Here is a 229,234-nt window from a genome sequence, read left to right as displayed (position 1 = left end):
ATGTACAACATCGGCGGGTGAATGATCAAGCCCGGGTCTTGCAGCAATGGATTCAAATCGCGCCCGTCAGCGGGTGCTGGGATCAGGCGCTCAAACGGACTGGAGGTGATCACAGTGAAAGACAAAAATCCGACAGACACCCAGCCCAAAACACCAATCACCCGAGCCACCATGGCCAAGGGCAAGGTTTTCGAAAACAGGGCCACAGCCACTGTCCAACCCGACAACATCAGCACCCACAACAGCAATGAGCCCTCATGGCCACCCCACACTGCAGACACCTTGAATTCCATGGGCAAGAGCGAGTTGGAGTGTCCGGCGATGTATTTGATGGAAAAGTCGTCTGTGACCGCCCCATGCGTCAACACCGCATAGGCCAATACGATGAGTGCAAACTGAAGCAAGGCCGTGGGTTTGGCCAGCGCCTGCCACCGGGGTCGGTCCAACATCGTGCCCGCCAGCGGCAAAACCGCTTGCAAAAAAGCGACGCAAGTGGCGAGGATCAACGCAAAGTGACCAATTTCAACAATCATTGAAAGCTCTTTTCTCTCAGTTAGGCAGCTTGAGCGACTTTGCCGCTTTGTCGGCTGCAGCCTGGTCTAAAGCATGTTGCGCCTCAGGCGGCATGTAGTTTTCGTCGTGTTTGGCCAAAACTTCGGAGGCCTTGAATGCTCGGCCCTCTTGCATTTTCCCTTGTGCCACCACGCCTTTGCCTTCTTTGAACAAATCGGGCAAAAAACCGGTGTACGACACGGCCACATCGTGTGCAAAGTCAGTCACCACAAATTGCACGTTCTCACCGTCTTTCTTCACACTGCCCTCTTTGACCATGCCGCCCACGCGAAAGGCCCGGCCTTGAGGGGCCTCCCCTTGCGCGACTTGGGTGGGGGTGAAAAAGAAAACCAAGTTGCTTTGAAAGGCATTCAAAACAAGCGTGCCCGCTGCGGCCAAGGCCAGTAAGCCGGCGCTGATCCACAGCATGCGTTGATGACGGGGCTTCATGACTGCCAATCCTTGCTCAAACCGTGTTCAGAGGCCGATTCTGCTGCCACTTGCGCCAAGGCACGCTGGCGTTGCTGCCTGACCCAGCCCACTTCGAGGGCCATGAGGAGGGCGGTGACACCAAAACTGCCCCAGACATAAAACCCATACCCACCCATGGCCCAAAAATCGGCCGCACTGTTCCAAATCATGGCAAAGCTCCCTTGAATTGGGCTTTGATTTCGGGCAAATCAGCCACCCATTGCGCGTGCCTTTCACGCATCAAAATCATGCTTCTGACTCGGTACAAAGCGATGGCAATGGCATAAAGCCAAAACGCGATGGCCATGATGAGCATGGCTTGCAACATGATTTCCGCCATTTTCGAGCCTTGGGTCAAGGACACCGACGCGCCCTGGTGCAAGGTGTTCCACCACTTCACGGAGAAGTAAATCACAGGCACATTGAGCGCCCCGACCAAGGCCAAGATGCCACCGGCTTTGTCGGCGCGGCGGGTGTCGTCGATGGCATTGGTCAAAGCGATGTAGCCCAAGTACAAGAAAAACAAAATCAACTCAGAAGTCAGGCGGGCATCCCAGACCCACCAAGTGCCCCACATGGGTTTGCCCCAGAGAGCGCCCGTCCAAAGTGACAAGAAAGCACAAATGGCCCCGGTGGGTGCCAGTGCGCGGCACATCATGCCGGACAAGCGTGTGTTGAAGGTGAGGCCTAAAAAAGCCCAAAAAGCCATGGCCAAATAAATGATCATGGACATCCATGACACGGGGACATGCACAAAAATAATGCGATAACCCTGACCTTGCTGAAAATCGGTGGGCGCCACAAAAAAGCCTAACCACAAACCCCAAACCGCCAGCGCCGAAGCCAAGGCAGCCACCCAAGGCCACAAACGACCGGCCAAGGCGTAGAAGTTTTGCGGCGCAGCGTAGTGAAAGAAAATTTTATTCATCGTTCAATCAAGCAAAGCTCATGACTCCAGCGCAATGCGAAGCGAGGCCGCGCTCACCCACGGGCTGAAGACGGCGGCGACCAAGGCCATGGCGGCCAAAATGGACAAATGTGCCGCGGCACCTAGGCCACTCATTTGTGCCTGCACCGCGCCAGCACCAAAAATCAAAGCGGGCACGTACAAAGGCAAGATCAACAGAGACAACAAAACATCCCCCCCACGAACGCCTAAGGTGAGTGCCGCGCCCACGGCCCCTATCAGAGACAAAATGGGCGTCCCCAGCAAAAGACCGATCGTCAAAGTCCACAAAGCCTCTTCGGTCAGGTCAAATTGCAAGCCCAAAACAGGGGCCAGCAAGACCAATGGCAGGCCAGAGAGTAACCAATGCGCCAAAATTTTGGCGGCCACCAGAACCGATAAACTGTTCGGAGATAAGGCCATTTGCTCCAGCGTGCCATCGGCAAAGTCTGCCGCAAACAAGCGCCCCAAGGAAAGCATGCTGGCCAGCAAAGCCCCCACCCACAAAATGCCGGGTGCGACCAAGCGCAAAGTGTTGATTTCCGGGCCAATGCCCAAAGGAAACAAGGCGGCCACCACGACAAAAAAGAAAACGGCGGTGATGACCTCGGTTTTGCGCCGCATGGCCAAAACCAAATCGCGCTGAACAACGGCCCAAAAAGCGCTCATGCGGTCAACCGGTAAGAAAGCGCCTGGCCTTGCAAAGACAGAGGCTGGTGGCTGGTGACCAGCAGCATGCCGGCGTCATTCAAATGCGCGTTGATCACACCTGACAAAGCATTTTGTGCGGCCGCATCCAGGGCCACAAAAGGCTCGTCCAAAATCCACAGGGGTGCGCGACTGATGAGCAAACGGGCCAAGGCCGTGCGCCTTTTTTGCCCCTGAGACAGCACCCGAACAGGCAGGTGCTCACGCCCTCTCAAACCCATTTGGCCCAAGGCGGCCATGACACGGTCAACAGAACCATCGCGACCCGCCACGAGGGCATCCGCGCGCAGGTTTTCAAGTGGGCTTAAATCTTCTTTGAGGGCCAATTGGTGGCCCAAATAAAGCAAATCGGCCCTGAAGTTTTCGGGCTCTTGAACGATGGACTGGTTTTTCCAGGTCACTTCGCCTTGCTCCCAGACGCCCAGGCCACACAGCAGGCGCAGCAAACTGGTTTTGCCAACGCCATTGTCGCCCTCCAAATGCAGCCATTGCCCCGGCATCAAGCTGAAGGAGACATCAGAAAATAGCCGGCGGTGGCCCCGACTGAGTGAAAGGTGGGATACGGTGAGCATGTGGCTGAATCTTCGCAGATCATGCCCGCATGGAAGGACCATGTGTCAAAAAAAAACCACCCACAGATCCGAGCACCATCAGGTATTCAAAAACATGTGCCGCACGGTTTCAAGGGTGTGCTGCCTGTGTGCGCCTTCGGCATGGTGCAATTCCCGCAAAGGGCCATTGAGCATTTTTTTCATCACCCCCACTGACAGCGACTCGAGAACACTCTCAATGTCTTGGCCTTTTTCAATTTGCTTGCGGGCACGGGCCAATTCTGTTTGTCGCCAAGCATCGGCTTGCACTCGGAGTTCTTGGATCACAGGCACATGGGTGCGGTGGTCCAACCAGGACATGAATTTTTGAACCCCCTCGTCGATGATGGCCTCGGCATCCACCACCGCTTCCTTCCTGTGCGATTGCCCACTGTTGATCACTTCGGTCAGGTCGTCCACGGTGTACAAATACACATCAGACAAACTCTTGACTTCGGGCTCAATGTCGCGCGGCACCGCCAAATCGACCATAAAAATGGGCCGGTTTTTCCGGGCTCGCAAAGCCCGATTCACCGCCCCCAATCCAATCAAGGGCAAGGTGCTGGCGGTGCAACTGATTACCACATCAAATTCGTGCAAGCGGGTCGGCAAATCGGCCAAAGCCATGCACCGCCCGCCATGCAGAGCGGCCAATGCCTCGGCCCGCTCGGCAGAACGGTTGGCGATGGTGATGCTGCGCGGCGACTTGGCGGCAAAGTGCGCCACACACAGCTCAATCATGTCGCCAGCGCCCACAAACAAGACATGGGTGTCTTGGATTCTTTCAAAAATGCGGCTGGCCAGTCGAACGGATGCGGCCGCCATGCTGATGGAGTGCGCGCCAATGTCGGTGGAGCTTCTGACTTCTTTGGCTACCGCAAATGAGCGTTGAAACAGTTGGTTCAGCGTGGTGCCCAAGGCCCCTGTGTTGGCGGCCAATCTGACGGCGTCCTTGAGTTGGCCCAAAATTTGGGACTCGCCCAGCACCATGGAATCGAGCCCACTGGCCACCCTGAACGCGTGGCGTGCCGAAGCATCCCCCTCCATTCGGTAGGTGTGCGATTTCAGCACGTCCACCTGCGTTTGTCCGGTTTGCGCCAACCACGCCAGTGTTTCTGGCCAATGCACGGCATCCCCTGCGCAGTAAATTTCTGTCCGATTGCAAGTGGACAAAATGGCCACTTCTTTGTGCGTCGCAAAGCTTTGACGCAGCCCCTGCAAGGATTGCTCGAGTTTTTCAGACGCGAACGCAAAACGTTCCCGCAAATCAATGGGGGCAGTCCGGTGGTTCAGGCCCAATGTCCAAACAGCCATTCAGACAACCCTTCTGAGCATCGGTGTACTTTGTACATCCGGCCATTGCTGCGAAATGCGCTGCGCAATGCCTTCAGCCGTCAGGCCGTAATCCTTCATCAACACCTTGGGGTCACCGTGTTCCGTGAACTCATCTTCAAACCCGATGACCAACACCGGTTTGACGAGGCCCATGTCTTGCAAGGCCTCCAGCACAGCAGCGCCTGCACCACCCTTGCGGGTGCCGTCTTCCACCGTGACCAAGCGGTCATGCGTCAGGGCCATTTCTTTCAATATTTGCAAATCCAGGGGTTTGGCCCAGCGCATGTTGACCACCGTGGCGTTCAAGTTTTGCGCAGCCTTCAAAGCTTCGTAGAGCAAGGGACCAAAGGCCAAAATGGCCACGCCTTGGCCTTGGCGCTTTACCTCTGCCTGCCCCCAAGGCAAAGTGGACAAGTCGGCATCAACGGGCGTGCCCACACCGGCACCTCGGGGATAGCGCACCGTGACCGGGTGGTCCAGTGTGTAAGCCGTACTGAGCAATTGTCGGCATTCTTTTTCATCGGCCGGGCAAGCCACGCTCATGTTGGGAATGCAGCGGGTGAAGGCAATGTCATACATGCCTGCATGGGTAGGGCCGTCGGCGCCCACCAATCCGGCGCGGTCCAAGGCAAAAACGACGGGCAATTTTTGCAAGGCCACATCGTGGATCAACTGGTCATAAGCGCGTTGTAAAAACGTCGAATAAATGGCCACCACGGGTTTGAGGCCTTCGCAGGCCAAGCCCGCGGCAAACGTCACGGCATGTTGCTCAGCAATGCCGACATCGTGGTAACGACTGGGAAAGCGTTCACTGAAGGCCACCATGCCCGAGCCTTCTCGCATGGCGGGCGTAATGGCCACCAGGCGCGGGTCTTTGTCTGCCATGTCGCACAGCCATTGGCCAAAGACCTGGGTGAAAGTGACTGGGGACTGGCCCGCACTGCGCAAGCCCACCGCCGGATCAAATTTGCCAGGGCCGTGGTAGGCCACAGGATCCAACTCGGCCTGGGCATAACCCTTGCCTTTGCGCGTGACCACATGCAAAAACTGAGGGCCGGGGGTCTTGTGCAGTTTTTGCAAGGTATCCACCAAGCCCTGGACATCATGGCCGTCTACAGGCCCGGTGTAGGTGAATCCCAGTTTTTCAAAAATCGTGTGCGGCTGAATCAGGTTTTGGGTCTGTTCCTCCAGGTGCTTGGCCAGTGCAAACAAAGGAGGCGCATTGCGCAACACCTGCTCACCCAATTTTTTGGCTTGGGCATAAAAGCGCCCCCCCATCAACTCGGCCAAGTAACGGTTCAAGGCGCCCACAGGCGGGCTGATCGACATGTCGTTGTCGTTCAAAATGACCAACAAATCATAGGGGCTGTTGCCCGCGTTGTTCATCGCTTCGTAGGCCATGCCTGCGGTCAGGGCCCCATCGCCGATGATGGCCACCGCTTTGCGTTGGCTGCCGGTTTGCTTGTGCGCCACCGCCATGCCCAATGCGGCAGAAATACTGGTCGAAGAATGTGCGGTGCCAAAGGCGTCGTAAACGCTTTCTTCTCTTCGGGGAAAACCGCTCAAGCCCCCTTTTTGACGCAAAGAACCCATCAGCGCGTTGCGGCCGGTCAGTATTTTGTGGGGATAGGTTTGGTGGCCCACATCCCAAACCAGGCGATCTTCGGGGGTGTTGAACACATAGTGCAGGGCAATGGTCAATTCCACCGTCCCCAAATTGGAACTGAAATGCCCTCCGGTTTGAGACACGGTCTCCACCAAGCGCTCGCGCAACTCTTGGGCCAAAGACGGCAGGTTTTCACGCGAAAGCTTTTTCAAGTGCGATGGCGACTGAATCCATTCCAGCAAAGCATCCATGGTGGGCCTGAAAAGGTGATAGACAGACCTGCAATTTACCGTCATTTCCAAAAACGTCAAGCAAAATTGACACTTTATTCCAATTTATTTAAAAAATCTCTCAGGTCATAAAGGCACCTATAAAGCTTTTTCTATTGGAGAACCGTTTAAAAAAATCTCAAACAGGTCGGTCCAAGACCCCTGCATCGTTGACTGCTCAAAATCACATTGTGTCAATTAAACTTGACATTTCTTCTTGATTTTTAGATGATGTTCACTCCGCAATCCCTCTGAACACTTTCATGGCCTCTACGTTTCCCTTTGCAGCCATCGTCGGACAAGACGAAATGACCTTGGCCATCCAAGTGGTGGCCATCGACCCCACGGTGGGCGGTGTTTTGGTTTTGGGTGACAGGGGCACGGGCAAATCCACCGCAGTTCGGGCTTTGGCAGACTTGCTGCCGCCGATTCAAGTGGTGAAGGGTTGCCCTTACAAATGCGATCCGACGAAACCGGCCGAGGCTTGCCCTGTCTGTACGCCCCCTGCCAGCATTCAACCGGCCAAGGCCACCAAACGAATTTCTGAGACACGCCCTGTGAGCGTGGTGGACCTGCCCTTGGGGGCCACCGAGGACCGCATCGTGGGTGCACTGGATTTAGAGAAAGCCTTGTCGCAGGGCATCAAAGAGTTTTCGCCCGGTTTGCTGGCGCAAGCCCATCGGGGTTTTTTGTATATAGATGAAGTGAATTTGCTGGACGATCACTTGGTGGATTTGTTGATCGACGTGGCCGCTTCGGGTGAAAACCTGGTGGAGCGCGAAGGCCTTTCCATTCGCCACCCGGCCCGTTTTGTGCTCGTAGGCAGCGGCAACCCTGAAGAGGGCGAACTGCGCCCGCAGTTGCTGGACCGTTTTGGTCTGTCGGTCAATGTCAAGACACCGCAAGACGTGGCCTTGCGGGTCGAGGTCATCAAACGCCGCGATGCCTTTGACAAAGACCCCTTGGCTTACAAAGCCCAATGGCAATCGGAAAACAACAAGCTGCAAAAGCGCATCGTGAAAGCCAGAAAAGCACTCTTAACGGTGGTGGTGGACGATGAGATGCTCACCTTGTGCGCTCGGCTGTGCCAGCAACTGGGCACCGATGGCCTGCGTGCCGAATTGACGCTGCTGCGCGCCACGCGGGCGCTGGCGGCCATGCAGGGTGACAAAGCGGTTCAACCGAAACACCTGAAAACCATTGCCCCCCTGGCCTTGCGCCATCGCCTGCGCCGCAACCCTCTGGATGACACCGATTCAGGCGAACGCGTGCAAAGATGCCTACAAGACATTTTGGCGACCTGAGGGCCCACCATGTCCAACGCGCTGCAAGATCTGGAAACCTGGAACGATGCCCTGACCGCGTTGCAATTGCTGCAAATTGACCCCCACGGCTTTGGCGGTGTGTGGCTTCGAGCCCCCTTTGGCCCTGTGCGCGATCAATGGCTGCGACAGCTCGCCAACACAAAGATGAACACCATCAAGCTGCCAGGCAGTGTCGATTTGGAACGCTTGTTGGGGGGCATCGATTTGTCTCTCACGCTGCAAACCGGTCAATTGCACCTGCAATCGGGTTTGCTGGCGCAAGCTCACCAGGGCTTGGTTTGCATCAGCATGGCGGAGCGGTTTCCTGCGTCCTTGATGGCCCCATTGACACAAGCCATGGACACCCAATGCTTGCCCCCTTTGCGCATGAACGACAGCGCGAGTCCACCCGCTCAGACCACCTTTGGTGTCGTTGCCTTGGACGAGTCCGTGGGTGACGATCCGCCCATCAGCCCGGCGTTGCAAGAACGCCTGGGGCTTTGGCTGAACCTGCAAGAACTGCCCCCCTCTGCGGTCTCCGATCTGGCGTTCGCGTTACAAAACAAGGACATCGACGAAGGTGCTGTCAATGCTGTTTTACCTGCGCAGTCCTTGGCCGAGATGCGCCCATTGCTTCAACACATGCAGTTCAACGATGAGCAGGCCACGGCCATCTGCGCCACCGCCATGGCGCTGGGCATCGATTCCTTGCGCGTGCCCAGCTTGGCGCTAAGGGTGGCTTGCGTCCACGCCGCCTTGCATTCGAGAAGCGAAGTGGTGCAAGAAGATTTGGCATTTTCCACCCGCGCTGTGCTGGCCCCTAGGGCGACCCTATGGCCATCACCCCCCGAGAACGCGTCCGACCCCACAGAGACCACACCCCAAGAACCTGAGCCCAAAGCGGCTTCAGAGTCAACGGAAGAATCAGAATCCCAGCCTGATCAGTCCCCTTCACAAGAAGACCCGCCACCGCCCACCGATGCCCATGAACCGCCCTCCTCCGATGAAAGCGAACAGGACAGCTCCGAGGTGAATGAACCGAGTCCGCAAGATCTGAAGGAGTTGCTGATTGCGGCCGCGCTGGCGAGTTTGCCTGCCAATATTTTGGAGCGCCTGATGACCAAGACAGGCAGCAATACAGGCCAAAGCTCGGGGCGCAGCGGCACAGTGCGATCGGGCATGCAGCGCGGCAGGCCCCTGCCCCCTCGGCCGGGACGACCAGGCGGGCTCGCGCGCTTGCACGTTTTGGCCACCTTGCGCGCTGCCGCGCCCAAGCAACGCTTGAGAAACGGCACCCATTCAGCGCGTGTGGCCATCCGTGCAGAAGACTTTCATGTCCACCGTTACCAACAAAACAGCGCCACCTGCCTGATCTTGGCCCTGGACGCTTCAGGCTCGGCCGCACTGCAACGCCTGGCAGAAGCCAAAGGGGCGGTCGAGCTGCTGCTGCAACAATCCTACGCCCGCCGCGACAGCGTGTGCATCGTGGCGTTCAGAGGCGCGCAAGCCCAATTGCTGTTGCCCATGACGCGCTCATTGGTGCGCGCCAAGCGGGCCATGACGGGACTGCCCGGCGGCGGCGGCACACCTTTGGCTTTGGCACTGAAAATGGCCTGCGAGCAAGCCCAGCAGTTGCACCGGCAAGGGGTCACCCCCCTCTTGGTGGTTTTGAGTGACGGCCGCGCCAACATCTCATTGGCCGGCGTGGGTGGGCGCGCGCAAGCCCAAGCCGATGCGGTTCAGTGGGCGACGCAGTGGCGGCTCACTGGGCACCGTTCTATGTGGATAGACACCTCGGTTAAACCCGATGCGCAGGTGCAAAACATGGCCAGCACCATGGGGGGCCATTACCTGCCCATGCCGCAGGTTCAAGCGCAACGAATGGCCTCGGCGATGGACAACTTAAGTCGACTTTGAGCGCATGATGTACGAGCGGTTTTACCCCACCATGGACTGGGCCGAACATCGACACGCTTGGCCCCATGCAGCGCAGAGCCATTTTGTCAACGCGGGTGGAATTCGATGGCATGTTCAGCGCATGGGGCAAGGCCCCGCCCTGTTGCTCTTACACGGCACCGGCTCAGGCAGTTTCAGTTGGCGTGGACTGATGCCCTTGCTGAGCCAACACTTTCAAGTCATTGCGCCAGATTTGCCTGGTCACGCCTTCACCAGCAGAGGCAGTAACGACAGTCTGTCACTGCACGGCATGGCCGAAGGGCTGAGGGCTTTGCTGCTGCAAATGGACATCACGCCCACCGTGATCGCAGGCCACTCCGCGGGTGCAGCCATTGCCGCCCACATGGTCTTGCACCAAGGCGCGCTGTCGCAGACGCATTTGATCGGCATGAATCCGGCTTGGCTGCCTATTCCTGGATTGCCATCTTGGATTTTCGGCCCCACCGCCAAATTGGCAGCCCTCAATCCACTGTCTGCTTGGGCCACAGCCAAATTGGCCAACCGCCCCAACCTGTTGGCCAAATCGATGGACCAAACGGGCTCACAACTGGACGAGGAAGGCATGTCACTTTACCGGCGTGTCTTCGGTCACCCAGGCCATGTGCACAGTGTGCTGGCCATGATGGCCGCTTGGAAACTGCAAGCTTTGTCCAGCACCCTTCACCGCATCGCCAACCCGGTGTCGATTTTGGTCGGCTCGGCCGATAAAACGGTACCGCCCCAACTGGCGCAAGAAGCCTGCAGCTTGATGCCACACGCCAAACTGCATCTGCAGCACCACTTGGGCCACTTGGCGCACGAAGAAGACCCGCAGGGCACAGCCGCCCTGATTTTCAAAGACTGCGGTCAGCCTTGGGCACAAAACCTTTGAGGAAGGACAACAACTCGAGGGGGTTGTTGGAGATGGCATCGGCACCGAACATTTGTGGCACGGTATTCACCAGCATGAAAACAGGCGCGCCCAAGAGCACCCTGACCTGAGGGTGGCCCAAGTTTTTCTTGCGCCCTCCGTCATCGACCCATCAGGTTTTGGCCAGTCCCAGCAAATGGGCGGTGTCCTTCAGGAAAATCCGCAGATGCGCCATGGGATCCCTGCGGGTCAGCTCTTTGTTCATATAGGACTCAAAGGTGAGCCGCTGCACGTCTTTGTCTTCGCAAATTTTCACGAATTTCTCACGACGTTTGTCATTTTGGTACCAAAAATACTGCATCATGCCCAGAATCCAAAACACCTTCCCATGCTGTTTCATGAAACGCTGACGGCCTTTTTTGAGGCACTTGGGGTCGCCTGTTTTCAAAGCCATGTGCGCTGCATGCGCCATGGTGCGCGCGCAGTCCATGGCGTAATAAATACCCTCTCCTGAGGAGGGTGCCACCACCCCCGCTGCATCGCCGATCACCAGCACATCGCGGCCGTTATCCCAATGCGGCAAGGGCTTCAAAGGAATCGGTGCCCCTTCACGACGCAGTGTGGGCATGTCGGCAAGCCCGGCTGCTTTTCTCAGGTGGCCTGTTGCACCGCGCAAAGAAAAACCCTTGTCGGCACTGCCCGTTCCCACGCTCATGGTTTTGCCATGCGGAAATACCCAGCCATAAAAATCTGGGGAAACTTCGCCCTGGTAGTAAACATCACAACGCTCGCCATCGTGCGATTGCTTTTCCAACGGGGCTTGGATGATCTCGTGGTAAGCGAACACATACTTTGTGCGATCGGACAATGGGATTTGTTGCCTCGCCACTTCAGAGCGCGCCCCATCGGCTCCGATGACCATTCGGGCGCTGACCTTGACCGGTTTGGCTGGCTCAATGGCCGCATGCTCCTTGCCTGAGACGGGTGTGTACTGGACCCACAAAGTGCCTTCGGCATCGTGTTCAACTTTGTCAAAGATGGCCTGCTGGCGAATCGCACCCGATTGCGCTGCTCGCACGCGCAAAAATTCATCAAAATCTTGCCGATCAACCATACCCACAAAGCCGTTGTCGATGTGCATGTCGACTTGCTTGTCCGCCGGCGAGATCATGCGGGCGCATTTGATTTTGGCTACCAGCAAATGGTCTGGAATATTAAAATCCTTGATCAAGCGAGGGGGGATGGCACCCCCACAAGGCTTGGGGCGCCCTTGCCTGTCCAGCAACAAGACGCGCCAACCCTCGCTCGACAAATCATGTGCAGCGGTGGCACCAGAGGGGCCGCCCCCAACGACGACGAAATCAAAATCAGTTGCTGTCATGTGGTTGCCCCATCTTTCCATAAGACTTGATGATCTGGTGCTTTGTGCTGGGCCGTGGTGTGCGCTGCGCGAATGCGCAAAGCCACCCATGCTGAAGCCAAAAACATCAGTGCTTGAAATGCAAATACCGCCTGATATGCGGACTGAGACTCGCCCAGCACCCAGTGCGCCAAATCACTCGCACCGGTGCCGACCAATCCCCCCATGGCAAACGCCATGGCTTGTGCAGCGCCCCACAAGCCCATGCGCGTGCCCTCGGTGCCAGAACCTCCTTCACCCGCCAGACGCATCATGGTGGCAATGGCGGCAATTGAGAACGCGCCATTGGCCACGCCCAAGAAAATCACATTGGCTTTGATGGGCCAGGGCATTGCCAAGATGGCTGTCGCCGAGAGGGACAAGCCCACCGTGGCCAGGGCAGACAGCAAGCAACCACCCCACATCCAGACCTGCAGAGAACCCAGGCGCCCCGCGACCCAGCGCGAACTGGCCACGGCCACAGACAGCATGCCCACCAAGACCCCCATGTGGTGCCACCCAGAAAGCTGCGTGGTCTGGCCAGGCGACATGCCGTGAACAGCCCCTGCGAAAGGCTCCAAAATCAAATCTTGCGCGCTGTAGGCCAGCATCGACAGGAAGATAAAAATCGTGAAGGTTTTCGCCTGAGGCTCGGCCCAAATGCCCTGCAAGGTGCGCTTGAAATTGACAGGGATACTGGGTTTCTCGGACACCCCCTGTGCATCGGGCTTCTCCAAACCCCACAGACACAGGGCCGTCAGCACCGTGGTCAAAATGCTCAAGCCTGCCGACACCCGCCACAAAATATCGGGCGTGTAGGGGTCAATCAGTTTTCCAACGACGCCAGCGGTGACGGCAAAACCCATGATCATCATCAGCCACACGGTGGTGGCCGCTTGCGCCCGACGCTCAGCCGGTACACGCTTGGCCATCAGCGTCAAGAGTGAGGTGCCACAGGCGCTCACACCCAAGCCGATCAGACTGAAGGCCAGCACGGCCAAGGCCATGCCCTGCCAAAGCGAAGTGGCCATCCACAGAGTCGACAAGGCCGCCAGCATACCGCCCACCCCCAAAACGACCATGCCGCCCATCATCCAAGGCGTACTGCGCCGACCCTGATCTGCGCCAAAGCCCATGCGCGGACGCACCATTTGTACTGTGTAATGCCAAGCCACCAAAAAACCCGGCAACAACGCGGGCAGTGCCAACTCAACCACCATGATGCGGTTGAGGGTGGAGGTCGTCACCACCACCACCGCCCCCAAACAAGCTTGGATGAGGCCCAAACGGATGATGTCCAACCAACCAAAGATTTGAGCGTTCATGAGACCCCCATCGCATTGATCTGGCGCAAGCCCCAGGCACTGACCATCATGCCGCTGACAAACAGGGGCACCCCAAAAGCACTGACATACAAAGCCCGCTCAATAGGATGCTTCAAAAATTTCCACATCAAGGGCCACTGCAAGAAACTCAAGACCAGCACAGCCAAGGCATGCCAAGGCAATTGCCAATGCATCAGTAGCGCAGCGACCGCCACTTGGGGCAGCCACATCAGCACACAGGCCACACGCGCCGCGCCCGAGGCCCCCAGCTGAACGGGCAAAGAGGCCACCCCCATTTGCCGGTCTCCCTCGATGGCCTTGAAGTCGTTCAAGGTCATGATGCCGTGGGCACCCAAGCTGTACAGCAGGGCCAAGTAAATCGCCTTCTCACCCGGCCACGCACCACCCAACATGACGGCCGTGCCAGTCAGCCATGCCAAGCCTTCGTAACTGAGCGCACATGCCGCATTGCCATACCAACCATTGTTTTTCAGTCGCACCGGTGGCGCGCTGTAGGCCCAAGACAAGGCAATGGCCAGGGCGCAAGCCACAAAGCCCCAAGTGCCCATCAGGGTGGCCCACAGCAAAGACAGAACCGTCCACAAGACAGCGATGCCCAAGCCCCATTGGCCAGGCATGCGGCCTGAAGGGATGGGTCTTTGCGGTTCGTTGATGGCGTCCACATGGCGATCAAACCAGTCATTCACCGCTTGGCTGCTGGCGCAAACCAGGGGCCCAGTCAAAATCAGCCCCGAACAAATCAACAACCAATGGTCTGACAGGCTTTGGCCCGAAGCGACGGCACCACAGGCAAAAGCCCATACCGGTGGAAACCAAGTGATCGGTTTGAGCAACTCCGCCACGGTGCGCAAACGCGGCCGGATCAGCGGTTTTGTCAGTTCAAGGCTCTGGGTGTCCATGCGCCCATTATGAGAAGACTTCCGATGCTGTCAATCATTGTTTACACTGAGTGTAAAAAAATTGAGACACTCCGCCATCAAAGGGCTGATGGATCGGGGTCGTTGTCCGACAAAATGCCAAAGCGACGCAACTTGACATACAGGCTTTGCCGCGAGAGCCCTAACATTTCGGCGGCGGAGGCGCGGTTGTTGTGCGTGAGCTCCAACGCCGCCTCAATGCACATGCGCTCGATGGTGTCCACCGTTTCGCCCACAATGTCCTTGATGGGCCGACGCCCAACCAACTGCGACAACTCCAGGTAGGGGTTGGGAAGCGCCTGGGCAGCAAGGGAAGTCCCTTGCATGCGGCGGTTCATGTCTCGAACAAACACAGCGAACAACGGCTCTGGCTTGGCCAAATAAACCGCTGAAATCTCCACGGGCAAGGTCATGCCCGACAAAGTGGTCACTTCGGTGGCGAAATTTCGCACCGTCAATTGTTGCTTCAATGAGGTGTTCAGAACACCCCAATCGACTGCACCCCTGACCAACCAGCGCTCAAGAGGTTGCCCGATCACTTGGGATGCGGCCGTCAAACCCAAAAGCGCCATGCCTTCTTCATTGACACTTTTGACCGTGCCTGAGGTGTCGGTGAGCAGCCATCCGTCTGGGAAATGCGCCATGGCCTGGCTCAGAACGGCCGACACATCTGACTCCAGGCCCACAGCCGCCGAGCTTTCTTGCGGGGTCAAGCGCACCAAAAACTGCGCACCTCCCTCTTGCCTGAAGACCGTGGCAGAGACCGTCATGACCGACGCCGAACCGAACATGCTGGCTGAGCACATTTCAATACGACCGGTGGCCAGTGCGGTCCTGAGCAAGGCCTGAACTTCACCTTGATTACCCAACTCAAAGCACTCGCGAAAATCCCGCCCCACCAAGCGTTTGCCAGCGTCTTTGAACAGCGCTTGCGCACCGACATTGACTTCCAACAAGCGGAAAGAATGGGCATCAACCACCATCACGGCTTCAGGAGAGGATTCAAACAAAACGCGGTAACGCGCCTCAATGTGCCGCAGCCTCAAATAATCACGCTCCACCGACTGTTGCGTCTCCACCAAACGGCGTTGCAGTTCGGCCAAACGCTCCATGTTGCGCCCCACAGCCAGCAGCTTATGCCCTTTGAGGTTGACCGTGATGTACTGGATAGCGGCCTCCCCCCCCGAGGGGGTGGGATGGTTAACATGCCGCCACAGGAGGGACGGGGTATCGGCTTGAACTTGGAGCAAGTCTTGAATTTTTAGTTTACTTTCCACCGTGACCGTGTCTTTCCAGCGCTTGCCAATCCAAGCTTGGCAGCCCAAGGAAGCCATCATGTCCTGTCCTGTTGACACATCCTCGACCACGCCTTGACTATTGATGATCAGGCTCACATCCGAAACCATCCCCAATAACCTGGAGAAAGTGTGTGGCTCGAGCTGTTCAATGTTCATGAATGACTTTGGGTGGTGGCGGGCAGAAAAACCATTTTTATTTAATGGTTATTATACACATTGTGACTTCAAATGAAATTACGGGTTATGAATGAGGGATTATTCAGACAGACCCAATGTCACTCAAGGTTGACGATCGGCCTTTTTGACCGACTGCGTCACGATGGCCACGGCCTCATCGGCCTTTCCATTCAAGAGACAGGTCCCCGGCCAACTCAGCCTCAGGGGCGCAATCTGCGCCATGGGGCCGCCCACATACACTTTCAAATTCGGGTTCACCAACAGGGGCAAGATGTCTGACAACGCCTGGGCCACAGCGTCTAAATGGCGATCCGTAGACATGGACAGGGTCACCGCATCAAACCAATCCGATTGAAAGACACGCTTGAATTCGGCCATGTCCTGGGGGGAACAGAGGGTCACATTCCAGCCCGAATGGCGGAAAAATTCACTCAACATGAAAACCCCTAAGCCATGGTGTGACCCGGGCTCGGTCATCAGCAGCAAGTTCAAGCCGTTGGGCTGAGCGCAGCCTTCCGATAGAAATTCAGCGCTGAATTCATGTAAGGTTTGGTGCAGTCGGGAATGGGCGATGGTGCAATGGACAAAGTCGACCTCGTCGGACAACCAACGCTCCCCCAATAATTGGGCTGCAAGTCCTATGCCGCTGAGGTAAATATCCGCCAATGCGTGGCCCTGCCGGTGCCACCCCATCAAGATATCCCGGGTTGCATCCATGCTGTTGAGGGCAGCCTCAGCCAGCAAGACCACCTGGCGGTGATCGAGCGCTGACTTTTGGTCAAATGTCGAGCCGCCAACCAGACGTGGACTGGCGCCCAGACGAAAATTGGCCTTTGAAACTTGACTTTCAAACGTCCACCGTTTGTTCTGTGAAACAGCCGCCTTCTCAAATTTAAATTGAGCCACTACAACCACCTCTTGTTCGATTTGACGCTCTAGTGTGAAGTAAATTGGAGCCAACCCATTTAGGTGTAAACCCTGAATGTCACGTTTATTGTCAATTTATATTGACACTCGCTGCTTCAGTCCTTAAAGTGAGCTCAGTTGATGTTCAAAAAGGTCAGAGATGCAGCAGTCCCAACCCCAGGCTTTGTACACGCCAGAGCAACGCGCTCGACGTGATGCAACCCAGTGGACATTGGTTCAAGGTGTCTTGGCGCCTGTTCAATTTTTGGTTTTTTTGGTCAGTCTGTACCTGGTATTGAACAGCCTGAAAACCGGTGAGCACACCGATTGGGCCTTGGCGTCGGTGGTGGTCAAAACCCTGGTGCTTTACGCCATCATGATCACGGGCTCCATCTGGGAAAAAGTGGTCTATGGCAAATACCTGTTTGCACACGCATTTTTCTGGGAAGACGTGGTCAGCATGGTGGTCCTGGCCTTGCATACCGCCTACCTGTGGGTGTGGTGGCAAGGCCAATGGTCCTCTGCTGACCAACTGTGGTTGGCTCTGGCCGCCTACGGCACCTACGCCATCAATGCGGCGCAATACATTCGCAAATTGCGCATGGCCCGACTACAAAAAATCCCCGAAGCCACGATGGCTTCGAATGCTCAGGTGATCTCATGAGCCCTGTCATCCCCATTCGAGCCGAAGCCGCCCAAGGCTGCACCGATGTCATCCCGCTGGTCGAGCGCGGGCAAAGAGAAGTGTTCTGCGGTTTGACCGGCATCATCTGGCTGCACCGAAAAATCCAAGACGCCTTCTTTTTGGTGGTGGGTTCACGGACCTGTGCGCACCTGATTCAGTCGGCAGCCGGCGTGATGATTTTTGCCGAACCCAGGTTTGGCACCGCCATCATCGACGAGCGTGATTTGGCTGGCTTGGCTGATACCCATACCGAGCTCGATCGGGTGGTCAATCAACTGCTGTCGCGCCGTCCCGAAATCAAATTGCTGTTCTTGGTGGGCTCATGCCCTTCGGAAGTGATCAAACTGGATTTGTCACGTGCAGCCTCAAGGCTGTCAACGCAATACTCCCCCTCGGTGCGCATCCTGAATTATTCGGGCAGCGGCATCGAAACCACTTTCACGCAAGGTGAAGATGCATGCTTGGCCTCGATGGTGCCTGAACTTCGCACGCCTGCATTGAATCCCGCCCCTGAATTGCTGATCGTCGGCACCTTGGCCGATGTGGTGGAAGACCAGTTTGTGCGGATTCTGAACCACATGGGCATTGAGCGTGTGCGCTTTTTCCCGCCGCGCCGTGCCGATGACCAACCCAGCATCGGTGCCAACACGCGCTTGCTCTTGGCGCAACCTTTTTTGGCCGATACCGCCCGAGTTCTGCAAGAGCGTGGCGCTAAGCTGTTGCCCGCACCGTTCCCATTGGGCGTGGAAGGCACCAGGGCGTGGCTGCAAGCAGCGGCCACGGCATTTGATGTCTCGCCTGAAAGATTTGAAGCCGCTGTGAGCGCGCCTCAGGCCAGGGCCATGGCGTCACTGGCCAAAGCCAAACTGCACTTGGATGGAAAAAGCATCTTCTTTTTCCCAGACTCGCAACTGGAAATCCCCTTGGCCAGATTTTTGTCACGCGAACTGGGCATGCGTTTGCTGGAAGTGGGAACACCGTACTTGCACCGCCAGCACATGGCCAAGGAATTGGCATGGCTACCCGCAGGCACCCTGGTCTCTGAAGGCCAGGATGTAGAAAAACAACTGGACCGATGCCGCAAACTGCGCCCCGACATGGTGGTGTGTGGCTTGGGATTGGCGAACCCCTTGGAAGCCGAGGGCATGACCACCAAGTGGGCGATTGAGTTGGTCTTCACCCCCATTCAGGGCTTTGACCAAGCGGGCGATCTGGCCGAGCTCTTCACCAGACCTTTGGTGCGCCGCATGCGCCTGGCCGCTTAAAGGAGTCCACACCATGCAATTGACACTCTGGACTTACGAAGGGCCGCCTCATGTGGGCGCGATGCGGGTGGCCACGGCGATGGAAGACGTGCACTACGTGTTGCATGCCCCGCAAGGTGACACTTACGCCGATTTGCTGTTCACCATGATCGAGCGTTTGCAAAAACGCCCGCCCGTCACTTACACCACATTCCAAGCGCGAGACTTGGGCGGCGACACCGCCGAATTGTTCAAGACCGCTGCGCGCGATGCGTTTGAGCGATTTGCCCCCAAAGCCATGCTGGTGGGTGCCTCTTGCACGGCCGAATTGATTCAAGACGACCCGGGCGGTTTGTGCAAAGCCCTGCAATTGCCGATACCGGTGGTGGCCCTGGAGTTGCCGTCGTATCAGCGCAAAGAAAATTGGGGCGCTTCAGAAACTTTCTACCAACTGGTTCGTCACCTGGCTGCTCCCAAAACCGCCGATCAAAGGGCAGAGTCTGCCAAGCCACGGTGCAACATCTTGGGCCCCACCGCCTTGGGATTCAGGCACCGCGATGACTTGGCAGAAATACGCAAGCTGCTGACCGACATGGGCGTGGAGATCAATGTAGTGGCCCCTTTGACGGCCACTCCTGACGATATCGCGCGCTTGGCCGATGCAGATTTCAATGTGGTTCTCTACCCTGAAATTGCCCAATTGAGCGCGCAGTGGTTACAACGCAATTTTCAACAGCCCTTCACCAAAACCATCCCCATTGGGCACAACGCAACCTGTGCTTTTATTCGGGAAGTCGCAGAACTTGCCGGGTTCGATCCAGAAGCCACCTTGTCCAAGGCCGTGTCACGAGCCGCTTGGTACAGCCGCTCGGTCGATTCCAACTACTTGACGGGCAAACGGGTGTTTGTGTTTGGCGATGCCACACATGCCGTGGCCGCCGCCAAAGTGGCAGCGCAAGAAATGGGCTTCACGGTGGTGGGCATTGGCACTTACAGCCGAGAGTTTGCGCGAGAAGTGCGTGACGCCGCAAAGATTTACGGTGTGGAGCCCTTGATCAGTGACGACTATTTGGAAATAGAAGCACACATCGCGCAGTTGAATCCTGAGTTGGTGCTGGGCACCCAAATGGAGCGACACATTGCCAAGCGTTTGGGTGTGCCGTGTGCGGTCATTTCAGCCCCAGTGCATGTGCAAGATTACCCTGCTCGCTACTCACCTCAAATGGGCTTTGAGGGCGCCAGCGTGTTGTTCGACACCTGGGTGCACCCCCTGATGATGGGCCTGGAAGAGCATCTGATTGGGATGTTCCGCGGCGATTCAGAATTCCATGAAGATGCTGCGCCTTCTCACTTGGGCGGTGGTGTCCATGCGCAAAGTCAGCAAGACACATTAAAAGCGATGCCCTTGGATCAGCCACAAACGACCCACGCGTCCACCGCTTCAGAAAGTATCACCGTAGCGGCATGGGATGCAGGCGCAGAGAAAGAGCTCAAAAAAATACCATTTTTCGTCCGCGGCAAGGCCCGGCGAAATACCGAGCGATACGCCACCGAACGCGGCATCTCGGTGATCACGACGGAGACACTGTATGAATCTAAAGCTTACTACTCACAGTCCTAAGCTCAGTCCTCGTGACAGCGCCCCCATCAAAATGGTGGTGGTGACCATGGACACGCACTTTGCAAGTTCATTCAACCGTGCCAATGACCAATTGAAGCGTGATTTTCCTGGTCTCACATGGTCACTGCACGCAGCTTCAGAATATGCGGGCAACGATGCGCTCATCGCCAAATGCAAGGCCGACATTGCCTCAGCCGACATTGTGTTGTGCGGCATGTTGTTCCTAGAAGACCACTTTCTACCCATCTTGGACGATCTGCGCGCCCGTCGCATGAACTGCGATGCCATGGTTTGCATGGCCAGCGCCACCGAGGTGACGCAACTCACGCGCTTTGGTCAGTTTGACATGAGCAAACCTGCCAGCGGCCCCATGGCGCTGTTGAAAAAATTGCGTGGCGGCAGCAAAGACAAGCCCGCTACAGGTGGTGCCACACAAATGAAGATGTTGCGCCGCTTGCCTCAATTGCTGCGCTTCATTCCCGGCACCGCACAAGACGTGCGCTCTTACTTCATCACCTTGCAATATTGGCTGGGTGGCTCTGACGACAATGTCTTGAACATGGTGCGCCACCTGATTGACCGCGGTGCCGATGGTCCTCGCAAATCACTGCGCGGCCAGATCAAGGTTCAGGCGCCAGTTGACTATCCCGAAGTAGGTGTGTACCACCCCCGAATGAGCGGAAGGTACAGTGAAGACGCCCAAGCCTTGCCTTTACCACAAGGCATTACTGTAAAAGGCACCGTCGGTATTTTGTTGTTGCGTTCCTATTTGCTGTCGGGCAATGCGGGTCATTACGATGGCGTGATTTCGGCCTTGGAGGCCAAGGGTTTGCGCGTGATTCCGGCTTTTGCAGCCGGCTTGGACTCCCGCCCAGCCATTGATGCTTTTTTCATCCAAAACGGCCAAGTTTGCGTGGATGCCGTGGTCTCGCTCAGTGGTTTTTCGCTGGTCGGTGGCCCTGCCTACAACGATGCAAAGGCCGCGGAAGAGGTATTGGCCAAACTGGATGTGCCCTACGTGGCCGCGCATCCCGTTGAATTTCAGACGCTTGACCAATGGGGCGGCTCTGACCGTGGTTTGTTGCCGGTGGAAAGCACCATCATGGTGGCCATTCCAGAACTCGACGGCTCGACCAGCCCCATCGTTTTTGGTGGGCGTCCAGGCGCAGCAGGTGTGACCTGCACAGGCTGTCACCATGCTTGTACTTTTGGTGAGAGTACCAACGCGCAAGACATGCATTCGTGCCCAGAGCGCGCCATCATGTTGGCCGCACGGGTCAGCAAGTTGGTGGCCTTGAAGCGAAGCGAGCGGCAAGACCGCAACGTGGCCATTGTGTTGTTCAACTTTCCGCCCAATGCAGGCAACATCGGCAGTGCCGCTTACCTGTCGGTTTTTGAATCTTTGTGGCACACCCTGACCGCCATGAAAGCGCAAGGCTACCAAGTTGATGTACCGAAAAGCATCGACGATTTGCGCGATGCCGTGCTGCACGGCAACGCCTCGCAATACGGTGCAGACGCCAACGTGCACACCTTGATTTCTGCCAACGACCATGTGCGCCGAGAGCGCTGGCTGAATGAAATTGAAGCGCAGTGGGGCCCCGCACCCGGGCGTCAATTGAGCAACGGCAGTTCCATCTTCGTGCTGGGCAAACAGTTTGGCAATGTGCTCATCAGCGTGCAGCCTTCTTTTGGCTACGAAGGTGACCCCATGCGCTTGCTGTTTGAAAAAGGCTTGACACCTACACACGCGTTTTCTGCCTTTTATCGCTACCTGCGCGAGGATTTCAAAGCCCATGCGGTACTCCACTTTGGCACGCACGGCGCACTAGAATTCATGCCAGGCAAACAATCAGGCATGGGCGGTACCTGCTGGCCCGATCGTTTGATTGACGATTTGCCCAACATCTATCTCTACGCATCCAATAACCCTTCAGAGGGGGCGATTGCCAAGCGTCGTTCAGGCGCGACCTTGATCAGTTACCTGACACCGCCCATTGCACAAGCGGGCTTGTACAAAGGTTTGAATGAACTGAAGTCATCGCTTGAGCGCTGGCGCGCATTGGAAAGTGGCAACAGCGAGCGTTTCGCTTTGGCTGCTGTCATTCAAGCCCAAGCTGTCGAACTGGATTTGGTGGCAGCAGAGCCAGCATGGGACGCGACTGTCATGGGCTCCGAGTTGGACCGAACAGTGATGCGTCTGGGCGAAGAAATGCTCGAGCTGGAGTACACGCTGATTCCGCATGGTTTGCATGTGGCCGGTCGTGCCACCAGCCCAGCCCAGCAGGTTGACATGTTGTTGGCCATGGCGGATGCCAACCATGGCATGCAACTGGATCGTGCGGCTGTCGAGGCCTTGGTAGAAGGTCATTCGCCAGAGCGTGCTTTGACGGCTGCAGGCTTGCCGCGCAACCACGCCAGCTTGGATGTGTTGCGTGAGTTGGTGGAACCACAAGCTCACCTGGCTGTTGACACCGAAGTGTCTGCCATTCTGCGCGCTTTAGACGCTTGCTATATTCGTCCAGCGCCAGGTGGCGATATTTTGCGCACACCGGCTGTGTTGCCAACGGGCCGCAACATCCACGGTTTTGACCCCTTCAGAATTCCAAGCGCCATGGCCGTTCGGGATGGCAAAGTGCAAGCCCAGTTGTTGATTGATCGCCACTGTGCCGATGGCAACCCCTTGCCAGAATCGATTGCCATGGTGTTGTGGGGCAGCGACAACCTGAAGAACGAAGGCGCGCCCATTGCACAGGCCTTGGCCTTGATGGGGGCCATGCCCCGCTTTGACACTTATGGCCGGATCGCAGGTGCCACGCTCATCTCCTTAGAGGAATTGGGACGTCCTCGCATTGACGTGATCATGACCTTGTCAGGCATTTTCCGTGATCTCATGCCACTGCAAATCAAGCTCTTGGCCGAGGCTGCTTATCTGGCGGCATCGGCAGACGAGCCCTTGGAAATGAATTGGGTCCGAAAGCATGCACTGGCTTACCAGCAAGAGCATGGCTGCAATTTGGAAACCGCCTCGTTGCGCGTTTACGGCAATGCCGAAGGTGCTTACGGCTCCAACGTCAATAACTTGGTGGAAAGCAGCCGCTGGGACGATGAAGGCGAATTGGCTGAGACTTACAAGCGCCGCAAAGGTTTTGCTTACGGTCGCACGGGACGTGCCGTGCAACAAACAGCGCTGTTGCAAACCGCTTTGGCCGATGTGCAACTGACCTATCAAAACCTGGATTCTGTTGAGCTGGGCGTCACCACCGTGGACAACTACTTTGACACCTTGGGCGGTATCACCCAAGCGGTGAAGGCGGCCAAAGGCGGTAAAACACCACCCGTTTACATCGGTGATCAAACCAAGGGCAACGCCGCTGTGCGCTCTTTGAATGAACAAGTGTCCATCGAAACCCGCACCCGCATGCTCAACCCCAAGTGGTACGAAGGCATGCTGGAGCACGGCTACGAAGGCGTGCGTCAAATTGAAGTTCACGTGACCAACACGATGGGCTGGTCTGCCACCACAGGCCAAGTGCAACCTTGGGTTTACAAGCAACTGTCTGAGACTTTCATGCTGGACCCCGCCATGCGTGATCGCCTGGCCAAACTGAATCCAACGGCCTCAGCCCGCGTGGCCAACCGTTTAATCGAAGCATTTGAACGCAACTATTGGCAGCCTGATGCCGAGACCTTGCAAGCCCTTCGCCAAGCCAGCGAAGAATTGGAAGATCGCCTTGAAGGCGTATATGAAGGAGCTCCCGCATGAACGTTGAAACCTTGCCATTTCCCACAGTGAAACGCAATCAGAAATTGGATGGAGAGGGCAGCTTGCAAGTTCAGCTGGACCCGGATGTGAAAATTGGCAATGCCAAAGTCTTTGCCATTTATGGCAAGGGCGGCATTGGCAAGAGCACCACATCGTCTAATTTGTCTGCTGCCTTTTCCAAAATGGGCAAACGTGTTTTGCAAATTGGCTGCGACCCCAAGCACGACAGCACTTTCACACTGACCAAGAAGATGCTGCCTACGGTCATTGACGTGCTGGAGAGCGTGGACTTTCACGCTGAAGAATTGCGCGTCGAAGACTTTGTGTTTGAAGGCTACAACGGCGTGATGTGTGTGGAAGCCGGCGGACCACCCGCAGGCACAGGGTGCGGTGGTTATGTCGTTGGTCAAACCGTCAAGCTGCTTAAAGAGCACCACTTGTTAGAAGACACCGATGTGGTGATTTTTGACGTGTTGGGCGATGTGGTGTGCGGTGGATTTGCAGCGCCTTTGCAACACGCCGATCGCGCCATGATCGTGACCGCCAATGATTTCGATTCCATCTTCGCGATGAACCGCATTGTGCAAGCCATTGGCGCCAAGGCTAAAAATTACAACGTGCGTTTGGGAGGCGTGATTGCTAACCGCAGTGCTGCCACCGATCAAATTGACAAGTACAACGACCGCATTGGTTTGAAGCTGGCCGCTCATTTCCCTGATCTGGATGTGATTCGCCGCAGCCGCTTGAAAAAATCCACCCTGTTTGAGATGGAGCACTCACCCGAACTGGAGGCCGTGCAAAAAGAGTACATGCGACTGGCGGCCAACATGTGGTTGGGCGGCGAGGCCTATTCCGCAGTTCCCATGAAAGACCGCGATATTTTTGATCTGTTGGGCTTCGATTGAGGTTTTGAATCATGAGTGACATCACTTACGAACAACGCCGCGGCCAAATCGAAAACTACTTCGATCGTACAGCCGCTGCCGCGTGGGAAAAATTGACCTCCGATGCGCCGGTGGGTCGCATTCGCGCCTCGGTTCGAGCAGGGCGCGATCAAATGCGGTCGACTTTGGTGTCATGGTTAGGTCAAGACCTCAAAGGCAAACGCATTTTGGATGCAGGTTGTGGCACCGGTGCTTTGGCTGTAGAGGCTGCCCGCCTAGGCGCTGAAGTGGTGGCCATTGATTTATCCCCCACCTTGGTCGACTTGGCGCGGGAAAGAATTCCAGCGGATGTCGCACATTTGGTTGAGTTTCACAGCGGCGACATGCTCGACAAAGGCTTGGGGCACTTTGACCATGTGGTGGCAATGGATTCCATCATTCACTATGACACCGAAGATGCTGTCCATGCATTGGCACAGTTGGCTGAGCGCACCAGCCAGTCCATTGTGTTTACCTTTGCACCCCGCACACCCATGTTGGCCTTGATGATCTCTGTGGGTCGTTTGCTTCCAAGGGGCGACCGTGCACCTTGGCTAGAGCCGATGGCTGAGACACGCATTGCTGAGTTGATGAAGACGCATCCATCGTTGAACGGCTGGCAATGTGCCCGCGCGCACAAAGTGTCGAGCGGCTTTTACAAATCCAAAGCGATGGAGTGGGTCCGCTCATGAGAGCCAAAACATTTTCCAAGTTTGCAAAACAAATGCCTGCGAACTGGCTCCCGTTTGCGGATGTGGCCAGCCCTGGCTTGCCCTTGGCCCGTTTGTTGCGCTTGTCACTGTTCAAGTTCACCATGGGCATCACGACCGCCTTGATGATTGGGACATTGAACCGCGTCATGATTGTGGAATTGTTTGTGCCCGCTTGGTTGGTGTCATTGATGTTGGCCCTTCCCCTGCTGGTGGCGCCTTTCAGGGCCGTCACGGGCTACCAATCCGATGTCCACATCTCTGCATTTGGCTGGCGCCGGGTGCCATATATGTGGGGCGGCACCATGATTCAATTTTTGGGGCTTGCAGTCATGCCTTTTGCATTGCTGGTCCTGTCGGGTGGAGGACAGGTTCCTGTGCCTGAGTGGGTGGGTCAAGGCGCTGCTGCCATTGCATTCTTGATGGTGGGCGCAGGCTTGCAAACTTCGCAAACTGCAGGCTTGGCTTTGGCCACCGACCAAGCCAGTGAAGAAACTCGGCCACGTGTCGTGGCACTGATGTACACCATGCTCTTGGTCGGAGCCGTCTTTGGCAGTTTGGTGTACAGCTTTTTGCTCGCCAACTTCACACCAGAAATTTTGGTTCAAGTCGTGCAGGGAACGGCGCTGGTGGTATTGCTGCTCAACTGCGTCGCGCTTTGGAAGCAAGAGCCTCGCAATCATGAACGTGTCAAGGCCATGAAAACCGAAATTCGTCGCCCATTCAAAGAGGTTTGGGCCGAATTCATCGCTTTACCCCACGCCAAACGGTTTTTATGGGCCACGGCTTTGGGTACCATGGGATTCAACATGCAGGACATTGTGCTGGAGCCCTATGGTGGTGAAATTCTGAAATTGAGTGTGGGTGCCACCAGCGCTCTGACTGCCATGTTGTCTGCGGGTGGCTTATTGGGTTTTTATGTGGCTGGCCGCCAATTGGCCAAAGGCGTTGACCCGATGCGTCTTGCCGCTTATGGGGCATTGGCAGGCTTACCTGCATTTGCAGCCGTGATTTTTTCAGCGCCCCTGGATGCGGGTTGGCTGTTCAGGTTTGGCGCCATGGGCATTGGCTTTGGTGGCGGCTTGTTTGCGGTGGGCACATTGTTCACCGCCATGCGCATCGAGTCGAACTTTATAGGCTTGGCCTTAGGTGCTTGGGGCGCGGTGCAAGCCGCCGCCGCAGGCCTGGCCATGTTCTTTGGCGGTGCATTGCGCGACATCGTGAACACACTGGCCTCGCAAGGCGCTTTGGGCGAGGGTTTGACGGACCCCTCGGTGGCGTACAGCATGGTTTACCACGTTGAAATGCTTTTGTTGTTTCTCACCTTGGTTGCGGTTGGTCCCTTGGTCAAACGCAACACTTCTTTTTCTATCGCTGTCCCCCCAACCCTCGGTTTGACCGAGTCACGCATTTAATTGTTCAAAGGAGAAGACGTTATGCAAACAGTTGGCAACATCACTGGTTATGTCGATTTAGCCCAAATACTGCTTTATGTATTTTGGATATTTTTTGCAGGCCTGATTTGGTATCTGGTCGCGGAAAACCACCGCGAGGGCTATCCCCTGGAGTCCAGCAGCAGCGGACGCGCCGTGGTCAAAGGGTTCCCCATTCCCGCCCCCAAAACTTTCTTGCTTGAAGGCGGCAAAAGCGTCACGGTGCCTGATCTGACACGCAAAGAGCCGGCCTACAACGCCGTGGCAAGTAATCGAAGTACAGGCGCTCCCATTGAGCCCACTGGAAACGCCATGATTGCATCCGTCGGCCCAGGCGCATACACCATGCGCGAAGATGTCCCCGAACGGACATCCCATGGGGTGCCGCTGATTCAACCTTTGCGGATCGCCAGCGATTACACCGTCGCAGCGCAAGACGTCGACCCACGTGGCCTGCCCGTCATGGCTGGCGATGGCAAACAAGGTGGCACCGTCAAAGACATCTGGATTGATTCCGCTGAAATGATGTTCCGATATTTGGAAGTTGAAATCGCGGGTGGCCGCACCGTTTTGCTGCCCATCACGTTTTCCCTAGTTCGCAGAAACCAAGTTGAGGTGCATGCTGTCTATGCACGTCATTTCGCTGATGTGCCTGCCCTGAAAAATCCAGACCAAGTCACAAAATTGGAAGAAGAAAAAATCAGTGCTTATTACGGGGCCGGAACTTTGTATGCCGATGCCAAGCGCAGTGAGCCACTGATTTAAGGTTTCACAGCCATGCGTGCAGAATGAACAGCTGAAGAGGAATCAAATGCCCATCGAAAACCTTGGTCATGAATACGAGTTTGAACCGCAGTACGGCCTCCCTGAAAGGTTGCCCTCTGATGAGTTCATAGTTTGGCAAGGCTCACCAGAAGTTGCAGCGCTTGCCTCTTCGGCCTTTCACATCAAAAAGCTGATCATCTATTTTGCGGTACTCATTGTGGCCTGCGCGTGGCCGGCTTTGGAAGAAGGCGCTGGTGTTATGGCAGTGCTGCTGTCCATCAAATGGATTACGCCATTGGCCATCATCGGCCTGGGTTCCGTGTGGCTGATGGCTTACATGACTTCTCGCACGACGGTTTATACCTTGACCAACAAGCGGGTGGTCATGCGTTTGGGCATCGTGTTCACCGTGTCGTTCAACTTCCCGTTAAAACAAGTGGCATCAGCGGATATTCGGAGGTTGCAGAACGGTTTTGGGGACATCACTTTGACGTTGAAAGGTTCAGACCGCATTGCATGGATTCACTTATGGCCCAGTGTGAGGCCCTGGAAAATTAACAAACCCGAGCCCTCCCTGCGCGCCATACCCCACGTTGAAGAGGTGTCCGTCAAGTTGCGAGAGGCATGGTCACAAAATACGGGTCTTCCTGCTAATGCGACTGCTTTTGTTACGAGTGGAAAACCCAATTCAAATGAACTTCAAGTGAGTCTGACATGAGCGGATTGCAAGCATCAACCTTGACACGCAAAATCGCACCGGATCACTTCCCTCAGTGGGTTTTGTATTGCGCGGCGGGCATCATCGCGTTCTCGCTCATTTCTGTCGGACTGGTTCGCATCACCGGCAACGGTCCGGACCAAAAAGCCGCAGCCCCCACTGTCCAACGATCACTGGTTTTTCAGGATCACAATGACGGTGGTGTCCGTGTGGAAGACGGCGTGACTGGAAAAACCTTGACAGTTTTGCAAGGCGAGCAAGGCTTTGTGCGAGGAACTCTTCGCGCACTCACGCGTGAGAGGTACTCACGGGGCATTGGTTCTGAATTGCCCTTTGAATTGATTGCCCGCGTGGATGGCCGCGTCACTTTATTTGACCCAAGCACTGGACAACGGGTGGACTTGGAGTCCTTTGGACCGACCAATACGGGTGAATTTGCACGGTTCTTGGCCATGCAGCCTGAATAAAGACGCAACAGCTTTTTTAAGAAACTGGGATATTCGTTTATGCAAACCACTTCAACCATTGACAGCGCTGAAAAAGCGTCTAATAAAGCCGTCGAGAGCACGATGCTCAGCCCACGCTTTTATACGACAGACTTTGCTGCCATGGACAAACTGGACATGTCCCCCATGCGAGCGGAGTGGGACAAAATGATGGCGGAATACGAGGGTGACAATAACCATGATCACTTCCAGCGTGATGAAGAGTTTGCCAAAGAACTGGCCGAAAGATTCTCACAAGTCAGTCCTGAAATGCGCCAAGAGTTTTTAGACTTTTTGATTTCATCACTGACCTCAGAGTTTTCAGGTTGCATTCTGTACAACGAAATTTTCAAAAATGTGGAGAACCCCGATATCAAACAGTTGATGCGTTACATGGCACGAGACGAGTCTCGCCATGCCAGTTTCATCAACCAGTCATTGAAAGACTTTGGCTTGGGGATCGACTTGGGTAATTTGAAGCGCACCAAGGCCTACACCTACTTCAAGCCCAAGTACATTTTTTACGCGACCTATTTGTCCGAGAAAATTGGCTACGCCCGTTACATCACCATTTACCGTCAATTGGAAAAGAATCCAGACAAACGTTTCCACCCTATTTTTAGGTGGTTTGAGCGCTGGTGCAACGACGAGTTTCGCCATGGCGAATCTTTTGCATTGATCATGCGCGCTAATCCGCATTTGCTGCGTGGTGGCAATGTTTTTTGGATTCGCTTTTTCTTGGTCGCCGTCTATGCCACGATGTACGTTCGTGACCATACTCGCCCCATGCTGCACCAAGAGATGGGTCTGGAGTCGTCCACCTACGACTACGAAGTATTCCGCATCACCAACGAAATAACCAAGCAAGTCTTCCCTGTGAGCTTGGACATTGACAACCCCGTCTTTAGGGAATGCATGTCGCACCTGTTCCACATTCAAACGCAAATGGATGCGGCCAAGGCCAAGGGTGGTTTGGTGGGGAATCTCCAGCGTGCACGTTGGGCCATTGCCGGTGGCCTCACTTTCCTTCGCTTGTACTTTTTGCCGGTGAAACACCACGCGCTGCCCGCTGATGTTCGCATGGTGCCTGCTTGGTGATGAACAAACACTGAAAGCCAAGGATGACCGACACCTTGATTGCATTGGGATTTGCGATTTTCATCTGGTGGTTCAGCACGGGCATTGTGATCCTTTTGAATCGCATGTCGCGCACTGCAGTCACCTTGAGTTTGGTCATTTCTTCTGCGTTAGGCATTGGCGCCTTGTTGGGTTTGTCACATACCGCTCAGCAAACCGGCATCACGGGCGCCTATTGCGCTTTCACCTGTGCCTTGCTGGCTTGGGGTTGGAACGAGTTGAGTTTTCTAACGGGTTGGATCACCGGCCCGCAAAAAACAGCCATCTTGAAAAGTACAACAGGTTGGCCGCGGTTTGCGGCCTCCTTCAATGCGGTGGTTTGGCATGAATTGGCCATCCTCATGGTGGGCTTGGCCATTGTGGCCATCACCTGGGATGCACCCAACCAAGTGGGTACAGGCACTTATTTGGTTTTATGGACCATGCGCACCAGTGCCAAGCTGAACCTGTTTTTGGGTGTGCGCAACCTGAGCGAAGAATTTTTGCCTGTTCATTTGGCGTATTTGGAAAGTTTTTTCAAGCGCCGCCGTATGAACGCATTTTTCCCCTTCGCTGTGGTCTCAGCCAGTGCCTGTTTGTGGTGGTTGGTTGACTTTGCAAATCAGCCCATGACCACACCTGCGCAAGTGGTGGGCTCGGTCTTGGTGGGCACCATGTTGGCATTGGCCATTCTCGAACACCTGATGCTGGTGCTGCCACTGGACACCACGGCATTGTGGCGCTGGGCCATTCGCAAGCAGAACACAGCAACCCCTGCGCCCTACGCGGCGCATGTGCCGCCGGTTTAGCCTGCCCACTTAGACTCACATGACAAATCTCTTCAAATCCATCCATGCCGACGCGGGCTCAGAGGGAGGTGGTGGTCTTCAAAACCATCCAACGGGCTCAGCGTCAGATTTGGGAGATCGTCCACCGACGGCCATTGTGATTGGCACCGGTTTCGGTGGCTTGGCTGCCGCCATACGTTTGAGCGTCAAAGGTTATCGCGTTCAAATGCTGGAAAAACTCGATGCACCGGGTGGCCGTGCGTATGTGCACAAGCAAGATGGTTTTACCTTTGACGCGGGCCCCACCATCATCACCTTGCCGCACCTCATCGCCGAGCTGTTCACGCTGTGTGGTCGAGAGATGAAAGACCACGTCGATCTGCGCTTGATGTCGCCCTTCTACCGCATCCGGTTTGACGATGGCACCCACTTTGACTACAGCAACAACGACGAACAGATGCTGGAGCAAATTGCCAAGTTCAGCCCCGAAGATGTGCAAGGTTTCAAGAACCTGATGGTGGCTTCCGAGAAGTGTTTCCAGCTGGGTTTTGTCGAGCTGGGCATGGTGCCCTTTGAAACCATTGGCGATGTGATCAAGGCCATGCCCAATTTGGCCCGCATGCAAGCTTGGCGCTCCATTTACAGCTTGGTGGCTCAGCACATCAAGCACCCCAAATTGCGCATCGTCATGAGCTTTCACCCCTTGCTCATTGGCGGCAATCCTTATTCAGTCACTTGCGTCTATTCCCTCATCCATTCATTAGAGCGCCGCTGGGGGGTTCACTCTGCCATGGGCGGTACTGGCGCCATTGTGAAAGAATTGGTCAAGTTGCTCGATGAACGCCAAGTGCCCATTCGCTACAACGCGCCCGTCACACGCATCCGTGTCGAGGATGGCCGTGCCAAAGGCGTCGAGTTGGCCAACGGTGAATACTTGCCGGCCGACATCGTGGTGAGCAACGGCGATGCTTCTTGGACTTACCGCCACCTCATAGAACCACAGCACCGCAAGCACTGGACCGACAAACGGATTGCCAAAGGCAAGTATTCGTCGGGCTTGTTTGTTTGGTACTTCGGCACCAACCGAAGGTACGAAGATGTACCGCACCACATGATGGTCTTGGGCCCACGCTACAAAGGCTTGCTGCAAGATATTTTCAAAAATCACAAGCTGTCCAAAGATTTCAGTTTGTATTTGTACCGACCCACCGCCACCGATCCATCCCTTGCGCCTGAGGGTTGCGACAGTTTTTATGCACTGTCGGTGGTGCCTAATTTGAGCAGTGAGACCGATTGGCCTGCGATCACCGAGCAGTACCGCGATGCCATTGCCACCGTGCTGCAAGAAAGTGTGTTGCCCGATCTGAAGCAGCATGTGGTGTCGTCTAAGGTCACCACGCCGCAAGATTTCCAAGACCGCTTGTGGTCTTACAAAGGGGCAGGTTTTGGCCTGGAACCCATCTTGGTACAAAGTGCATGGTTTCGGCCACACAACAGATGCCAGGACGTAGAAGGTTTGTTCATGGTGGGAGCCAGCAGCCAGCCAGGCGCAGGCGTACCCAGTGTCTTGATGTCCGCAAAAATGCTTGAACAGGTGGTTCCCGATGTCAAATCTTTCGTCTGACCCAAGCTTGAAATTTACGCCAGTGGCTTTGTCTTATGACTTGGAGGCCTGCACAGAACTGATGCGCGGTGGCTCCAAATCTTTTTTTGCAGCTTCCAGGTTGCTGCCAGCCCGTTTGCGACCACCCGCGATTGCGCTCTACGCGTTTTGCCGCTTGGCCGATGACGCGATTGACGATGGCGATGACCCGGTTTTGGCCATGGCTGATTTGAAGTCGCGCTTAGCGGCCATTTATGCTGGACGTCCCGGCACCGAAGACGCCGACCGCGCTTTGACTGTGGTGGTTCATCGCTACGGTATTCCCTGTGGCTTGCTGGAGGCCTTGTTGGATGGTTTCTTGTGGGACTCGCAAGGCCGCCGTTACGAAACTCTGGCCGATGTGGAAGCCTATGGCGCCAGAGTTGCGGGCACCGTCGGCGCCATGATGTCCATCATCATGGGGGCGAGCACCGATACGGCCATTGCACGCGCCAGCGAGCTGGGCGTGGCCATGCAATTGACCAACATTGCCAGAGACATTGGTGACGACGCGCGCATGGGGCGCTTGTATATTCCACGCGCATGGTTCCGCGAAATTGGCATGGACGCAGACGCTTGGTTGGCTAAGCCTGTTTTTGATTCACGCATTGCGGGTTTCACCCAGCGCTTGTTGTTGCGTGCAGACGCACTGTACCGCCGCGGTGAATTTGGTTTGGCTGAATTGCCCTGGGATTGCCGCCCTGCGATACAGGCCGCTCGTTTGGTCTATGCCGAAATTGGCAAACAATTAGACCGTGAAGGCCTCAACTCTGTGAACCACCGCACGGTGGTTTCAACAGCGCGCAAACTGGCCTTGATTGCCAAAGCGACCGCCGTGGCAGTCAAGGCACCAGCATTACCCGATGTCCCTTTGAGTCCCGTACCCGCCATCCATTATTTGGTAGACATCGTCAGCTGCGAGAGGCATGCATTGGCCATCCAGTTGCCTTGGACTGTGCCGTCTCGAAGCTTCGATCAACGCGTGGCTTGGATGGTGGATTTGTTCAGCCGATTAGAGCAACGTGAAAGAGCGGAGCGCTGAACGGTCGTGTCACTGAAAGTCATTGAAGTCCTGGTGCTGCTGATCGCGGGCGTTTTGTTTTTCGTCTGGCAATGGCGCGATTTGAAAAAAGCCCGAGAAATCACACGTCTGGAAAACGAAAAAAAAGCTCGTGCAGAGCCCTCATCCGCTTCAAATAAGTCCGCTCAACCGGGCTCAGAACCTCCGGGCACTGAGAAAGGAACAGATGGAGGTTAATCTGAAAATTTTGCACCTGGTGTGTGCTTGCTTGTTTTTAGGCAATGTGATCATCAGCGGTATCTGGGCCTTGTTGGCCGAACGCACGCGCAACCACACCATCATTAGCTTCAGCAACCGCTTGGTATTGATCACCGATGTTTTGTTCACCTTGACAGGTGCCGTGGGCGTGGTGTGGACAGGTCATCTGATGGCCCACTCTTTTGGCGGTGAGGCCAACCAGCTTTGGATTCAATGGTCCTATGTTTTGCTCAGTTTTTCTGGATTGATTTGGATCGGTGTCTTGGTGCCCATTCAACTCAAACAACGCGCCTTGCTGCGCAAAAGTACCACCTTGAGCGAAGACTATTGGCGTTTGTCACGCATCTGGCAAATTTCGGGCGCGATTGCCACCTTGTTGCCGCTGCCCATTGTTTACCTCATGGTCACCAAAGCTGCTTGAAACAGTCCTTGGCATGACCGCGACTGAGCCCACATTCAAGCCCTATTGGGGCAAAAGCAAGCATGTGGTGTTGATCACAGGTGCGGCCTCTGGCATCGGTGCGGCCACGGCCTTGGAGGTGATGGCACAAGGCGGTACACCGGTTTTGGTGGATTGTGACGCAGCGCCCTTGGCCGACATGGCGCTGCGCTGTGGTCCCAACACCTTGCATTGTGTGGCCGATGTCACACAGCTCGACGCCATGCACGAAGTGGTGTCCAAAGCACTGTCAATACATGGCCAAATCGATGTGGTATTTGCCAACGCGGGGGTGGCCGCTTTTGGACCTTTGGCCCATATCGATCCGAACGCTTGGCGTCGCTGTATTGAAGTGAATGTTTTTGGTGTTTTCAACACCGTGCGAGCGGCCTTGCCAGCCCTGATGCAGCAGCAAGGCTATGTCTTGATCAATGCCTCCGTGTCTTCGTTTGCCCACCCACCGGTGATGTCGGCCTACGCAGCCAGCAAATCGGCCGTAGAAGCCATGGGCAATTCATGGCGCATTGAGTTGGCAGCACATCGCGTCGGCGTGGGCGTCTTGCACGCCGGGTGGGTGCGCACACCCTTGGTCACAGAAGGGGCGTTGCACCCTGGTTTTGTTCGCTTACGCGCCACCATGCCGGGCCCGTTGAACGGCGAATCATCGGCACAAGATGCAGCGCGTGCCATTGTGCGTGCGATGGCCAAGCGAGAGCGAAGGGTGTGGCTGCCCGGTTGGATGCGCATTTTGTTTGCATTGCGGGCCCTCTTGCACATGCCTTTTGCAGAACGCCAATTGCTGCGTGCAGCCCCTGAAATTGAGGCCCTTTACTTGGAGGGTTTGGCCTCTGAAGGGGCTTTGGCCTCCAGCTTTGGCCCCCGAGAACGCGAACGAACTCTACAGCGGGCCCGGCAAAAAAGCTGACGCGTTCAAGCCCGTCTGGGCATGCGCCAAGGCAACATGAATCGCACAGGCCATGAAACCAGCCGGGGAATGTCCAAAGACTCGTGCACCGCAGTCACTTGCTCAGACTGCCATTGGGTGCGCACCAATGAACGCACATAAAAAGGCGTGTCTTCCAAAGTGCTGATGATTTCTGGGGGATGGCCCGCTTCGCTGGACATGTTGCGGGCAATACGCCAGCCCGATGAGGGTAAAGCATGCCGCGGCGGCGCGTCGAAGGCCACGTGGCTACCATCCGGCGAAAATCGCTGAGCCACCACCCGCCCAGGGCCCGTCAAAGGCCTGACGTCGTACACCACATTGGTATCGCCTTGGGCCATCTCTGCACGCGCCCAATCCCAGTCATTGAATCCATTTTCCACCGGTTCGTCGCCTTCGTTGGAGTCCATGTAAGCGTGACCTCGCCAGCTCAGGCCCGGGCTGCTCATGTCCACCTCGATGCGCGAACAGGGCGCAATCGGGCCCCAACGGTGCCGTCCAGCGTTGTCCAAAGGCGTGACAAAACGACAAAGACCCTCTGGGCGAACGGTCACGCGACCGCGCACACGCATGGGCCATGGAACATTGATTTCGTCAATGTCGATCGTCAGGGCTTGGCCATCCCAATGCAAGCTGCTGGGCCCAATGTTGAATTGCTGTGCACTGCGCGACGTGTGTTGACGCCCCCGCTCGGTCATGGTCCAGCGCTTGCCACCTTTGCCGTACAGCGCAACGTTCAAGGCGCAGAAATTTTCGGGATCGGCCACACCACCGCCTTGGCGGCGCGCCCAGGCGTAATAAGGCGAAAACACACTGCCCACAAAAGCGATGATGGTCAGGCCGTGCTGGCCATCATCACTCAGCGCATCGACGTACCACCAGAGATAACCACCCGGCGCGACGGTTTGGTCAAACCGAGGTCCGCCATCAGCGTCGCGGCCGCCAAACGCCCCGACATGGCTGCCATCGGTACGCCCGGCCCCGGGTGCACGCTGCCCCCCGCTGTATACAAGCCCGGTATTTTGCTGCGCGCACTGGGGCGCGCAAAGGCCGACATCCAACCGTGCGTCGCTTGGCCATAGAGTGCTCCCCCACTGCCTGGAAACAGGTGGGCAAAGTCCTGTGGCAAGGTGCGCACCACTTGCTGGGGCGAGGCTGTTATTTCCAAGCCACAGCGGCGCATCAGCGCCAAACTGTTCGATTCGCATGCTTGAACCTCCGAAGAATTGAATGTGCGCGCATCACCATCCGCAGGCGCATTGACCAAGCACAACAGCCTTTCCAAGCCCGGTTGAGCCAGACCTTGATCGCTGCGGTCTTGTGCACAAACATAGACCGTTCCCTGTGTGGGTAAATTGCGTTTGTTAAAAATATCATCGAATTCACGGCGGTAGTCTTGATTGAAAAAAACGTTGTGCCGCACCAGGTCGAAACCCTGGGTCTGCGCATGCATGGACAGGGTAAATGCCGACAAAGAACGCTGCGCTGGCGGCACAGGCGCAAAGCGGTCACGCAAGTCTTGACCCAACAGGCCTTGGGCCAGCGCCGCAACATCGCCATTAAAAACCACATGCTCGGCGGGTACCCGCTCGCCCGATGCCAGCTGCACGCCAGTCACTCGGGCACCGTCCGTCTCAATGCGCTCGCAGCGGCTGTTGTAACGCAGCGTCACACCCCGGTTTTCAGCCAGCTGAGCCAGCGCCTGCGCCACACGGTGCATGCCGCCTGAAACCGACCACACGCCGTCGAGCTCCACTTGCGCCACCAGCATCAACGTGGCGGGTGCAGACCAGGGTGAAGAGCCGCAATACGTGGCATAACGACCAAACAGCTGCTGTAAACGCGGATCGTGAAAGTGCCGTCCCAGGCTGCGCCACAAACTGGCAAATGGGCCCAAGCCCGTCAGTGTGGCCATACCCTTCAAACCCAAATCGCCCACCATGCTGAGCAGGTCAGGGCGTTCGCTTCGGATATATGGTTTTTCCAGGGTGTTGTACAAATTTCGAGCTTGTTCACAAAAGCCCAAAAAGCGCCTCGCCTCTTGGGGGCTGCTGAATTGGGCGATGGCATCGGCCGTGCGGGACGTGTCGGCATACAGATCAAGTGTTGACGAACTGCCATCCCAAGCATGGCGCGCCAAAACCCCAATGGGCTCGAGTTGCAAAATATCTTTCAGCGAAGTGCCCAACTCTTGCAGCATCTGGTCCAACACCCAACGCATGGTGAACACCGTGGGGCCGGAATCCACGCCGACGCCGTCGACCTGCACTTGCCGAATTTTGCCGCCGGGGGTGCTGGCACTTTCAAGCAACGTAACATCCAGCCCGTTGTGAGCCAAAACCAGGGCACTCACCAATCCCCCAATGCCCGCACCCACCACCACCACACGCGGGGTTTGACGGGTCTTAAGCATAGGACTTGCCTTGCCACTGGCCCTGCACCTGCAATGGCACAAACCGGGCAAACATGGACTCGGCAAAATAGCCGTGTTGCGCGGCCGCCTGAATGGCTTGCAAATGGGCGCCTGTGCGCGCATAGGCGTTCATGTCGGCCACGCTGTCCCAGATGGTGAAGGTCGCTTGTCGGAGCAAAGGCGCCTCACCAAGGCCGACTGCCAATTGACAGCCATGGACCCCTTCAAGGGCGCGCTCAGACGGGGGCGCATGTCGCCAAAAAGCCGGGGCTTTGCTGAGCTTGATCGAAGCCCTTGTGAGGGCAGCCACAGGCCCATCGGTCGGTTCCGGTGCCACTGCACCCAGCGAAAAGCCATCCCAAGTGCCACGACATGACCATGTTTGAAGTTTGACGCAGCAAAAATCTGCAGATCTCTGCTGGTAATTTTGAACCCATTGCGCATGCGCCACGAAATCATCGGCTGTTTGTGCTGAATCAAACAAGGCAAACAAACCTTGTCGGGATGCACTGGGTTTCAATCCAAAGCCACCCTCGTGTCCACTGCCCAGCAACTTGGCAAAAAGCAAGCCAGGCACGCTGCGCAAAGCGGCTGAACCTTGGACAATGCGCCACCAGCCCCACCACCTGGAAGTCTGAACGATGTCAGCCAGCAAGATCACAACCACTTGACCATTAACAGGTTCTGTTGGTCCCAAATGCATGTGCCCAATTTCCGTAAAAAAGGCCTGCACCACAACAGGTGCAGGCCTTGTGAATTCCAGAGTTTAAGGCTTTGCTACGACTTGAAGTTCAGGATAGTCTTTGGCCATCTGCGCACCATAAAGAGGCTTGAAAGCGCCTTGGTGGCAAGTGGTGCAGTTGACTTTGGCGACATCGCCCTTGGGGCCCAAGCGGTGCGCAGGGAAGGTATCGGTCAGGGGCGTCATGTAATCGTTGTTCAATTCACGCGCCATCCGAATGCCATACCAAGAGGTCACCCGTTGAGGCCTGGATTCCTCCCAAGATTGGAAGTTGCGTGTGTTGTGGCAATAAGTACAGTTCACACCCAAGGAATCAGACATGTGCACCATCAAAGAGTAGGTGTACTCCGTTTGCTTGGTCGATGCACGGTTGGCGTAGGAGCCCACACCTGCCATCGCCTCATTGCCATTGACCCGGATAGGCAAAGCGTCTTTCAGGAAAGGCGTGAAAGGATCAAACGGCAACGAAGACAGTCCAGCTTCTTTGGTGGCAATGTTTTGGCCCGCCAAATTACCCAACAAGCTGTTCGCGTACTTGCGGTCTTTGGGTGCATTCCAAACTTGGGTGGGTACGTTGTTGCCACGGTGGCAGGTGTAACAAGTCACACCCGTGTCCGCCACGTGGGTCTTCCAGTCCTGATTGACTTTTTGGGTCATTTCAATCATGCGTCTGGCCACCACCTTGGTGTACATGCTGTCATCTGCAAAGTTTTGAACGTTGTGGCAGTAAGCACAGCCCTGATCAGGTGCGACCCACTGCGTGATGGCCGCCATTTGACGGTTGAATTGGCCCACACTCAAATCTCCCAGAACCTTCACGTTCTGATAAACCTCGCTGGCTTTGGGACCGTCTGCTGACGCGGCTTCTGCCGCGACGGGCGCTTGGTTCAAAGCGGCTTCCTTGGCCAAGGTTCTTGGGTTGTAGATTTGCTCCATGCCCGTTCCACGGTAGCCTGTTTGGACCGTTTCAATCGGCGGCCGTTCACAGCCCGACAGCAGCACGGCGGCACCCAAGCACAGCGCTAATTTTGACAATAATTTCATGGTTTGACTCCCATCAATGCAGGATCGAGGACGACTGGGCTGACCAAGGGATATGCAGGGACCACATGGTGTTTGACCGACCACAGGTACCAGTTATCCACCACGGGGCCAGTCAACAAGATACCCACGCCGCCAACCAACGGACACAGCACAGCAAACCACCAAGCCCAACGGTGGATGGACTCCATCGTGGCATTGAAGCCCATGGTCCAGCGCCAGAACAAGCCAGCACGCTCAGAGGCGGTTCCGCGGTCCACAATTTGCTCGATCTCGCGCTCTCCGCCATACCGAGTCACCGCCAAAATGGTGGCGCCGTGCATGGCAAACAGCAGAACCGACCCGTACAAGAAGACGATCGACAGCGCGTGGAAGGGGTTGTAAAACAAGTTGCCGTGACGCAGAGACAAGGCAGACACCCAGTCCAGGTGAGGGAAGATGCCAAAAGGCACCGCCTCGGACCAACTGCCCATCATGATCGGACGGAAAAAACCGCACACCAGATACAACCAAATGGCTGCAGCATAAGCCCACGCCACATGTGTTCCCAGGCCCAATTGACGAGCGCGTCGGTATGTTCTTGCCCACCACAGCAAAATTGACACAGTGAGCATGAAGCCAACAATGAGCCACCATCCTCCCTGAGCAAGGGGGGGAATACTCAAACCATAGGCCGGAGGCGGTGGCTCCAGCGCAAGCCAAAATAGCTGACGCAGCAACTGAATTGGATTCCAGTCTACAGACGCCAACATGTTGAAACCAATGATGTTGAAAGCAGCGATGCCGAAAATCAAGGACGCCAGTCCAAGCGTTCCCAAATAAACGGGGCCGATCTGGGCATTGCCAATGCGACCTAGCAGATGCACCAAAAACGGTTTTCCCAATCGCTTGGCGTCCCCGCGGGGCAAGTCAACGCCGTCGTGCAAGGGCCCTACCGGCTGCACTGAGGTGAAAAGATTCTGATACTGAGCCATTTCAATTTCCTCTCTTTTTAATTAAGTGCGCCAGATAGGCATATTCAGCCACCAGCTCCACCATTCAGGCCAAGCCCCGGTCCAAAAAGGTCCGCTGACCACAATGCAGACAATGCCAAACCAAACACCGGCGAGCGCCAAAAACAAGCCCAAGCGGTGAATGCCCAGGGTGCCCACCGAGTACCCGATCAGGTCACGAAAGAACGTGTCTTCATGCTCAGGCGTCTTCACGGTCTTACCTTTTCCGGGGTTGGTTGCTGAGAGCACCAAGCCACCGTGCATGGACAGCGCAAGCACCGTTGCAAAGAAAAAAGTCACAGCAATCATGTGCCATGGGTTGTAGTGAAAATGCAGGTACTGGTAAGCGGTGTTGCTCACCCAATCCAAGTGGCTGTAGATACCGTAAGGGAAAGCATGTCCCCAGGCACCCATCAACACGGGACGCACCACTTGCAAACTGAAATACGCCAAGATGGCCATGGAAAAGGCCGCAGGCACATGCAGACCCATGCCCAATTTGCGGCAAATTTCAACTTCCCGAAGCGCCCACGAGACAAATGAGCCCAGGGCACACACCGTGATGAGTTGCCACAAGCCCCCTTCCATCATGGGTGCAAATCGCAACCCATAAGAGAGGTCTGGCGGTGCGATGTTGATTTGCCAGACGTTCCAGGTGGGCCCCATGGCCGCGCCCCACAAAATCAACAGGGTGCCCGATAGGGCAAAAAACAAGGTTGTGATTCCAAAGAACCCAACGTAAAAAGGACCGACCCAGAAATCAAACAGGTCGCCCCCAAAAAGGGTACCGCCGCGCACACGGTATTTGCGTTCAAAACTTAACATGGACATGGTTGCATCCTCCGACCGGGTGACTGTTTGTGAGGTCTTGTAGGCTTCAATTTTTTAATAAAAGGACAGACGTACCGTTCAATGTGAGCGATGTACGTCTGTCTGAATAAAGACCAAGGGTCCTTACTTTTGCGGCAAAGCCGCGTTCTGTGGCTGAGCTTTCGCCGCCATCTTGGCCGTATCGGGATGCCAGTTGTTGATGCTGTAACGATCGCCACTGATTTGAATCAGGTGGATCGTTGTTGAGACAAAAGCAATCAAGAGTCCTACACTCAGGATTGCCATGCGGGGATCTATCACTCGCCAAATGCGCCACATAATCATTTCCTTTTCAATTTAATTGAGAAATAACGGTGTAAACAGAAGACGTCACACCGTCAAAAGTGTTCGTTGATCCTTCTGCTCCAGGGAGCCAGTTGCGCCAATTCAGTACCATCAACTGTCCCGCCAAAGCGAGAACCATGAACACCAAGAAGAGCAAAACAAACACCACGCCATAACCATGTAAATAGCCATGGGCATGAGCGCTTGCAGTACTTTTGTTCGGGTGGGTCATATTTACCTCCGTTGTTTGGTCTTTAAAACCAGGGACGCCAGATCCACACCAAGCTGTGGGCGAAAAAAGCGCCAGCGGCCCACAACAGGTAACCCTGTGTGAAGTACGTGTGGAACTCTTGGGCTTCCTGGTCTGTCAACCCTGACGGGTTAGATGCATCAGTCATAGTTTGTGCCTCTTTCAATATGCCTTACGGCAACTCCCTGAACCCTTGCGGGTTCAGGACGGACTGTTGTGGCTTTGACACCGCAACAGGTGGACCCTCGGCCAGGCCGAAGGATTGATCGGGCCACCGAATTCAAGTGCACATCTTTCATGCATGTGCTCCTTCATTCGCTTTTCCGAACAATTCTGTGAATCTTTCTGCTTCCACAAGAGAGCGGCCGGTTTCCCGTGCATCTCGCTCCGCTTGATCGCGCATGCGTTTGGCTGCTGAAATTCGAACCAATACAGGTTGCTGTTCCAGCAAAGCCTCTAATCTGTCTTGCGCCTCGGGCTCCCAAGGCACGGTGGTGTTGGGCGCAGAGCGACCCAAGGTGCCTTCGATCTTGTCCATCTCTGTACCCAAGGGCAAGATATGGAAAAGGGCATCGAAGAGACCGTTACAAAACTCTTGAATAATGTAAGTTGCACCGGCATAACCCATGAACGGCGTTCCGGTATGGCGACGAATAATCGGCAAGGGAAAACTGGCCGGTATGAAACTGGTTTTCATCATCCCGCCGCCGCCACACTCGGCCAAATAAATGCGCTCGTTGTAGCTGCCGTACAAAATGAGTGGTGTTTTTTCGGTGACCAGTTTGCGCACTTCTGCGTTGTCTGTTTTGGCACCAGCGATGCGCGAGATGGCAAAGTTGCAGGGCAGGCCCATTTCGTCTTCCAAGAAGTGACGAATGCCGCGTGTGTAGGTTTCATTGGCCACCACGCCAAAGTTGGCGGTGCCAAAAAAGTCTTGTGTCACAGACCGCCACAAATCCCAAATGGGTTTGATGGTGCTGTGTTTTTCTCTTTCGATAAACGGCTCAGGGTCGAGGCCGAGCAGTTCACCCAAAGAGCGCAGAAATTTGGTGGTGCTGTGCAACCCAATAGGCGCTTGCAAATAAGGACGCTCCAGCGCCTCACACAACATGCGGCCGAATTCGCGGTACATGCAAATGTTCACATCAGCTTCGACCAAACGCGAAACATCTGCAAGGTGTGAACCCAATGGGAAAACCATGTTGACGTCGGCGCCAATGCCTTGCACCAAACGGCGAATTTCAGCCAAATCGCTCGGGCAGTTGAAGGTTCCGTAGCTGGGCCCGATGATGTTGACGCGAGGACGTTCGCCCTCTTTACGCTCACGCTTGGGCACATGCTTGATGCCGTATTGCTGCCAGAGCCAGTACATGGCACGGTTGGCGCATTGCCACTGGTCTTCGTCGATGGTGCGCGGCAAGAATCGTTGGAGGTTGGTGCCTTCGGGCGTGACGCCGCCGCCGATCATTTCAGCAATCGAGCCCGTCACCACCACAGAGGGCAGATCAGGGTTGAGCGTGGCGTGCGCACGGCGCATGGCGCCTTCGGTGCCTTCGCGACCCAATTGTTCTTCAGCCAAACCCGTCACCACAATCGGCAGCTCATGAGGTGGCAGGGCATCGGTGTAATGCAGGACCGAAGTCACAGGCAAGTTCTCGCAGCCCACGGGGCCGTCAATGACAACTTGCAAGCCTTTGATGGCGGTGAAGACATACACCGCACCCCAATAGCCACCTGCGCGATCGTGGTCAAGAACTAGCATCAGATCATGGCCTCCGCTTTGCGTTTTTTGGCCAGCTTTTCAAGCTGTCTGCGTGTTTCGGCTTCAAACTCAGGGCGGTTTTGCGGCACACCATGCGAGGCTTCCCACACGCCTGCTGCATGTCCTGTCCCGGTGTCGCCAAAGAAGGCCTTCATCTCATCAAAGCGCGACTTGTTGGCAATCGCGCCATTGATCACTTGCGCCAATGAGCCTGCACCCGCTGGGCCCATCAAGGGACGCGCAGAAATAAGGTTGGTGAAATACAGGCTTGGAATGCTGAGCTCTTTGGCCGCTTGCACCACGGGTGTGGTGCCAATCGCCAGATCGGGCTTCCACTCGTGCATGGCGGCCAAGTCTTGCTCCAGCGATGAACGGTATTGCACATGCACACCGTGGGCCTGCAGCCATTCACAATCCGCTGCACTCCAAGGCGTTTTTGGACAGGCCGTGCCAACATAGCGCAAATCAGCACCACTCTCCACCAGCAAACGTGCCACCAACAACTCAGAGCCTTCATAGCCACTGAGCGTGATGCGACCCTTAATGGGTGACTTGGCCAGGGCGCCTTTGATGGCACCCAGCATGATGTTTTTGACCATGTCAATTTGGGCTTGAGGCACATTGGCCGCGTTGCCGATGGCTTGTAACCAAGCTTCTGTGCCGTCGTGGCCCACCGGAGCTGAACCCACAATGGGGCGCCCCGCCGCTTCAAATTCGCGGACGCTCGCGGTGTAGAAAGGGTGGATGGCGGCAACCGCTGCGCAATCAAGTGCTGCATACAGTTCGCGCCATTCGCGTGTGGGCACCACTGGGCCAGCTGCAAGGCCCATGGGTTCCAGCATGCGCCCAATGATCATGGGATCGGCGGGAAACATTTCACCAATCATGGTGATGGTGGGTTTGTCCGATCGACCTGTGCGGGGTGCTTGAACGGGGCCTGCCACAATTTCTTCGCGCGCATATTTCAGCATGGCACCGGCCAAAACATCTTTGGCTTCTGCGTGTGTCGGCACGCCAAAACCTGGCACATCGACACCGATGATGCGAACGCCATTGATCTCTTTGGGCAGCAACTGCAAGGGCACGCCACTGGCAGTTGGAACGCACAAATTGATGATCACAATGCAGTCGTATTTTTCGGGATCAGCCTGGTCGTAAACAGTCTCGCGAATGTCTTCAAACAACTTACCCGTCACCAAGGACTCTGAGTTGAAAGGCACGTAGCCGACACTGCGCCGTGCGCCATAAAAATGCGAGGTGAAAGTCAAGCCATACACGCAGCAAGCCGAACCCGACAAAATGGTGGCGGTACGGCGCATGCGAAGGCCCACGCGCAGTGAGCCAAAGGCAGGACACATGCTTTGCGGCTGATCGTGCGGACCCGCTTTAGGGTCCACCGGATAGTCCTTGGCATATTGCGCCAACACTTCAGACTTGCCTGAGACTTTGGCGGCCGCGAGCATTTTTTCGCCACCCGAATGGCAACCCATGCCATCACCCTCGATGGTTGTGCTCATGCCCACCGGGGCTTGAGAGGCTGGGACGATGGGAATCGTTTTGCTCATGATGTCAAACTTCGTCGTACACAACTTCGAGCGTGGGCTTGCTGGTGTCTGTCTTGCCGCACATGTCAAATTGAGTGGCTGGCTCCAGCACCACATCGCGACCTACAGCTGAAGCTGCAAACAGGCCCAACAACTGGTCTTGTGTCATAGGGTTGGGACGAATCGGCACTGATGTGTGGACGTTGGCAGCCAGTTCGGCAAACATGGGGCCCCAAACCGATTCTGGGCGACCGATGATTTCGTAACTGGCGCTCTTTCTGCGGATGTCTTCATTGGCAGGAATGGTGGACAACACGGGGATACCCACCTTCTCGGCAAAGTTAGCAGCCTCACCCGTGCCGTCGTCGCGGTTGATCACCATGCCGGCCACACCCACGTTGCCACCGAGCTTGCGGAAGTATTCAACCGCTGAGCACACGTTGTTGGCGACATACAGTGACTGCAAATCATTGCTGGCCACCACAATCACTTTTTGGCACATGTCGCGTGCAATGGGCAGACCAAAGCCGCCGCAGACCACATCGCCCAAGAAGTCGAGCAGCACATAGTCAAAGCCCCACTCGTGAAAGCCCAGTTTCTCTAGCAACTCAAACCCGTGGATGATGCCGCGGCCACCACAGCCGCGCCCGACCTCGGGTCCACCCAATTCCATGGCGTAAACGCCATCGCGTTTGAAGCAAACATCGCCAATGGCAACGGCTTCACCCGCCAATTTTTTCTTGGAAGATGTCTCAATGATGGTGGGGCATGCACGACCACCAAACAACAAACTGGTGGTGTCGCTTTTTGGGTCGCAACCAATCAGCAACACTTTCTTGCCCTGCTGGGCCATCATGTAACTGAGGTTAGCCAGCGTGAAGCTTTTGCCGATACCGCCTTTGCCGTAGATGGCGATGATTTGCGTCTCTTTGGTAGGTGCTTGGGTGCTGACGGGCTCTGGATTCTGAGCAGCCTCATTGCGAAGGCGATCGACAAATTGAATCGCTTGCTCGGTGGGCGTGGTGTGTGTTTTCATGCGTGGGCGCTCCAGTCCAGGACCATTTTTAGACAAGCAACATCACCGAATGCTGTTTCGTAAGCAGCGGTGGCAGATTGGGCGGTTTGAACATGCGTGATCAAACCTTTGAGAGACAGTTGGCCGGTGTCAACCAACTGGTTAATCGCCAACAAATCAGGACGTTTCCATTCACCGGACAAGCGAATTCGGGCTTCGCGCAAAACGGCTTGGGCTGTCGAGAATTGCAAGTTTTGATGGAGCGAACCCGCCAACACCAACTCACCACCGGGGCGAATTCTTTGGATCAGAGTGTCCAAGAGCAGGGTGTCCCCACTAACGTCATAAATGGCTTGGTAAGCCCTGTTGTCATCGTCTTCTGGCCGAATGACGGTGTAGCCTTCAGCGCCAAGGGCGCGCTCAGCTTGTGTTTCCCAAACAGTAGGGGGGGCAAAACCGGCAGCCACTGTCAGGCGTGCCAGCAAGCGGCCCATCACGCCGTGACCCACGATCAAGTCGGGCGGGGCAAAAGGTTCTTGCCCACCGCCACCCGATACAGCGTGGTAGGCCGTTGCAGCCAGCGCCAACAAAACAGCATCCGGCCCCCATTGGTCAGCGATGGGGAAAATCTTTTGATCTGACACGACCAAACGAGAGGCTGCTCCTCCAAACAGGCTTTTAACGCCCGTGAAGCAATTGGCGCCGGGCACGAAAACCGTTTGACCTTCTTTGAGTTTCGCGCCCAGTGGCGCTTTGACCACCTGACCCACGGTCTCGTAGCCGGGCACTAAGGGATAGGTGCTGCCCATGAATGCCGGCATGCTGCCGTCCCACAATATCCGCTCAGTCCCGGTGCTGATGCCGCTGTACAGCACGGCGACTTCCACTTCACCCGCTTGCAGCTGCGGCAGGGCTAAGGCCTGCAAGGACAACTGTCTGGGTTGGTCAAAAACGACTGCGGTTGATTTCATGACTGTATTGTTGAACTTACACTGATCGGTGTCAAACAAGATTTACATTAATTGGGAAATTTTAGGGTAAACACTGACGCTTGCGCCCCAAGAGAATCTGCGCATGAATGGGCATGGTGTTGGGAACGCGCTCGATTTGTGCGAATCCCGCCTCTTGCATCAAACGCATCAACTCTTCTGGGGTACGCAATCGACCCGCCCCCATGGCCAGCAGGTAAAAGTGGAAATAGGCATCCGATTGTGTGTAGCCATCCTGTGCGCCTGACTGTGTTTGGGCCATGGGCTCAGCCAAAAGCAAGACGCCTCCCACGGGCAGTGCGGCGTGGATTTTTTTAAGCAAGAGTTTGACCACCTCATCGGGATGGTCATGGGCCACCCGAACCAAGGTCACCAGGTCGGCGCCTTGGGGCAAGGGGTCGTGCAGGAAGCTGCCAGGACTCAAGCGCATCCGGTCAAGCAAGCCCTGTGCGTTGACATGGGCTTTGGCTAAGGCCAAGACCGGAGGCAAATCAAACAACTGAAGAGACAAGTGAGGCGCGTGCTTGGCCAACTCACTGGCAAACCGCCCCTTGCCCGCGCCCACATCCAGCACACACCGGTGTTCATCAAAAGCATAGGACGACAAAATTTCTTGGACCACAAAACCTTGCGATGCAGCCATCAAATCGGAATACCGACTGAACTTGTCTTGCGCTGCACGGTCAGCGGCCTGATCGTCGTGCGCATAGGGCCAATACTCGGCCATGCCGCCCTGCCAAGCGTTCTTCAAGAAACCCAAGGGATCTTGCATGTCGCCATAGAGCAAATGGTTGTGTTCAATCATGGCGCCAATACCGGGGTGGATCGCCAAAGGCACGCCCAACGGGCCCAGTCCATAGCGGGCTTGGCTTCTGAATTCCAACAAACCCAAAGACACTGCAGACAGCAACAAACGCTGCAAGACGGCTTCGGGAACGCCAACGCGATGCGAGATTTGCTTCAAGTCAGCCGGTGCTTGTTGCAGAATTTTGAACAAATCCAAGCGCACACAGCCCAGCAAAACCTGCGAATAAACAAAGCCCGACATCAAATCAAACAACTTTTGTGTGCGTCGCCGCGGGATCCAACGCGTCAAGGGGTTGCTCAAGGACCATTGGTAAAGCTTGGGGCTGGCATACAAGCGTTCAAGCCATTGAAGAAAACGGTCATGCCATGTCGTCACGTCAGGCAAGGAGTAAGGCGTATGGGTGATGTCCGCAGGCTGAGTCATGGCAGGCTTGAGTGAGGGTTAACGGGCCAAGGCAGAGGATGATTTTTTGGCTTTTGGACCCTGTAAGTCCAAACCTTTTTTCCGATAGCTCTCACACATGGACTTGGGCACCAAGCGCTCGGACTCCAGCATCACCAATTGGCGGAGCATGTCGCGGCAAGAGCAATCCGGAATGGCTTGGGCGGCTTGCGCGATGAGCCCATCAAAGTGCTGAATGGCGCCGTCCAAACCTAAGGCTTGGGCAGAACTGGGGCGCTCGTTGAGCGTGTCTTGCCCCACGGGTTTGCCCAAACTGGCCACATCACCCAACACATCGCGAATGTCATCGGCCACCTGATAGGCCTCACCCAAGAAGGCCCCCAAAGGCGCCCAAGGCTCAGGCGAATGTCCGCTGGCAATGGCGCCAGCACAGGTTGCAGAGACAAACAGAGACCCTGTTTTTGCACGTTGGTATTGGGCCAAATCAGCGGTGGTTTCGCATTCCCAAGCCTGTCCCGCCACAATGCCGTACGGCAAACCCACGCCGCGCGAGAGGTTGTCCATCAAGTCCAACAAGCGCTCAGGGTGCTGGCGTCCTGCCCGCAACAAAACTTGGTAAGCCATGACGATCAAGCCGTCCCCAGCCAACAAGGCCAACGGTTCGTTGAAGGCCTTATGCACCGTGGGTTGGCCGCGCCGAAAATCGGCATTGTCAAAGATGGGCATGTCGTCGTGCACCAGCGAAGCGCAGTGCATGAACTCCAAAGCCACGGCGGCGGCATTGGTCAATTCCGGGGCATCATCCCCACAAGCTGTGGCCACGGCCAAACACAGTTGCGGCCGAATCCGCGCACCGCCAGAAAAGACAGCATGCGCCATAGCGGCCTGTAACCTTGGCGGCGCACCCACCCCGGCCGCAGCGTTGAAGTAAAACTTAAGCGCCTCTTCTGCTCGCGTCATCAGACCCATACATCCCCCTTGATTAAGGAGCCTGTCAATAAAACATGACATACCCAGATGTCAATATAGCAAGACTGAACGGGTTGTCAATACATGTTGACACTCGGCTTTGCGCCGAATTTGGCTGGCATGCGCCGTCGAACCAACCCGACTGCAAAAGCCGCTTGGCCCCGCAAGCGCACGGTGTGCAGGGCTGAGGGATGTTTTTTCAGGCGGGTGAACGGTACGAGTGCATCCCAACCAATGCGTTGCGCCGACACCACGTCGGCGCTGTCTGTAAAAAAGACGGGGCTGAGTGACCCGATCCTGGATCTACGCTGGCCAGTTGCTGGCCTTGCGCTGCTGCGCCCTCTGGGCTGGGGCATGGCGCGAAATCAGGATTTCTCAAGCCATGTGACGGTGCTCAAGCATTGGCACAAAAAGCCTTTTATTTCACTGCTTGCAGATTTTTGTTGAGAAATTGGGTGACTTGGGCCAAGCCAAGATGCGACTGCTCTTCTTGCAGCAAATGCCCCAGATTGGGCAGCAACACGGTTTGGGAGTCCGCCAAAACACCCGCATAGCTTTGGGCATTGCTGCTGGGAATCATGCGATCCGCTTGCCCCCAAAGGAGCAATGTCGGGGCGGTGATTTTTTTCAAACGGGGCACGGGGTCGGTGTAAATCGTCTGTTGGCCTCGCTCCAAAATAGCCCCTCGAACACCCGGTGCTCTGAGCATGTCCTGGTAGCGATCAACCAAGCGTTCGTCCAAGGCCGTGGCATCGAAAAAGGCAGGTTCCAGTGATTTTCGAACCAAGTACCTGGGCAAGAAAAACTTCATCAAACCCATGACCGCTGGCATGGCATAGGGTTTGGAGCCTATGTCTTCGGCTTGGGGATACCCGTCAGGCGCCATCAAGACCAAAGCCTTGACGCGTGACCCTTGGGCAGCCGCGAATGTCCAAGCCATTTTGCCGCCCATGGAGTGGCCAATGACCGACAGCTCGGCAATCCCCAGCTTGTCCACGAAATGGGTCAAGGTGGCCAAATCTTTTTCTTCTGAATAATCGTTCACCGGGCTGGGGCCCGTCAAGCCGAAGCCGGGCAAATCGAGCCTGATCACGCGGTAATGCGGGTCCAGCTGGGCAGCCCAATTGTCCCAAGTTTGCAAACTGGAGCCAAAGCCATGCAACAACAACAGCACCGGTGCGCTCTTGGGCCCAGTGTCTTTGTAACGAATGTTCAAACCATCGACTTCTAGCACCGCCAGCGAGGGCTTGGCATAACGTTTCTCCAGCTCAGATGCGGGCATGTCTGAAGTCCAGAATGCGAAAACCAAAGCGGCCAGAATCAAAACGCCCATAAACAACCATTTCATCGTCATGCTGCCAACCTGTATGTCTACTTTTCACGGCCCATTATGTGGGTAAAACAAAGGGTGACTGACGGGCTCGCAGTCGGCCCAAAAGCTCGAGTGTGCGGTGAACTTCGCGTCCCTGTGTCATGCATGTGCAGGCAGATGGACGTGACTGCGAGAAATTTTCAAGTGCGTCAAAATGTCCCCCATGAAAGCCAAAGCCATTGTTTTTGAAGCGCCCCAATCCTTGAGTGTTCGTGAATTGGAACTCGCCCCCATGGGCCCCCGCGACTTGGAGGTGGCGGTGTCGTTCAGCGGCATCAGCACCGGCACCGAACGCTTGCTGTGGGAGGGCACCATGCCGCCCTTTCCGGGCTTGTCCTACCCCTTGGTGCCGGGCTACGAAACCGTGGGCACCATCGAAAAAATAGGCGATGAAGTCACGGACTTGGCCGTCGGTGACGTGGTGTTTTTACCCGGCTCTTACGCATTTCAAGGGGTACAAAACATTTTTGGCGGATCGGGTGAGCGTTTAGTGGTACCGCATGAACGGGCCGTCAAGTTGGACCCGGCCCTGGGTGCCAAGGGCGTGCTGCTGGCCTTGGCCGCCACGGCGCACCATGTGTTCACCGTGGGCCGCGAAGCCATGCCTTTGGCCTACCCCGACCTCATCATTGGCCACGGCATCATGGGCCGACTGTTGGCGCGCATGGTGGTGGCCGCAGGTCGGCCTGCACCGGTGGTCTGGGAAACCCAAGCGGTCAGGCAAAAAGGCGCGCTCGGCTACGACGTCATCCACCCCGACCAAGATGTGCGCAAAGACTACCGCTGCATTTGCGATGTCAGCGGTGACGCCAGTATTTTGAACAAAGTGATTGCCAAAATGGCCCCTGGCGGCGAAGTGGTTTTGGCCGGCTTTTACAAACAGGACTTGTCCTTTGCTTACGCCCCCGCCTTCATGCGCGAAGCCACGGTGCGCGTCGCCGCGCAATGGAAAAAACACGACCTCGACGCGGTGGTCGCCATGTTCCACGACGGCGCCTTGCCCCTGGACGGCTTGCTGACCCATACTGAAAAATCCGATCACGCCCAACTCGCTTATGAGGTGGCCTTTGGTGACCCTGAGTGCTTGAAAATGGTGATCGACTGGCGATGAACATGCGCCTTGCCCCTTCAACCCCCACGAACCAACCACTCAGCCCCATTGTGATCGTCACCGGTGCCTCGTCGGGTGTCGGTCTGTATGCCACCGCTTCGCTCATCCAGCTCGGCTGGCATGTGGTCATGGCCTGCAGAGACCTGGCCAAGGCCCAGCGCGTCGCCGCCGAGATGCAACTGCCCGCAGGCCACTTCTCGCTCATGCATTTGGACTTGGGGTCCTTGCAAAGCGTGCGTGATTTTGCATCGGCCTATTTGGCTCTTGACTGGCCCCTGCATGCTTTACTGAACAACGCCGCGTCTTACCAGCCGCGCCTGAAGACGCCTGCCCGTTCACCCGAAGGCTACGAACTCAGCGTGGCCACCAACCACCTGGGGCACTTTTTACTGAGCCGCTTGTTGATGGATTTGCTGCTCAGCACTCAAGAGCAGGAACGGGCCCAACAACCGGCTTTCCGTGCGCGGCTGATCACCTTGGGCACCGTGACGGCCAACTCCGAAGAATTTGGCGGCAAAGTGCCCATTCCCGCCCCGGCCGACCTGGGCGATTTGGCAGGTCTGGAGCAAGGCTTTCTGGACCCGGTGGCCATGATCGACGCCAAGCCCTTCAAGGCCGGCAAGGCTTACAAAGACAGCAAGCTCTGCAACATGATCATCAGCCGAGAGTTGCACCGCCGATTTCACGAATCCACTGGGCTGGTGTGCAGCACGGTGTACCCCGGTTGCGTGGCCGATACCGCTTTATTTCGCGACACGCCTTTGGCCTTTCAACGCATCTTTCCTTGGTTCCAGAAGAACATCACCAAGGGCTATGTCAGCCAAGCCTTGGCGGGTGAGCGCGTGGCGCAAGTGGTGGTCGACGCCGATTTTTCTACTTCGGGCGTGCATTGGAGTTGGGGCAACCGCCAGCGCCCGGGGCGACCCGCTTTTGCACAAAAGCTGTCGGCCAAAGCGACTCAAGAAAGTTTGGGCATCCGCTTGTGGGCGTTGAGCGAAAAACTCACGGGCTTGTCGGCCTGAAGCGCGGCACAAAGCTACTTAAAAAACGGCGTGTTCCCCGCGATCGGGCACGCCCTCCCCTTTGACCCAACGGGCATAAGCATGGAACAGCGTTTGTGAACCGTGTGAGGGGGTGGCCTGCGCATCGTAGCGCTGCGCTGCAGCGTCCCAAACCAACATGGACTCGGTGGCGTAATACCGCCCAATGCGGGCCAGCTCGGCCTTGTCCGCAGCAGCTGGAATGAGCTTGCCCAACACGCTCAACACACCCACGATGGCGTCCATCAGGCCCACCGGAACACGCTTGAAACGCGGCGGCATTCCCAACAAAGCAAACAAATGCTCGCCCTGCGCCAGCGGCGTGATGGCAGGCCCCGGCCCGCCGATGGGCAAGGTCTGGTTATGCCGCGACACATCGTCCAGGCACCCCACCAGAAAATCCGCCAAATCGTCGTCGCTGATGGGCTTGCAGGCGGTCAACTGCCCGTCGCCAAAAATCAAAAACGGCTTGCCTTTTTTGACACGATCAAGCTGGCCCGACAGCGATTTGAAAAAAGCGGTTGGGCGCACGATGGAATAGGTCATGCCTGATTCGATCAAGGCTTTCTCAAAAGCCAGCTTGGCATGTTGAAACGCCAACAAGGGTTTTTGCACACAGATGGCCGACAGTTGCACAAAATGCCTCACACCCATAGTTTGTGCCGCTTTCAGCGCGTCTACATGGGCCTGGTGATCGACTCGCCACGCGTCTTGAGGAGAACCCGTGCGCGAGGCCATGCAAGAAACCACCGCATCAAAACGGGCTTGCGTGAAAGACGGCTGTTTCCAAACTTCTGGATCGGCCGCATCCCCCCACAAAACCGTGACCCCGGCCAAGCTTTCTGGCGGCGCTGCTTTGGCTTTCAGATGTTGATCACTTCGGCGCGGCCTGAGCAGGCACACCACTTGGTGACCCCGTTGAACCAGCGCCCGCGCGGTGGCCATCCCAATCGTGCCCGTCGCCCCCAACAAAAGCACACGCATCGGAACAGTAACCACGCCATCATTCACCAGGTCGTGAATGGGTGAAAGTGCATGGGTGGTAGAACACCATTCAGGGCTCGAAGTTTCGTCAATGGTCACGCCGTGAACTCCCAACAGGGTCAAAAAATAATTGACTTTGAATCTTGCCGTTGCGCTTCGTCGTGCCAGCACACCAGCTTAAAAAAATATCAAATCATTATGACCAACCTTTGCCCTTCGATCCCTCGCAGCAGTTCGGCCAAAGCGCAGCATGGGCGCGAGCAACAGGCACACACGTCGGGGTTCAGGGAAATGCAGGGGCCGTGATTATCCTTGCCATGTGCAGGGCTTGGGCTGCCCAGGGAAGCATGCCCCACGGGCTGGTCTATAAAGACCCATGCACAAAGCCACGACAATGCGTGCATCAAAACAGAAAGGACAGGCATGAACGACACAACGATGTGGTGGGTTCTGGCGGGCGCCTTGGTGGCATTGGAACTGGCGACTGGCACGTTTTACTTGCTGATGCTGGGCTTGGGCGCTGTGGCGGGAGCACTGGCCGCCATGGCGGGTTACAACATCAGCACGCAGCTGGTGGCGGCTGCCCTCGTCGGTGGCGCAGGCGCGTTGCTGCTGGGCCAATGGCGTCAACGCCAGGTGACCACCGCCACCCAAGCCGATGACCAATTTCTTGACCTGGGTGCCACCGTAGAAGTCGAGGCATGGGATGCCATGGGCACGTCGCAAGTCAAACACCGTGGTGCGGCTTGGACTGCGGTGCTGGCACCAGGCCAGACCGCGACTCCAGGGGTTTACCGAATTCAAGCCATGGCGGGTAACCGTTTGGTGCTTGAGAAAACGTGAGCACGTCGCTCTAACCACTTCAAAGGAAATCCATCCATGGAAATCGCTGCCATTCTCGTGATCATCGCGATCCTGTTCATCGTCAAGACCGTCAAGGTCGTGCCACAGCAAGAGGCATGGGTGGTGGAGCGGCTGGGTAAATTCCATGCCAGCCTGGCACCAGGCCTGAACTTTGTGGTGCCCTTTGTTGACAAAGTGATCCAGAAGCACAGCCTGAAAGAAATTCCTCTGGATGTGCCCAGCCAGATTTGCATCACCCGCGACAACACGCAGTTGCAAGTGGATGGCATCCTTTACTTTCAGGTGACCGATCCCAAACTGGCCAGTTACGGCTCGTCCAACTACATCGTGGCCGTGACGCAACTGGCCCAAACCAGCCTGCGCAGCGTGATCGGCAAGTTGGAACTCGACAAAACCTTTGAGGAGCGCAACATCATCAACGCGCAGGTCGTGGCCGCGATCGACGAAGCGGCGCTCAACTGGGGCGTGAAAGTGCTGCGCTACGAAATCAAGGACCTGACACCGCCCAAGGAAATTTTGTTGGCCATGCAGTCACAAATCACCGCCGAGCGCGAAAAACGTGCCCTGATCGCCGCATCCGAAGGGCGACGCCAAGAACAAATCAACATCGCCACGGGTGAGCGAGAAGCCTTCATCGCCCGATCCGAGGGTGAAAAGCAAGCAGCCATCAACAAGGCCCAAGGCGATGCTGCCGCCATCACCGAAATGGCCAATGCCACCGCGCAAGCCATTGAGCGCATTGCCAGCGCCATCCGGCAACCCGGCGGTGAAATGGCGGTGCAGCTGAAGGTGGCCGAGCAAGCCGTGCAGGCCTTCAGCAAGGTGGCGCAAGACGCCAAGACCACCCTCATCGTGCCGGGCAACATGACGGAAGTGTCTGGCTTGATCGCCTCAGCCATGCAAATGGTGGGCACAGGGAAACAACTGGGCCATTGACCTGAATGCACATGCAGACGCAAAAAAACCCGCCGAGGCGGGTTTTTTTGTGACTACGACCCTGCAGGCAGGGCGTCAACCCATGTGCAAACCCCCATTGACCGAGAAGTCCGCGCCCGTGGCGTAACCACCCTCTTCGCTGGCCAACCAAGCCACGATCGAGGCGATTTCGCTGGGTTTACCCAGACGCTTGACGGGCACAGTGGCCACAATTTTCTCCAGCACATCAGGGCGGATGGCGTTGACCATGTCGGTGCCAATGTAGCCGGGGCTGACGGTGTTCACGGTAACGCCTTTGGTGGCCATCTCTTGGGCCAAGGCCATCGAGAAACCGTGCATGCCCGCTTTGGCGGCCGAATAGTTGGTCTGGCCTGCCTGCCCCTTATTGCCGTTGACCGACGAGATCTGGATGATGCGGCCCCAGCCTTTTTCCACCATGTCTGGTACGACCTGCTTGGTCACGTTGAACATCGAGTTAAGGTTGGTATCGATCACCGCATCCCAGTCTTCGCGCGTCATCTTCAAAAACACGCGGTCCCGGGTGATACCTGCGTTGTTCACCAGCACATCAATGACGCCATGCGCTTCTTTGGCTTTGGTGAATGCAGCGACGGTGGAGTCCCAATCGCCCACGTTGCCCACCGAGGTGTAAAAGGTGAAGCCCAACGCTTTTTGCTCGTCGATCCATTTGGTGAAGTCCCGGGTCGGGCCGCAACCGGCAATGACCTTGAAACCATCTTGGTGAAGGCGCTGGCAGATCGCGGTCCCGATACCGCCCATGCCGCCTGTGACGTACGCTACTTTTTGACTCATGATTGTCTCCTTGTTATGAGTGAAGTGAAATGAAGTGTGGGCAAGCACATCCTTCGGAAGGGCTGCCCTTATACAGCTGGGCAGTGTGCCAATCCAAGGCGGTGGAATGCCTGGTTTTTAAACGCGCTCTATGGCCAGGGACACGCCCATGCCGCCACCAATGCACAAAGCAGCCAAGCCTTTTTGGGCTTGTGTGCGCCGCATTTCGTGCAGCAAGGTCACCAGAATGCGGCAACCCGACGCCCCGATGGGGTGACCGATGGCGATCGCGCCGCCGTTGACGTTGACCTTGGCCGGATCGATGTCCAGCGCCTGGTTCACGGCGCAAGCTTGTGCGGCAAAGGCTTCATTGAGTTCGAACAGGTCCACGTCTTGGGCTTTCCAGCCCGCGCGGGCCAGCGCTTTTTGTGACGCAGGCACGGGGCCCATGCCCATGGTGGCAGGGTCCAGGCCGCTGGTGCCAAAGGCGACAATGCGCGCGAGGGGTTTGAGGCCCAAGGCAGCGGCTTTTTTGGCCGACATGACCATCACGGCAGCCGCGCCATCGTTGATGCCCGAGGCGTTGCCAGCGGTCACGCTGCCGGCCTTGTCAAAGGCTGGACGCAAACCGGCCAGCACTTCTTGGCTGGTTTTCTTGTTGATGAATTCATCGGTGTTGAACACCAAGGCATCACCCTTGCGCTGGGGGATCAGCACGTCGACGATTTCGTCTTTGAACTTGCCCGCTTCTTGTGCGGCTGCGGCCTTGCGTTGGCTGCCTGCAGCCAGTGCATCTTGCATGTCACGGGTGATGCCGTGGGCCTTGGCCACGTTCTCAGCGGTGATGCCCATGTGGTACTGGTTATACACGTCCCACAGGCCGTCCACGATCATGGTGTCGATCATTTTCCAGTCGCCCATGCGCTGGCCGTCGCGGCTGCCGTTCAAGACATGCGGGCTGGCGCTCATGTTTTCCTGGCCACCAGCGATGACGATTTCGCTATCACCCCAAGCCACAGCTTGCGCGGCCAGCATCACGGCTTTCAGGCCCGAGCCGCACACGGCGTTGATGGTGAGGGCCGGAGTTTCTTTGGCCACACCGGCTTTCATCATGGCTTGGCGGGCGGGGTTTTGACCCACGCCAGCAGCCAGCACCTGGCCCATGATGACTTCGCCAATGGCGTCCACCGGTAAACCGCTGCGCTCAAGCAAACCCTTGATGACGATGCTGCCCAGCTCGGTGGCGGGGGTCTTGGCGAGTGAGCCGCCAAATTTGCCCACGGCGGTGCGTGCGGCTGCAACGATGACGATGTCTTCCATTTTTGTCTCCAATAAAAAAATCAATCAGGCTTTGGCTTTGACGTAGCGGCCAGGGGCTGCTTCGATGGCCTTGTATTTCGCGGCTTTTCCGTAGGTCTTGGGTGCGGCAATTTGCTTGCCCGCATGGCCCTTGAGCCATTCAGACCAATCGGTCCACCAGCTGCCGGGCACCTCTTGGGCGCTGGCGATCCAGTCGTTCACATCGGCTGGGAACTTCGTGCCCTCGCTCAGCCAGTGGCTGCGCTTTTTGGCCGCAGGCGGGTTGATCACGCCCGCAATGTGGCCCGAGGCCCCCATCACAAAACGCTTTTTGCCTGGCAGCACTTGTGTGCTGGCATAAGCACCACCGATGGGCACGATGTGGTCTTCGCGAGAGCCATAGATGTAGACCGGCACGTCGACCTTGCCCAGATCGATGGCCTCGCCGCACACGGTGACTTTGCCGGGTTTGACCAAGTTGTTTTCAAGGTAGGTGTTGCGCAGGTACCAGGCGTAAAAAGGCCCGGGCAAGTTGGTCGAGTCGCTGTTCCAATAAAGCAGGTCAAACGGCGGCGGTGTTTCGCCCTTGAGGTAATTGCCCACCACATAGTTCCAGACCAGGTCGTTGGGGCGCAAAAAGCTGAAAGTGGAAGCCAGGTCCTGACCTTTGAGCAAGCCGCCTTGGCCCATTTGCTGTTCACGGAACTTGACGAAGTTCTCGTCAATGAACACATCCAGAATGCCGGTGTCGGTGAAGTTGATGAGCGTGGTGAGGAAGGTGGCGCTGGCCACCGGCTTGTCGCCGCGTGCAGCCAACACGGCCAGGGCGGTGGACAAAATGGTGCCGCCCACGCAAAAGCCCAAGGCGTTGATCTTGGGTGCGCCAGTGATGGCCTGCACCGTGTGGATGGCCTCGATGGCGGCGTGCTCGATGTAGTTGTCCCAGGTCTTTTGGGCCATCGACTCGTCAGGGTTGCGCCAACTCACCACAAAGGTGCGGTGGCCTTGACTGACCGCATAGCGAATCAAAGAGTTCTCGGGCTGAAGATCGAGGATGTAGAACTTGTTGATGCAAGGGGGCACCAGCAAGAACGGCTTCTCGTAGACCTTGGCGGTGAGCGGCTTGTATTCGATCAGCTGGAAAAACTCATTCTCGAAAACCACCGCACCTTCGGTGGTGGCCACGTTCTTGCCCACTTCAAACAGGCTCTCGTCGGTCATCGAAACGTGCCCTTGCTGCAGGTCATGCACCAGGTTTTGTACGCCTTTGGCGATGCTTTCGCCCTTGGTGTCAATGGCTTTTTTTTGCGCATCGGCATTGAAGGCCAAAAAATTGCTAGGCGCAGCGGCGGCCACCCATTGCTCGATGGCAAACCGGATACGGGTGCGTGTTTTTTCGTCGGCTTCCACCGCATCGGCCAGCCCCATCAGGGTTCGGGCATTGAGCAAATAAGAAGCGGCATTGAAGGCGGCCATGGGGTTAGCGGCCCAGGCTTCGCCCGAAAAGCGTCGGTCTTTGACCTGCAAACTGTTGTGCAAGCTCTGATTCCACATTTCAGAGGCGTCTTTGAAGTACTGGCCTTGCAGGGTCTGGAGCTTTTCAGGCGAGAATTTGAGCTGAGGCACGGCCGCATCGGCCGATGGCTTCAAGCCACCGAGATCCATGGTCTGAAAATGCTGCATCGCCTGACCCCAGCTTTTGCTCAGGTCTTGCTGAAAGCCTTCGCTCATTTGGGACCAAAAATCTGGCGTGGAAGTGCTCATTGTTTTTCTCCTGAATCGGTCGTTTTTCTCAAATCTCTGGTTCCGAGTATCTTTCAGTTTGTTGTCACATAAATTACAAGGGCTAAAAAAATTATGTATTTGATCGTGATCGGCTGGCTTTACGTCACCCTGCTCATGGCCCTGGCTGAAGCCTTTAGCTCGCAAGGCAGCGTGCTGGGGGCCATCATCACCTTTGTGTTCTATGGCTTGCTGCCCATGGCCTTGGTGGTTTACCTGATGGGCACGCCCCTGCGCCGCAAGGCCATTCGCCAACAGGAACAACAGGCCAGGCAAGAGGCCGCGGGTGGTCCAATCCAGACCGACTCAGCGGTCCAACCAGATGCAGGCGGCCATGCGGCCGCTTTGCCCGAGGTTGCGGCTGTCCCTGCGGTGGGAAAAGAAGAGCGCCGACCCTGACACTGTGCACCATGGCAGACTGCTGTCGTTCCCAAACACGCGTGTGACGCCCAAGGCCTGCAAGCGCACCCGAGCCAAACCGGCCAGATCGGCCATGTATTTTCCTTCGGCTGTCGGTGTGAACAGCGCCCGTACCTCGGGCGAGCCATCATCGAAAGCGGCCCGTACTTCTGGCCCCACTTCAAAGGCTTGCGGCCCGATGCAGGGCCCCAGCCAAGCCATCATTTCTGACACATCGGCCCCGGCCCGCTTCAAGTCGGCCCACAAGCTTTCCAGAACGCCAAGTCCTTTTGACTTCATGGACTCACCCGGCCCCGCCAGCCCGCGCCAGCCCGCATGGGCTGCAGCCACCCACCGCCCTGCTGCATCGCAAAGCAAGACTGGCAAGCAATCGGCCACCATGATGGTGCAGGCCACACCCGGATCGCGGCTCCAGCAGGCATCGGCCACCAGGCCCTGGGGCGTGGCCGCGCCCAGTTGCAGACTCGCCACCCCGTGCACTTGTTGCAAAAACACCGGCCTTTGCCCGATCTGTACCGCCAGGCGCTCACGGTTGGTGTGCACATCGTCCGGCCGGTCACCCACATGGTCACCCAGGTTCATGCTGTCCCAAGGAGCGGCCGAAACCCCGCCCTGGCGACTGGTCATGAGCGCACGAACGCGGGTCGGGGTCGGCCAATCGGGTTGTATCCAGTAAGCGGGCAGGTTTTGCATCCGCAAAATCATAGCGCCACGCCGCACTGCTGCTTTTATTGTGTAATTGCACCATGACAAGCGAAGCCGAAGCAAACGCACATGCCCCTGAACTGCCCTGGATTGTGGAGGGCCAGGCCCTCCCGCCGGTCAGCCAGGCTTGGGGTGCCTCATCGCCCGCGCCAGGTCTGCTGGCCGCCAGCAACGATGTGTCGGCCTCGCGTTTAGTGGCTGCTTATGCCGAAGGTGTTTTTCCCTGGTTCAACGTGGGGCAGCCTGTCCTTTGGTGGAGCCCCGACCCACGCATGGTGCTGAAAACGCGCGATTTCCGATTCCACAGATCGCTGCAGCAAAGCCTCAAACGCTGGAGCCTGACACCCCACTTTGAAATATGCTTTGACCGCGATTTCTCGCAGGTCATCCAACGCTGCGCCTCATCGCCCCGCCCCGGCCAGAAAGGAACTTGGATCGTGCCCCAAATGGTGGATGCTTACGAAGAACTGCACCGCATGGGCCTGGCCCACAGCTGTGAATTGCGCATCGATGGCGAACTCGTGGCTGGCCTGTACTTCGTGGCCTTGGGCCGCGCTGTGTTTGGCGAATCCATGTTCACCACCTTCAGCGATGGCTCCAAGATGGCGCTGGCCTGCTTGGTCAGTGTCTGCTTGCAACACGGGGTCAAAGCGATTGATTGCCAGCAAAACACCCGGCACCTGGGCTCACTGGGGGCCCGTGAAATAGCGCGCAGCGATTTTGTGCGCGGCGTGCACGAAGGGCGCGAATACGACCCCATTGACTGGGCGCGTCAGTCCCTGAATTGGCCAGCTCTGGCTTCATTGACGACCCCCGCCAAATGACCCAACTCAAAGAACTCCCGCTGCAGGCCTTGCAGTTCTACGCCACAGCCCCTTACACGTGCAGCTACCTGCCCGACCGCTCCGCCCGGTCCCAAGTCGCCACCCCCAGCCACCTGATCCACAACGAGGTGTATTCGGACTTGGTGGAGCAGGGCTTTCGGCGCAGCGGCCTGTTCACCTACCGCCCTTACTGCGATGGCTGCCAAGCCTGTCAGCCTTTGCGCGTGCGGGTAGATGCTTTTAAACCCGACCGCAGCCAGCGTCGCGCTTGGCAAGCGCACCGAGGTTTGCGGGTGCGTGTGCTCGACTTGAATTACGACCCCGAGCATTACGCCCTGTACTTGCGCTACCAGAACACGCGTCACCCAGGTGGCGGCATGGACCACGACAGCGTCGACCAGTACTCCCAGTTCCTGTTGCAAAGCCGTGTCAATTCGCGCATTGTGGAATTCAGAGCCCCAGGCGTTGGCGATGAGCTCGGTGAACTGAAGATGGTCAGCATCGTCGATGTGCTCAACCACGGTTTATCGGCGGTTTACACCTTTTACGAGCCTGATGAAGCGGCCAGCTTTGGCACCTTCGGGGTGCTCTGGCAAATCCAGCAAGCGGCCCAACTGGGTCTGCCCTATGTTTACCTGGGTTACTGGATCGATGGAAGCCCCAAAATGAATTACAAATCCCGCTTCAATCCCTGCGAACTCAGAGTGCAGGGCCAATGGCAGGCTTTTGATTGAGGCGTCTGTTTGACCCTTTTGTCGAAGGACATTTCGTTTATCCTGCAACCCTACAGACCCCCTTCATTTCACTGTGTAAAATGAAACGCCTTGGCATGACACAATGAAAAAAAACCCCGCCCACACGACCGTGCCCACCATCCAGGTGATTGAACGCATGTTCAGCCTGATCGACGTACTGGCGTCCCGCGAAGAAGCCATCTCGCTCAAGGAAATCAGCCAAAAAACCGGGCTGCACCCGTCTACGGCGCACCGCATCCTGAACGACCTGGCCACCGGCCGCTTTGTGGACCGCCCAGAGGCTGGTCACTATCGCCTGGGCATGCGTTTGCTGGAGTTGGGCAATATGGTCAAGGGCAGGCTCAATGTGCGCGATGCGGCCCTTGCCCCCATGCGTGACCTGCACAAACTCATTCAACAACCCGTCAACTTGAGCATGCGCCAAGGTGACGAAATCGTTTACATCGAACGCGCCTACAGCGAACGCTCGGGCATGCAGGTGGTCCGCGCCATTGGTGGTCGCGCCCCTTTGCACCTGACGTCGGTGGGCAAGCTTTTCCTGGCCGCAGACGACCCTTTGCGAGTTCGCTCTTATGCCACGCGCACCGGCTTGGCTGGACAGACACGCAACAGCATCACGCAACTGCAAGTGCTGGAAAGAGAGCTCTCACGCGTCAACCAGTCCGGCTTCGCGCGTGACAATGAAGAGCTGGAGTTGGGTGTGCGCTGCATCGCTGCGGGCATCTACGATGACCAGGGTAAGCTTCTGGCAGGCTTGTCTATCTCTGCCCCAGCCGATCGGCTGGATGAAAGCTGGCTGCCCAAGTTACAAGAAACCGCCAAAGCGATATCAGAGACTTTGGGTCACCACGACTCACACTGAAGACAGGTCCGGTGCATTGAATTGCAGCTTTCAGCCTGGCATCTGAGCTGTTGATGTCAAAAAGCGCTGGTCCATGGACGATTTTTGCTCTAGCCACTTGCGCACCCGCTCGGCGTCACCCATTCGGCTGAACTTTCCCGTCGAATCGAGAAAAACCATGATCAACTTTCGACCTGCCACTTGGGCTTGCATGACCAAGCAACGACCGGCCTCCGAGATGTACCCGGTCTTTTGCAAACCAATGTCCCATTGTGGATTTTTGATCAATCCGTTGGTGTTGTTGTACTGTAGTGTTCTGCTACCCACCGCAACCTCACGACCTTGCGAGGTGGACAACTCTCGCAGCATGGGTTCGTTATAAGCCTTGGCCGCTAAAACAGCCAAATCATTGGCACTGGACTGGTTTTGGCTGGACAGACCCGTAGGTTCGACATAGCGGGTGTCCGTCATGCCCAATGAACGGGCACGCTGGTTCATTCGACTGATGAACAGATCCATGCCGCCCGGGAAAGTGCGCCCCAGTGCATGCGCTGCGCGGTTTTCGCTGGACATCAAGGACAAGTGCATCAAGTCACCACGGCTGAGTTCTGTGCCTACAGCCAATCGGGAAGAGCTCCCTTTTTCGGTGTCCACATCGGCCTGGGTAATGCGGATGCGTTCGTCCATGGGCAAATTAGCCTCAGCGATGACCAAGCCCGTCATCAGTTTGGTCAAGGATGCGATGGGCAAAACCACATGGTCATTCTTGCTGTAGAGGACTTCCTGCGTATCTTGGTCCACCACCAAGGCGACGCTGGAGTGCAAGCCCAGTGCGTCTGAAGTGGCATGCAGACCCGCCATTTGACCAAAAGATGCGCGAATGGGACGCGCGTTTTGGCTGGCTTTTGAATTTTTAGCGTTCAGGGTTGCTTTGGACGTTTGCCTTTTATGACCTGAAGACTTGGCTGCTGGATTTTTTCTTGCCGCTGCAGTTTGACCCGATTGAGCTTTGCGGGGTCCGACCGACTTTTCGGCATTTTTTTTGTTATTTTGCGCTTTGGCGGGTGTCTGCTGACTGTTTTGCGCATAAGCCAGACTCAACTGGCCCGACACGATGGTGAGCAGCCCCACCACCATGGACAATACAGCGATGCGTAACCAGGATTTGGGCAACGAAAAGATAAAAACGGATTTCAATGGCATGTCCTGATGGTCTGATTTTTCAACTATGAGCCCCAGTGTATCCAAATAAAAAAGTCACGCAAGAACAATAACTTACGTGACTTTTATAAAGCAAATAATTACTTATTTGGAATTCATTTTATCCCTGCGCAGCGACCCGATCGGCTTTGCTCTGCAATTTATTCAATGCACTCAGGTAGGCCTTGGCCGAAGCCACCACGATGTCCGGATCGGACCCGACACCGTTGACCACCCGCCCGCTGTTTTGCAAACGCACGGTCACCTCACCCTGACTTTCGGTGGAGCCACTGATGGCATTGACCGAATACAGCACCATTTCTGCGCCACTTTTGACATAAGATTCGATCGCCTTGAGGGAGGCATCCACCGGGCCATTGCCATCCGACTCGGTGCTCACTTCCTTGCCCTGCACGGTGAAGACCACGGCCGAATGCGGGCGCTCGCCGGTTCCGCTGTGCTGGGACATCGAGACAAAGCCGTACTGCTCTTTTTCGGTGCTGACACTTTCGTCACTGACCAAGGCCAAGATGTCCTCGTCAAAGATTTCACTCTTGCGGTCGGCCAACTCCTTGAACTTGGCAAAAGCGTTGTTGATTTCGGTTTCACTGTCCAAGGTCACGCCCAAATCTTGCAAACGTTGTTTGAACGCGTTGCGACCGCTGAGTTTGCCCAACACGATTTTGTTGTTAGACCAGCCCACATCCTCCGCACGCATGATTTCGTAGGTATCGCGGGCCTTGAGTACGCCATCTTGGTGGATGCCGGAGGCGTGGGCAAAAGCATTCGCACCCACCACCGCTTTGTTGGGCTGGACCACAAAACCGGTGGTTTGACTGACCATGCGGCTGGCGGCCAAGATGTGGCTCGCATCGATACCCACATCAAGACCGAAATAGTCACGGCGCGTCTTCACGGCCATGACCACTTCTTCCAGCGAGCAATTGCCTGCACGCTCGCCCAACCCGTTGATGGTGCACTCGACCTGACGTGCCCCGCCGATCTTCACACCGGCCAGGGAGTTGGCCACCGCCATGCCCAAGTCGTTGTGGCAATGCACCGACCAGATCGCTTTGTCGGAGTTGGGGATGCGCTCGCGCAAAGTGCGGATGAACTCACCATAAAGCTCGGGCACCGCGTAACCCACCGTGTCGGGCACGTTGATGGTGGTGGCGCCCTCGGCGATCACGGCCTCCAGGATGCGGCACAGGAAATCCATGTCACTGCGGTAACCATCTTCCGGGCTGAACTCCACATCGCTCACAAGGTTGCGGGCAAAGCGCACCGACTGCTTGGCTTGTTCAAACACCTGGTCGGGTGTCATGCGCAGCTTCTTTTCCATGTGCAAGGGCGAAGTGGCAATGAAGGTGTGAATGCGTCCGTTGTTGGCCCCTTTGAGGGCTTCGGCGGCGCGAGAGATGTCGCGGTCATTGGCTCGTGACAAAGAGCAAATGGTGGAATCCTTGATCGCATCGGCAATGGCTTTCACCGCCTCAAAGTCGCCATTGGAGCTGGCCGCAAAACCGGCTTCGATCACGTCAACGCGCAGACGCTCCAGTTGGCGGGCAATGCGCAGCTTCTCATCACGGGTCATGGAGGCACCGGGCGATTGCTCGCCGTCGCGCAAGGTGGTGTCGAAAATAATCAGTTTGTCAGCCATGTTCACTCCTGGTCAAAAACCCGCAAGTCCAAGCAAAAATGCAAAAGGCCCGTTGCGGATGGCATACGGGCCTTTTGGGAAAATGTTTGCGTGCGCTACACATCCCGCCCGTGGGGCGCTAGCAGTAGTGCAAACAAAGAAAATTTCATAGAAACACTGTAGCACAGTTCAAAACCCGAACTGTCGTGCAGTTGACATCACTGGTGCAAACCCCGCTCGTCGGGCTCGTCAGTGGAGGTGCTGATCATGCTGGTGGGCTGACCTTTGGCCTTGCGCCAGACATAAATCACATAGCCACTCAAGCCATAAGCCACAAACGCACCAAACAAGACGGTGGGTGGATCAATGTTTACGGCCGCAATGCCCAAGGCAACAAGCACCAGCGTGGCAAAAGGAACGCTCTTTTTCATGTGCATGTCCTTGAAACTGTAAAACGGCACATTGGTCACCATGGTCAGACCTGCAAACAGGCAAACGGCAAACATCCCCCAAGACACGGCTTTGGCGGGTACGGCGTTTTCAAACATGATCCAGACAAAACCCATCACCAAGGCCGCAGCCGCAGGCGAGGGCAGACCCTGAAAATAACGCTTGTCGACCACTCCTGTGTTGACGTTGAAGCGCGCCAAGCGCAACGCCGCGCAAGCACAGTAAACAAAAGCCGCAATCCAGCCCCAACGGCCCAACTCCTTGAGCGTCCAAACATAGGCAATTAGCGCGGGTGCCGCGCCAAAGGACACCATGTCCGACAACGAATCCATTTGCTCGCCAAAAGCGCTTTGGGTGTTGGTCATGCGGGCCACGCGACCGTCCAGGCTGTCGAGCACCATGGCGCTGAAGATGCCCACGGTGGCCAGGTCAAACCGGCCATTGATGGCCATGACAACGGCATAAAAACCAGCAAACAGGGCCGCCAGAGTAATCATATTGGGCAGCATGTAGATGCCCTTGGAGGGTTTGCGCACCGCTGCAGAGGCTTCGGCGTCTTCGACTTTGTCGGTGGTTTTGTTCATCGTCCATTCCTGTTGGGGCTTTTTCTGGATCCATCCCGTGTCAATGGAGTTTAAGGCAGACCCAGCACCCAAGAAAAAGGCCACCGCAGTGGCCTTTTCCATTCTTGCCCAAGAGCCAGATCAGTTGCGGGTTTTGTCAACCAACTTGTTCTTGGCGATCCAAGGCATCATGGCGCGCAATTGTGCGCCCACAACTTCGATGGAATGCTCGGAAGTCAAGCGACGACGCGCGGTCATGCTCGGGTAGTTGGTGCGGCCTTCCAAGATGAACATCTTGGCGTATTCGCCCGTCTGGATGCGCTTCAAGGCATGGCGCATGGCTTCGCGTGACTGCTCGTTGATGATTTCAGGACCGGTCACGTACTCGCCGTATTCGGCGTTGTTCGAGATCGAGTAGTTCATGTTGCCAATGCCGCCTTCGTAGATCAGGTCCACGATCAGCTTGAGTTCGTGCAAGCACTCGAAGTAAGCCATTTCGGGGGCGTAACCAGCTTCCACCAAGGTCTCGTAACCCATCTTGATCAATTCAACAGCACCACCGCACAGAACAGCCTGCTCGCCGAACAAGTCGGTTTCGGTCTCTTCTTTGAAGTTGGTTTCGATGATGCCGGCCTTGCCGCCACCGTTGGCCATGGCGTAGCTCAGGGCCATCGCACGGGCCTTGCCGCTCTTGTCCTGGTGAATCGCGACCAGGTGGGGCACGCCGCCGCCTTGGGTGTAAGTGTTGCGCACAGTGTGGCCTGGGGCCTTAGGGGCAACCATCCAAACGTCCAGGTCATCGCGGGGCACAACTTGGTTGTAGTGCACGTTAAAACCGTGGGCGAAGGCCAGCGAAGCGCCTTGCTTGATGTGAGGGGCCACGTTGTTGTTGTAAACCTCGGCGATCATTTCATCGGGCAACAAGATCATGACCACGTCTGCGGCTTTGACCGCATCGTTGACTTCCATCACCGTGAGACCGGCTTTGCCGACTTTGTCCCACGATGCACCGCCTTTGCGCAGACCCACGACCACCTTCACGCCGCTGTCGTTCAGGTTTTGAGCGTGGGCATGGCCTTGCGAGCCATAACCAAGAATGGCAACAGTCTTGCCCTTGATGACGCTCAGATCACAATCTTTGTCGTAAAAAACTTTCACAGGGTTCTCCTTAGGAATAAACAGGTTGGTGATTGGATTTAGACGCGCAGGATGCGCTCGCCGCGCCCGATACCGCATGCACCGGTGCGCACGGTTTCCAAAATGGCGCTGCGGTCGATCGCCTCCAAAAAGGCGTCGTTCTTCGATTGGTCACCGGTGAGCTCAATCGTGTAGCTCTTGTCGGTGACGTCAATCACACGGCCACGGAAGATGTCGGCCATGCGTTTCATTTCTTCGCGTTCCTTGCCCACGGCACGCACTTTGACAAGCATCAACTCGCGCTCGGTGTAGGCACCTTCGGTCAGGTCGACCACCTTGACCACCTCGATCAGGCGGTTCAGGTGCTTGGTGATCTGCTCAATAACGTCGTCAGAGCCAGCGGTCTGGATGGTCATGCGCGAGAGGCTGGGGTCTTCGGTCGGAGCCACTGTAAGCGACTCGATGTTGTAGCCACGGGCCGAAAACAGCCCCACCACGCGAGACAAGGCTCCCGCTTCGTTTTCAATCAATACAGCGATGATGTGTTTCATGTGTGATTCCTCTTTTTGCCGCCCTCCCCTGCGCACGGTAATGTGCAGGCTTGGCGGGCAATAGATTCGTCCAGTGGGATTAATTAAAGATCTTCAGCGCCCATCAGCATCTCGGTGATGCCTTTGCCAGCCTTAACCATGGGGAACACGTTTTCAGTGGGGTCAGTACGGATGTCCAGGAAAACCGTGCGGTCCTTGAGCCTGCGTGCTTCGCGCAAAGCTGGCTCCACATCCTCAGGCTTTTCCACCAAGATGCCGACGTGACCATAAGCTTCGGCCAGCTTCACGAAGTTGGGTAAAGCATCCATGTAGCTGTGGCTGTAACGACCGGAGTAATCAATCTCCTGCCACTGTCGCACCATGCCCAAGTAACCGTTGTTCAGGGCCACAACTTTGATGGGCGTGTTGTATTGCAGGCAGGTCGAGAGCTCTTGAATGCACATTTGAACCGAACCTTCACCCGTCACGCAATACACCTCGCTGTCGGGCTTGGCCAGCTTGATGCCCATGGCATAGGGAATGCCCACACCCATGGTGCCCAAACCGCCAGAGTTGATCCAGCGGCGCGGTTCGTTGAACTTGTAGTACTGGGCAGCCCACATCTGGTGCTGGCCCACATCGGAGGTGATGTACGCGTCGGCGTCCTTGGTCATGTCCCACAAGGTCTCGATGACCTTTTGCGGCTTGATGACCAAGCTGTTGGTGCTGTCGTACTTCATGCAATCGCGGCTGCGCCAGCCTTCGACCGTTTCCCACCACTGCGCCAGCGCCTGGCTGTCGGGCTTGAGACCGGATTCGCGGATCATGCCCATCAATTCGATCAGCACGTCTTTGACGTCGCCCACGATCGGCACGTCGACCTTGACGCGCTTGGAAATGCTGGAAGGGTCGATGTCGATGTGGATGATCTTGCGTTCGTTTTGGGCAAAGTGCTTGGGGTTGCCAATCACGCGGTCGTCAAAGCGGGCGCCCACGGCCAGCAAGACGTCGCAGTTTTGCATCGCGTTGTTGGCCTCCAGCGTGCCGTGCATGCCAAGCATGCCCAGGAAACGGCGGTCATTGGCCGGGAAAGCGCCCAAACCCATCAAGGTGTTGGTGACCGGGAAGTTCAGCATGTCCACCAAAGCGCGCAACTCGGGACTGGCATTGCTCAGCAGCACGCCACCACCGGTGTAGATGTAAGGGCGCTTGGCCGACATCAACAGCTGCATGGCTTTGCGAATCTGACCACCGTGGCCTTTGCGCACAGGGTTGTAGGAGCGCATCTCTACCTTGTCGGGGTAGCCCGTGTACAAAGTCTTGTTGAAAGAAACATCCTTGGGCACATCCACCACCACCGGGCCAGGGCGACCGGTGCGGGCAATGTGGAACGCTTTTTTCATGACCTCGGCCATGTCCTTGGCATCTTTGACCAGGAAGTTGTGCTTGACGATGGGGCGGGTGATGCCCACGGTGTCGCACTCCTGGAAAGCGTCCAGACCAATGGCGGCAGTGGGCACTTGCCCGCTGATGATGACCATGGGGATACTGTCCATGTAAGCGGTGGCGATGCCGGTCACCGCGTTGGTCAGGCCAGGACCCGAAGTGACCAGCGCCACACCCACTTCGCCCGTGGCGCGAGCGTAGCCATCAGCAGCATGCACTGCCGCTTGCTCGTGGCGGACCAGCACGTGCTGAATGGTTTCTTGTTTATAGAATGCGTCGTAGATATGGAGTACGGCACCGCCGGGGTATCCCCAAACGAACTGAACGTTTTCGGCTTGCAGCGCTTTGACCAGAATTTCAGCCCCACGCAACTCTTGAGATGTGGCTGCGGCGGACGCAGCAGATGCCATTTCGGCTTTATTGATTTCCATATTCAACCTTTTGAACCTTTGTGAATTTCTCTAACGAAAAACCTTGGGTGCCCCTTGGCTCGACTCTTGTGAAGTGGCTTTAGGACTTGAGACCACAGACATGCGCACCTAACTGTAAAAGTGCCGGACGGTGATCCGTTTGCTTTTTTTCAAATGCAACCCGATATTATCGCACCGTTGACGGCGGGTCTTTAAAAACAGACCGCCCACATCTGGGTAAGTGACATAATTGCCTTACATCATTGCCAGTCTCTTTACCCGCAATCCCATCTCGCCTACACAGGACACAGCCCGCCGCTGCAAGCAACTTGGCCTCGGACACCGAAATTTCTGACTTTCTCAAAAGCGTGGAGAAAAAGGCCTTCAAACGGGCTTATTACCACGTGGGCGATGAAGAAGGGGCCCTGGACATCGTGCAAGACAGCATGATCAAGTTGTGCACCCACTACTCAGACAAACCGGCACCCGAGCTGCCTTTGTTGTTCCAGCGGATATTGTCCAATACCGTGCTCGACTGGTTTCGCCGTCGCAAGACGCGCAACGCCTTGTTTTCCAACCTGGACGATTTTGACCACCGCGACGACCTGGGCGACTTTGACCTGCTCGAAGTCACTACGGGTGCGGCCGATGCCCCCGCCAGTCAAAGCGCTGAGCAATGGTTAGGGCGGGTGCAAACCCTGGAACACATTGAAAAAGCCATCATGAGCCTGCCTGCGCGTCAACGAGAAGCCTTCCTCCTGCGTTATTGGGAGGAGCTGGACGTGGCTGAAACTGCCGCCGTGATGGGCTGCTCTGAAGGCAGCGTCAAAACCCATTGCTCCCGCGCCATCCAGTCCTTGAGTAAAACCTTGGCCCAACAAGGCATGAAACCATGAAAAATTTCCAGACATCCGCCACTGCCACCACTGCCGACATGGACCTTTGGGGTCGAACCTTGGCTGCGCAATTAGACGTAGCCTCGCAGGATTTGGGGCACGACATCGGCGAGCGGCTGCGCGTGGCCCGCCAAATGGCCTTGAAGACCCGCCCCATTCCGCAACGCCTGCTGCGCCACAGCCTGGCCTTGCAAGCCAATGGCACGCTCAGCGGGCCACCCGACGAGGGCCTTAACCTTTGGCGCATCCTGGCCTCGGCCCTACCTTTATTGGCCCTGGTGTCGAGCCTGATGTTCATCCAGGCCATACAACAAGACTTGGCCGAGACCGACATCGCATCCCTTGACTCGGCCTTGCTGCTCGACGAATTGCCACCGGATGCCTACACCGATCCAGGTTTCGTGCAGTTCCTCAAAATCCAGCTCCATCAAAACGCGCGGCATGACTGAAACGGGTGCGAAATTTGGCCTTGATTGCAATGGCGAGCCGATTGCTTGTCGGCTTGGCCTGCCATCGCTCAGAACTGGACTGTTCCACTGGTGCCTGAGTGTTCTTGGATTGTGCTTGAGCATGCAGATTGGTGCTCAAACACCAACGGCCCCATCCGCGACTACCCCGACCTCGGCTGAGCAACAGAGTTCTTTGCCCAGTGCGTCCGCGTCCGGCAGTGCTCATTCTGGCGCGCCGTCTGATACGACTTTGCTGGCCACACCCGCAATGGGGCACAGTGTGCAACTCCCCTCGGCATCCAACGCCTCCAATACGCCCCCCGCCCCAGACTCGGGTGCCTGGCAATCCTTGAGCAAACGTCAAAAACTGGCCCTTGCACCTTTGGCAGCGGATTGGCATGAGTTGACGACTCAGCAACGTCAAAAATGGCTGACCCTGTCGAAAAACTTTTTCCAGCTGAGTGACGAGGAACAGATGACCCTGCACAGTCGGATGCGGGAATGGGCGGCGCTCAGTCCTCGCCAACGCAGCCAAGCGCGCTTTCACTTTAACACCACCCAATCCCTGTCTGCCCAAGACAAGAGGGCCCAGTGGGAGGCCTACCAGGCGCTGTCCGATCAGGAAAAACACACGCTGTCTTCGGGCCCCAAACCGCCTGCCAAAAGTGCCGCCCGCAGTTTTGCGGCACCCAGCACCCGCTTGGTCAGTCCCCCACTGCTGCCCGTCAATGCCACACGGGCGATTCAGCGTGTGGCGCCTTCAAAACCGATTCACCCCAAAACCTTGTTGCCTCAGCCCTCTTGAATCCATGCAGTGCGATTCATTCGCGCATTTGAGCCACAATCGGAAGAGATATCCGAGCGCCAAATCCCTCACGCTGTGAAGCACAAACCATCCGGCCCGAGCGTGCTGGCGGCGCTGAACCCCTTCGCCATCCGATCTTCAATCATCCATTGCTGCCATGACCCAGCGCGTGCCCCCCTCTCTGCCACCCGCCCTACCGCCTGCAGCCAACCCGCTGGACGCCCCATCGCTCAAACGTCGCATGGCCTGCTGGCTTTACGAAGGCATGCTGCTCTTCGGAGTCGTGTTCATTGCGGGCTATTTGTTTGGCACGCTGAGCCAGACACGCCATGCCTTGGACAACCGTCCAGGCTTACAGGCCTTCCTGTTTTTGATATTGGGCATTTACTTCACCTGGTTTTGGCACCGGAGCCAAACTCTGGCCATGAAAACCTGGCATGTCAAAGTCGTCAGTGCGCAAGGCTTGCCTCTGAGCCAAAGCCGCGCCCTGCTGCGCTACCTGCTGAGCTGGATGTGGTTTTTGCCGCCGCTGCTGCTGACCATTCCCTTGGGCCTGCCAACCGGCTCAATTGGTCTGCTCAGTTTCGTCTGGGTACTGATCTGGGCCTTGCTCAGCCGCTTTCACCCCCAGCGCCAGTTCTGGCACGACGCCTGGGCTGGCACCCGGCTGGTTTCTGCCAAATGAACAAACCATGAACACGCCCCACCCTATCCAAGTAGCGAAACCTGCCTTCTCTGTTTGCGTTTACTGCGGCTCCAAGCCCGGCAACCAGCCCGAATTTGCGCAAATCGCGGTGCAAGTTGGCACCTGGATCGGCGCGCACGGTGGCCAACTGGTCTATGGCGGAGGGCGCAACGGCCTGATGGGCTTGGTGGCCGAAGCCACGCTGGCCGCAGGCGGCACAGTGGTCGGCATCATCCCCACGGCACTCGTTGAAAAAGAATGGGCACACCACGGATGCACCGAGCTCCATGTGGTGGACACCATGCACGAGCGCAAGCGCCTCATGGCCGACAAAGCCGACGCGTTTTTGGCCCTACCCGGCGGCATCGGCACGTTTGAAGAGTTATTTGAAGTCTGGACCTGGCGGCAGCTGGGCTACCACGACAAACCAGTGGGCATCCTGAACAGCCTGGGTTATTACGATGGCTTGATGGCCTTCATTGGGCAGGTGGTTACGCAAGGCTTCATGGCCGACTGGCAAACCGAATTGGTGACATTGGGCACCGAGCCAGAGGTGCTACTGCAAAGCCTGGTGCAAAAAGCGGGCTTTTCACCCCGGGCCAAAATTGAACTGCTCTGATCGGGCTTGAAGGCGTGGGGCGGTGCCCCGCCTGCAGCCCAGCCCCTCAAACCGCGGTTTCGTCTTGCTCGCCAGTACGGATTCGCACCACGCGCTCGACCGAGGTCACAAAAATCTTGCCGTCACCGATTTTGCCGGTGCGCGCCGCCTTGATGATGGCGTCCACGCAACTGTCCACATCTTCGTCCTTGACCACCACCTCGACCTTGACCTTGGGCAAAAAGTCAACCACGTACTCGGCACCCCGGTACAACTCAGTGTGGCCTTTTTGACGGCCAAAACCTTTGACTTCGGTCACTGTCAGGCCCGTCACGCCACATTCGGCCAAGGCTTCACGCACTTCTTCCAATTTGAAAGGTTTGATAACGGCGGTGATCTGCTTCATGTGAAATGTCCTCGAAAGATAGAGAGCGCCTGAATTCAGGCCCGAAACTTGTTGGTCATAGGATAACGCCAATCCTTGCCAAAACTGCGGTGCGTCACGCGAATGCCCACAGGCGACTGGCGGCGTTTGTATTCGTTGAGCTTGATCAGGCGGGTCACTTTCTCCACATCGGCCCGCTCAAAACCATCGGCGATCAGCGCCTCCACACCCTCATCGTTTTCCATGTAACGCTGGATGATCGCGTCCAGCACCTCATAAGCAGGCAGGCTGTCCTGGTCTTTCTGGTCGGGGCGCAGCTCGGCGCTGGGTGGGCGAGTGATGATGCGCTCAGGGATCGGCTGGCTGCCCGTCCCATACGGATCATGAAGGTTGCGCCAGCGGGCCAAGTCAAACACGCGGGTCTTGACCACGTCCTTGATGACCGCGAAGCCGCCCGCCATGTCGCCATACAGCGTGCAGTAGCCCGTGGCCATCTCGCTCTTGTTGCCGGTGGTCAAGACAATCGCACCGGTCTTGTTGGACAACGCCATGAGCAGCGTGCCGCGAATGCGGGCCTGGATGTTCTCTTCGGTGGTGTCTTCTTTAAGGCCCTCAAACTGCGCCGACAGCGCCTGTTTGAAGCCTTCAAAGAGAGGAGCAATCGAAATCTCGTCATACCGCACGTTCAGGCGCTTGACCATGTCACGCGAATCGATCCAACTGATGTCGGCCGTATAGGGCGACGGCATCATGACCGCGTGGATGTTGTCGGCACCGATCGCGTCCACCGCAATCGCCAGCACCAGCGCCGAGTCGATGCCGCCCGACAGGCCCAAAATTGCACCCTTGAAACCGTTTTTCCCTAAATAGTCGCGCACGCCCAGCACCAGCGCATCCCACAGCTCGGCGTCGGCGCTGGCCAAAGGCACCAAGGCATCGGTCGCAGCGGTCAATGCCACGCCATGCTTGCCAACCTTTGCCTGCACCGCCAAGTCGGCCTCGCGAAAGCCCACGGCCCTCGCCACGGCTTCGCCTTGGGCATTGAGCGCAAACGAGCGCCCTTCAAAAATCACCTCGTCCTGCCCACCCACCAAATGCGCGTAAATCAAGGGCAAACCGCAATCGGCCACGCGTTCGCGCATGCGCTGCTCACGCTCCGGGCCTTTACCCGCATGAAAAGGCGAGGCGTTCAGCACCGCCAACAACTGCGCACCCGCGTCACGCGCAAGCCGGGCGGGCTCATCAAACCAGGCGTCTTCGCAAATCAGCAGCCCCACCCGCGCGCCCTCAACCTCGAACACCCCGACCCCGTTGCCGGGGGTGAAATAACGGCGCTCGTCAAACACCTGGTAGTTGGGCAGTTCGCGCTTGTCATAAGCACAGACCACCTGCCCCTCGCACAGCACGCTGGCGCGGTTGTGGCGGCGCGTCACCGCCACGCTGCGGGTGCGCAGGCCGCCGCCTTCGGGGTGACCCACCACCACATGCAACCCCTTTAACCCAGCCAGTTCGCGGGCCACCGTTTTCAGGGCATCATCGCAGGCGTCGATGAACGATGGGCGCAAGAAAAGGTCTTCGGCCGCATAGCCGCAAATCGAGAGTTCGGGCGTCAGCACCAGGCGCGCACCCGCAGCATGCGCCCGGGTAGCGAAATCGATGATTTTGCGGGCATTGCCCTGCATGTCACCGACGACAAAGTTGAGCTGAGCCACACGAATTTGGAGAGTCATACAGGTGCTGAAAAATGTGAGCTTGAATTATGTCACCCGGGTGCATGATGACCTGAGCGCCATCGCGCCTGAGGCGTGGGACAGCCTGCTCGCCCGGCAAGATGCGCCTTTCCCCTTCATGCATCATGCCTATTTGTCGGCCATGCAGACCAGCCAATCGGCCGCGCCCGAGACTGGCTGGACGCTGCAAGTCATCAGCCTGTGGCGGGGCACCCCGCAAGGCGATGTGTTGGCCGCCGCCTGCCCGCTGTACATCAAGACCCATTCGCGCGGCGAATACGTGTTTGACCACGCCTGGGCCGACGCCTACCAGCGCCACGGCCTGGCCTATTACCCCAAAGCCCTGGTGGCCTCGCCCTTCACCCCGGTGCCTGGCAGCCGCTTGCTGGCTGAAAGCGATGCAGCCCGCCAAGCCCTGCTGGCCGCCTTGCTGGACCTTTGCCAATCCAATAACATCCCGTCCCTGCACATTTTGTTTGGCAGCCCGCAAGACATGAAGGCCTGCGAACAAGCCGGGCTGCTGCAGCGCGACCAGGTGCAGTTCCACTGGCAAAACCAGGGCTGGCGCGACTTCGATGACTTTTTGGCCAGCCTGACGCAAGAAAAGCGCAAAAAAATCCGTCAAGAACGCCGCAAAGTGCAGGAGGCGGGCGTAACGTTTCGCGCCGTGCGCGGCCCCGACATGACGAGCGACGACTGGGCGCTGCTGCTGCGCTGCTACCAGCAAACCTATTGGGAACACGGCAACCCGCCCTATCTGACCCCAGCGTTTTTTGAGGCCATGCGAACCGACATGGCCGCCAACTGGCTGCTTTTTGTGGCCGAACACGAGGCACAGCCGATCGGCATTAGCCTGATCGGCCTGCACCTGGACGCCCAAGGCCAGCCCGAAGTGGCCTATGGCCGCTATTGGGGCGCGCTGGCCCGGGTGGATTGTCTGCACTTTGAAGCCTGCTACTACCAACCCATCGAATGGTGCATCCGGCACGGCCTCAAACGCTTTGAAGGCGGCGCACAAGGCGAACACAAAATGGCCCGCGCCCTGCTGCCCACCCCCACCCACAGTGCCCACTGGCTGGCGCACCCGGCGTTTACTGAGGCGGTGGCGCGGTTTTTGGAGCGAGAAAAAGCGGGGGTGGAGAACTACCTTGAAGCGCTGCACCAGCACTCTCCGCTGAAAAAGCCGCCATAAATCAGCCTCCATGAAAAAAAACGCCTGCACGGCGCAAACCGTGCAGGCGTTGGGTGCCACAGCCAGCGCCCACCGTGGTGAGCGCCAACACTGCCGCATCAGCCCTTGGCTTTGCTGTGGTTGGCGATGCTGTCCAGAATTTCCTTGTGGGCAGATTCTTTGCCTTCCCAGCCCAGCACTTTGACCCACTTGCCTTTCTCAAGGTCTTTGTAGTGCTCAAAAAAGTGAGCGATCGCATTGCGGCGCATCGCGTTCACATCCGAGATGTCTTGCCAGTGGTCGTACATCGGCAAAATTTTGCTGGTCGGCACAGCAACCACCTTGCCATCCACACCGGCCTCGTCTTCCATCATCAAAATGCCCAAGGCGCGGCAGGGCACCACCACACCAGGATGCAAGGCGTAAGGGGTGATCACCAACACGTCCACCGGGTCTCCATCGCCAGACAGGGTCTGGGGCACGTAACCGTAATTGGTGGGGTAGTGCATGGCCGTGGTCATGAAACGGTCCACGAACAAGGCGCCGGTTTCCTTGTCCACTTCGTACTTGATCGGATCGGAGTTCATCGGGATTTCGATGATCACGTTGAAAGTTTCGGGCGCTTGTTTGCCGGGGGTGACGTTGTCGAGGGACATCTTGCAGGTCTCGGGGTGAAAAGTTAATGAAAAACGAGGATCACTAGGGATTAACCCCGATTTTACTTTCACAAGGCTTGCGCAAATCGTGATCCAGCCCCTTTAATATGCTGTTGGCCAATCGTTCTCCGGTTTCGGTGATCGAGGAAGCAACGCCATGGAGGGGTCTCCAGTGCGTTGCCCCTCTGTTCAGCGACAACCATCGAGGAGTTCAACGATGACAGGAAATTCAGCGCTCATTCTGGCGCTCGTATGTGGTTTGATTGCCGTGGCTTACGGCATTTGGGCCCGAGGGTGGATCCTTTCTCAAGATGCCGGCAATGCCCGGATGCAGGAAATTGCAGCGGCCATTCAGGCCGGTGCGGCGGCTTATCTGGCCCGGCAATACAAAACCATCGCCATCGTCGGCGTGGTGCTGGCCATTCTGATGGGCATCTTTCTGGATGGCATCACCGCCATCGGCTTCGTGATCGGCGCGGTGCTTTCTGGCGCGTGCGGCTTCATCGGCATGAATGTGTCGGTCAAAGCCAACGTCCGCACGGCCCAGGCCGCCACCAAAGGTATTGGCCCAGCGCTGGATGTGGCGTTTCGGGGCGGTGCCATCACCGGCATGCTGGTGGTGGGCTTGGGTTTGTTGGGTGTGTCCGGTTTTTACTGGTTTTTGGTGGGCAATGGCAATCTGACGCCCGACAAGAACCTGGCCAATTTGCTCAACCCCTTGATCGGTTTTGCCTTCGGCTCCTCGCTGATCTCAATTTTTGCCCGACTGGGCGGCGGCATTTTCACCAAGGGCGCTGACGTGGGGGCCGACCTGGTGGGCAAAGTGGAAGCGGGCATTCCCGAGGACGATCCACGCAACCCCGCCGTGATTGCCGACAACGTGGGCGACAACGTAGGCGACTGCGCCGGCATGGCCGCCGACCTGTTCGAAACGTATGCCGTGACTTTGATCGCGACCATGGTGCTGGGGGCCTTATTGATTTCGGCTGCCCCAGGTCAGGCCGTGCTGTACCCGCTGGCCTTGGGCGCGGTGTCCATCATCGCCTCCATCATTGGTTGCTTCTTCGTCAAGGCTACTCCGGGCATGACCAATGTGATGCCTGCGCTCTACAAAGGCTTGGCCATCTCGGGCGTGCTGTCGCTGATCGCCTTTTACTTCGTCACCACCTGGCTGATGCCTGACAACGCCCTGGGCGCTGCGGGCAGCCAAATGAAACTGTTTGGCGCCTGTGCTGTGGGTCTTGTGCTCACGGCCGCCTTGGTCTGGATCACGGAGTTCTACACCGGCACGCAATACGCACCGGTGCAGCACATCGCGCAAGCCTCGACCACCGGCCACGGCACCAACATCATTGCCGGTTTGGGCGTGTCCATGCGCTCCACCGCCTGGCCGGTGATGTTCGTCTGTTTGGCCATCTGGACGGCTTATGCGTTGGGTGGCCTGTACGGCATCGCTGTAGCGGCTACATCCATGCTGAGCATGGCGGGTATCGTGGTGGCGCTGGACGCTTATGGCCCCATCACCGACAACGCGGGCGGCATTGCCGAAATGGCCGAAATGCCCAGCAGCGTGCGCGACATCACCGACCCGCTGGATGCCGTGGGCAACACCACCAAGGCTGTGACCAAGGGTTACGCCATTGGCTCGGCAGGCCTGGCCTCGCTGGTGCTGTTTGCCGACTACACGCACAAACTGGAGGGCTACGGCAAGGCCATCAGCTTTGACTTGTCCGACCCACTGGTCATCATTGGACTGTTCATTGGCGGACTGATCCCCTACTTGTTCGGTGCCATGGCCATGGAAGCGGTGGGCCGCGCTGCAGGCAGTGTGGTGGTTGAAGTGCGTCGCCAGTTCAAGGAGATCCCCGGCATCATGGAAGGCACTGCCAAGCCCGAATACGGCAAGGCGGTCGACATGCTGACCACGGCCGCCATCAAGGAAATGGTCATTCCAAGCCTGTTGCCCGTGGTGGTGCCGGTGCTGGTGGGCCTGATCCTGGGCCCCAAGGCTTTGGGCGGATTGCTGATGGGCACCATCATCACCGGCCTGTTTGTGGCGATTTCCATGTGTACCGGCGGCGGTGCTTGGGACAACGCCAAGAAATACATCGAAGACGGCCACCACGGCGGCAAGGGCTCAGACGCCCACAAGGCTGCCGTGACCGGTGATACGGTGGGAGACCCTTACAAGGACACCGCTGGTCCGGCGATCAACCCGCTGATCAAGATCATCAACATCGTGGCCTTGTTGATCGTGCCGCTGGTGATGAAGTTTCACGGGGGCTGATGGGTCCTGCGATTTAAAAGGCCCGCTTTGGCGGGCCTTTTTTTGCCCAGTTGGTCCGCAAAGGTCGATGTCCCGTGGGTGATTTTCAAAATCCTGCCCGGGTTCACAATAGCCCCATGCAAATGAATTTCATCGCCAACCAATCCGTCCCCGCCCTGGCAGGTCAAACCATCGACGTGCTCGACCCGTCTGACGGGCAGGTGTTCGATCAGATCCCGCGCAGCCAGGCGGCCGACATCGATGCCGCTGTGGTGGCGGCGCGAGCCGCCTTCAACGGTCCCTGGGGCAAGCTGAGCGCCATGGAGCGTGGTCGCTTGCTCATGAAGCTGTCGCAAAAAGTGAGTGAGCACGCCGCCGAGCTGGCTGCGCTGGAGCAACGCGACTGCGGCAAACCCACCAAACAGGCAGCAGCCGACTCTGTGGCTTTGGCGCGCTACTTTGAGTTTTATGCCGGCTCCTGCGACAAGCTGCACGGCGAGACCCTGCCCTACCAAAACGGTTACAGCGTGCTGACCTGGCGCGAGCCGCATGGCGTGACGGGCCATGTGATCCCCTGGAACTACCCGATGCAAATTTTTGGGCGCAGCGTGGGCGGTGCTTTGGCCGCTGGCAACGCCTGCGTGGTCAAACCGGCCGAAGACGCGTGTCTGAGCCTGATCCGCGTGGCCCAGCTGGCCGCCGAGGTGGGTTTTCCGCCGGGGGCCATCAACATCGTCACCGGTTATGGCCACGAAGTGGGCGACGCGCTGGCCCGCCACCCGGGCATTGACCACATCAGCTTCACCGGCAGCCCCCGCGTGGGCACGCTGATCCAGCAAGTGGCCGCCGAGCGCCACTGCCCGGTGACACTGGAGCTGGGCGGCAAAAGCCCACAAATTATTTTTGACGATGCCGACCTGGACGCGGCCATTCCGGTGGTGGTTAACGCCATCGTGCAGAACTCCGGACAAACCTGCAGCGCGGGCTCACGCGTGTTGATCCAGCAAGGCATTTACGAACCGCTTTTGAAGCGCTTGGGCGAAGCCTTTGGCCGCCTGCAAGTTGGTTCGGCCGCCATGAACCTGGACTTGGGTCCACTGATCCGCGCCAGTCAGTTGGAGAGGGTCACCGGCTTTTTGGACCAGGTCAAAGCGGACGGCATTGCCACCGTGGCCCAGGGGCAAATTGCGGCGGGTGTTCCTGCTGGCGGCTTTTACCAGACACCCACCTTGCTGCGCGATGTGCCGGTGATGCACCGCCTGGCGCAAGAAGAAGTGTTTGGCCCGGTGCTGTCGGCCATGTCCTTCACCGACGAAGACCATGCGGTCGAATTGGCCAATGCCACCGAGTTCGGCTTGGTAGCCGGTATCTGGACGCGCGACGGTGGCCGCCAATTCCGCATGGCCAAGCGCGTGCGCAGCGGCCAGGTGTTCATCAACAACTACGGCGCAGGCGGCGGCGTGGAACTGCCCTTTGGCGGGGTCAAGTCCTCTGGCTATGGCCGTGAAAAAGGTTTTGAAGCGCTGCTGGGCTTCACCACCCTCAAAACCGTGGCCATCCAGCACGGTTGACGTGCCCGCTTGCGGGCTATTTCATTCTTGACCATGCTTCCTGCAAGGCGTGGCAGCTCGGGCACAATCAACCCCCATGTCTGAACGCGTTATTCCGCTGGTAGACCAGCGCCATCCCAGCTTGCCTTTGCCCACGTTGCTGGCAGGTCAAGACTTGGGCGCCCTGCCCTTGGACGGTCTGCGCCGCCCGCTGACCGATTTGCGCATCAGCGTGACCGACCGGTGCAACTTCAGGTGCAGTTACTGCATGCCCAAGGAAGTCTTTGACAAGGACTACGCTTACCTGCCTCAGAGCCACTTGCTGAGTTTTGAAGAAATCACCCGCATCGCCAACGTGTTCGTGGGCCGAGGCGTGCGCAAGATTCGCCTGACAGGGGGTGAGCCCCTGCTGCGCAAGAACATCGAAATCCTGATTGAGCAACTGGCCGCGCTGCGCACCCCAGACGGCCAGCCACTCGATTTGACGCTAACCACCAACGGTTCGCTGTTGGCGCGCAAGGCGCAGAGTCTGAAAGCCGCGGGCCTGCAACGTGTCACCGTGAGCCTAGACGGCCTGGACGACGCCGTCTTTCGCCAGATGAACGATGTGGACTTTCCGGTGGCCGATGTGCTGGCCGGCATCGAAGCGGCACGGGCGGCGGGCCTGGGGCCGATCAAGGTGAACATGGTGGTCAAGCGCGGCACGAACGAACACGAAATTTTGCCCATGGCCCGGCATTTCCAGGGCACGGGCATTGTGCTGCGCTTCATCGAATACATGGACGTGGGCGCGACGAACGGTTGGTGCATGGACGAGGTGCTGCCCAGCGCCGAGGTGGTGCGCCGCCTGCATGCTGAGCTGCCGCTGTTGCAACTGGAGCCGGCTGCTCCCGGTGAGACCGCTGAGCGCTGGGGTTATGCCAACGCCCAAGGCGAGCATGACCCATCGCTGGGCGAGATCGGTGTGATCAGCAGCGTGACTCAGGCCTTTTGCGGCGACTGCAACCGCGCCCGTTTGTCCACCGAAGGCCGCTTGTATTTGTGCTTGTTTGCCAGCCAGGGCTACGACCTGCGCCAGCTGCTGCGCGACCCGGCGCAAAGCGACAGCGCGCTGGCCGCCACGGTGGATGCCATCTGGCGCGGACGGACGGACCAATATTCGGTGCTGCGCAGCCTGCGCGGCCCCGACACCGCCAGCGGCCCAGGCCGCCGGGTGGAAATGAGCTACATCGGAGGCTGAAGGCCATGAACCCCCATACCCAGAATGCACCGGGCATCACCGGCCTCATCCTCGCAGGTGGGCGCGGTTCGCGCATGGGCGGCGTTGACAAGGGCCTGCAGAACTTTCGCGGCCTGCCGCTGGCCCTGCAAACCCTGATGCGCCTGCAGCTGCAAAGCCTGCCTCCCCAAGAAATCCTCATCAACGCCAACCGAAACCTGGCCGCTTACGAGTCGCTGGGCGTGCCGGTTTGGCCCGACAGCATCGACGGTTTTGCCGGGCCTTTGGCGGGCTTTCTCACGGGTCTGGAGCGCTGTGAAACGCCGCTCTTGCTTACGGTGCCTTGCGACTCGCCGCTGTTGCCGCTGGACCTGGTGGAGCGCTTGTGCACAGCCCTGCAAGAGCAAGACGCCGACCTGGCCATGGCTGCCGCCCCCGAGACCGATGGCACGGTGCGCCCGCAACCCGTGTTTTGCCTGCTCAAAGCCGAGCTGCTCGAAAGTCTGGTCAAGTTCACCCAAAGCGGCGGCCGCAAGATCGACGCCTGGACGGGCCAGCACCGCTGCGCCATCGTGCCTTTTGACCAGAGCGGCGACAGCCCACAAGCCTTTGCCAACGCCAACACGCTGGCCGAACTGCAGCAACTCGAATCCCTTTGAAACGTGCCGCACGGCAGCGCCGTGCCCCATCGCCATTGCCATTGCCATGACCACCCCAGCCCTGTCCCTTGATCAGATCGCCGAGCGCCTGCAAGGCTACGACCCACAGGCTTTGTCGGCCAACCAGGTCAACGCTTTTTTGGCCCAGCTGGTGCAGCCCGTGCGCGAACAAGAGACCATGCCACTGATGCAGGCCCACGGCCGCATCCTGGCGCAAGACGTGGTCTCGCCCATCAACGTGCCGCCGCACGACAACTCAGCCATGGACGGCTACGCCCTGCGCGGGGCTGAACTGACGGCTGGACAGGCCAGCAGCTTCAAGGTGGTGGGCACTGCCTTCGCTGGCGCCGCTTGGCTGGGCACCGTGGGTGCCGGAGAATGCTTGCGCATCATGACCGGGGCCATCATGCCCGCCGGACTGGACACCGTGGCCCCGCAAGAGCTGGTGAAAACCGAAGGCGATACGGTGCTGGTGCCACCAAACTTGCTGCAGCCGGGCGACAACCGTCGCCTGCTCGGTGAAGACCTGATGGCCGGGCAACCCGCCCTGCACGCGGGCACCCGCCTGAACCCCGCCGTCTGTGGCCTGCTGGCCAGCCTGGGGCTGCCCACTGCCACCGTCTGGCGCAGACCCAAAGTGGCCTATTTTTCAACCGGTGACGAAATTTTGAGCTTGGGCGAATCGCCCCGTGAAGGCGCGGTGTACGACAGCAACCGCTACACCGTGGCGGGCCTGGTGCAGGCTCTGGGATGCGAGCTGATCGACATGGGCGTGGTGCGCGACGATCCGGCTGCGCTGGAGCAAGCCTTTGAGGATGCGGCTGCGCAGGCCGACGCCATCATCACCAGCGGCGGTGTGAGCGTGGGAGAGGCCGACCACACCAAGGCCATGATGAAAAAACTGGGTGATGTGGCGTTTTGGCGCATCGCCATGCGACCCGGCCGCCCCATGGCCGTGGGGCGTATTCAACGTGGCGTGCGCTCGGCCGTGCTGTTTGGCCTGCCCGGTAACCCGGTGGCGGTGATGGTGACCTTTGCCGCCTTTGTGCGCCCTGCCCTGCAGCAACTCATGGGGTGGCAAGCGCCGCCATTGCCCCTGCTCAAAGCCCAAAGCACCGAGGCGCTGCGCAAGAAACCTGGCCGCACCGAGTACCAGCGCGGCATCGTCAGCACCAATGCGGCAGGCGAGCTGGTTGTCAGCATCACCGGCAATCAGGGCTCAGGCGTGCTCAGCTCCATGGTGCAAGCCAACGGCCTGATCGTGCTGGGCCATGCCCAAGGCAACGTGGCCGTGGGCGACGCGGTGGACGTGATGATGTTTGACGGGCACCTTTGAGCCGGGGGACTTCACCTGCATGAAAAAAGCGGCCCAGGCCGCTTTTCTCATGACTCAGACGCTGCACAGCGCCTGCGATTCAGGTGATCAATGCACCGCTGTATCGGCTGGCGTCTCATGCGCCACCGCCTTGTTCGCCCCTGGCACAGATTTGCGGGCCAATAAAGAGTACATGGTGGGCACCACAAACACAGCCAGCAAAGTGCCCAAGCTCATGCCGCCCACAATCACCCAGCCGATTTGCGTGCGGCTTTCAGCACCTGCGCCGGTGGCCAAGGCCAGCGGCACCGCGCCCAGCACCATGGCCCCGGTGGTCATCAAGATCGGGCGCAAGCGCTGGGCTGACGCCTTGATCAAAGCCTCTTGCATCGCCATGCCTTGTTCGCGCAGTTGGTTGGTGAACTCCACAATCAAAATGCCGTGCTTGGTGATCAAGCCCACCAGCGTGATCAGGCCGATTTGAGAATACACGTTGAGCGACCCGCCCGTGAATTTGAGCGCCAGCAGCGCCCCGATCGTGGACAAGGGCACCGACAGCATGATGACAAAGGGGTCGATGAAACTCTCAAACTGGGCAGACAAAACCAAGAAGATGAACAGCAGCGCCAGCACAAAAACAATCACCAATGCACCCTGAGAATTTTTGAATTCGCGCGATGTGCCGTTGAGCTCGGTGGTGTATCCCGGCTTGAGCACCTTGGCCGACGCTTCATCCATAAACTTGATCGCTTCGCCCAGCGAGTAATCAGGGGCCAGGTTGGCGGTGATGGACACCGAACGGCGCTGGCCAAAGTGGTTCAGCTCGCGCGGTGACACGCTCTCTCGGACCTTGACCAAGCTGGACAGCGGGACCATGGTGTCGTTGCGACCGCGCACCTGGATCACGTCGATGTCGTCAGGGGTATTACGGCTGGCGGCCAAGGTTTGCACAATCACATCGTATTGCTCGGCATCGCGCTTGTAGCGTGTGACCACGCGCCCCCCCAGCATGGTCTCGATGGTGCGGGCCACCACCTCGATGCTCACGCCCAGTTCAGCGGCCTTCACGCGGTCCACCTCGATGCGCAGCTCGGGTTTGTTCAGACGCAAGTCCACATCTGGAGACAAGATGCCCGGGTTCTTGGCCACCTCGTCCATCAACTGGCGGGTCAACTGATTCAAATTTTGGTAGCTGTCCGAGGTTTGAATCACAAAGTTAAGAGGTCGCTCGCGAAAGCCCTGTCCCAAGGAAGGCGGCGTGATCGGGAAGGCGTTGACACCGGGCAGGCTGTTGAACTTGCCACCCAATTCACGCGCGATCTCCAGGGTGGTGCGCTTGCGCTCGTCCCAGTCCACCGCACGGTAGACCACCGAACCTTGGCCGACTGTGGGGTTGCCCATGTTGGCAAAAATACGATCGAACTCGGGATAGGCCTGACCGAACCTCTCCAGCGAACGGGCATAGCGGTCGGTGTATTCCAGCGTAGAGCCATCGGGCGCGTTGACGGTGGCCAAAATCACACCCCGGTCTTCCAGCGGCGCGAGTTCTTGCTTCATGGTCGGGTAAATCATGGCAATGCCCGCACCCGACCCGATCATGACCAACACCACCACCCAACGGGCGCGGTTCAGGATGAAGGTCAACAGGCTTTCATAGCCATTGGACAATCCCGTGAGCATGCGCTCCATGGAGCGGTCGAACCAGCTGGGGTTGGGGTTGTGACGCAGCAGTTTGCTGCTGAGCATCGGTGCCAAGGTCAAGGCCACAAAACCGGACACGATCACCGCGCCAGCCAGCGCCAAGGCAAATTCGCCAAACAGCTTGCCCGTGCGCCCGGGCGTGAAGGCCAATGGCGCAAACACCGCCGCCAGCGTCATGGTCATGGCCACCACAGCAAAGCTGATCTCACGCACGCCTTTGATGGCGGCAGAAAACGGGTCCAGCCCTTCTTCGATGTGCCGGTAAATGTTTTCAAGGACCACAATGGCATCGTCCACCACCAGTCCAATGGCCAGCACCAGCGCCAGCAAAGTCAGTGTGTTGATGGTGAAACCCGCCAAAGCCATCATGGCGAACGCGCCGATCAAACTGACCGGGATGGTGATGATGGGGATGATGGAAGCGCGGATGGTGCGCAAGAACACGAAAATCACCAAGGCCACCAGAACCACGGCCTCAACAATGGTGGTGAACACATTCTTGATGGAGCGGTCGATGAAGACCGAGTTGTCGTTGGCCACCTCGATCGCCATGTCACCGGGCAAGTCTGCCTTCAGACGGGGAATCATCTCGCGCACACCTTTGGACAGTTCCAGCGGGTTGGCCGTGGCCTGCCGAATCACGCCTGCAGAAATAGCAGGCCGTCCATTGAGACGCACCGCGCTGCGGTCATTGGCGGCGTCTTCCTTGATCTGGGCAACATCGCGCAGCTTGACGGAAAAGCCGTTGACACTGCGGATCACAATGTCGCCAAACTGGCCCGGGCGGGTCAGGTCGGTCTGAGAGGACACACTGAACTCGCGGTTGGTCGATTCAATCCGGCCCGCAGGCAACTCGAGGTTGCTGCGCCGAATGGCGTCTTCCACATCTTGTGGGGTGAGCTTGTAAGACGACAGTCGAGCATGGTCCAGTGAGACCAGCATGGCGTATTTGCGTTCGCCAAAGATGCGCACATCGGCCACACCCGTCACGGTTTGCAAGCGCGGCTTGACCACACGATTGACCAGATCGTTGATTTGCAAGGGGTTCAGTGTGTCGCTGGAAAAAGCCAGCCAAATCACCGGAAAGGCATCGGCCTCCACCTTGGCAATGACAGGCTCTTCGATGGCCTGGGGCAAACGGTTACGCACGCGCGAGGTGCGGTCGCGTACTTCGGCAGCGGCCGTGTCGGCGTCTTTTTCCAGGCGGAATCGCACCGTGATCTGTGACTGCTCGGCGCGGCTGATGGAGGTGATGACATCCACCGCATCAATGCCGGCAATCGAATCTTCCAGGGGTTTGGTGACCTGCGACTCGACCACTTCGGCCGAAGCCCCGACGTAGCGGGTGGTCACGGTGACAGTGGGCTCGTCGATCTTGGGGTATTCGCGCAGAGACAGGCTCTTGAAGCTGACGGCACCAATCAACACGATCAACAAGGACATGACCACGGCCAATACAGGCCGGCGGATGGAGACTTCAGCGAGCTGCATCGGCTTCCCTCAGGCAAGGGTTGGGACCCGACAAGTCCACAGGACGCCCCGGGCCCTGGCCGGGTCGGCCAGCGCCCGAAGCGCGAGCACCTTGCGGGCCTGCACCTTGTGGTGCAGCCCCTGCAGGCGAAGCACCTGCAGCGGGAGCGCCCGGCCCTGCAGGGCCGGGCTGCCCAGGGGGACCGCCAGGCTTGCCACCTGCGGCCTGGGGCAACTCCACCACGCGCACGGCCGTGCCGTCTTTTTGCAAGCGCTGATGACCCGCCGTCACCACGGTGTCGCCTGCAGCCAGGCCCTCGACAATCTCTACCTTGCCCGGTTGGCGCAAGCCGACCTTGACCGCCACACGCTCGGACACGCGCACATCGGGCTTGTCACCCTGCACCACCTTGACCACAAAGGTGCGCCCGCCTTGCGGGATGATGGCTTCCTCGGGAATGACCAAGGCGTTGTCGCGCGAGCCAAAGACCGCATTCACGCGGGCAAACATGCCCGGTCGCAATTGCTGCTGGCGGTTGTCGATGCAGCCACGCACACCCACAGATCGGCCATTGGCTTCGATCAAAGGGTCCACCGCTTGCACGATGGCCGAGAAAGGCCGTCCCGGTAAAGCGTCCACCGTCAGCTGCGCTTTTTGACCGGCTCGGACCTTGGCTTGAAAGCGCTCGGGCAACCGGAAGTCGAGCAACACTGCATCCATGTCTTCCACGTTGACCATGTCCGCGCCGTCTTTGAGGTAATCGCCCACGTTGATTTGCTTGAGGCCGGTGATGCCATCAAAAGGCGCCAGCACCTGCAAGCGCTGCAGCGTGGCCTGGGCCAGCGACAGCTTGGCGCGAGAGACCTCCAGAGCTGCAGAGCTCTCGTCCAGCGAGCGCTGGCTGATGAAGTTTTGCGCCACCAACTCCTGGTTGCGCTTGTGGTTGGCCTCGGCAATAGACAGCTCGGCACGCGCCTGCGCCACCTGGGCCTGCTGCAGTTGGTCTTCGAACTGCACCATCAACTGACCCTTGCGCACACGCTGGCCATCGCTGAAAAGAATCTGTTTGACGCGGCCACCGACTTCGGGGCGCAGCATCACGCCTTGGCGCGAGCGCAAACTGCCCACGGCCTGGGTCTCGTCCACCAAGGTCATGCTCTCGACCTTGGCGACCTCCACTACGGGCGCCCGGCCTGCTCCGCCTGCCGGTCCGGCCCCTGGCACCCCACTGGCTGCACCCGCAGGTGCACCAGCAGGCCCGCCTTGGGAGGAAGAAGCTGCTGAACTCGGCGTCGCCACCCCAGCTGGGGCCTTGTTTTGCCACCACCATGCGGCCCCAGAGGCTACGGAAATGCCCAAAAGGGCAAGCAATGCATATTTCTTCTTGTAAGCCATTCAAGTTTCTCTCAGGTTGCAGACGCCAAGACTTCAGCAATGTAACAGCGTGCAAGCTATTTCCCCATACTTGGAAGGGCATTGAGACAGGCCAAGCCTTTGGCATATGCGCGGCATAGGCGCTAGCCTTTGCTGGCTTGGGCCAGCCATTTCAGCGGCCCAAGGCTTTGTTCACACCCAGGTTGGCCAGTGCATCAGCCCGCTCGTTGCCCGGGTCGCCGTTGTGGCCTTTGACCCAGCGCCAGTCAATTTTGTGTCCCGAAGAGGACACCACGGCGTCGAGTTTTTGCCACAAGTCGGCATTTTTGACAGGTTGCTTGGCGGCGGTTCGCCAGCCCCGGGCTTTCCACCCATGGATCCACTCGGTGATGCCTTTGCGCACATATTCGCTGTCCAAATACAGCGTGACCTGGCAGGGGCGCTTGAGGGCCAACAGGCCCTCGATGACGGCCGTCATCTCCATGCGGTTGTTGGTGGTGTTCAACTCGCCGCCAAACAGCTCCTGCACATGCTGGCCGGACTGCAATCGAACACCCCAGCCACCGGGGCCGGGGTTGCCTTTGCAGGCACCATCGGTGTGAATTTCAACGTGGGTCAAAAGCGTCTTTCTCGGCAGGGGGATGGGCCATGAAGGTGTCGGAGCGGGCTACGGGCGCGGTCGCTGCAGCGGGCGATCGTACCGCGCGCCATTGGCGCGCCGGCAGCAAGCGCCCCCCGGGCACACGTTTGGTGGCCATCAACAGGTAAACACCCCCCAATATCGGCCACCAACGCTCACCCGCGCGCTCCATCCAACCCAGGCGCTGCATCCAGCGCTCACTGCCCAGGGCTGGAGTCCAGCCCCCGAAACGGCTCACCTGTACCTCAAAACCCAGCAGCCGCAGCCAATCGCGCAGGCGTCGATACGCGATCAGGCTCTGCACCGGCGCGCCCCCGACCAGGCGCATGCTGCCGCGCAGCGGCCGCCGTCCCCACAAACTCATGGGATTTAGGCCCGTGATCAGCACCTGCCCCTCGGGAATCAGCACCCGCTCGACCTCACGCAAGCAAGCATGCGGATCGGCCGAGCGCTCTAGCGTGTGCGGCAAGACCACCAGGTCCAGGCTGTCGGCTTGCCAAGGCCAAGCGCGGCTGTCCAGCCACACGTCGAGGCCATCCTCCGGCGGTATTGCAGGGGTCGGGGACTGCGGCGGCTGCAAGTTCTGCAGCGCTGGCGCGCACAAGGCCTTGTTCGATTGAGGCCATTCGAACTCGGCACCCGCTTGCCAGCGATGGGGCATTCGGTTGTGGCGCAAAGCCTTCAGCTCTGGCCAACCCAGTTGCACCGCGTGATAACCGAAGACATCGGCCAGCAGCGCATCGGCCTGAGCCTGCTCCCAAGTCAGCAAGCGCGAAGCCACCGGCTGACCCAAATGGGACAGCCAAGCGGGCGTGGGGTGCTGGCTTTCTATAATCGTAAGATCCATGAAACTCATTGCCCTGCCCGCTTTCGCAGACAACTATATTTGGTTGTTGCACACCGATCGACATGCCCTTGTGGTGGACCCCGGCGACAGTGCGCCCGTGCTGGCCTGGATGCAAGCGCACCCAAGTGTGCAGCTGGACACGATTCTAGTCACGCACCACCATGCCGATCACACCGGCGGCTTGGCCGAACTGGTGGCCCGAAGCGGAGCACGCGTTCTGGGCCCCGCCCTCGAGCAAATGCCCGTGCCCACCCAAGGCCTGCAACAAGGCGACTGCTTTGACTGGCATGGCCTGCCATTTCAAGTCCACGAAGTGCCGGGCCATACTTTGGGTCACATCGCCTTTTGGGGGCAGCCCACGGGCCAGGACCCACTGCTTTTTTGTGGCGATACGCTGTTTTCGGGCGGCTGTGGCCGGTTGTTTGAAGGCACGCCGGCCCAAATGCTGGACTCGCTGGACCGCCTGGCCGCTTTGCCAGGGGCCTCGCGAGTCTGCTGCGCCCACGAATACACCCTGTCCAACCTGAAGTTTGCACTGGTCGTCGAACCCGACAACTTGGCGCTGCAAGACCACTGGGCGCATTGCACGCGTCTGCGCAGCCAAACGCTGCCCACTTTGCCTGTGGCGCTTCACACCGAACGCGCCATCAACCCTTTCTTGCGAAGCCGCCAGGCCTCTGTGGCTGCGGCTGTGCGCCAGCATGACCGCCTGGCCGTGGATGATGTGACCACCTTTGCAGCCCTTCGCCAATGGAAAAACGACTTCCGATGAACCCGACTGCCCTTGCCCCGGCCCGCATTATTCGCCTCAGCTGGGTCTTGCTGCTGGCGGCTTTCTTATCTGGATGCGCCACCTCGGTGCCTACCCCGCAGCCTCCCATGGAGCGCCTGCCTGCGGCCGAGGCAGCGCCCACAACGCCCACACCCGCCGCCTTGGCGCTGCCGCCGGTGCCACCCGTGCCCCCGGTGCCTGCCACCGTGACAGGCCCTGTGGTGCCTGTGGTGCCTGTGGTGCCTTTGGCGCCTGCGGTGACCGAAATGAGCGAGGAGCGGCCGGTCGCCCTCAAGCCCCATGCCATTCTCGGCCTGCAAGAGCAAATCGACATCTGGGAGCGCATACGCCGGGGCTTTGCCATGCCCGACCTGAACAACCCCCTGGTCCGTAACCGCGAACAGTGGTATGCCAGTCGGCCCGACTACATGCTGCGCATGACCGAGCGCTCGCGGCCTTACCTGTTTCACATCGTTGAGGAACTGGAGCGGCGCAAGATGCCCACCGAGCTGGCCTTGCTGCCCTTCATCGAATCGGCCTTCAACCCACAAGCCGTGTCCAGCGCCAAGGCTGCGGGCATGTGGCAATTCATGCCGGCCACAGGCAAATATTTTGACCTGAAACAAAACCTCTTCAGGGACGAGCGCCGCGATGTGCTGGAGTCCACCCGTGCGGCACTCGATTACCTGCAAAAACTTTACACCCTATTTGGCGACTGGCACCTGGCCCTGGCCGCTTACAACTGGGGCGAAGGCAGCGTGGGCCGGGCGCTGGCTCGCAACAAGGCGCAAGGCTTGCCCCTGACCTACAGCGACCTGCGCATGCCCGACGAAACGCGCAACTACGTGCCCAAACTGCAAGCGGTCAAAAACATCGTGGCCCAGCCCGAAGCCTTCAAGACCGAGTTGCCGCTGATCCAGAACCACCCTTACTTCAAGAGCGTGACCATCGAACGGGACATCGACGTGGCCATAGCCGCCAAACTGGCCAACGTGAGCCTGGAAGACTTCAAGGCTCTGAACCCGGCCATGAATCGCCCCGTGATTTTGGCGGCAGGCACGCCGCAGATCTTGCTGCCCTGGGACAACGCCACGGTGTTTCAAACCAACCTGCAAGCGCATTCAGAACGCCGCCTGTCCAGCTGGACGGCCTGGCAAGCACCTCGCACCATGCCGGCCGAAGAAGTGGCCAAGCAAGTGGGCATGTCGGCAGAGCAACTGCGCAGTGTCAACGGCATTCCGGCTCGCATGCTGGTCAAGGCCGGGTCCACTTTGCTGGTGCCGCGCCAAGGCAAGCTGGACAACGATGTGACCGAGCACCTGGCCGACAACGGCCAACTGCTGCTGGCCCCCGAGTTGGTGTTGCGCAAGATCACGGTCAAGGCCCACCAAGGCGATACGCTCATGCGTCTGGCATCACGGCACGGCGTGAGCGCCACCAGCGTGGCAGACTGGAACCGGCTCAAACCGAATGCCACGCTGACCAACGGACAAATTTTGAGCATTTATGTGCCGGCCAAGGCCTCCCGAAAGTCAGCGCCTCAGCGCAGCAAAGCACCCGCCAAAACCGCTGCGCGTTCTGACAAGCGTTCTGACAAACCTACAGCCAAAGCTGCACCCAAACGCTGAACACAACATCTTTTGCCCAACACCTTGGGGCAGTTGGACGATCCGCCCATGTCGCCGCAGATCATGCCAACCGACGGCTTTTGGACTTTTGCGCAAAAACATTGGTGAATGTGCGCTCAGGCACCAACTGTCTGGACCCGTAAGTGCCGATCAACTTGGCATGCACACGCCAGGCATGCGTCACATCTTCGCTGCGCACAAGCCCGTCCACGGCATAAGACTCACGCAGTTTCTCAAACGCGCCAAGGTAGATCGCCCGGTCGCCCATCCAATGAACCGCAGGAACGGCTCGCAATATATCCGTCAAGCCGGCGGTCTGCAGCCATTTCAGGGCCTGCACCACGCCATCGCTCAGCGCCTGCACCCGATCGGGATACTGCTGCAGGAAATCCACATGCGCCAGCAGGCTGGCCCCCGGCACCGAGCTCCCCATCAACTGGCGCGTGCCCTGCAAGGTTCGGGCATCGCCCAGCAATCGAATGTCATTTTTTTGCTCCAGCCAATGCATGACCGGATCTGGATTGCACAGAGCATCGATGCTGCCGCTGCGCAGCGCCTCGATCACCCCCTGCGACGAACCCACTGGCACAAACACCACGTCCTCCGCTGTCAAGCCTTGTCGCAACAACCATTGACCAGCAGTCCAGTGGGTGGTCGAATCCAAAGCCGAAATACCCAAACGCAATCCCCGGATGTCTGCCCCTGAGCGCCAGGCCATGCCGCCACGCGTGCTGCCCCCTATGCTGACCTGAGGCGTTCGGCTCATTTGCACAAAACTTTGGTAGTTGAGCCCCTTCAGGTGCAGGCCAAACAGGTGTTCATAAGCCCCAGCCACCACATCGGCCTGCCCCGACAGAGCCAGGCTCAACGCCTTGGCGCCCGACTCCTGTGGCAGCCACTCCAGTTGCACACCCGCCTGCCGAAAAAAACCCAGCCGATCGGCCAGGGTCAGCGGCAAGTGGTACAGGCTGTGGCTCGCGGCCAAGGCCAAGCGCACGCGTGGCAAAGCACGACTGGCCTCAGAGGGCGGGGCAGCGGGTGCTTGCGCTGAGGCCAGCGAGCCAACGGCTGCCAGCAACAGCGAACGGCGAAGGGCTTGGGCTGAATTCACCCGCATCACTCCTGGAGAAAAATGGACACAAGCCCAGCTTAATCAGGCGCAGCACAACGCGCATCGGGATTGATCCCGATCGGGTTTTTACGTAATGGATTACAGGTCATTGACAAACCGAAAAACCACCGACTTACAGCTCAGGGGCTGTTCAGCGCCGCAACTTAATTGACCCATCCAACAAGGTCAGCGTCGGTCGACCAAGGCGTGGGCGATGGTACCCAAGTCCACGTATTCCAGCTCGCTACCCGCGGGCACACCCCGGGCCAGTCGCGTGACTTTCAGCCCTTGCTGGCGAATCATTTCAGAGATCACATGGGCGGTGGCCTCGCCCTCGGCGGTGAAATTCGTCGCCAAGATCACCTCGGTCAACACCCCATCGCCAACACGTTGCTTGAGCTTGGCCAGGCCAATGTCGTGCGGGCCGATGCCGTCGAGCGGGCTGAGCTTGCCCATCAGCACAAAGTACAAGCCCCGGTAAGTGCCCGTGCGCTCGATGGCCGACTGGTCGGCCGGGGTTTCGATCACGCACAAGACGGTGCGGTCTCGGGCACTGTCCAGGCAGGTGTCGCACAACTCGGCCTCGGTGAAGGTGTGGCAGCTCTCGCAGTGGCGGATTTTTTGCACCGCATTGTCCAAGGCTGCTGCCAATTGCCGGGCCGTGGCCCGGTCGTTTTGCAGCAGCTGAAAAGCCATGCGCTGGGCCGACTTGATGCCCACCCCCGGCAAGCCCTTGAGGGCCTGCACCAATGTGGCAAGGGCGTGGGTGTCGGCCATGTTCAGGCGATCAGAAAGGCAGCTTCATGCCTGGGGGCAAACCGGCGGTGAGCTTGCCCATTTTTTGCTGCGAGACTTCTTCGGCCATGCGCACGGCGTCGTTGAAAGCGGCTGCCACCAAGTCTTCCAGCATGTCCTTGTCGTCGGCCAGCAAGCTGGGGTCGATGGTCACGCGGCGCACGCTGTGCTTGCAAGTCATCAGCACCTTGACCATGCCAGAGCCGGCTTGACCTTCCACCTCGACGAAGGCGAGTTCGTCTTGGGCTTTTTTCAGGTTGTCCTGCATGGCCTGGGCTTGTTTCATCAAACCAGCGAGTTGTCCTTTGTTGAACATGGGGTTTCCTTCAGTCAGAGTGGGTATGGGGGAGGTAAAAAATCAGATGATCTGGATGCTGCCGGGCACGATTTTGGCCCCGAAGTCGCGCACCATGGCCTGGACCAAGGGGTCGTTTTGAATGAGCTCTTGTGCGGCCACCATCTTTTCGGCGGCCTTCACGGCCAGGCGTCGTGCGGGGCTGTCGGTCACGGGGCCGACTTCGATGCCCAGTTTGACATCGCCATGGCCGGCAGCCAGCAAAGCAGCTTGCAAACGCTCACGGCTGGACGGGTGGTTGAGCGTCTCGCGCTCCACGCGCAGTTGCCAGTGGTCAGCGTCGCGGGCCAACAGCTGCGACTGCAGGGCCAACTCGCGCACCAGAGCCGTGATGGCCTCTTGCGCCATCAGGCCTTGCACCACCTCCAGCCAGACATCGCCCTCGGGCGTGGCCTGCACAGCCGGCGGTGCGGACAGCGTGGGCACATCGGCGCGTCCAGACGGGGCCTCGCGCACCGGCAAAACGCGCAGAGCGGGAGCAGCTTGACGAAGCTCGGGCACAGCAGCGAGTTCCACAGGCGTGTGGATGGCATGGACATCGGCGTAGTCGGTGGTGTCGGGCCAGTCCTCCCAAGGGGGCGGCTCAGACAGGGTCGGCTCGGCTTGCGCATGGCCGATGACAGGATCGGCGGGTGGCGCTGACGGCACAGGCCTGGCCAAGGGAGCAGCGATGGGTGCAGCGATGGGTGCAGCGATAGGTGCTGCAATGGGAGCAGCCATGGGTGGCGTGACCTGGTTGGGCGGGGTGGCTTGCGGGGCTGGCTTGGGCTGCGGGTCGGCAGCGACTGGCGCGGCAGCTCGGGCGGGCTCAGGGGTGGCCCGAGGGCTGGTCAGCGGGCTTTTTTTTTCCGCCGATCCCGCCTGGGGCTTAAAAGCCAGCAGGCGCAGCAGCACCATGGTCAGGGCCGAGTATTCGTCCGGGGCCAGGCCCAGCTCGTTTCGCCCGTGCAGGCACAGGCTGTAAAGCAATTGGGTTTCTTCGGCGGGCATGGCAGCGGCCAGCTCGGCCAGGCCCTGCGTGTCGGGGTCGTCACCGTCTTGCGCCATGCTGGGCACCATTTGCATCACCGCCATGCGCTGCAGCAGCATGGCCATGTCTTCAAGGGTTGCAGCGGCCGACACGCCTTGCAGGCGCAGGGCGTTGACCTGGTTCACCACCGCCGCGCCATCGCCTTCGGTCAAGGCACGGATCATGTGCAACACATGGCTGCGGTCCACACTGCCCAGCATTTGGCGCACGCCCGCTTCTTGCACCAAACCATTGCCAAAGGCGATCGCTTGGTCTGTCAGGCTCAGGGCGTCGCGCATGGAGCCGCGGGCGGCGCGGGCCAAAAGGCGCAGAGCCAGCGGTTCGGCGCTGAGTTGTTCGGCGGCCAGCACTTGCGTCAGGTGTTCAAACACCGTCTCGGGGGCCATGGGCCGCAAGTTGAACTGCAGGCAACGCGAGAGCACCGTCACCGGCACTTTTTGCGGATCGGTCGTGGCCAACACAAATTTCAAATACTCAGGGGGTTCTTCGAGGGTCTTCAACATCGCGTTGAAAGCATGCCCGGTCAGCATGTGCACCTCGTCGATCATGAAGACCTTGAAGCGCCCCTGCACGGGTTTGTAAACCGCCTGCTCCAGCAGGCTTTGCACCTCGTCCACGCCCCGGTTAGAAGCCGCGTCGAGCTCGGTGTAGTCCACAAAGCGCCCGGTATCGATGTCGCGGCAGGCCTGGCACACGCCACAGGGCTCGGCGGTGATGCCGCCCTGCCCGTCAGCGCCCTGGCAGTTCAGCGACTTGGCCAAAATGCGCGACACCGTGGTCTTGCCCACGCCCCGGGTGCCGGTGAACAAATAAGCGTGGTGCAAGCGTTGTTGCACCAAAGCATTGGTCAAAGCCTGCACCACGTGCTCTTGCCCCACCATTTCGGTGAAATTGCGGGGGCGGTATTTACGCGCGAGGACAAGGTAAGACATGGAATTGGATTCTATCGGGCCGGGGCGCTGGTTCTGGCAAGGTGGTTCCGACAAAATTCCTGACCCAGGGGCAAAGCCACGGCCAGCTCGCCTACAATCGTTCTCGACGGGCCTTCCCGCATGGTGAAGCGGCCAACCGGGTCAGGTGGGGAACCAAGCAGCCCTAACTGTGAATCCAGTGCCGGGGTCAAGGCTCGTCACCTTCTTTCAACTTTTTCCTTGTTGGACCCACACCAAGGAAAAATCACCCGCTTGATGGACGATTTATCCCTCAGCTTGCCACGATGAAGCGTTTTCTAATCGTCCTCGTTGCTCTGTGCTTGAGCTCATGGTCCATGGCGCAAAGTGATTTGCCTGCATGCCAGGGAACTGACACCACCAAATGGGACCAATGTATTGGCTCCGAGACATTCAATGTGGATGGCAAGATGGTCTCCCGGTATACGGGGGAATACGCGAACGGCTCCTTCCATGGTCAGGGCGCCATGAACTTCGCCAGCGGGTTGCGGTTTGTTGGGAACTTCAAGGCGGGTCTTCGTGAAGGCGAAGGGGTTGAGTACAACAAAGATGGCGGTGTTATTCGCTCAGGAAACTGGGAAGGACCGCTGAACAGGGCTTGGCCGATTGAAAACAACCGCTACCCCTTCAATTGGGAGGCCAATCTCGTTTCGACTGCATCTGCATTCGGAGATACGGCCCGAAACAAGCTTGAATCTTCACCCCTTGCGCCTGTGACAAACGTGAGCTACTCGGACATCGGAAAATGTCCTGTCAATTTTCGCTTGTTCTTCACTGACGGCAATCAAGCCTGCTTGACTGATTTTGGGCTGGCTGATGCCGTGCTCACAGGGACCCAAAAAACGGTCAAGAACTCACTGGACTCTCGCCCAGGCTCGATGCATATCACCACAGGCAATGCGAGTTGTCCTGCGTTGAGCAGCTATTTTGCTTTAGCAACAACCACCGGTTCCCATTCCGTCAATCGTCCACTAGTTCAGGGTGAATCCAAACAACGTTGCCAGCGCTTATTGGCTGACGAGGGCGTCAAAGAAACCCCAGACTGTCAATGCACCGAACTGATGGCCAACGGTAAAGTGGCCATGACCCGCGACGGTTTGCGCAACTTGGATGCGCGTTGGGCACGCCCTTCAACACCGCCCTCGCCGATGGCCGCGCCATCCCCACCCGCTCCAACAAGCGCGGTCACCGCCAGTCTGGCCACACCGCCCAACTTGCCGGACAACAGGCCTGCACAAGGTCAGAAAATTGGACAAGACCCACAAAAATCAGAGCCTTTGTCCGTTGGGTCTGTGACAAACGTGCGCTACCCGGACATCGGGAAATGCCCTGTCAACTTTCGTTTGTCCTTCACTGACGGCAGCCAAGCCTGCTTGACTGATTTTGGGCTGTCTGATGCCGTGCTCACAGGGACCCAGAAAACGGTCAAGAACTCACTGGACTCTCGCCCAGGCTCGATGCACATCACAACTGTCAACGCGAGTTGTCCGGCGTTGATCAGCTATTTTGCTTTGGCAAGAGGCACCGGGGGCGGTCTACCTGGTCCATCAGTTCAGATTGAATCCAAACAACGTTGCCAGCGCTTATTGGCTGACCAGGGCATCAAAGAGACCCCACAATGTCAATGCACCGAACTGATCACCAACGGCAGCGTGGCCATGACCCGCGACGGTTTGCGCAACTTGGATGCACGGTGGGCACGCCCTTCAACACCGTCCTCGCCGATGGCCGCGCCATCCCCAACCGTTCCTCCAAGCGCACCAACCGTCAGTCTGCCCAACCTGCCCACTCCGCCCAACTTGCCGGACAACCGACAAGCTGAAAATCAGAAGACGGCACAAGAGTTGGCGCAATTGGAGCAGCGTGTGCAGCAGGAGCGCTCCGACCGATTGAGGGAGTTGGCCGACGCCACGCAGGCCAAACGCGAGCTGGAAGATCGGCTGAGATCCGAAGCGGCTCTGCGCCAGCAAGAGCGCCAGGCACGCGAGTCCTCCGAGCAAAACATCAAATTAGATAAAGCTGAGCGCGATAGGCTTGCCGCAGAAAATGCACGTCTGCGCGCTGAGCTGGAGGCGGCCCGACAAACCAACGTCAAGCCCAATATGGCGTTTCGAAAGGCTCTGGTGATTGGGATTGACAACTACAAACATATCTCCCGTCTCGCAACGGCACGGGAGGATGCCCAAGCCATGGCCCGCTCCCTGACCACGGCCGGCTTCACCGTGTCTCAGTACCTCGATATCGGGGAGAAAGACATGCGGGCTGCGCTGCGCAAATTTGCCGCGGAGGTGGAGGGTGGCGATGAGGTGGCCTTCTTCTTTGCAGGTCATGGTGTTCAGCTTGGCGGCTTGAACTACCTGATCCCGATGGATGTCTCGGGCGAGAGTGAAGGGCAGTTGCGCGAGGATGCAATACCACTACAGCGCATTCTCGACGACATGAACGACAGAAAGGCCAAGTTGACCTTGGCTGTGATCGATGCCTGTCGCGACAACCCCTTCCGCGTGGCAGGCCGCAATATTGGCAATGTATCGCGGGGGCTGTCTCCCACCACGCCGGCCACCGGACAAATCGTCATTTTCTCTGCCGGTACTGGACAGCGGGCTCTGGACACCTTGGGCCCTCAAGACAAAGACCGCAACGGGGTTTTTACCCGTGTTTTTGCGCAGGAAATCCGCAAACGGGGTGTCACCATCGACCAAGTGGCCAGAACCGCAAGAACAGAGGTCGTACGGTTGGCCAGAAGCATCGGGCATGAGCAAGTTCCCGCCATCTATGACCAGCTGGTCGGAGAATTCATCTTGATGAAATGAAGTGCTGCTGGCGCGCTCAGGGGTGCGATCAATAGCCTGGACTAATTGGTGGTAGTTCAAGTCATCATCTGAACAGCGAATTCGAGTCTTCAATCTCGACATCAAACTTGGTCAACGCCCATCAACGGGTGATCATCACGATCTGCTCTGCGGCAATGCTCACTTCAAATTCAACCAGTTCACCGCCGGTCTGGAGCTTTGGAAAGCCCAAACCCACCACGTTGAAACGTCCAGGTTTGGCAGCAGGCACAGCGCCTTTGGAGAGAGCACCATCCCCGCGGGTCAAAGGCTTGCTTCCGTCGCAGACTGACACAAGAGCGGTCTCCGTCAATTCAACGGCTCGCACGCCGGCCAATTCTGATTTCTTCTTGACCGACAAGAGACGCCCCGCTTCATCCAAGAGGCGCACCGTTGAAAACTGAGGTGCCCAGCCTCCGGCATCCATGCGCCCAGCGGTAATACAAGTCGATGCCTGCACGCCATTTGACAAAAGACACGCCACTGCGGTCGACAAAAAAATCGACTTGAAGAGAAGATTGTTTGTGAATGCGGTCATCAGATATTCCGATCAAAAAGCACATTTGCATGCATCTTAAGTGACGGATAACAGCGGTCTCAGGACAAAGCCTGCGAGAGTTCGAAACATTCTCAAAAAATTCTTCCCCTTAAGGGCAGCGATGTCGTGTGCCGTGGAGTGACCGGAGCATCACGCCGCAACCGCCGTCTTAGCCCGGCGGCGGCACATCGCGGCCCAAGATGCGCTGCCCCAGCCATTTCAAACCCGCCCCCACGTCCATGCGCCGGCTTTGCTGCTGCGCCACGGGGTGAGCTTGGCCAGCTTGCAGTGGTGGGCCAATGTCAAAAGAAAACACATAGGCGGGCTCTTGCCCCATGCGCAAGTCGGTGACCACCAATTTGCCGTTTTGGTCAGCGACCTTGTAAAAACCGTCGGTGAAGCGCGCCAGGCGCTGCAGCTGGGGGTGATCGGCGTTTTGCGCCGCCAAGCGGGCACCGCGATCGTGGGCCACAAAGCGCATCGGCCTGTTGCCGTCCATCAGCGCATAAAACCCTTCGTGCATCCGCTCACCATCGAGCGCCACCACGCGCCACAGCAAGGTGCTCAAGGGCGCAGGCGTGACCAGCAGTTGCTGACTGGGCAAGCCCTGCGCCTGCAGCGACTCGCGGGCGTGCTGCGTGACCATGGCCTGGCCCAGCGCGCTCCAGGCCAAATAAGCGGTGCTCAAGCCCAGTGCCCAGCCATTGATGCGCAAAGCCCTGCCCACGGGTTTCACACGAAAAGCGGCCACCACCCCGACCAGCAAGGGCAGTGAATACGCCGGGTCGATGATGAACATGCTGCCCAGGCCATAGGCCTCGTCGCTGAATGGCTGAAACACCTGGGTGCCATAAATCGTCATCAGGTCCAGCAAGGGGTGGGTGACCAGCGCCAGCATGAGCGCCCACCACCAGCGGCCATACAAGCGGGCCTGGTGGTGGATGCGGCTGACCAGCCAGGCCATGGGGAAGGCAAAGAGCGTCAGCAACAACAAGGCATGCGTCTCGGCACGGTGCCGAATCATGTTCAGAATCGGGTCGCCGTGGTCGAGCAACACGTCCAGGTCGGGCAGCAAACCTGCCACACCGCCCCATACCGCCGATTTCCAAAGCGCCGTGCGACGCCCCATGACGGCCACGCCGATCGAGGCGCCCAAAAGAACTTGTGTAAGGGAATCCATGGATTTTTTTGGAAATTTGACGCAGGCCAACACAATAGCGGCTTTGGCAAGGCCTGTGGCCTACCGGGTCGAACCGACTCAGCCTCAAGCAGTGATGCCCCCAATGCGCTGAAGCCCTTGGCTTGGCGAGATAATGTGGACTGTTTGTGTTTTGCACCTTGACCGAGCCTTTGCCATGACCACCACCGCCACCTCCTCCTCTGTCGCTCACACCCAGATTCCTCCAGTCATGGCTTGGACCGATTCACTACACACGGGCGACGCCCGCATGGACGAGACGCACCGGGAATTCACGGACATGATCAACCAGATTTTGGCAACGCCTGAAGACGCGCAGCTGCCAGTTTACAAAGCGTTTCTGGCCCATACGGTCGAGCACTTTGAACAAGAAGAGCGCTGGATGCTGGCCACCGGTTTTTCGGCCGACAACTGCCACGCCGAACACCACGCGACCATTTTGGAAACCATGCGCGTGGTCGAAGCCCATTACCTGGACAGCGACAAAACCATCATCACCCGCATGGCCGAGGCGCTGGCCGAATGGTTTCCCGGTCACGCGGGCAGCATGGACGCGGGCCTGGCGGCGCACCTGAAGTCGGTGGGTTTTGACAGCGAGAGCGAAACCCTGGCCGACCCTTTGGCCATCCAAAACGTGACCATGTCGGGCTGCGGCAGCGTCAGCTGCAGTTAAAACTCAGCTGAAAACATTTCTTGCATGGGCCGTGCCCTCATTCGAGTTTGATGCTGGCGGCCTTGATGACCTGCGCCCATTTGTCGATTTCTGCCTTTTGAAAGTTCATCACTTGCTCTGGCGTCATGACCGATGGCTGCATACCCAAGCCTTTGATGCGTTCTTGCATCTCGGACGATTGAATGATCTTGAGGATCTCCCCGTGCAACCTGTCGACAATGGCTTTGGGCGTGCCGGCTGGCGCAAATAAGGCCTGCCAGGACGCCACTTCAAAGCCTTGCGTTCCAGGCCAGCCGGATTCTGCCACCGTGGGCACATCGGTCAAAGTGTCTGTCAGGCGTCTCGATGAAGTCACCGCCAGCGCTCTGAGCTTGCCACTTTGGATATGGGCCCCCGCCACCACCGTGGTGTCGAACATGAAGTCCACTTGTCCGCCCATCACATCTTGGATCGCGGGCGCACTGCCCTTGTAAGGGACATGGGTGAACTTCACATCACCTTTGAACGCCAACAACTCTTGGGCCAAATGCTGAGATGTGCCGTTGCCCGCCGATGCACCGGTCAGCTTGCCCGGGTTGGCTTTGGCCGCCGTCATCAAATCACGCAGTGTTTTATAGGGACTGTTGGCGGCCACCACCAGCACCACAGGGTTGGTGCCATACAGATAGACGGGTGTGAAGGACTTGATCGGGTCGTAGCCCAGTTTGGGGTAAAGACTCACATTGATCGCGTGCGAGCTGATGGTGCCGCCCAGCAAATGGTGTCCATCTGCTGGGGCGCGGGATGCCACTTCAGAACCCACACTGCCGCCTGCGCCGCCTCTGTTTTCAATCACCAAGGTGGTGCCCAGCGCCGTGCCCAGTTTTTGCGACACCAGGCGCGCCAGGATATCGGTCGTCCCACCCGCCGGAAAAGCCACCAGGTAATTGATCGGCTTGGAAGGCCAAGCTGCCGTTTGGCTGAAAGCCGTTGGGGCCAACAGGCCTGCGGCGCAAGCCACCGAGGTTTGCAGAAAATATCGACGCTGTGTCATGGAGGTCTCCTGGTTGATGTCTTAGGTGATGGGGGCCGGATTGAACAACACCAATGCATTGTGCAGCTTCCAGTGTTCGGCCCAGGTTTTGCGGCCACTGGCCACGTCCAGCAGCATGCGAAACAGCGCCCAGCCCATGTCTTCGATGCTGAGGCCTTCATCGGCGATGCGCCCCGCATTGATGTCCATCAGGTCATGCCAGCGCCGGGCCAAATCGCTGCGCGTGGCCACCTTGATGACGGGGCACTCGGCCAGTCCGTAAGGCGTGCCACGCCCGGTGGTGAAGACATGCACATTCATGCCCGCCGCCAACTGCAGCGTGCCGCAAATGAAGTCGCTGGCTGGTGTGGCCGCAAACACCAAGCCCTTTTGGTCGGGCCGCAACTTTTCGCCCGGCGCCAACACATGCGAGATCGCCGCCGTGCCGCTCTTGACGATGGAGCCCATGGCCTTTTCGGCGATGTTGGACAAGCCGCCCGCCTTGTTGCCTGGCGTGGTGTTGGCGCTGCGGTCTACCCGTCCGCGTTCCAGATAACGGTCGTACCAGTCGAGCTCGCGCACAATGGCCTGGGCCACTTCTGGTGTCGCAGCGCGCTGCGTGAGTTGCTCCACCGCATCACGCACTTCGGTGTTTTCGCTGAACATCACGGTGGCCCCAGCGCGCACCAGCAAGTCAGCCGCAAAGCCCACCGCCGGGTTGGCGGTGACCCCAGAAAACGCATCGCTTCCGCCACACTGCACGCCCACCACCAAGTGGCTGGCGGGCACTGTCTCGCGCCTTCGGGCGTTCAGCCGCTCCAGATGCGGACGCGCGCTTTGCACGATGCTGTCCAGCATCGACATGAAGCCCACATGCTGCGCGTCTTGCAGGCAAACCGTGTCGGGCCCACCCGCAGGGTCACGCGCATCGGTGATCGGGAAACTGCCGGGGGGCAGCAAGCGCTCAGGTTGCAGCTTTTCGCACCCCAAACTGACCACCATAACCTCGCCCCCAAAATTGGGATTCAAGCTGATGTTGCGCAAGGTCCGGATCGGAATGATGGCGTCGGGCGCGTCGATGGCCACGCCACAGCCGTAGCTGTGCTCCAGACCCACCACGTCGTCCACATGCGGGTACAAGGGCAACAACTCGTCCTTGATGCGGCGCACAGCTTGTGACACCACACCCGCCACGCACTGCACGGTGGTGGTGATGGCCAAGATATTGCGCGTGCCCACCGAGCCATCTGCATTGCGGTAACCCTCAAAGGTGTAACCGGTCAGTGGCGCTTGCACAGGCGCCGCCACGGTGGCCATGGGCAGGCCCTGCAACTCGCGGGCAGCCGGCATTTGCAGCAAACGCTCGTGCACCCAGCGCCCCGCTGCGATGTCTTGCAAAGCATGTCCAATGGGCACGTTGTAGCGCCGCACCACGTCGCCTTGCGCCAAAGCCACGAGCGCCACTTTGTGGCCCTGAGGCACTTTGTCCAGCAAGACCAGGCCCCCTTCAAGCAGGGTACCGGCAGGCAACCCGCCCTCATTGACCACAATGGCCACGTTGTCGGCCGGGTGCATGCGTACCAAACGCGGCTGAGCGGCGGATTTCGTTTCGCTCATGCCAGTATCTCCACCCAGTTCGGGCCCTGCCCCACCGGCAGGCGTTGGCGCAGCGTCAATTGGCCCGTCTCGCGGTCGATCTCATAACGGCTAAGGTGTTGTGACAGCTGGCCCACCACCAACAAGTGTTGGCCTGTCGCATCGATGGCAAAACCCCGGGGCTGGGCTTCAACCGCCGTATGCCCTCTGGGTAAGATGTGACCCGTGACCGCGTCTACAGCGAAGTGCGCCAGGGTGCTGGAAGTTCGCTCGCTGGTGTACAGATAACGCCCATCGGGCGTGAGGTGCAAATCTGCCGCCCAAGGGTTGCCCGTGAAGCCCGGCGGCAAAATGTCCACGCTGCTTTGCACGCTGCTCAATCGACCCTGCTGGGCGTCCCAGGCCAGCACGTCCACCGTGCCATCCAGCTCATTGAGCAGATAAACAAATCGGCCTGCTGGGTCAAACCGAAAGTGCCGAGGCCCTGCACCAGCCCGTGCATGCCAAGTGGATGCAGGCGTCAGGCGGCCTGTCTCGGCATGGAATGCGTACACCATGAGTTCGCCACTGCCCAGGCTGGTGGCCAAGACATAACGGTTGCAAGGCGAAGCCACGATGGCGTGGGCATTGGGGCCCGTGGGCACCACCTGCTGCACAGCGCCCACAGTGCCATCGGGCTGCACCGGGCTCACGGTGAGCTGGTGCCCGGGGTAGGAGGCGGCCAGCAAAAATCGCCCTGCGGTGTCAGTGCCCACATAGGCCATGCTGGCAGGCAAAGGCGACTCACCCACCCGGCGAAGATCACGGCTTTGCGGGTCAATGGCCAGACTGACCACCGCCACCGGATCGCTGCGGCGGGCCGCATACAGCATGTGCTGCGAGGGGCTGATGGCCATGGGCATCAGGTTGCCGCCCACGGGCACGGTGTTTTGCAGCTGCAGCTCACCACGGGCCGCCATGTGCAGCACCGAGATGTCACCGCTGTCGGCATTGGAAACATAAACATGGGCCATGGGGTCACATTTTCTGAAAATGGTTCAAAAGCTGCGCCGTCAAGCCTCAAAACCATAAAGCTGAGCAGGGTTGTCAACCAAGATGCGTTGCAGGTCAGCATCATGCGCAACCCAATTGGGCAAAAGGTTCAGCAAGACGGCATTGGAGGGCACTGGGTGTTGGTTGGGGTGGGGCCAATTGCTTGCCCACAAGCAGCGCTCGGGGTAATGGGCGGCCAGATAACGCGCCAGCAAACCCACATCATCGTAATGCGGCGCGCCCTGGCACGAAGTCTCATAAGGTGCAGACAGTTTGACCCACACGCGGCCCGTGTCCAGCAAACGACAAAGGTCCTGAAACGCCGGGTCGTCTGTGCCTGCAGGGGGCACCAGAAATTTCCCGGTGTGATCGATCACCAACGGCACGTTCAGGCTTTGCAAAAGCGGCAAGCGCTGCACAAACTCGCAGCCATTGAACTGCACATTCAAATGCCAACCCCAAGGCCGCACCTTGTCTGCCATGGGGGCCAGCGCGTCCCAGCCCAACAACCCGCCTGGGAACATCATCATGCGAACACCCCGCACCCCCGCAGCATGCAAAGCCTGCAATTCGGTGTCGCTCACCTGCACCGGCACCATGGCCACAGCGCGGGCGCGACCGCCCATGCTGGCCACGGCGGCCAAGGTGCAGCGGTTGTCAAAACCATAGCCCGTGGGCTGTACCACCACCACACGCGTCAAACCCAGCGCTGCCTGGATTTGGGCATAGTCATTCATGGGCGCATATGGCGGCTTGAAAGTGGCCGTGGACGCCAAGGGGTAGGCCTCGTCATAGGCGTGGATGTGGCAGTCACAAGCCCCCGGGGGCACAGAAAAAGAAACGGCGGTCATGGCGTCACCCGATCCAACCAACGTTGCGCATGTGCCGGATTGACCGCGCCGTGGGGCATTCGCCCTTGCAAAATGTCTGTCGTTTGCACCACGGTTTCCAGCGCCTGATGGGCAATGGCCTGGGGTGTCAAACCGCCCACATGGGGCGTGGCGATCACACGGGGGTGCCGTGCCAGTTCGGGGGAAGGCATCTGGTCAGCGGCACGGCCCACATCGAGTGCGGCACCTGCCAAAAGGCCTTTGTCCAAGGCGTGCAACAAAGCCTGCTCGTCGACCAGTTGGCCGCGCGATGCGTTGATGAAAAACGCCGTGGGTTTCATGAGCGACAAGGCTTGGGCATTGATCAGGTTTTCTGTTTCGGGCGTCGCCGGGGCCAGGCACACCACATGGTCTGCACGGGCCAGCAGTTCATTCCAGTCCACCGATTGCACGGCCGGGTCTTTCGGCACCAGATAAGGGTCGTACACACACACCCTCATGCCAAAAGCCTGCGCCAATCGGGCCACATGGCGACCGATTTCGCCATACCCGATGATGCCCACACAGGCACCCCGCAGCTCAAGCCCCATGCGGGGCTCTACAGTCTGGCCTTGACGGTAAGCAGCCGTGGCCGCAGTGATGTGGCGACTCAAATCGATCATGACGCCCAAGACCCATTCCGCCACAGACGGGCCAAATCCGGGGCTGGCGCGCGTGACCAGTACGCCTTGACGGCTGGCCGCCGCCACATCGATGGTGCGAATGTCGACGGCGCAGCGGACAGCTGCCAGCAAGCCTGGCACAGCGGCAAAAAAATTAGCATCCAGCGCCGTCTGCCGGTAGGCAATCAACACTTCGCAGCCTTGGGCAGCTTCCGTCAGCTCGGCGGTCGACCAATCATGCGCATCGGGGTTCAGCTTGACGCGGGCCACTTGCCGCAAATTGGCCAACGCCTGCTCACCAAAATAGGTGTGCAGGCGCGGGCTAGGGTGGGTGACCAGCACCGTGGGCAAGGCCATGGCTGCTTTTTTACAGGCCCATGCTGCGAGGCAGCCACAGTGAAATTTGCGGCACATACGTGACCAGCACCAGCACGAACAACAGGATCACAAAGAACGGCTTCATGGCCCTGACGACTTGCTCGATCTTGAGCTTGGCCACCGCACTGCCGACAAACAGCACCGCCCCCACGGGTGGCGTGATCAGCCCAATGCCCAAGTTGACCATCATGATCATGCCAAAGTGAACCGGGTCCACCCCGATGGTTTTCATGACCGGCAACAAGATCGGGGTGAGGATCAGGATCAAGGGCGCCATGTCCATCAAGGTGCCCAACACCAGCAGCATGATGTTGACGCACAACAAAATCACCCAAGGTTCGCTGCTCAAGGCCGTGAAGAGCGCGGTGATCTTCAGCGGAATCATCATCAAGGTCATGATGTAACCGAAGCTCGCGGCAAAGCCAATCAGGATCATCACGATCGTGACGGTCTTGACAGTTCGGTGCATCAGCTTGGGCAGGTCTTTCCACTTGTAATCGCGGTAAATGAACATGGTCACAAAAAAGGCCCACACCACGGCGATCGAGGCCGATTCGGTGGCCGTGAATACGCCACTCAAAATGCCGCCCAAGATGATGCCCATGGTGGCCAGCCCCCACAACGCGTCAACACAAATCTTGAGGGCTTCCTTCAGGGGAATCACGCGTCCTTTGGGATAGTTTTCGCGGCGCGCCACATACAGGCAATACATCGCCAGGCTAAAGCCGAGCAGCAACCCGGGAAACACCCCGGCCATGAACAATGCCGCCACCGACACCGTGCCCCCTGCAGCCATGGAATAAATGACCGCATTGTGGCTGGGCGGGATCAGGATGGCCTGCACCGAGCCACTCACCGTCACGGCCGTAGCAAAAGGCCGGGGGTAACCGTTTTTTTCCATCTCAGGGATCATGACCGAGCCAATCGATGCTGTGTCGGCCACCGACGAGCCGGAGATGGCCCCGAAAAATGTGGAGGCCAAAATATTGACCAGCGACAAGCCGCCGCGCACAAAACCGATCAGCACACCGGCAAACGCCACCAAGCGCCGCGACATGCCGCCCTCGGCCATGATCGCGCCCGCCAACACAAAACAAGGAATGGCCAACAAGGAAAATTTGTTGACGCCGCTGGCCATCTGGATCATCACCGCATCCAGCGGCAAGTCAATCCACAAGGCCCCCAACAAGGCCGCCATGCCCAAGGCATAAGCCACAGGCATGCCCAACAACATCAAGACCACAAAACTGCCAATGAGAACCAATGCATCCATGATCAGATCGCCTCCGCCGATGTGGGGCCTTCGTGGTCAAAAACCACCACGGCACGGTCATGTGCAGGCCCCCAAAACAACACCTCCAGCACAAACACCAGGGTGAAGAATGCCCCCAAGGGCAACGGCATGTAGGTCCAGCCTACGCCTAGCCACGGTAATTCAGCCAAGGTTTGCCCCATGGTCCCCATGACCAGCTTGCCGCCCCACACGACCACAAAACCACAAATGACCAACATCAAAATGTGCACCAGTAAGGCGCCGATTTTTTGCACGCCAGCTGGCAAATGGTCCACCAGCATGCCCACGGCAATGTGAGCACCGGCTCGGTAACCCGCCGCCGCCCCCATGAACGTGAAGGTCACCATCAGCAAGACCGCCACCGGCTCTGGCCAGCTCGAGCCCGTACCCAGGACATAGCGGGCGAAAACGCCCCATGGAATGATCAGGCTCATCGCCAAAATCGACAGGCCTGAAATCCAAATGCAGAACAGGTAAAGGCGGTCAAAGAAACGCAACATATTCCAAAATCCTCGCGGACGAGCTCATCAAAACCAAAGGGACGGGGAGCACCCCGTCCCCTCTCGTGCAGCGGCGTCTAAGGCCGCTGCAAGCGGATCACTTGACTGCTTCGATGCGCTTCATCAGGTCGGCGTATTGCGCGCCGTATTTGGCACGCACAGGGGCAGTGGCGTCATAAAAGGGCTTTTTGTCAACAGACTTGAACTGAATGCCAGCGGCCTGCAGTTTGGTCGAATACTCGGTCACGCTCTTGTCCCACAAGGCACGCTGCTCCAATTGCGCCTCACCAGAAAACTTCATCACACTGGCTTGGTCGGCTGGGCTCATTTTGTCCCAAGTGACCTTGGACATGACGAAAATTTCAGGAATGATCAAGTGCGTGGTCTGGGTGTAAAACTTAACGCCAGTGGAGTACTGGTTAGAGGTAAACAATGTCGGTGGGTTGTTTTCTGCACCGTCTACCACGCCGGTTTGCAGCGCACTGTACACATCGTTGTGGCCCATGCTGATGCCGTTGCCGCCCATGGCGTTCATGGTGTCAACAAACAGCGGGTTGCCCATCACGCGAATCTTCAGGCCCTTGAGGTCAGCCGGGGTTTTGATTTCTTTTTTGGTGTAGAGACTGCGCGAGCCGCTGTCCATAAAGCCCAAGGCCACCAGTCGGGCCGGGCTTTTGGTGATTTTTTCCAAAATCTCCTTGCCCACAGGCCCGTCGATCACGGCCCGCATGTGCGCCTCATCGCGGAACACAAAGGGCATGTTGAACACGTTCACATCGGGCACCACCGGCCCCAAAATACCCAATGAAATGCGGGCAATCTGAATCGCGCCAACCTGGGTTTGCTCCACCACTTCTTTTTCAGAACCCAAGACGCCGCCTGGGAACATTTGCAGCTTGAAGCGGCCATTGGTGGCGGCTTCAAGCTTTTTACCCATGTTTTCAACCGCCACCACGTTGGGATAGCCCGCGGGATGGACATCCGAGGCCTTCAGCACGGTTTGTGCGGAAGCCATTGGGGTCATGGTCATGGCCAGCACTGCGGCGGCCGCTGAGGAAAGCAGGTTTCTGCGAAAGTTCATGGGGGTCTCCTGTGAAAGTTTGGGGGCAATGGGCATCAACTGAAACATTGAAAACTCAACATCAAGTCATCAGTTGTCGTACAATTGGCCACATGATTATCGTTGAGCTTCGACATTCGGACAGCTAGGGATTACCCATGGATGCCACGACACTCTCATTGAAAAAGCCTGGCGGCCTGGCGGTACAGCTGGTCCACGCCACGACCGAACAAATCCGCAGCGGTCGTCTCAAAGCTGGCGACAAATTGCCGACCGAAGCGGCCATCATGAAAGATTTTGGCGTGAGCCGCACCGTGGTGCGCGAAGCGATTTCGCGGCTGCAGGCCTCAGGCTGGGTCGACACGCGCCACGGCATTGGCACCTTTGTCCTGCCCAAGAGCGAGCACCCGTCTTTTCGCATCAGCCCCGAGCAAATGGGCACCCTGCGAGAGGTCATTGCCCTGCTTGAATTTCGCATCAGCGTGGAAACTGAAGCCGCCGCTTTGGCTGCAGTGCGCCGCACGCCAGATGATTTGTCTGAATTGAGGTTGTCACTTCAAGCCTTCAATAGCGCCCTGGAAGAAGGCCGCGACGCCGTGATGGCAGACCATCAGTTTCACCAGGGCATTGCCCGAGCCACCCAAAACCACCACTTCGTCGACCTGATGCATTCCATGGGTGCGGGCGTCATTCCTCGCGCACGGATCAGCGGCATCCTGACCACCGACCCGGAGCGGCAAAACTATTTGCGCCGCGTGAACCAGGAACACGAGAGCATCTACAACGCCATTGCCGACCAAGACGTGGAAGCCGCCAGGGCCGCCATGCGCACCCACTTGGCCAACAGCCGAGAACGCCTGCGCAAGAGCGACCCCGACAGCCCGGGTTGAATCAACGCTGCGCATCACCCACGTTTTCCCCAATGGCCAATACGCCATTAAGTTGTACGATGTCTATTGACTAGGCCCTTTACACCATGACTCCCCATCACACCCCCACCATCACCCGCATGCAGGTGATTCCCGTGGCAGGCCATGACGGCATGCTGATGAACCTCAGTGGTGCCCACGGCCCGTTTTTCACCCGCAACATCGTCATCCTGACCGACTCGTCGGGCCACACAGGCCTGGGCGAAGTGCCCGGCGGCGAAAAAATCCGCCAGACGCTGGAAGACGCCCGCCCCTTGGTCGAAGGTCAGCCGATTGGCCATTACAACGCTGTGCTGCAGACCATGCGCCAGCAGTTTGCCGACCGCGACAGCGGCGGCCGGGGCCAGCAGACCTTTGACCTGCGCACGACCATCCACGCCGTCACGGCCGTGGAAAGCGCCCTGCTCGACCTGCTGGGCCAGCACCTGAATGTGCCGGTGTGCGCCCTGCTCGGCGAAGGCCAACAGCGCAACCGCGTACAAATGCTGGGCTATTTGTTTTATGTGGGCGACCGCCAGCAAACCGACCTGCCCTACCGAAGTGAGCCGGATCAAGCCGACGACTGGCTGCGCCTGCGCCACGAAAAAGCCATGACCGCCGATGCGGTGGTGCGCCTAGCCGAAGCCGCACAAGCGCGTTACGGCTTTCAAGACTTCAAGCTCAAAGGCGGCGTGCTGCGCGGCGAAGAAGAAGTCGAAGCCGTGGTGGCGCTGCACGAGCGCTTTCCCAAGGCACGCATCACGCTCGACCCCAATGGTGGCTGGCTGCTCAAAGACGCGATTCGTTTGCTGCGAGACCACCGCAGCACCATGGCCTATGCCGAAGACCCCTGCGGCGCAGAAGGCGTTTTTTCAGGCCGCGAAATCATGGCCGAATTCCGCCGCGCTACCGGCTTGCTGACGGCCACCAACATGGTGGCCACCGACTGGCGCGAGATGGCGCACAGCATTCAGCTGCAGTCAGTCGACATTCCACTGGCCGACCCGCATTTTTGGACGCTGCAAGGCTCGGTGCGCGTAGCGCAGCTGTGCCAGATGTACGACCTGACCTGGGGCTCGCACTCCAACAACCACTTCGACATTTCGCTGGCCATGTTCACCCAGTGCGCCGCTGCCGCGCCGGGCAAAGTCACCGCCATTGACACGCATTGGATCTGGCAAGACGGGCAGTTCCTCACCAAAGACCCTTTGCAAATTAAAGACGGCTACCTCGATGTGCCCGCCAAACCGGGCCTGGGCATCGAGGTGGACACGGACGCGGTGATGAAAGCAAACCAGCTGTACCAGCAGCACGGCCTGGGCGCCCGCGACGACGCCATCGCCATGCAGTACCTGATCCCCGGCTGGAAATTCAACAACAAGATGCCTTGCATGGTGCGCTGAGCACCCGGGCCATTCACATCAAAGGAAAACACCATGGACATGCCCATCAACCATTTCAAACACGCGATCCAATCCGGTCAAAAGCAGATCGGCTTGTGGTCGCACCTTTGCAGTAACATCAGCACCGAAATCCTGGCGCACTGCGGCTTTGACTGGCTGCTGCTGGACATGGAGCACTCGCCCAACGACTTGCCCGAAATCGTGGCGCAGTTGCAAGCCATGAAGGGCAGCCCCACCACACCAATAGTGCGCCCACCGTGGAACGACATGGTGACCTTCAAGCGCTTGCTGGATGTGGGCGTGCAAAGCCTGTTGGTGCCGTACATTCAGACCGAAGAAGAAGCCCGTCAAGCCGTTTCTTATACCCGTTACCCACCGCACGGCGTGCGCGGTTATGCGGGTGCGCCCCGTGCCAGCCACTATGGCCGCGTGAAGGGCTATGCCCATCACAGCAGCGAAGAAATTTGCCTGTTGCTGCAAGTCGAAACCGTTCTGGGCCTGCAAAACATCGAAGCCATTGCGAATGTCGATGGCGTGGATGGCGTGTTCATCGGCCCTGGTGACTTGTCCGCCGCTTTAGGTCACTTGGGTAACCCCAAGCACCCCGATGTGCTGAAAATCATTGACGAATCCATTGCCCGCATCCGCGCTTGCGGCAAAGCCGCAGGCATCCTCACGGGGGACGAAGCCCTGGCCAAACACTATGTTGAGCAAGGCTGTCTGTTTGTGGCCGTGGGCGCTGACCAAAACGTGTTACGCGACAGCGCCACGGCACTGGCGGGTCGTTTCAAATCCTGAATCTCAAAAAACCCCATGCTCAACACACCCGCCTCCCCCATTCGATTTCCGCGCCTGCTCCTCACGGGTGCGGGTGGCAACCTGGGCAAAGAGCTTCGCCCCCGCCTGAAAGACTATTGCGACGTGCTGCGTGTGAGCCACCGCCGTGAACTGGACCCAGCGAGTGCGGGCGAAGAGGTGCAACTCGCATCACTCGAAGACAAAGACCAGATGATGGCCTTGCTCGAAGGCGTGAACGCGGTGGTGCACATGGGCGGCGTCTCGACCGAACAGCCTTGGGAGCCGATTTTGGCGGGCAACATCGTGGGCATGGTCAATCTGTACGAAGCTGCCCGCCTGCAAGGGGTCAAGCGCATCGTGTTTGCCAGCTCCAACCATGTGACCGGCTTTTACCGCCAAGACGAGGTCGTCAACACCCGCATGCCACCTAAGCCCGACGGGTTTTATGGCCTGTCCAAAGCCTTTGGCGAAGACCTGGCCCAACTGTATTGGGACCGTTGGGGCATCGAGACCGTGAGCCTGCGCATTGGCTCCTCGTATGCCGAACCCAAAGACCGCCGCATGCTGGCCACTTGGTTGAGCTTTGACGACCTGGAGCGCCTGGTGGTGGCGGCCCTGACCGCGCCCATCGTGGGCCACAGCATCATTTACGGCATGTCCGACAACCAGACCACCTGGTGGGACAACACCCATGCCAAACACCTTGGCTACCGCCCTCTGGATTCGTCCGACGTGTTCCGCCCTTCCGTGGAAGCACGCCAACAAAGCATCGACATACAAGACCCTGCAGCCATCTACCAGGGCGGGGCTTTTGTGAAAGCCGCCCCTCACGGCTGAAACACACCGCAAGAAAATTCAAACCTGCTGTCCCAAGTTTCACACCCAGGGCGCTCCCCAGCGGCTACGATTCGGGCCAACCTATATTGGAAAACTCTCAGGAGACCCCTCATGTCCGTGATCACCACCATAGAAGACCTGCGCGTTTTGGCCGAAAAGCGCGTACCGCGCATGTTTTATGACTACGCGGACAGCGGCTCTTGGACCGAAAGCACCTACCGGGCCAACGAAAGCGACTTCCAGAAGATCAAGCTGCGCCAGCGCGTAGCCGTCAACATGGAAAACCGCAGCACCGCCAGCACCATGGTGGGCGAGCAAGTCGCCATGCCGGTGGCCATTGCGCCCACGGGCCTGACAGGCATGCAGCATGCCGATGGCGAAATCCTGGCCGCCCGCGCTGCCAAAAAATTTGGCGTGCCTTTCACCTTGTCCACCATGAGCATCTGCTCCATCGAAGACGTCGCTCAGCACGCCGGTGAAGGCTGTTGGTTTCAGTTGTACGTGATGAAAGACAGGGGCTTCATCGAGCGCTTGATTGACCGCGCCAAAGCCGCCAACTGCGGCGCGCTGGTGCTCACACTGGACTTGCAAATTCTGGGTCAGCGTCACAAGGACCTGAAAAACGGCCTTTCTGCGCCACCCAAACTGACGATCGCCAACATGATCAACATCGCCACCAAGCCCCGCTGGGCCTTGGGCATGCTGGGCACATCGCGTCGCCAGTTTGGCAACATCGTGGGCCATGTCACGGGCGTGGCTGACATGAGCAGCCTGTCTTCGTGGACCGCCTCGCAGTTTGACCCCGGCCTGAACTGGGGCGATGTGGAGTGGATCAAAAAGCGCTGGGGCGGCAAGCTCATATTGAAGGGCATTCAAGACGTGGATGATGCCCACATGGCGGTGCAATCGGGTGCCGACGCCCTCATCGTCAGCAACCATGGCGGCCGTCAGCTGGACGGCGCGCAGTCCAGCATCGAAGCCCTGCCCGCCATCGTGGATGCCGTGGGCCAAAGCATCGAAGTTCACATGGACGGTGGCATCCGCAGCGGCCAAGACGTGGTGAAAGCCCGCGCCCTGGGTGCCAAGGGCGTCTACATTGGCCGATCTATGCTGTATGGCCTGGGTGCCATGGGCGAAGCAGGCGTGACCAAAGCGCTGGAAATCATCCACAAGGAGCTGGACCTGACCATGGCCTTTTGCGGTCGAACGCAAATGGACACGGTGGACAAGAGCATCTTGCTGCCAGGCACCTTTCCTACAGGCCGGTAAGCAGGCGCGGCCAGGGGTTGGGCAAGGCCAAAACCCATTGGGGCCGCGCTATGCTTAGCGGGTGACTGCTTCACCCGTTTCAAGCGCCATGGCCCTGCCTATTCGACGCATCGCCCACCTCGACATGGACGCTTTTTACGCGTCTTGCGAGTTGCTGCGCTACCCGCAGCTCAAGGGCTTGCCCGTGGTCATTGGCGGCGGCCGCCGCAAGGAAGACGACCTGCTGGGCAAGCTGCAGGCCGCCTACCCCGATGGCGAATGGAACGCAGAGACCTTTGCCGAGCGGCTGGACCTCATTCCGGTGGACTTTTGCCCGCGCATCGAGGGCTACACCGGGCGCGGCGTGATCACCACCGCCACTTATGCGGCGCGGCAGTTCGGCATCGGCTCGGCCATGGGGCTGATGAAAGCCGCCAAGCTCTGCCCACAAGCCATTTTGTTGCCGGTGGACTTTGAGCGTTATCGGCACTATTCGCGCACCTTCAAAAGCATCATTCTGGACATCGCCCCCGTCATGCAGGACCGGGGTGTGGACGAGGTTTACATCGACTTTACTGATGTGCCCGGCGGCCAGCGCGAGGGCGGGCGGGTGCTGGCACGGCTGATCCAAAAAAGCATTTTTGACGCCACGGGCCTGACCTGCTCAATTGGTGTGGCGCCCAACAAACTCATCGCCAAGATGGCCAGCGAGTTCAACAAACCGAACGGCATCTCCATCGTGCACGAGGCCGATCTGCAAACTCTGATTTGGCCGCTGGCTTGCCGCAAGATCAACGGCGTGGGCCCCAAGGCCGATGAAAAGCTCAAAGGCTTTGGCATTCAAACCATTGGCGATCTAGCGGAGCGCGAGCCGCACTGGCTGGTGGAGAACTTTGGCAAAAGCTACGGCGCTTGGCTGCACGAAGCGTCTTGGGGTCGCGACGACCGCCCACTGGAAACCGATAGCGAACCCGTCAGCATGAGCCGCGAAACCACCTTTGAGCGCGACCTGCACGCTGTGCGCGACCGCGCCGAATTGAGTGCGGTGTTCACGCGTTTATGCGAACAAGTGGCCGCCGACTTGCAGCGCAAAGGCTACGAAGGCAAAACCATCGGCATCAAGCTGCGGTATGACAACTTCCAGGCTGTGACGCGGGATCAGACCCTGACCGAGTACACCGCCGACGCCAAGCAAATACGCCTGATCGCAGGCCAAAGCCTCAAAAGGGTAGACCTGTCACGCCGCCTGCGCTTGCTGGGGGTGCGGGTGGGCTCGCTGGTCAAAGCCGGGACAGCGCAGCCCCCCATCGCCGCTTACAGTGAAACACCCGATCAAGACCCTCCTCAAGTGAATGACCATGAACAAGCTGAACTGCTTTTCCCTCTCGACTGAAAATCACGTTGCCCACCTGGTGATGAACCGCCCCGAGGCGATGAACACCATGCACCCCACCTTCTGGCGCGAGCTGCACGAGGTGCTGACCGACATCCACAAAGCGGGCACCGCCCGGGCGCTGGTGATCTCGAGCACGGGCAAACACTTCAGCGCCGGCATGGACCTGCAAACATTTAGCAGCGCCATCCAGATGGATGACAGCAGCGCCGAAGGCCGCTCGGCCGTGTACGACGTGCTGACCGACATGCAGCACACCTTCACCCTGCTCGAAGAGCTGCGCATCCCGGTCATTGCGGCTATCCACGGCGGCTGCATTGGCGGCGCGGTGGACATGGTGACCGCCTGCTGCATGCGCTATGCCTCAGCCGACGCGTTCTTCTGCATTCAGGAAATCAACATCGGCATGGTGGCCGACGTGGGCACCTTGCAGCGCCTGCCCAAGCTGCTGCCCATGGCCTTGGTCAAAGAACTGGCCTACACGGGCAGGCGCCTCAGCGCCGACAAAGCCTTGGCCCACGGCTTGGTCAACGAGGTGCTGCCCACCCACGAAGCCACCGTGGCCGCCGCCCTGCAAGCGGCCAAAGAAATCGCCAGCAAACCGCCCGTGGCCATCTGGGGCACCAAGCAAGTGCTGCACTACGCCCGCGACCACAGCACCGAAGACAGCCTGCGCCACATGGGCTGGCTGCAAGGCGCGATCTGGAGCAACGCCAATGTGCGCGAAGCCATCAGCGCCATGCAACAAAAACGCGAAGCCAACTTTGCGCCGTTGCCGCCGCTAAAGGGCTTTCGGGAGTTTGGTTGAGGCGAGTTATGCCACAACACAAGAACGCCACCCACCATGTCAATGACCATTGCACCCGACGATCCCGCTCGGCCAGATGTGTATGCACTGCTCGACGAGCACTTGCGCCACATGCATGAACTTTCACCGCCTGAAAGCGTTCATGCGCTCGATGTGGACCAACTCAAACGCCCCGAAATCACCTTTTGGTCCGCACGCGATGGCGATCAGCTTTTGGGATGTGGTGCCCTCAAGGAACTGTCCCTTGATCATGGCGAGATCAAATCCATGCGAACCCCAACCGTCAACCGACGACAGGGCGCGGGTCGTGCCATTCTGAATCACATCATCAGCGAAGCCATCGTGCGTGGCTACCAACAACTGAGCCTGGAAACCGGGCCAGCCAGCACGTTTGCGCCAGCGCACCAACTGTATGAAAGCGCCGGATTCTGGCCCTGCGGCCCCTTTTGCGACTACCAACTCGACCCCCATAGCGTCTTCATGACCATGGACCTCCAAAGTCATGCGTCAGCTTGACTTCACAAGCGACAAACAACATGGCCATCTACACCGCCGAAATACTTTGGGCTCGGTCTGATCAAAAGTTCACCGACAACCGCTACAGCCGCCAACACATCCTGCGCTTCGACAGTGGCATTGAAATTGCGGGTTCTTCATCCCCTCACGTTGTTCCACTGCCCTATTCCGTGGTCGATGCGGTAGATCCCGAAGAGGCCTTCGTCGCTTCACTGTCCAGCTGTCACATGCTTTGGTTTCTATCCTTTGCAGTCAAACATGGTTTTGTGGTCGACACCTACCATGACGCAGCAGAGGGCGTGATGGGCAAAAACCTAGAAGGCAAGCTCATGATGACCACCGTCACGCTTCGCCCCGAGGTTAAATTTTCTGGGGACAAGATACCGACCCATGCTCAGCTGCAAGAGATGCACCACTTGGCCCACGACGAATGTTTCATCGCCAACTCTGTCAAGACCGACGTGCGTTGCGAGCCAAGGCAAGTTATTCACTGAAGTCCACTGGATTCTGAGCAAGTTATCGGCTGCGATTGAGGCCGCCCAGCCTTCCTGAACGAAAAGGCAAATGGTCTGGTTACTCCGGCCCAAACGGATTGAACACCTCAAAACCCAAAACCTTCGACCCGATCAACGCACACGCTGCCCAAACGGCAATTTACTTTCTCAACCCTCATTCATAAACCATGTTCAGTGCTGCATTCATTTGGGAGCCCGGATCCTACGACGCTGAGTTCAACGAACTCAATGCCATCATTGATGCTGTGGCAAAAGCCTCGCCCGGCTTTATCGGGGTCGAAGAGTGGGCTTCAGACGATGGCAAACGTCGCAATGCCACCTACTATTGGGAAACCATGGATGGCCTCAAAGCGTTGGGAACCCATCCCAGCCACATCGAGGCCAAACAAAAATATGCCCAGTGGTACAACGGCTATCACGTTGTCATCTCCGAGGTCATCAAGTCTTACGGCGACTCTGCCTTTCAGCACCTCACACCCAATCAGCGCCATGCAAGCCCACTGACGTGAATCAGTCGCAGGGCGCCTTGTCCCACCCGGCAGCGTAAAAATCACCATGAAAATCTTCCACAACACCCACCACGCCCAACACGCAGGCCGCCAGGAAATGTTCCGGGGCCGCTTGGTCGATTGCCACGAAGTGCCTGACCGTTTGCGCTATGTCCTCGATGAACTGCAACGCCGCCCTGTGGGGCAATTGCTGACGCCTGATGCAGCGGCGGATGTGGACGCCGCAACGGCCCGCGTGCATGCGCCGGACTATTTGGCATTTCTGGCTCGGGCCTGGGACGATTGGGTGGCGCTGGACCCGGCCAATGCGGCGGTAGACGCCCTGCCCTCGGTCTGGCCGCTGGCCTCCAAGCACGGCTTTCGCACCGATGTGCCGCCGCTCAACTTTGCGGCGCGGCTGGGACAGTTTGCGTTTGACTCGGGCACGCCCTTGATGGCGGGCAGCTGGGCCGCAGCGCGCGGGGGTGCAGCTTGCGCACTGGCTGCCGCGCAGGCGGTGCTGGGTGGCGAACGTTTTGCCATGGCACTGACCCGCCCACCGGGTCACCACGCTGGCCCCAACTACATGGGCGGTTATTGCTTCATCAACAACGCCGCCGTGGCCGCGCAAGCCCTGCGCGACGGCGGGCTGCAGCGCGTGGCCGTGCTCGATGTGGACTACCACCACGGCAACGGCACACAAACCATCTTTTACGAGCGCAACGATGTGTTCACAGCGTCCATCCAAGGCGATCCGCGCACCGAATACCCGTTCTTTTTGGGGCATGCGGATGAGCGCGGCGCGGAGGCTGGCGAGGGCTTCAACCTGAACCTGCCGCTGCCGCGTGGCACCGGATTTGAAGTCTGGTGGGCCGCGCTGCAAACCGCCATGCAAGCGGTGAGCGACTTTGCGCCACAAGCGCTGGTGGTGCCGCTGGGGTTGGACACGTTTGAGGGCGACCCGATCTCGGGCTTCAAGTTGCGCAGTGCGGACTACCTGCAGGTCGGCCGAGCGATAGCGCAATTGGGCTTGCCGACGGTGCTGACGCTCGAAGGTGGCTACGCTGCGGCAGATTTGGGCGTGAACACGGTGAACGTGCTCGAAGGGCTGGGCCGCTGATCAGCCTTGGTTGGGTCATATCGTGTCGAGCGCCCATTACCGCATCGGGTGACCAACCCAACCCGGTCAAAAAAGACTTGGCACCCTCATCTCCTCGATGCCATCATGGATTCAGGTCTGTTTGCCCACCTCATGCGCTGTGCGATAGCCCCCCACTCCCTTCACATAAGCAAACAACTCCACAAAAAACGGATGCCTGCAAAGCGTGGACGAATCGCCCACCAGCAACAGCTTGCGCCGTGCGCGGGTCATGCCCACGTTCATGCGGCGGATGTCCGACAGGAAGCCGATCTCGCCTTGGGGGTTGCTGCGCGTCAAGGTGATGGCAATGATGTCGCGCTCTTGGCCCTGAAACGAATCGACGGTGCCCACGCTGAGCCTGCGTTGCAGCAGCTGGTCAGGCAGCCGTCAAAGACTCCATGCGCACCACAGCACGCGCTCCCACGGCACTGGCAAAGCGTTGGACTGTTCGCATGGATGGCGTGCCCCTGCCACTTTCGATGCGTGCCACCACGCTTTGGGTCGTGCCCATGCGTGCGGCCACATCGCCTTGCGCCAGGCCCGCTTTCATACGCGCTGCAATCCGTTCACGGGCCAGCTCAAACTCGGGCGCTTGTGCGTCATAGGCTTGGCGAACGGCGGGGTTGGCCAGCAGTTGGGCTTTCACGTCTTTCAGGCTTTTCACGTCGATGGTGTGCGCTGAGTGCGCATATTGTCTGTAATGAGCACCTGAGCCGAGATACCCAAACCTTTGTTCAAGTTTCGGATCATGCGCAGCGTGAGGGGGCGTTTGTGGCTCAGCACTTCATAGACGCGGTTGGGTTGACCGATCATCGGCTCTAGGTCTTTCACTGACAGCCCCGCTTGGTCCATGCGGAACTTGATGGCTTCCACGGGGTCGGGCAGATCAATCGGATGATGCTTGCGCTCATAGGCCTCAATCAAGGTCGAGAGCACATCCAGGCGTTCGCCATCGGGCGTGTCAGGCGATGGGTCTTGGTCCACCAGCGTTGACACCACACGCAGTGCTGCGCGGTAATCTTTTTCTGTGCGGATGGGGGTGATTTCCATGATGTTCTCCTTGACGCTCACGACTTATCCACTGAGGCTGCATCGACCTTGTCGTATTCGGCATGTGTGCCCACAAACTTGACGTAGGCGATTTGCATCCGGTACGCAAAGGCGACGATGAGCCGGTACTTGTTCCCGGCAATGTTGAAGACGATCCGGTTGTTGCCAACGATGCTGGCGTTTCCGTATTGAGCTTTGACATCGCCCGGGGATTTCCATTCGGCCCGGCAGGCTTCACCGTACCAAGTTTTCAAGGCTTCTTCTGCGTCCCCGCGCCCGGGCTTTTCCCAGAATGTCTTGAGGGTGGATACGGCAATGACTCGCATGGTGGTATTTTAGTCCCAAATTGGGACTGTTGGGGTTTGGGAGTCCTATCCGTGACGTTTTGTCACGGTTTGAAACTGTCTGCTCCTCACGGCAAACAGCTCGAAAGCGGGCGCCAATTTAGGCCATCTCATGCGCCGTCCGGTAGCCCCCCACCCCCTTCACATAAGCCAACAACTCCCCAAAAAACGGATGCTTGCAAAGCGTTGACGAATCGCCCACCAGCAGCAGCTTGCGCCGTGCGCGGGTCATGCCCACGTTCATGCGGCAGATGTCAGACAAAAAGCCGATCTCGCCTTGGGGGTTGCTGCGCGTCAAGGTGATGGCAATGATGTCGCGCTCTTGGCCCTGAAACGAATCGACGGCGAGTGTGAAACGTCTCGCTTGACCGCGCACAATGTTTACATACAATGTACATATGATCCAGTTTGAATGGCACCCAAGCAAGGCAACAGCCAACCTGAAGAAGCATCAGGTTTCATTCGAAGAAGCGCAGACCGTTTTCTATGATGAATTCGCCGTTCAATTTTGCGATGAAGATCACTCGGTCGATGAAGAACGCTTTCTCATGCTGGGCATGAGTGTTCATTCCAAGTTGCTCATCGTCTGCCACTGTGAACGTGAAGGCGGGGAAACCATCCGAATCATCTCTGCTCGCAAGGCAACCAAGCGCGAAAGCGCTTTTTATCGAGGCATCTGACATGAAAGCCGAATACGACTTCTCCAAGCTCAAAGCTCGCAAAAACCCCTATGCATCCAAGCTCAAGAAGCCTGTGACGATGCGTCTGTCAGAAGACGTTGTCATCTATTTCAAGAGCATGGCAGATGACGCAGGGGTTCCCTATCAAAGCCTGATCAACTTGTATTTGCGCGACTGCTTGGCCAACAACCGCAAAGTACAAATCAACTGGCCTAAGCTGGTTTAAACAGCCCAAGCCGTCCGGTAGCCCCCCACCCCCTTCACGTAAGCCAACAACTCCGCAAAAAACGGATGCCTGCAAAGCGTGGACGAGTCGCCCACCAGCAGCAGCTTGCGCCGTGCGCGGGTCATGCCCACGTTCATGCGGCGGATGTCGGATAGAAAGCCGATCTCGCCTTGGGGGTTGCTGCGCGTCAAGGTGATGGCAATGATGTCGCGCTCTTGGCCCTGAAACGAATCGACGGTGCCAACGCTGAGCCTGCGTTGCAGCAGCAAATCGTTGAGCACAGCGCTGTCTTCGATGGCGTCTTTTAAATAGTTGATTTGGGCGCGGTACGGTGCGATCACGCCGATGGTGAGTGGGCGTTGGTCGGGTGCGGAGGGTTCCCCCAGCGCCAGCAGCTGCGCCAGGCGCTCCAGCAGCAAGTGGGCTTCTTCGGGTTTGGCGGTTGAGCGGCTTTCGGGAATGGTCAGTTCTTGATAACCGCAGCCCGCGGTGTCGATGAACTCCACGGGCAGGTCGGGCGAAAAACGTGGGTCATTGAAGCGCGGGTCGTAAGCGGCTAGGTCAGCGTCGCGCACGCTGGGGTGGGGCACCAGTTGGCCACCGTAAAACTTCTCGGAGCTGAAGCCCATGATGTGCGCGTGCATGCGGTATTGCACCTTCAGCATGCGGGCCGTGTTGGGTTGGCGCTGGATGCACTTTTCAAACAGGGTTTCGCGCAGGCCTTCGCGGGCGGCTTTTTCGCTTTTCACGGTGGGCGGCAGCTGGTGGTGGTCGCCCGCCAACACCAGGCGCTGGCCCTTGGCAATCGGAATCCAGCAACCCGGCTCCAAGGCTTGGGCGGCTTCGTCGATGAAGACGGTCTCAAAGCCCAGGTGGCTAATGTGGCGGTTGCTGGCGCCCACCAGCGTGCAGGTGATGACTTGCACCGATTCGAGCACGTCTTCGGTCATGAAGCGCTCCAAATCGTCGGCGGCTTGGCGCAGCGTGCGGGCTTCTTCGCGCAGCCACTGGCGGCGCTGTCGCTCCTCAAAGCCAAAGTTGCGTACGCGTTCACTGGCCGCCTCGCGGTGCTGCTCGGCGGTTTGGCGCATCGCGTGCATCTTGGCGTAGCTGGCGTGGGCCATCACCACGGCGTCGAGCGTGTGCTTGAGCAGCAGGTCCGACACGCGGCTGGGGTTGCCCAAGCGGATCACATTCACACCGCGCTCGGCCAGCTTTTCGGTCAGCAGGTCCACGGCGGTGTTCGAGGGGGCGCACACCAGCACGCGCCGCTCGCGTCGAATAGTTTCAAAAATGGCTTGCACCAGCGTGGTGGTTTTGCCCGTGCCGGGCGGGCCGTGGATGATGGCCACGTCTTGCGCCGTGACCACATGGCGCACCGCCGCCAGCTGCGAGTCGTTGAGCGCACTGGGGTAAAACAGGTCATCGGCTTGGGGCTCGCGAAAGCGAGCTGTCTTAGCGCCAAGCAGCACGTCGCGCAGTTCGGCCAAGCGGTTGCCGTGTGCGGCCATGACCGCGCTCAGGGCCTGGTTCATCTCGCGGTAGCTGACCTCGTCAAAGGTCAGGTCAACACCTAATGTGCTTCCGTTGAGGCTGCTGCCGTCCCGCACCCAGTCGGGCAGCGCTTCTTTGGTGGTGGCCAACAGCAGCTTGTTGCGCCGCACGCGGGTGACCACGCCGCTCACCACGGGCCGATCTGATGCCGAATGTGTGCCCGAATAGCCGGGCGCACCGCTGAACAGCGCCGCAGCCGCCCCCACCTGAAACAAGTGCAGGTCTTGCCGATGCGCAGGCCGCTCCAGCTCCAGCACCACCTTGCCGCCAAACCCGATGTCTTCTTGGGTGATGGTGACGGGGTACCAAGTCAGGCCACGCCGACGGCGCTCTTTGATGCTGGCACTGGCGTTTTTGAGCTTGAACTGCGCTTGGTCTTCTTGTTGCTCAAGGTGCATGAGGGCGCGGACATGGCGCAACTCGTGTTGAACATCATGTGCAGCAGCGCAAGGGGCGGTGGGGGTGGGGTCTTGGTCAGCCAAAGGTGCAGGGATTTTTTCGTCACAATGATGTGGTCACATTGTTACAACTTTGGGCCTTGCCCATCCACTTCGCATGGATTAACATTGTTGCAACCGGAGGATTATCATGGAAATTGCAATTCGAAACATCGGCAACAGCAAAGGCGTGGTGTTGCCTAAGCCGTTTCTGGCCCAAGTTGGGCTGGACGGACAGGCCACAGCCACCATCGAAGTGGAAAACGGCTCCATCGTCTTGCGAAAGCCTGCCAAGTCCGTACGTGCTGGCTGGGCAGCGGCTGCTGCAGCCGTGTCCGCCAAAGGCGGAGATGCGCTTTTGATGGGTGAGTTTGGCAACTTGGACGACGAGGAGTTGGGCTGGTGAAGCGCGGCGACATTTGGCTGGTGAACCTGGACCCGACCGTGAGCAGCGAAATCAAAAAGTCGCGGCCCTGCGTCGTGATGTCACCGGCAGAGTTGAATGACAACCTGCGAACCGTGATGGTGGCGCCCATGACCTCAAAGGGTTTTGCCGCGCCGTTCCGGGTGCCTGTCACCCACGCTGGAACCAAGGGCTTGATCGTGCTCGATCAGCTTCGGACGGTTGACAAGGTGCGTTTGGTCAGGCGTCTGGGCGCTGTGTCTGCCAAGACCTTGAGTGCCGCGCTGACCACACTGCAAGAAGTATTCGCGGCGTAAAAAGGGAAAGCCCTGGCGGCCTGCTTGAATGCCGCGCCCTTAGCCCCGATCGCCATCGCCTGCCTGAGCAGAAGCGGGCAAACCAAAGACCCGGTCAAAGCACCAGGTGAACGCGATGGCATAAAAGAAAAAGAACGCCAGCAGACCCAGATTGGCCACCAAAGCAGCGGTGGGCGAAATGTCGAGCCACAGCGACATGACGGGCAAAAGAATGATGACCAAGCCGCCTTCAAAACCGGCTCCGTGGGCCAGCCGCCTGACAAAGGAACGGCCGCGCACGGACTGGCGCGACTCCCAGCGCTCAAAAAGCCAGTTGAAGGCGTAATTCCACGTCAGTGCAATGCTCGACAAAACGACCGCCAGACCCAAGGTGGAGGCGGGCGACTTGTCAAAAGCCAAGCTCAACACGGGCCCGACCACAGCGATGGCCATGGCCTCGTACAAAAGGGCCTGCAGAACGCGGCGGGTAGTGGGTGACATCTTGGGGAACGAAGTGAATACCTTCACTGCCGTGCCGTGCGCACGTTGGGCGGCAACTTGCCTGGTGCGCTGGTGCGCCAGGGGTTGATGTCCAGCCCGCCGCGCCGGGTATAGCGAGCATAAACCGTCAATTTGGTGGGTTTGCAGCGCGTCCAGATGTCCATGAAGATGCGCTCGACGCATTGCTCATGAAACTCGTTGTGGTTGCGATAGCTCACGATGTATTGCAGCAAGCCCGCCTGTTCAATCTGAGGGCCGCTGTAGGTGATTTGTACGCTGCCCCAGTCGGGCTGGCCCGTCACCAAACAATTGCTTTTGAGCAAATGGCTGACCAGGGTTTCGGTCACGGGCAGTTCGTCGGCGTTGGCGCTCAGCAGATCCGGCGCAGGCTCGTAACGTGTGCACTCAATGTCCATGCGGTCCAGGTTGAGGCCATCCAACTCGTGCACGGGTTCAGTGTCAAATTGCTCTTGCAGCAGCAACTTCACGCCCACGCTGGCCTGCACCACACCGCCGTGCCAAATGGCGGCGCTGATGTCGCGGCGAATCATGTCGCGCACCACGTCGGCGCTCTCTAGGCGCGTGTTGTTGAAGCTGTTCAGATACAACTTGAAAGATTTGCTCTCGACAATGTGCGTGCTTTCGGCAGGCACAGTGATGTGCGCCAACGCCACCTGCGGCTTGCCTTTGGTGTTGAGCCAAGACAGCTCGAACGCGGTCCACAAATCGGCCCCAAAAAACACAGGCTGCCCGGTGACGCCGATCTCGGTGCGCTTGGTGGCGCGGGTAATTGGGAACAGCAAACTCGCGTCGTACTGGTCCACATAGGCGCTGGATTTGCCCAGCTGAGATTGTTCAGGCGCGTTATTGAAATCGCTCATGCCTGCACTTTTCTGCGAAACACCAAACGGTCGGGTTCTGAAACGGCCGCGTCATGCGCGTAGCCTTCCAGACCAAAGCCCAGCAAACCCTCGGGGTGAGTGATGCGCTTTTGCACCGCATAGCGCGCCATCAGGCCTCGCGCCCGCTTGGCGTTGAAGCTGATGATTTTGTATTTGCCACCCTTGAAGTCTTCAAACACGCATTCGATCACGCGGGCCTTGAGGGTTTTGCGGTCCACCGACTTGAAATACTCTTGCGAGGCCAGGTTCACAATGACCGGCGTTTTGTCTTTGGCCAGCTGGGTGTTCAGGTACTCGGCAATTTGCGGCCCCCAAAACTTGTAGAGGTTGCTGCCCTTGTCGGTTTGCAGCGTCGTGCCCATCTCGAGGCGGTAGGGTTGCATCCAGTCCAGCGGGCGCAGCACGCCGTACAGGCCACTCAAAATGCCCACATGGGTTTGTGCCCAGTCCAGGTCTTGCGCTGACAGGGTCTTGGCGTCCAGGCCCTCGTAGACATCGCCATTGAAGGCCAGCACGGCTTGTTTGGCGTTCTTGGCGGTGAACTTAGGCGTCCAGGCTTCGTAGCGGGCCACGTTCAGGGCCGACAGCGCGTCCGACAAGTCCATCAACTCGGCGATTTGCTGGGGCGACTTTTGGCGCAGCACTTCAATGAGGGCCTGAGATTGCGGCACGAACTGCGGCAGCGTGTGGGGCACGCCTGCGGCGGGAGTTTCGTAGTCCAGAGATTTGGCGGGTGACAATAAGAACAACATGCTCGACATCCTTTACTTGGACGATTATCTCGCCATCGTGAACAAACCCGCTGGCTGGCTGGTACATCGCACGCCGCTGGACAAGGGTGAGACGCGCTTTGTGCTGCAGGCCCTGCGTGACCAGATCGGCCAACATGTCTGGCCTGTGCACCGCTTGGACAAGGGCACGAGCGGCGTGCTGCTGTTTGTGCTGGACGCAGACACGGCGCGCACCTTGGGGCAAGCCTTTGAAACCGGCCAAGGTCTGCAAAAAACCTACCGCGCCGTGGTGCGGGGCTGGCCTGCAGAGTCGGGACTGATCGACCATCCTTTGAAACGCATGCCCGACGACATGCGTACCGAGCGCCTGGAGGTGCAGCCCGCCCAAAGCCGCTTTGCCACCCTGCGCCAAATTGAGTTGCCGCTGCCTCAGCAAGGCTTTGCTAGCACCCGATGCGCCGAAGTGGAGCTGCAGCCCCTGACTGGCCGCCGCCACCAGTTGCGCCGCCACATGAAACACATCGCTCACCCCATCATTGGCGACGCCACGCACGGCAAAGGCCCACTGAACCGTGCGGTGGCAGATTTGGTTGGCTTGCAAAGGCTGTGGTTGCATGCAGAAAGTCTGGAATTGCCACACCCGGTCAGCGGGCGGCTGTTGCGTTTGGCGTCACCCTTGCCGAGCGAGTGGGGTCTTTGGGATGCTTACGTGCCTGAGCGACCCGAGTAACCCAAAAGATTGCGCCGCCTGAGCCCCTCTTTGTAGGAGCCCACCCCTGTGGGCGATGGTTCGCAGGGCGTTTGCCACGCCCATCGCCCAAGGGCTGAACTCCTACAAATCGGTGCGATTGTCACCCAACGGATAAGCATCTGAGCGGTTTTCCATAAGATGCACAGCTGCGCTTGCTATCGTGAGCCAAGCCTCCAACCACCCAGACTGAATTCCCATGAGCCTGCTGTTCACCCCCTTCACCTTCAACGCTCCCTCTGGCCCCCTCACTTTGCCCAACCGCATCGTGGTGGCCCCTATGTGCCAATACTCGGCCGACAACGGCCAAGCCACCGACTGGCACTTGACGCACTGGACCAACTTGCTTAACAGCGGCGCAGGTCTGTTCACCATCGAAGCCACCGCCGTGTCGGCCGTGGGCCGCATCAGCCCCGGGTGCCTGGGCTTGTGGGACGACGCCACCCAAGCGGCGCTGGGTGACAAACTGGAACGAGCGCGTCGCTTGGCGCCCGCGATGCCCGTGTGCATTCAAATTAGCCACGCTGGCCGCAAGGCATCAAGCGCATGTCCTTGGGACGGCGGCATGTTGATCACCCCGGCCGATGGCGGCTGGCAGCCTGTGGCGCCCAGCGCCCTGCCCCACTTGCCGCAAGAATCTGCTCCGACCGAGTTGAGCCTGGCTGACATCGCGCAAATCAAGGCCGACTTTGTGAACACCGCTCGGCGCAGCCAAGCACTGGGCATTGAGGCCGTCGAGTTGCACGCCGCGCACGGTTATTTGTTGCACCAATTCTTGTCGCCCATTTCCAACCAACGCACCGACCAATACGGCGGCTCATTTGAAAACCGCATCCGCTTTCCGATGGAAGTGTTCAAGGCGGTGCGCGAAGCCTTTGGCGGCACGCTGGGCATGCGCATCTCGGGCACCGACTGGGTCGACGGCGGCTGGACGGTCGAGGAAACCGCAGAACTGGCCATCCAGATCAAGCAAGCCGGAGCGCAGTTCGTGCACATCTCGTCGGGTGGCGTTTCGCCCTTGCAAAAAATTGCCTTGGGGCCAGAGTACCAAGTGCACCTGGCCAAATCCGTGAAAGCCGCATCGGCCCTGACCACCATTGCCGTAGGCCTGATCACCGAGCCCGCCCAGGCCGAAGCCGTGCTTCAACGCGGTGACGCCGATCTGGTGGCCCTGGCCCGCTCGTTCATGTACAAGCCGCGCTGGGGCTGGGAAGCGGCTGTGGCCCTGGACGGCACTGTCGACTCACAACACCAGTACTGGCGCAGCTTGCCCCGCGAAGCCAAAAACATTTTCAACAACGCCAAAATTGGCATGCGCTAATTTCATAAATCACAGCAAGAGAGAGACACACATGTACACACGTCGCAAAGTTTCCAAACTTCTCGCTTTGGCCACCCTGTGCGCCCCGTTGGCCTTGATGGCCCAGGCCTTTCCGAGCAAGCCGATCACCCTTGTGGTGCCGGTGCCACCGGGTGGTTTGGTGGACACCTCAGCCCGATTGATCTCCGAGCCTTTGGGCCGTTTGATCGGCCAGTCGGTCGTGATTGACAACAAAGGCGGTGCCAGCGGCAACTTGGCCTACCAGCAAGTGGCGCGTGCGCCCAAAGACGGCCACACGCTGCTGGTGTCCTACTCGGGCTACCACATAGCCAACCCCATCCTCATGAGCAAACTGCCATGGGAGTTGAAAGATTTCACACCCGTGGGCTTGATCACCGTGGCCACCAACGTGGTGGCCGTGCACCCTTCGGTGCCTGCCAACAACATGCGGGAATTCATCGCGTATTTGAAACAAAACCCAGGCAAGCTGAACTACGCGTCTCAGGGCAACGGATCGGTTTCACACATCGGCACCGAAATTTTCAAGCAGCAAACTGCCGTGGATTTGGTGCATGTGCCCTACAAGGGTTCTGGCCAAGCGATTGCCGACGTGCTGGCAGGCCAGGTGCAGGTGTTCATGACCACACCACCCTCGGTGATGCAACACATCCAGGCGGGCAAACTCAAGGCACTGGCTGTGACCGGCAAAAAACGCCACCCAGGCATGCCCCAAGTGCCCACCATGGCCGAAGCGGGTTACCCCAATATTGACCTCGAAGCATGGGTAGCCCTTTACGCCCCAGCGGGCACGCCCACGGCCACCCTCAACCAACTGGCCGATGCCGTCAAGCGCAGCCTGGACTTGCCTGAGAGCAAGCAGCGCGCAGACCAAGCCGGTATTGAAGTGCGCTTTCTCGCCTCAACCGAGATGACCAAACTGCTGGACCGCGAAATCACCGACTGGACCCAGGCCATCAAGACCGCCAACATCAAGCTGGACTGACAAAAAAGCCCCGCATGGGCGGGGCTGCAGATCCAAGCCCCAGCGGTTTTGCCGCTGGGGCTTTTTTGTTTTTTTAAGCAGCGATCAGCTGCTGGGCCAGCGCATGCAAACGCGTGCCTGGCCGGGTTAAATCGGTGACGATGCTGAAGTGGTGGAGTCCAGCCAAGTCTTCGCATACGGGGACGGTTTTGGGGCCCCAGGCTTGGTGGATCAAGCGGTTGTGCCGCAAAAACTCGGGGCTTTCGTCGCCCCCGGCCACGGTGTACAGCACGCCTTGACGCGGGCGCTGCCATTTGGCTGGGCTGGTCATGCGCACCTGCGCGGGCGTGAGGCGCAAATCGCCCTGCACAAACGCTGTTTTGCGAATGGGCTCCAAGTCAAACAGGCCCGAGATGGACAGCGCCTTGCGCACCAAGCCAGCGGGCAAATCGCGGCCCACTTTTTTCCAGTTGCAGCCCAGCAGCATGGCCGCCAAATGCCCGCCCGCCGAATGGCCGATGGCGCTGATGTTGTTGCGGTCACCGCCGTGCTCGGCAATGTGCCGCCAAACCCAGGCGGTGGCTTTGGCCATTTGCAAGGCAATGTCGGGGATGGTGACAGGCTGCTCGGGCGTGCCGGGGCACAGCGCGTAATTGACCACCACCACGCAGGCACCCATGTCGTGCAAGGCCGGGGCCACAAAGGAATGGTCTGATTTGTCCAGGCTGCGCCAGTAGCCGCCGTGGATGAAGATCACCACGGGGGCATTCGGCTGGGCGGCCGGGAAAATGTCCAAGGTCTCACCCAGACCGTCGCCATAGGGCAAATCCAGATGGCCTTTCAGTTGCTCGCGTGCTTGCGTCGAGGCGTTTTGCCAATGGGCAAAGTGGTCCGCAAAGTCGGGCACCAAGGCCCGGTTGTTGTACATGCGGTCATGCCAGGCAGCGTCTTTGGTGGACATTTTGTCTCCAGTTGGGGGTTGTTCTTAGTCCACCATCTTGGCACAAGAAGCGTCAGATTTTCATCTCCAGGCGCAACTGGACATTGCGCCAGCTCGGTGCGGTGTTGCGAGAAGTTTCGCTCACGCCGTTGCCACTGTAGGTGGACGAGGTCAGGTAATCGCGGGAGGTGAAATTGCTCACCGTCAAGCGCAAGGCGGTGGCGGGGGAAAAGCGCCATTGACCATACACGTCGAGCACGCGTTTGGTGCCCTGGTAAGCCCACTGCTGCTCGCTGCGGCGGGTGTCGTAGTCGGGGTTCCAATTCAGGTTGCCACCCACGGTCAATGGCACGCTGCGCACGCGGTAGTCGGCTCCCAAGTTGGCCGTCATGCCGGGCTGCTGGTCCAGTCGGTTGTCGGGGCCGGGCACTTGCTTGACCCGGGAGCTGAACAGGCTCAGGTTGCTGCGGATGTCCACCGGCAAGGCGCCGGCACGCAACTGGTCCAGACGGAACTTGGCCTCAAGCTCAATGCCCTGCGTGTTGGCATCGCCAATGTTGATGGGGGATGACACCCAGCGGTCTTGGCCAGGTGCCCAAGAGGGGCTGCTTTGCTGGGCCACGGTGTAGCGGATCAGGTCGGTGATTTGCCGATGAAACACGTTGGCACTGAGCACGCCGCCGCCAGACAGGTAACGCTCAAAGGCCACATCAATGCCGGTGGCCATTTCGGGCCTCAAGTCGGGGTTGCCCACACGGTCGGGGCGGGTCGGGCTGTTCGCCTCGCGCGAAGGCACGGGCCTAGCCACCAGGTTGTAGAGCGTGGGGGTTTTGTAGCTGCGTGTCAGGCTCATGCGCACCTGGTCGCGCTTGGTCGGATCCGGCTTCCACAGCGCGTGCAGCAGGGGCGTCCAGACCGAGCTGGTATTGGACTTGAGCCCTTGCTCGCTAGTGCCTTCTGTCAAGATGGATTCGTAGCGCAAGCCAGTGTAAGCCGACCAGTTGGCGTTGATCTTGAATTCGTCTTGCGCATAAGCGGCCCAGCGCATTGTGCGGGCCCGGATATCGCCACCGTCCTCGTCCACGGCAGCATTGGCCTGTTCCACGCGGCGCACGCCTTCCAACTCCAAGCCGCTCACGATTTGATGGCCGTTGGCCATGGCACGGGTCCATTTGCCGTTCAGGCTGCCCGTGCGGTCGACAAAGTTTTGCGTTTCAAAGCCGTTGAACAGCAGCACATCGGCCGCGCCCGTCTGGTCCAGGCGAAAGTCGTACTTCGACTGACCCAGGCCAAAGCGCACCTCCAGCCGGTCATCGGCCGACAGGCGCTGGGCCCAATGGCCGTTCAAGCGGGCCATCGCAAAAATGCTTTGGTTCAGTGTCTGGGCGCTGTCAGACCGCAAGCCGCCCTCTGTTTCACGGATCTGCACTTGGCCGTGGCTGGTGTAATCCGAATACACCACAAAAGGCGTGAGCGTGAGGGTGCGGCCTTGCTCGCCTCGCCATTGCAAACGGGCATTGGCGTGCAGGCCTTTGCGGTGCCCAACAGATTCGTTGAAGCGGATGCGGTCAGCGCCCGGATCGGAAGTGATGACTGATGTGCTTTCGTCTGGCCGGAACTGGTCCATCAAGGACAGGGTCACGGTGCCGCTCAGGGGCTGCGTCTTGAGGTTGTGGACCCAGTTGAGCATGGTCGAGCCTTCACCGTGCTCTTGGCTGCGGGTGATTTTGAGATCGTCGGGATTGGCTTTTTGGCCCTCGCGCAGGACGATGTTGATGGTGCCCGCGATGGCCCGCGCCCCAGTTTCGGCCGTGGGGGCTCGCATGATTTCAATCTTTTCGACCTGCTCGGGGGTGAGTGAGTCGATGGAGAAGCCCGGCGGCACGCGTTCGCCGTCCAGCAAGATTTGGGTGTAACCGCCGCCCAAACCGCGCATGCGGATGGCACCGCCACGACCGGGCGCACCCTGCACCGTGACGCCGGGCAAGCGCTTGAGCACTTCGCCCAAGGTGGCGTCGCCTTGCTTTTCGATCTCTTCGCGGCCAATGACTATTTTTGAGGCGGAAGACTCGCGGCGCACCTCGGTGTCGTTGTTGCGGTTGCTGCGGATTTCCACCTGACCCAAATCGGTCGCAGCCGCCGCAGGCGCGGTGGCCGAAGGTGCACTGGGCGTCGCGCTGGCAGGGCTTTGAGCCCAAGCCCAAGCGGGCAGCAAATACAAGGCAACCCCAGCCAACAGCAGGCTTTGGGTCAGGGGATGGAGGGTGGGGGTGAGATGGGATGAACGCATCCGGGTATTTTGACAGCGCCCGGCCGCTGGCGTGTGAAGCTGGCGTAAAAGCCGGGGGCAGCCTGAGGATCAGTCAGGCAGGCCCAGCTCCGGCAAACATCACTCTTCGGATTTGAACAAAGCCGCCACCTTGCGCTTGGGCTTGATGTTGGCCGAAATCGACGAGCGCGGCGCTTTGGGCACCGCATCCCAGCTTGGCGAAACGTCGGCAGGCGGTGCCTCGTAAGGCTTGCTGAAGAACGGGTCGCGGTTGATGGGTGCGGGGCGAAAGCCCCCGCGGCGCTCGCGTGGCGATTCAAGGGCGTCACGCGGGTCAGAATCGTCCCGGCGGCGGCTTTCAGAAGCGCGGGCGCGGGGTCGATCTTCGGAGCGTGCGCCCCACTTTTCGGGCGCGGGGCCTGCCGGTGCGGTATCCAGCTGCAGGGTTTCAACCTCCAGCTTTTTCTTGATCAGCTTTTCAATGTCGCCCACCAAGCGGGCATCAGAGGGGCTGACCAAGGTCACGGCCAAGCCCGAAGCCCCGGCACGTCCAGTGCGGCCTATGCGGTGCACATAGTCTTCGGCGTTGTAGGGCACATCGAAGTTGAACACCGCGGGCACATCCTTGATGTCCAGACCGCGCGCGGCCACATCGGTGCAGACCAGCAAATCGACCTCGCCTTGCTTGAAGGCTTCAAGGGCCTTCAGGCGCTCGTCCTGGCTTTTGTCGCCGTGCAGCGCAGTGGTTTTGAGGCCTTCACGCTCCAGCGAGCGGGCCAAACGTGCGCAGCCGAGCTTGCTGTTCACAAAAATGAAGGCTTGCTTGATGCCCCGGTCGTCCAGAACCTTGCGGATCACACGGCGCTTGTCGTCGTCTTGGGCGGCATAAAAACGCTGCTCCACCGTCGAAGCCGTCTCGTTGGGACGGGCCACTTCGATGGTGACAGGGTTTTGCAGGTAGCTGCCCGCCAGGCGCTTGATTTCGGGTGAAAAAGTGGCTGAGAACAGCAAGGTGGTGCGTTGCTTGGGCAGGTAACTCAGAATGCGTTGCAGATCGGGCAAAAAGCCGATGTCCAGCATGCGATCGGCTTCGTCCAGCACCACGTATTCCACTTGGTTCAGCACAGCGTTTTTAGCTTCAATGTGGTCCAGCAAACGGCCTGGCGTAGCGACCAGCACCTCAACGCCTTTTTTCAGTTCAAGCGTCTGGGGTTTCATGTCTATGCCACCAAATACCACCGTGCTGCGCAGCTGGGTGTATTTGGCGTACATCTTGATCTGCTGGGCGACCTGATCGGCCAGTTCTCGCGTGGGCAACAACACCAAGGCGCGCACGGGGTGACGAGCCGGTGAGGTCGAGGGGTTTTCATGCTTGAGCAGGCGTTGCAGCAAAGGCAGCGAAAACGCTGCCGTTTTGCCGGTGCCAGTTTGGGCTGCGCCCATCACGTCCTGGCCCGTCAACACCACCGGAATGGCTTGGGCCTGGATAGGGGTCATGGATTCGTAGCCCATTTCGGCTACGGCTCGTGCCAGCGTTGGCGCCAGCGATAAATTGGAAAAAGAGTCGGTCATTAACCCGCTATTGTCGCATTTTGAACAGCCATTGCCAAAAATGGCAACCGAGACCGGTCTCCAGAGCCCAAACGTGGGAGCAAAATACCCACCGGGCTGGGGCCATCAGGCCAGGCGACGGCTCAGCGATGGGAAAGCCGTCTTTTTGTGGGGCACTTTGGCCGGTGCGGCATGCACGGCAACATTGGCGACGCTGAGCATGTCCGAGACCAAAGCATCTGCGCGATCGTGCGCACCATGACGATTGACCTCAAAGGCCAAACGGGTGGTTTGGGACATCTGGGCTACAAAGTTTTGCGGGTAATCCCGCACCTGAAAACCCCGCAGGGTCATCACTTTCATGAAGGCATTGGCTGCCTCCTCTACGGCATGTTGGTATTCCTGGCTGGCTTCTGGAGACATGGAGACCTCGGTCATGGATGGGTTTGTGAACCCTTACATAACGCGGCCAAAGGCCATAAGGCATACACAACCGGTATCAAATTGTGCATTGACTGCCCGAAAGATGTCTCAAAACACCCTTTGCCGCCTGCTGACCACTGGCCAGGCAGGCCGTCAGCAGGTAGCCGCCGGTGGGCGCTTCCCAGTCGAGCATCTCACCCGCGCAAAACACGCCAGGGCGGGCCGTCAGCATCAATTCAGGCCCCATGGCCTGCAAAGCCACCCCTCCGGCGGTGCTGATCGCCTCGGCCACGGGCCGGGCACGCTTCAAGGGCACAGGCAAGGCTTTGATGTGGACGGCCAAGGCTTCGGGCCGGGCCAGAGTCTCGGGGGTACACAGCTCGAACAGCAAGCCCATCTTTGCGCCATCCAGGCCCAGTCGGCTTTTCAGATGGCTGCTGAGGCTGCGACTGCCGCGCGGCCAGGCCACGTCCTTGAGCACCTGCTCAGATGTTTTGTCGGGCAATAAGTCCAGCAGCAAACAGGCCTGCCCGCGCTCGGCCAAGTCGTCGCGCAATAAGGCCGATGCGGCGTACACCAGACTGCCTTCCAGCCCGGTGTCGGTGATCACAAACTCACCCTTGCGCTCAAAACGAGGGGGCTGCGCCGCTGCGTCTGGCGCTGGCACGTTGAGCACCACCGATTTGAGCGGATGCCCGGCAAACTTGTCCTTAAAGTGCGCTGTCCAGCCCTGGCCCTCCCGCCCCAACACATCAAAACCGCAATTGGCGGGCTTCAGGGTGGCAACCTCGACGCCCTGGTCCTGCAAATGGGCCAACCAAGTGCCGTCCGAGCCCAGTTGTGGCCAACTGGCCCCGCCCAGCGCCAGCACAGTGGCACCTGCACTGACCTGCAGCGGCGAGGCATCGTCCCGACGCCTAAACACCAGCCGATCGCTTTGCCAGCCCAGCCAACGGTGGCGCATGTGAAACTGCACCGGCAAACCGCTGGCGGGGTGGCGCAAACGCTGCAGCCAAGCACGCAGCAAAGGCGCAGCTTTCATTTCGGCCGGGAAAACACGGCCTGAAGTGCCTACAAAAGTACCTATGCCCAAGCTCTGCGCCCAGTTGCGCACGCCCTGGGCGTCCAGCTGGGAGAGCCATTGGCTGACCTCAGGCTCTCGCGCGCCAAAACGTGTGTTGAACAACGCTGGGGGCTCCGCATGGGTGAGGTTCAAGCCGCCCTTTCCAGCCAGTAAAAACTTTCGCCCCACCGAGGGCATGGCGTCAAACAGGTGCACGGACACACCCGCTTGCGACAAGACCTCGGCCGCCATCAAGCCCGCTGGGCCACCGCCCACAACGGCCACCTCCACCGAGAGATCAAGCGTGTCAGGGAAATCGGTCATCGGTTCTGGAAGGCTCATGTATTTGTGGTCTGGCAAGGGAACTGTGGCATGCGGGTGAGCATAGTTTCTGTCAAAATAGACTTCACTTTAGCCGCATATCAATGTTTTTAAGGAATAGGCCATGGCCAGCGATTTGATCAAACACACCACAGACGCCACTTTTGAAACCGACGTGCTCCAGTCGAGCCAGCCCGTGGTCGTCGACTTTTGGGCCGAATGGTGCGGTCCCTGCAAAATGATTGCCCCCATTCTCGACGAAGTAGCCAGCACCTATGAGGGCAAGCTGCAAATTGCCAAGATGAATGTCGACGACAACCGCGACATCCCTGCCAAGTTCGGCATTCGCGGCATCCCCACACTCATGATTTTCAAGGACGGCCAACTTGCCGCCACCAAAGTGGGCGCCATGAGCAAGTCTCAACTGACCGCCTTCATCGACCAGCAACTGGCTTGATGAACCCTGGCAGTCCGACATCGCCGGCATCGCCACCGACAACCGGGCTTAATTGGCCCGGTTTAAGTTTTCAGACTCTCCCAAAAACCTGTCATAATTTCTAGCAGGCATCCCGGACACGGGACAGCGCCAAGACTGCCGGAAGCACCAGCCCCAACCCCGGGCTTCATCCGGCACACAACACATCCACCCGGTTATCCGAACAACGGTCCCCAGCCGACCGATTCGCCACAGGCCCCATCCCATGCATTTGAACGAACTCAAGGCACTTCATGTGTCCGAACTCCTGAAGCAAGCCGACACGCTCGAAATCGAGAACACGGGCCGCATGCGCAAACAGGAGCTGATGTTTGCCATCATCAAAAAACGTGCCAAAGGGGGCGAACAGGTCTTTGCCGACGGCGTGCTCGAGATATTGCCCGACGGTTTTGGCTTTCTGCGCAGCCCCGATTCGAGCTACACGGCCAGCACCGACGACATCTACATCAGCCCCAGCCAGGTGCGCCGCTTTAACCTTCACACGGGCGACATGATCGAAGGCGAAGTGCGCATTCCCAAAGACGGCGAGCGCTACTTTGCCCTGACCAAGCTTGACAAGGTCAATGACGACCTGCCCGAGAACAACAAACACAAGGTCATGTTCGAAAACTTGACGCCTTTGTTCCCCAAAGAGCAAATGCGCCTGGAGCGTGACATCAAGGGCGAAGAAAACATCACCAGCCGCGTGATCGACATCATTGCCCCGCTCGGCCGCGGCCAGCGCGCCCTGATCGTGGCTCAGCCCAAATCGGGCAAAACGGTCATGATGCAGCAGATCGCACATGCCATTACCGCCAATTACCCCGATGTGCACCTGATGGTCTTGCTGGTCGATGAGCGCCCTGAAGAAGTGACCGAAATGCAACGCAATGTGCGTGGCGAAGTGATCTCCTCCACCTTCGACGAACCCGCTTCGCGCCACGTGCACGTGGCCGAGATGGTGATCGAGCGCGCCAAGCGTTTGGTGGAGCTGAAAAAAGACGTGGTGATTCTGCTCGACTCGATCACCCGGCTGGCCCGCGCTTACAACAACGTGGTGCCATCGTCGGGCAAAGTGCTGTCAGGGGGTGTTGACGCCAACGCCCTGCAACGCCCCAAGCGCTTTTTTGGCGCCGCCCGCAATGTTGAAGAGGGCGGCAGCCTGACCATCATCGCCACGGCCCTGGTCGACACTGGTAGCCGCATGGACGAGGTGATCTTTGAAGAATTCAAGGGCACCGGCAACTGCGAAATCCATTTGGAGCGCCGACTTTACGAAAAGCGGGTGTTCCCAGCCATCAACTTGAACCGCAGCGGCACCCGCCGCGAAGAGTTGCTGCTGCAGCCCGAAGTGCTGCAAAAAACCCGCATACTGCGTCAATTCATGTACAACATGGACGAAATCGAGGCGATGGAGATGGTCTTGAAGAGCATGAAAGCCACCAAGAACAACTCCGAGTTCTTCGACATGATGCGACGCGGTGGCTGATACCCTATAATCTACGGTTTTGCGGAAAGTGCTCACAGATAGGCTGAAGAGTGGCTACCGTAGCGCAAATAAAAGGATTTCCCCATGAAAGACGGCATTCACCCCAACTACCGTGAAGTTTGCTTCCAAGACATGTCCAATGGTTTCAAGTTCGTGACCCGTTCATGCGCAAACACCAAAGAGATGATCAAAATGGAAGACGGCCGCGATCTGCCTTGGTACAAGCTGGACACGACCAGTGAGTCGCACCCCTTCTACACCGGCACGCAAAAGTCTGTCGACAACATGGGCGGCCGTGTGGAGAAATTCCGCAACCGTTTCGGCAAGACCACCACGATAGCCAAGTAATTCGCGAATCGGTGAACCCCAAAGGGCAGCCCGGGCAACCGGCCTGCCCTTTTTGCATGGGCCCGCGCCTGAGCACTCGACTTTTCTAAAATACGTAATCAAGCATCTCAGCCTTTGCCCCACACCTGATTTTCCTTGCCACCGTGAACCTGCCCACCCCCGCCATCGTTGCCCAAAGTGCTGTGCGCAGACTGCCGCGCCCAGCACTGCTTTTGCTGTGTGTGGTTTATGTTCTGGCTGGATTTTGGGACCGTGCGCCCTGGAAGTCGCAAGACCTGGAAGCCTTGGGCTACATGATGCAACTGGCCCAGCCTGCACTGGGGGAAACAGCCAATTGGTTCAGGCCCAGCTTGCTGGGCCAGCACGACCCGCAACTGGCTTTACTGCCCTTTTGGCTAGGGGCTGGCTTCGTTCAATGGGCACCGGCAGGGTGGGAAGTCACGTTCTCCCGACTGCCCTTTATCGCAATGCTGGGCCTGACATTGGCCGCCACTTGGTACGCCGTGTATGCCCTGGCACGTCACCCCGCAGCTCAGCCAGTGGCTTTTGCCTTTGGTGGCGAGGCCAAACCAGGCGACTATGCCCGCGCACTGGCGGACGGCGGACTGCTGGCTTTGCTTGCCTGTCTGGGCTTGGCTCGGCTGGCGCATGAAGCCACCCCAGCGCTCAGCCAACTGTGCTTTGCATCACTGATTTTTGTGGGCCTGTCCACCTTGCCGCGCTGGCGTTTACACAGTGGACTGGCCGTGGTTGTGGGCATGGTGGGCCTGACGTTGTCAGGGGCGCCCAGTGTGGCCCTGTGGCTGGGTGTGGGTGGCTCGCTGATTCGTGCCGTGGCGCCCATCGACCCCGCACAAGGCCGCCTGCGCATGCTCGACTTGGGGCTGCTGGCTTTGCTGTGTTTGCTGTGCATCGCCACTGCAGACACACTCGATGTGTGGCGCTGGCGCGTGGTGCCTCACACCCTGCTGGATGTGCACATCCTGGCCAAGCTCATGCTGTGGTTCACATGGCCTGCCTGGCCTTTGGCGCTGTGGTCCTTGTGGCGCTGGCGGGGCCAGCTTTCGCAAGTTTGGCGCTTCCCGCACTTGGCTTTGCCGTTGTGGTTCGTGACCGTCACGGTGGGAGCCACCTGGTTCACCGGATTTTCTGACCGGGCCCTGCTCTTGGCTCTGCCCGGTATAGCCGCGCTGGCCGCTTTTGCACTGCCCACTTTGCGGCGCAGCCTCGGGGCTTTGATCGACTGGTTCACCCTGCTTTTTTTCAGCATTTGCGCACTCACCATCTGGGTGGTCTGGTTCGCCATGCAAACAGGCTTTCCGGCCCAACCTGCGGCCAACGTCGCCAAACTGGCCCCCGGCTTTTTACCGGCGTTTTCGGCCCCGACATTTGTCCTGGCCTTGTTGGCTACCTTGGCCTGGGCCGGCTTGGTCAAGTGGCGCATTGGCCACCACCGCGCTGCCATCTGGAAAAGCATGGTCTTGCCTGCCTCTGGTGCCGTGCTGTGCTGGTTGCTGCTCATGAGCCTGTGGCTGCCCTTGCTCAACTTTGCCCGCAGCTACGGCCCTACGATGCAAAAAGTGCAAGTCGTCACTGGCACCGCCCGTTGCTTCCAATACGCAGGCATCAGCCAAGCGCAAGGCGCAGCGTTATTGTTTCACGCACAAGTGCGCCTGCAAGCGGCCACCCAACCCAGCGCGGATTGCCCCTGGCTGGTCATGGATGAAAAGAACCTGCCCTTGCTGGACGATCGCCTCCAAGCCCTGGGCTGGACCCTCGAGGCCACAGCTGCCCGATTGGGTGAGCGCAGCGACCGTCTGCTGATCTTCCGCCCCTCACAGCCACACCCAAACGACACGCCCACCCAGCCAGACGCGGCCAGCCACTGAGCCATGTCCGAGCTGCGCACCATCTCCCGCCATGCGGGTACCGTGCTGGTCGGGCAGCTGGCCGTCATGGCCTTTAGCGTGACTGACACCGTCATTGCCGGCCGTTACAGCCCGCATGCGTTGGCCGTGCTGTCCGTGGCCTCGTCCATTTACATCAGCATTTATGTGGCGCTCAATGGCATGATGCAGGCGCTGCTGCCGGTCTGGGCCGAGCTGCATGGCGGCAACCGACGCGCCGAGATAGGGCGCTCGGTGCGCCAAGCGCTGTACATCTCGGCGATCGCAGCAGCGCTGGGCATCACCGGTTTGTGGTTCCCCGACACATGGCTGTCCTGGACCCAGGTGCCCACCGAGCTGTGGCCCGATGTGCGGACCTATTTGCGCGTGCTGGCCCTGGCGCTGGTGCCAAACTTACTGTTTCGCATTTACAGCACACTCAACCAAAGCCTGGGCTATCCACGTTTGGTCACTTGGCTTCAGGCAGGGGCCGTGTTCGTGAAAATACCTTTGTCGGTGCTGCTGACCTTTGGCGCTGGCGATGCGCCGGGCCTGGGCATGGTGGGCTGCGCCTGGGCCACGCTCGCGGTAAACAGCCTGATGATGCTCACCGGGCTATGGCTCTTGCGCACGCAAGACATTTACCACCCCTACAAGCTGTGGCATCTGCCTGAAAAACCCCAGTGGCCTGTGCTGCGGCACTTTTTGCGCCTGGGCGTGCCCGCCGGATTGTCCATCATGGTGGAGGTGACGGCATTTACCCTGATGGCCCTGTTCATTGCCCGCCTGGGCTCGGTGGCCTCGGCCAGTCACCAGATCGCGGCCAGTTTGGCCTCGGTGCTGTACATGGTGCCGTTGGCCCTTGGCATTGCCAGCAGCGCCCGCACCGGTTACTGGTTGGGCGCGGGTCAGGCCCACCGGGCCAGGCATGCAGCAGGCCTGGGCATTGGCCTGGCCATCGGCGCGGCCGTGCTGTGCGCTGCGGCCTTGCTTCTGGGCCGCGAAGCCATCGCCCATGCTTTCACCAACGACCCTGTGGTGGCACAAACCGCCATGGTGTGGCTGGTTTGGGTGGCGATATTCCACATGGCCGATGCGGTACAGGCGGTCTGCGCCTTCTTGTTGCGCTGCTACCGCATCACCATAGCGCCGCTGCTGATCTACACCGCCTTTTTGTGGGGCTTGGGCCTGTATGGCGGCTACCTGTGGGCCTACGACGATTCAGCGCTGAATGGCTGGCTGCAATGGACCGGCCGCCCGGCCGTCGACACGTTCTGGATCAGCAGCAGCTTGGCTCTGGCCTTGGTGTCGGCACTGTTTGCGACGCTGGTGTGGCGTGCATCCCGGCATGACACAAGCTCAACCGCACCGGTCTGAAGCGCTGGCCTTTGGCTTCGACCTGGCCTGCATTCATCAAAAATTCACACAAAACAACGACACTTGATTTTTTGATGACGCCTCACACCATGACAACCCCCAACGCCATCGATGAAGCCCAAATGCGCCAGCTGCGCGAAGACCTGCTGGACAGCATGGATGAAGAGCTTGAGCTGGAGCTCGACGACCGCTGGGGCACTGACGCCGCCGCCAACGATGCCCAAACGGGCGAACGCATTCGTTACTTCAGGGAGCTGCTGCGTCTGCAGTCTGAGTTGGTGATGCTGCAAGACTGGGTGGTCAAAACCGGTCACCGCATGGTCATCCTTTTTGAGGGCCGTGACGCAGCCGGCAAAGGCGGCGTGATCAAACGCATCACGCAGCGCCTGAACCCCCGTGTGTGTCGCGTGGCCGCCCTGCCCGCGCCCAACGACCGCGAGAAAACCCAGTGGTACTTTCAGCGCTACATCTCGCACCTTCCAGCCGCGGGCGAAATCGTGCTGTTTGACCGCAGCTGGTACAACCGCGCGGGCGTCGAAAAAGTCATGGGCTTTTGCAACGACGAGGAATACGAAGAGTTCTTTCGCTCAGTGCCTGAGTTCGAAAAAATGCTGGTGCGCAGCGGCATTCAGCTGGTCAAGTACTGGTTCTCCATCACCGACGATGAGCAACATGCCCGCTTTTTGGGCCGCATCCACGACCCGCTCAAGCAGTGGAAACTCAGCCCCATGGACTTGGAAAGCCGCCGCCGCTGGGAAGACTACACCCGCGCCAAAGAAACCATGATCGAGCGCACCCACATTCCCGAAGCCCCTTGGTGGGTGGTGCAAGCGGTGGACAAGAAAAAAGCGCGACTCAACTGCATTGACCACTTGCTCAGCCAAGTCCCCTACCACGAGGTCGAGCACCCGCAAGTGGACCTGCCCGGGCGTGTACGCAACCCCGACTACATCCGCCACCCGGTGCCGGCTGAAATGATTGTTCCGGAAAAATACTGAGCTGCTGAATCAGGCTCAGGCCTGACGATTGCCCAGCGGATCCCAGCCCTCCAACCACTGCACGAACTGTCCAAGCCCCTCTTGCAGGGGGGTGTCAGGCCAGGCATCCAACCAGCTCAAAAGGCGTGACTCGCTGGCACAGGTCAAGGCAACATCTGCAGTTTGCATGGGCGCGTGTTCAATGAGGGGGCTGGTCTGCAAAAGATCGGACAGCACTTGGACAAAATCGATCACGCGAATCGGCCGCTGATGGCCCACATTCACCACGGCCGCACCCTGCCACCGGGCCTCGTGCTGGGCCAAGGCGGTCACTGCCGCGACGGTGTCGTCGACATAGGTGAAGTCGCGCATCAGTTCCCCACCGGCAAACAGCGTCACTGGCTGTTGTCGCCGAATGGCTTGTGCAAACAGATAGGGCGCCATGTCAGGCCGCCCCCAAGGTCCGTAGACCGTGAAAAATCTCATGCCCAAGCTCTTCAGGCCGTATTGGGCATGAAAGGAAAACGCCATGGCTTCATTGGCCTGTTTGGTGGCTGCATAAAAAGACTGGGGCCGGTCGGTCCTGTCGGCCTCCTCAAAGGGTGCCTCCGATCGCATCCCGTAAACACTCGACGAGCTGGCATACAGCAAACGGGCAACTTGGTGCTGGTGACAGGCCAAAAGAACGTTGGCAAATCCAACCAGATTGGACGCCACAAAATCCTGTGGCGCCTGCATGGAGTGCCGAACACCGGCCTGAGCGGCCAAATGGATGACCCGCTCGGGGCGAACACTGCCCATCCAATCCAGCAGCTGGCTGGGATGCGCCACGTCGAGCCGTTGCCACTGAACGCCTGGAGCTTGTCGCACTGTAGCCATGCGGGCCGCACGCAGCCGTGAAGCCGTGCTGTTAGGGTCAGGATCCAAAGGGGTGCACCCAGAGTCGTCAGCCCAATCGCAGGCGTGCACGATGTGGCCCCTTTGGGCCAGATGCAAGGCCAGCCTTGAGCCAATGAAGCCGGCCGCACCCGTGACCATCCATGGAACTGTCATAAAAATATGTTTTGATTGTTTTCACAGGATTTTGAAATGCAAATATGACAGTAGTTCGAGAAAACCCCGACTCACTGGCAGTTTATTCACCGTCGGTGACCCAGACCGCTTGGCTGACTGCACTGATTTGCATCGCTTGTGGTGTTGGGCTGCACCATTCGTCCCTCAACCAAGAGTGGCTCATCCAGGGACACCAAAAGACTTGGCTGCCCGAGCAATTTTGGCTGTTTGTGACCCAGTGGGGTGACGCAGGTCAATGTTTGTTATTGATGTTGATCCTCTTTGCCCGAGACAGTGGCAAGCTGGCCTTGGTCTTGAAAACCTGGCTCTTGGGGATCCCGGTTTCGATGGTGCTTAAGCACACGCTCAACTTCCCGCGCCCCTTGAATTTGATCGACGCCCAGTGGCTGCAAGTGATTGGTCATCCTCCCCTGTTGGGCCACTCCATGCCTTCTGGCCATGCGATGGCCGCGGGCTCTGCCGCAGCGCTGTTGTTTTTATTCATTCGTTTTGATCGGCCTCGGCTTCTGTGGGTGGGGCTCGTCCTGTGCGCCTTGGTGGCGCTCTCGCGGGTGTCGGTCGGAGCGCATTGGCCGGCCGATGTGGTCACGGGTTTCGGTCTGGGCGGGCTTATGGTGATCTTGGCCCACCATTGGGAAAAATTGCAACCCTGGGTGTTAAACCCCGACGCGCTGTGGACGCGCTTTGGGCTCGTCGCGTTACAAGCCCTTGTCCTGTACTTGGTGTGGATTCCGCCCGTGGAAGGCTTCGGTATGGCCTTGGCTCGCGGGGCGATTTCAGCCGGCGTGCTGTTGGGTGTACTCACCTTATGGCCGCGTGCCCGAGCCTGAGGCCACACGTGTTCAAAACTTCACCCCTGCTCCTGAAATTCATGGCCATGCTCTTAGGCTTGGCGCTGGCACTTTGGTTGTTTGTTTGGGCCTGGCAAAAACTTGACCGGCCCGATTTGGCCCAATGGTGGCGCGCAGTGCCCATGTGGGTTTGGGCAGCCGCAACGGCTACCTGGGCATGCACCTTTATTTTGCGCGCCATCAGGCTGCGCCAAGAGTGGCAATGGAAGCGACACATCAGCCTGCGAACCGCTTTGCATGTGGTGTTACTGCACAACTCGGCGGCCTTGCTGATGCCGCTGCGATCGGGCGAATTGGGCTATCCGCTGCTGGTGCGAAAAGTCTTTGACGCCAGCTGGCCAGAGTCGCTGCGCAGTCTGCTGTGGTTGAGGTTCCAAGACGCTGTGGTGCTCGGTTTCCTGGCCCTGTTATTTTGGCCGTTCGCCCCCCCAGTCGCGGCTGCCTTGATCGCTGCACCTGTGCTCATTGCCCTGCTGGCTTCTCGCCAGTATTTGGAAAAGCTCGTGCTCGCCTGCCGCGGCCGCGTGGAGTGGTTTGGACTTTTATGGCACGGCCGAGACCGCCCCACAGGTTGGCTGCTGAGCCTGGGCAACTGGTTGCTGAAGATCGCGGTAGTCGCTCTTTTGTTGCAAGTCATCTTGCAGGAATCGATCAGCTTGGGCATGCAAGCGAGCGTGTCCGCGGCTTTGGGCGGCGAAATCGCGGCCTTGCTGCCGATTCAAGGCCCCGCCAGCTTGGGTACTTACGAAACAGGAGTCTGGCTGTTTTCCGGCCTGCCGCTTGAGCAGGCCCCGTTGTTGGGCATGGCGGCTTTGCTGGTTCACCTGTTTTGCCTGGGCATTTCGTTGTTGCTGGCCTTGCTGATGGCGGCTGTGGACGGGCCCGCCTTCTGGCGAGCACCGAATGAGAAAAACCGAGTCGATCCGATTCAAAACTGACTGTTTATGTTGCTTCAAACTCCCTCTCACCGTCTTTCTGTGGTGGTCCCGATGTTCAACGAGGAGGAACTGGCCCACGACCTGATCGATGCGGTCCAATCGGCCCTGATGTCTTACCCGCACCCGTGGGAGCTTTTGGTGGTCGACGACGGCAGCACGGATGAGACCTGGAAACGTCTGCGCCAGCGTGCCCAGCAAGTGGGTCCACACATTCGAATCATCCGTTTGCTGCGCAATTTTCGTCAGACCGCTGCGATGCAGGCGGGCATCGACATGGCCCGAGGCGATGTGATCGTCACCATGGATGGGGATTTGCAAAATGACCCCCAAGACATCCCCCAGTTGGTCGCTAAATTGCTGTGCGAAGACTTGGACTTGGTCGCCGGCTGGCGTCAAAACCGTCAGGATGGACTGCTGTTGCGCAAAATTCCCTCCAGACTGGCCAATCGCCTCATCAGGCGCGTCAGCGGGCTGGAATTCCAAGACCTGGGCTGTAGCTTGAAAGCCTTTCGCACCGGCGTGTTGCGCAAGATTCGTCTTTATGGCGAGATGCACCGCTTCATCCCCGCCTGGATGGCCACCGTCACCTCCCCTGATCGCATGGCCGAGTTGGCAGTCAGCCACCGCCCTCGAACCAAGGGCCAATCCAAATACGGCATCTCCAGAACCATCCGGGTCCTGGTCGACTTGCTGTCGATCCATTTCTTTTTGAACTTTGGCACACGCCCAGGACACTTCTTTGGCGGACTGGGTTTGTTGGTCAGTGCCGTCGGCACGCTGATCCTGGCTTACCTGGCAGCCATCAAATGGATGGGTGAAGACATCGGCACCCGGCCCCTGATGTTTGTGGGTTTTTTCTGCATCGTCTCTGGTCTGCAATTCATCACCACGGGGGTGTTGTCGGAAATGTTGATGCGCACTTATTTTGACGGGGGGCAGTCGCTGGCTTACCACACCCGGGATTTGACCACCTTGGACGACGACGCAGGATGGCATGCCACACCTTGATTCCACGCCAAGCTTGACTGCCAAGCCACCCATCTGGGCCATCCCTTTGGCCTTGGGTTTGCTGGTGTTCCTGCTGATGGGGCTGGGCCAGCCCCCTTTGTTCGATGTCGACGAAGGGGCTTTCTCCGAAGCAACCCGGGGCCTGTTGTCGTCAGGTGATTGGGGCCACACCACGCTCAATGGTTTGGACCGCTTTGACAAACCGATTGGTGTCTATTGGCTGCAAGCCCTCAGTGGGGTCCTGTTGGGGCCGACCGAGCTGGCCATGCGACTGCCCTCGGCTTTGGCCACCTGGTTGAGCGCACTGGCCCTGTGGAGATTCGTCACTGGCCAATGGGGTGTTCGGACTGGCGCTTGGGCAGCCATCATCCACGTCACCAGTTTTGGCAGCTGGGCCATGGCGCACGCGGCCACGGCGGATGCGGTGCTGGGCATGCTCCTGATGCTCAGCGCCATCGACCTGTGGCGCTACCTGCCAACCGAAGACATGAAGGCATTGCGTCGGCTGGCCTTGTGGGTGGGGGCGGGGCTGCTGGTCAAAGGGCCCGTCGCGCTCTTGATCCCAGCGGCCAGCCTGATCATCCACTGCCTTGTCTCTGGTCAATGGGCTGTTTGCCGCAAAGCGCTGCTCGATGTGCGCGCCTGGCTTTGCATGCTGGCGATTGCCTTGCCGTGGTACGCCTACGCCGTTTGGCGTCACGGCGAGAATTTCGTGCAAGGCTTCATTTTGAAGCACAACGTCGAGCGTTTCACCGCCCCGATGGAAGGGCATGGCGGCCATTGGCTCTACTTCGTGATCGTGGCACCCATTTTGTGGATGCCCTGGACGCCGCTGTTGCTGGCCTGGTGGGGCCGCTGGCAAGCGATCTGGGGCCATGCGCTGACCCGACAAGCCTTGATCTGGACTGTTTTTGTGCTGGTATTTTTCAGTTTTTCCGGCACCAAGCTGCCTCACTACGGCATCTATGCCGCACCCGGGGTCGTGCTGTTGCTGACGGCCGCTTTAGGTCGCATGCGATCTTGGCATGCCGGGCTGTGCGCAGTGACGTTGCTGGCCTGGCAGGCCCTGTTGGTGGGGCTGCCTTGGTTTTGGATGACTTTTCCTGAGCAGGTCCCGCAGGCGCTTAAGTCTATTTTCCAGCATGGCCTGGACCCTTTGCCGCTGGGCTCCATTGCCACCCTCTGGGGCCTGCTGGCGCTGACCCTGCTGATCTGTCGCGCCCGCTTGCCCCGCTTGGGCTTAGCAGACACCCTGTCTGCCATGGCCTTGATCCACGGCACGGTCTTGGCCTTGGTCGTCTGGCCTTGGTGGGCCAACACCCTGCAGGGGCCCATCAAAGCCTTGGGACTGGAAGCGAGAAATTGGCCATCCACAGTGGGGCAAATCGGAGGCAACTGGCCATCTTTCGCCTTTTACCGTCAACAAGCCCTGCTCCCCAAAGGCAATCCAGCAAGCTTGTACTTGGCCCCTGAATCTCAAGTCCAGCCCGGTGCTCGGGTGTGGGCCAAGGACAAGGGCATGGTTTTGTTCCAACCTGAAACGGCTACCCGGCCATGAACACATCCACATCCAGATGGGGGGCAGCCCAGCGGCGCAGCATTTTCCTCTTTGTGGCCGCTTTGGTGGCCGGGTCCGGGTTCTGGAGGCTTACAGCCTCGTGGTGGAGCGGGGCCGGACTTTTTGTCGATGAAGCCCAATACTGGGACTGGTCACGCGATCTGGCTTGGGGCTATTTTTCCAAGCCCCCAGTTTTGCCCTCACTCATGCGGCTGTCCACATGGATCGGCGGCGACAGCCTGACCGGCGTGCGCTGGCTGGTCGTTTTCGTCTGGACGCTGACCCCTTTGGTGATCTGGCGGTTGACGCGGAATATGCTGCGCGATAGCACCTATTTGGACCTACACACACGCTTGATCGCGGGTGCCTGGGCCGCCGCGCTGTGCAGCGCCATGCTGGCCTTTGCGCTGCTGGGGCAGGTGAGCACGACCGATGGCCCCCTTCTTTTTTTCTGGTCCCTGGTCATGTGGTCCTTCTGGCGCGCGCAACAAACGCCGGAGCAGATGGCAGCTTGGGTCCTTGTGGGCCTGTTCCTGGCCTTGGCCATCCTGTCCAAGTACACCGCCATGGCCGCTGGCGCCAGCCTTTTGTGGCTGGCATGGCATCTGCGCCAGCACTTGATCTGGCGGGGCTTGTTGCTGGCCTTCATGGTTTGCGCCGTTGTATTGAGCCCTCATTTGGCCTGGAACCACCGCAATGCTTGGCCCACCCTCAGGCACACCACCGAACTGCTGGGTTCAGGCCAGGGCGCCGAAGCTGCATCGTCTTGGACCTCGGCCTTTTTTTACATCCTCAGCCAAGGTTTGCTCATCGGGCCCGTCGTGCTCGTGGTTGCCCTGCTCTGGCTAATCCTGTACTGGCGCAAAAGCCTGGCACCACCCATGACGACACGCGGACCTGCAGGTCGCCTGTCCTTAATGGATTGGAGCTGGTCTTGGGCGTGGCCGATATGGCTGGCGGGCTTGCTCCAGTCTCTTTGGGGGAAATCCCAAATGAACTGGCCTGCACCGGCTTTGCTTGCACTGGCCATGATGATGGCCTTTTGGCGCGTCAGACGCCCGGCTTTGACATGGTCCGGGCCTTGGCTTGTGTGGATTGCGGGCACCTTGGTGGGTGCCACCATCTCTCTGGCCGGTGACTGGCGGCAGCATCTGATGCCTGGCAGCACGGGTCCGCGCTGGGACCTGTGGTCAAGGGCCAAGGGCTGGGACAGCGCCTTGCTCGCCATGAACCCCTACATAGCCAACTTTCCGACCTTGCAGATCGTCTCCTCGGACCGTGCGCTCATCGCGCATGCTGCCTACGCATGGCGAGACCAGAACCGCCGCGTCCAAGCGTGGACACCCGCCGTGTCCCCTGCGCACCACTACGAAATGGTCAACCCCTACGACCCCAAGCACCCCCAGAATGCCGGGGCCTCAGTGCTGATGATCTCCAACGAGGAAGAACCTTGGGGCCACCCCTGGCTTGAGTTTTTCCCTCACCGGCATCTGCTTTATCGGCACACCGAGGCGGGCAGAACTGTTTTCCTTTGGAAACTGGATCCCCATTGAAACCCCGTTATCGCTCTTGGCTCGCATGGACAGCCCTGTTGCTGGCCTCATGCTTAATGGTCCTGCTCTGGCCCGAATTAGACCTCTGGGTGGCCCAACAGTTCTATGAAGAAAGAGGTACCTTCCCTGCTGGCGATTGGGTGTGGGTCCATGCCACTTACGTCTGGGCACCCCGCATTGGCATGGCCATAACGCTGTGCGCCTTGGTCGTGATTGCGGCTCGCTGGATCCAACCCATACGTGTTCTCAGGGGCGTCTGGCGAAAATCTCTGGCTTGGCTCTTGGTGGTTGTGCTTGGCGTGGGCTTACTGGTCCATGAGGGGCTGAAAAATCAAGTCGGTCGTCCCCGCCCTGCCCACACCATCAGCATGGGTGGGGATGCCCCTTTCATTCCTGCACTGCACAGCAGTCACCTGTGCCAGCGCAACTGCTCGTTCGTCAGTGGCCACGCCGCCATCGGCTTTTGCATCATGACCTTGGGACTGTGGTCAGCGCCCGCAGCACGCAGGCGTTGGTGGATTCTCGGGACACTGGCCGGCACCTTGATTGGTCTAGGACGGATCATGCAGGGAGGGCACTTCCTGAGCGATGTGGTTTTTTCCTTGGTGGCCATTTGGGGCACCAATTTGTTGATCCGCCAAGTTTGGCTCCATTGGCGTCTTCACCAGCTGAAACGCACAAGAAATTTCGTCACTCTAATTGCGCCAGCACGCCACCGATAGAACGTCTCAGAGTTTGCTGAGCAAGGCTTGCCCCATTTGGATGCGCTGCCCAAGCAAGATGCCTGGCGCCAAGGCAAAGCCTTTGGGCACAAACACCAAAATGGTGGAGCCGTGCTCGAACCAGCCCATTTCCTGGCCTTTGACGTAGGCCGCATCACAGGGCATTTCGTTCGGGCCTTTGTAGCGCAGGTTGAGCAACACATCGACCGCATGAAAACGCATGCTGGCCACCAATACCGCCGCCACGGGCACGATCAAGAACGGCACGCCCTCTTGTGTTTGCATGTGCAAGACCGCCCGTTCATTTTTGCAAAACAGCTCCTGTACGCGCGCAAGGGCCACGGGGTTCACATTCCAGGTGTCGCCCGAGATGTAAGTCACATGCTGAAGCTGCACATCGTGCGGCGCATGGAAACGGTGGTACATGCTGCTGGTCAGGCGCAAGGTGATGTAAGTGCCCCCTTCCAGCGCAGCTGTCCAATGCTGGCAGTGCGTGGATGTGCCCAGCAAAGTTTCCAACTGATAAGGGAAACCTTTGGCCTGAAACACCTGGCCCTGCGTGATCGTGCCGCAGGCCCCCACGATGGCATCGCATGGCGAGGTCATGAGCGCAGGGTCCGGGTTGACCACCCGAGCCCCGGGCTTGAGTTCACGCGTGAAGCACGCATGCAAGCTGTCAAATTGCGTGTGCTTGGCGTCACTCAAGTCCAGGTCACTGAACAAGCGCCAAACCGACATGGACAACTTGACCACCCAAGGGTGTCGGATCTGGCTCCACCAGCCCATGAACCGGGTCAGGGTGATGCGCGGGATGCGGTTGGTGAGCAAGAAATTCAGGTCTTCTTGCAGCATCCAGTTTTGAAAAAGTCGACGAATCTTCATCATGTTGTCACTCAATTTGAATAAAAAGAAATTTCATTGACACAAGGAAACTGCTGTGAACCCCACTTGGATCAGTTTGGGCGTACTGGCCGCATTGGCCCCAAGCCTGCATCGGCGCATACAACTTTCGCGTGCCAAGCACCGCTCGCTGGCCGGGCACTCGCGCATGGCCAAACGGCTGGCGCGCTGGTTGCCTGGTTACGGCTTCGATGAGGCTGAATTTTTCGGCTGCGACGGCGCACCCGCAGACATTCAGGCGCAACGCCGCGCGGCCTTTTTTGCCTTGGGCCACACGCTGCAAACGCGCCATCGCCTGAGCATCGAGGCCACTGCGGCGGCACGCGAGAACATCTCGGACATGCAATTCATCGCGGCCTACCGCGTGCCCTTCCAGTTCAGCCCGGTGGTGCGCGAGCACCTGAAGGTCGGCTCGTTCTTGCAATCGGCCCATGGCGTGCACGTCACCGATCTGGACGGTCAGGTTTTTTACGATCTGACAGGCTCTTATGGCGTGAACGTGTTTGGCGCTGACTTTTACAAACGCACCATGGCTGAGGGCATGGCCCGCACCCAAGCGTTGGGCCCAGTGCTGGGTTCTTACCACCCGGTGGTGGCCGACAACGCCGAGCGCCTCAAGACCATTTCCGGCCTGGACGAGGTGTCGTTTCACATGTCGGGCACCGAAGCCGTGATGCAAGCCGTGCGCCTGGCCCGCTACCACACGCGTCGCAAAAACATCGTGCGTTTTTGCGGGGCCTACCACGGCTGGTGGGAGGACGTGCAGCCCGGCCCGGGCAACCCGATGCCACCGCGCGAAACCTACACCCTGAGCGACATGAACGAGCGCAGCTTGCAAGTCTTGCGCACCCGCAAGGACATCGCTTGCGTGCTGATCAACCCCCTGCAGGCGCTGCACACCAACGTGAACGCGCCCGGCGACTCGACCCTGGTGGACAGCAGCCGGCGCGCCGCTTATGACCGCGAGGCTTACACCGCTTGGCTCAAGGCCTTGCGACAGGTCTGCACAGAAAAGTGCATTGCTTTGATATTTGACGAGGTTTTCTTGGGCTTCCGATTGGCCGCCGGGGGCGCGCAAGCCTACTTTGGCGTGCAGGCTGACATGGTCACTTATGGCAAGACCCTGGGCGGTGGATTTCCCGTCGGTGTGGTGTGCGGCAAGCGCGAATGGATGCGCCGATTCAATGAAAAACGCCCAGCCGATATTTGCTTTGCCCGTGGCACCTTCAACGCACACCCTGCGGTCATGGGTGCGATGTCGGTCTTTCTGGAACAACTGGAAACCCCCGAAATCAAGGCCATTTACGAAGGCTTGGACGAGCGCTGGAATGCCCGTGCTGCGCTGTTCAACAGCACCATGCAAACGCATGGCTTGCCCTTGCAAGCGGCCAACATGTCGAGCGTCTGGACACTCTTTTACACCCAGCCCAGCCGTTACAACTGGATGCTGCAGTACTACCTCAGGCTGCATGGATTGGCGCTCAGTTGGGTGGGGACAGGTCGTTTGATCTTCAGCCTCAACTACAGCGATGCCGACTTTGAAGCGGTGCTTCAAAAGTTTGTACTGGCTTGTCAAGACATGCAGCGCGATGGCTGGTGGTGGCATGCCCCTGAGATCACCAACAAATCCATCCGCCGCAGCATCCTCAAGGAAACACTGTTTCGCTGAAGCCAAGCCCCGGTTCACTGATACACAGTGAACCGGGTATTTGAATGCTCAGCGGCCGGTGTGCAGCGTGCTGTCGGCGAAGCGCTCGCCCCGCAACAACTGCCAAGGCGCTCTGTGGTACAGGTAAATGTCGTGGAAGGGATCGGTGATGATCTTGGTCATCCAGACCAGTCCAGTTTGCACGTCGTACAGGAAAAACAAATGCACCGTGCGAAACAGCAAAGCCGCCGCGCCCAAGTACAACCATGCAAAACCCACCGCCCGCAAAAACTCAAACCAGGTGTCATGCACCGGCAGCAAGCCCATGAAGCCAGGATTCATGTAGATGGCCAAAGGCAACAGGGCCCAGACACTCAACAACACCACCTTGCGGCGCAAGTTGTAGCCCACCTTGATCTCTTCCTTGAAGTCGTTGGTGGCTTCATTGACGTGGTCATAGCCCAAGGGTTCAAAGAAGAAGTGACCGGCTTGTCTGGAGGTCATGGAAACCATCCAGGCCAGCAACGCGGCCATGGCCGGATCAATCCACAGCATGCCGTAAGCCACGACAAAAGCCATGGCACTGAGCAAGTGCAGGGACTGGTTGATGCGGCAGTGGTGGTAATAACGGTGATCGTCCCAACGCTGCACTTCCAAAGCTTTCAAAAAATCTTTCACAGAAACCCCTCTTGTTGAATGTATGAAGATCATCATCAATTTGTGTGAAAAATCAGTGACAAGGCTTTTGTCATCAAACTGTTAAAACCTGCGTTCACCATAGGGACATGCAAGAACAAGACAATGCTATTTACTGTGTCGAAAACTTTGTGCCCGCCAATGCCCCACTGCGCATTGCGGTGGTGACCGAAACCTGGCCCCCCGAAGTCAATGGCGTTGCTCTGACGCTTTCGCGCCTGATCCAAGAGCTGAGCCAACGCCAACACACGATCCAGCTCCTGCGCCCCCGGCAAGACCGCCATGAAACCGAAAGCCATCGGGAGGGCTGGAGTGAACTGCTGCTCAAGGGCATGCCCATCCCACGCTACCCCCAGCTCAAGCTGGGGTTCCCCAGTAAAAAGTCACTGGTCCAAGCCTGGAGTCTGCAAAGGCCCGACTTGGTGCACATCGCCACCGAGGGGCCGCTGGGCTGGTCGGCCCTGCAAGCGGCCCGGGTCTTGCGCTTGCCCGTCACCTCCGACTTCAGAACCAATTTTCAAAGCTACAGCAAACACTATGGCGTCGGATGGCTGCAAAAACCCATCGTGGCTTATTTGCGGAAATTTCACAACCGCACCTTGTGCACCATGGTGCCGACCCAAGCCATGCACGACCAGCTCAAGATTTTGGGCTTTCACAACCTCCAGGTGGTGGCCCGCGGCGTGGATACAAAGCTGTTCACACCCGACAAACGCAGCAGCAGCTTGCGCGACCAATGGCACGCTGATGACCAGACCCTGGTCATCTTGTCGGTGGGGCGCTTGGCGGCAGAAAAAAATCTGGATTTGACGGTCAAAACCTACCAGGCTATGAAACAGAACAACCGACCGGTGAAACTTGTTTTTTGCGGCGATGGTCCCTACCGCGCCAAACTCCAAGCCGAGTGCCCAGACGCCATCTTCATGGGCATGGCCACCCAAGCCCAATTGGCCGTGGCCTACGCCAGTGCCGATCTGTTCATGTTCCCCAGCCTCACCGAAACCTTTGGCAATGTGACCTTGGAAGCCCTGGCCAGCGGCACCCCAGTCCTGGCGTTTGACTGCGCCGCCGCCAAAGAAGTCATTGACGACGGACACAATGGTTGGCTCGTTCCGGGGGAAGATGCGCAACGTTTTGTATTGCGCGCCTTGGCCATCACTCAAAAAGCCTCGACCTTGCACGAGGTTCAACTGAACGCAGCGGCCAGCATTCGAAAATGGGAATGGTCCAGCATCGCCACCGAAGTGGAAAACATGTTCCGAAGGGTCCTGACGGGTGCGCTAGCTGAGCGATGAACCCCGCGTTGCACCCCGCTTGACCGACCTGCGGCGCCAAGGCAAAACGGCCAGCCACAAGGGCAGTGACAAGCACAGCATCATGGCCAACAGAGGCCAATCCCAGGCCAGCAGCAGACTGTACAAGCCCAGCATCACCAACACACTCAGGTTTTCGTTGAAGCCCTGCACGGCAATCGAACGCCCAGGCGGCATGATTTTGAGGCCCCGGTGTTGCAACAAGGCATTCATGGGCACCAACAACATGCCACCCGCCCAGCCTGCCGCCAGCATCATGGGCACAGCCAGCCACAAGCTCTGTGTCAGGGCCAAAGCAGGCATCAAGCAAGCCAACACCACGGCCCAGACCCTCTGCCTTCGGGCGCGAAAGATGCGGCAGGTGAGCGCCGCCATGACGGCGCCACCAATCACTCCCAATGCCACCAGACCCTGCAAATACGCCCCGGCCTGCAAAGTCAAGCCGGCCTGCGTCTGCGCCCACACCAGGACCAAGAACTGCAGCACAGCACCCACACCCCAGCTGAGAGTCGTGACCCGCAAAGAAACGCCCCCCAAGGGGTCTCGCCACAGCTTCAAATTGTTGGCCCAAAAAGCCGCCCAACGCATATCCGCCCAAGACCACGCCGATTGCCTGGGCGAGCGCAAGGCATACATCCCACTGTTGAGAACTGCAGAAATCACATACAACAGGCAGATCACGCCCAAACCAAAACCGATTTGGGTTTCAACCAGCCAATCGGTTGTGGCCCAAGCCAAGACATTTTGGGGCCCACCCCCCCCCCAAGACCCAGAGCCCATCAGCCACCCACCCAACACCACACCCCACAACACGGACAACACCACCGACACCTCCAGAAAGGCATTGGCTTTGACCAGACTGGCCGAAGGCACGGTTTCAGTGAGCAAACCATATTTCGCGGGGGCATACACAGAGGCTGCAAAGCCGGTCAGTGCGAAGGCCACCAGAGGGCTGAAGCCAGTCCACAACAAGACGACCGACACCAACTTGAGTAAATTCATCGCCATCATGACGTGGCGTTTTTGAAAGGCATCGGCCACAGGCCCCACCACGCTGGCCAACACCACATAAGACAAAGTGAAGACCATTTTCAGCAGGGGGGCCCACCATGCCGGATAGCCTTGCTCCTGCAAAAAATATATGCCCAGCAACAAAAAGGCGTTGTCTGCCAGCCCACTGAAAAACTGGGCCAGGATCAAAAAAGCAAAGCCCTTAGGCATTCATGAGTTCAGCAGCGGTGGGCGCTTCGGTTGGAAGGCCGAAATCCATCAGTTGCGCCAAATCATTGCGCCTGCCCACACCTTGGTAGGCCACACCCAGTTCACTCAGGGCGTCCGGGTTGTACAGGTTTCTGCCATCCAAAATGAAGGGTTTACGCATCAGGGCCTTCATGGCCTCGAAATCCGGGTTGTGGAAATTTTTCCACTCGGTCAACACCATCAAGGCGTCCGCGCCCTCCAAGGCCTGCATGTCTGAAGTCGCCAATTCAAAGCGCTCCAGCAGATGCGGCTCTTGACTCAAATCGGAACGCAAAGCCTGTAGGGCATGAGGGCCTGCCACAGGGTCAAAGGCACTGACCTGTGCACCACGCAACAACAATTGACGAATCACCACGCGGCTGGGAGCCTCGCGCATGTCATCCGTGTTGGGCTTGAAGGCCAGGCCCCAAACTGCAATTTTCCGACCCGCCAAATCGGGCCCCATGCGCTGCGTCAAGCGGTCCACCAAAATTGTTTTTTGTCGCTCATTGACCAGCTCCGTGGCACTGACCACCGCCATGCTGTGCCCATGAGACTTCGCGGTGTTGACCAAAGCCTGCGTGTCCTTTGGAAAGCAACTGCCCCCATAGCCACAACCCGCGTACAAAAAGCTGTGGCCAATGCGACTGTCAGCCCCAATGCCCCGGCGAATGTGGTCCACATCGGCCCCCAGCACATCGGCCAGGTTGGCCATTTCATTCATGAACGAAATGCGAGCGGCCAACATGGCATTGGCCGCGTATTTGGTCAACTCGGCACTGCGCACATCCATCCACACGGTGCGGGCATGGTGACGGTTGAAACTGGCATACAAATCACCCATCATGCGGCGGCTACGGGCATGGTGCAGGCCCTCATCCACGCCCACCACAATGCGGTCCGGACGCATGAAATCGTCAATGGCGGCGCCTTCTTTGAGGAATTCCGGATTAGAGACGACATCAAACAAATCTGGCGACATGCCCCTGTGCACCAACTCATGCGAAATCGCAGCACGCACTTTGTCGGCCGTCCCCACGGGCACCGTGGATTTATTGACCACCAACTTGAAACCCTTCAGGTTTCGACCAATGGTGGCAGCCACAGCCAAGACGTGCCCCAAGTCGGCCGAACCATCTTCGGCTGGGGGCGTGCCCACGGCAATGAACAGGATGTCGCCATGCTCGATCGCCTCACAGGCATCGCTGGTGAAGCGAATGCGTCCATCGGCCCGATTGCGCGTGAGCAGTTCTTTGAGGCCCGGCTCGTAAATCGGCACGTCGCCTTCTTGCAGGGCACGGATTTTTTCTTCATCCTTGTCCAAGCACACCACTTTGAAACCCAGGTCCGACAAGCATGCGCCTGTGACCAAACCGACATAACCCGAACCGATGACTGTGACACGCATGGCAAACCTCCAAGTTTGCATTGCATGTTCCACCTCATCTGTGAATCCAGCGTGTCATTTCCATGAAGAAATCACGACAACGCTGGCGTGTCTTTCGGGTGAATTCAAAAACCGGGTGTTTTGAACGCCCATCGCCCCGAGGCTCAGCCCAAGTCGACGACCACTCGACTTTGCGGAAACACCAGCTTGAATGTAGAGCCCTGGCCCACCACGCTGTCAATGCGCAACTCACCGCCGTGCCGTTGCATGACGTGCTTGGTGATGGCCAGGCCCAAGCCCGTGCCACCGGTTTCTCTGGAACGGCTGCGGTCCACCCGGTAAAAACGCTCGGCCAAACGCGGCAAATGCTCGGCCGCAATGCCTGGCCCGGTGTCATGGACGGAGAACACCAAGCCCTCTGCCGTGCTGGACCAATGGGTCTGGATGCGTCCTCCCAAAGGGGTGTAGCGGATCGCATTGCTGACCAAATTGGAGACCGCGCTCAACAGCTCCGAACGCGCACCCAGCAAATACACATCGGGCACCGGTGCAAATTCCAATTGGTGCACAGGCCCCTCGCCTTTGTTTGCCATCCATTCCGAGAAGGCCTGCCCTTCTGTGGTCACTTGCAGCATCAAAGCCGCTAAAGAAACCTTTTCCTGGGTGCTGGGCAATTGGCTGCCTTCCAGTTGCGACAGCATCAACAAATCCACCACCAAGGACTGGATACGGTCCGATTGCGCCGACATGAGTTGCAGGTAGTGCTGGGTTTCGTCTTCCCCCAACGGGATGGACTGCAACGTCTCCACAAAGCCGCTGAGCACCGTCAAAGGCGTGCGGATTTCATGCGACACATTGGCCACAAAATCACGGCGCATGGCATCGGCCTGCGCAACGGCCGTGATGTCACGCGTCAAGAGCAGCGAACGTCCCTCACCGTAGGCATGCAACTGCACCGACAGTTTCTGCAGGCTCAAGGCCGAACTGGAGCGGCCCTCAATGACCACCTCTGAAGCGTGGTTGTCTTGCGCAAAATACCGCGCAAACACCGGATCTCGCACCAGGTGCACGATGTGCTGCAGACGGTCTCTTTGTGCATCCAGCCCCAGATGCGCCGCAGCGGTGTCATTGCACCATTCGATGCGGGCTTCATCGTCGAGCAAAATCACGCCATTGGGCGAAGCCTGAATGGCCTGCAAAAAATCCTGCAACTGTTTTTGGTGCACGGCGGCCAGCCTTTGCTGCTGGCGCAGCAAGCGCTGCACGCGCTCAGCGATCTCGCGCCAAACACCCTGCCAAGGTGGGTCTTGGCGCAAAACCGGCGTACTCAGCCATTGCTCGAGCCGGTCCAGCTTCCACTGCAGCATGACGCCGTGAATGACCAAAGCCAACAAGGCCCCGAAAACAGCCCCTAGGGTGCCGCCCAAAAACCAGCCAGGTATTCCCGCCAAGCCCGCAAAAAAGAGCATTTCGAGAAGCGAAAACAACATCAGGAACCTGGCATCAAACGGTGGGATTGGCGGTGAAACGGTAACCCGCACCGCGCACGGTTTCGATCATGTGACCCGCCTCGCCCAGCGACTCGCGCAGGCGTTTGACGTGCACATCCACCGTGCGCTCTTCGATGTAAACGTGGTCGCCCCACACTTTGTCGAGCAAGCCCCCCCGGCTGTGCACCCGCTCGGGGTGACGCATCAGGTAGTGCAACAGCTTGAATTCGGTGGGCCCCACCTTGAGGGGTTTATCGGCCAAGTTGACGCGGTGCGTGTCGGCATCGAGTTGCAAGTCACCCATTTTGACGACGCCTCCCGAAGCCTCGGGTACGCGGCGGCGCAACACCGCACGGATGCGGGCCAGCAGCTCACGCGGTGAAAACGGTTTGACGATGTAATCGTCAGCGCCCGCATCCAGCCCCGCCACCCGGTCGGCCTCGTCACCCCGCGCGGTCAGCATCAGGATAGGCACAGCCTTGGTGCGTGCGGAGGCACGCCATTTGCGCGCCAGGGTCAAGCCACTCTCGCCCGGCAGCATCCAGTCCAGCAAGATGGCGTCGGGCAAGATCTCATCGAGCTCGCGCTGAGCGGTTTCAGCGTCGATGGCCCACACCGGCTGAAAGCCGTTGTGCCGCAAATTCACCGCAATCAACTCAGCGATGGCAGGCTCGTCCTCGACAATCAGAATTCGTGGGATGGTTCTCATAGAACCGCTTTTTCGATGTCGGTCAACGCGGTGTGACGCACATCGGCACCCTTGACCACGTAGATGACAAACTCGGCGATGTTCTTGGCATGGTCGCCAATGCGTTCAATGGCCTTGGCCACAAACAGCAGGTCCAGGCTGGCCGAAATCGTGCGAGGGTCTTCCATCATGTAAGTGATCAGTTTGCGCACAAAACCGTTGAACTCGGCGTCGATCAAATCGTCTTCTTTCAAAATGACCAGCGCGGTGTTCACATCCAGGCGGGCAAAGGCATCGAGTGCTTTGCGCAGCAAGGCGGTCGCCAGATCTGCCGCTACCCGCAACTCAGACGATGGCAAATTGCGAGGGCTGCCCTGCGCCAGGATCTGCTTGACCATGCGCGCGATGCGCTCGGCTTCATCGCCTGCACGCTCCAGGTTACCGGTGATTTTGGAGATGGCCATCAGCAAGCGCAAATCGCGTGCTGTGGGCTGTCGGCGCGCAATGATCGATGCCAACTCGGCATCAATCTCCACTTCCAGCGCGTTGACCTGTCTTTCTGTGGCCACCACTTGGTCGGCCACTTCGGAACTGAACTGGGCCAGCGCGTACACCGCGTGGCGAGTTTGCGATTCAACCAGACCACCCAGCTCCAGAACACGGGAAGAAACGCCGGTGAGTTCGGCATCGAATTGACTTGAAATGTGCTTGTCCATGGTGTGCTCCTGTTCAGCCGAAACGGCCGGTGATGTAGTCTTCGGTTTCCTGCTTGGCTGGCTTCATGAAGATTTGTTCGGTCTGACCAAACTCCACCAGTTCGCCCAAATACATGTAAGCCGTGAAATCAGACACACGCGCAGCTTGCTGCATGTTGTGCGTCACGATGGCCACGGTGTATTCCTTTTTCAACTCGCTCACCAACTCTTCGACCTTGGCAGTCGAAATCGGATCGAGGGCCGAGGTGGGCTCGTCCAACAAAATGACCTTGGGCTTCACGGCCACCGTGCGGGCAATGCACAGGCGCTGCTGCTGACCACCGGAGAGCGACAGGCCGCTTTGACCCAGTTTGTCCTTGACTTCGTTCCAGATGGCCGCTTTGGTCAGGGCCGACTCCACGCGCTCGTCCATGTCAGAGCGGCTCAGGTTCTCGTACAAACGCACACCAAAGGCGATGTTGTCGTAAATGGACATGGGGAACGGCGTGGGCTTTTGGAACACCATGCCAATTTGCGCACGCAGCAAGTTCAGGTCTTGGCCTTTGTCCAGGATGTTTTGGCCATAAAAGTTGATCTGACCCTCTGCACGCTGGCCGGGGTAGAGGCTGTACATGCGGTTGAGCGTGCGCAACAAGGTGGACTTGCCGCAACCGGATGGACCAATGAAGGCAGTCACGCGGTTTTCTGCGATGTTGAGGTTGACGTTTTTCAGGCCTTTGAATTTGCCGTAATAAAAGTCCAGATTACGCACTTCGATGGCGTTGGAGGTCGGTGTCTTGTCAGGCATGTGGATTCCTGTGAATACGAAAAATTTTTTGGGATTGGGATTTCAAATCTGCATCAAACAGATGTTTTTTCCCTGAAAAATACACGGGCCAGGATGTTGAGTACCAACACGGCCAAAGTGACCAGCAAAGCACCGCCCCAAGCCAAGCGGATCCAATTGTCGTAAGGACTCATGGCGAACTGGTAAATCACCACAGGCAAGTTGGCCATGGGCTTGCTCATGTCAGTGCTGAAAAACTGGTTGTTCAAGGCGGTGAACAACAAGGGCGCCGTTTCTCCACTGATGCGGGCAATGGCCAACAGCAGGCCCGTGATCACACCGCTTTTGGCTGCACGCAAAGTCACCGACAACGACACTTTCCAGCGTGGTGCGCCCAAGGCAAAGGCAGCCTCGCGCAAGCTTCCAGGCACCAAGCGCAACATGTTTTCCGTAGTTCGCATGACCACAGGCACAGCGATCAAGGACAAAGCCATGCTGCCGGCATAACCCGAAAAGCGCCCAAAAGTGGCCACGGCGATCGCATAAACAAACAAGCCAATCACAATCGATGGCGCCGACAACATGATGTCGGTCACAAAGCGTGTCAGCTCTGCCGTTTTGCTGTGGTCACCGTATTCGGTCAAGTAAATACCCGCCAAAATACCCACAGGTGTCGCCACCAAAACCGACAAACCCACCATCATCAGGCTGCCCACAATCGCATTGCGCAAACCCCCGCCATCCGTGCCGGGTGCCGGTGTATCTTTGGTCAGCATATCCAAATCCAGGGCAGCAAAGCCGTTGGAAAATAGCACCAGCAAAATCCACAGCAAAACCGTGAGACCCAAAGCCATCGCCACCAAAGAAGTGGCCATGCCCAAAGAGTTGGCGATTTGACGGCGACGGTAAAGCCCTTTATCCATGTTCACAGCCATTTCAGAACCCCTTGGCTTTTTCAGCCCGATTGATCATGATTTTGGCCAAGGCCAAGACCAAAAAGGTGATCACAAACAGCAAGAAGCCGAGTGCAAACAACGAAGACATGTGGAAATCAGCCGCTTCGCCAAATTCGTTGGCCAAGGTCGATGCGATCGACGTGCCCGGTGAGAACAGCGAAGTGGGCATGCGGTTGGCATTGCCAATCACGAAGGTCACCGCCATCGTTTCGCCCAGGGCGCGGCCCAAACCCAGCATGATGCCGCCGATCACCCCTTTTTGGGTGTAAGGCAACACGATCCCGCGCACGACCTCCCAAGTGGTGCAACCCAAGCCGTAAGCCGACTCGCGCAAGATGGGGGGGGTGATTTCAAATACGTCGCGCATCACGGCCGCCACAAAGGGCAAGACCATGAACGCCAAAACAATGCCAGCGGACAAAATGCCCATGCCGTTGGGGGCGCCGCCAAACAAAAAACCGATCAAAGGCATGCCGCTCATCAAGTCGCGCACGGGCACTTGAATGTAGTCGGCAAACAAAGGCGCAAACACAAACAGGCCAAACATGCCGTAAATGATGGAGGGCACGGCGGCCAACAATTCGATGGCAGTCCCCAAAGGGCGGCGCAACCACACTGGGCAGGTTTCGGTCAAAAAGACTGCAATACCAAAAGCCAAGGGAACGGCAATCAACAGCGCAATGCCAGCGCTGGACAAGGTGCCCACGATGGCAAAAGCCGCGCCAAACTGCTCATTGTTCACGTCCCACTCTGAGTACCAGAGAAAAGGCACACCAAACTTGGCAAAAGTGGGCCAAGCATTGACAAACAACGACACGATGATGCCAGCCAAGGCACACAGCACAATCAACGAGAAAAGCTGGGTCGATCGGTGAAACAAAACATCTTGAAACCTTTGGCGCTTGGCCACGGCCAGCATTTTGCTGCTGTCTTGTGCTGTAGAAAGGGAAGTTTGCATGCGGGAGTCCATCCAACAATGACCATCAAAATCAACAGAAAATCCGTCGGTTGAACGTTGTGTCAACCGACGGATCACTGTTCGAAAGCGCCAGAATTACTTCTGGATTTGTGACCAGACGCGTGAACGGATCTGTTCGGTCAGGCTGTCAGGCAAGGCCACGTAGTCCAGATCGGCGGCCATTTTCTTGCCGTTTTTGAAGGACCAGTCGAAGAACTTGAGTGCTTCGTTGGAAGCAGCTTTGTCGGCTGGGTTCTTGTACATGACGATGAAAGAAGCGGTGCTGATGGGCCAGCTGGTGGCGCCTTTGGCGTTCACCATGGACACGCCCATGCCAGGAACGCTGAACCAGTCGGCGCTGGCAGCAGCAGCCGCAAATGTCAAGTCATCGGGGCTGACGTAACGGCCTTCGGCGTTTTGCATTTGCAAGAAGGTCATGTTGTTCTTCTTCACGTAGGCGTACTCCACGTAACCGATCGAGCCTTTGACGCGGTTGACGTTGGCGGCCACACCTTCATTGCCCTTACCACCCACCGAAGTCGCTGCTGGCCACTTGATGGTGGCATTTTTGCCAGGACCGTCAGCCCACTCTTTGCTCACGGCGCTCAAGTAGTCGGTAAAGTTGAATGTCGTGCCCGAACCGTCAGCGCGGTGCACCACGGTGATGATGTCGTTGGGCAGGTTCTTGCCAGGGTTCAAAGCCACGAACTTGGGGTCGTTCCACTTGCTGATCTTGCCGGAGAAAATTTCGGCCAAGATGGGACCTGTCACGCGCAACTCACCTGGCTTGAAGCCGTCCAAGTTCACGATAGGCACGGTGCCACCAATGATCATGGGGAACTGGACCATGGCGTCTTTGTCCAAATCAGCACCCGACAAAGGGGCGTCTGTGGCACCAAAAGTCACGGTCTTGGCGCGGATCTGGCGAATACCACCGGAAGAACCGATCGACTGGTAGTTCAGGCCCACGTTGGTGGCCGCTTTGTAGGCTTCAGCCCACTTGGCGTAGACGGGGAATGGGAAAGTCGCGCCAGCGCCGGTGATGTCGGCAGCCATTGCAGTGGCGGCCACAACGGCCATGCCAACAGCGGCCACGAGGGATTTAAATTTCAGCATTTCAGCTCCTGATGCAGGGTCAAAGAAAATTCTTGCCAACAACCTCTTGCTGCTGACTGCCTTCACTGTAGCCCTCAATTGTGACAAGTTTGTGTCAAATAACCTTGGTTTTTGTGGCAAATGGCGGCGTTCCTTCGGGCCGACTGCCAAAAGCGCGTAACGTCCGCGGCGTTTCAACCCTTTAAACCGTCCAATTCCAGATCCCCTCGTCTGCTGTCAGGGTTTCAAGCGCCACAAAGCGCCGTCCGGCGAATCGCTCAAGAGGTAAACCAGACCGTCTGGGCCGACCCGCACATCGCGGATGCGCCCCACTTGCTGCGTCAGCAAACGCTCTTCGGCCACCACTTTCTCGCCTTCCAGCACCAGGCGCACCAGGCTTTGCCCCCGCAAAGCCCCCAGCAACAGGCTGCCACGCCAGGCCGGGAAGGCATTCCCCTCGTAAAAGGCCAGCCCCGAGGGCGCAATCGAGGGCACCCAAACGTGCAGGGGCTGCTCCATGCCTGTCTGGTGCGTACCCACCCCTATGCGGGTGCCTGTGCCGTAGTTCACGCCATAGGTGATGGTGGGCCAGCCGTAATCGCGTCCACTGCGGATGATGTTGAGCTCGTCCCCACCTTGAGGTCCGTGCTCGTGCGTCCACAACTCGCCCGTTTGCGGGTGAATCGCCGCGCCCTGGATGTTGCGGTTGCCCCGGCTAAACACCTCGGGCATCTGCTTGGCTTGCTGCACAAAGGGGTTGCTGGTGGGCACGCGGCCATCGTCAAGCAATCGGATGACCGACCCAGCATGGTCACGCGGCTTTTGGGCGCGCTCTTCGTCGCCCCGGTCACCCAGGGTCAAAAATACATGTCCCAGGCGGTCAAACACAATGCGCCCACCAAAATGCCGCCCACCCCGCGAGGCAGGCCGCATGGCAAACAGGTTTTGCAAATCCACCAGCCGGTGCCCCTGCAGGCGCGCCCTGACCAAGGCCGTGGCCGATGCGCCGGGTGGACCATCTTTGGGCGCCTGCGCATACGCCAGGTAAATCCAGCCATTTCGGACATGATCGGGGTGCACAGCCACGTCAAACAATCCCCCCTGTCCGTCCACCACGATGTCGGCAGGCAACCCCTCGATCGGGCGTGGGTCAAGCTGAAAGTCGCGACTGATCCGGCGCAAGCGCCCTTCGCGCTCAGTGATCAGCATGTCGCCACCAGGCAACCAGGCCAGCGACCAGGGGTGGCTCAAGCCCTTGACCAGGGTTTGCACCTGAAACGCCACGGGGGTGGGCGTCTGGCGCACCACGTCCTTGGACTGCGTCGGCGCAGCAGATGGGAGAGTTGAGGCCAGGGCAGCGGCCGCACAGCCCCCCAAACAAGCCATGGTGATCATCCGAGAAATTTGTATCTGGTGCATGGTGCTGCCCCCATCAAGTCAAAAAAGTAAATGGATAGCGTGCAAGTCAACAGTTTCGACACAGCATTCAGTTGCACCATGCGATGGGTTTTGATGGTGATTCATGCTGGTTGGGTACTTGGTATTGTGATCTTTTTGATCCTCAAAAAAAAGGCGCGCTGAATCAGCGCGCCATCAAGAAGTTGAACACTTCGATGCTGAAATCAATATTTCAGATTGATCTGATAAATTGCGGTCGTCCCGCTGATTTCATTGCCAATCACCAGCAAGGGCTTGCCGTTGGGCGACTTGTCTGCCGGCACAAAGTGCATCCCCTCAGGACCCAAGTCGCCCGTGGCACCGTTGCGGGTGTTGATGTAAGTCTCATAAACAGGGCGAGCTGGGTTGCTCACGTCATAGACCACGACCCCGCCCACACGCTCCAGGCCAATGAACGCGTAATGTTTCTGACCAAACTGGGCCACGATCACGCCTTCCGGCTCTGGGCCTTTGTTGTCACTGCGGTCGTCTTGCGCGTTGCCAGCGTGGCTGGCATTGAACTTGGCCTGGGGCAAGTCTTTGGTCAACTGCTCCAACTGATCACCAGAATCAAAGACCTGTTGGCCCTGCGCATTCCAGATGGAGAACGAGCGTGTACCGTAGGCATAGAGTTTTTCGTAAACGCCATTGACAGCACCCTGTGACTTGGTCACCGTCAGGCGGCCCAGCTGCGCATCGGATTTGAGAGCCGCCAACGCCGGGCTCAAAGCCAGATCCTTGACGCGTGCCTCTTCGCTGTAACCGGGCCAATCGGCACGCGCGTCCCCTTCGTTGGCGGTGATCAAGTAAGTTTGCCCCGCCACGCTGTAACTGGCGATCGCATCGGGCAAGTACATGCCCAGCACAGGCCAGGTCTTGATGTTGACGGCACTGTCTTTGTCGCTGGCATCCAGGCCATTGCCTGCCAAGCTGTGGTCCTTGTAACCCAAAGCCTTGATGGCGGTCACCTTGGCAGAGGCAATGTCGACAATGGCCAGGGCATTGTTCTCCTGCAAAGTGACATAGGCTGTTTTGCCGTCCGCTGACACCGTGATGTACTCAGGCTCCATGTCTTGCGCGACCGTGGCGCCTGGCCCAAAAATCCGCACGCCCGAAGCAATGAGCGCGTCTTTTTGGTCATTGAAAGCTTTGAAGTCGGCCGTTTTGGCTGTCAACACCACATTGGAACTGGTCAAACTCAGGCCACTGACGTCCACCACGCTGATGGAGCCATCGGGATCAACCGAGTCAGGCAGGCCATAAGAATTGGGCTCACCCTCATTGGCCAGCAACAGGGTTTTGCCATCCGGCGTGAACGTCACCATGTCGGGCAATGCACCCACCACAGCGGTGCCCAACACGGCGTAATCCGAGGCACGCAACACGATCAAACGGCCTGGTTTGGTTTTGTCCGAAGCCTGCACGGCCAAAGCCACCATGCCTTGGTGAATCGCCACGCTGTTGGCAGCGCCAGCTTCGGCCCACAAACTGGCCATGGTGACGGTTTTGATCAACGTCGGTTGCGCAGGGTTGGTCAAGTCCAGCACATCCAGGCTGGCCAGCGCCCCATTGACCACAAACAGCTTTTTGCTGGCCGCGTCATAAGCGGTGATTTCAGCGGAGCCCTCACCCCCTTGGTGAGTGAAGCCACCCAATTTGACCAGGCCCAAAGCGACGGGCGTCTGCTCCAGCGCATCAGAGCCGCCGCAAGCCACCAAAGCGGCCAGCAGGCTCAAGCTGCATGCGCCGTAAACCAAGGTTTTTTTCAAGTTGAAATTCATGTTCATTTCCAGAAAGTTCAGTTTAAAACTGAGTCTGTACGTTGACTCAGGTTTTGAATCCGTGTGTCCTGCGCAGCTGGTGTGTCTTTCACCCCGAAGGCCGTTGTGCCGAACTGGCTCTTCATGTACTTCATGAAGGCGTCTTGCTCACTGCCCAAAGTCGCGGTGCTGGTGCTGGCCGCGCCACCCGCTGTGGCTTCGGTCATGGTGGTGTCCAGCTTGACCAGGTTCACAAAATCAGCCGTGGCCGGGAAGGGGTAGCCATCGCCACCCCCCGCAGCCGAGCTCGTGCCCTCGGCCAGGAAGTTCAAAGTCACCATGCGGAAGGTGCGCTGCGCATTGCCCACCAGGGCCCCGTTTTGCACCACCACATCGCTGCCCACTTTGAGCGAACGGATGCGCTCACCCGCCGTGGTGACGGCGAAATTGGCATCCAGTGCTTGCGCTGTGCGGCTTGGGTCATAACTGAAGCTCATGCCGCCCACTTGAGGAAAACGGCCCTGGCTGCCCAACACCGCCACACCGTGCTCCAGCAAGGACTTGAGTTGTGCGGCCGTGACGTTAAAAGCCCACAGCTTGTTGTTGAACTTCAAAGCCGTTTCAACCGCCAGTTGAGAGACTTCTCCGGCCTGGCGCTTGGCGTCAGGGTTGGCTTTGGGGGCGGTCAGGACAGCGCCGGAGGTGGACCCAGGCAGTGCCAGGACTTCGCCAATTTCAGATCGGATACCACCGCCATTTTTCAAGGAGATTTGAACTGTGGGGTCCAAGCGTTGGGCATACCAAAGGTTGGCGTCGGCCGTCAGGTTGCCAAAGTTGGTCTCTTCGTTGCGAACAGACGCGCGGCGGCCTTCCAGAAATTCACTGGTTTTGCCGAACACATTGCCGTCTTTGGTCTTGAGCACGGCCTTGATGGCATCTCGCACCTGGGTCACCAAACCTGAAACGGTGACACCGCCCGCACTGTCGTCGGTTTCGCTGGTCATCCACGCACCCGAGAGTTTGTTGTCAAAGCGTTGGGTGATCAGCACGCCCTTGTCGTCAAACGGGGCCATGAAACGCCCGAGGTATTTGTAATCTGCGTCCACGTTGACCACCACGGTGGGCTGGCCCGCAGCGTCTTTGGTTTCATAGGGGTAGTCCCCTGCGGATTTGTCGCCAGTGCGCAGCACATCGTTGGCATCGGACAGCAAGGTGTTGGAGCCCCCGGCGACGATGATGTCCACATTTTTCAAACGTTGGGCCAAAGCTTTTTCAATGGACAGGGTTTGCATGTGGGCCAACAGCACCACCTTGTTGATGCCCGCAGCGGTCATCTCGTCCACACCCTTTTGGATGGCCGATGCCAAGCCGGCCACATCCACCTCGCTGCTGGTCAACACGGGCATGAATTGCAATTTGCCAGGCGAGGTGATGTTGGCAAACACGGGCGAACTGGCTCCGATCACGCCAATTTTTTGACCGCCGACGTCCACCACGGTCCAGCCGGTCAATTTGCCCGATTGTTCAGACGCCTTGCCGCCGTTCGCCAACTTCAAACTGGCCACTTCGTTGTCGGCAGCAAAGTCCACGTTGTAGGCCAAATAGGGAAATCGTGCGCCAGACCATGCGCCACTGGGTTTGATCATGTCAGCGAACTGCTTGGTGCCCAAATCCAGTTCGTGGTTGCCGATGGCCGAAGCCTGCACGCCCATCGCATTCAAGAAAGCAATGTCAGCACGCCCCACTTCAGCCACACCCAGTGCGGCATTCAAGCTGCTGTCGTTGGCCGCATTGAATCGCGGCCCAGGGATGTAGTTATCACCCGAGCTCACGGTCAAGGTTTGCTGCGGGTACTGGGCGCGAAACTTCTGGATCATCCCAGACAGATTGGCCACGCTGTTGAGCGCCGTGCTGTCCGATCCGTCGGCGTCAGAGATGTGCAGCAACTGCAAAGTGAAGGCGGCCTCGGGGGCATCCGATGTCCCGCCACAGGCACTGAGCACCAAGGCGGTGGCCAACATGGTGGCCCATAATTTTTTGCCGATTGTCTTTGACATGCATGACCCCAATATGTTCACAAAATAATCAGTGTGATTGGGGTTCATGTCAGTTCGATGAATTTTCAATGAAACTTTTTTGAAATATCGGCGAGGAATCCGCAACTGACAGCCTATGAAGCCCGCGCGATAACCTGCTTTTTTATGCGGCCAATTTGACCGTCACACAAATGAAACAAGCGCTCTGTAGATTCAAAAATTCAATCAACTCGGAGCAACTTTTTCATGTCTCATTCTTTCGACCCCATCGACAACACTTCCAAAAATGAGCACTTCCAAGAAGTACTCGATAAAGCCCTGAGCAGCCCTTCGCGCCGTACTGTTTTGCGCGGCGGTTTGGGTCTGGCCTCCATGTTTGCATTGCCCATGTTGCCCGGTTGCGGCGGCAGTTCCACCGCAGCAAGCAATGTGTTGCCCGCCTTGGCCAGCAGCACTTTGATGAAATTCACGCCTGTCGCCAAGAGCTTGGCCGACCAAATATTGGTTCCCGCTGGCTACACCGTCAAAATTCTGCATGCCACGGGCGACTCCATGAAAACTGGCGTTGCGGCTTACTCCAATGCAGGCACCGACGACGCTGAAAGCTGGGCCAACCGCGTAGGTGACCAGCACGACGGCACTGAGATTTTCTACATCGGCTCTAACGGCAAATCCAAAGGCAGCTACAGCTACGCAGCTGGCGACAAGGCCGTGCTGGCCGTCAACAACGAAAGCTCTGCAGAAGCGCACTTACTACACCCGACCGGCCAAACCTCTGGCGCTGCTGTCGGCAAAAAATTCGACCAGTTCGGCACCTGGCCCATGGGTGTCCGTCCTGCATCCGAAGCCATCAAAGAAATTTTGTCCCACGGCGTCACGCTGGTTGAAGTGAACTTGGACGCGAACGGCAAACCCACCGGCTACAACGCCACATCGTCCTTGAACCGCAGAATCACGCCTGAAACCGTCATGACAGTGACTGGGCCTGCTGCTGAACTGGCCAATTTGAAGGCCATGATGGTCACCAAGTTTGATACCACGGGCAGCACCACGCGCGGCACGCTGAACAACTGCGGCACCGGCATCACGCCTTGGGGCACCTTGATCACTTGTGAAGAAAACTGGGCCACCTACTTCACCATGCCAGCGGGCGCAACGGTACCCACCGACGCCAAGCTGATCGCCTCGCGCACACGCTATGGTGTTCAGACCACCGCCACTGCAGCCGATGCCAAGACCTCGCGTACACAAGGCTGGCACACCGTGACCGATGCAGACCCCACCTCCAGGTTCGCCCGTTGGAACGTGTCCGCTTCGGGTGCGACTGCCGCCGCTGACTTCCGCAACGAGCCACAAACCTTTGGCTACAACGTGGAAATCGATCCGGCCAATACATCCGCAGCGCCTGCAAAACGCATGGCCATGGGACGCTTTGCGCACGAGGCTGCCGTTTGCGGTATCCCCGTGGTCGGCAAGCCCTTGGCTTTCTACATGGGCTGCGATTCACGCAACGAGTACATCTACAAATTTGTCAGCGCCAAGAACTGGGACGCAGCCGACATCGGTGGCGGCATTGCAGCTGGTGACAAATACCTCTGCGAAGGTAAGTTGTACGCCGCCAAGTTCGACGACACTGGCAAAGGTGAGTGGTTAGAGCTGAACATCAACAATCCCAAGATCAAGGCCGCCACTTTCGGCTTTACCAGCCAGGCCGAAGTGTTGGTGCACACGCGCGTTGCCGCTGACGCCGCAGGCGCCACCAAGATGGACCGACCAGAGTGGGGTGCGGTCAACCACGCTAATGGCGAGATCTACTTTGCATTGACCAACAACAATGCATCAAACAGAACACCAGGCAAGACCGATGCCGCCAACCCACGCGCTTACAAAGACAACGACGGTCTGGCTCGGGATGGCAATCCCAATGGCCACATCATTCGTTTCAAAGAAACCAGCAACATGGCAGAAGCCACCACCTTCACCTGGGATATTTTCTTGTTCGGTGCGGAAGAAGATGCACCGAAGGTCGACGTCAACATTTCTGGCCTGACTGCTGCCAACTCTTTCTCCTCCCCAGACGGCTTGTGGTTCAGCAAATCCACCGGCATTTGCTGGATCCAGACCGACGACGGCGCCTTCACCGACGAAACCAACTGCATGTTGGTGGCGGCTGTCCCGGGCACCGTGGGCGATGGCGGTGCCTTCACCGTCAGCAACACCATGACTGTGTCTGGTGCAGCAAAGACAGAGACCCAAAAAACCTTTGTGGGCGGTATCTTGGGCGAGTCACGCCTGCGCCGTTTCTTGGTTGGCCCCAAGGGTGCAGAAGTGACAGGCATCACCGAGACCCCCGATGGCAAAGCGATTTTTGTGGGCATTCAGCACCCCGCTGAAGAAGCTGCGGCCTACAACGACACCACCAAGGGTGTCTGGCCTACCAACGCCAACAACGGCGCAGGTGGCGCTTACGGTGCAGGCACCCGTGCACGTTCGGCCACCATCGTCATCACCAAAGATGACGGCGGCAAGATCGGTCTGTAATTCAACGGACAGGCGTTTCAACGGCCAGGCGGATGAAGGGCATGCTTGAATGAGCATGCTCTTCATCCGTCCCCGCGGAACGATCCCATCACCCTCACTTGAATCCTTTCTTGTGGGGGTTTTTTTTGGGTTGTTGACGGTCTTTAGATCATGGATTCAGGTCTTTGCCTGCACCCTGGTGATGCCTTTAAATATTTTAAAAATATGGGATCAGTTCACATGTTCTCGCCCCCACCCTCTTTAAGGCGATCTTTTGCCGTCCTCGCTGTGGCAGTTTTTTTAGTGGCCTGTGGCGGTTCAGGCGCGGGACCTGTGACCACCACAGCCCCAGGCGCTCAGACACCACCGGTTGCCGGTGCAGTCGTTCTCAAAACCCCTGTTTTGTCGTTCAACGACACTGGCCTTGACGTGACCGATGGCGTCACAAGCAACGGCAGGTGGGGTGTAGAAAGTCAGGGCATCGATTGGGAGTTTTCGCTGGACCAAGGGGTCACTTGGATACGCGGTTCCGGTGGTTCGTTTGTTGTCAAAGGCGACGGCGCCAAAATGATTTGGGTGCGTGCTCGGGACGACGCGGGCAACACCTCGGAAATCGTGCGCGTCAACTGTGTTTTGGACACCACACCTCCCGCTGCCGTGGCCATATCGGGTCAATCCGAAGGCGTGACCAACACCTTCAAATTGTCGGGCATTGAGCCGGGTGCGCGTTGGGAGTATTCGCTGGACGATCAGCGCTCTTGGTCTGCAGGCAAAGGCAGCGCGCTCGGTGCTTTGGGTAACAGCTTGAGCCGGGTTTGGTTGCGCCAAGTGGACATGGCGGGTAACAACTCTGCGGCCCAAGGTTTTGACTTGCAAAACCCAAGCGTTGTGTCGCATGAGGCTTCAGGTGACCCTTTGCTGCCCAGCATTTTGGCCCCTGGCCTGCAAACCTACCTGATCCATGGCGTAGTGGTGCGCGGTGATCGCGACTATGTCAGTTGGGATATTCCAAAAGGCCAACAGTTGATGTCGGTCAAACTGGTGCAGTACGTTTCAGAAGACGCCATTGCCTTTTATGCTTTGCAGCCCAACAAGGTGTTTGATGCAGGTGAAAATGTCTCGCGCATGCTGGTGTACGGCCACATGGGACCCAGCGATTTGGCACGCAACGTGTTGGCCAATGTTCCCAAGACCCAACTGGGCGAAGGGCCTATGACGCTGTGGTTTCAGCAAACCGGTTCACTGCCGACACGCTACGCCATGGAGGTTATTTTGTCGCCTGCGGATTGATGCCCAATGGGGTGCCTTATCGGTGCTTGCTTCAAGCCCTTGTCTTCAGTGGCTTGAGTTGGTGATTCGTCAAATTTATCGAATGCGCCATTTCAGGCCCACTTGCAGCCTGTTATTTCGTGGCTCGTAAGTGCCTCTGTCCAGTCCGACCAAACTCACCCAATGGACATCCGAATCGTCCACCCAAGTCCAGCGTGCGTAGGGTTGCATCTCACCCAGGCCGGTAGGGATGTCCTTGCTGATTTGAAAGTAAACACCCTTGCGCTGTTGGTTGGTCACGTCCTGCAGACCCGTGTTCACTTGTGACAAACGGGACACATGCTGTCCCCACAACAGCCAGCCTGCATCGACCGTCCAAGGCTGTGTGTTGTCCTGCTGCCAGCGCACTGGCAACCAGACTTGGGTAGAAAGCCGGTCATAGCCCCCAAAACCCAAACTGGTGGTGCCGCGCAAAAAATTGGCATGGGTGTGCAAAGCCAAACCGACCTGCCACTGGGGTTGGGCTGTTGATGCCCTGAGAACTCGCCAGCGGGTGTCAAGGTTCAGCACCGAGTCCAAACGCCCTGACGGAACGCTGCTGTAGTTTTGCAGGCCCAGCTGCGCATCGGACTCCAAGGTGTACTGTCCCCATGTTTGGCTTTGCCAATGCACGCCCAGCTCGGGGCCTTTTAAATTCATTTGGGGTTCGCTGTAATCCTGCCAACCTGCGCTCAGCTGCCAAGCACCTCTTTTTTCCTCAGGCTGAGCTTGGGCCGAACCCATGACCCCCACAAACGCCCAAACTGCGCATGCCCTCCAAAGCGGGGACTCACCGATCCGATGCAAACACTGAATGTTCCGAAAAACAGGCAACATGACATTCCTTTGAAAACCCGCAGAACCCTTGTGATGTAACGCTTTGACGGCTTCAAAACAATGGCAGTCCAGCGCCTTGGGCCCGCCCACCCAAGACAGTCAGCTCAACCCGCCTTGATCGCTCCCAAAGCGTCGACCACTTCGAACACCGCCTGGTTGTTCATTTGTTGGACATGGCCATGGTATTTGGGCAGTTCACTCAACAGCGCATCCACAGCACCCGGCAATTCACTGACCGATGCAATGACCTTGCCCAGTTGGTTCTCTTCCAGCCACACCGTGTTGTACCTTTCCTGTGGCATGGTGGCGCCATTGCGGAAAGTGATGACGGGCAAACCCATGTGCACCGCCTCACTCAAGCTGCCAGGGCCGGGTTTGCCCACAAAATAATCACACACGTGCATGACGAGGTGGATGTCTTGGACGAAACCCAAGACATGGTGCTTGCTTGACGCCGATTGCGTTGCCATTTTTTTGGCCAAGGCGGTGTTGTGGCCCGCCACAAAAATCAGCTGTCGGCCCGGCAGTGCCTTGGCGATTTGCAGCATTTCAGAGGACCCATGCCCACCAAACAGGATCAAGCCCGTGGGGACATTCGGCTCCAGACCCATCTCTGTGAGCCGGGCCGCATTGTCCACCGACTGCGTGCGGTAAAAATCAGGGCGCAAAATCATGCCCGATGTGGTGATGATGGCCTGGTGGTCATAACCCAGCGCAGCCGCCTGTGAGGCTGCAAACGCTGTGCCGCAAATGATGTACTGGCCTTGCCGAGGTTCCATCCAGAAGTGGGGCGGGTAGTCGGCCATGTCGGTCAGGACCGTGACATAAGGCACTCCCGGCAATTCGTCCCGCAGTGCCTCGTACATGACTTTGTTGAAATTGGGCACCAGCGAGACCACCATATCCGGCGGGTTGCTGGCCCAAAATGACCGCACCTTCTTTTTGAGCTTGGGCAGGGTCAGCCTGATCATGGTCTGAAAGATTTTGAGCTCGGTGGCCAAGCCACGGGTCCAGCCTTTTTTCAGCCTCAGGTTGTACAAATCTTCAGGCGCAAAGCCAGTCAGTTTTTGGTAATAGCGGTCCGAGTCAATGACCTCAAAGAGATTGACCAATGACACCGACCAATCCGGGTGCTTTTGAGCGATGACTTCCTGCAAGGCCAGCGCTGCTGACCGGTGGCCACCGCCGGCGTTGAAGTAAATGAGCTGAACAAGGTATTTCATCGGACGTGAGCTTGATCGATGCGAATGACATGGGCGTGACTGTGTTTGCCCCTGTTTTCTTAGGGGTGTGTTCATGGGCTTGGCGCTTCATCACCACTGCCGATTCATGAAAATGTCACACATGAGGGATTTACAGCATTCACAATCAGCCTCTGCGAGTTTGATCATGTGTGACCTTTTTTTATTCAAGGACTGATTCATGCGAATTGCTTCATTTGTGGGCCAAAAGGGCGGTGTTGGCAAAAGCACCTTGGCCCGCGTGTTGGCCGTGGCTGCGGCCCGGGCGCAGCACAAGGTGCTTATCGGTGACTTCGATCTGGAGCAGCTCACCTGCGTGGAATGGGGCGCTCTGAGGATGCGCAACGGCGTCGAGCCGGAGATTGAAGCCCGCGCATTCAAGAGCCTTAAAAAATTGCGCAAAACAGTTGAGGGCTACGACCTGGTCGTGGTGGACACCCGCGGATTGGCCGATGAGTTGACCGAAGATGTCAGCCGCGAAAGTGATGTTGTGTTTTTGCCAACGGGCACCTCGATGGACGATCTTCGCCCCACATTGGCCTTGGCGCGCAAGCTGTCCAAAACCCGCGCGGTTGGAAAAAAAATCGTCATTGTCCTGTCCAAAACAGGCCGCTCAGAACGCTTGCTCGAACAAGCTGAAGCCACCATCGCAGAAGCAGGCTTTGACATGCTCAACGCCGTCTGGCCCGAGCGGGACGGCTTTCAAGCCGACCTGGATGTGGGCCGCGCCGGCAGCGAGTCCAGCAACCCCCACCTCAAGAAGGCTTCTCAGGATGTAGAGCAGGCCATGCTCACTTTGGCCATGGCCTGAGGCCTGCGCGGATTAGAGCCCGATCACACCGCCGTCTTTGCGGGTGATCACGATCGTGGCCGAGCGTGGACGGCCTTGGACACCGTAACCTTGGTTGCCGGGCCAGACGCTTTGCGGGGCTTCGCCTGAAGCCAGCGGCTTGGACAACTCGCCGGGGTGCTGGATGTTGACAAACAAAGTGCGGCCGTCGGCGGTTTCCGTGATGCCGGTCACTTCCGCACCCTTGGGGGCGACCAAGAAGCGGCGCAGTTTGGCATCGCCCAAAGCGGCGCCCACAAAAGTTTCTTGGGTGCCGGTTTGCTCGACACCACCGACCACCATTTTGTTTTTCACGGTGACTTTGCCGCCGTCGCCCACTTGGCCCGGAATAGCGGCCAGCATCATGCAGTTGCTTTCGTCGGTCATGGCGCCGTCGTCGGTCTGAATCCAGCAGATGCCGGTGGCCTTGCTGAACCACAGGCCGTCAGGCGACGAGAAAGCGTTTTTGGCGGTGAGGCCGGACAGGTTGGCGTCACCCGCATCCTCTTCTGCACCGAACAAGAAAATGTCCCAAGCAAAAGCTTTGGCTGTTGACTTGTTGTCAGCTTCTTTGAAACGGATGATGTGACCGTTGGGGTTGCCCGTGCCTTTTCTGCCGTCCAAGTCCATGTAGGCGCGGGGGTTGGCCGCGTCCACTTTGGTGGGCGTGCGGTTGGCGGCGTTGTTGTTGGTCAGGGCAAAATAAATTTCACCGTTACGGTAGTTCACGGCACCCCACTCCGGACGGTCCATCTTGGTGGCACCCACTGCGTCAGCCGCCAAGCGGGGGTTAACCAACACATCGGCTTGGTTGGCAAATTTGTAAGATGGAAAGTTGGCGATGCGCGGATCGGCGATGGTCAACTCCAACCATTCGCCTTGGCCTGTGGCGTCAAAACGGGCAGCATACAGCTTGCCTTCGCTCAGGTACTTGTCACCGGCCAGCATGCCGCCGCCCACATCGCGGGGGTCCCACACCGCGGTGCTCACGAATTTGTAAATGTATTCGTTGCGCGAATCGCAGCCCATGTAAAACGCCAAGGGCTCGCCCGCTTTGGGAATGCCACAAACGGCCGCTTCGTGTGCAAAACGGCCCATGGCCACGCGCTTGGCGGGCGTGGAAGAAGGCGACAGGGGATCGATCTCAAAGTTGTAGCCAAAGGTGTTGGCTTCGTTGCGGAAGTCACGCTCGGCATTGGCACCTGTGGCCGCCAAATTCCAGCGGGCGAATCGGTCGTCGGTGGCCGATACGGTGTGCCAGCCTTGGCTGATGGCTCTTTGCACACCGGCAGCCGGCGCTGCAGCAGCGACGCCATAGCGGCGGCGTGCCGCCACTTCTTTGGGGGACAGGCCAGTGCCCGTGCCCGTGGCCTGGAAGTAAAACGCCCAGTTTTCTTCGCAACCCAAATAAGTGCCCCAAGGGGTTTTTCCATGGCCGCAATTGTTCAAAGTGCCACGCGACATGGCGCCAGCTGTGTCCCAACGGGTCACCATGAAGCTGCGGATGTTGTCGATTTCAGCGCGTGGGCCGCTGATGCGGGCCGGTGTTTGGGCCGTGAAGCGGCGGTTCAAAGGTGAGTCTTTCTTGATGCGCCAGCCTTGTGGGGTTTTGACCATCTCGACCACTGAAATGCCGTGGTGGTTGATTTCCTTGAGCACTTCCAGTTCAGGACGCGAACCCAAGTCCCAAGAGCCAAATTGGTCAAACCTTTTGCCGCTCACGCCATTGGACGTTTGGCCATTGGGGTGCATGAAGTGCGCATCGGCCGAACTCTCGTGGTTCACACAGAGTACGGCGCGGCCTGTTTCGTTCTCGGTGAAGCGGCCATTGGCGTCGATGTAATAAATGTCCATGCCGTCGTGGTGGTCACCAATGCGGCGCGACCAATCATCGGTCTCAACGCCTTTGTTGGAGTAAGCGGGCAGGGTTGAATCCAGTGCATCGCCGGTGGCGTGCAGAACCGTGTACTGGTAACCGGGCGGCAATATCACGTTGTCCAGCAAACTTTTGTCCAAGGACGGAAAGCCCAGCGCCGAAGGTGCTGCGGCCACACCCGACACCATGCTGGCGCAACCGGGCAACATGGCCAAACCGGCCAAGCCCAGACCACCACGCAACAAACCACGGCGAGCCGGGTTTTGCAGCGATTGGGCCAAAACGTCCTGAAAGTGAAGGTTGTCCGAGGTGTTAAAGACGGGATCCTGATCGTGGTGCGACATGAAAGCTCCTGAGGAAAGCACCCATTGAAAGGGGTTTGTGTGACTTGTTGATGTCAAAAAGTCCATTGCGGCGAGGGCATCACCCCCACAAAGGGGCTGGGTTGCAGACTTGTCATGGTTTGGTCACACAGAAGTGGCACAGTCAGCACATTGACATTTCCAGAACCATCGAAGGATCAACCATGAAAGTCGGCATCAACGGTATGGGCCGCATAGGCCGTTTGGCCCTGCGTGCGGCCATGGGCGCTGCCGAGCGCCAATCGGACGACCCCCGCGCAGGCAACCGCCTGGAGGTGGTGCACCTGAACGAACTCAAGGGCGGTGCAGCGGCCACGGCGCATTTGCTGGCGTTTGACAGCGTGCAAGGCAAATGGCGCGAGCGCATCGAAGCCCAAGTCAACAGCGACAACGACAGCCAGATCCGCATCGGTGAGCGCACCCTCGGCTTTTCGTCACACGCCAACCCGGCGGATATTCCCTGGGGAGACATGGGCGTGGACCTGGTGCTCGAATGCACGGGCAAGTTTTTGACGCCTGAAACCATTCAAGGCCACTTGGACCGGGGCGCCAAGCGCGTGATTGTGGCCGCGCCCATCAAGGTGGGTGATGTGCTGAACATCGTGGTGGGCATCAACCACACGCTGTACAACCCCGCCAAAGACCGCATCGTCACGGCGGCATCGTGCACCACCAACTGCCTGGCCCCGGTGGTCAAAGTGGTGCACGAAGCGATTGGCATCAAGCATGGCCAGATCACCACCATCCACGACCCGACCAACACCAATTTGGTGGTGGACGCACCACACAAAGACCTGCGCCGCGCTCGCAGCGCCATGGTGAGTCTGGCCCCCACCACCACCGGCAGCGCCACAGCGATTGCCCTGATTTACCCCGACCTCAAGGGCAAGCTCAACGGTCATGCGGTGCGTGCGCCGGTACTCAACGCTTCGCTCACCGACTGCGTTTTCGAGATGAAACGCGAGACCAGCGCCGAAGAAGTCAACGCCTTGTTTGCCGCTGCAGCGCAAGGCCCCTTGGCCGGCATCTTGGGTTACGAGGAGCGCCCTTTGGTGAGCGTCGATTACGCCCGCGACACGCGCAGCGCCATCGTGGACGCGCTGTCGACCATGGTGACCGACGGCACGCTGCTGAAAATTTACGCTTGGTACGACAACGAAATGGGCTACGCCTGCCGCATGGTCGACTTGGCTTGCCACATGAACGACGTCGGCATCTGAGATGAACGCTGCTGAAAGAAATTACGGTATCGTCACTGCGGCGTATTGGGGCTTTACCCTGACCGACGGCGCTTTGCGCATGTTGGTGCTGCTGCACTTTTACAAGCTGGGTTACTCGCCGTTCACGCTGGCCTTTTTGTTTTTGCTCTACGAAGGCGCGGGCGTGTTGGCCAACCTGATCGGCGGCTGGTTGGCCACGCGTTTTGGCATTGCGCGCATGCTCACCGTGGGCTTGGTCACGCAGATCATCGGCTTTGGTTTGCTCTCGGCCTTGCAACCCGAGTGGACAGCTGCCATGTCGGTGGCCTGGGTGGTGCTGGCGCAAGGGGTGTGCGGTGTGGCCAAAGACCTGACCAAAACCGCCAGCAAATCGGCCATCAAGATCACGCAAGCACAAGCCAAAGACACGGGCAACGGCCAATTGTTCAAGTGGGTGGCCTGGTTCACTGGCAGCAAAAACGCCATGAAGGGCTTTGGTTTTTTCTTGGGCGGTTTGCTGCTGGAGACGCTGGGTTTTCAGGGCTCGCTGTGGGCCATGTCGTGCCTCTTGGCTTTGGTGCTGATCGGCGTGGTGAGCAGCTTGCCGCCCATGATGGGCAAGAGCAAGCCTTCAAGCTCGGCCAAAGAGTTGTTTGCCAAAAATCCAGGCATCAACGCGTTGGCCGCCGCCCGTGTGGCCTTGTTTGGTGCGCGTGACGTGTGGTTTGTGGTGGGCGTGCCGGTGTTTTTGTACTCGGTGGGCTGGACCTTCACCATGGTGGGCGGCTTTTTGGCGGCGTGGACCATTGGCTACGGCCTGGTGCAGGCCTTGGCACCACAGATCGTGCGGCGCAGCGCCGATGGCCTGAGCCGGGAAGTGCCTGCAGCCCGTTGGTGGTCTGCGGTGCTCACCTTTATACCGCTGGGCATTGCAGCAGCCATGTATTGGCAAGCGCCGCAACTGGAGTGGTGGGTGGTGGGCGGTCTAAGTTTGTTCGGCTTTGCATTTGCCATCAATTCGTCGGTGCACAGTTATTTGGTGCTGGCCTATGCAGGCTCAGAAAAAGCGGCCGAAGACGTGGGTTTTTATTACGCGGCCAACGCGCTGGGTCGCTTCATGGGCACGCTGCTGTCGGGCCTGTTGTACCAGTGGGGCGGGTTGATGTATGCGCTGCTGGGCTCGGCGCTGATGCTTCTTTTGTGCTGGTTGGCCACGCTGCGTTTGCCCATGGGCTTGCTCACCGTGGACCGAGCGCCATGATGGATCTGCCGCAAGACCCGTCACTGGACCTGAGTGAGGCCAACGCCGTCAAAGCCCTGGCCGCCTTGGCCCAGGCCTCGCGCTTGCGGGTGTTTCGGACCATCGTGGGCGCAGGCCCAGAAGGCATGCAGCCAGGACAAATTTCACAAGCCTTGGGCATACCCGCCAACACGCTGTCTTTTCACCTCAAGGAATTGCACCAAGTCGAGTTGATCAGCGTCGAGCGCGAAGGACGCTTTTTGCGTTACCGCGCCAACATGCAGGCCATGCAAAGCCTGGTGGGGTTTTTGACCGACCACTGCTGCCAAGGTCAGCCTTGCGAGGGCATGCCCATAACTCACCGGACCAGCCCACTGCCCCACACTTTTTCAACCTCAGGAGCAACCATCATGTCCCAACGCCATGTTCTGTTTTTATGCACCGGAAATTCATCGCGCAGCATCATGGCCGAGGCCATTTTGAACCACCTGGCACCGAACCGCTTTGTGGCCTTCAGTGCAGGCAGCCAAGCTGCTGGGCAGGTCAAACCCCAGGCCTTGCAGTGCCTGGAGCGCAACCACATGAGCACCGCTGGTTTGCGCAGCAAAAGCTGGAATGAGTTTTCAGGGCCCGATGCACCGGGCATGGACTTTGTCATCACCGTGTGCGACCAAGCGGCGGCCGAGGTTTGCCCGGTCTGGCCAGGTCAACCCTTGACCGCACACTGGGGCGTGCAAGAGCCTGCGCAAGCAGGCCAGAGCGCCGAACAAAGCGTGAAAGCTTATTGGAACGCCTTCATGACGCTGCACCGCCGCATCGCAATTTTGCTGAGTTTGCCTCTGGAAAAACTCGATCGATTGACTTTGCAATCCGAACTGCAACGCATTGGGCAGTCGTGAGATCGCCGCTACGGCCTCGACCTCGGTTACGGCTTTCCCTCATCCAAGAAAGCTGGGCACATGGGTATTTTTGAACGGTTTTTGAGTCTGTGGGTGGCGCTGGCAATAGCTGCAGGGGTGAGCTTAGGGCTGACGGTACCGGGCTTGTTTCAGGCTGTGGCCTTGCTGGAACTGGCGCACGTCAACGGTGTGGTGGCGCTGTGCATCTGGGTGATGATTTTCCCGATGATGGTGCAAATCGACTGGCACGCCGTGAAGAACGTGGGCCAAAAGCCGCAAGGCCTTGTGCTCACCCTGGTGGTCAACTGGCTCATCAAGCCTTTCACCATGGCCGCTTTGGGCGTGTTTTTTTTCAAATACCTGTTTGCGCCCTGGGTCGATCCTCAATCGGCCAACGAATACATTGCCGGCATGATTTTGCTGGGCGTGGCCCCGTGCACGGCCATGGTCTTTGTTTGGAGCCAGCTGGTCAAAGGGGACCCCAATTACACCCTGGTGCAGGTGTCGGTGAACGACCTGATCATGGTGGTGGCGTTTGCGCCCATTGCGGCATTTTTGCTGGGCATGACGGACGTCACCGTGCCCTGGGAAACCCTGATCTTGTCCACGGTCTTGTATGTGGTGCTGCCCTTGGGCGCGGGCATGCTGGCACGGCGTCTGTGGTTGCGCCGCGGCGCTGACCAACTGCAGCAACGTGTGGCCCAGCTCAAACCGCTGTCGGTGGCTGGGCTGATCGCCACCGTGGTCTTGCTCTTTGGCTTTCAAGCCCAAACGATGATGGACAAGCCCCTGGTCATCGCCTTGATTGCCGTGCCATTGCTGGTTCAAACCTACGGGATTTTTTTCATCTCCTGGTGGGGGGCACGCTGGTTGAAACTGCCGCACAACGTGGCGGGCCCTGCGTGCCTGATTGGCACTTCCAACTTTTTCGAACTGGCGGTGGCCGTGGCCATTTCCTTGTTTGGCTTGCAATCCGGTGCAGCTTTGGCCACGGTGGTGGGTGTGCTGGTCGAAGTGCCAGTGATGCTGACACTGGTGGCTTTGATCAACCACTGGGCACCGCGCCAAGACGAGCAGACCTGAGACTGAGCTGGCACCAAAGACCCGCTGCCCTTGCAAGATGGGCGCTCATGTCATCCAAACTTCACAATCCGGTCACATAATTCACACTTTGCCCGTCCGCCCTCGCCGCCTTCGCCTTCACGCCATGCAAACCCATTCCCTTTACGCCGCCATTGACCTGGGCTCCAACAGTTTTCGCCTTGAGATCGGACAGATGGATGCGGGCCAGCTGCGGCGCGTGGAATACATCAAGGAAACCGTGCGCCAAGGCAGCGGCCTGGACAGCGAACGCAACCTGAGCGAAGACGCCATGGCACGGGGCTGGGAGTGCCTGGCCCGCTTTGGCGAACGGATTGCGGGCTTCCAGCCCCAACAAGTCCGGGCTGTGGCGACACAAACCCTGCGCGAGGCCCGCAACCGGGATGTGTTTTTGGTCAAGGCCAAACAGATTTTGGGCTTTCCGATCGAGGTGATTGCCGGGCGCGAAGAAGCCCGACTCATTTACCTGGGTGTGTCGCACCTGCTGCCGCAATCGGATGAGCGCCGCCTGGTGGTGGACATCGGCGGGCGCTCGACCGAAATGATTTTGGGCCAGCACGTCACCGCCAGTACGCTGGAGTCTTACCGTGTGGGCAGCGTGGGCTGGTCCATGAAGTATTTTCCCGATGGTCTGTGGACTGCCCAAGCCTTCAAGGCCGCCGAAATCGCGGCCCTGGCGGTGCTCGACGAGGCCCACATCCTCTTCAACCGCCAGCACTGGGACAAGTGCTACGGATCCTCGGGCACGGTGGGCGCGGTATCCGATATCTTGACCCAAGCCGGCTGGCCCGAGGGGCGTGTCACACGCGATGGTCTGAGTTGGCTCAAAGAGCGTTTGCTCAAGGCCCAGAAGCTGGACAACCTGCGCCTGGAAGGCGTCAAGGAAGACCGCAAACCCGTCATCGGTGGCGGCCTGGCGGTTTTGCAAGCCGTGTTTGATTTGCTGCAAATCGATGAGATGGATGCCGCGCAAGGGGCCCTGCGCCATGGCGCGCTGTACGACCTGATCGACCGTGAAAGCCCCCAGGATGTCCGCTCGTCCATGGTCAGCTGGTTGGCCCAACGCTTTGGCACCGATGCTCAGCAGGCCGATCGGGTCTCACGCACAGCCCAGGGCCTGCTGGAAGCCATGATTGGGTCGGGGGCCGACCAGCCCCAAAACGAACGCCAACGCCATTTGCAAAAACTGCACTGGGCCTGCCAGCTGCACGAAACCGGCATGCGCATCTCACACAGCGATTACCACAAGCATGGCGCCTACATCTTGGACAACACCGACCTGCCCGGCTTCACCCTGGACGAGCTGCATCGCCTGAGCCAATTGGTGCTGGGACACCGGGGGAAGCTGCGCAAGCTCGAAGCCGAACTGCAAAGCACCCGATTTGTGCAGCAACTGATGGCGCTGCGTCTGGCGGTCATCTTGTGCCATGCCCGGCGCGATCCGGATTTGTCGGGCTTGCACATCCAGTTCGATGTGGAAAGGCGCACCGCCAGCCTGCAAGTGGACAGCGACTGGGCCGAACTCTGGCCCCAATCGGCGCACTTGCTGCGCGAAGAAAAAAACGCCTGGCAAAAGACAGATTGGGTTTTACAGGTAACAGCGGGTTAAATTCCCCGGATTTTTGGGGTGGATATCTTGCTGAATAAAAAACAACGGTATAAACTGTATGCACCGTTATTTTTTTGAAAGCCGATACACCATGAACGACACCACCATTTCCTCAGCCCCAAGCGCAAACGCGGTCAGCACCGGCAGCACCGCATCTTCTGGCAAAGCTGCCGCCAAACCTGCGACCAAGGCAGCTCCCGCCTCCAAAACATCCGCTAAAACACCCGCCAAAGCACCGCGCAAAACCGCCGCCAAAGCACCACAGCGCAAGCCCATCAAATCGGTCAAGACTGCGGTGACCCCACCTGCCGCGCCCCCCAAAGCCAAGACCAGCCCGGCCAAAGCGCCTCAGCCCAAAGCCTTGGACAAGAAAATTACAGCCGCCCCTGCCAAGGCGCCTAAAGAGAAAAAGATCAAAGTCGTGCGCGACAGTTTCACACTGCCCAAGACCGAGTTGCTGCAAATCTCCGAGATGAAAAAACGCGCCATGACTTTGGGCGTGGAAGTCAAGAAAAGTGAATTGATCCGCGCCGGCCTGCAGGCCCTGGCAGGCATGGCCGACACCGCTTTCAAAAAGGCCATGGCCAACGTGCCCACCATCAAAACCGGTCGGCCTGCCAAAGACTGAGGGCGCTGACTCAGGCGCAGATCACAAGCGCTCAGGACAAGTCACCGCCATCAGCACGGTTTGAGCTTGGCCCTCTCGGATGCGGTGGCGCAGCCACCACACCGCGCCTTTTCGGATGGCGCATGCGGCCTCGGGCATGCCCAGCAATTGCGCCACCATGCCGCCCAGCGCAGGCTGGTGCCCTACCAGTAAGACCGGGTAACGCGCCTCCGGCCAGCCCGAGGTTTCCAGCACATCCGCCACACTGGCGCCAGGAGACAGGGCGTCGCGGACCTTGTACTTGCGGCTCAGGGCCAGCACAGTTTGCTCGGCCCGCACGGCGGGGCTGCTGAGCACACGGGTCCCTTGTGGCAACTGGGCGTCCAGCCAAGTGGCCATGCGCTCGGCCTGTTTGCGCCCGCGAGGCGTCAAGGCCCTTTGCATGTCGTCTTCGCCCGGCTCGGCCTCATGGGCTTCTGCATGCCGCCACACGATCAAATCCATGGGACTCACTCCTTGACAGGTGATGCGTCGTAGCGCTGCATCAGCGCTTGTTGGGCCCCGGGCCCCGGCTCGGTCAAGCCGACACGGTGGTATTGGCCATCTGCGGCCAAGTCCCAGGCGTCGCGCCCGTCGTGCAGGTAGGCGATCAAGCATTCGTCGATGATGCGTTGGCGCAGCAACGGGTCGGTCACGGGCCAAGCCAACTCAATGCGGCGCGTCATGTTGCGGCTCATCCAGTCGGCGCTCGACAGGTACAGAGATTCGTCCTGGTCGGCACAAAAGTAAAACACCCGTGAGTGCTCCAGAAAGCGACCAATGACCGAGCGCACCCGGATGTTGTCGCTCAACCCAGCCACTCCGGCGGGCAGCATGCAGGCCCCGCGCACAATCAAATCGATCTTGGCGCCCTTTTGCCCGGCCGTCAGCAAAGCCTCCATCAAGGGTTGGTCGGTCAGGGAATTCATCTTGATGACAATGCGCCCGGTCGCGCCACGCGCAGCCGCCTCGCCGACCGCCTTAATGCGGGCCTGCATTTGGGCATGCAAATTAAACGGTGCGACCAGCAAACTTTTCATCTTGGGCAACCGGCTTTGGCTGGCCAAATGTCCGAACAACTGGTCCATGTCGGCGGTGATGTCGGCATCGGCCGTTAGGTAGCTGATGTCGGTGTACAGCGCCGCAGTGCGGCGGTTGTAATTACCCGTCGACAGATGGCCATAGCGGCGCAGCACGCGGCCTTCGCGGCGGGTGACCAGCAGCATTTTGGCGTGCGTTTTCAGGCCCACGATGCCGTAGACCACTTGAGCACCGATCGATTCAAGTTGCTCGGCCCAGTTGATGTTGGCCTCTTCGTCAAAACGGGCCTTGAGTTCCACCACGGCCGTGACTTCCTTGCCCCGGCGTACCGCCTCGCGCAGCAAATCCATCAAGGTGGTGTCGCTGCCAGCGCGGTAAATGGTTTGCTTGATGGCCAGCACATTCGGGTCCATCACGGCTTCACGCAAAAAGGCCAGTACCCCGTCGAAGTTTTCAAAGGGTTGGTGAATCATCACATCACCTGCTTTGAGTCGGGTAAAAATCGAGCCGTGTTGCGGCAACTGAATCGGGAAGCTGGCTTTGAACGGCGGAAACAGCAAGTCCGGTGCAGGCACCAGATCAATCAACTGCATCAGGCGCACCAGGTTCACCGGGCCATTGACCCGGAACACCGAAGCTTCGGGAAGGCGAAATTCCGTGCGCAGAAATTCTGCCAAACGTGGCGCACAGTTGGACGAGACTTCCAGGCGAACTGCCTGGCCATAGTGGCGGTGCTGCAGGCCTTGGCGCAGGGCCATGCGCAAATTGGCGATTTCGTCCTCGTCCACCGCCAGGTCCGAATGGCGGGTGACCCTGAATTGAGAAAACTGGCCGACTTCACGCCCCGGAAACAACTCGGCCAGATGGGCCCGGATCACACTGGACAAGAGTACAAACGCCTTGCCACCCTCAGACACCCGGTCCGGCAAGGCAATCACCCTCGGCAATACGCGCGGTACCTTGACGATGGCGATTTCGTTGGACCGCCCAAATGCGTCCTTTCCCGACAACTGCACAATGAAGTTGAGCGATTTGTTGGCCACTTTAGGAAAGGGGTGCGCAGGGTCCAGGCCCACGGGCACCAGCAGAGGCTGTACCTCGCGCTGAAAGTAGCTGCGCACCCAGCGGCGTTGTTCGGCATTGCGCTCGCCATGTGACAACAAACGGTAGCCATGGCGCTGCAAAGTGGGCAGCAAATCGTCGTTGTACAAAGCGTACTGCCGCGCCACCATGGCGTTGGTTTTGTCGGCAATGGCCTTCAAGCTGTCGTTCGTGTACTGCCCGGATGTGATTCCCTGCAAACTGCCCATCACATGCGGCTCGGCCCGCACCTCAAAGAACTCGTCCAAGTTAGAGGACACGATGCACAGATACCGCAAGCGTTCGAGCACGGGCACCTCGGGTCGGTGCGCCCAATCGAGCACGCGCTCATTGAAAGCCAAAATGCTCAGATCGCGTTGCAAGAACTCCGGTGGCAACTTTGGCGAAATGGTCTGTGAAATTGGATGGGCCATGGCTTGACGTCGATGAATTCAATCCATCTTATAAAGCCATTAAGACATTTTGATGACAGATCCGTGAAAGCCCTAGGCTTTTTCACCCTCGCCTTTGATGGGCATCAAGTAAGACTTGAACAGCGCCACCGTGTGGGGCCAACCAAAGGTTTCAGCCCTGCGCCTAGCCTCTTCACGTGGCACCCTCAATGCCTGCGCTGCAGCTTTCACCAAATCCTCGTCAAGCGCACCCCCCAAGGGCTGGCCGGTTTCAGCGCCCAACACTTGCAAAGGCCCATCCACAGGATAAGCCGCGACAGGTGTACCGCAAGCCATGGCTTCGAGCATGACCAGACCAAAAGTTTCGTTGCGCGAGGGAAACACGAACACATCGGCAGCGGCATAGACCCGGGCCAATTGCGGGCGCGGCAGCACCCCCATCCACGCCACATTGGCGTATCGCGCCTTCAGCTGCGCGGCCAAAGGGCCCTCGCCGCAGACGATGCGTGTGCCCGACCAGGGCATGCTCAAAAAGGCATCGATGTTTTTTTCATACGAGACACGCCCCACATACAAAGCCCAGGGGCGAGGCAGATGTTCCAACTCGGGCGAACCCATCGCCTGCGGCTGGTACAAAAACAAGGACAAATCCACCCCGTGGGTCCAAGGCTTCAAGGACTGAAAACCCCTCGCTTGCAGCATCTTCAGAACGCCTTCGGTAGGCACCATCACCCCCGAAGAGGGCCGGTGAAAGCGCCGAAACAGGGCGTAACCCAAAAACAAAGGTATACGCAAAGCCGCCCGCAGGATTTCCGGAAACTTGGTATGGAAAGCGGTGGTGAAGCGCCACCCCCTTTGAATGCAATGCTTGCGTGCAGCCCAGCCCAAAGGCCCCTCGGTGGCGATGTGCACCGCATCGGGCGACAGGTTATCGAGCATCGCAGCCAAGGCTTTGTATGGGCGCACCGCCAGATCAATGCCCGCATAACCTGGGCAGGGGCGGTTTTTGAACTGGCCTGGGTGCAGCACCGTCACTTCAACGCCCAAGGGCCCCAGAGCCTCCACCAGCTCGTGCAAGGTGGTCACGACCCCATTGACTTGGGGGTGCCAGGCATCGGTGATCAGCGCCAGCTTCAAGCGGGCACCGCCTGCACGGGCAAGGCATTGACGACCACCGCCTGACCGGCCCAGTGGATGATCTCCAGGCGACCGTCGGCGTGCTCCACCAAGGCGGTGCGGCTCTCCACCCAATCACCGTCGTTGCAGTACAAGGTACCGTTCACATCGCGAATTTCGGCATGGTGAATGTGGCCACACACCACGCCATCAAATCCCCGTCGCTTGGCCTCTTGGGCCACGGCCACCTCAAAGTCACTGATGAAATTCACCGCTTTTTTGACCTTGAGTTTGAGGTAAGCCGACAAAGACCAGTACTCCAGGCCGATGCGCGCCCTGAAGCTGTTGAGGTGACGGTTAAGCCGCAAGGTCAGCTCATACAAATAATCGCCCAAATAAGCCAGCCACTTCGCGCACTGGATCACGCCATCAAAGTGGTCGCCGTGAACCACCCACAGCTTGAGGCCTTTGGCCGTGGTGTGGGACGTGTCGTGCAGCACCTCGACCCCGCCAAAAGCGTGACCCACAAAATGCCGCGCAAACTCGTCGTGGTTGCCCGGCACATAAATCACGCGGCACCCTTTGCGCGCTCGGCGCAATAATTTTTGCACCACATCGTTGTGGCTTTGAGGCCAGAACCAGCGCCTGCGCAATTGCCAACCGTCCACGATGTCGCCCACCAAATACAACACATCGCTGGGGTGGTGTTTCAGAAAATCGAGCAATGCTTCGGCCTGAAAGCCTGGCGTTCCAATGTGCAGGTCCGAAATAAAAACAGCCCGCAAACGCTGTCGGCCTGCGGGCAAAATGTCATCGTCTTGATCGTCTGACCCCTGCACGGACTCAGGCAAGACTTGGGGCAAAGTGCCATCGAACGCCGCATATGATGTTTTGAACATCGCAGCGGCCGTTAAGAGTCCGTCGGTTTTGGTCATGCGGCCCCCATGGAGAAATTTTTGCGGTAGCGCATGGGCAAATCGGCCGTGCGCATCATCATGGGCAGATCGGCCGTGTTGAAGTCCGGGTCCCAAGCGGGCGCACCCAGCACCTTGGCGCCCAAGCGCAAATAGCCCCTGATGAGCGCGGGCGGATCGATGGCCAAACCATGGTCCAACTCGTCCACAGGCAGCGGCAAACGTGGCCGCACATGGAACTGGATCTCGGCCAAGTGCTTTTCACGCAACTGGTGCCAGATGCTGGCTGCGACGTCACCCGTGACCACGCCGTTGTGCAGCATCGGGATACTGGCGCAACCGATCATGGTGTCCAGGCGGTTGCGGTCCATGAACTCAAATAAGGCACCCCACAAGGCCATGATGACTGCGCCGTGGCGGTAATCTGCGTGCACGCAACTGCGGCCCAACTCCACCATGCGGCTGCGCAGATCGCGCAGACGGGTCAGGTCAAACTCAGTGTCGCTGTAGGTGCTGCCTGCTCGCTTGGCTTGTGCGGGCGTGAGCACCCGGTAGGTGCCAATGACCTGGCCTGAGGCGTTATCCCGGACCAGCAGGTGCTCGCAGTAATCGTCGAACAAATCGATGTCATGGCCTGGCAGCGATTTGGGCAACCGTGCGCCCAGCTCGTTGGCAAAAACCTGGTACCTCAGGCGCTGCGCTTCGCGAACTTCGTCGAGATGCTGCGCCCAGCTGACTTCGAAGGAGCTTTGTAGACGCCGAGGCAAAAAGTCCAGACCGGTGACAGCTGACCCCGTGTGGAGCGCCCCCCCTTGCAATTGAACAGAGGACAGTGCAAAGGTGGGGTTGGGTGACTCTTTCATGACTTCAGCTCCTTTTTTTCCTGTAATGAATGATCCCCCGCACCCGTGTCAAAGACATGTCTTTTTTGTTAAATTTGAATGACGCGCGCCTGCACCACGCGATGCATCAATTGCATCAAATGGTCAAGGGCATCGTGGCGTGTATCCTCAAACCAAGCAGATTTTTTGCCCAGGTCATCCCACACGCGCAGCTTCACAGCATCGGCAAAAAAAGGCTCCGCTTCAAATGCCGCACACTCTTGCGGCCCCATGGGTCCGCCCTGCAATTGCAAGCTTCGCACCGAATCAGGCGACAGTTTGCTGGCGTAGATCTCGCGTGTGCCGACCAAGTAGCGCTTGGCCTGTACATGCAAACGCACAGGCTCTGAAACAGCGAGACCAAACACAGGCAGCAGCACCTGTGCACCGATGCTTTCATGCACATCGTCTTGACCTCTGAGGGTGGGCGTGCCTTCCAGATTCACCCACAAATGACCCACGTCGTGCAACCAACTGGCCAACTGCAAAGCCGCGCTGGCGTCTGACTTTTCAGCCAAACGCCCGCATTGCCAAGCGTGCATCAACTGGGTGACTGACTCACCTGCATAGACCAAGTCGCCGCCTTGCTCGTACAGCGCCAAAAGGGTGTTCATCATTTTTTGCATGGCAAGACTGTGGACTCGGCTCGTGTCAAAAGCATGACAAAACAGCCCCGCCACCAAACTGACATATTTTCTTCATCACAACGTCACAGGCACTTTGCACCATGCCTGACATGTCAAATGAACAACTGGCCATCCGCATCATCAATGCCTGCAAATCCTTCCAAAAGGACCGGCAGGCCCTTCAAGCCATCGATGTGTGCATCGACAAGGGCGAGTGTGTGGGCTTGCTGGGTGCCTCGGGTTCGGGCAAATCGACCTTGCTGCGAAGCTTGTGCGGGCTGGAACGGTTGGATGGTGTTGACAGCGAAATCCAGCTGTGGGGCCAGAGCCTGCAGAAGTCTGGCAAGCTGAGCGCGGATGTGCGTCAATTGCGCACGCACATCGGCATCATCTTCCAGCAGTTCAATTTGGTGGGCCGCATGGATGTGCTGACCAACGTGATGACGGGGCTGCTGCCCCACATTCCACTGCACAGAAGTTTGCTCGGTTGGTTCACACCCGAAGAAAAATTCAAAGCACTCATGGCCTTGCATTCGGTGGGCCTGTCAGAGCAGGCGGTGCAAAGGGCCTCGACGCTCTCGGGAGGCCAACAGCAGCGCGCCGCCATTGCCCGCGCACTGGTGCAAGGCGCTCGCATCTTGCTCGCTGACGAACCCGTGGCCTCGCTCGATCCCGAGTCCACCCGCAGGGTGATGGATTTGCTGCGCCAGCTGCAACGAGAGCAGGGCATGACCTTGGTCATCAGCTTGCACAACGTGAACTTGGCGCGCCAGTACTGCGACCGCATCATCGCCTTGCGCGAAGGTCGCCTGGTCTACGACGGCCCTCCCCTGGGCCTGGACAACCAACGGTTGCGCGAGCTGTACGGCACGCATTCCGACGAGCTGTTCATGGACCATCCGCCTGAAACACCGGAACCGCTTTTCAACCCAACTCGCCAACTTCTGGCGCATTGAATTTTTCAACCTGAGGACCTCACCATGAAACTTGCCCGCATCCTGGCCACTGGCCTGATTTCTTTGGGTGCCATCAGCGCCTTTGCCCAAAACATCAGCTTTGGCATCATCGCGACCGATTCGGCTTCGGCCCAACGTGAGCGCTGGGAGCCCTTCTTCCGCGACATGGAGAAAAAAACGGGCTTGAAAATCCAGTCGTTTTATGCCCCTGACTACGCTGGCGTGATCGAAGCCATGCGTTTCAACAAAATTCAGGTGGCCTGGTACGGCAACAAAGCCGCCATGGAAGCCGTGGACCGCTCCAACGGCGAAGTCTTTGCGCAGCTCATGTATGCCGACGGGACCTTCGGCTACCACGCCTTGCTGATCACTCACAAAGACAGCCCCTACAAAACGCTGGACGATGTGATCGCCAACGGCAAGAACATCAACTTCGGCATTGGTGACCCCAATTCCACTTCGGGCTTTTTGGTGCCCTCTTATTACATTTTTGCCCAGCGCAACATCGAAGCACGCAACACCTTCAAAACAGTGCGCAACGCCAGCCACGGCGCCAACATCCAGGCCACCCTGGCCAAACAGATCGATGTGGCCACCAACAACACCGAAGACATGGGCAAGCTCGAAAGTGCCAAGCCAGATTTGTTCAGCCAGTTGCGCGTGATCTGGAAAAGCCCCTTGATCCCGAGCGATCCATTTGTGTGGCGCAAAGACCTGGACCCGGCGGTCAAAATCAAGATCAAAGATTTTGTTCTGAATTACGCCAAGAACGATCCAGCTGAAAAAGCGGTGCTCAAGAACATTTACAACTACGGTGGTTTCCGCGAATCCAACAACGACCAGCTGATCCCGATCCGTCAACTCGAGTTGTTCAAGGACCGTCGCAAGGTCGAGGGCGATGAAAAATTGTCTGCTGCGGAAAAAACCAAACAGTTGGCTGACATTGACAAGCAACTGGCTGCTTTGAAGAAATAAGCATGTCCACAATGTCCAGTGCCATCGCCAGCGCCGATCTGGAGAAGCTACAACAACTGGCCTCGCACAAAAAGAGCCAGGGCCTGAGTTACTTGATTTGGCTGGTGGCAGCGGGGGTTCTGGCTTGGGCTTGGCAGGGGGCAGAAATCCGCCCCCTAGACTTGATCCGGGATGCGGCCAACATGCGCACGTTTGCCGCCGATTTCTTTCCGCCCGACTTCAAGGACTGGCGGATGTATTTGCGCGAAATGGTGATCACGCTGCACATCGCGCTGTGGGGCACAGTGCTGGCCATCGTGGCCGCCGTGCCCATGGGATTGCTATCGGCTTCCAATGTGGCGCCAGTCTGGGTCTACCAGCCGGTTCGCCGAATGATGGACGCCTGTCGGGCCACCAATGAAATGGTGTTCGCCATGTTGTTCATTGTGGCCGTGGGCCTGGGGCCTTTTGCCGGGGTGCTGGCCTTGTTTGTCCACACCACTGGCACATTGTCCAAGCTGTTTTCCGAGGCCGTCGAAGCCATCGACCCGCGTCCGGTGGAAGGGATCAGGGCAACAGGCGCCCACAAATTGGCCGAAATAGCTTACGGCGTGATCCCCCAAGTGATGCCGCTGTGGCTGTCCTACTCGCTGTACCGTTTTGAATCAAATGTGCGTTCGGCCTCGGTGGTGGGCATGGTCGGTGCTGGCGGCATTGGCGTGATCTTGTTTGAAGTGATCCGCAGTTTTGAATACGCCCAGACCTGCGCTGTCTTGTTGATGTTAATCGTCACCGTCTCCCTCATTGACATGGTTTCATCATGGCTGCGACAGCGATTCATTTGACATGGTTCAACCCGGTTCAGCTCGAATGGGGCCCGAACCTGTTGCACACCCACACACCTGAACAACCGTTTTTTGTGTTGGCCGACCCGCATGCCATCTCTTTGGCATGGGAGGCCGATTTGAAAAGGCACTGGGGCGAACTGTGCGTGGGCTGGATTTGGCAACGGTCGGCCCAAAGCAGCATCACGGCGGCGCTGCAGTTGTGCCAGCAACTTTGGCCGTTGTGGGCCACACAACCAGACGCCGCCTTGCTGGCCATCGGTGGCGGCACCACGCTCGATTTGGCCAAACTGGCCCGCTTTGAGCTGAATGACCTGGCGCTGGCCCCATCGGTTTGGCGTGCCAACAAGCTGCCTGCCGATCACAAGCGGCACACCTTGTGGTGCGCCCCCACCACTTCGGGCACAGGCAGTGAGGTCACACCCTGGGCCACCTTGTGGGACCTCGATGCCCAACCTGCCATCAAGCGCTCGTGGTCCTGCGTCCAGGGCTTTGCCGACCAGGCCTGGGTTGACCCTAACTTGACCTTGACTTGCCCCGAAGGCTTGACCCGGGACACCGCTCTGGACACCCTGGCGCACGCGTTGGAATCGATCTGGAACCACCATGCCAATGCGATCACGCGCCCTTTGGCGGTACGTTCTGCGCGCATGGTTTTGCAGACCCTGCCGGCACTGATGAACCAACCACAAGACCAGGATTTGCGCGAACAGATGAGCCAAGCGTCCTTGCTGGCCGGTTTGGCCATGTCGCAAACCCAGACGGCCTTGGCCCACGCTTTGTCGTATGACCTGACCTTGAAAGAAAACCTGCCCCATGGCCACGCCTGTGCGGTGTGGTTGCCCATGGTGCTGGACATCGCAGCGGCCATCAGCCCGCAGGTGCAGGGCGACCTGGCAGACATTTTTGACTGTCGCTGGCACCAGGCCCGCGAGCAACTGTCGACCTGGTTGAAAAATCTGGGCATTACACCGCGTGATCTGCGCAGCAGCCCGGCCGGCCTTCATCAACTACAGCAGGCACTCGGCTCAACCCGAGGCCGCAACTTTGTGGGAAGCACAGCATGAGCAACGATGTGATCATTGTCGGAAGTGGCATCGTCGGCCTGGCCTGCGCCTGGACTGCTTTGCAACAAGGCAAAAGCGTGCGGGTGATCGACCGCGACCCATTTTGTGTGGGGGCCTCTATTCGCAACTTTGGCTTTGTCACGGTGACTGGCCAAGGCCGTGGCGACACCTGGCGTCGCGCCCGAAGGTCACGCGATGTGTGGGCTGCACTGGCCCCACAAGCGGGTATTGCCATTGAGCACCAGGGTTTGTATGTGCTGGCGCAAAGACAACAGGCCAAAATGGTTTTGCAGGAATTGTGCCGACAACCTGAGGGCCAGGATCTGCAATGGCTTGAAGGCCAAGCCCTGCAAGACCAGGCGCCACAATTTGTCATGCGCCATTTGCAAGGGGCCTTGTACAGCCCTCACGAGTTGCGCATCGAGGCGCGCAGCGCCATTGAAAAACTGCGTGTTTGGCTGGCCACTCAAGGGGTGGTGTTTCAACTCGGGCAACATGTTCAAGAAGTCATCTCTGGCGCCGTCTTCACCGGCGGGCAATGGCTGCAAGCCGAGCGCATCCTGGTCTGCCCAGGCCCGGACATGCGCAGCTTGTTTCCAGAGGCTTTCAGCGAAAACAACACCCAACTGTGTCAGCTGCAAATGCTGCGGGTTCAGCCGCCGCCCGGCTACCGGCTCGGGGCTGGGGTGATGAGCGATTTGAGTCTGGTGCGCTACCGGGGTTACAGCGAATTGCCCGGAGCCCAATTGCTGCTCGATCAGCTGCGCGTTGAAGCCCCCCAGGAATTGGCCCATGGCATCCACCTGATCGTGGTGCAAAGCCAGGACGGCTCGCTTGTGGTGGGCGACTCACACCACTACGGCCAGGCCATGCGGCCTTTTGCTTCGCGCGAAGTGGATGACCTGATCCTCTACGAAATGCAGCGCCTGCTGTGCCTGGGCCACTACCAGGTAACAGAGCGCTGGACGGGCATTTACCCCAGCGCCCAACAAGACAGCCTGGTGCGCGATGTGTTGCCAGGTGTGCAATTGGTCAGCGTGACCAGTGGCACCGGCATGAGCACCTCTTTTGGCTTGGCTGAAGACATCATTCACAACTGGAGCAAAACATGAATCCCCAACAAGAACAAAAAATCCGCGGCATCGTGCTCGACTGGGCAGGCACTATCGTGGACTTTGGCAGCCTGGCACCCATGGGTGCCTTCGTCGAGTTGTTTGCTCGTCACCAGGTTGAGATCACCATCGCTGAGGCTCGTGTGCCGATGGGTTTGCCCAAGATTGACCACATCGCGGCCTTGGGATGCATGCCGACCATCGCAGCCCAGTGGCAAGCACTGAATGGCCGCCCCTTCAACAACGCGGATGCGCAACAACTTTTGACAGAGTTTGAGCCCATGAGTGCCAAAGCAGCTCTGGACCGCAGCCACTTCATTCCGGGCTTCATGACGGCGTACCATGCCTTGCAGGCCCAAGGCTTGGCCTTTGCCACCACCACCGGTTACACCCGAAAAATCATGACGCCCTTGATTGAGATCGCCCATGCACAAGGCTTCACACCGGCCTTGGTGGTGTGTTGCGACGACGTTGCCCGCAGCCGCCCTGACCCCATGGGCATGGAGGCTTGTTTGCAGGCCATGGGCTTGCAAGGCAAGGCGTCGCAAGTCATCAAGGTCGACGACACCTCACCCGGCTTGGCCGAAGGCCTGGCCGCAGGCGCCTGGACGGTGGGTGTGGCCGTGAGTGGCAACGCGCTGGGCTGGACGCATGAGCATTGGCTGCAAGCCAGCGAACAAGACCAGGCCCATGCCAGGACCAGCGCCAGCAACCTGCTGATTTCGGCCGGGGCCCACGAGGTGATCGACAGTGTTGCCGATTTGCCGGACGCCATCGCGCGCATAGAACAGCGCATGGCCTCGGGCGAAACCCCTTGACTCCACATGACTCCTGGCCTGTGCCCTGAGCAAGCTTTTTGGTCCCGCCTGAGCGGGCCGCAACAAGCCTGGCTGGCCAGCCAACTGCAGGCCCAACACGCGCTGCCTGTGGGTGGCTTGGTCTGGTCGTGTGACGGGATCGACATCGGTTGGGTGTCTGCAGATCGAGCCCAGGACATGGTGGCTTTGCTGGCGGGATGCACCATCGCACGGGGTCGCTTGCACTGGCAATCGTCACCAGACCAGCCATTGCAACGCAGTCAAGCCCTGCAGACTTTTTTGGTTCAGCAATCGGCCCATGGGCGTTTGAGCGGTTGGCGTGGTGAATTTTTCGCGTGGTGGCCTGACACGCCCGCTTGGCCACCGGCTTTGGACGTGCCCCCGTTTTTGTGCGTCGAGCGGGCGGGCTTCAGGCACCTGGGCATGATGAGCCATGCGGTGCACATCCACGGTTTCTTGCCGCAAGGTGACTTGTGGTGCGGCCGCCGTTCTAGCCACAAAGCCACCGATCCGGGCCTGCTGGACAACCTGGCCGCGGGGGGATTGACGGCTGGAGAAAGCCCTTTGACAACGGCACTGCGTGAACTGGCCGAAGAAGCCAGCTTGCGCCTGCCTGAGCCCGGCCGCTTACGTGGCTCCGGGGTGATTCGCACACAAAGGCCCGAGCCCCAGGGCTGGCATGACGAGCAATTGCTGGTGTACACGCTGCACCTGTCTGAGCAAGAAAACCCCGCCAATGCCGATGGCGAGGTGCAGGAATTCCTGCGTCTGAGCCCCGGCGAGGTGGTCGCGTGCATGCAATCAGGTCAGTTCACCGCAGACGCTTGCGCCTCATTGGCCCAAAGTCTGGCCTGGCTCATGGCCGGTTCAGACGCCAACACCGCAAGCGGCAAAGTGCGCTGATCACGGGGCTTCTAAATGGCCTGCCCGTGACGCCTGATTGGCCGGGAATCGGGTATCGTGGTGTTTTACTCGCCTTTTTTGGACAGAACCATGATCCTCGAACTCGCCGACATCCGCATCCAGCCTGGCCAGCAAGCGGCCTTTGAACAAGCCATTGAATTGGGCTTAAGCACCGTGGCCGCGCGTGCCAAGGGCTTTCGGGGGGCCAAGGTCAACCGCTGCATTGAAACCCCCGAGCGCTTTGTGTTGCAAATTTTTTGGGACACGCTGGAAGACCACACGGTGGGCTTTCGCCAGTCGCCGCTGTTCGCCGAGTGGCGCGCCATCGTCGGCCCCTTCTTTGCCGCGCCCCCGCATGTGGAGCACTTCGAGCTGACCTACACCTCGGCCTGATGGCCCTGCACCAGGCGCGATAGCAAATGCACAAACTGGCTTTGCTCTTGAGGCGTCAGGGGGGCCAGGATTTTTTCTTGCACCCGGGCCACATCGCTTTGGATATGGGCCAAAGCCTGCACGCCCTGCGGCGTGACCACCAACAACTTGCGCCTGCGGTCAGACGGATCAGACTCGCGCACCACCCAACCCTTGGCCTCAAGCCGCCCAATGACCGAGCCCGAAGTGGCCGGGTCAAAGGCCACGCGTTTGGCCAGGCTCACCTGGTCAATGCCCGGGCTGCCCAACAAGGCGTTCAGAATGGCGAACTGCACGGGCGTGATGTCAGCGCTGGCCAGTTGCTCGGCAAAAATGGCCACAGCTATTTGCTGGGCCCGTCGAATCAGGTGACCCGGCGTGGCCTGCAGGTCGATGCTTTGGATCATGTGCGTGTCGTGTTTCGGTGTTCAGCGCGTTTGAGGCAGGTGCCAACATTCAGGCATTGCGTTTAACATCTTATTTTCTTTGTTCAAGAAAGCGTCCCATGAGTTTTGTATTTTCACCCATGCCCGTGGTCTCGGTGCCTGTGCTGGGCCAACCCGAACGTTTTCCAGTGCACCGCATTTATTGTGTGGGCCGCAATTATGAAGAACACGCCAAGGAGATGGGCTTTACAGGGCGCGAGCCGCCTTTCTTCTTCCTCAAACCCAACGACAGTCTGGTGGTGGTCGAAGCGGGCCAGACCGGTGCCATGCCTTACCCGAGCCTCACGCAAAACCTGCACCACGAAATTGAACTGGTGGTGGCCATTGGCAAAGGTGGACGCAACATTTCGGCGGCCAACGCGGCGCAGCACATCTATGGCTATGCCGTGGGCTTGGACATGACCCGCCGCGACCTGCAAAACGAAATGAAAAAACAAGGTCGCCCCTGGTGCATTGGCAAAGCTTTTGACCACTCAGCCCCCATCGGCCCCATTACTCCCATCGCCCAAGCCGGCGATGCGAACAACGCAGAGATCAGCCTGCAAGTCAACGGTGCAGACCGTCAACGCAGCAACGTGGCCAAGCTCATCTGGAACGTGGCCGAAACCATCGAACACCTGTCCGCTGCATGGGAACTGCAGCCCGGCGATCTGATTTACACCGGCACCCCCGAAGGTGTGGCCGCCGTGGTGGCAGGCGATGTGCTGGTGGGCCAGGTGGCGGGCTTGAGCAGTTTGCAAATAAAAATTTCCTGACCTGCAAGGTCGCCAAAACGCAGTCCGACCAGCCGCAAAAGCACTTTTATTCAATGAACAAAAGTGCATACCCCCTCAAAATAAAGGGTTAACCCTCGTAAATGGCGACCGAAGATGCAACATAATTCATATGCGGTGCAAGAAGGGGGCTTTAGGGCTCCCAAAACTGAGCACCCCTTGAGCCATTCTTTTCATTAACCGACCGCTTGGTTGGTTTATCATCCCGTTTTTCAACCCATGATGGAGACAAGTCGATGAAGAAGTTCTTACAACAAACGGCCTTGGCCGCAGGCCTGATGGCCGTTGGTTTTGGCGCTCACGCCCAGACCATCACCCTTAAAGTGCACCACTTTTTGGGCCCACAGTCCATCCAGCACACCACCATGCTGGGCGACTGGTGCAAGAACATTGCACGCGACTCCAAAGACCGCCTAAAGTGCGAAATCTACCCCGCCATGCAACTGGGCGGCACGCCACCTCAGCTGTATGACCAAGCCAAAGACGGCGTGGCCGACGTGGTCTGGACTGTGGCGGGTTACTCGGCAGGCCGCTTTGTCAAAACTCAAGTGTTTGAGCTGCCCTTCACCATGACCAATGCTGCAGCCACCAGCCGTGCCGCTTGGGACTTCGTGCAAAAGAACGCCATGGACGAGCACAAGGATGTGAAACTGCTGGCCGTTCACGTGCACGGCCCAGGCGTGATCTTCACCCGCGACAAGCAGATCACCAAAATGGAAGACCTCAAAGGCTTGAAGGTGCGCGGCCCCACAGCCAACGTGACCAAAATGCTGACCAAGATGGGTGCCACTCCTGTGGGTATGCCTGTTCCACAGGTACCTGAAGCCCTGTCCAAAGGCGTGATCGATGGCGCGGTGATCCCCTACGAAGTGGCTCCCGGCCTGAAGGTGCACGAGCTGACCAAGTTCAGCGCCGAGACCGACAAGAGTTACCCTGCTTTGTACACCACCGTGTTCGTGGTACCCATGAACAAGGCCAAGTACGAGTCGCTGCCTGCTGACCTGAAAGCCGTGATCGACAAGAACTCCGGTCGCGAGTTCTCGGCTTTCTTAGGGGGCACGCAAGAGGGCAACGATGTGCCAGGCCGCAAGGTGTTTGCAGACACCAAAACCCAGACCATCTCGGTGATCCCACCGGCTGAGCTGGCACGCTGGAAGAAGGCCACCGACGAGCAGGACAACGAGTGGGTGGACAACATGAACAAGCGTGGGCTGAACGGTGCCGCCATGCTCAAGGAAGCCCAGGACCTGATCAAGCAATACACCAAGTAAAGACTTCGGTCTTGCTTCGAGAGCCATGGGGTGAGCTGCGGCCCACCCCATTTTTTTGTCCCAAGGAGAAGCCCTGTGGCTGAAGTCGTCCATGTCATATCCACACGTCAGTACCAAGGTCTGGGCTGGGTGCTGGACCGTTTGAGTAAATTTTTGGCCATTTTGTCGGGCTTGACCTTGTTGGCCATGGCCTTCATGTCTTTGCGCAGCATCGTTGGCCGTGCGTTTTTTGACTCGCCCTTGCTCGGCGATTACGAGTTGGTTCAGTTTTTGTGCGCGGGTGCTGTGGCCATGTCGCTGCCCTACACCCACTGGATTTCGGGCCATGTGATCGTGGACTTTTTCACAGCCAAAGCGCCCGCCCAACTCAATGCCTTACTGGACACGCTGGCGCACCTGTTGTTGGCCGGGTTTTCTGCTTTGCTCACTTGGCGCATCTGGGTGGGCTTGCGGGATTTGCAGGGTAACTTTGACGCGTCGATGCTGCTGGAGATCCCCACTTGGTGGGCCTATGTGCCCCTGGTGCCCTCGTTTGCGCTGCTGACCGTCACAGCCCTTTACCGCACCCTTGAAAAAATGAAAGAAATCACACCATGACCGGCATCGAATGGGGTTCCTTGATGTTCGCCGTCCTAATGCTGCTGTTGGCGCTCAGGATCCATATTGGCGTGGCCATGCTGCTGACGGGCAGTGTGGGTTATATCTTCATGTCGGGCTGGGACCCGTTGATGAACTATTACAAGAACGTCGCCTTTGCACGCTACTCGAACTATGACTTGTCGGTGGTGCCGCTGTTCTTGTTGATGGGCCAGTTCGCCACCAATGGCGGCCTGTCCAAGGCTTTGTTCAAGGCGGGCAACGCCATGATTGGGCACTGGCGCGGCGGCATGGCCATGGCCGCCGTCACTTCTTGCGCCGGTTTTGGGGCCATTTGCGGCTCATCGCTGGCCACAGCGGCCACCATGGGCCAGGTGGCATTGCCCGAGCTCAAAGCGCACAACTACTCCGAGCGCCTTTCGGCAGCCGTGATCGCAGCGGGCGGCACGCTGGGCATTTTGATTCCACCTTCGGTGCCCTTGGTCATCTACGCCATCATGACCGAACAAAACATCGCCAAATTGTTCATGGCTGCTTTCGTGCCAGGCATCATCGCGGCCATTGGCTACATGGTGGTCATCGGCATCATCGCCCGTATCAGTCCACAAGATGCGCCCCGGGGTGATCGTTTCAGCTGGGCCCAACGCTTGCGGGCCCTGACCGAGACTTGGCCAGTATTGTTGATTTTCATGGTGGTCATTGGCGGCATTTATGGCGGCATCTTCACCCCCACCGAAGCCGCCTCGATCGGCACCGTGGCCACCGCTTTTGTGGCCTGGAAATCGGGCGGTTTGCGCGGTGAAGGCCTGCTGCAATGCTTGTACGGTGCGGCGGTGGGCACGGGCATGATCTTTTTGATCTTGCTGGGCGCAGACGTGTTGAACGTGTTTCTGGCACTGACCCAAGTCAACACCGAGCTGGCGAAATGGGTGGTCGGCATGGACCTGTCTCCTCTGGCCGTACTGTTCACCATCATCGGCATTTACCTGGTCCTGGGCTGCGTGATGGACAGCCTGTCCATGCTGCTGCTGACCATCCCGATTTTCTTTCCCATCATCATGGGCATTGACCTGTGGGGCATGGACCCTGAATCCAAGGCCATCTGGTTTGGCATATTGGCACTGATGGTTGTGGAGATTGGTCTGATCACGCCACCCGTGGGCATGAACGTGTTTATCATCAGCAGCATGACGAAAGATGTGCCCATGAAGGACATCTTCCGGTACATCATGCCATTTTTAGCCTCGGACCTGCTGCGCATCTTGCTGATCGTGTTTGTTCCGTCCGTGGTCTTGTTTACTCTAAAAATCTGACACTATGCACACACGGGAAGCCATTCGCCATTGCCGTCAATGCGGCGCAGCGGTGGCCTACCGTTTGCCCGATGACGGCGACACCAAGCTGCGCGCCATCTGCACCGCCTGCCACACAGTGCACTACGAAAACCCCCTGAACGTGGTGGGCACAGTGCCCCACTGGGGTGAGAAGGTGCTGCTGTGCAAACGCAACATCGAACCGCGCAAAGGCAAATGGACCTTGCCCGCAGGCTTCATGGAGCTGGGCGAATCCACCTCGGAAGGCGCAGCACGCGAGACCACCGAAGAGGCCGGTGCGCAGTTCATCATGGAAGACCTTTTCACCGTGATGAGCGTCGCCCGTGTAGGTCAAGTGCATTTGTATTACCGCGCCCGACTGACCAGCGACGTGTTTGACCCCGGCCACGAAACCATGGAAGCGCGTTTGTTCACCGAAGAAGAAATTCCATGGGACGAACTGGCCTTCAGGACCGTCAAGGAAACGCTGGAGCACTACTTTGCCGACCGGCGTGCGGGTCACTTCATCACCCACGCCTTCGACATCGCATAAAAATTTGAATGTCCTGTCTCAAAAATACAGCTTCGCCTTCCATAATATAAAGGAATTATTTTTTCCCGATTTTCAAAGGCGACGCATGATCAAGTCCATCACCACCCTACTGGCCAGCCTGCTGGCTGCCGCCGCCATGGCCCAGTCGGCCGCACCGGCGCAGGCGCCCGCACCTGCGCCAATTGCTGCCCCTGCCGTGACCGCCAACCCGACTGTGGCCCCTGCACCCGCCCCGGCTGCCACACACAAAGCCGAAGCACCGGCCAAGAAAAAAGCGGCCAAAAAGACCTCCAAGAAAAGCAAGAAGTCCAAAAAGAAGAGCAAGGCCTGAGCCCATCGCAGCCAGGCTGTGCCAGCAGGTCTGACCCAGTTCAAGTCACAAACAAAGGCCACCGCAAGGTGGCCTTTGTCGTTTGAGCAGCACAGAAAAAAAGACCTTCCAGATGCCTGGCCCAGGGGTCCGTCAAATGTCAATGGCTTGCGCCGAACCCGCCTGCTTGCGCAACTCGAATTTCTGAATTTTGCCGGTGCTGGTTTTGGGCAATTCGCCAAACACCACCGCACGCGGCACCTTGAAGCCCGCCAAGTGCTGCTTGCAATGCGCCACGATCTGCTCGGCCGTGACCTGCGCGTCGGCCTTCAGCTCCACAAAGGCGCAAGGCGTCTCGCCCCAGCGCACATCGGGCTTAGCCACCACGGCCGCCGCCAGCACCGCGGGGTGGCGGTACAGCACGTCTTCCACCTCAATCGATGAGATGTTTTCGCCGCCCGAGATGATGATGTCCTTGCTGCGGTCCTTGATCTTGAAGTAGCCATCCGGGTACTGCACCGCAAGGTCACCGCTGTGAAACCACCCACCCGCAAAAGCCTCTTGCGTGGCCTTGGGGTTCTTGAGATACCCCTTCATGGTGATGTTGCCCTTGAACATGATCTCGCCCATGGTCTCGCCGTCTTGTGGCACGGGCTGCATCGTCTCGGGGTTGAGCACGCGCACATCGCGCTGCAGGTGGTAGCGCACGCCTTGGCGGGCATTCAGTCGGGCCCGATCGCCAATATCGAGTGCATCCCACTCGGGGTGTTTGGGGCACACAGTAGCCGGGCCATAGACCTCGGTCAGGCCATACACATGGGTCAGGTCAAAGCCCAACTGCTCCATGCCTTCGATCATCGAAGCAGGCGGCGCAGCGCCCGCCACCATGGCCTTGATGCCTGCGGGCACGCCCGCCTTCATGGCGGCCGGGGCATTGACCAGCAGACCGTGCACGATGGGCGCACCGCAGTAATGCGTGACGCCGTGGTTGCGCATGGCATCGAACATGGCTTGGGCATCGACCTTGCGCAAACACACGTTCACGCCCGCACGCGCCGCCACCGTCCAGGGAAAGCACCAGCCGTTGCAATGGAACATGGGCAGCGTCCACAAATACGCCGCATGCTTGGGCATGTCCCATTCCAGAATGTTCGAGATCGCGTTGGTGGCCGCGCCCCGGTGGTGGTAGACCACGCCCTTGGGGTTACCGGTGGTGCCACTGGTGTAGTTCAGCGCAATGGCATCCCATTCATCGCCAGGCAGGCTCCAAGCAAAGTTCGCATCACCACGGGCCACAAAAGCCTCGTACGTGAGTGAGCCCAGCGGCTCGGTGGCCCCAGTGAACAACGCATCCTCCACGTCAATCACCAGCAAAGGCCGGGGGGACTGGCGCAGCGCCAGCGCTTTTTTCATCACCCCCGAAAATTCCGGGTCCACGATCACGGCCTTAGCCTCGCCGTGGTCCAGCATAAAGGCCACGGTCTCCGGGTCGAGTCGGGTGTTGATCGCATTGAGCACTGCACCCGCCATCGGGATGCCAAAATGCGCCTCGACCATGGGCGGCGTATTGGGGAGCATCACGGCCACCGTATCGTTCTTGCCAATGCCGGCCTGTGTGAGGGCACTGGCCAGTTGGCGGCAACGGCGGTAGGTGGTGGCCCAATCCTGGCGCAAATCGCCGTGCACGATGGCCAGGCGATGGGGGTACACCTCGGCCGTGCGCTCAATGAAGCTCAGGGGAGAGATCGGCGCGTGGTTGGCGGGGGTTTGGGGCAAGTCTTGGTTAAATATGCTGACTTTGGTTTCGTTCATGAAGGCATTCCTTTCGGCTCTAGGTCCAATGTTGCACAGTTTGCCTGAGCTGGCGCACAAAGCCATGCTGGTTTGCCCCGAAACACTTCACCCGGCCTGACCGATCGCTGGCCCACATCGGTGAAAATAAGCCCATGGCCATCCCCCAGTCTTTCATCCAGGAGTTGCTGTCCCGTGTCGACGTGGTCGACATCGTGGGCAAGTACGTGCAGCTCAAGAAAGGGGGTGCCAACTTCATGGGCCTGTGTCCCTTCCACGGCGAAAAATCCCCCAGCTTCAGCGTCAGCCCCACCAAGCAGTTTTTCCACTGCTTTGGCTGCGGCAAAAACGGCAATGCCATTGGTTTTTTGATGGAGCACGCGGGCATGACCTTCATCGAAGCGGTGAAAGACCTGGCCCAGCAAACCGGCATGGTGGTGCCCGAAGAGCAGCAGTCGCCCGAAGACCGCGCCAAAGCCGCCGCCCAAAAAGCCAAGCAAGACAGCCTGAGCGATGTGCTGGAAAAAGCGGGCGAGGCCTACCGCGACCAGCTCAAAATCACCCCGCACGCCATTGATTACCTCAAAGGCCGGGGCCTGTCGGGCCAGATTGCCAAGCGCTTTGGCCTGGGCTACGCGCCTGAAGGCTGGCGCAGTCTGGCCAGCATCTTCCCCAAATACGACGAACCGCTATTGGCCGAGTCGGGACTGGTCATCGTCAACGAAGAAGACGACAAACGCTACGACCGCTTCCGCGACCGAATCATGTTCCCGATCCGCAACATCAAAGGCGAATGCATCGGCTTTGGCGGGCGGGTGATCGGCAGCGGCACCCCCAAATACCTCAACTCACCCGAAACCCCCGTCTTTCATAAAGGCCGCGAGCTGTATGGCCTGTACGAAGCCCGCGAAGCCCTGCACAGCGCAGGCTATGTGCTGGTCACCGAAGGCTACATGGACGTGGTGGCGCTGGCCCAGCTGGGCTTTGCCAACGCCGTGGCCACCCTGGGCACAGCCTGCACACCCGACCATGTGCAAAAGTTGTTCCGCTTCACCGACGCGGTGGTCTTCAGTTTTGACGGAGACAGCGCGGGCCGACGCGCCGCCCGCAAGGCGCTCGACGGCGCGCTGCCCTACGCCACCGATGTGCGCAGCATCAAGTTTTTGTTTTTGCCCGCCGAGCACGACCCCGACAGCTATGTGCGCGAGTTTGGCCAAGAGGCGTTTGCAGAGCAGATCAAACAGGCTATGCCCCTGTCGCGGTTTTTGATCGAAGCGGCCAGCGCCGACTGCGACCTTCAAAGCGCCGAAGGCCGAGCTCGGCTGTCGAGCCAAGCCCGCCCGCTGTGGCAACTGCTGCCTGACGGCGCACTCAAGCAACAATTGCTTTTAGAGCTGGCGCAACTGATTCAGTTGGAGACTGCAGGCTTGGAAAAACTGTGGGGCCAGCAAGCGGCCAGTGACCAGCGCTTTGCACCTGCTTCGCGCAATGCAGCAGCACCCGCACCCCAATCGGCCAACGCGGCCTTCAGTCATGCAGCCAGTGCAGGGCATGACGAATACCCCAACTTCGAGCCAAACTACGGCGATCAACAGGCTTGGTCGGGTGCCAACACTTTCGTGCCGTCTAACGGCAACAGCAACTGGAAAAACAAAAACCCCAACTGGACGCCCAGCTTCAAAGGTAACAGCAAGTACAAACGTGAGCAGCCACCCGTTTACACCGGCCCACGAACCGTGCCCGCCAGTCGAGCCGACCACGCGGCCCGACTGCTGCTGGGCAACATGGCGCTGTGGGAATCATTGGCCGGTCAAGACCACGCCATGTTGTGTGCCCTGCCGGCACCGCATGGGCCTTTGTTTGCCTGGCTCGAATCCGTGTTTCATGAACAAGGGGCACTGGGCTGGTCCACATTGAGCGAATACATGCAAGGCCAGCCCTTTGCAGAAGATGCCCAGCGTTGGGTGGCACAGGACAGAATGAACAACGCGGTGGGCTTGGACAACGCCACTCCACCCGATCCGCAAGAGGCAAGGCAAGAGCTTCGAAGATTGCTGAGCATGCTGATGATCGACCATTTGCAACAGCTCAAGAACGAGGCCTTGGCCCAACACCAAAGTGGCCAAGACCCGGAAGCGCTGGCCCGTTACAGCAGCCTGGACAAACGCTGGCGCGAACTCAAAGCCACAGCGGCCATGGTGTCACTGGATTGAGGCTTATTTGCCCACCAGCTGGTTAAATTTATCGGCTTCGAATGTTTCCCGGGCTGCGCCTACTCCGGGCACTGGCATGTGTTGTTGTGCACACAGTTGCTCCAAAGCCTTCCAGATCAAGGAGATTTGCGCCTCTTGACCGGCCGCGTTGTCGATCAGACCACGCAAAGCCTGGCTCACCGGGTCATCGTCTTGCGTGATGCCATAGGCGCTGAATTTGCGCTCGGTGCCCGACACATCGGCGCTCTCGCCCACCTTGGAGGGGATGATGCGCGCCGGAATGCCCACCGCTGTGGCGCCAGCCGGCACTGGCTTGATCACCACCGCGTTGCTGCCTATCTTGGCTCCATCGCCCACCTCAAAACCACCCAACACCTTGGCCCCAGCGCTGACCACCACATCTTTGCCCAGCGTGGGGTGGCGCTTGGCACCTTTGTAGAGCGATGTGCCGCCCAAGGTCACGCCTTGGTAAATCGTACATCCGTCGCCAATTTCGGCGGTTTCGCCCACCACCACGCCCATGGCGTGGTCAAAAAAGACACGTTCACCGATCTTGGCACCGGGGTGAATTTCGATGCCCGTCATCCAACGAGACACATGCGAGATGAAGCGCCCCAGCCACTTGAAACCGTGGTTCCAGCACCAGTGCGCACGGCGGTGCAGCACCAAAGCGTGCAGACCCGGGTAACAGGTCAGCACCTCCCAAGCGGTGCGGGCGGCGGGGTCCCGGTCAAGGATGCACTGGATATCGGAGCGAAGGCGAGAAAACATAGGCTCTAAGTCTATCGTTTGCCGTTGGCTGTTTGGATCATGGCCTTGGCCACCCCACGAAGGATGTGGATTTCTTCCGGGCTCAAGTCAGCCCGGTTGAACAACTGGTTCAGACGCGGCATCAGCTTTTTGGGCGCGGCCGGGTCCAAAAAGCCGATGTCGGTCAACGCTTGTTCCCAATGGCTCAGCATGCCTGCCACTTGCTGGGCATCTGACTTGTCTGATGGCGCCACAGCGTCCTGTACGGGAAAGCCTCCCAAAGCCACGCGCCAGTCGTAGGCCAACACCTGAATGGCCGAGCCCAAATTGAGTGAGCCGAACTGCGGATTGGTTGGAATGGAAAGCGCCACATGGCAGCGGTAAACGTCCTCGTTTTTCATGCCAAAGCGCTCGCAGCCAAACAAGAACGCCACACTCTGCTCGGGCGCACCGGGCCGGGTCAGCTCGGCAAAGTGCTCACGCGGCGAGCGGGTGGGCGGGCCAAAGTCGCGTGGCGTCATGGCGGTGGCGCACAAATGGGTCACACCATCCAAAGCCTCGTCCAGTGTCTCCACCACACGCGCCTTGGCCAACACATCGCCCGCCCCACTGGCGCGCTGGATGGTTTCTTCTTTGCGCAGCACATTTGGCCAGCGCGGTGCCACCAGCACCATGTCGTCAAAACCCATGACTTTCAGGGCCCGAGCGGCAGCGCCCACATTGCCCGCATGGCTGGTTTCTATCAAGATGAATCGCGTTTGCATGCCCTGATTGTCCACGCTCCCAAGCCCGACCATGGGCATGCACACTCTGCACAGGAAGCCCAAATGGCGAATGTCCCCACTTTTCGTGAGAAAATCCACCCTTCGCCGCCGCGATCGTGCGTGGGCCAATCCAGTTCTTCACACAATTCATGTCGTCCAATCTCCACCCCATGCTCAACGTGGCCATCAAGGCTGCGCGCGCCGCTGGCGCCATCATCAACCGCGCCGCGCTCGACGTTGAAGCGGTTCGCATCTCGCAAAAGCAGGTCAACGACTTTGTGACCGAAGTTGACCACGCCAGCGAAAAAATCATCATCGAGACCTTGCTGACCGCCTACCCAGACCACGGCATCCTGGCCGAAGAGTCCGGCCGCGAATTCGGCAACCCACTCGCTGACCACATCTGGATCATCGACCCCCTGGACGGCACGACCAACTTCATACACGGCTTTCCTGTTTACTGCGTGAGCATTGCTCTGCAAGTGCGCGGCAAGATCGAGCAAGCCGTCATTTACGACCCCACCCGCAACGACCTCTTCACCGCTACCAAAGGCCGTGGTGCGTTCATGAACGACCGCCGCCTGCGCGTGAGCAAGCGCATCCGGATGGAAGAGTGCATCATTTCCACGGGTTTTCCTTTCCGCAAGGGCGACAACTTCAACCAGTACCTGCGCATGATGGGTGACGTGATGCAGCGCACCGCAGGGCTGCGTCGCCCAGGCGCTGCGGCCCTGGATCTGGCCTACGTGGCCGCAGGCTTTACCGATGGTTTCTTTGAAACCGGCCTGTCGCCTTGGGACGTGGCTGCGGGCTCGCTGCTGGTCACCGAAGCCGGTGGGCTGATTGGCAACTTCACGGGAGAAGCCGACTTTCTGGAGCAAAAAGAATGCTTGGCCGGTGCGCCCCGCATTTATGGCCAACTGGTCAGCATCTTGGGCAAGTACAGCAAATTTGCCAGCGCGGGCGACAAGGCCAACGTCCGCACCGCCGTGGACGCCCTGAGCCGCGAACGCACTGGCGACACGCACAACCCCGACGCCGAAGATGGTACGGCCCCAGCCAGCAGCGACAACAGCAACGAAGCCAAGGAAGAGCGTAAGGACGCGCCCTTTTAAGCGGGCTGCAAGCACTTGTCACAAAAAAAGCACCCTCGCCGGGTGCTTTTTTTGTGGTCGTTGGCAGATCAGCTGCCCAGCAACATGACCCCTTCGGACTCGCCCTCAGGATCGGCAGGCGGCAGGCGCATGGCCAGCACCTTGTCGATGGCGCGGCCGTCCATGTCCACGATTTCCAACTTCCAGCCTTCCCACTCCACCGCGTCGGCCACCTTGGGCAAGGTGCCGGTTAGCAGCATGATCATGCCGCTGAGCGTGTGGTAACGGCCGCGCTCTTCTTCGGGCACGGTGTCCAGGTTCAAGCGGTCCTTGAGTTCGGGCACGGGAATGTGGCCATCCAGCAGCCAACTGCCGTCTTCGCGCTGCACCGCCCAAGAGGTTTCAGGGTCACGCGGCTGGAACTCGCCCGTGATCGCCTCGATCAGGTCTTGTAGCGTGATGATGCCCTGCACCTCGCCGTACTCGTCAATCACAAACGCCATGTGCACATCGGACAACCTGAAGTTGTCCAGCAATTCCATGCCGGTGATGGTTTCAGGCACATACAGCGGGCTTTGCAGCCCTTGCTCACGCAGCGACTGCGATTTATCTTTCAGGGCACGCGTGAGCCACTGGCGCGCATTGATCACGCCCAGGATGTTTTCAATGCCGCCTTGCACCACCGGAAAGCGGGCATGGTCCGACTCTTCGATGTGGCGCAGGTTGTCCTCAAACGAGTCGTCCACATCCAGGCACACGATGTCAGCACGCGGCACCATGAGCGAACCAATCTGGCGGTCGTCCAGCCGAAACACGTTGCGCACCATGGTGTGCTCGTGCGACTCGATCACCCCTGCTGACGTGCCCTCTACCAGCATGGCGTGGATTTCTTCCTCGGTCACGGGCGTACCCTTGGTCTCCTTCACGCCCATCAGGCGCAGCAAAGCGCGGGTGGAAGCCGACAGCAAAATCACGAAGGGCTTGGTCGCCAGCGCCAAAAAGTTGATGGGCCGTGCCACCAAGCGGGCAAAGGTTTCAGGGTAAGACTGGCCAATGCGCTTGGGCACCAACTCGCCCACCACGATCGAGAAATAGGTGATGGTCAGCACCACAATGCCGGTGGCAGCGAAGCTGGCGTAGCCGTTAGGCACCCCCAAAGACACCAACCACAAGGCCATCGGGGCAGCCAAAGCAGCCTCACCCACGATACCGTTCAAAACACCGATGGAGGTGATGCCGATCTGGATGGTGGACAAAAAACGCGTGGGGTCTTCACCCAGTTTGACAGCCGCTGCTGCACCGCTGTCGCCCTCATCAATCAGCTTCTGAAGCCGGGCTTTTCGGGCCGTGACCAAGGCAATCTCGGACATGGCAAACACACCGTTCAGACAGATGAGGGCAAAAAGTATCGCTATTTCCATACAACGGGCTCGACTGAACCCTGATAGTGAACAAGCTCACATTGTAAGTAAATGCAATTCAGTCCCCCCATGACCTTGCCATGCGCTGCCCCACATCACGTCAAAAAGCAGGGCCAGGGCCAGCAAGGCCCGTGGTTTTTCAGACGTGGCAGGTGCCCAAAACTTTCGCTCATCGGGTTCAGGTCACCCATCGCCCCCGCGGCGAATAAAATCAGCGCAGTCCCACACTTGCCCCCCTGCCCCGGTGACCCCCTGCCGAGTCGGCCCAGCCCTTGATGCCAAACGACACCTCTCCCGCCCCAAGCACCGCTGACTACGCTGGCCACACGCCGATGATGGCCCAGTACCTGGGCATCAAGGCGGCGTTTCCAGACACCTTGGTGTTTTACCGCATGGGCGACTTTTACGAGCTGTTTTTTGGCGACGCCGAAAAAGCCGCAGGACTGCTGGACATCACCTTAACTCGGCGCGGCCAGTCAGCAGGGCAACCCGTGCTCATGGCCGGCGTGCCTTTCCACTCCATGGAAACTTACCTCGCCCGCTTGATCAAGCTGGGCGAGTCGGTGGCCATTTGCGAGCAAGTGGGCGATGTGGCCACATCCAAAGGCCCGGTCGAGCGCAAAGTGGTGCGCGTGGTCACACCCGGCACGCTCACCGACACCGAACTGCTGTCCGACAAAAGCGAAGCCATTTTGCTGGCGGTGCACCAAGCGGGCAAAAACCGCTGCGGCCTGGCGTGGCTGAGCGTTACCCAAGGCGTGGTGCACCTGGCCGAATGCGCACAAGATGAATTGGCCGACTGGATCGACCGCATCAGCCCCAGCGAACTGCTGGCCAGCGCGGGCATGACGCCCACCTTTGAACAAAAATTGCGCGGCCTGAAAACCGCAGGCCGGGGCAGCTGGTCCTTTGCCATGCGGCCTGATTTTCAGTTTGACGCGGGCCTGGGCCAGCGCAAGCTGCTCGAGCAACTGCAAGCCGCGTCGCTGGCCGCCTGGAACGCCGATGAGCTGGCCGACGCGCATGCCGCCGCAGCCGCTCTGCTCACTTACGCCGAACACACCCAGGGCCGCACGTTGCCACATGTACAGCGCGTGCAGGTGCAGCGCTCGGACGCACTCATAGACCTGCCCGCCAGCACGCGCCGCAACTTGGAGCTGACCCAAACCCTGCGTGGCGAAAGCGCTGCCGATTCGCCCACGCTGTTTGCGTTGCTCGACACCTGCATGACCGGCATGGGCAGCCGCTTGCTCAAAAGCTGGCTGCTCAGCCCGCCACGCGATCGGCAAGTGGCGCAGCAACGCCTGCAAGCCCAAGCCGTGTTGCGCGGCGAGAGCGGCGCTGGCGCATGGAGCGGTCTGCGCGAACAACTCAAAGGTGCGAGCGATGTGGAGCGCATCACCGCCCGCACCGCGCTGCGCCAGGTGCGCCCACGCGAGCTGGTGGCCCTGCGCCACGCGCTGGCGCGTGCGGCCTCGCTATCGACTCAACTGCAGGCCCTAAACCCAGAGCCCAGCAGCTTGCTGGCCGGCATGGCCCGCTGGCTCACACCGCCCACCCATTGCGCCGAACTGCTGCAAATGGCCTTGCTCGAAGAGCCCGCTGCACTGGTGCGTGACGGCGGCATCATCGCCGACGGCCTGGACGCCGAGCTGGATGAGTTGCGCGGCATCCAAACCAACTGCGATGCCTTCTTGCTCGACTTGGAAACCCGCGAAAAAGAACGCACGGGCATTGCCAACTTGCGCGTGCAGTTCAACAAAGTGCACGGCTTTTACATCGAGGTCACGCAAGGCCAACTCGACAAAGTGCCCGACGACTACCGCCGCCGCCAGACCCTGAAAAACGCAGAGCGCTTCATCACGCCCGAGCTCAAAACCTTTGAAGACAAAGCCCTGTCGGCACAAGAACGCGCCTTGGCCCGTGAGAAGTGGCTCTACGAAGGACTGCTTGACCAACTGCAGCCCTTTGTGCCCGCCCTCACCGCTTTGGCGCAGGCCATGGCCAGCCTGGACGTGCTGTGCACCCTGACCGAGCGCTCGCTCACCCTCAATTGGTGCGCGCCCGAGTTCACCAAAGAGCCCTGCATCGAAATTCGCCAAGGCCGCCACCCGGTGGTCGAGGCGCGGCTGGCGCAGATGTCGGGCACCAGCTTCATCGCCAACGACACGGTGCTCGGCCCCAAGCAGCGTTTGCAGATCATCACCGGCCCCAACATGGGCGGCAAATCGACTTACATGCGCCAGGTGGCACTGATCGTGCTTCTGGCCAGTATCGGTAGCCATGTGCCCGCCAGCCGTTGCCGACTCGGACCGATAGACGCCATCCACACCCGGATCGGTGCGGCCGACGACCTGGCCAACGCCCAATCGACCTTCATGCTGGAGATGACCGAAGCCGCGCAAATTTTGCACAGCGCCACGCCGCACAGCCTGGTGCTGATGGACGAGATCGGGCGCGGCACCTCCACCTTTGACGGCCTGGCTCTCGCCAGCGGCATCGCCACGCACCTGCACAACAAAACACAAGCCTTCGCGTTGTTTGCCACGCACTACTTCGAGCTGACCGAGTTCCCAGCCACGCACACCGCTGCCGTCAACATGCATGTGAGCGCGGCAGAATCCGGCGCGTCCATCGTGTTCTTGCACGAACTGCAACCCGGCCCCGCCAGCAAAAGCTATGGCGTGCAGGTGGCGCGGCTGGCAGGTATGCCAGCGTCCGTGCTCAACCACGCCCGCCATGCGCTCAGCGCTTTAGAGGCAGGTGCCACCGAAAGCCGCCAGCAAGTGGACTTGTTTGCCGCCCCGCCCGAGGCCGAAGCCGCTGGCCCCAGCCCGATAGAAGCAGCGCTGGCCCAGATCAACCCCGATGCACTCAGCCCCCGCGAAGCGCTGGACGCCCTGTATGCCTTACAGCGCCTGCTGCCCAAGAATTAAAGAGCCCCCACATGACTTATTGCGTTGCCGTCAAAACCCGCGCTGGTTTGGTTTTTTTGTCCGACTCCCGCACCAATGCGGGACTCGACCAGATCAGCACCTTCCGCAAAATGATCGTTTACGAAAAAGCAGGCGACCGCTTCATGACCTTGTTGTCGGCGGGCAACCTGAGCATTTCGCAGTCGGTGCGCGAAGTGCTGCAGATCGAAAAACTGGTCGAATCCGGCCAGGACGAGCCGCTCACCATCTGGAACGCCAAAAGCATGTTCGACGCCACCCGCGTGCTGGGCGCGGCCGTGCGCCGCGTGTACGAGCGCGATGCCGCTGCGCTGCGTGCTTCGGGTGTGGATTTCAACGTGTCCATGATTTTTGGCGGCCAAATCGGCAACGAAGGGATGCGCCTGTTCCAGATTTATTCCCCCGGAAACTTCATCGAAGCGACCGAAGAAACGCCCTACTTCCAGATTGGTGAATCCAAATACGGCAAGCCGGTGCTCGATCGCGTCATCACCCCCAATACCCCCTTGGATGAAGCGGCCAAGTGCGCCCTGGTGTCGATGGACTCCACCCTCAAATCCAACTTGTCGGTAGGCCTGCCGCTGGACATGGTGGTCTACAAAGCGGGCAGCCTGCAAACCGACCGCATCATGTGCATCGACGAACACAATCCCTACTTTCAGATGCTGCGTTCCAGCTGGGGCGACAAGCTGCGCCAGATGTTTGACAGCATCGAAGACCCCATGTGGAACGGCGGCGCGACCACTGTCCCTCTCATGGTGCCCGCCCAGCGCAACGCCCTGCTCAAGAAAATTACCACGCCAGACGAGAAACTGATTTGAAGCAGCGGTGACCCAGCAGGATCAAGCCCCTGCTCGGGCACCATTCAAACCCGTCTCAAGTCGAGCGTGTACGGAAACTCTGGGCTGGCGTGCTGTGTAGCGTTGGGCCCCAGTGCGGCCAGTTGGCGGATCGCGCCCGGGGTGTGCCCCATGCGGAAGAAACGCGCTAGGCGGCGGCTTTCAGCCTCGTAGGCGTTGACCGGGAAGGTGTCGTAACTGCGACCACCCGGGTGCACCACATGGTATTGACAGCCGCCCAGCGAGCGCTTCATCCAGGTGTCCACCAGATCCAACGTCAGCGGGGCGTGTACGCCGATGCTGGGGTGCAGCGACGAGGGTGGGTTCCAGGCCTTGTAGCGCACGCTGGCCACGTACTCACCCACCACGCCCGTGGGCTGCAGGGGCAAGGCCTTGCTGTTCACAGTGACGAAGTGCCGCGCCGGGTTCATGCCGGTCACATGCACTTCAATGCGCTCGAGCGACGAGTCCACATAGCGGGCCGTACCGCCTGCGGCGTTCTCTTCACCCATGACGTGCCAAGGCTCCAGCGCGTTGCGCAGGGTGAGCACCACGCCATCGACCTTGAGTTGTCCGACCAGCGGGAAGCGGAACTCGAAATGCGGCGCAAACCAGCTGGGGTCAAAGTGAAAGCCTGCATCGCCCAGTTCGGTCAACACGTCATCAAAGTCCTTGTGGATCCAGTGCGGCAACATGAACCGGTCGTGCAGCTCGGTGCCCCAGCGGGTCACGGGCGCGGAGTAAGGTGCGCCCCAAAATCGGGCGACCAGCGCACGCAACAGCAGTTGCTGCACGATGCTCATGCGGGCATGCGGCGGCATCTCGAAAGCACGCAGCTCCAGCAGGCCCAGTCGCCCGGTACTGCTGTCGGGTGAATACATCTTGTCGATGCAAAACTCGCTGCGGTGGGTGTTGCCGGTCACATCGATCAGGATGTTGCGCAGCGTGCGGTCAACGATCCATGGCGGCATGTCCTCGCCATGCTTTTGCCGATGGCGAACGATCTCGCGAAGTGCGATCTCCAGCTCATAAACCTGGTCGTTGCGCGCCTCGTCCACACGCGGGGCCTGGCTGGTGGGGCCGATGAACATGCCGCTGAACAAATAGCTCAAGCTTGGGTGGTTGTGCCAATAGAGGATGAGGCTGGCCAGCAATTCGGGGCGACGCAAAAACGGACTATCGGCAGGCGTGGCCCCGCCCATCACCATGTGGTTACCGCCACCGGTGCCGGTGTGGCGGCCATCGGTCATGAACTTTTCGGCCGACAGACGCGTCTCGACAGCGGCCTGGTACAAAAATTCGGTGTGGTCCACCAACTCGGTCCAGTTGTGCGCCGGGTGGATGTTGACCTCGATCACGCCAGGATCGGGCGTGACTTGCAAGAGTTTGAGGCGCGGGTCACGGGGCGGCGGGTAGCCTTCGAGGACGATCTGAATGCCCAGTTGTCGTGCGGTGGCTTCGACGGCGCTCACCAGTGCCAGGTAGTCTTCGAGGCGCGCCAGGGGTGGCATGAAGACATAAAGCACGCCGGACTTTTCACCCTTGGCCATGGCATCAGCCTCCGGTTTGGGGCCGTTGGCGCGGTTCGGGTCTCGCACTTCCACGCACAAGGCGGTGCGCACCACCGATGGATCGGACTTGAACTTGGCCGGGGCCTTTTGCGCAGCCAATGCCTTGCGGGTCGCGCTAGCGTCAGGGCTTGCCGAGATGTGCCTTGGCTGCATCGTGACCTGCAAAGCTGTGGGCAAAGCCGGGCGTATCGAGAGATGAGGCGAGAAAGGATCTAGCTCGATCTGTTGCAAGCGATCAGTCGGCGCAGCCCAAGGCAGCGAGTCCAGCGGCAAGCGCCAGCCCATGGGTGAATCGCCGGGCATCAGGTACATGCGTTCGTCGCGCACAAACCAGCGGCCGGTTTGCCACTGCGTTCCCATTAGCACCGGGCTCTTGCCTTCGGGCGGATCGATGGGTTGCAGCGGCAGCACATAACCCACTGCCGCATCCAGCCCCTGGCTGAAGATGCGGCGCAAGCGGTTGCGCTCCATCTCGTCATCCAGCCGGGCGTCAAACGGGTCCACATTGACAGGCAAGCGGCGCTCACGCCAGAGGTAGTACCAAGTGTCTTCATAACCTGGCAACACGGTGTTGCCAGGCAGGCCCAGTTGCTGTGTCAGAGCCTGCATGAAGCGCTGCGCGTCGGCGCTGGTGTAGCGGCTGGGTTCGCGCTCGTCGGCAAAAACGGCGGGGTCTTGCCAGCAGGGCGTGCCGTCGGCGCGCCAATAAATAGAGAGCGCCCAGCGCGGCAACTGCTCGCCGGGGTACCACTTGCCTTGACCACAGTGCAAGAAGCCTCCTTGGCCATATTGTTGGCGCAGCTTGTGCACCAGCTCGGTGGCCAGGCCCCGCTTGGTCGGGCCCATTGCGTCGGTGTTCCATTCGGCGCCATCGCGGTCTTGCGTCGACACAAAGGTGGGCTCGCCGCCCATGGTCAGCCGCACGTCTTGCGCCACCAGTTGCGCATCGACCTGTTCACCCAGTTGCAGCACATCGGCCCATTGCTCGTCAGAGTAGGGCTTGGTCACGCGGGGCGACTCGTGGATGCGCGTCACGCTCATTTCGTGGTGGAACTCGACCTCAGCCTCGTCCATCAGGCCCTCGATCGGGGCGGCGGCAGACGGCTGGGGTGTGCAGGCCAGCGGGATGTGGCCTTCACCGGCCAACAGGCCCGAAGTCGGGTCCAGCCCCACCCAGCCTGCGCCGGGCAAATACACCTCGCACCAGGCGTGCAAGTCGGTGAAGTCGACCTCGGTGCCGCTGGGGCCATCCAGCGATTTCACGTCGGGTGCCAGCTGGATCAGGTAGCCCGAGACAAAGCGGGCCGCAATGTTCATGTGCCGGAACAGTTGCACCAGCAACCAAGCCGAATCGCGGCAAGACCCGCTTTGGAGCATCAGCGTTTCTTCGGGGGTTTGCACACCGGGTTCCATGCGAATGGTGTAGCGGATGTCCTGGTGCAATCGTTGGTTGATCTGCACCAAAAAGTCGATGGTGCGCTGGCGCTTGCGGTCAAGGTTGGCCAGGTATTTCTTGAACAGCGGTGTTTTGCTGTCCTTCATCAGGTAGGACTGCAATTCCTCCTTGACCATGTCCGAGTACTTGAAGGGCACTTCTTCAGCCGAGGGCTCCAGAAAAAAGTCAAACGGGTTGAACACGGCCATTTCGGTGACCACGTCCACGGTGACTTTGAAGGCGGTTGTCTTTTTCGGAAAGACCAGGCGTGCCTGGTAATTGGCAAAGGCGTCTTGCTGCCAGTTGATGAAATGCTCTTCAGGTTCGACCTTCAGGCTGTAGCTCAGGATGCGGCTACGGCTGTGTGGCGCGGGGCGCAGGCGGATGACTTGGGGGCCGAGCTGCACAGGGCGGTCATATTCGTAATGGGTAACGTGGTGCAGGGCAACGTGTATCGACATATCTCGTTCAGCGCAACAGGGGCTGCACACATGACAAATGCAGCTTGGGCCGTCACATCTAGCAAGACACGCGCCAAGAAACGCGCCTCGGTCTGGGCGTCGCACAGTCGAGAATCCGCACACATTTGGTGCCAACTGCGATATGGCACCATCAGAGTGCATGCCATCTCCCGATTCGGGATGTTAGCCATCTGGGCACTGCAGCCATTGCTCACCGAATTGGCTTGGCACCTCTGCGACGACCTTGATTCGGGTCAGGCTGCGTGGGTATATATCTTGCTAATTTTGTGACAGGAGTGAATAGCCATGCGCCAATTCGACGAAATGTACAGCCGTCTTCCCACCGGGGACGATGCGGGAGATATCCGCAAACACTACGAAGCTTATGCCCGTTGGTTGAATACCCAAGACCCGCAAGCCATGGCCTCACGCCGTGAAGAAGCCGAGATGATTTTTCGCCGTGTGGGCATTACTTTTGCTGTGTATGGCGAGCTGGACGAAGACAAGAACAATGAAGAAGGGGGCACCGAGCGCCTGATTCCGTTTGATCTGATCCCCCGCGTCATCGCCGCCAAAGAGTGGAAAAGCATGGAGGCTGGTCTGGTTCAACGTGTCACAGCCCTCAACCGCTTCATCCACGACGTTTACCACGACCAAGACATCCTGAAGGCGGGCATCGTGCCCCGTGAACAGATTGAGCGCAATGCCCAATTCCGCCCCGAGATGGTAGGCGTGGACGTGCCCAACAACATTTATTCGCACATCAGTGGCATCGATATCGTGCGTGCGCCAGATGCGCAGGGCAACGGCGAGTACTACGTGCTCGAAGACAACCTGCGAGTGCCCAGTGGCGTGAGCTACATGCTGGAAGACCGCAAGATGATGATGCGGTTGTTTCCAGACCTGTTCAGCCAGCACCGCGTTGCCCCGGTCGCACATTACCCTGACCTGTTGCTGGAAACCCTGCGTGCCTCAAGCCCCGCCACCACGGCCGAGCCCACGGTGGTGGTGCTCACGCCCGGCATGTACAACAGCGCCTATTTCGAGCACGCCTTTCTGGCCCAGCAAATGGGCGTTGAGCTGGTCGAGGGGCAAGACCTGTTTGTCAAAGACAAGTTTGTGTACATGCGCACCACGCGCGGCCCCAAGCGGGTGGACGTGATCTACCGCCGGGTGGACGATGACTTTTTGGATCCCAACGTGTTTCGTCCCTCCTCCACCTTGGGCTGTGCAGGCCTGATGGACGCCTACAAAGCTGGGCACGTGGCGATCTGCAACGCGGTCGGCACGGGCGTGGCCGACGACAAGTCGATCTATCCGTATGTGCCCGAAATGATCAAGTTCTACCTGGGCGAGGAGCCGATCCTCAAAAACGTACCCACCTTCGTGTGCCGCAAGCCCGGCGACCTGCAGTACACCCTGGACAACCTGAAAGACTTGGTCGTCAAGGAAGTGCACGGCGCAGGCGGCTACGGCATGCTGGTCGGTCCTGCATCGACCAAGGAGGAGATCGAGCGCTTCCGCGAAGCACTGCTGGCCAACCCCGAGGGCTACATCGCGCAGCCCACGCTCAGCTTGTCCACTTGCCCCACTTATGTGGACAGCGGCATCGCGCCGCGCCACATCGACCTGCGCCCCTTTGTGTTGTCTGGCCGCACGGTGCAGATGGTGCCCGGGGGCCTGACCCGCGTGGCACTCAAAGAAGGCTCTTTGGTGGTGAACTCATCGCAAGGTGGCGGCACCAAAGACACTTGGATATTGCAGGACTGAGGAAAATCAACATGCTTTCTAGAACCGCTGACCACCTCTTCTGGATGTCCCGATACATGGAGCGGGCAGAGAACACGGCCCGCATGCTTAATGTGAGCTACGAAACCTCTCTTCTGCCCCAATCGGCAGCGGCCGTGGAGGCCGGGTGGGAGGGTATTTTGTCGATCAGCGAGTTGCTGCCTGCTTACACTGCGCGGTACAAAAACATCACCCCCCGCGATGTGATGGCCTTCATGGTGAAAGACGTGGACAACCCTTCATCCATCATCTCGTGCCTGCGTGCCGCCCGAGAAAACGCCCGCGCCGTGCGTGGCACGCTGACCACCGAAGTCTGGGAGACACAAAACCAGACCTGGCTCGAAGTCAACCGCATGCTCAAAAGCGGCGAATTCGAGCGCGACCCAGGTCAATTTTTTGAATGGGTCAAATTCCGCTCGCACCTGTCCCGAGGCGTGACGGTGGGCACGATGCTGATGGACGAGTCGCTGTATTTCATGCGCATGGGCACGTTTTTGGAGCGGGCCGACAATACGGCGCGTTTGGTGGATGTCAAGTTCCACGCCATGCAAAACGACTTTTTTGGCGCCCCGCAATACGGAGCACCCGAGACTGAAAGCACTCAGGAATACGACTTTTACCACTGGAGCGCCATCTTGCGCAGCGTCAGCGGCTTCGAGGTATACCGCAAGGTCTATCGCGATGTGATCCGTCCCGAGCGGGTAGCTGAGTTGCTGATCTTGCGTCCTGACATGCCGCGCTCGCTGCATGCCAGTCTGAACGAAGTGGTGTCGAATTTGAAGCTGGTCTCACACGATGCCAACAGCGACACTTTGCGCCATGCCGGGCGTTTGCGCTCAGAGTTGGCCTTTGGTCGTATTGACGAAATCCTGGCTACCGGCCTGCACGCCTACCTGACCCAGTTCTTGGAACGGGTGAACGTTCTGGGCGGTCGCATCAGCCGGGAATTCTTGATGCCACATGCCGCTTGAATCTGACAAACAACCCAGTCAACACGGGTTCATGCACCCAGGGGCGCGACCGTCACGGCCACTTCAAGCGTGTGCGCCCCGCCACCTTGCAAAACACCCCGCAGGGGCGAGACATCGGCAAAATCTCTGCCTACTGCCAGTCGCACGTAGTCTTCACCAGGACTGGCCAGGCCAGTGCGGTCGTTGGTCGGATCCAAATCAAGCCAGCCTTGGCAAGCGTGTTGGGCCAACTGGGGCAGGTAAACCGACGCCCAAGCGTGTGAGGCATCGCTGCCCACCAACCTGGCTTGACCGGGTGGCGGTTGGGTCAACAGGTAGCCGCTGACATAGCGGGCGGGTAAACCCAGCGAGCGCAAACAGGCCAACAAAATGTGGGCAAAGTCCTGGCAAACGCCGCGTTTGTCTTGCAGGGCTTCAAGCGCTGGGGTGTTGATGTCGGTGCTGGCTGTTTCGTAGCGGAAGTCGCGGTGCATGCGCGCTGTCAACTCCTGCGCGGCCTGCATCAGGGATCGCCCCGGCGTGAAACTGCTTTGCGCGTAGGTCAAAAACACTTCGTGGACAGGTGCATGGTGCGAACCAAACACAAAGCCGCTGTGCACATCGCAGGGGTGCCCCCCCCGGTAGCGAAAGTGTTCACGCACCGATTCCCAGCTTTGCGCGGATGTGCCGGGTGCAATGGCTGAGGTCTCCAGTTCGCTGTACGCGCGAACCATCAGGCCATCGTGCGGATTCGTCAGAGCCCAATAGGCCCGATGGTTGAAAAAAGCATCGATGTTGTGCTGCACCGAAGCGTGGGGCTCCACCTGCATCCTGTGGCTGATGACCTTTTGGCAGGGCGTGTGGGCCGGTTGCAGGTGCGCCACATGCTGCGCGGTTTGCACCGGTGGACTGTATCGGTAGCGGGTTTCGTGGGTGATGGCCAGGCGCATGGTGAGGAGGGCGGGTCAAGCGCCAACGCTGTATCGGGCTTCGCCGCTGTGGGTGAAAAACAGGCTGCACAGTTGGTCAGAGACCTCACAAGCCGCTGTTTGACAATGTGCCAAAGCGGCATGCAATGGCAACTCGTGACCGGGTTTTGCTGGGTTGCTTGCCTGGGGCCACAACGACTCGGGCGTCATCTCAATCAGCTGTGGCACCAACTCGGCCATGGGGGTCGTAGCACCATCGGCCAGGTGGCCCATGCGGCGCAAGCGCTTGCGTAAGGTGTGCGCCACCCAGCCCAGTGAACGCGGATTGTCGGTGTGGGTCACCAGCAAATCCATCAATGCCTGGGGTGTGCGGCTTTGCTGGTACTGCGCATGGAAGCTGATGGTGCTGTCAAACAGGTCGAGCACGGCGTCAAACCCGGCCTGCTCGCCGATCAGCCCCAACTGCACAGCTTCAGAGAGGGCGTTGGACAAAAATTCCAGGCGCTCGATGTGACGACCGATCGAGAGCAACCGCCAGCCGTCGTCGCGGCTCATGCGGTCGGTTTGGGCACCGGTCAATGCGGCCAGCATCTGGCTGGTGTCGGCCAAAAGGCGCTGCACGGCCAAGGTGTCGGGTGCCGAACTCTGGTGCTCTGGGCTGAAGAAACGCGACTCGGCTTGTTCCAGCAAACGCCAATGTTCGGGCGACAGGCGTTCGCGCACAGAGGCGGCGGCCAGCCGCACAGCTCGTAAATTGAAGCCGACGCTGGTGGCCAGTTCTTTGTCCCACAGGCCTGCAATGAGTGAGCGTTCAAACACGCGGTGCGCTTGCGCTGCTGCGGGCACGCCCGCGCGAACCAGACCTTGGCGCGTGGCCATCCGGGTAATGAAATGGAGCAAACAAGGCAGATTCTGGTTTTCGCCGCCCAGAATTTCCAGACTCAGGCGAACCAGACGCAAAGCATTTTCAGTGCGCTCGGTGTAGCGGCCCATCCAGAACAGGTTTTCTGCGGCACGACTGGTGACCAGGCGTTGACGCTGCAGTGATGTGGCATCGGGGATGGGTTCCGCCTGTGGCCTTGCGGCAGTATGGGTCGACGAGGGGAATGGACTGAACGACTGTGACTGCGACTGTGACTGTGACTGTGACTGTGATTGAACTGCACCCGGCGTGGGGCTCTGCACCCAGACATCGGCGCTGCTGCCACCCCGCTGCATGGATGCGATGCCTTCGCGGGTGCCCAGGCGAGCCAAGCCACCAGGTAAAACCTGCCAGTGGCCTTGGGCGTTGGCCACGGCGAACACGCGCAGCACCACGGGCCGTGACTGGATGCAGGGCGCACCATCGGCACCGGTTTGCCATGTGGGTTGGTGCGACAAGGGCAGCCACGATTGCAGTGTGTGGGCATCCGGGTCACGCAGGATGCGCCCCGCCCACTCGTCTTGTTCGCGGCGTGAAAGCGAATGACCTTGGACAGGCTCAAAGCTTTGGCGGTCGGTGTTGTAGGGGTAGGTGGGCTTGATCACACAGCTGATGATGCGCGGCAACACATCTTGCAGCGCAGCGGCTTCACCGCACCACCAACTCGGAATGGCAGGCAGTTGCAGTTCTTCGCCCAGCAGGTCACGCGCCAGTGCAGGCATGAAACCCAGCAGCGCGTTCGACTCTAGAAAGCCCGAGCCCGGAGTGTTGGCCACCAAAACGTTGCCACTGCGCACCGCTTGGAGCAAGCCAGGCACGCCCAGTGTGGAGTCGGCGCGCATTTCCAGAGGGTCCAGCCAATCGTCATCGACGCGCTTGAGCAATCCATGCACCTGCTGCAAGCCCTGCAAGGTTTTCAGATAAAGCTTTTCGTCGCGCACGGTCAGGTCATTGCCTTGCACCAAGCTCAGACCAAGATACCGCGCCAGATAAGCGTGCTCGAAATAGGTTTCGTTGTACGGCCCGGGGGTGAGCAGCGCGATGTGAGCCAAAGCCCCAGCTGGGCTGCGGGCCTTGATGCCGTCAATCAAAGTGCGGTAAGTTTCGGCCAGACGGCGCACCGGAAAAGCATCGAAGGCTTGCGGGAACAAGCGCGAAACAATTTGCCGATTTTCGAGCAAATAACCCAGACCCGAAGGCGCTTGTGTGCGTTGAGACAACAGCCACCAGCAACCGTCGGGCCCGCGTGCCAAATCAAACGCGGCTAAAGACAAATAGCGCCCCCCCACGGGAGGTACGCCGTGCATGGCGGGCAGATAGGCTGGGTGGCCTTGCACCAAAGCCGCAGGCAGTTGACCGTTGAGTACAAGCTTTTGCGGGCCATAAGCGTCGGCCATGATGCGTTCAAGCAACTGCATGCGCTGCATCACGCCGGCTTCAATTTGCTGCCAGTCCTTGGTGTCCAACATGAGCGGAAACAGGTCAAGCGACCAGGGCCGCTGAGGCTGGTCGGCGGCGGCATAGACGTTGTAAGTGATGCCGTTGTCACGCACCTGCCGCTGCAGGTTGGCCATGCGGGCGTTCAGGTCCGGCAATAGGCCAGAGGTTTCAGAGGCCAGAGTTTTTATGAAGGTTTGCCACGGCCCGCAGATCGGGCTGGTGGTTTTTGCAGGGGCGGCCGCGGGCTGCGCATCAGCCGATGGCGTGACTTCACCCCGCATTTCATCCCAGTGATTGGCAGGAGCGCACTCTTGCTCAAGCGCCAGCCATTTCACGGCTTCGGATTCAGGGACGCTGTCCTGTGGGTGCGAGTTGTCATTCATCAAACGATTGTCGCTGGATTTTGACTTTTTTTGCGTGGTTTAAGATGCAGACGAGTTCTTTACCAAGACCACAAAATGACTGGTTAATCGGCCGGAACCCTGACAGGCGGCCCTCCACTCGCTCATCCATGATGAAGCCCATCACGCACTCGTCCGCTCAGACAAGCTGCCACCAAGCCCTCACTGACGTTCTATCCGTTGAAGTATGAAACCACGCATCATTTTCTCGCACGGCAACAGCTTTCCGGCCAGCACCTACCGCTTGCTGTTCGACAACCTGCGTCAGCGCGGCTTTCAGGTCGATGCCATCGAAAAGTTCGGTCATGACCCCAAGTACCCCGTCACCAACAACTGGCCTCACTTGGTGCAGCAACTGGCCGACTTTGCACATGAAAAGCAAGGCTCGGGCGGCCCTGCATTTTTGGTCGGTCACTCACTGGGCGGCATCCTGAGTTTGATGTGCGCCGCCCGCCACCCCGAGCTGGCGCGCGGTGTGGTGCTGGTCGACTCGCCCGTGCTGGGCGGCTGGCGCGCCACCACCTTGGGCCTGGCCAAGCGCACCCCCCTGATCGGCGCACTCTCACCCGGGCGCATCAGCCAAAAACGCCGCCACCACTGGCCCAATGCCCAGGCGGCGCTGGAGAGCTTTGCGCACAAAAAATCCTTTGCACGTTGGGACCCGCAAGTCCTGCAGGACTACATTGACCACGGCACCCACGACGAAGAGGGCCAGCGCGTGCTCAGCTTTGACCGCGACATCGAAACCGCCATTTACAACGGCCTGCCGCACAAACTCGATAGCCTGCTCAAGCGCAAACCCCTCAAATGCCCCGTCGCCTTCATCGGTGGCACGCATTCGGCCGAAATGCGCCAAGCAGGCACCGACCTGACCCACCAGGTCGTCAAAGGCCGCATCATGATGCTCGACGGCTCCCACCTGTTCCCCATGGAAAAACCAGTGGCCACGGCTGCAGCCATCGAAGCGACTTTGCGCAATTTTGGCTTCTGAATCTCGTGTGCTGTCTCCCTTTTCCGCACAGGTGACAGGTCCATGTCACGGCCATGCCCATAATCCCCGGGTCACGATTTGAAGGTCTTTCCATGTCATCCTCACAACCGCTTCGCGGCATTCGCGTCGTCAGCCTGGCCCTCAACCTGCCCGGCCCTGCCGCCCTGATGCGCCTGGCGCAAATGGGCGCCAGCTGCACCAAGGTCAACCCACCTTCTGGCGACCCCATGCAGCACTACACGCCTGATGGTTATGCGCTGATGCACAAGGGCGTGAAACACCACACCTTGGATCTCAAAACTGCAGCGGGGCAATCTGCGATACACAAGCTGCTGCCCAAGACCGATGTGCTGCTGACCTCGTTTCGCCCCTCGGCCTTGAACAAGCTGGGCCTGAGTTGGACGTCATTGCGCAAGCAATACCCCGCGCTCAGCCTGATCGAAGTGGTCGGCGCCCCCGGCGCGCTGGCCGAAATTCCTGGCCACGATTTAACCTACCAGGCCGAAGTGGGCTTGGTCAACGGCATGGACCTGCCCCCGAGTTTGTTTGCCGACATGGGAGGCGCACTGATGGCCAGCGAAGCCACGCTCAAAGCGGTGATCTCACTCAAGAGCTCCGGCAAAGGCTCGCGCCACGAAGTGGCCTTGTCCGATGCCGCCGCTTGGCTGGCCCTGCCCCGCCAGCTGCGCATGACCACGCCCGATGGCGCTGTGGGGGGTGCGCATGCGGGCTACCGCATTTACGCCTGCAAAAACGGCCGCGTGGCCGTGGCGGCCCTGGAGCCGCACTTTGCGCTGAGTCTGTGCGAAGCCGCAGGCGTCCAACTGACCCACCCGGTCAAAGACCTCTTCAAACCCGCTACGCGCAAAGCCATCGAAACCTTCTTGGCCAGCCAGACACGCGCGCAGCTCGACAAGCTGGCCGTGGCCAAAGACATTCCGCTCATGACACTCAAGTGAGTCGTTGGCAGCCCCTGCGTCTGCCCCTTATGAATCCGAACCCTTGAAATCTTGAGTGACAGGCAAGGGATGAATGCTTTGTAGGAGCCCACCCCTGTGGGCGATGGCTTGCCGTGGCGGTATGGGTTCAATCGCCCACGGGGTGGGCTCCTGGTATGGATTGACCTGTCAATAGGTGCCGGTTGTTTTTCAGCTTTCTCTCTCTGTTTCTTTTGTCTTCTCGGTCAGTGACTGTGGATCAGGGACTACGAGGCTGATTGGGCGACGGTAGATCATTCTGGTATTCGTGGGTTGGTTACCACATGCCTTGTCTTCGGTCGCGCAG

Annotated in this window: 214 protein-coding genes, 1 other RNA gene and 1 pseudogene (1 of these 216 cut by a window edge); 109 read left to right on the top strand and 107 right to left on the bottom strand. The window is 58.7% G+C overall.

All coding sequences use genetic code 11. The features are described 5' to 3' along the window. The 8 genes from B9Z49_RS05675 to dxs form a co-directional block, all read right to left on the bottom strand. Nucleotides 1–533: the beginning of a heme lyase CcmF/NrfE family subunit gene (locus tag B9Z49_RS05675; RefSeq protein WP_108352458.1), read on the bottom strand. 1,396 nt of this gene lie to the left of the window's left edge; only the first 533 of its 1,929 coding nucleotides appear in the window; its start codon is at nt 531–533; its stop codon lies off the left edge, out of view. 16 nt (nt 534–549) lie between these two features. Continuing rightward, entirely contained in the window at nt 550–1,002 is a 453-nt protein-coding gene (gene ccmE / locus B9Z49_RS05670) for a cytochrome c maturation protein CcmE (RefSeq protein WP_108352457.1), read from the bottom strand. Beyond that, complete coding sequence (gene ccmD / locus B9Z49_RS05665; RefSeq protein WP_108352456.1) at nt 999–1,193, bottom strand: heme exporter protein CcmD; 195 nt, start codon at nt 1,191–1,193, stop codon at nt 999–1,001. The genes ccmE and ccmD overlap by 4 nt, the downstream gene beginning before the upstream one ends. Beyond that, on the bottom strand, nt 1,190–1,951 hold the full coding sequence (gene ccmC / locus B9Z49_RS05660; protein ID WP_108352455.1) for a heme ABC transporter permease CcmC: 762 nt from the start codon (nt 1,949–1,951) through the stop codon (nt 1,190–1,192). Before ccmC ends, ccmD begins: the two co-directional genes overlap by 4 nt. Before the next feature lie 18 nt (nt 1,952–1,969). Then, nucleotides 1,970–2,638, bottom strand: a complete 669-nt coding sequence (ccmB, locus tag B9Z49_RS05655) for a heme exporter protein CcmB (protein WP_108352454.1) — start codon at nt 2,636–2,638, stop codon at nt 1,970–1,972. Continuing rightward, nucleotides 2,635–3,249, bottom strand: coding sequence for a cytochrome c biogenesis heme-transporting ATPase CcmA (gene ccmA / locus B9Z49_RS05650; RefSeq protein WP_108352453.1), 615 nt, complete (start codon nt 3,247–3,249; stop codon nt 2,635–2,637). Before ccmA ends, ccmB begins: the two co-directional genes overlap by 4 nt. Before the next feature lie 78 nt (nt 3,250–3,327). Then, a complete protein-coding gene (gene hemA, locus B9Z49_RS05645; protein ID WP_108352452.1) occupies nt 3,328–4,581 on the bottom strand; it encodes a glutamyl-tRNA reductase in 1,254 nt (417 codons plus the stop codon). After that, on the bottom strand, nt 4,582–6,459 hold the full coding sequence (dxs, locus tag B9Z49_RS05640; protein WP_108352451.1) for a 1-deoxy-D-xylulose-5-phosphate synthase: 1,878 nt from the start codon (nt 6,457–6,459) through the stop codon (nt 4,582–4,584). A 281-nt stretch (nt 6,460–6,740) separates the two neighbouring features. On the opposite strand from dxs, the gene bchI reads away from it, so the two are divergent. Genes bchI through bchO form a run of 3 tightly spaced genes read left to right on the top strand, consistent with a single transcriptional unit; the run spans nt 6,741 to nt 10,608 of the window. Then, the gene (gene bchI / locus B9Z49_RS05635) at nt 6,741–7,781 is read left to right on the top strand and encodes a magnesium chelatase ATPase subunit I (protein ID WP_108352450.1); all 1,041 of its coding nucleotides are present in this window, start codon (nt 6,741–6,743) and stop codon (nt 7,779–7,781) included. A 9-nt stretch (nt 7,782–7,790) separates the two neighbouring features. Beyond that, the gene (locus tag B9Z49_RS05630) at nt 7,791–9,698 is read left to right on the top strand and encodes a VWA domain-containing protein (RefSeq protein WP_108352449.1); all 1,908 of its coding nucleotides are present in this window, start codon (nt 7,791–7,793) and stop codon (nt 9,696–9,698) included. A gap of 7 nt (nt 9,699–9,705) precedes the next feature. Continuing rightward, nucleotides 9,706–10,608 (top strand): alpha/beta fold hydrolase BchO, encoded by a 903-nt coding sequence (gene bchO / locus B9Z49_RS05625; RefSeq protein ID WP_108352541.1) that lies wholly within the window; start codon nt 9,706–9,708, stop codon nt 10,606–10,608. A 151-nt stretch (nt 10,609–10,759) separates the two neighbouring features. Here bchO and B9Z49_RS05620 read toward each other — a convergent pair whose 3' ends face one another. The 5 genes from B9Z49_RS05620 to B9Z49_RS05600 form a co-directional block, all read right to left on the bottom strand. Next, a complete protein-coding gene (locus B9Z49_RS05620; protein ID WP_108352448.1) occupies nt 10,760–11,968 on the bottom strand; it encodes a geranylgeranyl diphosphate reductase in 1,209 nt (402 codons plus the stop codon). Next, on the bottom strand, nt 11,965–13,311 hold the full coding sequence (locus B9Z49_RS05615) for a BCD family MFS transporter (protein WP_108352447.1): 1,347 nt from the start codon (nt 13,309–13,311) through the stop codon (nt 11,965–11,967). The genes B9Z49_RS05620 and B9Z49_RS05615 overlap by 4 nt, the downstream gene beginning before the upstream one ends. Continuing rightward, nucleotides 13,308–14,231 (bottom strand): chlorophyll synthase ChlG, encoded by a 924-nt coding sequence (gene chlG / locus B9Z49_RS05610; RefSeq protein ID WP_108352446.1) that lies wholly within the window; start codon nt 14,229–14,231, stop codon nt 13,308–13,310. The genes B9Z49_RS05615 and chlG overlap by 4 nt, the downstream gene beginning before the upstream one ends. Before the next feature lie 77 nt (nt 14,232–14,308). After that, nucleotides 14,309–15,703 carry a transcriptional regulator PpsR gene (ppsR, locus tag B9Z49_RS05605; protein ID WP_108352445.1) on the bottom strand — a complete coding sequence of 465 codons (1,395 nt, stop codon included), beginning with the start codon at nt 15,701–15,703 and terminating at the stop codon, nt 14,309–14,311. Nucleotides 15,704–15,826: 123 nt separating this feature from the next. After that, nucleotides 15,827–16,441, bottom strand: a complete 615-nt coding sequence (locus tag B9Z49_RS05600) for a cobalamin B12-binding domain-containing protein (RefSeq protein WP_146188469.1) — start codon at nt 16,439–16,441, stop codon at nt 15,827–15,829. Nucleotides 16,442–16,790: 349 nt separating this feature from the next. On the opposite strand from B9Z49_RS05600, the gene bchF reads away from it, so the two are divergent. From bchF to B9Z49_RS05515, 17 genes are read left to right on the top strand one after another with little or no spacing between them, the layout of a single operon-like run. Next, on the top strand, nt 16,791–17,294 hold the full coding sequence (gene bchF, locus B9Z49_RS05595; RefSeq protein ID WP_108352443.1) for a 2-vinyl bacteriochlorophyllide hydratase: 504 nt from the start codon (nt 16,791–16,793) through the stop codon (nt 17,292–17,294). Then, nucleotides 17,291–18,580, top strand: coding sequence for a ferredoxin:protochlorophyllide reductase (ATP-dependent) subunit N (locus B9Z49_RS05590; RefSeq protein WP_108352442.1), 1,290 nt, complete (start codon nt 17,291–17,293; stop codon nt 18,578–18,580). The genes bchF and B9Z49_RS05590 overlap by 4 nt, the downstream gene beginning before the upstream one ends. A gap of 13 nt (nt 18,581–18,593) precedes the next feature. Next, entirely contained in the window at nt 18,594–20,180 is a 1,587-nt protein-coding gene (bchB, locus tag B9Z49_RS05585; protein WP_108352441.1) for a ferredoxin:protochlorophyllide reductase (ATP-dependent) subunit B, read from the top strand. Beyond that, nucleotides 20,149–23,946 carry a magnesium chelatase subunit H gene (locus B9Z49_RS05580; protein WP_108352440.1) on the top strand — a complete coding sequence of 1,266 codons (3,798 nt, stop codon included), beginning with the start codon at nt 20,149–20,151 and terminating at the stop codon, nt 23,944–23,946. Before bchB ends, B9Z49_RS05580 begins: the two co-directional genes overlap by 32 nt. Beyond that, nucleotides 23,943–24,851, top strand: coding sequence for a ferredoxin:protochlorophyllide reductase (ATP-dependent) iron-sulfur ATP-binding protein (gene bchL, locus B9Z49_RS05575; protein WP_108352439.1), 909 nt, complete (start codon nt 23,943–23,945; stop codon nt 24,849–24,851). The genes B9Z49_RS05580 and bchL overlap by 4 nt, the downstream gene beginning before the upstream one ends. A gap of 11 nt (nt 24,852–24,862) precedes the next feature. Then, a complete protein-coding gene (bchM, locus tag B9Z49_RS05570; protein WP_108352438.1) occupies nt 24,863–25,561 on the top strand; it encodes a magnesium protoporphyrin IX methyltransferase in 699 nt (232 codons plus the stop codon). Nucleotides 25,562–25,593: 32 nt separating this feature from the next. Next, a complete protein-coding gene (locus B9Z49_RS05565) occupies nt 25,594–26,994 on the top strand; it encodes a BCD family MFS transporter (protein ID WP_233254522.1) in 1,401 nt (466 codons plus the stop codon). Between the two features lie 21 nt (nt 26,995–27,015). Further along, on the top strand, nt 27,016–27,777 hold the full coding sequence (puhA, locus tag B9Z49_RS05560; RefSeq protein WP_108352436.1) for a photosynthetic reaction center subunit H: 762 nt from the start codon (nt 27,016–27,018) through the stop codon (nt 27,775–27,777). 46 nt (nt 27,778–27,823) lie between these two features. Continuing rightward, the gene (gene puhB, locus B9Z49_RS05555; protein WP_108352435.1) at nt 27,824–28,495 is read left to right on the top strand and encodes a photosynthetic complex putative assembly protein PuhB; all 672 of its coding nucleotides are present in this window, start codon (nt 27,824–27,826) and stop codon (nt 28,493–28,495) included. Further along, a complete protein-coding gene (gene puhC / locus B9Z49_RS05550; RefSeq protein WP_108352434.1) occupies nt 28,492–28,962 on the top strand; it encodes a photosynthetic complex assembly protein PuhC in 471 nt (156 codons plus the stop codon). The genes puhB and puhC overlap by 4 nt, the downstream gene beginning before the upstream one ends. Nucleotides 28,963–29,001: 39 nt before the next feature. Then, the gene (acsF, locus tag B9Z49_RS05545; protein ID WP_108352433.1) at nt 29,002–30,078 is read left to right on the top strand and encodes a magnesium-protoporphyrin IX monomethyl ester (oxidative) cyclase; all 1,077 of its coding nucleotides are present in this window, start codon (nt 29,002–29,004) and stop codon (nt 30,076–30,078) included. A gap of 23 nt (nt 30,079–30,101) precedes the next feature. Beyond that, nucleotides 30,102–30,905, top strand: coding sequence for a putative photosynthetic complex assembly protein PuhE (puhE, locus tag B9Z49_RS05540; protein ID WP_108352432.1), 804 nt, complete (start codon nt 30,102–30,104; stop codon nt 30,903–30,905). Between the two features lie 19 nt (nt 30,906–30,924). Further along, nucleotides 30,925–32,508 carry a phytoene desaturase gene (locus tag B9Z49_RS05535; protein WP_108352431.1) on the top strand — a complete coding sequence of 528 codons (1,584 nt, stop codon included), beginning with the start codon at nt 30,925–30,927 and terminating at the stop codon, nt 32,506–32,508. Nucleotides 32,509–32,515: 7 nt separating this feature from the next. Then, nucleotides 32,516–33,568, top strand: coding sequence for a phytoene/squalene synthase family protein (locus B9Z49_RS05530; protein ID WP_233254521.1), 1,053 nt, complete (start codon nt 32,516–32,518; stop codon nt 33,566–33,568). 6 nt (nt 33,569–33,574) lie between these two features. Continuing rightward, the gene (locus tag B9Z49_RS05525; protein ID WP_108352429.1) at nt 33,575–33,784 is read left to right on the top strand and encodes a hypothetical protein; all 210 of its coding nucleotides are present in this window, start codon (nt 33,575–33,577) and stop codon (nt 33,782–33,784) included. After that, nucleotides 33,774–34,226, top strand: a complete 453-nt coding sequence (locus B9Z49_RS05520; RefSeq protein ID WP_108352428.1) for a DUF2269 domain-containing protein — start codon at nt 33,774–33,776, stop codon at nt 34,224–34,226. The genes B9Z49_RS05525 and B9Z49_RS05520 overlap by 11 nt, the downstream gene beginning before the upstream one ends. A gap of 13 nt (nt 34,227–34,239) precedes the next feature. Beyond that, on the top strand, nt 34,240–35,169 hold the full coding sequence (locus B9Z49_RS05515; RefSeq protein ID WP_108352427.1) for a short-chain dehydrogenase/reductase: 930 nt from the start codon (nt 34,240–34,242) through the stop codon (nt 35,167–35,169). A 5-nt stretch (nt 35,170–35,174) separates the two neighbouring features. On the opposite strand, the gene B9Z49_RS05510 is transcribed toward B9Z49_RS05515, so the two are convergent. From B9Z49_RS05510 to B9Z49_RS05445, 15 genes are all read right to left on the bottom strand, one after another. Beyond that, nucleotides 35,175–36,008, bottom strand: a complete 834-nt coding sequence (locus B9Z49_RS05510) for a carotenoid 1,2-hydratase (RefSeq protein ID WP_233254520.1) — start codon at nt 36,006–36,008, stop codon at nt 35,175–35,177. Nucleotides 36,009–36,046: 38 nt separating this feature from the next. Then, nucleotides 36,047–37,600, bottom strand: a complete 1,554-nt coding sequence (gene crtD, locus B9Z49_RS05505) for a 1-hydroxycarotenoid 3,4-desaturase CrtD (RefSeq protein WP_108352426.1) — start codon at nt 37,598–37,600, stop codon at nt 36,047–36,049. After that, a complete protein-coding gene (locus B9Z49_RS05500) occupies nt 37,593–38,303 on the bottom strand; it encodes a spheroidene monooxygenase (RefSeq protein WP_108352425.1) in 711 nt (236 codons plus the stop codon). Before B9Z49_RS05500 ends, crtD begins: the two co-directional genes overlap by 8 nt. A 63-nt stretch (nt 38,304–38,366) precedes the next feature. Then, nucleotides 38,367–39,386 carry a photosynthetic reaction center cytochrome PufC gene (gene pufC / locus B9Z49_RS05495; RefSeq protein ID WP_108352424.1) on the bottom strand — a complete coding sequence of 340 codons (1,020 nt, stop codon included), beginning with the start codon at nt 39,384–39,386 and terminating at the stop codon, nt 38,367–38,369. Further along, nucleotides 39,383–40,357 (bottom strand): photosynthetic reaction center subunit M, encoded by a 975-nt coding sequence (gene pufM / locus B9Z49_RS05490; protein WP_108352423.1) that lies wholly within the window; start codon nt 40,355–40,357, stop codon nt 39,383–39,385. The genes pufC and pufM overlap by 4 nt, the downstream gene beginning before the upstream one ends. A 21-nt stretch (nt 40,358–40,378) precedes the next feature. Next, on the bottom strand, nt 40,379–41,206 hold the full coding sequence (gene pufL, locus B9Z49_RS05485) for a photosynthetic reaction center subunit L (RefSeq protein WP_108352422.1): 828 nt from the start codon (nt 41,204–41,206) through the stop codon (nt 40,379–40,381). 123 nt (nt 41,207–41,329) lie between these two features. Then, entirely contained in the window at nt 41,330–41,524 is a 195-nt protein-coding gene (locus B9Z49_RS05480) for a light-harvesting protein (protein ID WP_158273428.1), read from the bottom strand. Between the two features lie 13 nt (nt 41,525–41,537). After that, entirely contained in the window at nt 41,538–41,762 is a 225-nt protein-coding gene (locus B9Z49_RS21520) for a hypothetical protein (protein WP_146188468.1), read from the bottom strand. Between the two features lie 22 nt (nt 41,763–41,784). Continuing rightward, nucleotides 41,785–41,928, bottom strand: a complete 144-nt coding sequence (pufB, locus tag B9Z49_RS05475) for a light-harvesting antenna LH1, beta subunit (RefSeq protein WP_108352420.1) — start codon at nt 41,926–41,928, stop codon at nt 41,785–41,787. 147 nt (nt 41,929–42,075) lie between these two features. Continuing rightward, complete coding sequence (gene bchZ / locus B9Z49_RS05470) at nt 42,076–43,542, bottom strand: chlorophyllide a reductase subunit Z (protein WP_108352419.1); 1,467 nt, start codon at nt 43,540–43,542, stop codon at nt 42,076–42,078. Further along, complete coding sequence (bchY, locus tag B9Z49_RS05465; protein ID WP_108352418.1) at nt 43,542–45,107, bottom strand: chlorophyllide a reductase subunit Y; 1,566 nt, start codon at nt 45,105–45,107, stop codon at nt 43,542–43,544. Before bchY ends, bchZ begins: the two co-directional genes overlap by 1 nt. A gap of 4 nt (nt 45,108–45,111) precedes the next feature. After that, complete coding sequence (locus B9Z49_RS05460) at nt 45,112–46,122, bottom strand: chlorophyllide a reductase iron protein subunit X (protein ID WP_108352417.1); 1,011 nt, start codon at nt 46,120–46,122, stop codon at nt 45,112–45,114. Next, nucleotides 46,119–47,072 carry a chlorophyll synthesis pathway protein BchC gene (bchC, locus tag B9Z49_RS05455; protein WP_108352416.1) on the bottom strand — a complete coding sequence of 318 codons (954 nt, stop codon included), beginning with the start codon at nt 47,070–47,072 and terminating at the stop codon, nt 46,119–46,121. Before bchC (B9Z49_RS05455) ends, B9Z49_RS05460 begins: the two co-directional genes overlap by 4 nt. 61 nt (nt 47,073–47,133) lie before the next feature. Then, nucleotides 47,134–48,321, bottom strand: a complete 1,188-nt coding sequence (locus tag B9Z49_RS05450) for a methyltransferase (RefSeq protein WP_108352415.1) — start codon at nt 48,319–48,321, stop codon at nt 47,134–47,136. An 18-nt stretch (nt 48,322–48,339) separates the two neighbouring features. Next, nucleotides 48,340–49,269, bottom strand: coding sequence for a polyprenyl synthetase family protein (locus B9Z49_RS05445; protein WP_108352414.1), 930 nt, complete (start codon nt 49,267–49,269; stop codon nt 48,340–48,342). An 84-nt stretch (nt 49,270–49,353) separates the two neighbouring features. Here B9Z49_RS05445 and B9Z49_RS21515 point away from each other — a divergent pair, with 84 nt between their 5' ends. Beyond that, the gene (locus tag B9Z49_RS21515; RefSeq protein ID WP_146188467.1) at nt 49,354–49,716 is read left to right on the top strand and encodes a hypothetical protein; all 363 of its coding nucleotides are present in this window, start codon (nt 49,354–49,356) and stop codon (nt 49,714–49,716) included. Here B9Z49_RS21515 and B9Z49_RS05440 read toward each other — a convergent pair. Beyond that, the gene (locus tag B9Z49_RS05440; RefSeq protein ID WP_158273427.1) at nt 49,688–50,551 is read right to left on the bottom strand and encodes an alpha/beta fold hydrolase; all 864 of its coding nucleotides are present in this window, start codon (nt 50,549–50,551) and stop codon (nt 49,688–49,690) included. The two genes, B9Z49_RS21515 and B9Z49_RS05440, sit on opposite strands and share 29 nt — an antisense overlap. Nucleotides 50,552–50,804: 253 nt before the next feature. Between B9Z49_RS05440 and bchC (B9Z49_RS05435) the strand changes: the two genes are divergently transcribed. Together bchC (B9Z49_RS05435) and B9Z49_RS05430 are read left to right on the top strand one after the other, a co-directional pair. Further along, nucleotides 50,805–51,752, top strand: a complete 948-nt coding sequence (gene bchC, locus B9Z49_RS05435) for a chlorophyll synthesis pathway protein BchC (protein WP_108352412.1) — start codon at nt 50,805–50,807, stop codon at nt 51,750–51,752. After that, a complete protein-coding gene (locus B9Z49_RS05430) occupies nt 51,749–52,774 on the top strand; it encodes a protochlorophyllide reductase (RefSeq protein ID WP_199224992.1) in 1,026 nt (341 codons plus the stop codon). The genes bchC (B9Z49_RS05435) and B9Z49_RS05430 overlap by 4 nt, the downstream gene beginning before the upstream one ends. 18 nt (nt 52,775–52,792) lie before the next feature. Here B9Z49_RS05430 and B9Z49_RS05425 read toward each other — a convergent pair whose 3' ends face one another. After that, the gene (locus B9Z49_RS05425; protein WP_233254519.1) at nt 52,793–53,875 is read right to left on the bottom strand and encodes an NAD(P)H-binding protein; all 1,083 of its coding nucleotides are present in this window, start codon (nt 53,873–53,875) and stop codon (nt 52,793–52,795) included. Nucleotides 53,876–54,199: 324 nt separating this feature from the next. Here B9Z49_RS05425 and B9Z49_RS05420 point away from each other — a divergent pair, with 324 nt between their 5' ends. Together B9Z49_RS05420 and B9Z49_RS05415 are read left to right on the top strand one after the other, a co-directional pair. Continuing rightward, nucleotides 54,200–54,619 carry an NfeD family protein gene (locus B9Z49_RS05420; protein ID WP_108352411.1) on the top strand — a complete coding sequence of 140 codons (420 nt, stop codon included), beginning with the start codon at nt 54,200–54,202 and terminating at the stop codon, nt 54,617–54,619. Nucleotides 54,620–54,655: 36 nt separating this feature from the next. Next, nucleotides 54,656–55,576: an SPFH domain-containing protein gene (locus tag B9Z49_RS05415; RefSeq protein WP_108352410.1), complete on the top strand. Its 921-nt coding sequence runs from the start codon at nt 54,656–54,658 to the stop codon at nt 55,574–55,576. A 75-nt stretch (nt 55,577–55,651) separates the two neighbouring features. Here the strand turns inward: B9Z49_RS05415 and phbB are convergent, their stop codons facing one another. The 3 genes from phbB to phaC form a co-directional block, all read right to left on the bottom strand. Continuing rightward, nucleotides 55,652–56,389, bottom strand: coding sequence for an acetoacetyl-CoA reductase (gene phbB / locus B9Z49_RS05410; protein ID WP_108352409.1), 738 nt, complete (start codon nt 56,387–56,389; stop codon nt 55,652–55,654). Between the two features lie 117 nt (nt 56,390–56,506). Further along, nucleotides 56,507–57,688 carry an acetyl-CoA C-acetyltransferase gene (locus tag B9Z49_RS05405; RefSeq protein ID WP_108352408.1) on the bottom strand — a complete coding sequence of 394 codons (1,182 nt, stop codon included), beginning with the start codon at nt 57,686–57,688 and terminating at the stop codon, nt 56,507–56,509. 24 nt (nt 57,689–57,712) lie between these two features. Continuing rightward, complete coding sequence (gene phaC / locus B9Z49_RS05400) at nt 57,713–59,431, bottom strand: class I poly(R)-hydroxyalkanoic acid synthase (protein ID WP_108352407.1); 1,719 nt, start codon at nt 59,429–59,431, stop codon at nt 57,713–57,715. A gap of 93 nt (nt 59,432–59,524) precedes the next feature. Between phaC and B9Z49_RS05395 the strand changes: the two genes are divergently transcribed. Next, complete coding sequence (locus B9Z49_RS05395; protein WP_108352406.1) at nt 59,525–59,848, top strand: hypothetical protein; 324 nt, start codon at nt 59,525–59,527, stop codon at nt 59,846–59,848. On the opposite strand, the gene pgeF is transcribed toward B9Z49_RS05395, so the two are convergent. Beyond that, the gene (gene pgeF / locus B9Z49_RS05390) at nt 59,756–60,562 is read right to left on the bottom strand and encodes a peptidoglycan editing factor PgeF (RefSeq protein ID WP_233254518.1); all 807 of its coding nucleotides are present in this window, start codon (nt 60,560–60,562) and stop codon (nt 59,756–59,758) included. The two genes, B9Z49_RS05395 and pgeF, sit on opposite strands and share 93 nt — an antisense overlap. Nucleotides 60,563–60,615: 53 nt before the next feature. Here pgeF and aat point away from each other — a divergent pair, with 53 nt between their 5' ends. The 3 genes from aat (at nt 60,616) to B9Z49_RS05375 (ending at nt 63,015) form a co-directional block, all read left to right on the top strand. Further along, a complete protein-coding gene (aat, locus tag B9Z49_RS05385) occupies nt 60,616–61,398 on the top strand; it encodes a leucyl/phenylalanyl-tRNA--protein transferase (protein WP_108352404.1) in 783 nt (260 codons plus the stop codon). Continuing rightward, nucleotides 61,395–62,132: an arginyltransferase gene (locus B9Z49_RS05380; RefSeq protein ID WP_108352403.1), complete on the top strand. Its 738-nt coding sequence runs from the start codon at nt 61,395–61,397 to the stop codon at nt 62,130–62,132. The genes aat and B9Z49_RS05380 overlap by 4 nt, the downstream gene beginning before the upstream one ends. Before the next feature lie 103 nt (nt 62,133–62,235). Next, entirely contained in the window at nt 62,236–63,015 is a 780-nt protein-coding gene (locus B9Z49_RS05375; protein WP_108352402.1) for an IclR family transcriptional regulator, read from the top strand. A 30-nt stretch (nt 63,016–63,045) separates the two neighbouring features. Here B9Z49_RS05375 and B9Z49_RS05370 read toward each other — a convergent pair whose 3' ends face one another. From B9Z49_RS05370 to B9Z49_RS05345, 6 genes are all read right to left on the bottom strand, one after another. Next, complete coding sequence (locus B9Z49_RS05370; RefSeq protein WP_108352537.1) at nt 63,046–64,131, bottom strand: serine hydrolase; 1,086 nt, start codon at nt 64,129–64,131, stop codon at nt 63,046–63,048. 184 nt (nt 64,132–64,315) lie between these two features. After that, nucleotides 64,316–65,854 carry a 2-isopropylmalate synthase gene (locus tag B9Z49_RS05365; protein ID WP_108352401.1) on the bottom strand — a complete coding sequence of 513 codons (1,539 nt, stop codon included), beginning with the start codon at nt 65,852–65,854 and terminating at the stop codon, nt 64,316–64,318. Nucleotides 65,855–66,051: 197 nt separating this feature from the next. Continuing rightward, a complete protein-coding gene (gene pssA / locus B9Z49_RS05360) occupies nt 66,052–66,867 on the bottom strand; it encodes a CDP-diacylglycerol--serine O-phosphatidyltransferase (protein ID WP_108352536.1) in 816 nt (271 codons plus the stop codon). A 120-nt stretch (nt 66,868–66,987) separates the two neighbouring features. Continuing rightward, nucleotides 66,988–68,004: a ketol-acid reductoisomerase gene (gene ilvC / locus B9Z49_RS05355; protein WP_108352400.1), complete on the bottom strand. Its 1,017-nt coding sequence runs from the start codon at nt 68,002–68,004 to the stop codon at nt 66,988–66,990. A 38-nt stretch (nt 68,005–68,042) separates the two neighbouring features. Next, nucleotides 68,043–68,534 carry an acetolactate synthase small subunit gene (gene ilvN, locus B9Z49_RS05350; protein ID WP_019429372.1) on the bottom strand — a complete coding sequence of 164 codons (492 nt, stop codon included), beginning with the start codon at nt 68,532–68,534 and terminating at the stop codon, nt 68,043–68,045. 83 nt (nt 68,535–68,617) lie between these two features. Beyond that, nucleotides 68,618–70,390 (bottom strand): acetolactate synthase 3 catalytic subunit, encoded by a 1,773-nt coding sequence (locus tag B9Z49_RS05345; RefSeq protein ID WP_108352399.1) that lies wholly within the window; start codon nt 70,388–70,390, stop codon nt 68,618–68,620. A gap of 308 nt (nt 70,391–70,698) precedes the next feature. On the opposite strand from B9Z49_RS05345, the gene B9Z49_RS05340 reads away from it, so the two are divergent. From B9Z49_RS05340 to B9Z49_RS05320, 5 genes are all read left to right on the top strand, one after another. Next, nucleotides 70,699–71,265, top strand: coding sequence for an RNA polymerase sigma factor (locus B9Z49_RS05340; RefSeq protein ID WP_108352398.1), 567 nt, complete (start codon nt 70,699–70,701; stop codon nt 71,263–71,265). Continuing rightward, a complete protein-coding gene (locus B9Z49_RS05335) occupies nt 71,262–71,714 on the top strand; it encodes a DUF3619 family protein (RefSeq protein WP_108352397.1) in 453 nt (150 codons plus the stop codon). The genes B9Z49_RS05340 and B9Z49_RS05335 overlap by 4 nt, the downstream gene beginning before the upstream one ends. Nucleotides 71,715–71,994: 280 nt before the next feature. Then, complete coding sequence (locus tag B9Z49_RS21745) at nt 71,995–72,519, top strand: DUF3106 domain-containing protein (protein ID WP_158273426.1); 525 nt, start codon at nt 71,995–71,997, stop codon at nt 72,517–72,519. A 157-nt stretch (nt 72,520–72,676) separates the two neighbouring features. Next, a complete protein-coding gene (locus B9Z49_RS05325; protein WP_108352395.1) occupies nt 72,677–73,204 on the top strand; it encodes an RDD family protein in 528 nt (175 codons plus the stop codon). A 7-nt stretch (nt 73,205–73,211) separates the two neighbouring features. Then, nucleotides 73,212–73,823 (top strand): TIGR00730 family Rossman fold protein, encoded by a 612-nt coding sequence (locus tag B9Z49_RS05320; RefSeq protein WP_108352394.1) that lies wholly within the window; start codon nt 73,212–73,214, stop codon nt 73,821–73,823. Nucleotides 73,824–73,869: 46 nt separating this feature from the next. Here B9Z49_RS05320 and B9Z49_RS05315 read toward each other — a convergent pair whose 3' ends face one another. Together B9Z49_RS05315 and B9Z49_RS05310 are read right to left on the bottom strand one after the other, a co-directional pair. Beyond that, a complete protein-coding gene (locus B9Z49_RS05315; RefSeq protein ID WP_108352393.1) occupies nt 73,870–74,208 on the bottom strand; it encodes a P-II family nitrogen regulator in 339 nt (112 codons plus the stop codon). A 35-nt stretch (nt 74,209–74,243) separates the two neighbouring features. After that, the gene (locus B9Z49_RS05310) at nt 74,244–75,917 is read right to left on the bottom strand and encodes an NAD+ synthase (RefSeq protein WP_108352392.1); all 1,674 of its coding nucleotides are present in this window, start codon (nt 75,915–75,917) and stop codon (nt 74,244–74,246) included. 4 nt (nt 75,918–75,921) lie between these two features. On the opposite strand from B9Z49_RS05310, the gene B9Z49_RS05305 reads away from it, so the two are divergent. Further along, nucleotides 75,922–77,109, top strand: coding sequence for a GNAT family N-acetyltransferase (locus B9Z49_RS05305; RefSeq protein WP_108352391.1), 1,188 nt, complete (start codon nt 75,922–75,924; stop codon nt 77,107–77,109). A gap of 98 nt (nt 77,110–77,207) precedes the next feature. On the opposite strand, the gene ppa is transcribed toward B9Z49_RS05305, so the two are convergent. Beyond that, a complete protein-coding gene (gene ppa, locus B9Z49_RS05300; RefSeq protein ID WP_108352390.1) occupies nt 77,208–77,744 on the bottom strand; it encodes an inorganic diphosphatase in 537 nt (178 codons plus the stop codon). Nucleotides 77,745–77,961: 217 nt separating this feature from the next. Here ppa and B9Z49_RS05295 point away from each other — a divergent pair, with 217 nt between their 5' ends. The 5 genes from B9Z49_RS05295 to glp all read left to right on the top strand — a co-directional run bounded on the left by B9Z49_RS05295 (nt 77,962) and on the right by glp (nt 84,774). Then, nucleotides 77,962–80,031, top strand: a complete 2,070-nt coding sequence (locus B9Z49_RS05295; RefSeq protein WP_108352389.1) for a sodium-translocating pyrophosphatase — start codon at nt 77,962–77,964, stop codon at nt 80,029–80,031. Nucleotides 80,032–80,147: 116 nt separating this feature from the next. After that, entirely contained in the window at nt 80,148–81,581 is a 1,434-nt protein-coding gene (locus tag B9Z49_RS05290) for an aldehyde dehydrogenase family protein (protein WP_108352388.1), read from the top strand. Between the two features lie 76 nt (nt 81,582–81,657). After that, a complete protein-coding gene (gene moaA / locus B9Z49_RS05285) occupies nt 81,658–82,800 on the top strand; it encodes a GTP 3',8-cyclase MoaA (RefSeq protein ID WP_108352387.1) in 1,143 nt (380 codons plus the stop codon). A 5-nt stretch (nt 82,801–82,805) separates the two neighbouring features. Further along, nucleotides 82,806–83,438, top strand: coding sequence for a molybdenum cofactor guanylyltransferase MobA (gene mobA / locus B9Z49_RS05280; protein ID WP_108352386.1), 633 nt, complete (start codon nt 82,806–82,808; stop codon nt 83,436–83,438). A 46-nt stretch (nt 83,439–83,484) separates the two neighbouring features. Continuing rightward, a complete protein-coding gene (gene glp, locus B9Z49_RS05275) occupies nt 83,485–84,774 on the top strand; it encodes a gephyrin-like molybdotransferase Glp (protein ID WP_108352385.1) in 1,290 nt (429 codons plus the stop codon). Nucleotides 84,775–84,861: 87 nt separating this feature from the next. Here glp and B9Z49_RS05270 read toward each other — a convergent pair whose 3' ends face one another. The 4 genes from B9Z49_RS05270 to B9Z49_RS05255 all read right to left on the bottom strand — a co-directional run bounded on the left by B9Z49_RS05270 (nt 84,862) and on the right by B9Z49_RS05255 (nt 90,786). Continuing rightward, on the bottom strand, nt 84,862–87,945 hold the full coding sequence (locus B9Z49_RS05270) for an efflux RND transporter permease subunit (RefSeq protein WP_108352384.1): 3,084 nt from the start codon (nt 87,943–87,945) through the stop codon (nt 84,862–84,864). Then, nucleotides 87,932–89,320: an efflux RND transporter periplasmic adaptor subunit gene (locus B9Z49_RS05265; RefSeq protein WP_108352383.1), complete on the bottom strand. Its 1,389-nt coding sequence runs from the start codon at nt 89,318–89,320 to the stop codon at nt 87,932–87,934. The genes B9Z49_RS05270 and B9Z49_RS05265 overlap by 14 nt, the downstream gene beginning before the upstream one ends. Nucleotides 89,321–89,471: 151 nt before the next feature. Further along, nucleotides 89,472–89,918: a ribonuclease HI gene (rnhA, locus tag B9Z49_RS05260; protein ID WP_108352382.1), complete on the bottom strand. Its 447-nt coding sequence runs from the start codon at nt 89,916–89,918 to the stop codon at nt 89,472–89,474. Further along, nucleotides 89,905–90,786: a class I SAM-dependent methyltransferase gene (locus tag B9Z49_RS05255; RefSeq protein WP_108352381.1), complete on the bottom strand. Its 882-nt coding sequence runs from the start codon at nt 90,784–90,786 to the stop codon at nt 89,905–89,907. Before B9Z49_RS05255 ends, rnhA begins: the two co-directional genes overlap by 14 nt. Here B9Z49_RS05255 and gloB point away from each other — a divergent pair. Next, nucleotides 90,785–91,558 (top strand): hydroxyacylglutathione hydrolase, encoded by a 774-nt coding sequence (gene gloB / locus B9Z49_RS05250; protein WP_108352380.1) that lies wholly within the window; start codon nt 90,785–90,787, stop codon nt 91,556–91,558. The genes B9Z49_RS05255 and gloB overlap by 2 nt on opposite strands. Then, complete coding sequence (locus tag B9Z49_RS05245) at nt 91,537–93,186, top strand: transglycosylase SLT domain-containing protein (protein ID WP_233254515.1); 1,650 nt, start codon at nt 91,537–91,539, stop codon at nt 93,184–93,186. The genes gloB and B9Z49_RS05245 overlap by 22 nt, the downstream gene beginning before the upstream one ends. Nucleotides 93,187–93,247: 61 nt before the next feature. Here the strand turns inward: B9Z49_RS05245 and B9Z49_RS05240 are convergent, their stop codons facing one another. From B9Z49_RS05240 to dnaX, 4 genes are all read right to left on the bottom strand, one after another. Then, nucleotides 93,248–94,297 (bottom strand): ABC transporter substrate-binding protein, encoded by a 1,050-nt coding sequence (locus tag B9Z49_RS05240; RefSeq protein WP_233254514.1) that lies wholly within the window; start codon nt 94,295–94,297, stop codon nt 93,248–93,250. Between the two features lie 186 nt (nt 94,298–94,483). Continuing rightward, entirely contained in the window at nt 94,484–95,074 is a 591-nt protein-coding gene (recR, locus tag B9Z49_RS05235) for a recombination mediator RecR (protein WP_108352377.1), read from the bottom strand. 10 nt (nt 95,075–95,084) lie between these two features. Continuing rightward, nucleotides 95,085–95,408, bottom strand: coding sequence for a YbaB/EbfC family nucleoid-associated protein (locus B9Z49_RS05230; RefSeq protein WP_100117600.1), 324 nt, complete (start codon nt 95,406–95,408; stop codon nt 95,085–95,087). Nucleotides 95,409–95,450: 42 nt separating this feature from the next. Next, nucleotides 95,451–97,409: a DNA polymerase III subunit gamma/tau gene (dnaX, locus tag B9Z49_RS05225; protein WP_108352376.1), complete on the bottom strand. Its 1,959-nt coding sequence runs from the start codon at nt 97,407–97,409 to the stop codon at nt 95,451–95,453. A 105-nt stretch (nt 97,410–97,514) separates the two neighbouring features. Here dnaX and ffs point away from each other — a divergent pair. Beyond that, nucleotides 97,515–97,611: signal recognition particle sRNA small type (gene ffs, locus B9Z49_RS05220), an RNA gene on the top strand. 877 nt (nt 97,612–98,488) lie between these two features. Continuing rightward, nucleotides 98,489–100,240, top strand: coding sequence for a caspase family protein (locus B9Z49_RS05215; protein ID WP_158273425.1), 1,752 nt, complete (start codon nt 98,489–98,491; stop codon nt 100,238–100,240). Nucleotides 100,241–100,361: 121 nt separating this feature from the next. Here the strand turns inward: B9Z49_RS05215 and B9Z49_RS21510 are convergent, their stop codons facing one another. Together B9Z49_RS21510 and B9Z49_RS05200 are read right to left on the bottom strand one after the other, a co-directional pair. Further along, on the bottom strand, nt 100,362–100,796 hold the full coding sequence (locus B9Z49_RS21510) for a hypothetical protein (protein WP_146188466.1): 435 nt from the start codon (nt 100,794–100,796) through the stop codon (nt 100,362–100,364). A gap of 169 nt (nt 100,797–100,965) precedes the next feature. Then, a complete protein-coding gene (locus tag B9Z49_RS05200) occupies nt 100,966–101,976 on the bottom strand; it encodes a metal-dependent hydrolase (RefSeq protein WP_108352372.1) in 1,011 nt (336 codons plus the stop codon). A 175-nt stretch (nt 101,977–102,151) separates the two neighbouring features. On the opposite strand from B9Z49_RS05200, the gene B9Z49_RS05195 reads away from it, so the two are divergent. After that, nucleotides 102,152–102,667 (top strand): bacteriohemerythrin, encoded by a 516-nt coding sequence (locus tag B9Z49_RS05195; RefSeq protein WP_108352371.1) that lies wholly within the window; start codon nt 102,152–102,154, stop codon nt 102,665–102,667. 37 nt (nt 102,668–102,704) lie between these two features. Here the strand turns inward: B9Z49_RS05195 and B9Z49_RS05190 are convergent, their stop codons facing one another. The 8 genes from B9Z49_RS05190 to B9Z49_RS05155 form a co-directional block, all read right to left on the bottom strand. Then, on the bottom strand, nt 102,705–103,700 hold the full coding sequence (locus B9Z49_RS05190) for a tripartite tricarboxylate transporter substrate binding protein (protein WP_108352370.1): 996 nt from the start codon (nt 103,698–103,700) through the stop codon (nt 102,705–102,707). Between the two features lie 21 nt (nt 103,701–103,721). After that, nucleotides 103,722–105,296 carry a galactarate dehydratase gene (gene garD, locus B9Z49_RS05185; RefSeq protein WP_108352369.1) on the bottom strand — a complete coding sequence of 525 codons (1,575 nt, stop codon included), beginning with the start codon at nt 105,294–105,296 and terminating at the stop codon, nt 103,722–103,724. Next, complete coding sequence (locus B9Z49_RS05180; RefSeq protein ID WP_108352368.1) at nt 105,293–106,288, bottom strand: beta-propeller fold lactonase family protein; 996 nt, start codon at nt 106,286–106,288, stop codon at nt 105,293–105,295. The genes garD and B9Z49_RS05180 overlap by 4 nt, the downstream gene beginning before the upstream one ends. Before the next feature lie 39 nt (nt 106,289–106,327). Further along, a complete protein-coding gene (locus B9Z49_RS05175; protein ID WP_108352367.1) occupies nt 106,328–107,158 on the bottom strand; it encodes an amidohydrolase in 831 nt (276 codons plus the stop codon). Then, complete coding sequence (locus tag B9Z49_RS05170) at nt 107,155–108,150, bottom strand: hydroxyacid dehydrogenase (RefSeq protein ID WP_108352535.1); 996 nt, start codon at nt 108,148–108,150, stop codon at nt 107,155–107,157. Before B9Z49_RS05170 ends, B9Z49_RS05175 begins: the two co-directional genes overlap by 4 nt. 16 nt (nt 108,151–108,166) lie before the next feature. Then, nucleotides 108,167–109,450 carry a TRAP transporter large permease gene (locus B9Z49_RS05165; RefSeq protein ID WP_108352366.1) on the bottom strand — a complete coding sequence of 428 codons (1,284 nt, stop codon included), beginning with the start codon at nt 109,448–109,450 and terminating at the stop codon, nt 108,167–108,169. A gap of 2 nt (nt 109,451–109,452) precedes the next feature. Then, nucleotides 109,453–109,971: a TRAP transporter small permease gene (locus B9Z49_RS05160; protein WP_108352365.1), complete on the bottom strand. Its 519-nt coding sequence runs from the start codon at nt 109,969–109,971 to the stop codon at nt 109,453–109,455. A gap of 97 nt (nt 109,972–110,068) precedes the next feature. After that, entirely contained in the window at nt 110,069–111,052 is a 984-nt protein-coding gene (locus tag B9Z49_RS05155; RefSeq protein WP_108352534.1) for a TRAP transporter substrate-binding protein, read from the bottom strand. 137 nt (nt 111,053–111,189) lie between these two features. On the opposite strand from B9Z49_RS05155, the gene B9Z49_RS05150 reads away from it, so the two are divergent. The 11 genes from B9Z49_RS05150 (at nt 111,190) to B9Z49_RS05100 (ending at nt 121,065) form a co-directional block, all read left to right on the top strand. Next, the gene (locus tag B9Z49_RS05150; RefSeq protein WP_108352364.1) at nt 111,190–111,921 is read left to right on the top strand and encodes a FadR/GntR family transcriptional regulator; all 732 of its coding nucleotides are present in this window, start codon (nt 111,190–111,192) and stop codon (nt 111,919–111,921) included. Nucleotides 111,922–112,007: 86 nt separating this feature from the next. Further along, complete coding sequence (gene gudD / locus B9Z49_RS05145) at nt 112,008–113,342, top strand: glucarate dehydratase (protein ID WP_108352363.1); 1,335 nt, start codon at nt 112,008–112,010, stop codon at nt 113,340–113,342. A 33-nt stretch (nt 113,343–113,375) separates the two neighbouring features. Beyond that, entirely contained in the window at nt 113,376–114,140 is a 765-nt protein-coding gene (locus tag B9Z49_RS05140) for an HpcH/HpaI aldolase/citrate lyase family protein (RefSeq protein ID WP_108352362.1), read from the top strand. A gap of 15 nt (nt 114,141–114,155) precedes the next feature. Next, complete coding sequence (locus B9Z49_RS05135; protein WP_108352361.1) at nt 114,156–114,977, top strand: NAD(P)-dependent oxidoreductase; 822 nt, start codon at nt 114,156–114,158, stop codon at nt 114,975–114,977. Between the two features lie 111 nt (nt 114,978–115,088). Next, nucleotides 115,089–116,246, top strand: coding sequence for an alpha-hydroxy acid oxidase (locus tag B9Z49_RS05130; RefSeq protein WP_108352360.1), 1,158 nt, complete (start codon nt 115,089–115,091; stop codon nt 116,244–116,246). Between the two features lie 88 nt (nt 116,247–116,334). Then, nucleotides 116,335–117,618: a DNA polymerase IV gene (gene dinB / locus B9Z49_RS05125; protein ID WP_233254513.1), complete on the top strand. Its 1,284-nt coding sequence runs from the start codon at nt 116,335–116,337 to the stop codon at nt 117,616–117,618. Further along, nucleotides 117,584–118,426: an enoyl-CoA hydratase-related protein gene (locus B9Z49_RS05120; protein WP_108352533.1), complete on the top strand. Its 843-nt coding sequence runs from the start codon at nt 117,584–117,586 to the stop codon at nt 118,424–118,426. Before dinB ends, B9Z49_RS05120 begins: the two co-directional genes overlap by 35 nt. Before the next feature lie 36 nt (nt 118,427–118,462). Further along, complete coding sequence (locus B9Z49_RS05115) at nt 118,463–118,942, top strand: GNAT family N-acetyltransferase (RefSeq protein ID WP_369913487.1); 480 nt, start codon at nt 118,463–118,465, stop codon at nt 118,940–118,942. Between the two features lie 20 nt (nt 118,943–118,962). Continuing rightward, nucleotides 118,963–119,436, top strand: a complete 474-nt coding sequence (locus B9Z49_RS05110) for an OsmC family protein (RefSeq protein WP_108352357.1) — start codon at nt 118,963–118,965, stop codon at nt 119,434–119,436. A gap of 188 nt (nt 119,437–119,624) precedes the next feature. Then, nucleotides 119,625–119,966, top strand: a complete 342-nt coding sequence (locus B9Z49_RS05105) for an antibiotic biosynthesis monooxygenase (RefSeq protein ID WP_108352356.1) — start codon at nt 119,625–119,627, stop codon at nt 119,964–119,966. A gap of 46 nt (nt 119,967–120,012) precedes the next feature. Further along, nucleotides 120,013–121,065, top strand: coding sequence for a histone deacetylase family protein (locus tag B9Z49_RS05100; RefSeq protein ID WP_108352355.1), 1,053 nt, complete (start codon nt 120,013–120,015; stop codon nt 121,063–121,065). A gap of 111 nt (nt 121,066–121,176) precedes the next feature. Here B9Z49_RS05100 and B9Z49_RS05095 read toward each other — a convergent pair whose 3' ends face one another. The 5 genes from B9Z49_RS05095 to B9Z49_RS05075 form a co-directional block, all read right to left on the bottom strand. Continuing rightward, complete coding sequence (locus B9Z49_RS05095) at nt 121,177–121,437, bottom strand: C-terminal helicase domain-containing protein (protein ID WP_233254512.1); 261 nt, start codon at nt 121,435–121,437, stop codon at nt 121,177–121,179. Nucleotides 121,438–121,462: 25 nt separating this feature from the next. Continuing rightward, entirely contained in the window at nt 121,463–121,750 is a 288-nt protein-coding gene (locus B9Z49_RS05090) for a helix-turn-helix transcriptional regulator (RefSeq protein ID WP_108352354.1), read from the bottom strand. Next, nucleotides 121,747–122,136, bottom strand: a complete 390-nt coding sequence (locus tag B9Z49_RS05085; RefSeq protein ID WP_108352532.1) for a type II toxin-antitoxin system HigA family antitoxin — start codon at nt 122,134–122,136, stop codon at nt 121,747–121,749. Before B9Z49_RS05085 ends, B9Z49_RS05090 begins: the two co-directional genes overlap by 4 nt. Before the next feature lie 17 nt (nt 122,137–122,153). Further along, nucleotides 122,154–122,462 (bottom strand): type II toxin-antitoxin system HigB family toxin, encoded by a 309-nt coding sequence (locus B9Z49_RS05080; RefSeq protein ID WP_108352353.1) that lies wholly within the window; start codon nt 122,460–122,462, stop codon nt 122,154–122,156. Nucleotides 122,463–122,580: 118 nt separating this feature from the next. After that, nucleotides 122,581–122,871 (bottom strand): C-terminal helicase domain-containing protein, encoded by a 291-nt coding sequence (locus tag B9Z49_RS05075; RefSeq protein ID WP_233254511.1) that lies wholly within the window; start codon nt 122,869–122,871, stop codon nt 122,581–122,583. A gap of 7 nt (nt 122,872–122,878) precedes the next feature. Between B9Z49_RS05075 and B9Z49_RS05070 the strand changes: the two genes are divergently transcribed. Both B9Z49_RS05070 and B9Z49_RS05065 read left to right on the top strand, forming a co-directional pair. Next, a complete protein-coding gene (locus B9Z49_RS05070; RefSeq protein WP_108352352.1) occupies nt 122,879–123,160 on the top strand; it encodes a BrnT family toxin in 282 nt (93 codons plus the stop codon). Between the two features lies 1 nt (nt 123,161). Beyond that, entirely contained in the window at nt 123,162–123,386 is a 225-nt protein-coding gene (locus B9Z49_RS05065; RefSeq protein WP_108352351.1) for a BrnA antitoxin family protein, read from the top strand. Here B9Z49_RS05065 and B9Z49_RS05060 read toward each other — a convergent pair. After that, nucleotides 123,383–125,422, bottom strand: a complete 2,040-nt coding sequence (locus tag B9Z49_RS05060) for an AAA domain-containing protein (protein WP_108352350.1) — start codon at nt 125,420–125,422, stop codon at nt 123,383–123,385. The two genes, B9Z49_RS05065 and B9Z49_RS05060, sit on opposite strands and share 4 nt — an antisense overlap. A 106-nt stretch (nt 125,423–125,528) precedes the next feature. Here B9Z49_RS05060 and B9Z49_RS05055 point away from each other — a divergent pair, with 106 nt between their 5' ends. Both B9Z49_RS05055 and B9Z49_RS05050 read left to right on the top strand, forming a co-directional pair. Continuing rightward, nucleotides 125,529–125,783 (top strand): antitoxin, encoded by a 255-nt coding sequence (locus tag B9Z49_RS05055; RefSeq protein ID WP_053173840.1) that lies wholly within the window; start codon nt 125,529–125,531, stop codon nt 125,781–125,783. Further along, nucleotides 125,777–126,097 (top strand): type II toxin-antitoxin system PemK/MazF family toxin, encoded by a 321-nt coding sequence (locus tag B9Z49_RS05050; RefSeq protein ID WP_108352349.1) that lies wholly within the window; start codon nt 125,777–125,779, stop codon nt 126,095–126,097. The genes B9Z49_RS05055 and B9Z49_RS05050 overlap by 7 nt, the downstream gene beginning before the upstream one ends. 39 nt (nt 126,098–126,136) lie before the next feature. On the opposite strand, the gene B9Z49_RS05045 is transcribed toward B9Z49_RS05050, so the two are convergent. The 3 genes from B9Z49_RS05045 to yaaA are packed head-to-tail and all read right to left on the bottom strand — an operon-like array spanning nt 126,137 to nt 128,231. Further along, nucleotides 126,137–126,577, bottom strand: a complete 441-nt coding sequence (locus tag B9Z49_RS05045; RefSeq protein WP_108352348.1) for a PACE efflux transporter — start codon at nt 126,575–126,577, stop codon at nt 126,137–126,139. Between the two features lie 23 nt (nt 126,578–126,600). Next, nucleotides 126,601–127,458 carry an NADPH-dependent 7-cyano-7-deazaguanine reductase QueF gene (gene queF / locus B9Z49_RS05040; RefSeq protein ID WP_108352347.1) on the bottom strand — a complete coding sequence of 286 codons (858 nt, stop codon included), beginning with the start codon at nt 127,456–127,458 and terminating at the stop codon, nt 126,601–126,603. After that, nucleotides 127,455–128,231 carry a peroxide stress protein YaaA gene (gene yaaA, locus B9Z49_RS05035; protein WP_199224991.1) on the bottom strand — a complete coding sequence of 259 codons (777 nt, stop codon included), beginning with the start codon at nt 128,229–128,231 and terminating at the stop codon, nt 127,455–127,457. The genes queF and yaaA overlap by 4 nt, the downstream gene beginning before the upstream one ends. On the opposite strand from yaaA, the gene B9Z49_RS05030 reads away from it, so the two are divergent. From B9Z49_RS05030 to B9Z49_RS05020, 3 genes are all read left to right on the top strand, one after another. After that, nucleotides 128,230–128,940 carry a pseudouridine synthase gene (locus tag B9Z49_RS05030; protein WP_108352531.1) on the top strand — a complete coding sequence of 237 codons (711 nt, stop codon included), beginning with the start codon at nt 128,230–128,232 and terminating at the stop codon, nt 128,938–128,940. The two genes, yaaA and B9Z49_RS05030, sit on opposite strands and share 2 nt — an antisense overlap. Before the next feature lie 217 nt (nt 128,941–129,157). After that, nucleotides 129,158–130,279: an NADH:flavin oxidoreductase/NADH oxidase gene (locus tag B9Z49_RS05025; RefSeq protein WP_108352345.1), complete on the top strand. Its 1,122-nt coding sequence runs from the start codon at nt 129,158–129,160 to the stop codon at nt 130,277–130,279. Nucleotides 130,280–130,310: 31 nt separating this feature from the next. Next, a complete protein-coding gene (locus B9Z49_RS05020; RefSeq protein ID WP_199224990.1) occupies nt 130,311–131,282 on the top strand; it encodes a tripartite tricarboxylate transporter substrate binding protein in 972 nt (323 codons plus the stop codon). A 73-nt stretch (nt 131,283–131,355) separates the two neighbouring features. On the opposite strand, the gene B9Z49_RS05015 is transcribed toward B9Z49_RS05020, so the two are convergent. From B9Z49_RS05015 to B9Z49_RS04995, 5 genes are all read right to left on the bottom strand, one after another. Further along, nucleotides 131,356–132,222, bottom strand: a complete 867-nt coding sequence (locus B9Z49_RS05015) for an alpha/beta hydrolase (RefSeq protein WP_108352344.1) — start codon at nt 132,220–132,222, stop codon at nt 131,356–131,358. A 52-nt stretch (nt 132,223–132,274) separates the two neighbouring features. Then, nucleotides 132,275–134,491 (bottom strand): TonB-dependent siderophore receptor, encoded by a 2,217-nt coding sequence (locus tag B9Z49_RS05010; RefSeq protein WP_108352343.1) that lies wholly within the window; start codon nt 134,489–134,491, stop codon nt 132,275–132,277. A 99-nt stretch (nt 134,492–134,590) separates the two neighbouring features. After that, complete coding sequence (locus B9Z49_RS05005) at nt 134,591–136,042, bottom strand: DEAD/DEAH box helicase (protein WP_108352342.1); 1,452 nt, start codon at nt 136,040–136,042, stop codon at nt 134,591–134,593. A 105-nt stretch (nt 136,043–136,147) separates the two neighbouring features. Continuing rightward, nucleotides 136,148–136,459 carry a hypothetical protein gene (locus tag B9Z49_RS05000; RefSeq protein ID WP_233254510.1) on the bottom strand — a complete coding sequence of 104 codons (312 nt, stop codon included), beginning with the start codon at nt 136,457–136,459 and terminating at the stop codon, nt 136,148–136,150. Nucleotides 136,460–136,520: 61 nt separating this feature from the next. After that, nucleotides 136,521–137,849, bottom strand: a complete 1,329-nt coding sequence (locus B9Z49_RS04995) for a TIGR03862 family flavoprotein (protein ID WP_108352529.1) — start codon at nt 137,847–137,849, stop codon at nt 136,521–136,523. 103 nt (nt 137,850–137,952) lie between these two features. Here B9Z49_RS04995 and trxA point away from each other — a divergent pair, with 103 nt between their 5' ends. From trxA to ppk2, 6 genes are all read left to right on the top strand, one after another. After that, nucleotides 137,953–138,285, top strand: a complete 333-nt coding sequence (trxA, locus tag B9Z49_RS04990) for a thioredoxin TrxA (protein ID WP_108352341.1) — start codon at nt 137,953–137,955, stop codon at nt 138,283–138,285. 244 nt (nt 138,286–138,529) lie between these two features. Further along, nucleotides 138,530–139,792, top strand: a complete 1,263-nt coding sequence (rho, locus tag B9Z49_RS04985; RefSeq protein WP_108352340.1) for a transcription termination factor Rho — start codon at nt 138,530–138,532, stop codon at nt 139,790–139,792. A gap of 84 nt (nt 139,793–139,876) precedes the next feature. Continuing rightward, nucleotides 139,877–140,140: a type B 50S ribosomal protein L31 gene (locus B9Z49_RS04980; RefSeq protein ID WP_108352339.1), complete on the top strand. Its 264-nt coding sequence runs from the start codon at nt 139,877–139,879 to the stop codon at nt 140,138–140,140. Between the two features lie 143 nt (nt 140,141–140,283). Further along, the gene (locus tag B9Z49_RS04975; RefSeq protein WP_108352338.1) at nt 140,284–142,029 is read left to right on the top strand and encodes a hypothetical protein; all 1,746 of its coding nucleotides are present in this window, start codon (nt 140,284–140,286) and stop codon (nt 142,027–142,029) included. A gap of 3 nt (nt 142,030–142,032) precedes the next feature. After that, complete coding sequence (locus B9Z49_RS04970) at nt 142,033–143,403, top strand: MATE family efflux transporter (protein WP_108352337.1); 1,371 nt, start codon at nt 142,033–142,035, stop codon at nt 143,401–143,403. Between the two features lie 89 nt (nt 143,404–143,492). After that, a complete protein-coding gene (gene ppk2, locus B9Z49_RS04965; RefSeq protein ID WP_108352528.1) occupies nt 143,493–144,401 on the top strand; it encodes a polyphosphate kinase 2 in 909 nt (302 codons plus the stop codon). A 15-nt stretch (nt 144,402–144,416) separates the two neighbouring features. On the opposite strand, the gene B9Z49_RS04960 is transcribed toward ppk2, so the two are convergent. Further along, the gene (locus B9Z49_RS04960) at nt 144,417–145,433 is read right to left on the bottom strand and encodes an NAD-dependent epimerase/dehydratase family protein (RefSeq protein WP_108352336.1); all 1,017 of its coding nucleotides are present in this window, start codon (nt 145,431–145,433) and stop codon (nt 144,417–144,419) included. Nucleotides 145,434–145,477: 44 nt separating this feature from the next. On the opposite strand from B9Z49_RS04960, the gene B9Z49_RS22015 reads away from it, so the two are divergent. The 6 genes from B9Z49_RS22015 to B9Z49_RS04930 are packed head-to-tail and all read left to right on the top strand — an operon-like array spanning nt 145,478 to nt 152,084. Beyond that, the gene (locus B9Z49_RS22015; RefSeq protein ID WP_199224989.1) at nt 145,478–146,284 is read left to right on the top strand and encodes a phosphatase PAP2 family protein; all 807 of its coding nucleotides are present in this window, start codon (nt 145,478–145,480) and stop codon (nt 146,282–146,284) included. Between the two features lie 8 nt (nt 146,285–146,292). Continuing rightward, on the top strand, nt 146,293–147,243 hold the full coding sequence (locus B9Z49_RS04950; protein ID WP_158273424.1) for a lysylphosphatidylglycerol synthase domain-containing protein: 951 nt from the start codon (nt 146,293–146,295) through the stop codon (nt 147,241–147,243). A 6-nt stretch (nt 147,244–147,249) separates the two neighbouring features. After that, entirely contained in the window at nt 147,250–148,251 is a 1,002-nt protein-coding gene (locus tag B9Z49_RS04945; protein ID WP_108352334.1) for a glycosyltransferase family 2 protein, read from the top strand. After that, nucleotides 148,238–149,809 carry a glycosyltransferase family 39 protein gene (locus B9Z49_RS04940; RefSeq protein WP_108352333.1) on the top strand — a complete coding sequence of 524 codons (1,572 nt, stop codon included), beginning with the start codon at nt 148,238–148,240 and terminating at the stop codon, nt 149,807–149,809. The genes B9Z49_RS04945 and B9Z49_RS04940 overlap by 14 nt, the downstream gene beginning before the upstream one ends. Further along, a complete protein-coding gene (locus B9Z49_RS04935; RefSeq protein WP_108352332.1) occupies nt 149,806–151,362 on the top strand; it encodes a glycosyltransferase family 39 protein in 1,557 nt (518 codons plus the stop codon). The genes B9Z49_RS04940 and B9Z49_RS04935 overlap by 4 nt, the downstream gene beginning before the upstream one ends. 56 nt (nt 151,363–151,418) lie before the next feature. Next, a complete protein-coding gene (locus tag B9Z49_RS04930; protein ID WP_108352331.1) occupies nt 151,419–152,084 on the top strand; it encodes a phosphatase PAP2 family protein in 666 nt (221 codons plus the stop codon). Between the two features lie 6 nt (nt 152,085–152,090). Here the strand turns inward: B9Z49_RS04930 and asd are convergent, their stop codons facing one another. Beyond that, nucleotides 152,091–152,969, bottom strand: a complete 879-nt coding sequence (gene asd / locus B9Z49_RS04925; protein WP_233254509.1) for an archaetidylserine decarboxylase — start codon at nt 152,967–152,969, stop codon at nt 152,091–152,093. A gap of 52 nt (nt 152,970–153,021) precedes the next feature. On the opposite strand from asd, the gene B9Z49_RS04920 reads away from it, so the two are divergent. After that, nucleotides 153,022–154,653 carry an aminotransferase class III-fold pyridoxal phosphate-dependent enzyme gene (locus B9Z49_RS04920; RefSeq protein WP_108352330.1) on the top strand — a complete coding sequence of 544 codons (1,632 nt, stop codon included), beginning with the start codon at nt 153,022–153,024 and terminating at the stop codon, nt 154,651–154,653. A gap of 48 nt (nt 154,654–154,701) precedes the next feature. Here B9Z49_RS04920 and B9Z49_RS04915 read toward each other — a convergent pair whose 3' ends face one another. Further along, a complete protein-coding gene (locus B9Z49_RS04915) occupies nt 154,702–155,310 on the bottom strand; it encodes a hypothetical protein (RefSeq protein ID WP_108352329.1) in 609 nt (202 codons plus the stop codon). Between the two features lie 107 nt (nt 155,311–155,417). Between B9Z49_RS04915 and B9Z49_RS04910 the strand changes: the two genes are divergently transcribed. Further along, entirely contained in the window at nt 155,418–156,623 is a 1,206-nt protein-coding gene (locus tag B9Z49_RS04910) for a glycosyltransferase family 1 protein (protein ID WP_108352328.1), read from the top strand. On the opposite strand, the gene lplT is transcribed toward B9Z49_RS04910, so the two are convergent. From lplT to B9Z49_RS04850, 12 genes are all read right to left on the bottom strand, one after another. After that, a complete protein-coding gene (gene lplT / locus B9Z49_RS04905; RefSeq protein ID WP_108352327.1) occupies nt 156,609–157,862 on the bottom strand; it encodes a lysophospholipid transporter LplT in 1,254 nt (417 codons plus the stop codon). The two genes, B9Z49_RS04910 and lplT, sit on opposite strands and share 15 nt — an antisense overlap. Further along, entirely contained in the window at nt 157,855–159,288 is a 1,434-nt protein-coding gene (locus B9Z49_RS04900; protein WP_108352526.1) for a UDP-glucose/GDP-mannose dehydrogenase family protein, read from the bottom strand. Before B9Z49_RS04900 ends, lplT begins: the two co-directional genes overlap by 8 nt. A gap of 143 nt (nt 159,289–159,431) precedes the next feature. Further along, nucleotides 159,432–160,757 carry a phosphate regulon sensor histidine kinase PhoR gene (gene phoR, locus B9Z49_RS04895; protein WP_108352326.1) on the bottom strand — a complete coding sequence of 442 codons (1,326 nt, stop codon included), beginning with the start codon at nt 160,755–160,757 and terminating at the stop codon, nt 159,432–159,434. A gap of 13 nt (nt 160,758–160,770) precedes the next feature. Next, complete coding sequence (gene phoB / locus B9Z49_RS04890; RefSeq protein WP_108352325.1) at nt 160,771–161,466, bottom strand: phosphate regulon transcriptional regulator PhoB; 696 nt, start codon at nt 161,464–161,466, stop codon at nt 160,771–160,773. Beyond that, nucleotides 161,463–162,161: a phosphate signaling complex protein PhoU gene (gene phoU, locus B9Z49_RS04885; RefSeq protein ID WP_108352324.1), complete on the bottom strand. Its 699-nt coding sequence runs from the start codon at nt 162,159–162,161 to the stop codon at nt 161,463–161,465. Before phoU ends, phoB begins: the two co-directional genes overlap by 4 nt. A gap of 13 nt (nt 162,162–162,174) precedes the next feature. After that, a complete protein-coding gene (gene pstB, locus B9Z49_RS04880; protein ID WP_108352323.1) occupies nt 162,175–162,948 on the bottom strand; it encodes a phosphate ABC transporter ATP-binding protein PstB in 774 nt (257 codons plus the stop codon). Nucleotides 162,949–163,001: 53 nt separating this feature from the next. Beyond that, nucleotides 163,002–163,850, bottom strand: a complete 849-nt coding sequence (gene pstA, locus B9Z49_RS04875; protein WP_369913470.1) for a phosphate ABC transporter permease PstA — start codon at nt 163,848–163,850, stop codon at nt 163,002–163,004. Between the two features lie 13 nt (nt 163,851–163,863). Further along, nucleotides 163,864–164,841: a phosphate ABC transporter permease subunit PstC gene (pstC, locus tag B9Z49_RS04870; RefSeq protein ID WP_233254508.1), complete on the bottom strand. Its 978-nt coding sequence runs from the start codon at nt 164,839–164,841 to the stop codon at nt 163,864–163,866. Nucleotides 164,842–164,937: 96 nt separating this feature from the next. After that, nucleotides 164,938–165,957, bottom strand: a complete 1,020-nt coding sequence (gene pstS / locus B9Z49_RS04865) for a phosphate ABC transporter substrate-binding protein PstS (RefSeq protein ID WP_108352320.1) — start codon at nt 165,955–165,957, stop codon at nt 164,938–164,940. Between the two features lie 216 nt (nt 165,958–166,173). Next, nucleotides 166,174–167,355, bottom strand: a complete 1,182-nt coding sequence (locus B9Z49_RS04860; RefSeq protein WP_233254507.1) for a PQQ-dependent sugar dehydrogenase — start codon at nt 167,353–167,355, stop codon at nt 166,174–166,176. A 203-nt stretch (nt 167,356–167,558) separates the two neighbouring features. Then, nucleotides 167,559–169,154: a choice-of-anchor I family protein gene (locus B9Z49_RS04855; protein ID WP_158273423.1), complete on the bottom strand. Its 1,596-nt coding sequence runs from the start codon at nt 169,152–169,154 to the stop codon at nt 167,559–167,561. 17 nt (nt 169,155–169,171) lie between these two features. Then, nucleotides 169,172–171,190, bottom strand: coding sequence for a bifunctional UDP-sugar hydrolase/5'-nucleotidase (locus B9Z49_RS04850; protein ID WP_199224988.1), 2,019 nt, complete (start codon nt 171,188–171,190; stop codon nt 169,172–169,174). Nucleotides 171,191–171,415: 225 nt separating this feature from the next. Between B9Z49_RS04850 and B9Z49_RS04845 the strand changes: the two genes are divergently transcribed. Further along, nucleotides 171,416–173,710, top strand: coding sequence for a PhoX family phosphatase (locus B9Z49_RS04845; protein WP_108352318.1), 2,295 nt, complete (start codon nt 171,416–171,418; stop codon nt 173,708–173,710). 312 nt (nt 173,711–174,022) lie between these two features. Then, nucleotides 174,023–174,979, top strand: coding sequence for a hypothetical protein (locus tag B9Z49_RS04840; protein ID WP_108352317.1), 957 nt, complete (start codon nt 174,023–174,025; stop codon nt 174,977–174,979). A 75-nt stretch (nt 174,980–175,054) separates the two neighbouring features. On the opposite strand, the gene B9Z49_RS04835 is transcribed toward B9Z49_RS04840, so the two are convergent. Continuing rightward, nucleotides 175,055–175,657, bottom strand: coding sequence for a hypothetical protein (locus B9Z49_RS04835; RefSeq protein ID WP_146188465.1), 603 nt, complete (start codon nt 175,655–175,657; stop codon nt 175,055–175,057). A gap of 281 nt (nt 175,658–175,938) precedes the next feature. After that, on the bottom strand, nt 175,939–177,057 hold the full coding sequence (locus B9Z49_RS04830) for a glycosyltransferase (protein WP_108352315.1): 1,119 nt from the start codon (nt 177,055–177,057) through the stop codon (nt 175,939–175,941). Between the two features lie 199 nt (nt 177,058–177,256). Here B9Z49_RS04830 and B9Z49_RS04825 point away from each other — a divergent pair, with 199 nt between their 5' ends. Next, nucleotides 177,257–177,886, top strand: a complete 630-nt coding sequence (locus tag B9Z49_RS04825; protein WP_108352314.1) for a ParA family protein — start codon at nt 177,257–177,259, stop codon at nt 177,884–177,886. A 12-nt stretch (nt 177,887–177,898) separates the two neighbouring features. Here B9Z49_RS04825 and B9Z49_RS04820 read toward each other — a convergent pair whose 3' ends face one another. Further along, on the bottom strand, nt 177,899–180,124 hold the full coding sequence (locus tag B9Z49_RS04820; protein ID WP_108352313.1) for a PhoX family phosphatase: 2,226 nt from the start codon (nt 180,122–180,124) through the stop codon (nt 177,899–177,901). A 182-nt stretch (nt 180,125–180,306) separates the two neighbouring features. On the opposite strand from B9Z49_RS04820, the gene B9Z49_RS04815 reads away from it, so the two are divergent. From B9Z49_RS04815 to B9Z49_RS04790, 7 genes and pseudogenes are all read left to right on the top strand, one after another. Beyond that, on the top strand, nt 180,307–181,362 hold the full coding sequence (locus B9Z49_RS04815) for an ArsJ-associated glyceraldehyde-3-phosphate dehydrogenase (protein ID WP_108352312.1): 1,056 nt from the start codon (nt 180,307–180,309) through the stop codon (nt 181,360–181,362). 1 nt (nt 181,363) lies between these two features. Beyond that, complete coding sequence (gene arsJ / locus B9Z49_RS04810; protein ID WP_108352311.1) at nt 181,364–182,602, top strand: organoarsenical effux MFS transporter ArsJ; 1,239 nt, start codon at nt 181,364–181,366, stop codon at nt 182,600–182,602. Next, a pseudogene (locus B9Z49_RS22180) lies at nt 182,599–182,814 on the top strand (winged helix-turn-helix domain-containing protein); the annotation flags it as partial. The gene arsJ and the pseudogene B9Z49_RS22180, both read left to right, overlap by 4 nt. A 177-nt stretch (nt 182,815–182,991) precedes the next feature. Then, a complete protein-coding gene (locus B9Z49_RS22175) occupies nt 182,992–183,480 on the top strand; it encodes an arsenate reductase ArsC (protein WP_233254530.1) in 489 nt (162 codons plus the stop codon). 60 nt (nt 183,481–183,540) lie between these two features. Then, nucleotides 183,541–184,563 (top strand): ACR3 family arsenite efflux transporter, encoded by a 1,023-nt coding sequence (arsB, locus tag B9Z49_RS04800; RefSeq protein WP_108352310.1) that lies wholly within the window; start codon nt 183,541–183,543, stop codon nt 184,561–184,563. Between the two features lie 124 nt (nt 184,564–184,687). Continuing rightward, nucleotides 184,688–186,190 (top strand): Ppx/GppA phosphatase family protein, encoded by a 1,503-nt coding sequence (locus B9Z49_RS04795; protein ID WP_108352309.1) that lies wholly within the window; start codon nt 184,688–184,690, stop codon nt 186,188–186,190. 91 nt (nt 186,191–186,281) lie between these two features. After that, a complete protein-coding gene (locus B9Z49_RS04790) occupies nt 186,282–186,818 on the top strand; it encodes a hypothetical protein (RefSeq protein ID WP_108352522.1) in 537 nt (178 codons plus the stop codon). A 21-nt stretch (nt 186,819–186,839) separates the two neighbouring features. Here B9Z49_RS04790 and B9Z49_RS04785 read toward each other — a convergent pair whose 3' ends face one another. The 6 genes from B9Z49_RS04785 to B9Z49_RS04760 form a co-directional block, all read right to left on the bottom strand. Further along, on the bottom strand, nt 186,840–187,301 hold the full coding sequence (locus B9Z49_RS04785) for a histidine phosphatase family protein (RefSeq protein ID WP_108352308.1): 462 nt from the start codon (nt 187,299–187,301) through the stop codon (nt 186,840–186,842). A gap of 5 nt (nt 187,302–187,306) precedes the next feature. Next, nucleotides 187,307–189,391, bottom strand: coding sequence for a polyphosphate kinase 1 (gene ppk1 / locus B9Z49_RS04780; RefSeq protein ID WP_108352307.1), 2,085 nt, complete (start codon nt 189,389–189,391; stop codon nt 187,307–187,309). A gap of 72 nt (nt 189,392–189,463) precedes the next feature. Further along, complete coding sequence (locus tag B9Z49_RS04775; RefSeq protein ID WP_108352306.1) at nt 189,464–190,507, bottom strand: glycosyltransferase family 1 protein; 1,044 nt, start codon at nt 190,505–190,507, stop codon at nt 189,464–189,466. Further along, nucleotides 190,504–191,385, bottom strand: coding sequence for a UDP-2,3-diacylglucosamine diphosphatase (locus B9Z49_RS04770; RefSeq protein ID WP_369913459.1), 882 nt, complete (start codon nt 191,383–191,385; stop codon nt 190,504–190,506). The genes B9Z49_RS04775 and B9Z49_RS04770 overlap by 4 nt, the downstream gene beginning before the upstream one ends. A 32-nt stretch (nt 191,386–191,417) precedes the next feature. Continuing rightward, complete coding sequence (locus tag B9Z49_RS04765) at nt 191,418–192,263, bottom strand: GNAT family N-acetyltransferase (RefSeq protein ID WP_108352305.1); 846 nt, start codon at nt 192,261–192,263, stop codon at nt 191,418–191,420. Nucleotides 192,264–192,331: 68 nt separating this feature from the next. After that, nucleotides 192,332–192,895 (bottom strand): HD domain-containing protein, encoded by a 564-nt coding sequence (locus tag B9Z49_RS04760; RefSeq protein ID WP_233254506.1) that lies wholly within the window; start codon nt 192,893–192,895, stop codon nt 192,332–192,334. Nucleotides 192,896–193,008: 113 nt separating this feature from the next. Here B9Z49_RS04760 and phnC point away from each other — a divergent pair, with 113 nt between their 5' ends. The 8 genes from phnC to B9Z49_RS04720 all read left to right on the top strand — a co-directional run bounded on the left by phnC (nt 193,009) and on the right by B9Z49_RS04720 (nt 199,955). Continuing rightward, nucleotides 193,009–193,863 (top strand): phosphonate ABC transporter ATP-binding protein, encoded by an 855-nt coding sequence (gene phnC, locus B9Z49_RS04755; RefSeq protein ID WP_233254505.1) that lies wholly within the window; start codon nt 193,009–193,011, stop codon nt 193,861–193,863. 24 nt (nt 193,864–193,887) lie between these two features. After that, complete coding sequence (gene phnD / locus B9Z49_RS04750; RefSeq protein ID WP_108352303.1) at nt 193,888–194,838, top strand: phosphonate ABC transporter substrate-binding protein; 951 nt, start codon at nt 193,888–193,890, stop codon at nt 194,836–194,838. An 11-nt stretch (nt 194,839–194,849) separates the two neighbouring features. Further along, the gene (gene phnE / locus B9Z49_RS04745) at nt 194,850–195,662 is read left to right on the top strand and encodes a phosphonate ABC transporter, permease protein PhnE (RefSeq protein WP_108352519.1); all 813 of its coding nucleotides are present in this window, start codon (nt 194,850–194,852) and stop codon (nt 195,660–195,662) included. Continuing rightward, the gene (locus tag B9Z49_RS04740) at nt 195,638–196,729 is read left to right on the top strand and encodes an iron-containing alcohol dehydrogenase (protein WP_108352302.1); all 1,092 of its coding nucleotides are present in this window, start codon (nt 195,638–195,640) and stop codon (nt 196,727–196,729) included. The genes phnE and B9Z49_RS04740 overlap by 25 nt, the downstream gene beginning before the upstream one ends. Beyond that, nucleotides 196,726–197,841: a TIGR03364 family FAD-dependent oxidoreductase gene (locus tag B9Z49_RS04735; RefSeq protein ID WP_108352301.1), complete on the top strand. Its 1,116-nt coding sequence runs from the start codon at nt 196,726–196,728 to the stop codon at nt 197,839–197,841. Before B9Z49_RS04740 ends, B9Z49_RS04735 begins: the two co-directional genes overlap by 4 nt. Then, on the top strand, nt 197,838–198,659 hold the full coding sequence (phnX, locus tag B9Z49_RS04730; RefSeq protein ID WP_108352300.1) for a phosphonoacetaldehyde hydrolase: 822 nt from the start codon (nt 197,838–197,840) through the stop codon (nt 198,657–198,659). The genes B9Z49_RS04735 and phnX overlap by 4 nt, the downstream gene beginning before the upstream one ends. A 6-nt stretch (nt 198,660–198,665) precedes the next feature. Continuing rightward, nucleotides 198,666–199,562, top strand: a complete 897-nt coding sequence (locus B9Z49_RS04725) for an NUDIX domain-containing protein (RefSeq protein WP_108352299.1) — start codon at nt 198,666–198,668, stop codon at nt 199,560–199,562. 90 nt (nt 199,563–199,652) lie between these two features. Then, a complete protein-coding gene (locus B9Z49_RS04720; protein WP_108352518.1) occupies nt 199,653–199,955 on the top strand; it encodes an antibiotic biosynthesis monooxygenase in 303 nt (100 codons plus the stop codon). On the opposite strand, the gene B9Z49_RS04715 is transcribed toward B9Z49_RS04720, so the two are convergent. Next, nucleotides 199,940–200,380 (bottom strand): MarR family winged helix-turn-helix transcriptional regulator, encoded by a 441-nt coding sequence (locus B9Z49_RS04715; protein WP_108352298.1) that lies wholly within the window; start codon nt 200,378–200,380, stop codon nt 199,940–199,942. The genes B9Z49_RS04720 and B9Z49_RS04715 overlap by 16 nt on opposite strands. A gap of 98 nt (nt 200,381–200,478) precedes the next feature. On the opposite strand from B9Z49_RS04715, the gene B9Z49_RS04710 reads away from it, so the two are divergent. The 6 genes from B9Z49_RS04710 to B9Z49_RS21500 all read left to right on the top strand — a co-directional run bounded on the left by B9Z49_RS04710 (nt 200,479) and on the right by B9Z49_RS21500 (nt 205,257). Further along, nucleotides 200,479–201,174 (top strand): fumarylacetoacetate hydrolase family protein, encoded by a 696-nt coding sequence (locus B9Z49_RS04710; protein ID WP_108352297.1) that lies wholly within the window; start codon nt 200,479–200,481, stop codon nt 201,172–201,174. A gap of 254 nt (nt 201,175–201,428) precedes the next feature. Then, entirely contained in the window at nt 201,429–202,463 is a 1,035-nt protein-coding gene (locus B9Z49_RS04705; RefSeq protein ID WP_108352296.1) for a TRAP transporter substrate-binding protein, read from the top strand. 75 nt (nt 202,464–202,538) lie between these two features. After that, entirely contained in the window at nt 202,539–203,060 is a 522-nt protein-coding gene (locus tag B9Z49_RS04700) for a TRAP transporter small permease (RefSeq protein WP_199224985.1), read from the top strand. Beyond that, nucleotides 203,057–204,373, top strand: coding sequence for a TRAP transporter large permease (locus B9Z49_RS04695; protein ID WP_108352295.1), 1,317 nt, complete (start codon nt 203,057–203,059; stop codon nt 204,371–204,373). Before B9Z49_RS04700 ends, B9Z49_RS04695 begins: the two co-directional genes overlap by 4 nt. Nucleotides 204,374–204,377: 4 nt before the next feature. Further along, nucleotides 204,378–204,926: an NUDIX hydrolase gene (locus B9Z49_RS04690; RefSeq protein WP_108352294.1), complete on the top strand. Its 549-nt coding sequence runs from the start codon at nt 204,378–204,380 to the stop codon at nt 204,924–204,926. Nucleotides 204,927–205,011: 85 nt separating this feature from the next. After that, a complete protein-coding gene (locus B9Z49_RS21500; RefSeq protein WP_146188464.1) occupies nt 205,012–205,257 on the top strand; it encodes a hypothetical protein in 246 nt (81 codons plus the stop codon). A 132-nt stretch (nt 205,258–205,389) separates the two neighbouring features. Here B9Z49_RS21500 and B9Z49_RS04680 read toward each other — a convergent pair whose 3' ends face one another. Continuing rightward, nucleotides 205,390–207,048: an acyl-CoA synthetase gene (locus B9Z49_RS04680; RefSeq protein ID WP_108352292.1), complete on the bottom strand. Its 1,659-nt coding sequence runs from the start codon at nt 207,046–207,048 to the stop codon at nt 205,390–205,392. A gap of 134 nt (nt 207,049–207,182) precedes the next feature. On the opposite strand from B9Z49_RS04680, the gene dnaG reads away from it, so the two are divergent. Beyond that, on the top strand, nt 207,183–209,240 hold the full coding sequence (gene dnaG / locus B9Z49_RS04675) for a DNA primase (RefSeq protein ID WP_108352291.1): 2,058 nt from the start codon (nt 207,183–207,185) through the stop codon (nt 209,238–209,240). Between the two features lie 3 nt (nt 209,241–209,243). On the opposite strand, the gene cysE is transcribed toward dnaG, so the two are convergent. Both cysE and B9Z49_RS04665 read right to left on the bottom strand, forming a co-directional pair. After that, nucleotides 209,244–210,011, bottom strand: coding sequence for a serine O-acetyltransferase (cysE, locus tag B9Z49_RS04670; protein ID WP_108352290.1), 768 nt, complete (start codon nt 210,009–210,011; stop codon nt 209,244–209,246). Between the two features lie 11 nt (nt 210,012–210,022). Then, complete coding sequence (locus B9Z49_RS04665; RefSeq protein ID WP_108352516.1) at nt 210,023–210,754, bottom strand: RNA methyltransferase; 732 nt, start codon at nt 210,752–210,754, stop codon at nt 210,023–210,025. 149 nt (nt 210,755–210,903) lie between these two features. Here B9Z49_RS04665 and B9Z49_RS04660 point away from each other — a divergent pair, with 149 nt between their 5' ends. Then, nucleotides 210,904–211,869 (top strand): inositol monophosphatase family protein, encoded by a 966-nt coding sequence (locus B9Z49_RS04660; RefSeq protein WP_233254504.1) that lies wholly within the window; start codon nt 210,904–210,906, stop codon nt 211,867–211,869. A gap of 68 nt (nt 211,870–211,937) precedes the next feature. On the opposite strand, the gene B9Z49_RS04655 is transcribed toward B9Z49_RS04660, so the two are convergent. After that, the gene (locus tag B9Z49_RS04655; RefSeq protein WP_108352288.1) at nt 211,938–213,269 is read right to left on the bottom strand and encodes a hemolysin family protein; all 1,332 of its coding nucleotides are present in this window, start codon (nt 213,267–213,269) and stop codon (nt 211,938–211,940) included. A 275-nt stretch (nt 213,270–213,544) separates the two neighbouring features. Here B9Z49_RS04655 and mutS point away from each other — a divergent pair, with 275 nt between their 5' ends. After that, a complete protein-coding gene (mutS, locus tag B9Z49_RS04650) occupies nt 213,545–216,205 on the top strand; it encodes a DNA mismatch repair protein MutS (protein ID WP_108352287.1) in 2,661 nt (886 codons plus the stop codon). Nucleotides 216,206–216,216: 11 nt separating this feature from the next. After that, nucleotides 216,217–217,044, top strand: coding sequence for a proteasome-type protease (locus B9Z49_RS04645; RefSeq protein WP_108352286.1), 828 nt, complete (start codon nt 216,217–216,219; stop codon nt 217,042–217,044). 44 nt (nt 217,045–217,088) lie between these two features. Here B9Z49_RS04645 and B9Z49_RS04640 read toward each other — a convergent pair whose 3' ends face one another. Then, a complete protein-coding gene (locus tag B9Z49_RS04640) occupies nt 217,089–220,529 on the bottom strand; it encodes a DUF2126 domain-containing protein (protein ID WP_108352285.1) in 3,441 nt (1,146 codons plus the stop codon). A 306-nt stretch (nt 220,530–220,835) separates the two neighbouring features. Between B9Z49_RS04640 and B9Z49_RS04635 the strand changes: the two genes are divergently transcribed. Both B9Z49_RS04635 and B9Z49_RS04630 read left to right on the top strand, forming a co-directional pair. Then, the gene (locus B9Z49_RS04635; RefSeq protein ID WP_108352284.1) at nt 220,836–222,299 is read left to right on the top strand and encodes a circularly permuted type 2 ATP-grasp protein; all 1,464 of its coding nucleotides are present in this window, start codon (nt 220,836–220,838) and stop codon (nt 222,297–222,299) included. Nucleotides 222,300–222,310: 11 nt separating this feature from the next. Further along, complete coding sequence (locus tag B9Z49_RS04630; RefSeq protein WP_108352283.1) at nt 222,311–223,288, top strand: alpha-E domain-containing protein; 978 nt, start codon at nt 222,311–222,313, stop codon at nt 223,286–223,288. A 29-nt stretch (nt 223,289–223,317) separates the two neighbouring features. Here B9Z49_RS04630 and B9Z49_RS04625 read toward each other — a convergent pair whose 3' ends face one another. Both B9Z49_RS04625 and B9Z49_RS04620 read right to left on the bottom strand, forming a co-directional pair. Then, nucleotides 223,318–224,217, bottom strand: coding sequence for a transglutaminase family protein (locus tag B9Z49_RS04625; protein ID WP_108352282.1), 900 nt, complete (start codon nt 224,215–224,217; stop codon nt 223,318–223,320). A 15-nt stretch (nt 224,218–224,232) separates the two neighbouring features. Beyond that, nucleotides 224,233–226,941 (bottom strand): circularly permuted type 2 ATP-grasp protein, encoded by a 2,709-nt coding sequence (locus B9Z49_RS04620; protein WP_108352281.1) that lies wholly within the window; start codon nt 226,939–226,941, stop codon nt 224,233–224,235. 205 nt (nt 226,942–227,146) lie between these two features. Here B9Z49_RS04620 and B9Z49_RS04615 point away from each other — a divergent pair, with 205 nt between their 5' ends. Further along, nucleotides 227,147–227,950, top strand: a complete 804-nt coding sequence (locus B9Z49_RS04615; RefSeq protein WP_108352280.1) for an alpha/beta fold hydrolase — start codon at nt 227,147–227,149, stop codon at nt 227,948–227,950. Nucleotides 227,951–228,042: 92 nt separating this feature from the next. After that, the gene (locus tag B9Z49_RS04610; protein WP_108352279.1) at nt 228,043–228,909 is read left to right on the top strand and encodes a CoA transferase; all 867 of its coding nucleotides are present in this window, start codon (nt 228,043–228,045) and stop codon (nt 228,907–228,909) included. Nucleotides 228,910–229,234 lie beyond the last annotated feature (325 nt).

The organism is Limnohabitans sp. 2KL-51 (assembly GCF_003063645.1).
Lineage (GTDB): Bacteria > Pseudomonadota > Gammaproteobacteria > Burkholderiales > Burkholderiaceae_C > Limnohabitans_A.
Note: the sequence above shows the minus strand (reverse complement) of the source record. Positions and strands in the feature narration are given on the sequence as shown.

Excerpts from the sequence above, each read along its gene's own strand:
- B9Z49_RS05100 (WP_108352355.1), top strand. The coding sequence starts at position 120,013 with ATGAAAATCTTCCACAACACCCACCACGCCCAACACGCAGGCCGCCAG.
- mutS (WP_108352287.1), top strand. The coding sequence starts at position 213,545 with ATGCCAAACGACACCTCTCCCGCCCCAAGCACCGCTGACTACGCTGGC.
- B9Z49_RS04640 (WP_108352285.1), bottom strand. The coding sequence starts at position 220,529 with ATGTCGATACACGTTGCCCTGCACCACGTTACCCATTACGAATATGAC.
- pssA (WP_108352536.1), bottom strand. The coding sequence starts at position 66,867 with ATGAACAAAACCACCGACAAAGTCGAAGACGCCGAAGCCTCTGCAGCG.
- B9Z49_RS05215 (WP_158273425.1), top strand. The coding sequence starts at position 98,489 with ATGGCCAACGGTAAAGTGGCCATGACCCGCGACGGTTTGCGCAACTTG.
- B9Z49_RS04735 (WP_108352301.1), top strand. The coding sequence starts at position 196,726 with ATGAGCAACGATGTGATCATTGTCGGAAGTGGCATCGTCGGCCTGGCC.
- B9Z49_RS04815 (WP_108352312.1), top strand. The coding sequence starts at position 180,307 with ATGAAAGTCGGCATCAACGGTATGGGCCGCATAGGCCGTTTGGCCCTG.
- ilvN (WP_019429372.1), bottom strand. The coding sequence starts at position 68,534 with ATGAAACACATCATCGCTGTATTGATTGAAAACGAAGCGGGAGCCTTG.
- B9Z49_RS04860 (WP_233254507.1), bottom strand. The coding sequence starts at position 167,355 with ATGCACCAGATACAAATTTCTCGGATGATCACCATGGCTTGTTTGGGG.
- B9Z49_RS05615 (WP_108352447.1), bottom strand. The coding sequence starts at position 13,311 with ATGAACGCTCAAATCTTTGGTTGGTTGGACATCATCCGTTTGGGCCTC.
- B9Z49_RS05415 (WP_108352410.1), top strand. The coding sequence starts at position 54,656 with ATGGAAATCGCTGCCATTCTCGTGATCATCGCGATCCTGTTCATCGTC.
- B9Z49_RS04935 (WP_108352332.1), top strand. The coding sequence starts at position 149,806 with ATGAACACATCCACATCCAGATGGGGGGCAGCCCAGCGGCGCAGCATT.
- ppa (WP_108352390.1), bottom strand. The coding sequence starts at position 77,744 with ATGTCCCTCGACAACGTCACCCCCGGCAAACAAGCGCCCGAAACTTTC.
- B9Z49_RS04790 (WP_108352522.1), top strand. The coding sequence starts at position 186,282 with ATGAACGACACCACCATTTCCTCAGCCCCAAGCGCAAACGCGGTCAGC.
- queF (WP_108352347.1), bottom strand. The coding sequence starts at position 127,458 with ATGAGCGATTTCAATAACGCGCCTGAACAATCTCAGCTGGGCAAATCC.
- B9Z49_RS04635 (WP_108352284.1), top strand. The coding sequence starts at position 220,836 with ATGCGCCAATTCGACGAAATGTACAGCCGTCTTCCCACCGGGGACGAT.
- pufL (WP_108352422.1), bottom strand. The coding sequence starts at position 41,206 with ATGTCCATGTTAAGTTTTGAACGCAAATACCGTGTGCGCGGCGGTACC.
- B9Z49_RS05025 (WP_108352345.1), top strand. The coding sequence starts at position 129,158 with ATGAGCCTGCTGTTCACCCCCTTCACCTTCAACGCTCCCTCTGGCCCC.
- B9Z49_RS05590 (WP_108352442.1), top strand. The coding sequence starts at position 17,291 with ATGAGCCCTGTCATCCCCATTCGAGCCGAAGCCGCCCAAGGCTGCACC.
- B9Z49_RS05620 (WP_108352448.1), bottom strand. The coding sequence starts at position 11,968 with ATGACAGCAACTGATTTTGATTTCGTCGTCGTTGGGGGCGGCCCCTCT.
- bchB (WP_108352441.1), top strand. The coding sequence starts at position 18,594 with ATGCAATTGACACTCTGGACTTACGAAGGGCCGCCTCATGTGGGCGCG.
- B9Z49_RS04690 (WP_108352294.1), top strand. The coding sequence starts at position 204,378 with ATGCACACACGGGAAGCCATTCGCCATTGCCGTCAATGCGGCGCAGCG.
- bchZ (WP_108352419.1), bottom strand. The coding sequence starts at position 43,542 with ATGCTAGTTCTTGACCACGATCGCGCAGGTGGCTATTGGGGTGCGGTG.
- B9Z49_RS05310 (WP_108352392.1), bottom strand. The coding sequence starts at position 75,917 with ATGACTCTCCAAATTCGTGTGGCTCAGCTCAACTTTGTCGTCGGTGAC.
- puhB (WP_108352435.1), top strand. The coding sequence starts at position 27,824 with ATGCCCATCGAAAACCTTGGTCATGAATACGAGTTTGAACCGCAGTAC.
- B9Z49_RS05440 (WP_158273427.1), bottom strand. The coding sequence starts at position 50,551 with ATGCCCGCATCTGAGCTGGAGAAACGTTATGCCAAGCCCTCGCTGGCG.
- B9Z49_RS04900 (WP_108352526.1), bottom strand. The coding sequence starts at position 159,288 with ATGCGTGTCACAGTCATCGGTTCGGGTTATGTCGGTTTGGTCACAGGC.
- dnaX (WP_108352376.1), bottom strand. The coding sequence starts at position 97,409 with ATGTCTTACCTTGTCCTCGCGCGTAAATACCGCCCCCGCAATTTCACC.
- cysE (WP_108352290.1), bottom strand. The coding sequence starts at position 210,011 with ATGTTTTCTCGCCTTCGCTCCGATATCCAGTGCATCCTTGACCGGGAC.
- B9Z49_RS21515 (WP_146188467.1), top strand. The coding sequence starts at position 49,354 with ATGTTGACACTCGGCTTTGCGCCGAATTTGGCTGGCATGCGCCGTCGA.
- yaaA (WP_199224991.1), bottom strand. The coding sequence starts at position 128,231 with ATGTTGTTCTTATTGTCACCCGCCAAATCTCTGGACTACGAAACTCCC.
- B9Z49_RS04855 (WP_158273423.1), bottom strand. The coding sequence starts at position 169,154 with ATGAATTTCAACTTGAAAAAAACCTTGGTTTACGGCGCATGCAGCTTG.
- bchC (WP_108352416.1), bottom strand. The coding sequence starts at position 47,072 with ATGAAATCAACCGCAGTCGTTTTTGACCAACCCAGACAGTTGTCCTTG.
- B9Z49_RS05420 (WP_108352411.1), top strand. The coding sequence starts at position 54,200 with ATGAACGACACAACGATGTGGTGGGTTCTGGCGGGCGCCTTGGTGGCA.
- phbB (WP_108352409.1), bottom strand. The coding sequence starts at position 56,389 with ATGAGTCAAAAAGTAGCGTACGTCACAGGCGGCATGGGCGGTATCGGG.
- B9Z49_RS05450 (WP_108352415.1), bottom strand. The coding sequence starts at position 48,321 with ATGACTCAGCCTGCGGACATCACCCATACGCCTTACTCCTTGCCTGAC.
- B9Z49_RS05270 (WP_108352384.1), bottom strand. The coding sequence starts at position 87,945 with ATGCAGCTCGCTGAAGTCTCCATCCGCCGGCCTGTATTGGCCGTGGTC.
- ppk2 (WP_108352528.1), top strand. The coding sequence starts at position 143,493 with ATGACAACCCCCAACGCCATCGATGAAGCCCAAATGCGCCAGCTGCGC.
- bchC (WP_108352412.1), top strand. The coding sequence starts at position 50,805 with ATGAAAGCCAAAGCCATTGTTTTTGAAGCGCCCCAATCCTTGAGTGTT.
- B9Z49_RS04845 (WP_108352318.1), top strand. The coding sequence starts at position 171,416 with ATGTCTCATTCTTTCGACCCCATCGACAACACTTCCAAAAATGAGCAC.
- B9Z49_RS22175 (WP_233254530.1), top strand. The coding sequence starts at position 182,992 with ATGTCCCAACGCCATGTTCTGTTTTTATGCACCGGAAATTCATCGCGC.
- puhC (WP_108352434.1), top strand. The coding sequence starts at position 28,492 with ATGAGCGGATTGCAAGCATCAACCTTGACACGCAAAATCGCACCGGAT.
- ccmC (WP_108352455.1), bottom strand. The coding sequence starts at position 1,951 with ATGAATAAAATTTTCTTTCACTACGCTGCGCCGCAAAACTTCTACGCC.
- B9Z49_RS05255 (WP_108352381.1), bottom strand. The coding sequence starts at position 90,786 with ATGGATCTTACGATTATAGAAAGCCAGCACCCCACGCCCGCTTGGCTG.
- B9Z49_RS05005 (WP_108352342.1), bottom strand. The coding sequence starts at position 136,042 with ATGACCGACTCTTTTTCCAATTTATCGCTGGCGCCAACGCTGGCACGA.
- dxs (WP_108352451.1), bottom strand. The coding sequence starts at position 6,459 with ATGGATGCTTTGCTGGAATGGATTCAGTCGCCATCGCACTTGAAAAAG.
- B9Z49_RS04770 (WP_369913459.1), bottom strand. The coding sequence starts at position 191,385 with ATGTTCAAAACATCATATGCGGCGTTCGATGGCACTTTGCCCCAAGTC.
- B9Z49_RS05180 (WP_108352368.1), bottom strand. The coding sequence starts at position 106,288 with ATGGCCCATGTTTATGTTTCCAATGCCGACAGCGGTGACATCTCGGTG.
- bchI (WP_108352450.1), top strand. The coding sequence starts at position 6,741 with ATGGCCTCTACGTTTCCCTTTGCAGCCATCGTCGGACAAGACGAAATG.
- B9Z49_RS05265 (WP_108352383.1), bottom strand. The coding sequence starts at position 89,320 with ATGGCTTACAAGAAGAAATATGCATTGCTTGCCCTTTTGGGCATTTCC.
- B9Z49_RS05130 (WP_108352360.1), top strand. The coding sequence starts at position 115,089 with ATGTCCGTGATCACCACCATAGAAGACCTGCGCGTTTTGGCCGAAAAG.
- arsJ (WP_108352311.1), top strand. The coding sequence starts at position 181,364 with ATGAACGCTGCTGAAAGAAATTACGGTATCGTCACTGCGGCGTATTGG.
- hemA (WP_108352452.1), bottom strand. The coding sequence starts at position 4,581 with ATGGCTGTTTGGACATTGGGCCTGAACCACCGGACTGCCCCCATTGAT.
- B9Z49_RS05515 (WP_108352427.1), top strand. The coding sequence starts at position 34,240 with ATGACCGCGACTGAGCCCACATTCAAGCCCTATTGGGGCAAAAGCAAG.
- pstA (WP_369913470.1), bottom strand. The coding sequence starts at position 163,850 with ATGGATAAAGGGCTTTACCGTCGCCGTCAAATCGCCAACTCTTTGGGC.
- B9Z49_RS04945 (WP_108352334.1), top strand. The coding sequence starts at position 147,250 with ATGTTGCTTCAAACTCCCTCTCACCGTCTTTCTGTGGTGGTCCCGATG.
- B9Z49_RS04785 (WP_108352308.1), bottom strand. The coding sequence starts at position 187,301 with ATGGATTTGATCGTGTGGCGGCATGCAGAAGCCCATGAGGCCGAGCCG.
- ccmD (WP_108352456.1), bottom strand. The coding sequence starts at position 1,193 with ATGATTTGGAACAGTGCGGCCGATTTTTGGGCCATGGGTGGGTATGGG.
- moaA (WP_108352387.1), top strand. The coding sequence starts at position 81,658 with ATGTCTGAACGCGTTATTCCGCTGGTAGACCAGCGCCATCCCAGCTTG.
- B9Z49_RS05580 (WP_108352440.1), top strand. The coding sequence starts at position 20,149 with ATGAATCTAAAGCTTACTACTCACAGTCCTAAGCTCAGTCCTCGTGAC.
- B9Z49_RS05195 (WP_108352371.1), top strand. The coding sequence starts at position 102,152 with ATGACCACCACCGCCACCTCCTCCTCTGTCGCTCACACCCAGATTCCT.
- phoU (WP_108352324.1), bottom strand. The coding sequence starts at position 162,161 with ATGGACAAGCACATTTCAAGTCAATTCGATGCCGAACTCACCGGCGTT.
- B9Z49_RS04680 (WP_108352292.1), bottom strand. The coding sequence starts at position 207,048 with ATGAACGAAACCAAAGTCAGCATATTTAACCAAGACTTGCCCCAAACC.
- dinB (WP_233254513.1), top strand. The coding sequence starts at position 116,335 with ATGGCCCTGCCTATTCGACGCATCGCCCACCTCGACATGGACGCTTTT.
- ccmE (WP_108352457.1), bottom strand. The coding sequence starts at position 1,002 with ATGAAGCCCCGTCATCAACGCATGCTGTGGATCAGCGCCGGCTTACTG.
- B9Z49_RS05290 (WP_108352388.1), top strand. The coding sequence starts at position 80,148 with ATGCAAATGAATTTCATCGCCAACCAATCCGTCCCCGCCCTGGCAGGT.
- B9Z49_RS04630 (WP_108352283.1), top strand. The coding sequence starts at position 222,311 with ATGCTTTCTAGAACCGCTGACCACCTCTTCTGGATGTCCCGATACATG.
- pufB (WP_108352420.1), bottom strand. The coding sequence starts at position 41,928 with ATGACTGATGCATCTAACCCGTCAGGGTTGACAGACCAGGAAGCCCAA.
- B9Z49_RS04720 (WP_108352518.1), top strand. The coding sequence starts at position 199,653 with ATGATCCTCGAACTCGCCGACATCCGCATCCAGCCTGGCCAGCAAGCG.
- B9Z49_RS04620 (WP_108352281.1), bottom strand. The coding sequence starts at position 226,941 with ATGAATGACAACTCGCACCCACAGGACAGCGTCCCTGAATCCGAAGCC.
- asd (WP_233254509.1), bottom strand. The coding sequence starts at position 152,969 with ATGATGAAGATTCGTCGACTTTTTCAAAACTGGATGCTGCAAGAAGAC.
- gudD (WP_108352363.1), top strand. The coding sequence starts at position 112,008 with ATGACTCCCCATCACACCCCCACCATCACCCGCATGCAGGTGATTCCC.
- B9Z49_RS04725 (WP_108352299.1), top strand. The coding sequence starts at position 198,666 with ATGACTCCTGGCCTGTGCCCTGAGCAAGCTTTTTGGTCCCGCCTGAGC.
- puhA (WP_108352436.1), top strand. The coding sequence starts at position 27,016 with ATGCAAACAGTTGGCAACATCACTGGTTATGTCGATTTAGCCCAAATA.
- trxA (WP_108352341.1), top strand. The coding sequence starts at position 137,953 with ATGGCCAGCGATTTGATCAAACACACCACAGACGCCACTTTTGAAACC.
- B9Z49_RS05370 (WP_108352537.1), bottom strand. The coding sequence starts at position 64,131 with ATGGTGGTGGGGCTGCTCACCATCGTGTCGGGCCAGTTGAGTCTGGCT.
- B9Z49_RS05155 (WP_108352534.1), bottom strand. The coding sequence starts at position 111,052 with ATGAACTTTCGCAGAAACCTGCTTTCCTCAGCGGCCGCCGCAGTGCTG.
- B9Z49_RS05105 (WP_108352356.1), top strand. The coding sequence starts at position 119,625 with ATGTTCAGTGCTGCATTCATTTGGGAGCCCGGATCCTACGACGCTGAG.
- pstC (WP_233254508.1), bottom strand. The coding sequence starts at position 164,841 with ATGCAAACTTCCCTTTCTACAGCACAAGACAGCAGCAAAATGCTGGCC.
- phoR (WP_108352326.1), bottom strand. The coding sequence starts at position 160,757 with ATGTTGTTTTCGCTTCTCGAAATGCTCTTTTTTGCGGGCTTGGCGGGA.
- B9Z49_RS05030 (WP_108352531.1), top strand. The coding sequence starts at position 128,230 with ATGCTCGACATCCTTTACTTGGACGATTATCTCGCCATCGTGAACAAA.
- B9Z49_RS05080 (WP_108352353.1), bottom strand. The coding sequence starts at position 122,462 with ATGCGAGTCATTGCCGTATCCACCCTCAAGACATTCTGGGAAAAGCCC.
- B9Z49_RS05165 (WP_108352366.1), bottom strand. The coding sequence starts at position 109,450 with ATGGATGCATTGGTTCTCATTGGCAGTTTTGTGGTCTTGATGTTGTTG.
- B9Z49_RS22015 (WP_199224989.1), top strand. The coding sequence starts at position 145,478 with ATGACAGTAGTTCGAGAAAACCCCGACTCACTGGCAGTTTATTCACCG.
- B9Z49_RS05395 (WP_108352406.1), top strand. The coding sequence starts at position 59,525 with ATGTATTTGATCGTGATCGGCTGGCTTTACGTCACCCTGCTCATGGCC.
- garD (WP_108352369.1), bottom strand. The coding sequence starts at position 105,296 with ATGAGCGAAACGAAATCCGCCGCTCAGCCGCGTTTGGTACGCATGCAC.
- B9Z49_RS04615 (WP_108352280.1), top strand. The coding sequence starts at position 227,147 with ATGAAACCACGCATCATTTTCTCGCACGGCAACAGCTTTCCGGCCAGC.
- B9Z49_RS05085 (WP_108352532.1), bottom strand. The coding sequence starts at position 122,136 with ATGGAAATCACCCCCATCCGCACAGAAAAAGATTACCGCGCAGCACTG.
- B9Z49_RS04715 (WP_108352298.1), bottom strand. The coding sequence starts at position 200,380 with ATGATCCAAAGCATCGACCTGCAGGCCACGCCGGGTCACCTGATTCGA.
- B9Z49_RS05520 (WP_108352428.1), top strand. The coding sequence starts at position 33,774 with ATGGAGGTTAATCTGAAAATTTTGCACCTGGTGTGTGCTTGCTTGTTT.
- B9Z49_RS04960 (WP_108352336.1), bottom strand. The coding sequence starts at position 145,433 with ATGACAGTTCCATGGATGGTCACGGGTGCGGCCGGCTTCATTGGCTCA.
- acsF (WP_108352433.1), top strand. The coding sequence starts at position 29,002 with ATGCAAACCACTTCAACCATTGACAGCGCTGAAAAAGCGTCTAATAAA.
- dnaG (WP_108352291.1), top strand. The coding sequence starts at position 207,183 with ATGGCCATCCCCCAGTCTTTCATCCAGGAGTTGCTGTCCCGTGTCGAC.
- B9Z49_RS04705 (WP_108352296.1), top strand. The coding sequence starts at position 201,429 with ATGAAGAAGTTCTTACAACAAACGGCCTTGGCCGCAGGCCTGATGGCC.
- mobA (WP_108352386.1), top strand. The coding sequence starts at position 82,806 with ATGAACCCCCATACCCAGAATGCACCGGGCATCACCGGCCTCATCCTC.
- B9Z49_RS05460 (WP_108352417.1), bottom strand. The coding sequence starts at position 46,122 with ATGAAAACACACACCACGCCCACCGAGCAAGCGATTCAATTTGTCGAT.
- ppk1 (WP_108352307.1), bottom strand. The coding sequence starts at position 189,391 with ATGGCCCATCCAATTTCACAGACCATTTCGCCAAAGTTGCCACCGGAG.
- B9Z49_RS04850 (WP_199224988.1), bottom strand. The coding sequence starts at position 171,190 with ATGTCAAAGACAATCGGCAAAAAATTATGGGCCACCATGTTGGCCACC.
- B9Z49_RS04760 (WP_233254506.1), bottom strand. The coding sequence starts at position 192,895 with ATGAACACCCTTTTGGCGCTGTACGAGCAAGGCGGCGACTTGGTCTAT.
- B9Z49_RS05375 (WP_108352402.1), top strand. The coding sequence starts at position 62,236 with ATGAAAAAAAACCCCGCCCACACGACCGTGCCCACCATCCAGGTGATT.
- B9Z49_RS05345 (WP_108352399.1), bottom strand. The coding sequence starts at position 70,390 with ATGGAAATCAATAAAGCCGAAATGGCATCTGCTGCGTCCGCCGCAGCC.
- B9Z49_RS05045 (WP_108352348.1), bottom strand. The coding sequence starts at position 126,577 with ATGTCACCCACTACCCGCCGCGTTCTGCAGGCCCTTTTGTACGAGGCC.
- crtD (WP_108352426.1), bottom strand. The coding sequence starts at position 37,600 with ATGCTTAAGACCCGTCAAACCCCGCGTGTGGTGGTGGTGGGTGCGGGC.
- bchF (WP_108352443.1), top strand. The coding sequence starts at position 16,791 with ATGCAGCAGTCCCAACCCCAGGCTTTGTACACGCCAGAGCAACGCGCT.
- B9Z49_RS05230 (WP_100117600.1), bottom strand. The coding sequence starts at position 95,408 with ATGTTCAACAAAGGACAACTCGCTGGTTTGATGAAACAAGCCCAGGCC.
- B9Z49_RS04910 (WP_108352328.1), top strand. The coding sequence starts at position 155,418 with ATGCAAGAACAAGACAATGCTATTTACTGTGTCGAAAACTTTGTGCCC.
- B9Z49_RS05120 (WP_108352533.1), top strand. The coding sequence starts at position 117,584 with ATGAACAAGCTGAACTGCTTTTCCCTCTCGACTGAAAATCACGTTGCC.
- B9Z49_RS21500 (WP_146188464.1), top strand. The coding sequence starts at position 205,012 with ATGATCAAGTCCATCACCACCCTACTGGCCAGCCTGCTGGCTGCCGCC.
- B9Z49_RS05160 (WP_108352365.1), bottom strand. The coding sequence starts at position 109,971 with ATGTTGCGTTTCTTTGACCGCCTTTACCTGTTCTGCATTTGGATTTCA.
- phnD (WP_108352303.1), top strand. The coding sequence starts at position 193,888 with ATGAAACTTGCCCGCATCCTGGCCACTGGCCTGATTTCTTTGGGTGCC.
- bchM (WP_108352438.1), top strand. The coding sequence starts at position 24,863 with ATGAGTGACATCACTTACGAACAACGCCGCGGCCAAATCGAAAACTAC.
- B9Z49_RS04765 (WP_108352305.1), bottom strand. The coding sequence starts at position 192,263 with ATGAAAGAGTCACCCAACCCCACCTTTGCACTGTCCTCTGTTCAATTG.
- B9Z49_RS05115 (WP_369913487.1), top strand. The coding sequence starts at position 118,463 with ATGTCAATGACCATTGCACCCGACGATCCCGCTCGGCCAGATGTGTAT.
- lplT (WP_108352327.1), bottom strand. The coding sequence starts at position 157,862 with ATGCCTAAGGGCTTTGCTTTTTTGATCCTGGCCCAGTTTTTCAGTGGG.
- B9Z49_RS05380 (WP_108352403.1), top strand. The coding sequence starts at position 61,395 with ATGACCCAACTCAAAGAACTCCCGCTGCAGGCCTTGCAGTTCTACGCC.
- B9Z49_RS05365 (WP_108352401.1), bottom strand. The coding sequence starts at position 65,854 with ATGGCTGACAAACTGATTATTTTCGACACCACCTTGCGCGACGGCGAG.
- B9Z49_RS04645 (WP_108352286.1), top strand. The coding sequence starts at position 216,217 with ATGACTTATTGCGTTGCCGTCAAAACCCGCGCTGGTTTGGTTTTTTTG.
- B9Z49_RS04710 (WP_108352297.1), top strand. The coding sequence starts at position 200,479 with ATGAGTTTTGTATTTTCACCCATGCCCGTGGTCTCGGTGCCTGTGCTG.
- pufM (WP_108352423.1), bottom strand. The coding sequence starts at position 40,357 with ATGGCTCAGTATCAGAATCTTTTCACCTCAGTGCAGCCGGTAGGGCCC.
- B9Z49_RS04610 (WP_108352279.1), top strand. The coding sequence starts at position 228,043 with ATGTCATCCTCACAACCGCTTCGCGGCATTCGCGTCGTCAGCCTGGCC.
- B9Z49_RS05015 (WP_108352344.1), bottom strand. The coding sequence starts at position 132,222 with ATGTCCACCAAAGACGCTGCCTGGCATGACCGCATGTACAACAACCGG.
- recR (WP_108352377.1), bottom strand. The coding sequence starts at position 95,074 with ATGGCCGACACCCACGCCCTTGCCACATTGGTGCAGGCCCTCAAGGGC.
- B9Z49_RS05110 (WP_108352357.1), top strand. The coding sequence starts at position 118,963 with ATGGCCATCTACACCGCCGAAATACTTTGGGCTCGGTCTGATCAAAAG.
- pstS (WP_108352320.1), bottom strand. The coding sequence starts at position 165,957 with ATGCTGAAATTTAAATCCCTCGTGGCCGCTGTTGGCATGGCCGTTGTG.
- glp (WP_108352385.1), top strand. The coding sequence starts at position 83,485 with ATGACCACCCCAGCCCTGTCCCTTGATCAGATCGCCGAGCGCCTGCAA.
- B9Z49_RS05565 (WP_233254522.1), top strand. The coding sequence starts at position 25,594 with ATGCCTGCGAACTGGCTCCCGTTTGCGGATGTGGCCAGCCCTGGCTTG.
- gloB (WP_108352380.1), top strand. The coding sequence starts at position 90,785 with ATGAAACTCATTGCCCTGCCCGCTTTCGCAGACAACTATATTTGGTTG.
- pgeF (WP_233254518.1), bottom strand. The coding sequence starts at position 60,562 with ATGCAAAACCTGCCCGCTTACTGGATACAACCCGATTGGCCGACCCCG.
- B9Z49_RS05010 (WP_108352343.1), bottom strand. The coding sequence starts at position 134,491 with ATGCGTTCATCCCATCTCACCCCCACCCTCCATCCCCTGACCCAAAGC.
- B9Z49_RS05405 (WP_108352408.1), bottom strand. The coding sequence starts at position 57,688 with ATGGAAGACATCGTCATCGTTGCAGCCGCACGCACCGCCGTGGGCAAA.
- B9Z49_RS05600 (WP_146188469.1), bottom strand. The coding sequence starts at position 16,441 with ATGGATGCAACCCGGGATATCTTGATGGGGTGGCACCGGCAGGGCCAC.
- phnE (WP_108352519.1), top strand. The coding sequence starts at position 194,850 with ATGTCCAGTGCCATCGCCAGCGCCGATCTGGAGAAGCTACAACAACTG.
- B9Z49_RS05000 (WP_233254510.1), bottom strand. The coding sequence starts at position 136,459 with ATGACCGAGGTCTCCATGTCTCCAGAAGCCAGCCAGGAATACCAACAT.
- phaC (WP_108352407.1), bottom strand. The coding sequence starts at position 59,431 with ATGAGCACTTCCACGCCAGATTTTTGGTCCCAAATGAGCGAAGGCTTT.
- chlG (WP_108352446.1), bottom strand. The coding sequence starts at position 14,231 with ATGGACACCCAGAGCCTTGAACTGACAAAACCGCTGATCCGGCCGCGT.
- B9Z49_RS04970 (WP_108352337.1), top strand. The coding sequence starts at position 142,033 with ATGTCCGAGCTGCGCACCATCTCCCGCCATGCGGGTACCGTGCTGGTC.
- B9Z49_RS05320 (WP_108352394.1), top strand. The coding sequence starts at position 73,212 with ATGAACACGCCCCACCCTATCCAAGTAGCGAAACCTGCCTTCTCTGTT.
- B9Z49_RS04660 (WP_233254504.1), top strand. The coding sequence starts at position 210,904 with ATGTCGTCCAATCTCCACCCCATGCTCAACGTGGCCATCAAGGCTGCG.
- ppsR (WP_108352445.1), bottom strand. The coding sequence starts at position 15,703 with ATGAACATTGAACAGCTCGAGCCACACACTTTCTCCAGGTTATTGGGG.
- B9Z49_RS05140 (WP_108352362.1), top strand. The coding sequence starts at position 113,376 with ATGGACATGCCCATCAACCATTTCAAACACGCGATCCAATCCGGTCAA.
- pstB (WP_108352323.1), bottom strand. The coding sequence starts at position 162,948 with ATGCCTGACAAGACACCGACCTCCAACGCCATCGAAGTGCGTAATCTG.
- B9Z49_RS04795 (WP_108352309.1), top strand. The coding sequence starts at position 184,688 with ATGCAAACCCATTCCCTTTACGCCGCCATTGACCTGGGCTCCAACAGT.
- B9Z49_RS05335 (WP_108352397.1), top strand. The coding sequence starts at position 71,262 with ATGAAAAATTTCCAGACATCCGCCACTGCCACCACTGCCGACATGGAC.
- B9Z49_RS05070 (WP_108352352.1), top strand. The coding sequence starts at position 122,879 with ATGATCCAGTTTGAATGGCACCCAAGCAAGGCAACAGCCAACCTGAAG.
- phoB (WP_108352325.1), bottom strand. The coding sequence starts at position 161,466 with ATGAGAACCATCCCACGAATTCTGATTGTCGAGGACGAGCCTGCCATC.
- bchO (WP_108352541.1), top strand. The coding sequence starts at position 9,706 with ATGTACGAGCGGTTTTACCCCACCATGGACTGGGCCGAACATCGACAC.
- B9Z49_RS04995 (WP_108352529.1), bottom strand. The coding sequence starts at position 137,849 with ATGAGCCTTCCAGAACCGATGACCGATTTCCCTGACACGCTTGATCTC.
- B9Z49_RS21510 (WP_146188466.1), bottom strand. The coding sequence starts at position 100,796 with ATGACCGCATTCACAAACAATCTTCTCTTCAAGTCGATTTTTTTGTCG.
- B9Z49_RS05150 (WP_108352364.1), top strand. The coding sequence starts at position 111,190 with ATGGATGCCACGACACTCTCATTGAAAAAGCCTGGCGGCCTGGCGGTA.
- pufC (WP_108352424.1), bottom strand. The coding sequence starts at position 39,386 with ATGAAATTATTGTCAAAATTAGCGCTGTGCTTGGGTGCCGCCGTGCTG.
- B9Z49_RS04980 (WP_108352339.1), top strand. The coding sequence starts at position 139,877 with ATGAAAGACGGCATTCACCCCAACTACCGTGAAGTTTGCTTCCAAGAC.
- B9Z49_RS05175 (WP_108352367.1), bottom strand. The coding sequence starts at position 107,158 with ATGACCGCCGTTTCTTTTTCTGTGCCCCCGGGGGCTTGTGACTGCCAC.
- B9Z49_RS04695 (WP_108352295.1), top strand. The coding sequence starts at position 203,057 with ATGACCGGCATCGAATGGGGTTCCTTGATGTTCGCCGTCCTAATGCTG.
- B9Z49_RS05535 (WP_108352431.1), top strand. The coding sequence starts at position 30,925 with ATGACAAATCTCTTCAAATCCATCCATGCCGACGCGGGCTCAGAGGGA.
- B9Z49_RS05630 (WP_108352449.1), top strand. The coding sequence starts at position 7,791 with ATGTCCAACGCGCTGCAAGATCTGGAAACCTGGAACGATGCCCTGACC.
- B9Z49_RS05430 (WP_199224992.1), top strand. The coding sequence starts at position 51,749 with ATGAACATGCGCCTTGCCCCTTCAACCCCCACGAACCAACCACTCAGC.
- B9Z49_RS04825 (WP_108352314.1), top strand. The coding sequence starts at position 177,257 with ATGCGAATTGCTTCATTTGTGGGCCAAAAGGGCGGTGTTGGCAAAAGC.
- puhE (WP_108352432.1), top strand. The coding sequence starts at position 30,102 with ATGACCGACACCTTGATTGCATTGGGATTTGCGATTTTCATCTGGTGG.
- aat (WP_108352404.1), top strand. The coding sequence starts at position 60,616 with ATGACAAGCGAAGCCGAAGCAAACGCACATGCCCCTGAACTGCCCTGG.
- B9Z49_RS05065 (WP_108352351.1), top strand. The coding sequence starts at position 123,162 with ATGAAAGCCGAATACGACTTCTCCAAGCTCAAAGCTCGCAAAAACCCC.
- B9Z49_RS05190 (WP_108352370.1), bottom strand. The coding sequence starts at position 103,700 with ATGACACAGCGTCGATATTTTCTGCAAACCTCGGTGGCTTGCGCCGCA.
- rho (WP_108352340.1), top strand. The coding sequence starts at position 138,530 with ATGCATTTGAACGAACTCAAGGCACTTCATGTGTCCGAACTCCTGAAG.
- B9Z49_RS04930 (WP_108352331.1), top strand. The coding sequence starts at position 151,419 with ATGGTCCTGCTCTGGCCCGAATTAGACCTCTGGGTGGCCCAACAGTTC.
- B9Z49_RS04655 (WP_108352288.1), bottom strand. The coding sequence starts at position 213,269 with ATGGAAATAGCGATACTTTTTGCCCTCATCTGTCTGAACGGTGTGTTT.
- ccmB (WP_108352454.1), bottom strand. The coding sequence starts at position 2,638 with ATGAGCGCTTTTTGGGCCGTTGTTCAGCGCGATTTGGTTTTGGCCATG.
- B9Z49_RS05245 (WP_233254515.1), top strand. The coding sequence starts at position 91,537 with ATGGAAAAACGACTTCCGATGAACCCGACTGCCCTTGCCCCGGCCCGC.
- phnX (WP_108352300.1), top strand. The coding sequence starts at position 197,838 with ATGAATCCCCAACAAGAACAAAAAATCCGCGGCATCGTGCTCGACTGG.
- B9Z49_RS05325 (WP_108352395.1), top strand. The coding sequence starts at position 72,677 with ATGACCCAGCGCGTGCCCCCCTCTCTGCCACCCGCCCTACCGCCTGCA.
- B9Z49_RS05055 (WP_053173840.1), top strand. The coding sequence starts at position 125,529 with ATGGAAATTGCAATTCGAAACATCGGCAACAGCAAAGGCGTGGTGTTG.
- arsB (WP_108352310.1), top strand. The coding sequence starts at position 183,541 with ATGGGTATTTTTGAACGGTTTTTGAGTCTGTGGGTGGCGCTGGCAATA.
- B9Z49_RS05445 (WP_108352414.1), bottom strand. The coding sequence starts at position 49,269 with ATGGGTCTGATGACGCGAGCAGAAGAGGCGCTTAAGTTTTACTTCAAC.
- ccmA (WP_108352453.1), bottom strand. The coding sequence starts at position 3,249 with ATGCTCACCGTATCCCACCTTTCACTCAGTCGGGGCCACCGCCGGCTA.
- bchL (WP_108352439.1), top strand. The coding sequence starts at position 23,943 with ATGAACGTTGAAACCTTGCCATTTCCCACAGTGAAACGCAATCAGAAA.
- B9Z49_RS04740 (WP_108352302.1), top strand. The coding sequence starts at position 195,638 with ATGGCTGCGACAGCGATTCATTTGACATGGTTCAACCCGGTTCAGCTC.
- B9Z49_RS05315 (WP_108352393.1), bottom strand. The coding sequence starts at position 74,208 with ATGAAGCAGATCACCGCCGTTATCAAACCTTTCAAATTGGAAGAAGTG.
- B9Z49_RS04820 (WP_108352313.1), bottom strand. The coding sequence starts at position 180,124 with ATGTCGCACCACGATCAGGATCCCGTCTTTAACACCTCGGACAACCTT.
- B9Z49_RS05295 (WP_108352389.1), top strand. The coding sequence starts at position 77,962 with ATGACAGGAAATTCAGCGCTCATTCTGGCGCTCGTATGTGGTTTGATT.
- B9Z49_RS21520 (WP_146188468.1), bottom strand. The coding sequence starts at position 41,762 with ATGACCCACCCGAACAAAAGTACTGCAAGCGCTCATGCCCATGGCTAT.
- B9Z49_RS04940 (WP_108352333.1), top strand. The coding sequence starts at position 148,238 with ATGCCACACCTTGATTCCACGCCAAGCTTGACTGCCAAGCCACCCATC.
- phnC (WP_233254505.1), top strand. The coding sequence starts at position 193,009 with ATGCCTGACATGTCAAATGAACAACTGGCCATCCGCATCATCAATGCC.
- B9Z49_RS05500 (WP_108352425.1), bottom strand. The coding sequence starts at position 38,303 with ATGCATTTGGGACCAACAGAACCTGTTAATGGTCAAGTGGTTGTGATC.
- B9Z49_RS04665 (WP_108352516.1), bottom strand. The coding sequence starts at position 210,754 with ATGCAAACGCGATTCATCTTGATAGAAACCAGCCATGCGGGCAATGTG.
- B9Z49_RS04830 (WP_108352315.1), bottom strand. The coding sequence starts at position 177,057 with ATGAAATACCTTGTTCAGCTCATTTACTTCAACGCCGGCGGTGGCCAC.
- B9Z49_RS05135 (WP_108352361.1), top strand. The coding sequence starts at position 114,156 with ATGCTCAACACACCCGCCTCCCCCATTCGATTTCCGCGCCTGCTCCTC.
- B9Z49_RS04835 (WP_146188465.1), bottom strand. The coding sequence starts at position 175,657 with ATGAATTTAAAAGGCCCCGAGCTGGGCGTGCATTGGCAAAGCCAAACA.
- B9Z49_RS05480 (WP_158273428.1), bottom strand. The coding sequence starts at position 41,524 with ATGTGGCGCATTTGGCGAGTGATAGATCCCCGCATGGCAATCCTGAGT.
- bchY (WP_108352418.1), bottom strand. The coding sequence starts at position 45,107 with ATGAGCAAAACGATTCCCATCGTCCCAGCCTCTCAAGCCCCGGTGGGC.
- B9Z49_RS05020 (WP_199224990.1), top strand. The coding sequence starts at position 130,311 with ATGTACACACGTCGCAAAGTTTCCAAACTTCTCGCTTTGGCCACCCTG.
- B9Z49_RS04625 (WP_108352282.1), bottom strand. The coding sequence starts at position 224,217 with ATGCGCCTGGCCATCACCCACGAAACCCGCTACCGATACAGTCCACCG.
- B9Z49_RS05200 (WP_108352372.1), bottom strand. The coding sequence starts at position 101,976 with ATGGATTCCCTTACACAAGTTCTTTTGGGCGCCTCGATCGGCGTGGCC.